Here is a 230,686-nt window from a genome sequence, read left to right on the forward strand (position 1 = left end):
CTTTGAAATTGCCTTCACCAAAGCTTTGAGCACCATGACGCTCAATGATTTCAAAGAACAAAGTCGGACGGTCTTCAACAGGCTGTGTAAATATTTGGAGTAAATAACCCTCCTGATCGCGATCGACTAAAATTCCGAGTTCTGCTAGACGATCAATCGATTCATCAATCTTGCCAACTCGTGTTTCTAAATCTTCGTAGTAGGAGCTTGGTACATGCAGAAACTCAACGCCTGCTTGCTTTAGTTTGGTGACCGTCTCCACAATGTTGTGAGTTGAGTAAGCAATATGCTGCACTCCCGCCCCTTGATGAAATTCCAAATACTCCTGAATCTGCGATTTTCCTTTTCTTAAAGCAGGTTCATTAATTGGGAGTTTAATCTTGCCAGAGCCATCTTGCACCACTTTCGACATCAATGCTGAATACTCAGTCGAAATCGCCGCATCATCAAAGCCAACCAACAGCTGAAAGCCCATTGTGTCAGCAAAAAACTTCACCCAATGTTCCATTGCACCTTGTTCCACATTGCCGACAATATGATCAATAGCTTGAAGCCCTGCATCATGATTTGGTAGCGCTGAATGTCGAGCTTGAAACTGGGGTGCAAAAATGCCTCGATAGTTCTGTCGATCGACAAACTTGAGAAGTACATCTCCGTAAATATGAATCGCTGCATATTGCAGAATTCCTGTTTCATCTTCGACGCGAGTCGGCGGTATTGCAGCGATCGCTCCTCGCGCAGTTACGTGTTGATAAGCGTCTGTCACGTTGGGAACCTGCACGGCAATCACAGCGACATGATCGCCGTGCTTCAACACACTCTGAGCAATCGGATGATCAGAATTCAGCGCTGTACTGAGAACTAATCGAATTGCGCCTTGCTGCATGACATACGAAGCAACTTTGCGACTCCCTGTTTCTAAGCCCCGATACGCTATGTTTGTGAATTGAAAGAACGTTTCATAAAAACTTGCTGCCTGCCTTGCGTTGCCAACATAAAACTCAAGGTGATCAAAACATAAAATAGAAAATAACTCAGCCATTAGGTTCCTCCTTAGTAGAGGAAAGGTAAATAAAATTAGCCCCTCTCAGCCGAGAAGAATGCATCAAGAGCCTTACTCTTACATACAAGCCCTGTAGAGAAGCAGACAAAACGCCTGAAAGCCCCTTCGCTTCACTTGCCTGTGATTGGAAGTGACAGGCGGAACAATGCAAAGAACTTTAACAGTCAGTGAGGTCAAGAACCAGTGACGCCTAAAGTAGCTAGCAAGAATCAAGAAGAAGTTGTGAAAATTTTTGAATCTGATAGATAGCTACCCAACGGGTTTGAAGCGCTGTTTAGGATAGAGTTCCTGAGGCTTCTCAAAATCAGTTACTAGAACCAATCTGAGAAGCCATAATTAGATTATAGATTTAACTTTTCAGAATTGCTAATCACAAGGATAGATTTAAGAGAATGCTGAAGACGTACATCAAATCTTCAAGTTGCTGATTAGAGGAGGTATCACCGAGTGTTAACGTCGCTCAAACAACTTCTCACACGGATTGTAGACTATGCCGGACTCTTTCCCCCTGCACAGCTAAGCTTACCTGAAGCAATAAATATTTACGATCGTGCTCACGCTTCTCCACATTGCTGGATGCTCGATCGCTTCGTCTTGCCTGCTGCTCGCCTTCTAGAGTTCATCAAGCTTTTACCTTCTGAGAATGCCGCTTCATCTCAGCGCTACTCATTAAGCGTGATTGTGTCTAGAAACTGGCGATCAGACTTGGAGCAGATATATCAACTCACTAAAACAGAGCCTTCTATTCGTATTAGTGCCTTAGAATTTGCCCCACTCTCACCTATTGAGATGCAGTCAATCAGGCTAGAAATACCGACTGAAGTAGATACTTTTTTTGAAATTCCGTTTAATGTTGATTTAGAACCCTATCTGGATATTCTGCACCAAATCGGAGCAAGCGCAAAGTTGCGAACAGGTGGTGTCCCGATCGATGCGTTTCCTGATAGTACGCAACTGGGACAACGCATCTTATCCTTAGCAAATGCTAGAATTCCCTTCAAGGTAACAGCTGGATTACATCATGCCATACGAGGTCATTGCTTCACTGATGCTTTGAACAGAACTTCTACAACAATGCACGGCTTTTTGAATGTTGCGATCGCTTCAGCTTTTGCCTATCAACAAGCTATCCCACTGCATGAAGTTGTGGCAATCCTTGAGGAATCGTCGATCGATGCATTCCAACTGAGCGATATCGAAATTGGCTGGCATGAGTTCTCGCTTCCAAGATCAGCGATCGAGTATTCTCGACAGCAATTCTTTCGATCGGTCGGTTCTTGTTCTTTTGAAGAACCAATTCATGACCTTTATAACTTGAAACTTTTATGACCTGCGCGATTGATTTCACTCACGATCCAAATTTGCGGAGTTGGGTTCACTCTGCAAATCAAGCCGACACTGATTTCCCAATTCAGAATCTTCCTTTTGGAATATTTCAAGCCCAACATCGTTCTGAAACACCGCATATTGGCGTTGCGATCGGCGATCAAATTCTCGATCTCATGGCTTGCCAGAAACTTGGGCGACTTGAGGAACTACCAGAAGCTCTGCAAGCTGCCTGCTGTGCTTCGACCTTAAACTCATTGATGGCGATGGGGAAGCCAGCCTCGTTACGCCTGCGCCATCATCTCAGCCAATTACTTCGTGTCGGACAAGCTCCCGATAGCAGAATCCTTGTTTCGATGTCAGACGCACAATTGCTTTTGCCTGCCACGATCGGCGATTACACAGATTTCTACGCTTCTATTTTTCACGCAACCAATGTGGGTAAGCTATTTCGCCCCGACAATCCCCTACTGCCGAACTATAAATATGCCCCGATCGCGTATCACGGACGAGCATCATCCATTGTTCCAACTGGCACTTCAATCAAACGTCCCCACGGTCAGCAGAAACCAGCAAATCGCTCAACTCCGACATTTGCCCCGACTCAAATGTTGGACTACGAGCTTGAAATTGGTTGCTTTGTAGGCAAAGGAAATGACTTAGGAGACACTATCTCGATCGATCAAGCAGAAGACCACTTATTCGGCTTATGCCTTGTAAATGATTGGTCAGCGCGAGACATTCAAGCTTGGGAATACCAGCCCCTTGGTCCTTTTCTGTCTAAAAGCTTTGCAACTACACTCTCTCCCTGGGTTGTGACGATGGAAGCTCTTGCCCCATTTCGAGGCGCTGCATTTACAAGGTCAGTCGATGATCCGCCAATTCTGCCTTATCTCATGTCATCTTCTAATCAAAGTACAGGTGGGATTTCCATAAAACTAGAAGTCATATTGTCTTCTGCAAAAATGCGTCAAGAGAGCATCGCCCCCTTGCGCCTAAGCCAGAGCAACTTCCAACATATGTATTGGACAGTGGCACAAATGTTAACCCATCATGCGAGTAATGGCTGCAATCTTCGCCCTGGAGATTTATTTGCTAGCGGAACAATTTCAGGCAATGAAACAGGGACTCAAGGCTGCTTGTTAGAACTCACGCAACGAGGAACACAGCCGATCACGCTTCCAACGGGAGAAGTGCGATCGTTTCTAGTCGAAGGAGATGAAGTTACGCTTCAGGGCTATTGTGAAGAAAAGGGGTACGTCAAGATTGGGATGGGTCAATGTCAGGGCAGGATTGCGCAAACTTAATAGTCAATTAAATCGTTGTCTTCTGCTTTCTAGGAATATTTCGAGCTAAAAACTGCCGCTTCACAATTTCATAAGCTTGTTTGTAAATCTGGAAGTCTGTCGGTTTTTCGATCTCTGGCACACTTCGAGTCACGGTATGAAATGCTTGGACGATCGCATTCAATCCAGCGATCGCATCTTCTTGAGGAATCACGATGTGAACTGAATCTTTACTAAATTTCGTGGCATACTCAAGAGCACTGCGCCTCGCAAGTTTCTCGATTTTATTTTCGTGAACCAGCCGTGCAACTTCAGTCAAATCCACTCCAATAATCCGAGCAATGCGATTTGCTGTGCGTTCATCAGGATTGCTTTCTTTGCGGCAAATCCAGCCAAGTCCTGCTCTTGAAATGTTCACATCTCTCGCAAGTTGGCTCATGTTAGTCTGCGGATTTTTTTCGAGATAATTTAAAACTAAAATTCCGAATGCTGAACATTCTTCCAAACGAAGCTTTAATGGGTTCATGACTAAACCATATCGCTTTAAGCGCAGGGGATTTACTTCATACAGTAGGTCGAAGATTTTTCATACTCATCTATCGATTGTTAGACATAAACTGAATCATTAATTGCCTCGTAGAAAAACCCCAAGAGGTAGACTGACTTGCAACCTCAGACGGGTGAAATCAGCTGAGCAACATCTTTACTCTTAAGCAAAAGTAGAGCATTTACTTTAGAAGTTAGGACATGCCCTATGGCACTTCATTAGGAAAGTTGTCCAGATCTCCACCATTCGGAAAGATTTTGCAGACAGATTCTTCACCCAGAGTTTTGTCCGCATGACTTCGATATCCACTTATTACTCAGGAGGATACCGTGAACGTTTTTCAACACAGTCGCAAGGTTCTCGCAACCATTGCGCTCGTTTTCGTTGTGCTATTTACCACTGCATGTAGTGCTGCAACTGCTAAAGCACCTCCAACCAATGCTTCTGCACCCATTACCCGCAGTTATAGCCAGCTTGAACGCGGCAATTCAGGAGTAGGACAAGATTTTGGCAACTGGGTTGTGACGACCAGCAAAGGTTTGATCAAAGATGCCTACGTGCGCGACAACAATAAATTAGGGGTTGTGATTTCTCCACAAGTGCGTCCGACCGAAGTCAAAGATCTGACTCGATCGCTGACGCAAGGATTTCATAAAAACTTTCCCAATCAAGATCTCACGGTCTTAGTTTATGCCCCGGACAAGCAGTTGATTCTGACGGCTCAGTATGATCAACAGTCCAACAAGATTCAATATCAGTCTGCAAGTTAGTAACGTATCTACAGTATTTAGTGATTTGACCAGGAGAAATGATCATGTCGAGTAGTGACGCTTATAAGCGCCAAGTCATGCAAGATTTGGCGGGTGGAAATACCGAGAGCATTGACGAAGAAAGCACTTCACAGAACTATCAAAATTTTGATGATTTTGCTCAACGATCGACAAGAGATGAACGTCATCAGATCTTTAGCCGTTCTTTCAATCCAAATCAGGTGCCCTCAAGCCAGATGGAACCCGAACTGCAAAAAGCGATCGCGCAAATCAAACCCAATGAGCGAGATGATGTGGCGCGAGAATTTTTCAGCCATCTTAAGAAACGCGGCATTCACGATCGCGATTTAGAAAAGCAACTTGGACTATCGACCCATCACCCAAGTCGCATGAGTGCAGATGATGTCAGTAAACTGGCTGCCTTTGTGTATCACAATCACCCGGATATTTTTCATGATGTGTTAGCCGATCAACCTGCATTGGTGAAATTCCTGAGTAATCCGGTTGTCGGTGCTGCCTTTGGTGCGATCGCAGCAAAATGGTTGGGTCATCGGTAAATTCAGAACTGAATTCATTCAGTTCGAATTCTTCCCAGTTAGCCTGTAAGGTACTAGCGCTCCGACTACTTTAGCTCATGGATAAGTGGTGGTCGGAATGCGCTGTACTCTATATTTTAAGAGAGCCAATGTCTCAAAGGACGCTTTAAAGACAACAGAGAATGTGGATTTTGAGCAGAAATTGAGACGCAATGCGGTTCAGTGGCGAGACGAGATACAACGCGGATCGGGTAAGGTTGCTTTTTCAGGCTGGCGCGGAAACCAAAAGGCAGTGCGTTTACAGACTTCTATCAGCATCAGCATCACTGGGACTTCGATCAATACCCCGACAACGGTTGCTAGGGCGGCTCCAGAATTTAAGCCAAATAAAACAACAGCGGTGGCGATCGCAACTTCAAAATGATTGCTTGCTCCAATCAGTGCAACGGGAGCTGCATCTTCATAAGGCAATCGAAGTTTCAGAGCAGCAACATATGAAATCAGAAAAATAAAATTGGTTTGCAAAAAGAGTGGGACTGCAATCAGCAAGATGTGTAGGGGATTGCTAACAATTAATTCTCCCTTAAACGCGAACAGCAGAATCAAGGTGATCAGTAGGGCTGAAATTGCGATCGGGTTCAGGTACTTCAAAAACTTTTGCTCAAACCACGCTCGCCCTTTGTGTTTCAAAATCCAGTGGCGCGAGTAAATCCCAGCAATTAATGGCAAACCAACATAAATGGCAACGGAAAGCGCGATCGTTTCCCATGGAACAGCTAAATCATTTGCTGCCAATAACCAACGCCCCAAAGGTGCATACAGAAACAACATCACAAGTGAATTTACCGCAACCATCACTAAGGTATGACCTTGATTGCTATAGGATAAGTAACCCCACATCAGCACCATTGCAGTACATGGCGCAATTCCCAACAGAATCGTTCCAGCAATGTACGAATTCGCTAACGTCACTTCGCTGCCTCTGATCACCTCAGTTCCAGTCAGCAAAGGACGAAACACTCCTCCTAAAAATCCTTGAGCAAAAGCAACCATCGTAAACGGCTTAATGAGCCAGTTCGCGACTAGGGTTAAAATCACAGGAGTCGGAGCGCGAACGGCTTGCTTAGCTTGTGAAAAGTCGATCTTCACCATGATGGGATACATCATGAAAAATAAGCAAACCGCGATCGGAATTGATACTTGATAAAGGCTCAGTGCATCTAGCGTTGTTGCAATCTCCGGAAACAGTCTTCCTAGCACAATGCCGATACCAATGCACAAAAAGACCCAAAGAGTTAGATATTTCTCAAAGAAGCTCAATGCACTGCCAGCTTGTACGGGAACAGTATTCGTCGATCGAGGATTGAGGCTCATCGCATTAGTCTCCGTCTTTTGCTTTCCAAGCGATCGCTTTACTCGGCTTTGGGGTTGGCAATTTGAGAGAAATCAGTGCAGCAGCAACAACAAATGCGGCTGAAGTCCACAAGCAGCCGATCAGCCCAAAGCTTTGATAGATTAGCCCTGATAAAACGGTTCCTGCCAATCGTCCTCCAGAGTTTGCCATATAGTAAAACCCAACGTTCAGAGCGACTTTATCATCATCTGTATACGCGAGAACCAAGTAAGAATGTACGGCTGAATTGAACGCAAAGACAACACCAAAAATCAGTAAGCCACCGACGATCGCAGAGTTTGGATCGACCCCAACAGCAAGCGCGATCGCGATTAAGGCAGGTACGATCGTCAAAGTAACCGTCCAAAATCGAATCGTACTCGTCGAGGGCGGACGACCCGACCCAAATCGCTGAATTAACGCAGGGGCAGAGGATTGAACAATTCCGTAGCCAATGACCCAGAGCGCCATGAAGCTACCGACTTGGTAGAATGACCAGCCGAGTACTCCACGTAGGAACACAGGTAAGCCAACAACAAACCAAACATCCCGAGAACCAAAGAGAAAAAATCTTGCGGCTGACAAGATATTGATTTCGCGACTCTTAGAAAACAGTTGTGTAAATTTCACCTTGGCTTTGATCTTGCCCATACCTTTCGGCAACATCAATCCAGTGAACATCAAGACAAACAATCCACCTGCCATCCACCACAGCGAATTGACAAAGCCGATCGATGCAAGTAGCGCAGCGCCTAGAAAGAATCCGAATCCTTTGAGCGCATTCTTTGATCCAGTGAGAATTGCAACCCATTTGAACAATGAAGACTGTGCATCTTGGGGCACAACCAATCGGATCGCACTCTTAGAACTCATTTTCGTCAGATCTTTTGCAATGCCAGAAAAGGCTTGAGAGACCATCACATATCCAACTGCAAACCATTGCGCCCAGTTACGATCGAGAAATGACAACATCACCAATGCAAAGATCTGCAACCCGATTCCTGCATAGAGCGTCACTTTTAACCCAAGTTGAGAGCCGATCCAACCTCCGAAGAAATTAGTCACAACTCCAAACACTTCATAAAACAGAAAGAGAAATGCAACTTGCAACGGCGAGTAACCAATCTCGTAAAAATAGAGCAGAACTAACAATCTCAATGCGCCATCAGTGATTGTAAATCCCCAATAAGCAAGCGTCACGAGGATGTAGTTTTTTAGGTTGGCATTATGAGCCGTTGTAGATGACATAGGGCAATGATAAAAGGGTTAATTCAAACTCAATGCAACTTTTCGAGCCAGTTCGACCATACGATTCGAGTAGCCCCATTCGTTGTCATACCAAGCCAAAATTTTCACTTGGGTTTCATCGACAACCATTGTGGAGAGGGCATCAATAATCGACGATCGCGGATCATCTTTATAGTCGATCGACACCAACGGACGTTCTTCGTATCCCAAAATGCCGTTTAACGAAGTTTCCGAGGCTGTTTTGAGCAATTGGTTGACTTCTTCAACACTGGTCGATCGCGCGACTTCAAACACGCAATCTGTCAGCGAGGCATTGAGCAAGGGAACTCGCACTGCTAAACCATTCAACTTACCATTGAGTTCCGGATAGATTAGCCCGATCGCGGTTGCTGATCCTGTAGTTGTTGGAATGAGCGATAAGCTTGTGGCTCTCGCACGACGCAAATCTTTATGGGGAGCATCAACGATCGTTTGAGTGTTGGTATTGTCGTGAATCGTTGTAATGATTCCATGCTTGATGCCTAGCCCCTCATGAATCACTTTCACTACAGGCGCAAGGCAATTGGTCGTACAAGATGCGGCAGTTAGGAGGTGATGCTCATCCGACTGATAAAGATGGTCATTGATTCCCATGACAATATTGAGCGCTCCTTGTTTGACGGGAGCCGCGACAATCACCTTTTTCACTCCGCGCTTGAAGTAGGGATCAAGTGTTTCAGGAGTGCGAAACTTACCTGAACATTCCAGCACGATATCAACGCCGTAATCTTCCCAAGGGACTTCACCGGGTTTCGCATATTCGCTGAAGGTCACAGGTTGTCCATCAATGAGAATGCGATCGCTTCCAGCTTCGACATCGGGTGCCCATCGCCCATGCACTGAATCAAATTTGAGTAAATGAGCGGCAGTTTCCGCTCCGCCTTTGACTTCGTTGATGTGAACAAATTCAAATTCCGACCAACCCCAAGCAGCACGGAAATCGAGCCGTCCAATCCGACCAAAACCATTGATTCCAACTCGTACAACCATGTGCCTCACCTTAAAGCTACTGCTTCATTTCAACTTAAATTAGAATAACGTTAGAGTTATTCTAATGCAATACTTCAATTCAGAGCTGTTTTAGATAAATCAAATCTAAAAAACTTGTTTTGACTTTCCAGAGTTGTGACGACTTCGCGACGTATCGATCGCAATCTTGCTCAACGCGATTCCTAAAATACAGCTTGTTTACGAAGGAGTTCACTAATCGTCAAATCAGGCTGAGGAACCCCATCAAATACTGTTCCTACCTTGCCTTGATAGAAGTGCAGGTTCGTCAATCGGTAGCCTTCATCCGGCAGTGGAATGTATCCGACCTGGGTGACAAACCGTTTAGCATTGTCGAGGTAGTATGTTACGAACGCTTGCAGTTCCGGTTTACGCTGTGCAGCAGTAATGTTGACGTAGATAAATAAGGGACGAGAGAACGGGCGATACTGCGCTTTCTCAACCGTTTCGCGTGAGGGTAAAACTGCACCACGACCTTCATAATCAACAGCAAGGGCTTTAAGTTCATTTTGCTGAGCTTCATAGTACGAAAGCCCAAAGTAGCCTAGAGCATTGGGATCTTTTAGGACTCCCGCGACTAACTCATTGTCATTCTCGCTGGCGGTGTAATCTGTCCGGCTCTCATTTGGCTTTCCGGTTGTGACTTCATTGAAATAGTTGAATGTTCCAGACTCTTTGCCTGCACCATATAGTTTGAGTGGTTGGTTTGGGTAGGAGGCGCGAACCTGGTTCCAGTTCGTAATTTTGCCTTGAGCAGCAGGTTCCCAAATCTTCTTCAGTTCGGCAACCGTAATATCTTTTGCCCAAGTATTTTGCGGATTAACCACCAGGGTAAGGGCATCAAACGCAATCGGTAGCTCATAGAAACGCACTCCTGTTTTTCCACAAGCCTCGATTTCTTCTTTAAGAATCGGGCGAGAAGCATTGTTGATATCGATTTCACCAGCACAGAATTTTTTGAAGCCGCTGCTTGTGCCAGAGAACTTAACGTCGATCGCACCCGCTTTGTCCCCTTTTTCTTTGCGATACTCTTTCGCAGCGACCTCCGAAACTGGGTAAACTGTGCTCGATCCATCGATTTTAATCCCAGAGTAAGTCGGCACAACTGGGTTTGGCACATCTGCTCTTACAGGAGTAGAAGACTGGGATGGATTAGAGTCAGTTGCCTGATTCGAGGAGGTACACCCAACTAATCCAACCGTCATGACAAATCCAGTCCCTAGCAAAAACTTGAAGAGAGTTGAGGTCTGCATTTTCATAATGAAGCTCATTGATGCTTCAATAATTAACAGCTCAATCATTTCAAATAAATTTGATTTGCTCAAGTGTGCTACAAAACATTCTGCTTAAGAATTGTAAAAAACTTGATGGATTATTCCGAGTCGCGACAGCTTCGAGCGGGTAAGATTGGGCTGAAACGGCGAAATTCAGCGAGGTACTGTTCGAGGACAACGAACTGTGGCAAATTCAAACTGTAATAAATCCAGCGTCCTTCTTGCCGAGACTTGACCAACTGAGCTTCTTTCAATGTTTTAAGATGAAAAGAAAGCTTTGATTGGGTGACGCTTAAAGCTTCACACAGATCACAAACGCAAAGTTCGCGATCGCGCAGCAAATCTAGCACTTGAACACGCAATGGCTCAGAGAGTGCATGGAAGCCCACAATCACTAAATTTGATGAAACCTCGGTCGCTTTAGCCATCAAGTTTTCTCAGAATGACGATTAAAAGAGTACTTCTCAGTTTAGCCTGTAAATCAACGAAAAAGCGAAAAAGCACGCCTGTAATCAGATCAAATTAATACCGCATCATCCGTGACAGTATGAACATCACTGCCGAGGTTATATTTGCGATCGAACGAGAAGAACAATTCCATCCACTGAAATTGCTGCTTATTACGATTAAAGTGTCACATAGATTTCTTTCTTTCTAAAATCCCAATCTGGGGAATTAGACAAAGTCGGACGGGCCAAATCCGTCTCAAGCTGAGATGGCGGGCTTCGATTAGTTGGTTGAGGAAAGGTTTGAAGACCGCTAGGGAGTAGACAGGATATACGATTTCTTACGTTTAAGGGAAGAAAGTTTTAAATAAACCTCAAAATTAGGCGGACACTAGGTAATTACTTAGAAATCTTGATTAACATGTGATTAAAATGCTTTCGGTTTACTGGTATGACGTATCTGTTGTTTTTTCTCGCCACTGGCTCAATCACTGCTCTCGTTTTCGTAGTGAAGCAACTGCAACAACACAAAAACGAAAATCGGATACTTCGACAACAAGCAGAAGAGACTAATAGGCGCTTACAAGATGCCGATCGAAAGTATGGCGGACTAATTTCTAAAGAAGAATCTATCAGAACTCTAGACAGCCAAATTACAGCTTTGACTGAGCAATCGAGGCGGATTAATGAGCAATCAAAGGCTGAGGAGTACGAACTATCAACTAGAGTTGCCGTCTTAAGAACAAAGCTTCGAGAGCTAGAGGAACAGGACTTTGTTGAAGAATTCGGATTCTATGACTCCAAGTATGACTTTCAGGAAGCTATAGAGTACAAGCAACGTCTAGATGTAATTCGTGCCCAGCAGAAGCAAATGATAAAAGACAAAACGGCGGCTATCTGTAGTACTGAGTGGTCAGTGAGTGGAAGCCTCAAAGAAGGCAAAAAAATGACCGATAATTTCCTTAGATTAGTTTTGCGTGCTTTCAATGGCGAGTCTGAGGCTGCCGTTATGAAAGTAAAGTACAACAATGTTCAAACGATGGAGAAACGGATTAGAAAAGCATTTGATGAATTGAACAAGTTGTCTCAAACTACATATTGTAAAATTACACCACAGTATTTTGACTTGAAGTTACAGGAGCTTTGGCTGACTCACGAATATCAAGAAAAAAAGTATCAAGAACAAGAGGAACAGCGTGCCATTCGTGAGCAAATGCGTGAAGAGGAACGAGCCTTACGAGAGTTAGAAAAAGCGAAGCAGGAAGCGGAACGTGAAGAGAAACGCTATCAAGAAGCCTTGGAAAAAGCTCGTAAAGATGTAGAAAATGCAACTGGGAAAGCGCAAGAAAAACTTCTGGCTCAAATTGAAGAGTTGCAGCAGAGGTTAATAGAAGCTGAAGCCATCAGACAAAGAGCTATGTCTCAAGCGCAAATGACGAAATCTGGATATGTTTACATCATTTCAAACATTGGTTCATTTGGCGATCATGTTTACAAAATTGGTATGACACGCCGACTCGACCCATTAGATCGAGTCAAAGAATTAGGCGATGCTTCTGTTCCATTCCCCTTTGATGTTCATGCAATGATCAACTGTGCAAATGCTCCGGAACTTGAGTCACGACTGCACAAACGTTTCGATGCTAGGAGAATGAATAAAGCAAACGGTAGAAAGGAGTTTTTCCGAGTTTCGATAGAGGAAATTGTTAAAGCTGTTGGAGAAATTGACACAGAGCTTAGAACTTGTAAATCAGAGATTAAGTTCACCAAGGTTGCTGAGGCTACTGAGTATCGTAAAACTTTGGCACAAGAGCGAGAACAACAAAGAGAGACTGTGCCAGCCAGCTAACAATTCGGTTGGAGTGGCAGTTGAGAGTTCTCTCGTCTAGCGTTATGATCAGTCTACTGCTGCTCAACCGCATCGTTATCTGTATTTTCTGGCGACCACAGCCCATCAGTGTAAGACAGATCCATCTGGGCAAAGTTGATGCAGAATCTATGCCTTAACTTGCCAACATCAATCCTTTGCCATGCAGGCGCTGCTCGATTTGCTGCATCTCTTCTCGTGTTGCTCCCGTTACGATGCCATAAATCTCAGTATAAATTTTGCCGTACTTCACTTTCTCTAGTGCTGAGAGGATCAAAAAATCTTTCCGCTCTAGCTCTCGTTTCAACCCCGTCAAGATAGAATCAAGCGTTCCTTCCATGCGATAACTGCTAGCGTATTTCGCGATCGCTTTATCTAACTTCAAGAGTTCATGGCGCTGAAGACACAAAGGAGTAGACCCGTTAATCCGAAAATTAGCATCGATCGCATAGAGTTGTCCGTCTCTATCTTCCAAGATATCTACACCAATCACCCCAAAATATCCTTGTTTGTGAGCATAGTTCCCTACTGCCTCAATGATTTCAAAGAACTGGCTCAAATCATTGTGATAGTCAATCAAACCGCCCAGATAGTCCCCTGTAGAGCTCACCAATTGCTGAGTTACACCAATCAGGGAAATGTTGCCTTGTTGATTGACATAAAATTGAACGCAGTAATTATGCACCTCATGCTGAATGAACTCTGAGACAACAATCGTTTGGAGTAAATTGATCTTGAGATACTTCTTCAGTTCGTGTAAGCAATAGTTCAGATCACTATCATTACGAATGATATAAGTTCCCTCACCTGAAAGACCATGTGAGGTTTTAATCAAATAAGGAAATTGGGCCGGCAGGCTAATTTGATCAAGGCTCGTTTGAGCTAAATGATAGGTTTGATAGTTCGGGCAAGCCACTCCCAACTCGGCAAGGGTTACTTTACTCAGCAAGTAGTAATGGGTGTCTGGGTGAATCGCGTGCTTATCGGGTCGTAATCGGTCAAACGGAAATAAAGTGATTATGCGATCGTACTGATCACTCTCATTGAGATCATCCAAGTACGTCGAACAATCCATCATCTTTAACTGCTGATCCTGAAAATCAAACTGATCGCGCCAGTACTGAACAAGCAGAGATGGAGGCGGAACAATCACAATCCCAGGTAGCGTATCCCCTAGAACTGCTAAATTTTTCCAAGGTTCCTTCTGACAGATTTTATCAAACGAAGTTTTGGTTGCTTCACTACTCCCATCTTGCAAAAAGTATTGCTGCGTGTTTGGATAAGCTGCCCAACTTGCCGTAGCAGGATAGTTCAAAATGAGGGCATCGCGATCGACTTGAATATCCTGAGCAAATAAGTCAGACAGCGAATTGCCTTGAAAAAATGGAAAGGGACTTGGAGAAGACATCACAAAACATTAGACAGGTTTTACAACGATTGAACGAGAGTTTGATCCTTACGGGTAAAAATGGCAGGTTGTACTAAATCCTCGCTCATATAAGCAACTGCCATGTCAGGAGAATTGTGTGCCCAACCGATGCGCCCTTGGCGATCGATTAAAATGCATCCAGCTTCTCCCTCGACTCGACTGATTAGCGTGTTGATCGCCCATTGTGCAGCTGCATCAGGATGTTTGTCTTTTAACGCATCGATCGCTGTTTTGGCGAGTACTACTGGAATAATCGACTCACCATCACCCGTTGTCGAGCAGGCTCCCAGTTGATTGTCTGCATACAAGCCACAGCCAACTAATGCAGTATCCCCAACGCGTCCTTGAGGTTGTCCTGTCGTTCCACCCGTAGAAGTCCCCGCCACTAGATTTCCATCGGCATCGAGTGCAACACAACCGACCGTATTCGGACGATCCAAAACTTCGATCTCTTCTTTCCACTCCTGGTACTGTTCCTCACTCACCAGGGCTTCTTTAGCACAAATCTCAACAGCATGATTGCGGGCAAAACGTTCTCCACTGCGGGCAACTAGCAATCGCGGTTTCTCCTCCATAATTTTGCGAGCTACTACAATGGGATGACGAACTCCTTGCACTGCGGCAACTGCTCCCCAACCTAACGTTGCTCCTTCCATCATCGCCGCATCAACTTCAACCTCGCCTTCACTGTTTAAAGTTGCGCCAAACCCTGCATTAAACGTTTGGTCAGATTCCAAGACCCGGATTGCTGCCTCAACTGCTCCTGCTGCACTTCCCCCTTGAATGAGGACTGCCCAACCCGCTTCAACTGCTGCTCGACATCCCGCTTGATTCGCTGCCACATCATTCTCTGAAATCGTTTTGGCTCCCCCATGCACGATGATCACAGGTTTCACGATCGTCATACTTCCCCCTAGCCCTAATGCCCGCTATGAGAACGACTGAGCTAGCAAGCTCACTCACCCCTTAGTAAAGCGCCTAGTTCAATGAAACTGAACAAATTCAGTTTCATTGAACACCAATTAGCATAATAACGATCTGAAAGCGATATCTCTATCTACAGCAACAAAGCAGATTTACACTCTATACCTTTGGGATTCAACCCTAGACCTGTAAACGCGATAACGAGTTCGGCATTCACCCAGGGCAATTGCTGGTTCAAAATGACGATCGCTAAAGTATGTCGAGGTTTATTCTACGGACTGATTACTAATAATTTTAGCCCAATCAGAAGAATTAGCAGCGGACGGGCTGTCGCTCCGTCTTTCCTCCCGAATATTGAGTAATACTAAGCTTGGTAAACAGAGTTGATGAGCAATGTCATGATGGGTATAGAAAGATCCCGGTAGAGGGGCTTGCAGATGCTGAGTCGAGTTCTCAATCGCCATCATGCTCAAGTGGTCGGTCAGGGCGAGCAAATCCTAGTGCTTGCACATGGGTTTGGCAGCGATCAAACCGCATGGCGGCACCAAGTTGAAGCGTTTACACCGTTTTACCGCATTCTGTTGTTTGATCACATTGGTGCAGGTCAATCCGATATGAATGCGTATAGTCCGCGTCGCTATCGGTCTTTGTACAGTTATGCTGAAGATGTGCTTGAACTGTTAGCAGAACTTCAGTTAACAGATGTCATCTTTGTCGGACATTCTGTGAGTGGCATGGTGGGATTGCTGGCTGCGCTGCTTGATCCGGCTCGGTTTCGGCAGTTATTGTTTATCAGTGCCTCTCCTCGGTATCTTAACGATCCGGCAACGAATTACATTGGCGGATTTGAGCAGTCAGATCTCGATGCCTTGTATGCGTCGATGTCAGCCAACTACTATGCCTGGGCTGGAGGTTTTGCACCCTTAGCCATGAGAAACCCAGAGCGCCCGGAGTTAGCAGGCGAGTTTGCAAAAACCCTCTCTGCGATTCGTCCTGATGTAGCACAAGCTGTTGCGCGAGTGATTTTTCAATCGGATCACCGCGCCGATCTTCCTAAGCTCACAGTCCCAACAACAATTCTTCAGTCAAACAATGATATCGCGGTACCGCCACAAGTTGGGCGATACATGGCAGATAAAATTTCTCAGGCTACGCTAATCAATATTGATGCTGAGGGGCATCTTCCTCATCTGAGTGCACCTGCCGTGGTAACTCGAACACTTGCAGAATGTTTTATCGTTTAAATCGCTTCGATTCTGATCCAGTTGCGTTTTGCGCTAATCAACATCCTGATTGGCTACCCACGTTTGCGCCGTTGATTTTCATGCTGATGTTGGCAGAGTTAGGGTTAGGAGTGCTGATACAAGCGCCTCTAGTGTGGCTGGTCGCTCCGGTTTTGTTTGCACTTTGCGTTGTATGTCCGCGATCGCAGTGGATGAACGGACTCGGTTTTGTCGCTTTGTTAAACCGCGACATTCCCATCCGATCTGCGATCGCATTAGGAATTGTAGGTCTCTTGGGATCTGGAGTGAGAGTCTATCTGTTACGACAAGAGTGGCAGCAGGCATCTCAAGCCATGCTGGCATCGCTCATTCAAGATGAAACTGCCCTCACACCAGAACACGCGATTCAGCAGGCATTAACTGCGCTAAAAAAATTTACGGGTGCAACAGGCGCGATCGCGCTCCGCCAGTTAGATGAAGTCACCGCTGAAGCACTAGCTGCATTACCGCATAATATCCTACCGGATCGACTGACAACGCCAATGTTGTTTGCAGAAGCACTCAGCCAAAATCAATGTCTGCACTACTCAGACTATGCTTCGACCCCGCAAGCCTCACCTGCTCTCCTAGCGCAAGGCGTTCGATCAATCGCTGTCTTACCGTTACAGCAGGTTGAGAACGTACAGGGAGCAATTGTGCTCCTGTGGCATCGGCGGATAAATCCCTCTCGATCGCTGCAACAATTTCTCGACTCTTTGCGGGGCGGACTAGGCAATCTGCTTAGGTTTCAAGATCTAACACTGCGCTTTGATCAACTCCAAGCGCGATTTGAAGCCATGTTAGAAACAATTCCTCAAGGCATTGTCTTTATCGATGAAAGTGGCGAACAGGGATGGATCAATCACACCGCAGCCAAGTATCTGAATCTAGCGCATGGTGCAGTTGAGCCGAGCGCGATCGCGCAAGCAATGGTTGCTCTGCGCCTGAAAGCAGACAATCAAGCTGAAATTGCCGCTCAAGCAGCCGAGCTATTCACACAACCCGGCGCAAAAATTCGAGACTGGCACTGGTTTTTGAGTGATCCGCAGCCGATCGTATTAAGCCTTTCAAGTACACCAACCGATGGGCGAGATGTGCCCGGTCGCCTTTGGGTACTCGACAACATTACCGAGCGCAAGCAGGCAGAACTCGCGATGCAAACCGCGCGCGAACTTGCAGAATCAGCAACCCGTGCGAAAAGCGAATTTTTAGCGAATATGAGCCATGAGATCCGCACCCCGCTCAATGGCATTCTCGGCTACGCGCAGATTTTAGAAAAAGATCGAAGTCTCAACGAATTTCAGAAAAAAGGAGTCGGCATCATTCATCAATGTGGAGAGCATCTGCTGACGCTGATCAACGATTTACTCGATTTATCTAAAATTGAAGCCGAGAAAATGGAGCTTGTCCCTCAGAAGTTTCATTTTCCATCCTTTCTCGAAGCGATCGCGGATATCTGCCAAATTCGCGCCGAACAAAGACAGATCACCTTAGTTTATCAACCACGATCGCCCTTGCCTCAATATGTTTATGCAGATGAAAAACGCTTGCGGCAAATTTTACTTAATATTTTAGGAAATGCGGTCAAATTCACCGAAGTTGGCAGCGTTTTATTTCAAGTAGGGTGCATTGAAAATACAAAAGTTCGCTTTGAGATACAAGATACCGGGATTGGCATTGCGCCAGAGCAGTTAGAAGCGATTTTTTCGCCATTTCAACAGGTGGGAGAATCCGATCGTAAAACGGAAGGCACCGGATTAGGGCTTTCGATTAGCAGTCAACTCCTGAAAATCATGGGTTCGGAGATTCATGTGAACAGTACGCTCGGAAAAGGTAGCACATTCTGGTTTGACTTAGTTCTGCCAGAAGTAGAAGCACGATCGCGGAGTGCCGATCCGAGCGCTGCTTCTCCATGTGCCGTAGTTGGCTATGCAGGCAGACCTCGCAGCGTTCTTGTCGTCGATGATCAAGCGGCGAACCGATCAGTTCTCGTTCATCTGCTAGAACCGCTAGGATTTAACGTCATCGAAGCCGAAAACGGTCAAGTCGCACTTCGTGAAGCCTATCAGAACAAACCCGATGCGATCTTGCTCGATCTGGTGATGCCCGTGATGGACGGATTCGAGGCAGTGCGCCAAATTCGGCAATCTCCAGATTTACGAGATACGATCGTCATTGCGACATCTGCTAGTGTTTTTGGATACGATCAGCAAGCCAGTCATGATTCAGGGTGCAATGGCTTTATTGCCAAGCCAATTCGAGAAACCGAACTGCTCGCACAACTTCAAACCCATCTCGATTTAGAGTGGCACTATGAAGCTGAAATTGAGACTTCTAGAGAGCATACTGTCTCTGAAAATGCTTTAGACCCAATTGTTGCTCCACCTCATGCCGAACTCAATACACTCTTCGATCTTGCCCGCATGGGCGATCTCAAAGGAATTCTTGAGCAAGCTACTCATCTAGAGCAACAAAACCCCGAATGGGAACCGTTCGTCGTTCAGCTTCGACGCTTGGCGCAGGGATTTAAGGAACGGCAAATTTTGGAATTAATCAAACGCTATCAGGGGTAGCTATGGAGCCTAAAACATCTGAGCAAGGAATCATATTAGTGGTGGATGACACGCCCACGAACCTGGAAGTGCTGTTTGATTTGCTGGGAAATTCCGGCTTTCGGGTTTTAGTCGCAGAAGACGGCGAAAGCGCGATCGACAAAGCTAACTATGCCCATCCGGATTTGATTTTGCTGGATGTGCTCATGCCGGGAATCGATGGCTTTGAAACCTGCCGCCGTCTCAAAGCTAACGAAGCAACACGCGAGATTCCGATTATTTTTCTCACAGCTCTCACGGATGTCGTAGACAAGGTGCACGGGTTTGACCTGGGCGCGGTTGATTTCATCACCAAACCTTTGCAGTGTGAGGAAGTGATTGCTCGCGTCAAACTGCAACTGCGGCTACAAAACTTAACGAAACAACTTCAGCACCAAATCGAACAAGAACATTTAATCGGAGAAATTGCTCAAGGCATTCGGCGATCGCTCAAGCTCGATGAGATTTTACAATCCACGGTCGATCAGGTACGGCGATTTTTGCACACCGATCGCGTTGTGATTTTTCGCTTTAATTCAGATTTCAGTGGAAAAATTGTCAATGAATCCGTTGATCCTGCCTGGAAATCGGTACTTGCAGTTGAGTTTTATGATCCGTGCTTTAAAGAGCACTATCTTCAGCGCTATCAGCAAGGTCAAACCAGTGCTAAGTCTGATATCTACAATGCAGGCTTAAGTCCTTGTCATATTGAGCTATTAGAGCAAGCCCAAGTTCGAGCCAACTTAGTCGTCCCAATTCTCCAAAACAATCATATCTGGGGACTGCTGATCGCGCATCATTGCTCAGGAACACATGAATGGCAAATGATCGAAACAACGCTCCTCCAGCAATTAGCAACCCAACTGGGAATTGCAATCCAACAGTCGGAACTCTATGAGCGAACACAAAATGAACTGATCGAGCGTCAGCGAGCAGAGCAAATGGTTCGAGAGCAGGCTGCGTTATTAAACGAAGCATCAGACGCTATCTACGCTCGTGACTTTGCCAATCACATTCTGTTTTGGAATCATGCAGCAGAACAGCTCTATGGCTGGTCACAAGCCGAAATCCAGGAAAAGGATGCAACTGAACTGCTCCACAATCTTCAGCCTCAAGAGTTTGAAACAGCGCTGAAAGTTGTGTTTGATCAAGGCGCATGGCAAGGAGAACTGCAAAAATTCACCAAGTCAGGCAAGGCGATCACGGTGATGAGCCGCATGACGCTGGTGCGAGACAAAGTGGGGATGCCAAAATCGATTCTGACCGTGGATACCGATATCACCGAGAAAAAACAGCTTGAAGCTCAATTCCTCCGCGCCCAACGATTAGAGAGTATTGGAACTCTAGCAAGCGGTGTTGCCCATGATCTCAACAATATTCTGACCCCTATTTTAGCGACCTCTCAACTGTTGTTGTTGAAGTTTCCCCAGGAAGACGATCGCACTCAGCAACTCCTGAAAATTGCTGAATCCAACGCGAAGCGTGGAGCCGAATTAGTCAAGCAAGTGCTATCGTTTGCGCGTGGGACTGAAGGCAGACGCACAGCAGTCCAGATTTCTCATTTACTTGGAGAAATTAAAGAAATTACAAATCGCACCTTCCCGAAATCGATCTCCATTCGCACAGAACTCCCCCCTTCTAGCCTCAATCTGGTCTATGCCGACCCCACTCAACTGCATCAGATTCTGATGAATCTCTGCGTGAATGCTCGCGATGCTATGCCTGACGGCGGAATTTTGACCCTTTCTGCCAGCAATGTTGTCATTGATGAATCCTATGCCCGGACGCAGCTTGATGCGAAAGCAGGAGACTATGTCATGATTGCTATCTCTGATACGGGCACGGGCATTCCGCCTGAAGTCGTCGATCGCATTTTTGATCCATTCTTCACCACGAAAGAAGTCGGTAAAGGCACAGGTTTAGGGCTTTCGACCGTGCTAGGCATCATTAAAAGCCATGCGGGCTTTATTGAGGTCGATAGCCGAATCGGTCAAGGAACCTGCTTCAAGGTCTATTTGCCCACGTCTAAGAACCAGAGTACATCTTCAACAGCGACGCTAGAGTTACTGCCTGGACACGGTGAACTCATTTTAGTGGTCGATGACGAAACATCGATTCAAGATATCACCAAAACAATGCTAGAAGACCAGAATTATCGAGTGCTTACGGCGAGTGATGGCTTTGAAGCAATCTCACTTTACGTCAAGCACAATCAAGAGATTGCGGTCGTTTTGATGGATTTGATGATGCCGGAAATGGATGGACTTACGGCAATCCGCACCTTAAAAAAAATGAATGCTGAGGTCAAAGTCATTGCGACAAGCGGTTTAGTGCTGGACAATACATTAGCTGATGTTTCCAGTGTGGGTGTTGATGTGCTTCTACCCAAACCTTATACGGCTGAAGCATTGTTAAAGGAGCTGCGCAGGATTCTAGATACACCGACTTGTGCAACTCCGAAGAGATAATCTTGCTTGCGAAACTATCCATGCTCTATGATGCAATTTAGACGACTTCATCGCTCTCGAGCATCGCTGTGTGACATGTCGAAATATTACAAAATCTCTTGAGAGATAGAGATCCTCACAACTTCCTCAAATTTTAGAACTAATCTCTATCATGTTCTCCCTCAGGCTTCTATCTCATCGAGATCCTGAAAAAAAATGAGATCGATAGCATTAAATTTTAGGAATCCAGAGTGATGTCTATTTGTCCCTGCTGCTCTAATCTGTTACTCCGTCACATTCGTCAAGGTACGCTGTACTGGCTCTGTCGTTCCTGCTGGGCAGAAATGCCAAACTTTGAAGAGGGTCAATTGACAGGTACATCTCACTCGACTTTAAACAAGCAGTTAAAAATGAATTCAACCGACCATTTTCAAGACCTCGCAGCCTAGCTTGTGACTTGAAAAAGCGGTAAGGAGAACTCTATGTTACATGCAATTGATCTGATGAGTTTGAATGCTGCCAAAATTCAAGCAACTGCAACTGTAGCAGAAGCAGTTCAACTGATGAAAGAGCAAGCTTGTCGATCGCTGATTGTCGATCGACAAAATGAGCAAGACAGTTACGGCATCCTCACAGAAACAGACATTTTGTACAAGGGAGTCGCGCTCAGCAAAAATTTAGAGACAACCTTCGTTGCTGAACTCATGACCAAACCTTGTATTGTCATTGATCCAGCAGCAACGATTGAAGAAGTTGCCCAACTCTTTGCGAAACATCGATTGCTGAGAGCGCCTGTGATCCAAGATCAGCAAGTAGGCATGATTTCTGTGTCTGAGCTTTTGAGACATCATCCTGCAATCTCACAGCCGCATCTAGAAGCAGAATTGCAGCAAGCTCGTCAACAGGCAAATCAGCTGTGTACAGAGCAAGGAGCGCGATCGCCTGCCTGTATCGCTGCTTGGAAGACCGTAGACGCTTTGCAAGCTGAATTGAGCGAACAGCGCATTGATCAACTGCTCAAACACACCTTTGAAGAGTATTGTGAGGAGTTTCCAAAAAGCCCAACATCAGATTTCTACACCAACTTGTGCGGAGGATAGTTCATTGCAATTCTCTAGCTCAACCCCAATCAGGACGCATCATCATGGTAGCCGAACAATTACTCATTCTGATCAAACAAGGCGCTAAGTCTTGGAACGCTTGGAGACAAGCTTATCCTGATTATGTGCCCGATCTTTCTCAAGCTTCACTGCATTCTTTGATCTTGAGAGGTGGAAATCTACAGGGCGTTCACCTCGATCAGGCTCAACTCTGCGAAGCTGACTTAATCAACGCTGATCTTCGTCAGGCAACACTCACAAATGCAAATCTTAGCAATGCTCATCTTTATGGAGCAGACTTTGCCGATAGCGAATTACAAGGCGCGAATCTGCTCAATGCAGACCTCAGTGCGACCAATTTTAACAGTGCGAACCTTGCAGGGGCGAATCTCAGTCACGCAGATCTAAGTGGCGCAGATTTCAGCCAAGCAAACTTAGCAGAAGCAAATTTGAGTCAAGCCGAGTTGCAAGGCACAACGTTTAAGGGTGCATCACTTGCCGGAGGGAACCTCAGCCAAGCGAACATGAAGCATGTAAATTTAGCAGAGACAAACTTACAAGGGGCAAATCTAGGCGAAGCAAATTTGTCAGGGAGCGATTTACGGAGAACGGACTTAACAGGTGCAGATCTAAGCCACACGAATCTAATCGGGGCAAATCTGAGCGGAGCAAATCTCAGTCGAGCTTATCTAATTCATGCAGATTTAAGTCGAGCAAATTTGCAACACGCAAATCTGACCGGGGCAAATTTAGCTCATGTGAAATTGAGTCATGCAAACTTCAGTGATGCAATTTTAACGGATGTAGATTTGACGGGAACTGATCTTGATGCAAACTTTAGCGGAGCAGTGCTTCAAGGTGCAATTGCGATCGATGAAAATCTCGAACGCAAACCTTTAGAATTAAGGCGCAATTATGATGTACAACGATTAAAAGCTGACGATTTCAGTAGTGAAAACTGATGAGATTGCACTGATTCGACCTGAATCAGTGCAATCTCGATAAACTATCCCATCGCGTGGGGTTGTATCTTCCCTATTTTCCAAGCTAGCAATGCTCCTAGCCCAAATACACTCACAACAAACAGAACAAGCCCGCCTAGACCGGGAATCAGGGCAAGAACTGTAACAATCAATAATCCAATCAAAAATTGTTGCACTTGAGTGGGCTGACCACTCTTTACGACGATTTGCCCGACCAAGAGCGAGAGTCCTAATGAGCCAACAAAAGAGGCAAGACTCGCGATTAAAATTACTAACGGAATTAAAGGAATGCCGATGAGCGTAATGGCAAGGAAAATATTCAGCGCAATCACAGCAACAATCGCCCCAATCCCCCATAAAGTACTTTGACTTGGATATTGCCGTATCGTTGCTGCTAAGTTTGGCATAAATGCAGGGGCAGCGCGCAGTAAAATCACGCCAACAATCGCAGCAATTATCGCACTCATGATCCGAAAAGCACTTTGTGCTGCATACCTTACCCAGAAAGAATTACGATCGCGATGCATTCCCATGCTGCCATCGTCACCCAATGTGCCTTTTGCGCCTCCAATCGTTGCCCCTTCTTCTTGCACAACTTTACCGCCGATCGCATAAGCATCTCCATCGACTCGTGCCCCTTTCTTGAGTGTGACATTGCCACCAATTGCGATCGCGGTTTGTGTGACTCGCCCATTCGGTTGCACGATCACAGAACCTCCGATCGCATGAGCATTTTCGACGACTTGCTTTTCTTGAACCGTGACATCTCCACCGAATCGAATCAGATTTGTGTTGTTCACATTGATGTCTGTTTGTGCGAGTGCTTGACCCGCAAAAAGCAACACAATCGTAGAGATAAACACCAGAATCCACTGCTTCCAATTCATCGTAATTTTCTCTCAAGGTACAAGAACAGTAGAAGCCCTAGAATTGGCAGATTTGAATGGCTTCCAAATCTGCCAACATCAGACACACTTGAACTTAACCAAACCAATGCGAAGCAGCTTGTCCAGGCATTTCTTCTTGTGGAATATCATGCTCAATTTCTTTCTGATTCTGAGCTAGAACCTCTTGAATCCCTTCTCGAATCACAAATTCTAGACAAGATTTCTGATCGCTACAGTGCGGTGCATAAGTTGGATGAACGATCGCTTCTTCAGTTTCCTCTGTTACAATAAACACATTAGGAACTCGATTCAAAACCCAAGCTACTAATTGCTGTTGCAGATCGGGATGAGCGAATGCCTGCTGATAAGGATGATGAGGATACGATTCTAAGATCCTTTCGATTTCTTGCAGAATCGGGTATTGCGCGACGTTGAGGATAGTTTTCGACATAGGAAATCCCTCGCCTAGAGTCAGGATGTTTTTGCGAAATGATGCAAACACGCCTGGTGCGATCAGGTTAACAGGATCGCACCTTTAGCTTTTCGCACCTTTCAGAATACGGAACAATGATGAGGAAGTTGTGAGGAACATCATCTGAATCTGATTAGTCTGAATCATCCTCACAATTTCCTCACGATTTTTCTCTATAACCATTCATATAAGGACAGCCTTAGAAACTTTGAACTGTTCTTCTTGTCGAATGCAGGATTTATTGGAGTGAAATTCTATGTCTCATCTCTCTCTCCAACCGTGGCAGGTTTCAGACCAAGACTTTCCACTGCAAGGCAGTCCAACCCAGCAACTTCAATTCATACTCAATTATGCTGTGCTAGCACCCTCTGGGCACAATACTCAACCTTGGAAATTCACGATTCAGCAGGAGACAATCGAGTTATGGGCAGATCTCGATCGTGCTCTGTCTTATGTTGATCCGGAGCATCGAGAACTGATCATTAGTTGTGGTGCAGCATTGTTAAATTTGCGAATAGCATTACATCATTTTGGTTATCAAGGCGACATTCAGATGTTACCCAATTCAGATCAACCCAATCTACTCGCGCAGATTCGTTTAGGAAGTTGGAACCAGGAAACGGCTGAAGAGAAGTCTTTGTTTGAAGCAATTTCCCAACGCCATACGACCCGACGACCCTTTGAGGCCTGGGACATTCCTAAAACCGTTTTGCAATGGTTGCAAGTGATCGCAGTTGAAGAAGGCGCATGGTTGCATCTTGTTCAAGGGCAGAAAGCAAAATCCCATCTTCTGAATTTAGTCAATCTTGCTGATCGCTTACAGATGGCAGATCCAGAAATTCGCAAAGAACTCTCAGCTTGGATGCACTCTGGATCTAATCCACGACATGATGGTCTTCCTGCTTATGCTTTAGGTGTGCCGCCAAGATTTGATTTCTTAACAGTTGTGCTTTCTTGGCTGACTCGCTATTTTAATTTAGGCAATCAGATTGCTAAACAGAATGAGCAACTTTTACAGAGTGCCTCTGCGATCGCAGTCTTAGGAACCCATGGCGACACACCAATCGATTGGCTAAATGTAGGACAAGCCCTTCAGAAAATTCTACTGCGTGCCCAAAGTTTGGGCATTGTTGCCTCATTTTTCAATGCCCCGATTCAGATGCCAGAAGTGCGGTCTCAACTTCAAAGTAGCCTGAACCGTGAGGGATACCCTCAAGTTCTACTACGGCTAGGCTATTGTACCAGCACTCAGCCAACCCCACGTCGCAGTAGTCACGAAGTTCAATTTTGATCTTCACAAGATCCTCAAATTCTTGTTCTACTTTCAGTCTAGAGCTAACAAAAGGCTCTCTCCAATCTAAATCTACAAAGGAGGGAAGATTATGCCGCTTATTCGTTGGCAACCAATGCGAGAATTGGATCTTCTTCATCGGCAAATGGATCGGTTGTTTGAAGGGTTAGCAGACCGCGATTTTCCGATCCCGGCGGTGAATAGTGAAATGAAGTGGATGCCCGCGATCGAACTTCAAGAAACGGATACCGAGATTGTTCTCAAAGCCGCAATTCCTGGAATTGAAGCGAAAGATCTCGATGTGCAAGTTAGTCCAGAAGCAGTCATGCTCAAAGGCGAGCATCAACAAGAAACGAAAACTGAAGAAAAAGGTTACTACCGTTCTGAATTCAACTATGGGCAATTTGCTCGCACCGTGCCTCTTCCATCAACGGTGAAGCATGATCAAGTCAAATCAAACTTCAAAGATGGTGTTCTAACCTTAACGCTTCCGAAAGCAGAAGCAGCAAAACCTAAAGTGATGAAAGTAGATTTGACCCAACAAGCATGAAACCAAAACGTAGTCATTTGAAACAGTTTGACTCGTTTGATTGCAAAACTATAGGAAGCTGTTTTCTCACATTATAATCGCGCTGAAATGATTGTCTCTCTCTATCATTTCAGCGTTTTCTTTTGTAGTGCTTCTGAAGAATTGTGAGCCATGAACTTACACCTACCAATTTGGACATTACCTCCTGAGACAGTTTATGAACATGCCAACACAACCGCAGAAGGGCTTTCCGATCAAGAAGCTGCCGAGCGATTAGTGCACTATGGTTACAACGAATTACCTGAGCCTGCTCAACGATCGCTGTGGTTACGCTTTGCCGACCAACTGACTCACTTCATGGCGTTACTGTTGTGGGCGGCAGGCACTCTCGCTTTTGTTTCAGGCACACCCCAACTCGGTTGGGCAATCTGGGCAGTCATTTGGATTAATGCGATCTTTAGCTTCTGGCAGGAGTTTCAAGCGGAGCAGGCTTTATCTGCGCTCAAGAATGTGCTGCCCATGCAGGTCAAAGCCTATCGTAACGGTCGCTTACAAACCCTTCCCGCTCAAGAATTAGTTCCAGGCGATGTGATCGAACTCGAAGAAGGCGATCGCATTTCTGCGGATGCAAGACTGGTTTCGAGCCAGTCTCTTTCTGTGGATGTTTCAGTCCTGACTGGAGAATCGATGCCTGTTCCGCGATCGAGCGATGCAGTCATGAATGAGAAACTACATCCCTCAGATGCGCCGAATCTCGTCTTTGCAGGATCAACCGTTGCCTCTGGACGTGCTAAAGCTGTCGTCTATGCAACTGCCACACATACAGAATTTGGACAAGTCGCACACTTAACTGCAAATATCCAACGTGATGCCAGTACACTCGAAGTTGAAATTACCCGAGTCGTGCATGTGATTACTGCAATTGCAGTTGGCATGGGAATTTTACTCTTTGCTTTGACAACCTTGCTTGTGGGTATGGATGTGAAAGAGAGTTTCATCTTTGCGATCGGGATTATTGTTGCATTTATCCCAGAAGGATTGTTGCCAACCGTGAGTTTAGCACTCGCGATCGGGGTTCGACGCATGGCAAGACAGAATGCTCTCGTGCGACGACTCTCGGCAGTAGAAACCTTAAGTGCCACGACAACCATTTGCACCGATAAAACAGGCACTCTGACAAAAAATGAAATGACGGTACGCCAACTCTGGATTCCGGGAGTCGCATTAGAAGTCACGGGAACCGGATATGATCCGACGGGTCAAGTTCAAATCACCGATGATACTCAAATTCCACACGTGAATCGACTGCTCACCGCAAGTGCTCTATGTTGCAACGCACGACTTAATCATCAAGCAGGGTCAAGTCTATGGCAAGCAATCGGTGATCCCACAGAAGTTGCTTTACTGGTTGCCGCACTTAAAAATAAATTGTCGATCGATGAACTCCAGCACCTCGCTCCCCGAGTTCGAGAAGTCCCCTTTGATTCACATCGACGTATGATGAGTGTTGTCGTTTCAGGCAACTCATCCGCGCATTCATTATTCATGCCGGATGCACACTCTCAAACTACATTCTCTCAAACTACATTCCTGGTATTTACAAAAGGTGCGCCCCTCGATGTTTTAGCTCATAGTCCATTGATCCTTCAGCAGGGACAGACAAAATCGATGACTGAAGCAGATCGTCTTGAGATTACAAAAGCAAATGATGAGTTCGCAAAACAAGGCTACCGCGTTTTAGGAATTGCCACAAAATCGGTTGATTCGGATCTCATTCAGCAATCTGATGAAGTGTTGGAGCAGAATTTAACGTTTCTCGGATTAGTTGCAATGATAGATCCGCCACGTCCTGAAGTAGCAAAAGCAATTGCACAATGTCACGAGGCAGGCATTCACGTCACGATGATTACCGGGGATTATGGATTGACCGCAGAAGCGATCGCGAAACATATCGGACTCGTCAAGCAGCAGGCACGAGTGGTTACAGGAGAGCAACTCAGTCATTTATCCAATACGCAACTGCGGCAAATTCTGGCACGTCAAAACGGCTTAATCTTTGCAAGAGTCATGCCGGAACAGAAATTGCGCTTAGTAGAGGCGTATAAAGCTCTGGGTCATATTGTGGCAGTCACAGGAGATGGCGTGAATGACGCGCCTGCTTTACGGGCTGCCAATATTGGCATCGCAATGGGAATGAGTGGGACAGATGTAGCACGCGAAGCCGCAGATATTGTACTGATTGATGATAACTTTGCCACGATCGTCAGCGCGATCGAACAAGGTCGCGCGGTTTATCAGAATATTCGCAAGTTCATGACGTATATCTTGGTCTCCAACGTGCCCGAGTTCTTCCCATTTTTGTTTATGGTGTTATTTAAGATTCCGCCCGCGCTAGTGATTCTGCAAATTCTTGCAATTGATCTAGGAACTGATATGGTTCCGGCACTGGCGTTAGGAGCAGAAGCACCAGAACTCGGCACAATGCAGCAACGCCCCCGTCGCAAATCAAAGCGCCTGCTTGATAAAAAATTACTGATGCGGGCATATTGCTTTTTGGGTCCAATTGAAGGAATTCTCGGTATGGCAGGGTTCTTTTTCGTTTGGTTTAGCCAAGGTTATAGCTTCAGTGACTTACAAGCCTTGACTCCGAGTATCTTGTCTCATTCTGCGGATGCAAGAACCATGATCGTCTATAACCAAGCGATGACGATGACTTTAGCTGCGATCGTTGCTGCTCAAGTCGGAAACGTGTTTGCTTGTCGATCCGAACGAGTTTCAATTTTTCGCTTAGGCTTTTTTAGCAATCGCTTGATCTGGTTGGGAATTGCAACTGAATGGATGTTAATTCTGTCAATTATCTATCTCGCTCCGCTGCAATCGATCTTTTCCACGATCGCGTTACAACCGATGCAATGGCTAGCACTACTGGTCTGTCCTCCGATTGTTCTGCTTGCAGATGAATGCCGCAAACAGGTGACTCGCGAATGAGTTCATGTCTAATCTTTTGACACTGTATAAAAAATTAGTTTTTTCAGAAAGATCAAATCAGACCGCTCTAAAATCGTTGGCTCAGGCGTGAGAAACGCTTGCAGTCTTTGGACTCTTCTATCCTAATCTGTGGCAGAAAGACTTACCTTTTGGCGGAAGCGATTTTGCTTGCAAAATGCGAATGTCTCTTTAGACAGATTCACTCAAAAAACGGAGTTTCATTTCGCAGGGAAAAAGACAAACATGCCAGTTAGAAGCTCTGAAACAGCAATGCAAATTCTAACGAGGAACTGGGAAATTGTAATCAGGATGATGAGGTGGATTGCCAGTCTACTGACAGTCGCACATGCTGCTATGTAATAGCACATTTAGCCTAGAGAGTAGTCATCATGAATCAAGCGCCAGATCCCAAAAAACATCGATCGCGTTGGAGCCAGATCAGTACGAATACATTAGTGCGTTTTCTGCTCTTCTTTGCCTCCGGTTGGGCATTAGTTGCGATCTTTCAATATTTTGAGTACGTGATCTTTGTGTTTGCGCTTTCAGGGATTCTAGCGCTCTTGCTCAACTATCCACTGCAATTTTTACAGCGCTTTGTCGGACGCAGACTCGCATTAGGGTTAGTCATTGCACTAAGCCTGATCACGATTATTGCTGCAGTCGTTACGATCGGGCTAACCTTGACCAATCAAGTCCAGCAATTAGCAACGCTACTTCTTCAGGCTTTAAATACTTCAAACAATCCATTTGACCAGCTGCAAAGTACATTGGCAGCGCGCAACATTCCGTTCAACCTTGACGTGATCGAAGCCCAAATTCGCGATGTGTTTGTCGTGAGCTTGAACTGGATCGTTAGTTCTCTGCCCGTTCTCTTCCAGAATTATGTCACGTTTATCATTATCTTAGTTGTTGCATTTTTCATGCTGATCGATGGTGCAAAGCTATGGCGACTCGTACTCAAGTTAGTCCCTGCCCAACACCGCAACCGTGTGTCGATCGCAGTCCAAACAAACTTTTTCGGATTTCTTCGCGGGCAGTTGCTCATCTCATTTTTGCTGAGCATTGCTACGTTTCTCGTTTTTGCACTGTTTCAAATTCCATTTCCGTTTTTGCTTGCGGTCACGATCGGGGTGTTTGACTTAATTCCTGGCATTGGTGCAACGCTCGGCGTGTCTCTTGTCTGTTTAATTATTTTTGTACAAAGTAACTGGCTCATCGCGTTCAAGGTACTACTCATTTGTTTGGTTTTACAACAGTTACAAGATAATCTTCTTTCTCCGCGTGTCATGCAAAGCACCATTCATCTCAGTCCAGTGGTTGTATTTTTTGCGCTCTTGGTTGGAACGAAGATTTCAGGACTACTAGGTCTCTTTTTAGCAGTCCCGATCGCGGGTGTGATTGTTAGTCTATTCAATCTTGAAGAAGCACAAGGAGAGTAGACACGCATTCTTTTATTGTCCGAAAAAGCTCAAAAAATTCTGTACCAGTTGCACCAAAATCGATCAAAAAGTAAATAAAGATAAATTCAATACCATCACAACGCCTATAGATCGATAATTGAAAGAGTGATGGTCAGGAGGAAGCGTTATGAATCGTGATGCGAATCATTTTAGGAATCAGGATAGTCACTCAAACGCATCGATGCCTATCCATCACCCATCTTCAGCCTATCCATCGCTTAGGAATATTACGATCGAAGATTTTCAACTACCCTCAACAGGTTTAACCGAGGAAAAACGTGCTCAAGCACTCGCTCAATTACACGAATATTTATCTATCCAAAAGGCACATTTCCTCGGGTACCAAGTCAATCAGCAGTTAGATTACGAAGATGATCTCAAGCCCTATCTAAACTATCACGTCAATAACGTGGGCGATCCCTTTATCGATGGGAATCTTACGATTCATAGTAAATGGATGGAGCGGGCTGTACTCGATTACTATGCTCGGGTGTGGAATGCTCGCTTACCTCATAATCCCGCCGATGGAGAGTCTTACTGGGGATATGTAGTCAGCATGGGATGCACTGAAGGCAATCTCTATGGGTTATGGAATGCGCGCGATTATTTAGCAGGCAAGCTCCTCCTAGAAGAACACACGGCTGAAGAAGAAGCGAGGGTCGCCAGTTTTGGGGGACATCCTCGATCGCTACTTCGCCGCCTCATTTACAAACAGGCATTGCCGCTAGATGGAAAGCCTCATGCTTATACCCCTATTGTGTTTTACTCCGAAGATACTCACTACTCGATTATCAAAGCAGGCATTGTTCTCGGACTTCATACATTTTATCAAATAGGGCAGCACTACTATCCCAACGAGAACCCTCTAGCACCGGGTCAGCCGTGGTCGAAAGAAGTACCATCCACGCAAGGCAGTACAGGACCAGGCTCGATCGATATTCCCTCGCTAGTAAAGCTCGTCGAGTTTTTTGCAGCCAAGGGGTATCCCATCTTAATCTGTTTCAACTATGGCACCACTTTCAAAGGTGCTTACGACGATGTGGAAGCAGCCGGGAAAGCACTGATGCCGATTTTTCAGCGCTATGGGCTGCATGAACGCAAAGTTGACTACGACCCGAGCGATCCGAATCAATTTGATCTTCGCACTGGATACTGGTTTCATGTAGATGGTGCTTTAGGAGCAGCATATATGCCCTTTGTGGAGATGGCATACAATGCTGAAAAAATTGCTCGACGCGGACCGAATTTTGATTTCCGATTACCATTTGTGCATTCGATCGCAATGAGTGGACATAAGTGGATCGGGGCACCTTGTCCCTGCGGCATCTATATGACGAAAACAAAATATCAGTTGCGTCCACCGGATAATCCAGAGTATATCGGTTCTCCTGATACCACATTTGCCGGGTCACGCAATGGTTTATCGGCGATGATTTTATGGGACTACTTGGCGAAAACTTCCTATGAAGGCGAGATGGAAAAAGCCTTGTATACCGAAAAGATGGCGGAATATGCTGTTCAACAACTCAAGGAGCTAGAGCAGCACTTGGGTGAATCTTTGTGGGTGGAACGGACACCACTCTCGCTGACGATTCGGTTTAAGCAAGCGAATCCCGATATTATTTTCAAGTACTCGCTATCTAGTGAAACGCTATTTGTGAATGGGCAAAAGCGAGCCTACAATCACATTTTCATCATGGCGCATGTCGCGACTCAGCTCATTGACCAACTGATTACAGATCTCAGGCAACCGGATGCTTTTCCATCTCAACCCACTGTAGCAAAGCCGCCAGAAATTGCTCCCACTCGTCATCCAAAGCACCTCGCCCACTTCCCGCATTTGGGACGCGGTTTCCATTAACAGGGCTAATGGGAAACGTTCGCCTTTATGCTTCAGACAGTACTTTGAAAAGAGCGTAAAACAGTGAGAGGAAACCTTTTTGGCAATTAAAACTGGTATCTGGATTTACTGGCTATTTTGTGCGATCGCGACCGCTTTAGTGATTGCTAGACGAGATCGTGCAAATGGGTTGCTGAGTCCGCGTTCAGCTTCTGGGCAGGAGAAAAAAGGGTATCACCTCACCTTGCTTTTGGGGTGGATTGTGACGCTCTTAGCATCGGGAACTTATGTTTTATTCACCGTAAAGCGGGACACAGGTCATTATCATTTCGTAGACCTCGCTGTATTTTCCGTGTTGAACGGTATTCTTGAGCAATTCATGTTTATCTTTTGGTTCTTGGTTGGCTGCTACATTGGACGCCAGAAGTTTCAAAATGCACCGATTTGCATCTTTATGTGTGGCTATGCCAGCAATGTTTTATATTCTGGCTTGATTCATTCTCTATTTTGGATTCAGGTACTACCCAAGCATGATCTTTTCATTGCACCAGTTTTTATTTCGGCGTTGATGTCAGCAATTTGGGTATGGTTGCTATGGCGCTATCGTGCAGTAATTTCCATTATTGCCATGCACATTGTGGTTGATTTTCTCAGTATCGGTCATCTTCATTTTTCTTGGTTTGAATCATTTCAACTCTTGAAGTCAGGACTCATCCAATGAAGACGACGATTTACTGTTGAGTGTGAGTAGAAATATACTGAACGATATCGTTAAGCGTGATGAGTTTCCCATAATCGGTTTCTGGAATCTCCACACCAAATTCCTCGTTCAGTCCAATCATGAAATTGAGAAAATCATAGGAATCAATTCCGAGCGTTTCTCGAACATCATCATCCTTGCCTAAAGTTTCTGGAGAAGACCCAGGAGCAATCTTTTGCAAGAGTCTGAACATTGTTTCTTGAATTTGAGTTTTAGTGATTGCCATTGTTTCACCCTTCATAAAATCATTGATGAATCTGTATTCTTTACCATTTCTCTACTGATTGAAGATGTGTGTTGACTGCTTGCAAGAATCTTGCACCAATCATGCCATCCGTTGCGCGATGATCCCCTGCTAGCGTTGCAACTAGTACCGGACGAACATCGAGCATTCCTTGTTCTGCCCAAGGCTGTTCAGAGATTTTGCCGAAACCGACCAAAGCAACTTGGGGTGGATAGATCACCCCGTAGACTTTTTCGACACCGATATCTCCCAAGCTTGTTAGTGTCATCGTTGCATCAGACAGTTCTGAGCTACGGAGATGTCCTCCTCGCGTACGCTCAATCAAGTCGCGCATGGTCGCCATCAATTCATCGAGGCTTTTCAGATCCGCATGATGGATCGCAGGCGTGACTAGTCCTCCTTGCCGTAGGGAAATCGCAAAGCCGATATGAATTGCTTCTTGGACTTGAAGCTGATCTTCAATCCAATATCCATTCAATTCTGGAACGTCAGTTAATGCTTTAGCGACTGCTTTGATCAGCAGAACGACAGGTAAGATACGCTCTTTTATTGATCGCTTTTGATTCTCTGCTTCAAGCCATTTCAGTGCATGGCTCATATCAATTCGAGTTTCGAGATAGTAGTGAGGAATCTCGCGATTAGAGCGAGACATCGCAGCCGCGATCGCGCGTCGCATTCCTGCCTGAAAATCAGTTGTAGTCGGTTTCGCTGCAGGCGATGGAGGGATAACTTTTTCTTCTGGCTTCGGTGTTGGTTTCAGAGCTTTTGCAGCTTCTTCTACATCAATTTGATGAATCGCACCATCGGCTCCAGTTCCTTTCACCTGAGTTAAGTCCACACTCAGTTCAGTCGCTACCTTGCGAGCTAGCGGCGAAACGCGCAATCGTTCCTCTTTAGCAAGAGTGGGTACTGAACTCGTCGGAGCTTCGATTGTAGGAGGTGGGCTAGGTTGTTCGCGATCGGTGACCGCGATCGCTTCTTTTTCCGCACCGTTTTCTAATTTCAATCTCGCCATTGGCGTTCCCACGGGCACTTTAGTATCCGGTTCCAGCAGTAGTTCCTCAACAGTACAGTTTTCAAAGACCTCAATTTCCATGATGCCTTTATCGGTTTCCACATCTGCAATAATGTCACCGTACTTGAGATGATCGCCAGGTTTGGCTCTCCAGGCGACTAAGGTTCCGGTTCTCATATCCGCCCCTAAACTGGGCATACGAAATTCAGCCATGTCGAGTCACCATCCTCCGGACTGTATTGACGATCGTGGCAGATTGAGGCAAAGCAGCTTGTTCTAAATGATTGGCATAGGGCACGGGAACTTCGGCTGAGCAAATCCGTTCTACAGGGGCATCTAAGTCATAGAATGCTTTTTCCATAATGCGAGCGCTAATCTCCGCAGAGATACTGCCACTGCGCCAACCTTCATCAATAATCACGGCTCGATGCGTTTTCGCGATCGAGGTGAGAAACGTAGCCTCATCCAGTGGACGCAGAACCCGCAAATCAATTACTTCAGCTTCGATGCCTTCTTGAGCCAGAGTTTCTGCGGCTTCGAGTGCTTTGAATAAACTGGCACTGTAGCTAATGAGCGTTACGTCATGCCCAATTCGACGAATACAAGCACGATCGATATCTACTGCTCCCGCATTTGCTGGAAGTTCTCCTTCCATGTTGTAGAGCAACGTATTCTCAAAAATCAGAACCGGATCGGGATCTTCCAGTGCTGTCCAAAGCATTCCACGGGCATCTTCAAGCACTGCTGGAGTCAGAACTTTAATTCCAGGAATGTGAGCATACCATCCTTCTAAACTATGAGAGTGTTGTGCTGCTAGTTGTTTGCCTCCTCCGGTGCCCATGCGAATCACGAGCGGAACATTGAACAAACCGCCGGACATATGCAGATAGGTTGCTGCTGTATTGAGAATTTGATCAGCAGCCAACAAGCTAAAGTTAACCGTCATCACTTCTACGATCGGGCGCATTCCGTTCAGTGCTGCGCCAATTCCGGCTCCGGTAAACCCAGACTCACACAGCGGCGTGTCCATGATCTTGCCGGCACCCAATTCTTTCAACAGTCCTTTTGTTACTCCAAAAGCACCGCCATACTGTCCGACATCTTCGCCCATCAGGAACACGCGATCGTCTTTCAGAATCGCCTCTCGGATTGCGTCTCGCACTGCTTCTCGATAGGTTGTCTGAATCATCAGCGGTGGATTATCTGTATGGGTGTCAATTCCATAGTTCATAGTGTCCCCCTAGGCGTTTGGCTCTGAGTAGACAAAGCGATTTAATTCTTCCACAGGTTCCCAAGTTCCCGCTTCCGCAAATGCGATCGCATCTGTGATCTCTTGACGGATCGATTGTTCTATCCTTTCCACATCAGCATCTGTGATCTGTCCTTGTGCTTTTAACTGTTGCGTGAGTGTTGAGATGGGACAGCGTTGTTTCCATTCTTCGACTTCGGCTTTATCTCGGTAGAGTTCTGGGTCAAACATCGAGTGTGCTCGGAAACGATAGGTGACACATTCTAGAAAGAAAGGCTTTCCATTTTCCCGGACTTCAACTGCCGCTTTTTGAGCAGCTTGCTCTACTGCTAGAACATCCATGCCATCCACAACTGCATGATCGATGCCATAGCTTTCCGCTTTCTGAACCAGATTTGTGACTGAGTGAGAATATTTCAGAGCCGTTCCCATTGCATACTGATTATTCTCACAAACGAACAATAACGGGACTTGCCAGAGAGACGCTAAATTCATAGATTCGTGAAACTCTCCTTCAGCAACAGCACCGTCGCCAAAAAAGCAGCAGGTGAGCCGTTTTCTGCCCAATTTCTTATCAGCTAAAGCCAGCCCAACCGCTAAGGGTAAACCACCACCTACGATCGCGTTACCTCCATAGAAGCGATGCTCTTTATCAAATAAATGCATCGATCCTCCGCGCCCTCGACAACAGCCTTCTTGCTTACCGAACATTTCTGCCATTACTGTATTCATGGGAATTCCGCGTGCTAGGGCTTGACCATGTTCGCGATAGGTTGCCACGATCGCATCATCGGGTTTTAAGACTTGCATAACTCCCACTGCTACCGCTTCTTCGCCGTTGTACAGATGCAAAAACCCGCGAATTTTCATGGCGCTGTAGAGTTCTGCACACTTATCTTCAAAGCGACGAATCCGTAGCATTTGATAAAGAAGATCGTGCAAATGTGCTTGATTGGAATCAACAGAAGTAGGAGATTGTATCGTTGCATGTTTCTTCTTCATCAGTTCGTCTCCAATGTCGATAGATCGCCTTCGGGTAACCCTAATTCACGCGCTTTCAGCAATCGCCGCATAATCTTACCGCTTCGAGTTTTGGGCAATGATTCTTGAAATTCCAATTCTTTTGGAGCTACAGCAGCCCCTAGTTTTTGTCGAGCAAATCCTAAAAGTTCTAGTTTGAGCGCTTCACTAGGTTCTCGCCCTGGTTTGAGGGCAACAAAGGCTTTGACTAACTCACCAATCATCGGATTAGGTTTACCAATCACGCCCGCTTCCGCTACCGCTGGATGCTCCATCAATGCACTTTCGACCTCAAAGGGACTAACCATGTGTCCCGAAGTTTTGATGATGTCGTCTTCGCGTCCCATAAACCAGAAGTAGCCATCGCGATCGCGCATGGCTAAATCGCCTGTGATGTACCAATCTCCAACAAAACATTTGCGGTAGCGTTCTTCATCATGCAAATAGCCGCGAAAGATTGAGGGAAAATCCGGTTTTAGGGCTAAGTCTCCATCAATGCCCGGTTGGTCAATTTGTTCGATCGTGCCATCCTCATGCCGCCGCACGATCGCGGCTTCTACCCCAGGAATAGGACGACCCATCGAACCTGGACGAATCTGCATCGTGGCATAGTTAGCAATCATGATGCCACCTGTTTCGGTTTGCCACCAATTGTCGTGAATCGGTAAGCCTAGCTTCTCCTGACCCCAAACCACTGCTTCGGGATTCAGCGGTTCTCCCACACTATGCACGAGTCGCAGATGGCTCAAATCATATTCGGCTTTCGGGTCAATATCGAGGCGCATCAATCGCCGAATCGCCGTCGGAGCAGTGTACCAGACGGTTACTTTTTGAGTTTCGAGAATGCGATACCAGCGATCGGCATCAAACTCTGCTTCATCAATGATACTCGTCACGCCATGAGTCAGCGGTGCAATGATCCCGTAGGACGTTCCAGTCACCCACCCTGGATCAGCCGTGCACCAAAAAATATCATCAGGATGCAAATCGAGCACATATTTTGCCGTCATGTAATGAGCATAAACGGCTTTGTGAACATGAATCGCCCCCTTGGGCATTCCAGTTGTGCCACTCGTGAAGTGCAGCAATGCCATATCTTCTGGTTGAGTGCTTACGATCTCAAACTCAGAAGTAGCCACTTGCATCAGCTTGGGAAGCGACCAAATTCCGTCTTCTAAATGATCTTCACTATCAGCTAAAAGAATGTGCTGTAATTTCGGCAACCGATCGCGCAATGCCACGACTTTCTGTTGGTAGAGTGCGGTGGTTGTCACTAAGACTTTGGCATCTCCTCGGTTCATGCGTTGATAAATCGGCTCTGGACCAAAAGCAGAGAAAAGTGGACAAATCACACTGCCATTTTTCAATGTACCAAGAGCAGCAATATAGAGAGATGGAATCCGTCCTGTGAGAGCAAAGACGCGATCGCCTTTCCCAACTCCTAGAGTTTTGAGAACATTCGCGAATTGATTGGTTTGTAGAGCGAGATCGCGATAAGTAAAATCTTGAACATTCCAGTCCTTTCTTAGAAAGCGCAGGGCAATGTGATCGGCTCGATCGCTTTTGGTATGACGATCGACCGCAATATCGGCAATATTCAATCCCTCAATGGTTGCTTTGAGTTCAGCGTCGATTTCTGCCCAAGAAAATATACGGCGCGTTTCTTCATAGTTTTGTAAATTAGGTTTGACTCGCCAATTTTTGAATGATTTCTCGATTGGACTCCAGCCCATTGTTTCACCTCACGTACATGATGAGGAACGATAGTGTCAGGTTACTGGGCAATGATGAGGAACTTGTGAGGATGAGATCGTTAAATTCTTTGAGGAGATTAGATTTTATCTTCGGTTCCTTCTTACGATGAAAGGAGAAAGACTGGATCGTTAGGAAAATTGTCATGAACACAAACAACCCGAACGCCAAGCATTCTTGCACCGACCAGATGAAACACATCCGGAGCTATACAGGCAAACTATCCACAGCTATCCCGGATGTGATGAAGAATTTCTATGCGCTCAGTAAAGCTTCCTCCACTGCTGGTGCCCTGGATTCTAAAACCAAAGAATTGATTGCCTTAGCCATTTCCGTAGCAATTCACTGCGATGACTGTATTGCCTTTCATACTCATTCGACGCTTCAAGCAGGAGCGACAAAAGAAGAAATTCTGGAAATGTTAGGAGTTGCAGTCTTTATGGGTGGAGGTCCCTCATTGATGTATGCAACTCATGTGATGGAAGCTGTTGAAGAATTACAAAAAGAGCCTAGTAGTCAACCCCATTAATTTCACGGAGTGGGGAGATGGGGAGCAGCAACTATAATTTCAGCCCTTCACCCTATCCCCCTATATCCCCATCAAATTTGTCGTGGAACACTCCCTAAAAATCTCCGCTGCAGATGGACTCTTCAACATAGCTATTCATGAATTTCGCCCTGGGGCATGACTGTTCTGGTCAGTGAAGCTTCACTCGTATCAGTTGCATTCAAGTTTGCGTCCTGTAGATTTGCTTCACACAAATTCGCATCACACAAATCTGCACCATACAAATTTGCACCTCGCAAATCTGCTTTCCAGAGCCTTGCCCCACACATTTTACTTCCCGTCAATTTGGCACTCTGTAAATTTGCCTCAGCAAGGCAAATTCCATGTAACAGCGCATCACTCAAATCAGCTTCAACTAAGGATGCTCCACTTAAATCCGCATCGGTCAAGTTGGTCGCTTTGAGCGTTGTGTTATTCAAATTAGCACCACTCAGAAATGCGCCAAATAAATTAGCACGATCGAGATTGGCTCCACTCAAATCGACTTCATTCAAATTAGCTCCACTCAAAGAGGTATCAGTTAATTTTGCGCCTTTCAGGTGCGATCGTCCCAAATTGATGCCGCCCAAAGACAAACCACTGAGATCAGCCTGTTCTAGAACAACATCACTGAAATTACGTTCTCCTGCCGCATAGCGATCGAGGAGTTCCTGAACTGTGATCGAACGTGAAATCGTGTAAGAAGATTCACCAAGGGTCATGATATTGTTCCTACAGTTTATAAATGGCTTCACAATGTTCTAAAGAGAGAAGACCGTTCTAGTTTGAGGGTAGAGGATAAGTTTGAGAAAGTTGTGAAGGGACAAAGACAAGCTTCTAAATTCTCTGCTTGAAATCCATTAAGTAAATGGGCGTAATTCAATATCAGCTCAGCAAGTTCTCTCGCTACGTTACTCACCCGCCCCGGAATGAATTCGGGGCTAACAGTGCGAAGTCCGCTCTGGGACTAACAGCCTATGAAAACGCCCTCTTCAGTGGGTTTCAACCCACTTCGCACAGTTAGCCCGAACTTCCAGTTCAGGGCGGGACGCCAACGAGAGCGACAATCTTCCAATTCATTTCACCTCCCTACTTAGCAAATTCTAGGTAACTGCTCCCCACTCAGTCGTGTGATCATGCGTTCTACTCCGAGTTTGTTTTTCAAAATCACAGCGGAAGAATTTGAGTGAATAACATGCCCCACAATCCGAGGATTACAGGGAGAATGTTGCTCTAGCAGCGCGATCGCGCGCTCAGCATCTTGGGGCGCAACAAAAGCGACAAAGCGTCCTTCGTTTGCTACATATAACGGATCTAAGCCTAAAATTTCACATGCGCCTTGCACTTCGTCGCGGATAGGAATTGCAGCTTCATCGAGTTGAATCTGCATGGCTGCTCCTTCAGAAAGCTCAATTAAGGCACTAGCTAATCCTCCTCGGGTTAAATCTCGCAAACAATGCACAGAAATTTCTGCATCGAGTAAAGCGAACACTGGATCGATTAAAGCGGCACAGTCACTCTCGATCGCACTCTCGAATCTCAATCCTTCTCGCATTGCCATAATCGCTATGCCATGCCGACCGATATCGCCATTGATGATGACCACATCCCCTACTTGAATTTGTTGTGGCGCAATCTTGCAGGCATGTTCAATGATTCCAATTCCGGCTGTATTGATGAATAATCCATCCCCGCGACCTCGATCGACAACTTTTGTGTCTCCGGTCACGATTTGAACCTTGGCAGTCTGAGCAGCTTGCTGCATTGAGTCTACGATGTCTTGCAATAGAGGCATGGAGAAGCCTTCTTCTAAGATGAATCCAGCACTCAGATAAAGCGGACGTGCGCCACACATTGCTAGGTCATTGACGGTTCCATTGACTGCTAATGTCCCGATATTGCCACCCGGAAAACAGAGCGGCTGAACGACATAAGAATCTGTTGTAAATGCGATTTGAGCATGATGGACATCTAATACTGCACCATCGTGGCGACAAGACAGTGCAGTATTTTCAAAGGTCGGAATAAATAATTGCTCAATTAATTGATGCGTAAGTTGTCCTCCTCCGCCATGCGCGAGCAGAATTTGAGAAAACTTTTGCATCGGCATAGGACACGATCGAGAATGAGGACTACTCACGATCTTCTACCTTTTCGATTAATTTTTCTGCCATCTCGATCGCAGTGAGAATCAAAATTTGCTCTTGTTGTCCGCGCCCTTCTTCATCGCTAATCGTGGCATAAATATGCGGATTTGCCAGCATTCCAGACAGAATTTGACTGGCAATTTGCTTCAGTTCAGTGTGATTTTTCATAGCATTCTCCTTGCGTAATAGTAAGCTGCACACGCTCCTTCGGAAGAAACCATAGGTGCGCCCAAAGGATGTTCAGGTGTACAGCGTGTTCCAAAGGCAGCACATTCCTGCGGTTTCCGAATTCCTTGCAAAATCAGACCACTGATACAGTCAGATTGTTCTGACTGAGATGTCTGTGCTGAGACTTGAAATCGAAGACTTGCATCAAATTCGGCATATTGATCTCGCAGTCCTAAGCCGCTTTGAGCGATCGTACCAATTCCTCTCCAGTCCCGAGGAACGACAGTAAACACGTCTCGCATCAGTTGTTGTGCAATTTGATTGCCTGATCGCTGAACTGCACGAGCATACTGATTTTCGACCCTTGTTTGTCCTGCCTCTAATTGCTGAACACAAAGATAAACACCCTGCAAAATGTCAGCAGGCTCGAATCCAGTCACGACAATCGGAATGTGATATTTTTGAGCGATCGGCTCATAGTCTTTGTATCCCATCACTGTACAAACATGCCCTGCGGCTAACAGTCCATTAATATTGTGTTCTGGCGAGGAGAGCAGTAATTCGAGCGCGGGAGGCACTAAGACATGAGCGACTAGCAGTGAAAAATTCTGAACGTTTTGTTGTTTGGCTTGATGAACTGCGATCGCGGTCGCTGGAGCCGTCGTTTCAAAGCCAACCGCAAAAAATACAACTTGTCGATCGGGATTCGCTTGAGCAAGGTTGAGTGCATCCAGCGGCGAATAAACGATTCGGACATCCCCTCCTAAGGCTTTCACCGTAAGTAAATCGTATTGACTCCCTGGAACTCGGAGCATGTCACCAAACGAGCAGAAAATGACATCAGGAAGTGCCGCGATCGCACAAGCTTGATCAATTAATTCAGCAGATGTGACACAAACGGGACATCCTGGACCATGAATCAGCGTGATCGATCGAGGTAACAGTTGATCAATGCCAAATTTAACAATGGTGTGAGTTTGTCCACCACAGATTTCCATGATTGTCCACGGTCGCGTCGTGATGCGATCAATGGCTTGAGTGTAGCGTTGAGCAAGCTCAGCAGTTCGATATTCGTCAATATATTTCATGGCAATTCTGCTGGAGTGTCACGCAGTTGATTTAAGTGTTCAAAAAATTGGGTTGCAACCGCAGTATCGAGTTGATTAATCGCAATACCCGCATGAACAATCACATAGTCTCCAATCTGGACATCTGGCACAAAGGCTAAGTTTACTTCCTTCACAATTCCACCAAAGCTAACTCGACCCGTTCGCAACAATGGATCATTACCCTCAATGCTGAGAATTTTTCCTGGAATCGCTAAACACATACTTAACCGCCACGCTTTAATAGTTGGGATGCAGCAATGATTGCTTGTCCAACAGCAATGCCGCCATCGTTGGGTGGAATATGCCGATGCCAGTAAGGTTGGAAGCCTTCTGCTTGGAGACGGGCAATCGTGCGATCGCTGAAGTACCGATTTTGAAAACATCCTCCAGACAAGACAACACGCTTTTGTTTCCATTGTCGCGCAAACTGAAGAATGACTTCGACCATTGTGTTATGAAACTTTGCAGAAACCATTGCACCTGATGTTTTTTGCTCAATTTCTGAAATGATGTCCTCAATCATCGTAGACCAATCGAAAATGCCCTGATGAATGACAGACGAATAAACTTCATCCGTTGAGATATGCTCTAACGCGAATTCCAACGCCATTGCTGCTTGTCCTTCAAACGTTGAAATTTGCACGAGGTTGAGCAGGGCTGAAATTGCATCAAAGAGTCGTCCTGCGCTCGAAGTCCAAGGTGTGTTGAGTTCCTTCTGGAGCATGGCTTGTAGAATGTCGCGCTCCTGGGCATTGAATGCTTGAACAGGGGTTAAATCTGTTCGATCGAATGCGGCTTCTCCCCACAGTTCGTAAAGTACTGCGATCGCAGCTCTGCGGGGTTCTCGAATTGCTTTCTCACCTCCCGGTAGTCTAAAAGGTTTGAAGTGTCCTACCCGTTGAAAATCGGTCAGATTCGCTAAGAAAAATTCTCCACCCCAGATTGTCCCATCGAGTCCATAGCCTGTGCCATCCCAAGCCACCCCCAACACCGTTTCCTCTAATCCGTTCTCAGCCATACAGGCAGCAATGTGAGCATGATGATGTTGAACCGGAAGAATTTGACTCGATTGCAATTTCGAGGCTCGCTGTTGAGCGTACTGAGTTGAAAGATAGTCAGGATGGTCATCACAAGCAATGAGATCGAGATGAACCGCATAAAGTTGCTCAAAGGTGTCGATCGCTTGCTCAAAAGCTTGTAGAGTAGCTTGATTTTCCAAATCTCCGATATGTTGACTGACAAACAGATTGGAATCAATTGTCAGTGCGATCGTATTTTTAAGATGTCCTCCAACCGCTAAACAGGTTGGCATAGGCTTGGAGATCGCAATAGGTAACGGAGCATACCCCCGCGATCGACGCAGAATCATTTCGCGATCGGCAATCACTCGCACAATCGAATCATCAACAGCACGAACAATGGGACGATTGTGAACTAGAAACGCATCTGCAATTCCTGATAAACGCTGAATCGCTTCCCGCTCATCTATACAAATCGGCTCATTCGATAAGTTGCCACTCGTTGCAACAATTGGAAAATTTAACGCGGATAGTAACAAATGATGCAGCGGCGTGTATGGAAGTAAAACACCAAGGTAAGCATTATTCGGTGCAACCGTTTCAAGAACGCTAAGATTTGCTTTACGACGAAGTAGAACGATTGGGGCTTCTGAAGCAGTGAGTAGTTGAGCTTCTAAGTCAGAAAGCTCACAGTCTTTTTGAACTGCTGCTAGCGAAGGATACATGACTGCAAAGGGTTTATCAGGTCGATGTTTTCGCTGTCGTAGAGTCGCGATCGCGTCTGAATTCCGAGCATCTACCATGAAATGAAATCCACCTAACCCTTTGACTGCAATGATTTTTCCGTTCTGAATCGCTTGGATTGCTGCTTGTAGCGCAGCTTCATCGGATGCCAGCCATTTTCCGCTCTGATCCCACCATTCCAACCGAGGACCGCATTCTGGACAAGCAATAGGTTGAGCATGAAATCGACGATCGAGCGGATTTTCGTATTCAGTTCGACAGCGATCGCACATCTGAAACGCATTCATGCTGGTGTTGGGTCGATCGTAGGGCAAAGCGTTGATAATACTAAAGCGCGGACCACAATGAGTGCAGTTAATGAATGGGTAGCGATAGCGAGGATTGTTCGGATCAAAGAGTTCTCGGATACAGTCTGAGCAAGTAGCAAGGTCAGGAAGAACAATCGTCGTTTTTTCTCCACTCACACTCGGATAGATTTCAAAATCAGATTCATCCAGTGGAACGAGCGAAGAGACTTGTAATTGTTGAATCAGGCTATGGACAGGCTTTTCTTGTTCTAGTTTGAGCAGAAAAAGGTCAAGCTGCGATCGCGTTCCTTCTACTTCGATCCAGACTCCCTCTGCTGAGTTTTTAATCCATCCAACCATGCCTAAATTTGTAGCAAGACGATAGACAAATGGGCGAAATCCAACCCCTTGAACTGCACCTCGAATCTGAATTCGCAATCGTTCTAAATCATGTTTATCATCCATTTTTGAGAAAACTATAAGGAATTAGCTCTGTAAAACTTCGTTGATTTCCATATCTAAGCTTTCTAAAACAACGTCTTGTGCGATCGGATCAGTCAAATCATCTGAGGTTTCGATTTCCAATCGTGCGCCTTCCATCAGTGTATGTCGCGAGGCAATCACAAAATGATAGGTGAAATGTTCAGGTGAGAAATGAGACAAAGCACCCAATCGAACTTTAACAGCAAGTATTTTCGTCGCGTTTTGTTCTTGAGCGATCGCTTCAATCGTTTGAATTAAATGGCTCATCAAACTTGCCTCATGCATGGTTGATCTCCAATTCTGATAACACTTGTTGAATCGCAGTTTCTATAGCTTGCTCAACTGCTTCTGACAGTCCGATTCCAATTGCAAAGTTACTTCCTTCTACCCCATAGAGAATGAGTTTGTTTGGAAGTTGATTCAACGATCGAGCAAGTTCAACTGCTTCTGCTACTCCAAACGCATGAGAGGAATAGTGGAAAAATTGCGATGGAATCGATTGAGTATGAACATCAATGCGATGAATCGTAGCAATTTCAGAACCCGAAGACACAGCATCAAATAGATAAACGGTATCGCTGGTTTGCCACAACTCGATTAATGTTGTTCCCTCGCCCGATGCTTCAATCGTTGAAATCGTTTCTGGAAGCTGATTGCGAAGTTTTCTTAGAATCACTAATCCGACCGCATCATCGTGTCGAAATTCATTTCCCACACCAATCAGCATGATGTTTTGCATTGGGTTAGGCTCGATCGACATCTAACTTCAAAAAATGCGTTGAACAGGAAATACAAGGATCGTAGCTGCGGATCAGTTGTTCACACTGCGATCGTAATTGATCATCTGCTAAATCGATTTGTTGCTCTACAAATTGCCACAGATCATGTTCAATCCTGCCTTGATTTTGCGAAGTCGGTGGCGCAATTTTGGCATCTAGAATGTCCCCTTTTGCATCAATCTTGTAGCGATGATAGAGAATACCGCGAGGCGCTTCAGTACAGCCATGCCCAACTCCCGCTTGAATCTTGTAATCGACCACTGCTTGATCGGGCATTTCATAGGTTTCAATTAACCGCAGCGCTTCTTCCACAGCAAATAGTACTTCAATACTGCGAACCACAATACTCTGAAATGGATTGCGACAAATGGGAAGTAGACCGACTTCACGTGCGATCGCTTGTGCGCGTGGTGTGAATTGGTCAAAATTGAGATTAAATCGTGCGATCGGGCCTACCAGATAATCTCCACGCTCTTTAATAATGGAATGTAAGGCGGTTGAGTGAGGTTTATGCTGTTCTTCAATGTATTCATAAAACTGATCGTTTGAAATATCCAATCCTTTATTAGAAATAATCTGTCCTTGATTCATTGGATATTCATTCGGATGATGAAGCGCAACAAATTCATAGTCTTGCTCAAACTCAGGAAAAGGCAATGTTGCTGCCCATCGTGCAGTTTCTTCTGCCGCATCACACGCCCATTGCAAATCATCAATCAGCGATTGTAGTTCCTGCCGAGTCGGTAGCTTATAAAATCCGCCTACTCGAATATTAATCGGATGAATTTCTCGCCCACCAATCAAAGCTAGAATTCGATTGCCAATTTTCTTCAGTCTTAAGCCCCGCTGCACAAGTTCCGGATAATCCTTCGCCATGTGAATGGCACTCTCGTAACCGAGAAAATCCGGCGCGTGTAGCATGAAAATATGCAAACTATGACTCTCGATCCATTCGCCGCAGTAAATCAATCGTCGGAGTGCGCGCAATCCACCTTCGACTTCAATGCCCAAGATATTTTCCATGGCATGAATCGAACTCATCATGTACGCGATCGGACAAATGCCACAAATTCGAGCCGTGATATCAGGAGCTTCGCTGTATTGCCGTCCGCGTAAAAATGCTTCAAAAAATCGAGGAGGTTCAAAGATTTTAAGCTGCACATCTTGCACTTTACGATCGCGGATTTTCACATACATCGCACCCTCGCCTTCTACGCGAGCGAGATAATCGACTTTGATCGTTTTACTGCTCATGACGCTCACTCTCTTTGCGAAAGGCTTCTGCATAGGCATTAAACGTGCGATATGCCCGAACCAGATCTGTTTCGTCTACTCCCAACTGCTTCCACCATTGGCTTAATGCAGACGTGTTCGGGCTTTCCATAGGCCCGTAACAGCCATAGCACCCTCGATTGTATGTTGGACAAAGCGCATTACACCCTGCCTGCGTCACAGGTCCCATACAAGGAGTTCCGTGAGCGACCATCACACAGACATTTCCACGACGCTTACATTCGATGCACACGCTGTAAGTCGGAATGACAGGTTTACGATCGCTCAAGAACGCACTAATCACTTCTAGTAATTGATGCTTGTTAATGGGACAGCCCCGGAGTTCAAAATCAACGAACACATGATCCGCGATCGCAGTCGATTTATTCAGAGTTTCAATGTACTCTGGCTTAGCGTAAACAATCGAAGTAAAGGCTTTGACATCTTTGAAATTTCGGAGCGCTTGAATGCCCCCAGAAGTTGCACAAGCGCCAATTGTCACGAGTCGTTTTGAAGCCCGCCTGACTTGATGAATTCGCTCTGCATCGTGAGGAGTGGTGATCGAACCTTCAACTAACGACAAATCATAAGGACCTTTGACAACTGCACTAGAAGCTTCCATAAAATTGGCAATCTCAATCTCTCCTGCCACAGTTAGCAATTCATCTTCGCAATCGAGCAAGCTCAATTGACACCCATCACAGGACGCAAATTTCCAAACAGCAAGTTTCGGCTTATGTAGCTGTTTCATTACTCTAAAACTCCCGCTGGTCAAACCAGAATTTGATGTGGTCATAGCGAAATACGGGGCCATTTTTGCAAATGAAGGTCGGTCCTAACTGGCAATGCCCACAAAACCCGATCGCACATTTCATATTGCGTTCCATCGTGATGTAAATGCTTTCTGGACTCACGCCTCGTTTGAGCAATTCCATCACAGTAAACTGCATCATAATTTCAGGACCACAAATCATCGCAACAGTATTCAGTCGATCAAAAGGCGCACGTCGAATCAAAGCAGTTACGACTCCTACATTGCCTTGCCAACCCGGTTCAGCCCGATCGACCGTGACAAAAACTTCTAAGTCAAGGCGCGATCGCCACTGCTTCAAATCATGCCGAAATAGAATGTCTTGGGGCGTGCGCGTTCCAATTAAAATCACGACTTTGCCATACTTAGCTCGATTCGCCAACACGTAAGCGATCGCAGGACGTAAGGGAGCTAATCCAATCCCTCCAGCAACAAACACCACATCATTGCCTTCTGCGGCTTGCAAATCCCATCCCTTGCCAAAGGGACCTCGAATGCCCATCGAATCACCCGGACGCAATTTACTCAATGCAGTCGTCACATTACCCACGATCCGAGTCGTGTGTAAGAGTTTGTTTGGCTCATTAGGATTCCCACTAATTGAGATTGCACATTCTCCAGTCCCAAAAGCATAGAGCATGTTGAATTGACCTGGCGCAAAGTAAAACGGTTGATTACCTTGCGCAGGTTCTAGCTCCATCGTGAAGGTGTCATGGGTTTCTTTCCGCGTTTGCCGTACTCGGTAGATGTGAGGCTGCATCGGTTCTAGGATCATTACGCCCTCCGACTCGGCACATTGTAGAGATCGAGCAATTGGAGGCGAGTCGCTTGTAATGTTTCGAGCATAATCGCTGAGAAGCGTTTCATCAGTTCGTAACCGAGTACCGGATCAGACTCACATTTCCCTCGCAGGCATCGACCATCAAGTGCGATCGCGCGAGTTAGCTCCATTGCTCGGGCATCAAATTGCCAACGATAAGGAGGAAAGAGCCAAGACCATCCAATGACATCATGTTCCATTAACGTTTTAATCACGATCGCGGGTTGTCCCGGTGTGCTAATCTCGACTGCTACCTTGCCTTGTCGAATCAGATAAAAGCTATCCGCATTTTCTCCTTGCCGGAAAATCAGTTGATTTGCCTCAAACCGAACATTAGACGCACACTCGACTAAGAGTTCAATATACTCAGGCTTCAACCCCTCAAAAAAAGCATGTTCTTTTAACAACGGTGCCAAGTTCGTCATCATTCGTGTTTGACCTCCTGACTGTCTCGAATGGCTTTTACTTCTTCCGTAATGTCAATCCCAACGGGGCACCAAGTAATACATCGTCCACACCCCACACAACCCGACGTGCCAAATTGATCAATCCACGAAGCTAATTTGTGGGTCATCCATTGGCGGTAGCGAGATTTTGTACTGACGCGCACACTGCCACCATGCAGATAAGAAAAATCCATCGTGAAGCAGGAATCCCAGTTTCGCCAGCGCTCAGCATGATCGCCTGTTAAATCAGTCGTATCTTCGACTGTCGAGCAAAAGCAAGTCGGACAGACCATTGTACAGTTCGCACAGGTGAGACATCGCGAAGCAACGTCATTCCATCGGGGATGTTCTAGATTGTTGTAGAGCAATTCTTTAATGCCCTCAGTTGGCATTGTTCGTCCCATGTGTTGCGCCGTTTCTGCAACAATCTGTTGAGCAATCTCCTGATCATTTGGCGTTGCGATCGTATGAGGCACAGCTTGAAGCATGTCTCGCCCCGCTTCACTACCAATCTCGACAACAAAGTAATGCGTCGGATTGAGTACCTCCGTTAATGCCAAATCAAATCCGCTCGTAGCTTGGGGTCCCGTTTGCATGGACACACAGAAACAGGTTCCCCCTGCCTGTCCACAGTTCACCGCAATCACAAAATTATCGTGGCGATGGGATTGATAGTGCGGATCAACTGCTTCTCCATGCAGAAAGACTTGATCCTGAATCGCGATCGCATGAAGATCACACGATCGCACACCAATAAAAGCGCGCTTTGTTGTGTCTGGCGGGTCTGCACGGATAGTGATCTCTTGCCCTTTACGCTCTGCTTGCCAGAGTCGAACCTGGGGTGCAAACAAGTATTTCTTCCACGAATGTGCGCCCACGGCATAGCCAAACAACGCCTGATCTTCCCGTCGCTTGAGGCGATAGACTCCGCCGGATTGTTCGTCAGTCCATCCAATCGGAAGCTCCTCGACCGAAGACACTGCATCGTAAACAATTGCTTCTTCCCGAATCGTCGGAGCAATGAGCTCATATCCCAATTGCTGAAGCGCAGCAAAGAGACTTTGCAAATTCTGTCGTTGGATAACAACGCGATCGCCAAGATTGATTTCATTCATGATACGTTATCCCCTCACTGCAAGTTGACGAACAGTTACGGCAACGTTCACGCTAGTACATCGCCAGTACAGATCAGCAATATTGTCGAAACGAATACTAGAATCTACTGTTTCCAACTCTCTCCACTGCATAGCAACTTCGCCTTAGTTTACAGAAACGGTAAAAGCATATCGATAGCCTTTATGCTGCGAGAGCATTTCTAAGGTGTAAACTCCAGTGCGGGGAATTTGACCTGTCCAATTAATTTGGCTCTCTTTCGGATTTCCAAACATTTCTCCGTCTGGATCAAGGACAAAAGGCAACACACCGCGCGTATTCGAGACCGTTAGCGTTGATCCTTGAGTAAGCGGGACACGATAAAGGTGGCTTCCTGATCCCACAAATCGATCGGCGATCTCACTTCGACCTCCTTTCGGACTAAACTTGACCAATTCGACTTTTTCATTACAGCTATTTTGGGTCTGTGTTTTTGGAATCCAGCCTTGCATAGGATTCTGAATCAAGAACCATCCATTTTGCTCTGTTGCCACCGTGACAAACACATGATTGTCTAAGTGACCCACGATCCGACTCGTCGGATTATTGGCAGCAAAATAGACGGGAAGCGGCGGGTGAGGTGTATCAATTTCTGCCATTGTGATGGTGCAGCTTAGAACCTCTCTCGTGGCTTCCACAGTCGATTGATCTGTAGGAAAAAGTTGGCTGGCATCGGTTGGATAGAGACGAGGTTGGACAAGATGCCAAATCACATAACCTATTCCACCCAACGAGACCAGACCGAGTAGACTCGCGCCAATCAATCTTGAGGATTTCAGCGATGTCATAGCATACCTCCTCTGAGGAATTGAACGATCTTTCCTCAGAGTTCACAGTAAAAGAAGAGTTTGAGAAACTTGTGAGGATCACCGATTCTGATCAAATCTCACAAGTTCCTCAACTTTGTTGCTTACGATTGCAGTGAGGAGAAATAACAATTTAGAGGAGGCAATGATGTTATTAAATATTGCTTCAGACAGACCCTCTCTCGGCTTGTTAGATATCGATCGATATTCCATCCCTGATCCGTGGGATGAACCAACTGAGCCGCAAGAAAATCCAGCGATCGTTGTACCACAATCGACAGCCTTAATTTCCGAAACCCATCTACCTCGATTGCCCGCCGCTCCTAAAGTCAATGCTGCAACCGTGCTGGTACAAGATGAACTCAAACTCAATCGCCAAGGGAATCTGCCATTGTTTAGTAAAATTCAAGATCTCTTAGCTCAGTTGTATTGGGCAGATTTAATCTGTAACAAATGAGCCTGTAAGAGGTCGAAAGCAATCGACGACATTTTTTCCAAACGTCATCAAAACTCAGCAATCGAATGCTGAAGGAAGTTTTGTTATGAGCAGCATCTCAAAAGTTATGCTGAGCTTTAGTGTTGCAATCGCACTTCTGATCGAGGGATTTTCGATCAGAAATGATGTTCAAGCAGTGCAATACTCATCCTCTTCAAACTTGCAAAATCAAGCCATCTCTATTGCTCAAATTACGGTTGAAGATTGGCTCTGGCAAGCGGTTGAAAAGGCAAATCGAGGCGATTTTAGAGGCGCGATTTCGGACTTAGACCGTGCGATCGAGCTTCATCCCAACAATGCAAGACTTTATGCCAATCGGGCAGGATTGTATTTGATGGTCGATGAGTTCGAGCATGCAGAAGCAGATGCAACTCGAGCGATCGCATTATCTCCATATCAAGCTTTAGCCTTCTTTAATCGAGCAGCGGCTCGTCATTATCTCAAAAAGTACCAACCAGCCATCGAAGACTACACTCAAGCCCTGAATCTCGGAGTTCCTGGAGACACTCTTGCTGTACTTTACTTTAGTCGAGGTGAAGCACGTCGAATGATTCGGGATTTGACAGGTTCAATCGCAGACAATACAACGGCAATTCAGATCGATCCAACTTCTGGCGAGGCTTATGATAATCGAGGCTTAGCTTACCTTGACCAAGGTGATACTGAACATGCGATCGCAGATTTCCAAAAAGCAGCCGAACTCTTTAAAGCACGAGGAGATCAAGCAAATTACCGAGCAGCGTTAGCTCGAGTGCAAAAACTTCAAATGAGTCGGCATGACACCAAATCGCGATCGATTAAAGCGCCTCTTCACAAGATTCTCAAGGTTATGTTCTAGATCTATCGGCTAGAAGTGTGCTCAGGAGAACTCAACATGGAACTGAAAACAGTGCAATTAGACATTCCTGAAGACAGCAATTTAATTTTGGGTCAAACTCATTTCATTAAAACCGTTGAAGATTTGTATGAAATATTGGTCGGGATTTCATCTCAAGTCAAGTTTGGGATTGCTTTCTGTGAAGCATCAGGACCCTGTTTGATTCGGAAAGCCAGCAATGATCCAACCTTAGAAGCAGTCGCTGTGAAAAATGCTCAAGCGATCGCAGCAGGACACAGCTTCGTTATCCTCATGAAGGATGCTTATCCCATTAACTTTCTCAACGCGATCAAACAATGCCCTGAAGTGTGCAGCATCTACTGCGCGACTGCGAATCCTGTTGAAGTCATTGTGGCAGAAAGTGAACAAGGTCGCGGAATTTTAGGTGTCATTGATGGATTCTCACCGAAAGGTGTGGAAACAGATAAAGACATTCAAACTCGACAAGCATTCTTACGCCAAATTGGATACAAGTGCTAATTCTTCAACGATCGCCCATGCTAGTCATCTTCTAACGTTAGAAGTTTCTCATCTAACTCTTTGATGTATGTCTGCACCAGATCTTCAGGCAAAATCTGTTTGCGGAGTGCATTCGCCACGGCCCCTTTTTCTGCCAGCAGCAATCGTCGTCGAATTGCATCTAGCTCACTGTGCTCAGGCTCGCGACGAGTTGATTGACGTTGATTGTACAGGTCGCGGAGCACGTGCTCAGATTGCACGACCCGGACTTGGTAGGATGCCCATAACTCTTCATAAATCGCCTTCGGGAGTACCCCCGATCTCAGCAAACTACTGAGTTCTTCCTGAGCCGCTTTCGACGCAATTAACTGCATCTGCAATTGCTTTGCCTGCTGCAATGTATCTGAAATACGGGCAATTTTGAGCCGTTTGACCATCCAGGGCAAGCTTAATCCTTGCCCAACGAGAGAGAATAAGACCGCACCAAATACCAGAGCAATAATGTCACTTCGATACGTCACGGTCAGCGGAATGCTCAAGGCTAATGCCATCGAGAGTGAGCCTTTAATGTTGCCCAGAAATAAAACATGCTGCCAGACGAGTGGAATCGGTCGATCGAACCAACGCAGTCCTGCAAGGAGTAAGTAGACAGAGAGAATCCGACCTAATTGATATGCCAAAATCACAAACAGAATCGCAGGCGCAATTTTCCACAGCGTTTCGATATTAATTTCAATCCCAATCAGCAAAAAGATAAAAGTATTCACACCAAAGCTGGCATAGTTCCAAAAGCTCAAGAGCGCAATTCGTTCTGACGCAGAAGAACTTCGAGACAGCCCCAAATTGCCAAAAATTAGCCCCGCAACCACAACTGATACTGCACCCGAAACACCCAGAGATTGCCCAATCTGAAACGTTCCTAATGCCAGCGCAACTGTTAATAAAAGGCTACTTAACGGATCTTGCAATCGCACAAAGATGGGAAGGCATAAATACCCTAAAACGGCTCCAACCATTGCCCCGCCGATTGCAACTAAGAGCACTTCTCGTATTCCTTGAACAGCGGTAAGCGAGCCTGTGGCGTAGACAACTAGAAGTAAATTAAACGAGACTAGCGCAGCCGCATCATTGAAGAGTGTTTCTCCCTCCACAATTGTTGTTAATCGAGAAGGAACGCGGATCTCCTTGAATACAGCAATCATGGAGACGGTATCCGTGTTTGCCAAAATCACGCCAACCAGACAGGCAGAAATCCAATCGAGTCCCAGTCCAAACTTTAGTAGAGTTGCAATAACTGCTGAGGAAAAGATCGAACCTGGTCCTGCTAATAGCGCGATCGGTTTAAAAGTGCTGCGGAGACGACGAATATCTGTATTAATTGCCGCTTCAAAAATCAGAATCGGAAGGAAAAGATTTAAAACCAAGACAGGATCTAATCCAATCCGTCGCGACCAAAGCTCCGTAATTGGCAACCCTGCTAAAACTAATCCAGTTACATAAGGGATTCTCAGACTTTGAGTGACTAAAGCAACAATGGTCGCAATCAGCAGCAGAATAATTAAAATGATGACTACTTCGGGGATAGTAGCGGCTGTCTGTGTATCAACAGCTGAATTGCTGTCCAAAGAAGTTTGTTGAGCGATCGACCACTCTATCACTGATGAGCCTCCTATCCATGAAATCGCACTCATCATACCAATTCCAAATTCGCCAGGTTGTCTGCCCATCGAGTTATGCGATGCCTCAATATGACAAAAGGGAAGCTAGATGTGAGGTCTAGCTTCCCTTTTCAGGAAAGATTGAAGCTTAAACTAAAGCGTTCTACTTCGCTGCAGCTTCTCGCGCCGCAGTTGCTTCATCCGGATGAATTCCTAGGCGAGTCAAATTCACTCGTCCTCGGTTATCAATCTCCCGAATTTTCACAACCACTTCATCTCCGATCGTGACTTCATCCTCAACCTTGCCAACTCGATGATCAGCCAGTTGCGAAATGTGAATCATTCCTTCCTTACCCGGCAGGAATTCCACAAAAGCCCCAATCGGAATAATTCGTGTGACTTTTCCAGCGTAAACATCTCCAGCACTCAGCTTGCGAGTCATGCCTTGAATGATCGCTTTCGCCCGTTTCGCCTTCTCGCCTTCGATCGCGCTAATCGTCACAGTTCCATCTTCAGCAATATCGATTTTGGCTCCCGTTTCTTCGGTGATGCCTTTAATCGTCTTGCCTCCTGGTCCAATGATCATGCCGATTTGATCAGAATCAATCTTGATCGTCAGCAAGCGAGGTGCATAAGGAGACAACTCCGGACGCGGTTGGTCGATCGCTTCTAGCATTTTGCCGAGAATGTGCAATCGAGCGGGTTTCGCTTGATGAATGGCTGAAGCAATCACATCCATCGGTAGACCTGAGATCTTCATGTCGAGCTGCAATGCCGTGATTCCGGTATCGGTTCCCGCCACTTTGAAGTCCATATCGCCCAAGAAATCTTCAATTCCCTGGATGTCGGTCAGAATGCGAATTTCTTCACCTTCTTTGATCAAGCCCATCGCTGCACCACTCACAGGCTTAGAAATCGGAACGCCTGCATGCATCAACGCCAATGTTGAACCCGAAACCGAACCCATTGAGGTCGAACCGTTAGAAGACAGCACTTCTGAGACGACCCGAATCACATACGGGAATTGCTCTTTCGGAGGTAAGACGGGAACCAGAGCACGCTCGGCTAATGCCCCGTGACCAATTTCACGCCGACCGGGAGATCGCATCGGTCGGGTTTCGCCGACTGAGAAAGGCGGGAAATTATAGTGATGCAAGTAGCGTTTTTCGCTGTCTGGATGCAAATCATCCATTTCTTGCTCGTCGCCTGGGCTACCTAACGTCGCGATCGACAAAACTTGAGTCAATCCACGATTAAACACGCCGCTGCCATGCACCCGCTGAGGCAACACCCCAACTCGGCAAGAGATCGGACGAATTTCATCTAATTTCCGACCGTCTACGCGCACATTATCTTCGACGACTTGACGACGCATCAGCGTTTTCGTCACATCTTTGAAAGTATTGCTCAGCGCTTTAGAATCTGCGGCTGCGGCAACTTTCACCGGATCGTCTTCGGCTAATTCTGCGATCGCCGTCACCACCGAAGCCTTCACTTCATCTAATGCTGCATCGCGAGTCGGTTTATCTTTCTCGAACCGCCCGAGAATTTCTTTCACAGGAGCGGTCACTCGCTCTCGAATAAAATTCTCTAGAGTTTGGTCAATCACAGGCGCATCTTCTTGCACCAGTTCAATTCCCAATTCTTTAAGCAAATCGCGCTGTGCCTGAATCAGATCGCGCACCGCTTCGTAACCGAAATCGATCGCTTCGATCATGTCGGCTTCTGGCAGTTGATTCGCGCCAGCTTCAACCATGATCACGCCATCGGGAGAACCAGCCACGACGAGATCCAAATCACCCGTTTCCACTTCTTTATAAGTGGGGTTGATCACGAAATCATCGCCGACTAATCCAACTCGCACCGCAGCCATCGGACCATTAAATGGAATTTTCGCGAGGAGTACAGCGATCGACGCACCTGTGACCGCTAAAACATCCGGAGGAACTCGCTCATCCATCGACATTGTGGTAGCGACGACCTGAATATCGTCTCGTAACCAGGAGGGAAATAGGGGGCGCAAGGGGCGATCGATTAAACGACTCGTCAAAACTGCTTTTTCAGCGGGTCGTCCTTCACGTCGGAGGAAGCCACCGGGAATTCGCCCGGCTGCATATAAGCGCTCCTCGTAATCAACCAACAGAGGTAGAAAATCGATTCCTTCTCTGGCATTCGCACGGGTCGCGGTAACGAGGACTGCCGTGTCTCCAGATTCGATTAAAACTGAACCTCCAGCTTGGGGTGCTAACAAGCCTACTTTGAGTCGAATATCCCTACCATCAAAGGATATTGACTTCTCGAACTCTTGCATGAAGTGTATTGTCCTTTCTTCTCTTTTTTAGTGTTCTTGCAATCGTAACACTGATATACTTTTGCTGCTTTTTTTATTTGCAAATACCGGGAGATTTTCGGGAGGTTTCTGCTCGACTCAATAAGAAATGTGGCAGGATTTGCTATTTGATCTATAGTGAAGGTTTTTTTAAGTTAGAGCTTGGAGAAAATGAGCGTTCTTGTTCTTTTACTCCGGATCTAAAGCCAGAAGGGTCAAGCGAAATCAAGGGCAACCTGCCTTGTGCGATCGCGCTAGAATAATCGCGTAAACGCAACAGTTCAACAATGTTAACGGCTTGTTAAACTACTTAATAAAATATCAAGCTTATTGATTTTCTGTATTGAGAAATCGCGATCGCTAAAATTAAATTTTGCAGCGGATTCTAAGTCAAACGTGAGATGTCTTGGAAGATTAAATCACCAATTCAGGATTATTTGCTTTTATCCATATAGATCAGCATGGCAGTTTTACACGGTAGTTGGGTTTCTCAGGGCGGTTTTTTTCTATGGGGTGAGACTTGGCGGCGCTTAGAAGCAAAACAAGATGCTCCAGGCGTTCCGCTCCATCCCTATGCGATGAATCAGTCTGAGTTGCTGACGTTTTTAGAAGCTTTGCCGTTAAAAGTGCCGAGCTTAGAAGAGGATACAAAACGGGGGCGGAAGTCAGCAACGACCCTAAAAAATTGGCAAGTTCGCGGTTTAGCGCTGCCGACTGAAGGAGATGCTCCTCAACTTTCAGCGGCTCCGGTGTCTGAGTGGGTGCTGTATCCGTGGCAGGTCGCAGGACTGTGGCTTGAACCTGCTCAAGCATTTGAATTGCTCAATTCTGTGCCGCTCGGAACGCTCGGCGAGGAATCTTTTGTCGGCGGAGATTTACGATTTTGGTCGCATGTCGCGAGATGGGCTTTAGATTTGCTAGCTCGATCGAAGTTTCTCCCCGGCTTGCATCATTGGGAAGTTCTGCTTGATAGCTCCACCGATCAGATGCGATCGCGGCATTTTATCCGACAGATGCCTTCCGTGTGTCGCCTCTATCAGTCTGGGGAAGAACTCGCGATTGATTTGCCGATCGAACCTCAAGATCTGCTGCGAGATTTTCTGAATCACATGGTCGATGCTCAAGTGCGTCAATCGGTGAGCATCGCCAAACCCTCATCGCTTTTACAAACTTGGATACAAGGATTAGGAACAAAAGCTGCAACGCTCAGTGAAACAGATGCAACAACGCTATCGAATGCACTAGAGATTTGGAAAGCGCCATTACAAAAAGATCAAGAACAGTTTCGCGTTTGTCTCAAGCTGATTCCACCCGTTGAAGCGTATCAGAGTTGGGTGATTGAATACTTGCTCCAAGCGATCGATGATCCGGAGTTCACAGTCAGTGCTCCGATCATTTGGCGAAATCCTGTCGAACGGTTGCAGCATGAAGGACGCATCATCGAACGACCGCAAGAGACTTTACTCATGGGGTTAGGACTCGCTTCTCGGCTGTATCCGCTGATTGAACCAAGCCTGCAAGACGCTCGACCCCAAGCCCTGCAACTCGACCCAAAACAGGCGTACGAATTCATCATGAATACGGTTTGGCGCTTGCAGGATAGTGGGATTGGGGTGATTCTCCCGGAGAGCTTGGCGAATCGCGGCGGACTGGCAAATCGCTTGGGTCTACGCATCAAAGCGTCAACACCAACCAAGCAGAAAAAAGGAAAACTCGGCTTACAAGGCTTGCTGAATTTTCAGTGGGAATTGTCGATCGGGGGTCAGAGCCTAAGCAAAAAAGAATTCGATCGCTTAGTCGCTCAGAATTCACCTTTAGTCGAGATTAACGGCGAGTGGGTCGAACTGCGATCGTCAGATATCAAATCTGCTCAGTCTTTCTTTGCGGCTCGAAAAGATCAAACCACGCTCTCGCTCGAAGATGCTTTGCGAATTAGTACAGGCGATACTCAAACGATCGAGAAACTGCCAGTCGTCAGTTTTGAAGCATCGGGTGCATTGCAAGAGCTAGTCACAACCTTAACCGGAACCGGAACGCTCGAAGAAATCGAAACCCCCAAAGAATTCCGAGGCGAGTTGCGACCTTATCAAGCTCGCGGTGTCGCTTGGTTGCAATTTCTAGAAAAATGGGGACTGGGCGCGTGTTTGGCAGATGATATGGGTCTTGGCAAAACGATTCAGCTCATTGCCTTTATTTTGACGCTCAAACAGAACAAACTATTAGAGCAACCGATCCTCCTAATTTGTCCCACGTCTGTGCTCGGAAACTGGGAACGAGAAGTGAAAAAATTTGCACCGACCTTAAAAGTCATCGTGCATCACGGCGACAAGCGATCGCAGCATCAAGCCTTCGCCAAATCTGCTAAAAGTGCCAATCTAATCATTACGAGCTATACCCTCGTTCAACGCGATCTCAAATCCCTTCAGCTTGTCGAGTGGCAAGGAATTGTTCTCGACGAAGCACAGAACATTAAAAACGCGGAAGCCAAACAATCTCAAGCCGTTCGAGAACTCGAAGCAGAATTTCGCATTGCGCTCACCGGAACCCCTGTTGAGAATCGCTTAACCGAGCTATGGTCAATTCTTGACTTCCTCAATCCCGGCTATTTGGGACAAAAGAACTTCTTCCAAAGACGGTTTGCCATTCCGATCGAACGCTATGGCGATACAACCTCGATGCAAACTTTGCGATCTCTGACTCAACCTTTCATTTTGCGCCGCCTCAAAACCGATAAAACTATCATTCAAGACCTCCCTGAAAAGCAGGAAATGGCTGTCTACTGCGGACTTTCTGCCGAACAAGCTGCCTTATACCAAGCAACCGTTGATCAATCACTCGCGGAAATCGAAGCGGCAGACGGAATTCAACGCAAAGGAATTATTCTTGCACTGCTCACGAAGCTCAAGCAAATTTGCAATCATCCCGCTTTGTTCAACAAAGAAGAACAAGCTGAATCTAATCGATCCGCAAAACTGCAACGTCTCGAAGAAATGCTCGAAGAAGCAGTTTCAGAAGGCGATCGCGCATTAATTTTCACGCAATTCGCCGAATGGGGCAAACTGCTCAAACCGCATCTCGAAAAACAATTGGGACGAGAAACACTCTTCCTATACGGCAGTACGCCCAAAAAACAGCGCGAAGCCATGATCGATCGCTTTCAAAACGATCCGCAAGCACCAAGAATCTTCATTCTGTCGCTCAAAGCAGGCGGCGTTGGCTTGAATTTGACGCGAGCGAATCATGTGTTTCACTACGATCGCTGGTGGAATCCTGCTGTTGAAAATCAGGCGACCGATCGTGTTTTCCGCATTGGTCAGACTCGCAATGTTCAGGTTCACAAATTCGTTTGTACCGGAACCTTAGAAGAACGAATTCACGACATGATCGAGTCCAAGAAAGCCCTAGCCGAGCAAGTTGTCGGCACAGGTGAAAACTGGCTGACTGAGTTAAACACCGATCAACTCAGAGACTTACTCTTACTCGATCGAACTGCGGTAATTGAGGAATAAACCATGACAGATAGTTATTCACCTCCCAATCGAGAATGGTGGACAGAACAGTGGATCGAAGTTCTAGAGCGGATCGGATTCACTCAGCGATTAGCTCGCGCCCGCAACTATGCCCGACAAGGCAATGTGTTAAGCCTTGACTTCGTTGGCCCTAAAGTCAAAGCAATGGTTCAGGGAACTGCCCCCGAACCATATGAAGTCTCATTTTCGCTCGATCGCTTTACCGACGAACAATGGAGCTACATCATCGAATCAATGGCAGAACGTGCGATCTTCTCCGCAAAACTGCTTGCTGGCGAAATGCCTCAAAACATTCAAGATGTCTTTACTGCGAATGGCTTAAGCCTTTTTCCATTCAATAAATTCGATATTCACAGCCGTTGTTCGTGCCCCGATCCTGCAAATCCTTGTAAACATATCGGAGCCGTTTACTATCTACTCGGCGATCGCTTTAGCGAAGATCCATTCGTTCTCTTCCAACTGCGCGGACGCAGCAAAGAAGAAATCATTAGCGCCTTACGAAAAATTCGCAGTTCTGGCAGTGACGAACCTCAGACTGAAATTGCGGCAGTCCGTCCTACAACCCCGCTCGATCGCGATCGACTTTGGAACTACGACGAACAACTGGAATCATCTCTCATCGTCATTACCCCGCCTCCTAGCAGCGAAACTGTGCTGGATGTACTCGGACTTCTCCCCATCGAGCCACCCGCAAATCAAGCCGCAATGGAAACCCTAAAATCGATCTATCAAACCGTCAGCATTGCAGCCGTGCAAACTGCGATGACCGCAGGTTCTCCGTAAATTCTTTTAGAAATCAAAATCAGTTTTAGACTGTGTTCACGAGCGTAGAGAAGCGGTACAGGAAACTCTGTATTGAGCATTTCGGTATAAAAAATTACTCATAAGCTCACGAACCCGCTAGAGAACAGTGCCCAAGAATGGTTAAGTAATCAAATCAATGGACACAAAAATTGTTGGGTGAATCATGCCGGGACAAAGCATCTTAACCGAATCTTTCGCAAACGCAGATGTCAGCCAATTGAACTGGCTCTTTGGAACCAGTCGAGACGGGGCGCTTCCGCCTATCTTGACCGCTCGTAGTAACGCTTCTGCCTCAGCAGGCGGCTTACCCGGAGGAGGAACAGACACCCCTGGAAATGGCGTACTGCGGCTGACCAATAACACACAAAATCAAGGCTCATTCGTCATCTACGACCAACCGATTAACTCAGCCAGCGGACTGTCTGTACAATTTGATCTCTACGCCTATGGCGGAAATGGTGCAGACGGCATTAGCTTTTTTCTCATTGATGGAGCGGCGAACCCAACGAGGGGTGGAGCAGTCGGAGGTAGCTTAGGATACTCCTCTGATTCAACCCAATCTCCAACCGTAGCAGGACTCGAAGGCGGCTATTTGGGGATTGGCTTTGATGAATTTGGTAACTTCTCCAACACTGGCTATGGAGCAGGCGGTACAGGATTCTCTTCACAAACGATCGCAGTTCGCGGCAAAGAATCTCTCAACTATGCGCTCCTCACCAACGCAAAACTGCCGGGAGGAAACAGAATCGATGTCAACACATCTGTTCGCACCACTGCCCGTCGCCGAGTCGGCATCGATCTCAACCCCAACGGCAACCTCTCTGTCTCCTTCGATGTCAATGGCAATGGCACCTTAGAAGTCGATGAAAAACTAATCAGTGACTTCAACATCACCCAAAGTGATCGCAATGGGGCTTTACCTAGCACGTTTAAATTTGGTTTTGCAGCGTCCACAGGCAATCAATTCAATTTCCACGAAGTCAACAATCTGGCAATTAATACATTTGATGGGCCGTACATTCCACTCGTCGATTTTGATGGCGGGACGCGGGTAATCAAGCCAAGTGGCAGCTTTAATATTACGGCGACCTTAGATGTTGCTTCGACTCAAACTGTGACGATTCCCTTACTCATCTCAGGCGATGCCATCCAAGGAATTGACTATCAACTGTCAAATAACTTCATTACGATCGCGGCGGGGCAAACGACCGGGAGCGTCACTCTCACCGGACTGAGCAATTCTCCAACAGTTTTGGATAAGAATCTCCAGATCAATTTGAATCCACCCGTAAATGCAGCGCTCAGCCCACAGAATTTGCCGCTGAATGTGAAACTGACCCGCATGAGCGACAACGACTGTGCCTTGCCCGACTTCAACGGCGATAACAGCGTCGATTTAGCATGGCAAAATTCTAATACTAATCAAACCGCAATCTGGCTCCTGAACGGTACACAAGTCACCGAGGCAGCCTTTACAGCGATCACCGGAGCAAACTGGCGCATTGTCTCAACGCGTGACTTTGACGCAGACGGGAAAACAGATCTTCTCTGGCGCAACACCTCAACCGGAGAAAATGCGATCTGGCTGATGGATGGAACAAGTATCGAGTCAACCAGCTTGATCCCGACCCTAGCGAGTCAAAACTGGCAAGTCGCCGCTTCGCGCGATTTCAACAATGACGGCACAGCAGACATTTTCTGGGTGAATTCGGCAACCGGAGAAACCGAAGTCTGGCTGATGGATGGCTTCAATCGGATAAGCGCGACTTCACTGATAACCGTTGAAGCAGGGTGGCAAGTCGCCGATGTCACAGACTTTAACTATGACGGCAAAGCCGATCTCGTCTGGCGAAATACCCGCACCGGAGAGAATGCCATCTGGCTGATGAATGGTAATGCGATCGCGTCTGCAGGCTTTATTGCGCCAATCCCGAACCAAGATTGGCGGATTGTTGCAGCCCGAGATACCAGTGGCGATGGCAAAGCAGATTTAATCTGGCGCAATGATGTCACCGGGGAGAATGCGATTTGGCTGATGAATGGTCTGACCTCAACCAGCCAGCAATTCATTCTGCAAACCACGACTCCAGGCTGGCGAATTGCAGATGTCTGTGATACCAGTGGCGATGGCAAGGCAGATTTAGTCTGGCGCAATATCCAAACGGGCGAGAACGCAGTCTGGCTCTTGAATGGAACGTCCCTAGCCGATGCAGGCTTTATCGCTCAAATCGCAGATCAAGCCTGGGCAGTGAATGGAGCCAGAGATACCAGCGGCGACGGAAAAGCCGATCTGATCTGGCGCAACAATATCACAGGTGAAACGGCAATCTGGCTGATGGATGGTAAGACTCCGACTAGCCAGCAATTCCTTTTCACCACGGAGCCTCTAGACTGGCGGGCGCAGATTCGTCCGAATGCGATCGCGCTCTAAGAGGTGGGGAGTGGGGAGTAGGGAGTAGAGTCCCCACTTCCCCATTCACTTCCCAAAATCTAAAATCCGAAATCGAACTGTCCCCCCAAAGCCGTAGACTGGAGAGTGCAATTTAATCTGTTTATTTCTGAAAAACCGTGCGAAAAGTTATCATTGCTGGCAACTGGAAAATGTTTAAGACTCAAGCAGAAACCTTGGAGTTTTTGCAGGAGTTTAAGCCTCAGCTAGACGAGACACCAGACGATCGAGAAGTTTTACTGTGTGTGCCGTTTACTGATTTAGCAGTGTTGTCGAAAAACTTGCACGGCGGTCGGATTCAAGTTGGGGCGCAAAACGTTCATTGGGCAGAGTCTGGGGCTTTTACAGGCGAGATTTCGGCTGCGATGTTGCAAGAATTGAGTGTGCGCTATGTCGTGATCGGGCACAGCGAAAGACGACAATTTTTTGGCGAAACCGACGAAACCGTAAACCTACGACTGAAAGCTGCACAGAAAGCCGGATTAAAACCGATTCTCTGTGTAGGTGAAAGTAAGCAGCAACGAGATGCCGGCGAAACCGAAGCCGTCATTTTCAAACAATTAGAACTCGGCTTAGTCGGCGTTGACCAGGAGAATCTGGTGATTGCCTATGAGCCAATTTGGGCGATCGGGACTGGAGATACTTGTGAAGCGATCGAAGCCAATCGCGTGATTGGATTAATCCGCAGTAAGTTGACCAATCCAAATGTCACGATTCAATACGGCGGTTCAGTGAAGCCTGAGAATGTTGATGAAATCATGGCACAGCCTGAGATTGATGGGGCTTTAGTCGGTGGTGCAAGCCTTGATCCGAAAGGGTTTGCACGGATTGTGAATTACGTCTAATTTAGATGTAACAGTCCTAAATCATTTGTAAAGTGGGGAGTGGGGAGTAGGGTGTGATGCCTTTTGTAGTTCCCTACTCCCCACTCTTGATTCGCTATAAACACAGCACAGTCAACCAATTTCCCTACGCTGGCGGCGCGAACGGAATCACCAGATTGATCCAGCCCAGAATTTGTAGACCCGGCGAAGAAATCGTGACGCCATCAAAGCTTGAAGTGTAAGTTCTGTCAGATTCGGCATAGTTACCACTCAGCGAGAATGGGCCAAACCCGATCGCTTGTTTTCCAGAAGCGACCTGCGTTGCAAATTCTCGATCGACTTTGCTCCAATTCGCACTGATCTTCAGATCACGCACTGCAATAAACCCGATCGGCAACAGCGGAAACGAGCCAAAATTTTCTTCTAACTTTCCAGAAGATAAGCTTCCGGGCGCTTGTCCTGGCAACGTCCAGCCTGTGATTTCGAGTAACGATTTCAGCAACCAGGGACGCGAGAAATTGACGCGACAGCATCGGAATGAGATATTCAAGTCTTTCGTTTCGGTATCGATCGCTCGATCTTCTAACGGACGCAGCTTGATTTTCTCTAAAATATCAGGTCGAATCCGACTGACTAACATTGGATTCGGTGAGATATGTTGCATTTGCAGCGCTTGTTTTGCCGTCACTGCTGGCGTTGCAAGCGTCGCCGTATTCAATGGACGAGCAACTACACGATCGAGACGAGGATTGATTCGAGTACGACGGAGGATTTCCGGATCGATTGGTAATATTTTAATCGGCGGAGTTTCAATCGTTCCACCTAGCTTTATGCCACCTTTGGGTAATTTCCAAATCCCGTCTTTGATCCGTTTTGCGCCTCCGACGCGCACAAAGGGCGAATCTGCGATCTTTTTCGTCTGATTTGAGTTGACATTGATCTGCGTCCAAGTTTGCATGGCTGCTTCATCACACCAATTCCCAGGAGTCGCATAGGACGGACGATATGACAGAACAGGCTGAATTACACTTGCCATCTTGGTATGCTCAAACAATTGTCGAGCATTTTGCAACGTAACATTCACCGGATTGGGGGGCACTTGACCACTGGCATCCGGCGGCAATGGAATCGCATTCGCGGCTAAAGCAAACTCGTACATTTCCTCAACGGTTACGCCCGAATCGACATAAGTTGCATCGACCAGCGGAATCGCATCAATCAACGCTGAGAACATCTCAGTCGCTAAAGTCGAACCATTGGGATTTTGAGGAGTCCAGGGATTTTGGTACTGGCTGGCATCGAGTTGTTGACCGGGCCATTCCAAAGTTAAGAGCATTTCTTGCGATCGCGCATTGGGTGCGCCGGGTCGCGGAGGCTGAACTAAAGTTGAAAAAATCGTATCGTAAACGGTTTGAATGAGGGCAATTTGATCGATCGGCATCACAATCTCTCCACAGTCGATGAATCAACAGATCATCAGGCAGCACTTTCAACGATTCCTCTGATCAAAGAGGAGGTTTTCCAAGTACTGCCCGACTCGATGCGTAACCTATTCCTTCGGCGACATCGGGAGTACTGCGTTAATGAATGCCATCAATTGCAGTCCGGGAGCCGATAAAGTCCGTCCATCAAATTCAGACTGGAAGCGGAAATTCGTCGAATTCGATTCATATGATCCACCCACCGAGAATGGACCCCAACCAAAGCTACCGCCACCTTTGGTCGATTTACTAATGTAGTCTTTCTCAGCACTACTCCAAGTCGCGCTAATCTTCAAATCGCGCACGACAATAAAACCCGTCGGCAACAACGGCATAATTCTGCCATCTGCGGTCGCCGGATTACCCGAAGCAATGCTTCCTTTACCCATGACCCCATACTTCCAACCGGGCAGATCGAAGATCATCGGATTCATCCAAGGACGATCGATATTAATCCGCGCATACCGGAAGCTCACCGACAGATCATCAGTTTGACTATCCATATGCCGACGAGTTTCACTATGCGAAGCTCCGCCGCCCACACTCCACAAGCCCAAATTGAACTTCGCTCCACCGCCAAATTTCTTGAAGCTAGAGCTTTCATTTAACTGATAGCGCGAAGAGGTAAAACTCAGAGAAGACCAGCCTTGAGCAGCACTCGACGAGTACCAATTTGCCGGGAAAGCATAGCTTGCAAAGTACTTTTCAGCTTGATCACGAGCACTGCCTTTTTCGAGCAGTACCAGTTTTTCTTGAGCATCTTTGAACACACGACCGACCTGATTTGTGGCAGACTGTGCCATTGTTGCAAGCGCGTCTTCTACGCGTTTCGCCTGAGCCGTTTGGAAATCATTCCAAGCTGTGACCAAGCGACGTTGCAGCGACGGTCCCAACATTGCCCAAGCTCGCTGATCCGCAGGTTTCGTCATGTCATACTTAGAAGACTCTGCGACAAAAGAAGCGACTGCATCAATGTAAGCATTTTGCTTGCGCTTGTAGTTTACATAAAGCATCGAATCAACATCGACTTCGATCGGTTGTCCCAAATCGTTGAAGTCTTGTCCTTTGTCATTGAGCAGATCAAATGCTGCATCGTAAGCTGCTTTGAGTGCTGGATCGACAGGTTGCGGAGTTACACTTGCACCTTCAACCACTTGTTTGTAGACTTCAGAAACTTTCTTGCCTGTGTCTACAAACGTGCCATTGACTAGCGGCACACGATCGACCAATCGAGAAAAGTTTTCAGCAGCGGCAGGAATGCCTTGTGGATTCAGCGGACTAACCGGATTTGCATACTGAGCAACATTGATCGGCTCTCCACCCGGAACCATCGTGATAAAAACTTTATCCGCCTGACTGCCAGCAGGTAGTCCACCTGGAGGGGTTTTAGTATAGGCATTAAACAGCGTGTCATAAATCGACTGCACCATTTTGGTTTCGTCAATCGCCATCTTTGGAACTCCTGTTGTTTAGGGAACGAATCTATCGTCTTCCAGGAGCCAAGCGATCGACAGTGCCCGTCTGGGTACTTCCTACAAGTCTCGATGTGTAAAGGGTTTCGCGTTTGCGCCTGAGTAAGTTGCTGCGATTTGACCATTTCCAACTAGCTGATACTTGTAAGTCACTAGCCCTTCTAACCCAACTGGACCTCGCGGCGGCATCTTCTGGGTACTAATCCCAACCTCTGCACCAAATCCATAGCGGAACCCATCGGCAAATCGAGTCGAACAGTTGTGATATACACCTGCTGCATCGACTCGATCGAGAAAATACTGCGCCGTTTTTGCATCTTCGGTTGCGATCGCTTCGGTATGTTTCGAGCCGTAAGTGTTGATATGAGCGATCGCATCTTCTGTCGAATCCACAATCTTGATTGCCAGAATCAAATCACTGTACTCGGTTGACCAATCTGCTTCGGTTGCTGCTGGAATGTTGAGAATTTCACGAGTGCGTTCATCTCCCCGCAGTTCAACATTCTTCGCTTGAAATGCCGGAGCCGCTTCGAGAAGAAATTCTGACGCAATGGCTTGATCAACTAGTAAAGTCTCGATCGCATTACAAGCTGCCGGATATTGCGTTTTAGAATCGACTGCAATTTGAATGGCTTTGGGAATATCCGCTGCTCGATCGACGTACAAATGGCAAATTCCATCAGCATGACCTAGCACTGGAATTCGCGTATTGTCTTGAACAAATTTCACAAACGAATTCGAGCCGCGAGGAATAATCAAATCCACATACTGATCAAGCTTTAATAGCTCCAGCGTTTCTTCTCGTGTAGTCAAAAGTTGTACCACAGATGGATCGATTCCTGCTTGTGATAGTCCTTCTTGAATTGCTTTGACTAATGCTTCACACGATCGAATTGCTTCTTTCCCACCTTTAAGAATCACACCATTGCCCGACTTAATCGCAAGGCTAGAAATCTGCATCACCGCATCGGGTCGGGCTTCAAAAATCACGCCTAAAACACCCAAGGGGCAAGTAATTCGCTTCAGAATCAAGCCTTCATCTAATTCGCGATGAATCTGAACCGCCCCAATCGGATCAGCGAGCTTTCCGACATCTCGAACGCCCACGATCGCAGCTTTCAGTTTTGCCTCGTCTAACTTCAATCGGGCATACAAAGCTGATGCAATTCCATCTGATTTTGCCGCTTCGCAATCTGCTGCATTCGCTGCGAGAATTTCAGCAGCATGACTTTCTAACGCATCAGCAATTTTGGCGATCGCATCATTGCGCCGTTCGGTCGGTTGCACCGCAAGCTGACGGGCTGCGGCTTGAGTTTGCTGCGCCAAAGTTGTAAGCGAAATTCCAGTCGAGGCAGTCATAGTTCAACAAGACGAATGCAACCCATCAATCATACCGAAGATTCGTCAACGCTGGCTTCAAGCACCGGAATCTCCTCGATCTCTGATAGTTTTTCTAACGTCAATTTCGTTTGATTTGAACCACCGAGAACTTTGAGTAACTTCGGTTTGGGATCATGCAAGAGGTAAATTAATCGATCGCCCACTTGCCAAGTCATCTCGGCAGGACAAACTTGTAAACTATTGTCCCGTTCGAGTAAAACTGGCAGCACCGTTTCAGAGTCAATCAGCGATCGCAGATATGCCTGTTGTGCTTCAAAATTCTCGCCAAACTCCGTCTCTCCTAACTTCACGGCATTATCCGCGAGAAACTGATTCCAAGTTTTCAAATTAAACTGTGCCGTAAATGCTCCCTGAATCTTGATCGAAGCCGTCGCATCCGCCGGAAATACCGACAACACACGCGGCGGTGCAAATTCCTCGATCGCTCTTTGAGCTAAGACCAGATTCACCTCACTATTATTTGTCATTGCTAGAAAAGTTCCCACTGAAGCTAAGCCCGCTTCTTCTAAAACATCTGTATCTAAAGCACTGCGAATAAAAACTGTCAAATTCGCATCGGTAGGATAAGAGTCTGGATCAGTGTCGATCAGCGTGATCGATTCTCCGCGATCGCGAAACAATCTTGCAATCAACAAACTCAAAGGACTACATCCCACAATCACCGCGCCAGTCGTATCTTCTGCGGTAATCTTCAACAGATTCGCAAGCATCTGAGCACTCACGGATTGCAATACGACGGTTAATATAATCGTCAAAAAGACGAGTGCCTTAATCGAATCACCCCCGTTAATACCTCGTTGCGTCAGAAGAATCGCAAAAATTGACGCAACAGAAGCCGCAATAATTCCCCGGGGAGCAATCCAACTGAGAAAGATTTTTTGTCGCCAATTGAGATCACTCTTCCAAGTACAAGCGAAAACACTAATCGGACGAACTACGAACATTAAAGCAAACACTGTGAATAATCCACCCCAACCCAGCGCAAGAATTCCAGCGATCGACAAATCTGCCGACAATAAAATAAACAGTACCGAAACCGCTAAAGTCGTTAGCTGTCCTTTAAACCGTTTCAACAATCGTTCCTCGGGCAGCGCAAACGCTCTCAGCACGATGCCCGCAACCACCGTTGCCATCAATCCTGCTTCACTGCGAATCGTCTGTGCTAGCCCAAACAAGCCCCACAATCCAGCCAGAACCACTAAGGTTTTCAAGTCTTCAGAGAGAAACGTCGCCCGCCGGAGCAAAACGCCCATGAGCCAAGCTCCGATGGCTCCAATTCCACCCCCAATGCCTAAGCGGAGGATCAAATCTCCGGCAATGTTGAACGGATTCGACTGACCATTCAAAACCACATTCAACACAACCACTGCCAAAATTGCGCCGATGGGGTCAATCAGCACGCCTTCCCCTTCTAAAATCGTCGCAACTTGTCGATCGACTTTTACATGCCGCAGCAGCGAGTTAATCACAACGGGGCCTGTGACCACGACTAACGCAGCATATAGAAACGCGATCGACCAAGGAAATTCACTCAACCAATGCGCGGCTAATCCTCCGCCCAATATTGTGATCAGCGTCCCGATCGTCACCAAATTCCGCAAACTGCCTGACACTCGACCCAGTTCTCTCAATTGCAGATTAAATCCGCCTTCAAACAAGATCACTGCCACCAAAAGCGCAATCAGAACTTCTAGCCCAGTCCCCAACTGATCCGGATGCAACCAATTCAGCACGCTCGATCCTAAAATCACCCCAAACAAGAGCAAAAAGACGATCGCCGGAATCTGCACCCATTCCGCAACGACCTGCGCTCCAATTCCTGCCATCACTGTGATGACAATTTGTAAGGTTGTTGCGAGCGTGGCATCCATAAACGCAGAACAAGGGGCAAGAAGACAGAATAACAGGCTTCACTCTTTAATAATGCAGCCAAGACCGTGATTATTCGCAATATTTTGTTACTCAACATTCTGTAATAGCTGAAAGGGAAATCTGCGATCGCTCATGTGGGAACATGAAGACAGTCAACGATTCACGAAGATTTAAGAAAATGGCACAGGATCAAAAACCCACGGTTGTAATTACTGGCGCGTCCTCTGGTGTCGGCTTGTACGCAGCAAAAGCTTTGGTGAAAAGAGGTTGGCATGTGGTGATGGCTTGTCGAAATTTAGAGAAGGCAGAGAGCGCTGCCAAATCTCTCGGCATGCCGCCTGATAGCTATACTCTGATGCATATCGATCTGGGTTCATTAGAAAGCGTTCGCAAGTTTGTCACCCAGTTTCGAGAAAGCGGCAAGTCTCTGGATGCTCTCGTATGTAACGCAGCCGTTTACATGCCGTTACTCAAAGAGCCGATGCGCAGCCCTGAAGGCTACGAACTGAGCGTTGCAACCAATCACTTCGGGCATTTTCTCTTGTGCAATTTGCTTCTCGAAGACCTGAAACATTCGACTCATAATGATCCCCGGTTGATCATCTTAGGAACAGTGACGGCGAACTCGAAAGAATTAGGCGGCAAGATTCCAATTCCGGCTCCAGCAGATTTGGGCGATTTGTCAGGATTAGAAGCTGGATTCAAAGCCCCGATCGCGATGATTGATGGCAAACCCTTTAAGGCAGGAAAAGCTTACAAGGATAGTAAGCTGTGCAACATGATTACTAGCCGAGAGCTACATCGTCGCTATCACGATTCGACTGGCATTGTTTTCAACACACTCTATCCAGGCTGCGTCGCAGATACACCCTTGTTCCGCAATAGTTTACCCGTCTTCCAAAAAGTCTTCCCCTGGTTCCAAAAGAACATTACGGGAGGCTATGTGTCGCAAGAGCTAGCAGGGGAGCGAACTGCTCAAGTGGTCGCTGATCCTGAGTTCAAGCAGTCAGGCGTGCATTGGAGTTGGGGAAATCGGCAGAAAGAAGGACGCGAATCTTTCGTGCAAGAGTTGTCTGAAAAAGTAACTGATGACGCAAAAGCAAAACGCATGTGGGAGTTGAGCGAGAAGCTTGTTGGACTCGCTTAAATGAAGGTGCTGAATGGTGATATCGATTCGCACTTGTCCCCGCGAATCAGTAGATGAGTCCGTTCGCTTCGTTGCTCACCCGCCCCGGAATGAATTCGGGGCTAACTGTGCGAAGTCCGCTCTGGGACTAACAGCCAATGAAAACGGCTTCTTCAGTGGGTTGAAACCCACTTGGCACGGTTAGCCCGAACTTCCAGTTCAGGGCGGGTGAGCAATGAAGCAACTATCTTCAAGCGAATTGCGCCGATCTACTGAGTAATCAGAGTGGGAATTCACTAGCAGCACTACAACTCAGCCCCCTCAACAATTAAGCCAACGATTCATCATCATCCTTCTCCTCAGAAGGCAATCTCCGTCCTCGACGCTTTCTCGCTTCCATTGCTCGTTCTAGCACCGTCAGCAATCCTGGCGACTCTTCTTGCAATGCCAGCAAGAGGCGTTCCCCTTCTTCGAGATCGCCTGGATCTTCACCCGTTTCCATGACCGTTTTCAAGCGCGGCAGTGCTAACTCATCAACCAATTCGACTAAGCTCAGCAAACAGCGGTTGAACTGTCGTTCGGTCAGCAGAGCATCTTCTAACGGAAACTCAATGATCGCGCGGATTTCACCATCGGATGGATCATACTCCCACTGCAACATCTTCGTTTCCCAAGAAATCGCTAACATGGTTTGTAAAATCGCAGTCTTATGCGGATGATTCTGAACGCCTGCTAAAACTCGTGGCGCAAACATTTCAAAGAATTCGCCATCTTCATCGAGTTGAATCACAATTAAAAAATCTTCTAAATTTGAGCCGAATACCCCAGTCAAAATTCGACTGCCCTCTTCATCAATTCGGTATTTCCAGCCTTTAGCATCGAGATAACCTGCTATTTGTTTTAATGTAGCTGCCATAATAAATTTTGTCTGAGGATTGTGCCTTGATCAGTCTATCTGGCAACGATAGCCCCTTGTCAACTGAGTCGATCGACGGCTTGATCCACTTGTTTTAATAATGCCTCTAAGCTAGTGGAATTCTCTAAAACCACCGTGGCACGATCGCACTTTTCTTGAATCGGCATTTGGCTCTGAATTCGCGCCTTGGCTTGCTCTAAACTTAATTTCTCTCGCTGCATTAATCGCTGAATTTGCTGCTGCTCAGAACAAGTAATCACCCAAATCTCCGTGACTAAATCTGTCATTTGCGCTTCAAATAACAGCGGAATCACAAACACAGTTGGCACAGTCGCACGGTCACGTTCTGTTTCAAAAACTTTACGAACATAGGGATGAATTTGCTGCTCTAGCCACGCTCGTTCGATTGGATCGGCAAAAATAATTGCTCCTAAGCGCGATCGATCGAGCGTGCCATCGAGTCGAATCAGCTTTGATCCATAGCGATCGACAATTTGCGACAGAATTGGCGAGCCGACTGCAACTGCCTCGCGTGCGACCAGATCAGCATCCACGATCGGAAAATGGTAAGTCGTTGCAAGATAGTTTGAAACGGTTGTCTTGCCCATGGCGATTCCGCCTGTAATTCCAATCACCCGCATCTGCTTTTCTCCAGAGTCCCGGTTTTAGTGTAATCTTCAGGCTGGAGTTTCGATCTTTTTCTCTTGAAGCACTGGATGAGTTTGATTGCGGTTCTGCTGATCGGTGGGGTTTTGCGATTTTGGAACCTCGACCTCAAACCGTTGTGGATGGATGAAGTCATTACCGCAATTTTCAGCTTTGGACGGAATTATGGTGAAGTTCCTTTAGAGCAGTTTTTTAATCTATCTGTTTTAGATCAGTTGTTTCAACTGAAGCCAACCACTTGCGCGAATATTGCTCAAACCGTTTCGACACAATCAGTACACCCGCCGCTATTTTTTTGCTGGATGCATCAGTGGGTGCAATTTGCTCCCGGCAATTGGATCTGGAAATTGCGATCGCTGAGCGCTGTTGCAGGCGTTGCAGCCATCTTCGGGGTGTATTGGCTCAATCGCTTCGCCTTCTCGACTTCAGCAGGCATTGCCGCCGCCATGACAATGGCAGTTTCGCCTTTTGCGGTCTATCTCTCCCAGGAAGCTCGCCACTATACAGTTCCGATGCTGTTTGTAATCGCGGGATTGATGGGCTTGATTCGGATTCAACAAAATTTAGTCCAGCAGCGACACGATCCGAAGATTTGGATCGGGTGGATTCTCGTAAATGGCATTGGATTCTATGTGCATTATTTTTTAGTGCTCGCGATCGCCGCTCAGTTTTTTGCCTTAATCGTGCTGCAAATGCGCTTAAGACCTGCGACCAAGTTTTGGTGGCGGAGTTGGGGCGCGATTGTTGCCGCCGGATTTGGCATTTTTGCCATTGGGTTGCCGTGGCTGCCTACTTTTATCAGTCATATGACTCGTCCTGAAACAGATTGGTTAGCCACGTCTCAGACTGCTTGGTGGAGTTTTTTAGCACCTTTGTATCAGTTTGCGGCAGGCTGGTTGGTGATGGTAGTCGCATTTCCGGTCGAGTTTCAACCGACTTGGATCATTGTGCTGTCGAGTGTATCGATGCTGCTGTTCGCAGGATGGCTCATTTGGTGGATGATTCGCGGATTGAAGTGTCTCTGGAAAGATCCGGATACACATGGGGAAACGCTGGTCTTGATCAGTTTTGTCGGGGGAGTGCTGCTGGAATTTTTAGCGATCGTCTATGTGCTCGGCAAAGATATTACACAAGTGCCGCGATACAACTTTATTTACTATCCGGCAGTCTGTGCATTAATTGGGGCGAGTTTTTGGAAACAGCGCGCAGGCTCGCAATGGATGCTCTATGGAGTTGGCGCACTCAGTTGTATATTCGTAATCTCGAACTTAGTTTTTCTCAAGCCCTATACTCCCGATCGAGTAGCGCAAAATATCGTGACGGATACAGACTGTCGAGCGATCGTCATGGCTTATAACGATTTTCAGGATATTGCGGTCGGCTTAGGATTTGCTCTGGCGGTTCAATCAACTGAGCAACAATCTCCCAAAAATTGTCAGCCTTCTCAATTTGCGTTTTTATCGAAAACTCAAGGAGACAGCGCAGTTTGGAGCAGATTGGCAAGTTTGTCGGCGGATGTCAAAGAGATTTGGGCGATCGTGCCTGGATTGAGAAAACGGGATTTTCCGACAACATTAGCGCTTCAGAATCGAACTTGCGCGTTAAATTCGGACTGGCAATATCGCATCGGACTACCGTATTCGGGATATGAATGCCGGAATTGAGCGTTTGATTTTCGACTCCGCTCAAAATTTTTTCCGAAATTCTTGTTACGAAATTCCCACTTCTCTGCTATTCTAAATAAGGCTTAGGCGGATGTGGCGGAATTGGTATACGCGCACGCTTGAGGTGCGTGTGGCATTGCCTTGCGAGTTCGAGTCTCGCCATCCGCATGCCTAAAGAAAAAGGGAGACATGATGTCTCCCTTTTTGCTTTTTAAAATTGATCAGTCACTAGAATAGAGGGTGCATGTTAAGAGTCCTTTCTAAATGACTGTCAAAGCTTTTCGTAGTGCCTGCTTAGATTTCGTTGCCGACCCTTTCTATACGTCTGAATCCGAATCTGTTCGCTATATTCGAGATGCCTTGTTGGTTGTAGAAAACGGCAAAATCAAAGACCTGGGAGACTATGCTCAATTAAAAGCCCAATATGCAGACATTGCTATCCAATCGCACCCCAATCATCTCATCCTACCTGGCTTCATTGATATTCATATCCATTTCCCGCAGACGGAAATGATTGCAGCTTACGGAAAACAACTGTTGGAATGGCTAGAGAAATATACTTTCCCCACAGAACGGCGATTCAAGCAGAAAACCCATGCCGACTCCATTGCCCCCGTGTTTGTGAATGAACTGCTCCGCAATGGGACAACTACGGCTTTAGTACTCGCCGCCGTATTTCCAGAATCGGCTGAAGCATTGTTTGAAGAATGCGATCGCCGAAATATGCGGATGATCATCGGCAAAGTCATGATGGATCGCAATGTGCCGGATTTTCTCAAAGATACCGCCCAATCCTCGTACGAAGACAGTAAAAGACTGATTGAGCGCTGGCATCACCACAATCGCGTCCTCTATGCAGTCACACCTCGCTTTGCTCCCACTTCCACCCCTGAGCAACTGACCTATGCGGGCAAACTCTTAGCAGAGTTTCCTGATGTTTATTTGCACACCCATCTTTCTGAGAACTTGGCTGAGATCGCCTGGGTGAAAGAACTGTTTCCAGACTGTCAAAACTATTTGGATGTATATGATCAGTTCGGTTTAGTCCGAGAACGATCGATATTCGCGCACTGTATTCATCTCAGCGATCTAGAACTTGAACGATTAGCAGAGGCAAACTCTGCGATCGCATTTTGTCCGACATCAAATACTTTCTTAGGCAGTGGCTTGTTCGACATTGAACGCTCGATCGTTCAACGGGTGAAACTTGGATTAGCAACTGATGTTGGCGGCGGCACCAGCTTTTCGATGCTGAAAACGGCGTGCGAGGCGTACAAAATTGCTCAACTCAACCATCAAACACTTTCGCCGTTCCAAGCCCTATTCTTAGCAACCTTGGGAGGTGCAAAAGCGCTCAGTTTAGATGACAAAATCGGCAACTTTGCCCTTGGTAAAGAAGCCGACTTCATCGTGATGGATCCGCGATCGACCCCGATCATGAGCCTTCGCAATCCCGAAACCATGCCGACTACTTTAGAAGAACTCGCAGATTTACTGTTCAGTTTAATCATCATGGGCGACGATCGCACCATTCATTCAACTTATCTACTCGGCGAGCTTGCTCACCGACGAGACTGAATAAAGCGCGATCGCGCTCCAGATCAGCGTAAAAGTTAGACCATGAATCGCAGTAAACGGCTCATGATAAAACAACACGCCTAATGCAAGCTGAAGGCTCGGAGCTAGGTATTGAAAAAATCCCATCGTCGAAAGCCTCAGCCGTTTGGCTGCATTGTTGAACCACAGTAACGGCAATGCAGTCACAACTCCACATCCGATTAATAAGAGTGTCACCTGCCCATCCATCCCGAAAAACCCTGTCCCCGTCACCGCTCTATATCCAACCCACCCTAAAGCGATCGGCATCGCCAGCAAGGTTTCGACCGTCAGCCCAACAATCGGCGATACAGTGATCAGTTTGCGAAACAAGCCATAGGTGGCAAATGACAATGCTAGAAAGATAGCAATCCAAGGGACTTGTCCAAAATGCCAAACAAAATTTCCAACCGCGATCGCTGCCATCAACACAGCGAGTTTCTGCCCTCGATTTAGTCTTTCTTTCAAAATCACAGATCCTAACAGCACGCTGACTAAAGGATTGATGTAGTACCCTAAGCTGGTTTCCACAATCCGACCTGTATTGACCCCATAAATATAGACACCCCAGTTACAGGCAATGATGGCAGTCGTGGCGAACAATGCCCCCACAAGTTTTGGCGATCGCCAAAGTTCCCAAAAATTCGCGTGTTGTTTCTGTATCCGAAGCAGTCCGAGCAACAGTAAAGCTGACCAGATAATCCGATGACAGACTAATTCCACCGCAGGCACTTGCGCCAAAAACTTCCAATACACCGGAAACAGTCCCCACGCAGAGTACGCTAAAACTGCATAAAGAATTCCAGTCTTTGACGATTCAGCAGGCTGATGCAAAATCACAACCTATAACAGCAGGGCTATTATAGCGATCAGATTTCAGCCCCAACCAAACACAACTTCACCAACAGGAAGGATGACAGCGACCCCGCAACTCTGCCCTACGGTAGACGAACAATTTATCACGCTTACTATATTCTAGGTAAGCACCCGTACCCGCACCAATTTTTAGGCATGATTTAGTTCAAAAAAGTCCTAAACTTAGTCCTACCAATTCATTAACCAACCTGACAGCCCAAACTATCTGAGTTGTCGGCTCGTTTATGTTATAGCGTTCACCTATGCCGCCTCTGCTGTCTTATGTCCCAGATTCTCAGCTTAGTAAATGGAGAGCGATATCTATTTATGCGAGTACAGTCATCACGTTGATTGGGAGTCTCGTTCTAGCTGGGTGGTTTTTCAATCTTTCCTGGTTGCGAAACATTCTGCTAGTTGGAACCACGAGCATGCGGACGGGTGCTGCTGCCAGTTTCGTTGCAGCTGGATTATTTTTACTTCTCACAATCTCCCCTGTCGAGCGGCGATCGAAAGCCTTAGATCATTTCAAATTCATTGCCGCAGTCGTGCCTCTACTGATTGGTGCAATCGCGCTGCTTCAATCTACCTTTGATGAAAGTTTAGCTCTAGGACAGTTTTTTGCTCCATCTGAGGAAGAGGAGCGAATTGGCATCAATGCTGCAGTGAATTTTGTTTTAACTGGACTCGCGTTATTGGCGCTAAAGTTTCGACGATCGCGAGCAAGATGGTTTCAAGGGTTAGCTTGCGCAATTGGCACGATTGCACTCCAAGCCTTAATCGGATATGTCTACGGAGTACGACTGTTATATCAAATTGATCTGTCTGCCCCCTCGATGGCGTTTCCGACTGCGATCGCATTTATTGGAGTCGCGATCGCGCTGCTTTGTATTGCGCCAGATCAAGGACTGATGAAATCGATTAGCAGTCCTCTAGTCGGAGGAATCGTTGCACGAAGAATTTTGCTGGTCATTCTGATTTTCCCATTATTGTTAGGTTGGCTCGTATTACAAGGCTGGAAGCTTGGCTGGTATGATGTAGCGTTTGCGATTTCTGGCTTAGTGTTGATTCTGATTCTGATTTCGTCGGTATTTATCTGGAAAACCGCGAAGATTCTCAATCGTGAAGACCGACAACGGCGGGATGCAGAAGGACAGTTAAAAACAGCATTAGAAACTTTACAAGATCGAGAAGACCGCATTAGTCGCCTCGCAGATGCCAATATTATTGGCATTTTATTTGGAGATGTGGAAGGTGGAATTCATCGCGCCAACGATGAACTGCTACGGATTATTGGCTACACTCAGCAAGAGCTTGAAGCAGGACAAATCAACTGGATCGACATTACCCCCCCAGAATTTTTGCCCTTGGATGAAATGCATGTAGCGGAGGCACAGGCGCGAGGAGCTTGTACACCTTATGAGAAGGAATACATCCGGCGAGATGGGCAGCGAGTTCCTGTATTGATTGGCTATGTGTTGGTCGGAGAGAAACGCCGCGATTCGATCGCATTTATTGTGGACTTAAGAGAGCGCAGACGCTTAGAAGATTCACTGCGCCAACGAACAGAAGAGTTAGAACGAGTCAATCGGCTCAAAGATGAATTCTTAGCCGTACTTTCTCACGAATTGAGAACTCCGTTGAATCCCATTCTGGGCTGGGCGCAGATGCTCAAAACACAGCGATTGGATACCACAAAAGCAGCACAAGCTCTAGAGACGATCGAGCGCAATGCTAAGCTCCAACTCACATTGATTGACGAGCTACTCGATGTCTCTCGAATTCTGCAAGGTAAGCTCAATCTGCGCGCTGCACCTGTCGATTTAGCGGCAGTCGTGGAAGGAGCAATCAGCACAGTTTATCTAGCAGCAGAGTCGAAAGCCATTTCGATAGAATTTTTGCACGATCCTCAGCCAGTAATGGTGCGTGGCGATAGCGATCGACTGCAACAAGTCGTATGGAACGTGTTATCCAATGCAGTGAAATTCACGCCTGCTTCTGGAAACGTGACAATTCATCTTTCTACATCTCCAACCGAGGCGAAACTGACCATCAGCGATACTGGGCGGGGCATTTCTGCCAGTTTTCTGCCCTATGTATTTGATAATTTCCGACAAGAAGACGGCAGTTCGACTCGCAGTTTTGGGGGCTTAGGCTTGGGACTTGCGATCGCGAAACATTTGATCGAACTGCATGGTGGAGTGATTCAGGCAAATAGTTTAGGGGAGGGCAAAGGTGCAACTTTTACGATTAAGTTACCGCTGCTTTCTGAACAGCTTCTATAAATTTCTGCCAGGTTTCATTCGGGTGCCAGATCTTTAGCAAATCCGCTTTTGCCTGCTCTTCACTCAGGTGTTCGTGCAATTTTCGGTATAGATACACAAAAGCTGAGACTCGCATATTTTTTGCACAATGCACAAAGACGGATTCATGTTGAGAGTGCTGCATGATGTTCGAGAATTGCTCAAAATCTGCGATCGTCGGCTGCTCCCAAATCACCGGAATGTGAAAATACTGCATTCCCAGAGCTTCAACAATTTCGCGTTCCTGCGCGATCGCACCTTCTGAAGTGGGAACAGCGAGATTGATCACAACGGTATAGCCTGCCTCTTGGATGGTTTGAAATTGTGCGATCGTGGGTTGTCCAGCCGTTGCAAGACCCTCGCGAATCTGTACAAAATTTTGAATGGCTTCCATATTAAAAATGATCCTTTTTCTGACGCAGTGCCGCGAAGGTTTCAACGTCTCCAGTTCGCCCCATTGCTGTTTGAAGTTCAGGCGTATCCCATCTCAAAAATGGATTAATTCGTTTCTCCAAGCCCAAATCTGCCGGAATCGTCGCTTGATTTTGAGCCGATCGCACTTCCGCAAATCGCGCTTGCAACTCCGAATTTTCTCGATCGACTGTCATCGCAAATTCCAAATTACTCAACGTATACTCATGCGCGCACCAAACCCGCGTCCGATCCGGCAATGCTCGAATTTGCTTCAACGACGCTAGCATCTGAGCAGGCGTGCCCTCTTTCAGGCGTCCACACCCCGCCGAAAAGAGCACATCCCCACAAAATAGCTCTCCCCCTTCATCGGCAACTGGCGCAAAATAATAGGCAATATGCCCATGCGTATGTCCAGGGAGAAACAGCACCTCAGCCTCACGATCGCCAAACTTCACCCGATCCCCTGCATCTAATTCCACCTGCTGTCCTGGAATTCGACCGCGATCGTGCCGACCCGCATAAACGACCGCATTTGGAAATCGCGCTAACACCTCTAAATTGCCATCCACATGATCCCAGTGATGATGCGTATTGAAAATGGCAACCACTTCTGCGCCTAATTCTTCAACCTTTTGCAAAACCTGTTTTGCCTCACCCGGATCGACGATCGCCGCGATTTGCTGAATCGCATCGTAAAGTAGAAAAATATAGTTAGTAGAAAGTGCCGAAATCCGATAAATTTGCATATAGCTAAAGAAAATGACAGTGTTTGTTCCGAGCCTGAAATCGTCAATACTAACGAGAGCCTCTCAAGATTTTACAAAGTCTTGATGGAATTCTCATCCGACCTTTGTGTGTCCCCCGCAAAAACGCGTAACAGTAGAAAAGGATAAAAGTCATCGTACTTTTGTCTTATTTTGACTTGTGTTTGACGTGCCCCAGTTAGACAGCAAAGCGACGATTCTATGGTAAGAGCAACTCAAAATCGATCTAATCTTCCAATTCAGCGCATCCTCGATCGCATTCTTCAACTTCAAACGATCAACCGATACGAGCATCTCCACCTCGCATCTGCCCTCCTTGCCAATCAACGTCTCACACCCGAAGAACGGCGACAGATTAATCAAATTTTTGATTACATCCAAACGGGTCAAATCAAACTTGTAGACGAAGGATTCTCGCCCACATGAACGTAATTCAAGCCAGTGCTTGGTTTCCGCCGGATTCGTTTGGCGGGGTTGAAGTCTATCTCGATGGTCTTGTTCAAGATCTCAGAGCACTCGGTTTGAATTCTTCAGTTGCAGCAGCAAGATCCATTTCAGATCCCACGATCGAGCAATATCACGAAACTGAGGTCTATCGCTACCCGGCTCAAGACCTCAAAGCCTTCCAAACCTGGCTGAGTCAGCACAAAGGTGAAATTTACCACCAACACACGCTAACCGCAGGCTGTGGCATTCCCCATTTACGCAGTGCGAAACAGTTGGGAATGAAAACAGTCGTCACGATTCACATGCCCGATTTAGCCTGCTTACGTGGAACGATGATGCAAGGTGGCAATTCTGCTTGCAATGGCAAAATTGATCCGGCGAAATGTAGTGCCTGTTTAGGAGTTTCCAAGCGAGTTCCGACTTGGGCAGCCCAGGGATTGAGTTATTTACCGAGTGCGATCGCAACTCAAGCGCGCGATCGCTTACGCCAATCTTCGGATATACGGTTGCGCCAATTAGGAACGACGATCGCGACTCCAGCGCAAGTGCGAGTGCAGCGTCAGCAGTTTGATCAAGTCGTGAAATTGAGCGATCGCATTGTCGTCGTTTGCCAATGGCTCTACGATGCCTTTGTCCTCAATGGCGTTCCTGCATCTCAATTGGTGCTGAGTCGCCACGGAGTTTCAGTCGATGCGATCCCTCAAAAATCATGGGTGACACGTCCCATTCGGATTGGATTTCTCGGTCGCTGGCAAGAAACGAAGGGCGTGCAAATTCTCGTCGAAGCCCTGCAATCGATCCCGAATGTTCCCGTCGAGTTGATCATTCATGCAACTCACGCCGATCAGCATGGTGCAGCAAATCGTGAAAAAGTGATGGCGATCGCTCAACACGATGCCCGGATTCAAATCAGACCACCACTCGCTCGAACCGAAATTAGTTCAGCGATCGCGAATTTTGATTTGCTGGCTGTCCCTTCGCAATGGTTAGAAACCGGACCTTTGGTCGTACTGGAATCGTTTGCCGCTGGTACGCCTGTGATCGGATCAGATTTAGGAGGCATTCAAGAGTTAGTCAAACATGGAGTCGATGGTTGGCTTGTGCCTGCCACAGATTCTCAAGCTTGGGCAAGCGCGATCGCGGATTTTGCCGAACATCCAGAGAAGATTCCTCAGTTCAAACAAAACATTTCACCCGTAAAAACACGGCAAGCAGTCGCCCAAGAGATGATGCAGCTTTATCAAAGCTTGATGCGGGAACACTAGCTTTCGTTGGGCTGCCTCCGTCTTAACGATGAAAGTTTCTATTCTTACGCCTAATTTTGCAAAAGGGGGGGTCGATCGTGCGTATCTGCTCGCCCAAGTTCTCAAAAAGCTCAATCATCAGGTTGAAATTCTCGGATTTCTGTTTGGTGAAAAAATCTATCCCGAACCGCCGACTGATTTACCGATCGTCTGTTTACCGGGTGGTCAATATCCGCAATTTTTTAAGACTGCGGCGCAACTGATAAATCGCATTGATGGCGATCTGATCTATGCCGTCAAACCGAAGCCGACGAGCTTTGGCGTTGGCTTACTGAAAAAAATGCGATCGCAGATTCCAGTCATGCTCGATATCGATGATTGGGAACTGAGCTGGATTGGTGAAAAGCAGTATCGACCTGGACTCAAACAATTCGGACGAGACTTACTGAAAAAAGATGGCGCACTGCGATCGCCAGATCATTTCCTCTACTTGCAATGGATGGAGCAGATGATTCAGCAGGCTGATAGCATTACAGTCGATACAACCTTTCTACAAAAACGCTTTGGTGGAACTTACCTCCCAAACGGCAAAGATACTGACATGTTTGATCCAAGCCGTTTCGATGCTGAAGCCAGTCGGCAGAAATATGGCTTATCAGAGTACCGAGTCTTGATGTTTCCTGGAGCATCGCGTCCGCATAAAGGATTAGAAGATGTCCTCGTTGCGTTAGAAAAATTGAACCAACCAGATTTGCGCTTAGTCATTGTTGGAGGAAGTCCTTATGATGACTACGATCGACATCTGCTCGACACCTGGGGCAACTGGGTGATTAAAATTCCACCCGCTCCGTTCTGGCAAATGCCTGAGATTGTTGCGGCAGCTCATGTCGTCGTCGTTCCGCAGCGTGACACAGTGACCGCGCAAGCTCAATTTCCGATCAAGCTGACTGAGGGAATGTCCATGGCAAAACCCATTTTGGCAACCCGGGTAGGAGATATCCCAGAAATTTTAGCGGGAACTGGCTTTCTTGTTGATCCCCAATCGCCTGATCAAATTGCTGAAAAGTTAAATGAGATTTTCCAAGATTGGGACGCGGCACAGGTTCGAGGCAATCAAGCCAGAGAGCGGTGTTTAGCCCATTACAGTGTCGAAGCAATGGCTCCGATTGTAGAAAATTTACTGTCACAGATTGTTTAATCACTTCGTTTTACCCCAACATCGGGGATTACTCGCCGTCCACAATCCAAACAATGAACATTATTCACGCAGTTAGTGGTTTCCCTCCCGATGCTTATGGCGGAACCGAAGTCTATGTTGCTAAGCTCACCGATTGCTTACACAGCCGAGGTGTTGACTCGATCGTGGCTGCTCCCCGCGAAGGCAATGAATCACACTTCTACCATCACAATACAACTGAAGTCTATCGCTATCCTGTTCCCACCAATCCGCCCCTCGACCAATGGCAAGAACTTGTCCCCCACGACCACTTTGAAGCCTTTGCAACCTGGCTCAAACAGCAATCCGCCCCGATTTTTCATCAACATTCCTACCGTTTCGACTGTGGCTCGCATCATCTACGTTTAGCCAAGCAACTCGGCATGAAAACAGTGATGACGCTCCACATTCCAGAGCCAATTTGCTTACGTCAGACCATGATGCGAAACGGAACCGAACCTTGCGACGGCAGAATTGATGAAGCTCAATGCGGAGTCTGCTTAGGCATGTCTGACAAAGTTCCTGCGACGATCGCGAAAACCCTCGGACATCTGCCCCCGCATCTCGCTCAGCAGATGAAAAAATCTCTGCATCAATTTCCCTCTCCACGCGTTCGTCAACTTGGGACAACGTTTGCAACCCCAACTTTAGTCGCTCAAAATCGCCGCAGAGTTTTGGAAATGGCAGACCTGTGCGATCGCATCGTTGCAGTTTGTCACTGGATGTACGATGTGCTTCTGAGAAATGGCATTCCGGCTGAGAAGATTGTGCTTTGTCCTCAAGGTTCGCCGATTCCGCACCAACACTTTGCCCCTAAATCTCTGAGTCAGCCCTTAAAGCTTGGATTCCTGGGACGCTGGCATGAAACAAAAGGCATTCACATTTTAGTAGAAGCTATGCAAAAGCTACCGCGAGACATTCCAGTGACCCTGACGTTACATGGCTCACTTCACGGCAAGTTTCACTCGGGTAGCAAAATCTTAGATCGCGTCAAAGAAATTGCCGAACAAGACGATCGCATTCAGATTAAACCCCTCTTACAGCGGGAAGAAGTCATCCCTGCGATCGCAAACTTCGATTTACTGGCAGTGCCATCGCAATGGTTTGAAACCGGACCTTTAGTCGTTCGAGAAGCTCATGCCGTCGGCACACCCGTCATTGGATCGGATCTGGGTGGAATCGCTGAACTCATCAAACATGGCGTTGATGGCTGGCTTGTGAAAGCAAATGATGTCAATGCTTGGAGAGATGCGATCTCTGAGCTAGCAACTCACCCCGAAATCGTTGCAAAACTTTGCCAGGGAATCGCACCTGTTCGCACCTTTGAAGAGGTTGCCGACGAAATGCAAACGATGTATCAAAGCCTCGTTTCTCAAGAAGCCCTCGTTTAGCTGTTGTCTGTCTTGATCTGGCGGGATAACTAAAAGCAGTTCTTCATCCGTGCTTGATGATCGACGCTTTCAATTTGTTGTTTGCCCAATCCGATCCATGTTGCCCAACCAATTGCTGCTTAAGTTTGCCCTGCGTCATCCCCTTCCATTAATTGGAACAATCGTCTTGGGATTTTCGGGAGCCTTATTCAATGGTGTGAGCACCATGCTGATGATCCCAGTGGTCTTGGGATTGTTGGGTCAAGAGATTAATCTCAAAGGCGCACCTCCCCTGTTACAACAAGCCTTTGCAAGCTTTGAGCATTTGGTCGGAGATGCAAGATTTCTCACCATGATGGCATGTGTCCTGGTCGCAATCTTGCTCAAAAATGTGACAAGTTATGCCAGTACTTTGACTTCTGGGCATTTATCAAGGGCATTGGTAAGCGACATTCGCAAAGAAGGATTAAGACTGCTGTTAGATGTTGATCTAGAATTCTATGTCAAAACGAAAGTCGGCGACTTGATTAATCGCTTAGGCGGCGAAGTGGGCGCAACCGCAACCGCAATTCGGACAGCAGTACAAATGCTGTCCACTGTAATTACTATCTTTGTTTTTCTGATCATTCTGCTGTCGATCTCTTGGCAACTGACGATCATTTCGACCGTTTTGCTCGCGATCGCGTCACTGTCTAACAGCTTCTTCGTCAAACGTGCTGAGAAGTTTGGACAGCAGTTATCTGACCAATCACGCGACTATTCAGTTGCAGTCCTCGAAATGCTGTCTGGAATTCGCCTCGTCAAATCAACCGCCAGCGAAAGCCGAGAGTATCAAAAGCTAGAACAACTCATCCACGCCCGCGAAGATGCTGATTTTCGATCTCAAGCGAACGCTTCCCTGATTCCACCTGTTAATGAAATGATTGGAATCTTGGTGATTGTCGCGATTTTGCTATTAGGTCGTCTCTTCTTTCGCGGTCAGATTGAAGCGCTTTCTGCAATCCTGCTGACTTATCTCTTGATTTTGTTCCGAATGTTGCCATTTGTCGGGCAGTTAAACAACGCGCGAGGCGCTTTTGCGAATCTAGCCCCGAGTGTATCGGTCGTGAATGAATTTCTCCGACGTGATAACAAGCCCTTCATGTCGAAAGGTCATATTCCTTACACCGCAATGACAGAAGGGATTCGCTTCGAGAATTTATCGTTTACCTACCCAGGACACGATCGACAAGTTTTAAATCAGGTCAATCTCTGGCTCCCAAAAGGCACGACCCTCGCATTAGTCGGATCATCCGGTGCAGGTAAGTCAACGTTAGCAGATCTACTGCCAAGGTTTTATGACCCGACCGCAGGCAGAATTTTACTCGACGATCGCGATCTCAAAGACTTTGAACTTTGCACGCTTCGGCAATCAATGGGCATCGTCAGCCAAGATACGTTCTTATTCAACGATTCAGTTCGCAATAACCTTGCTTATGCCCGTCGAGATGCAAGCGATGAGCAAATTATTGCAGCAGCGAAGCGAGCGAATGCTTACGAATTTATCGTGAAACTGCCCCAGGGCTTTGATACGTTGATCGGCGATCGCGGAGTGATGCTATCTGGCGGGCAACGACAAAGACTCGCGATCGCCCGAGCCTTACTGCGCGATCCCGAAATCCTCATTCTCGATGAAGCGACTTCTGCCTTGGATACCGTTTCTGAGCGATTAGTTCAGGGCGCGATCGATGAATTGAGGCGCGATCGGACGACGTTAGTCATTGCTCATCGCTTGTCTACTATCCAGACCGCAGATCAGATTGCCGTACTAGACAAAGGGCATGTGGTCGAAATCGGCACTCATGCAGACCTATTGAAGCAAGGCGGACTCTATGCTCAGCTTCATTCGATGCAATTTTCAGAAGAACCTCAGACCGTTTAGGACATAAGACGATGGGAAAAACAATTGTAGGAATGGCAAGTAGCTATGTCGGGTTGAAGCCTAGCCCGACAGATTGGTTGTGGCAGCAGTCTCCTTATCCATTCGGACATTGGGGCAACATTCAACTTGATGCTTCTGCCGAAACGCCAGATTTTTTACTGTTATATCAGTTCGATTTTCCCCGGCGTAAAGTCGATACCTCATGGCGCGCTCGGTTCCGCAAGCCTCAGCCTTTACCCGATGTTACCCCTCAATTCAAAGGCGTTGCAAAAGAACGCATGATTTATCTCTTGCGTGAACCGCCGTTAGAAGAAATTGTTCACATCACAAAAGAGAACTACGAAAAGGCAAGCCAGTATTGTGCTTATGTTTCAGGCCCAGACGATTTTGCACCGATACCCGATTACATGCCCGCAATTTGGTATTTAGGCAATACTTTTCGCGAACTCAATGAGATGCCACCCCCTGAAAAAATTCGGACTTGTAGCTGGATTACTTCAGGCATCAGTCGAACTGAGAATCACCGCAAACGGCTCGCATTTCTCAAAATGCTGCAAGAGAACAAGGTTGATTTTGATCTCTATGGTCGCGATTTACCCGAGTGGGCAACCACAACCGGGAGAATTGGCGGAAAGTGGTATGGCATGGCTCCGTATTACTACAATTTGTCGATCGAGAATTATGCCGAGAATGATTGGTATGTCACTGAGAAGCTATGGGATGCTTTGCTATCTTGGTGTTTACCGATTTACTATGGCGGCTTAGCAGCGGATAAATTACTGCCTCCAGGTAGTTTTCTGCGTCTACCCAGCATGGACGAGAAAGGCATGAAATACATTCAAGAAGTAACGGCAACGCCGGATGCCTGGTTTGAAGCAAGAGACGCGATCGCAGAAGCACGGCAAGTCATCTTGCACAAGTTGAATCTGATGAATTGGCTATCTGAGTATGTGGAGCGGGTGTCTTAGTCATGAACGGAATTTGTACGCTGGCAAACGATCGCGTTTTTGATCAATTAGTCGCCTTGCTCAATAGTATTGAAGTAAATGTGGGTCGAGATATTCCGGTTTGTATCTATCCCTTTGATGATCAATTAGATCGCATTCGCACAGAGATTCAGAATCGTCCCAATGTCATGCTGTATGACGATCAGAAATCGATTCGGCAGTGGGATGAATTTATGCGGCAGATTGATCCCACCAAGCTCAATCAGAAAGAGCGTCTGTATGGAGCACATCGGCGATTTTGTGCGTTTGATGCTCCATTCGATCGCTTTATTTATATGGATGCAGATACCTTGGCAATGAGTTCAATGGCTCACATCTTTGCCTTGTTAGAGAATCACGATTGGGTGGTGTATGACTTCCAATTTCTTGATCCGAGCAAGATTTACAACACTGAGTCACCAAAGCTGCATGAAGTCTTTTCAACCGATCGAATTAACAAAGAGATCTTCTGTTCAGGCTTCTATGCCAGTAAGCGAGGACTTTTTAACTTAGAACAGCGTGAAGATTTTATCCAGGCATTGCAATCAGGCGATCGAGAAATTCTCTACGGTGGAGCAGGTGAGCAACCTGTGATCAATTACATGGTGATGAAATCGGGCATTAAAACCTGCAATCTAGCTCACCTTTTACCTTATGGAGAATCGACGGGCTGTTCTGTCACTTCCAACCATTTCGAGGAGAGAGAGCACATTCTATATGACCGAGGTAGACAACTGACCTATTTGCACTATATCGGAGTGAAGCCGCAACGGATGGAGCAAGTTGCGAAGGGTGAAGCTGTTACTTTCCCGTATCGAGATCTGTTTCTCTACTATCGCTTTTTGCATGAGCCAGAAAAGCGTCCGGTTTTGACTCAAGTTCAAAGTCCAACATTCGTTCAGAAAGTTCTACAAAAGCTGAGGATCGCATGAAACGAGGAATTTATATTGTCGCCAACGACAAGGTGATCGAGAATGCGATCGCGCTTCTCAACAGTATTCGATTGTTTGATAAAGAAGTACCTGTGTACTTGATTCCGTTTAATGACGAGTATCATCAAGTCATCGAAACGCTGCATCGATTACATCAAGTCGAGCTATTCCCCGATTTAGCATTGCTAGAACGAATCACCAACCGAGTGGGTGAGATCTTCGATCGAGATTTTCTCAAACTGCCCAACAAAATGAGAAAGCTCGCGACTTGGTTCGGGGTCTTAGATGAGTTTCTCTATATTGACACTGATATTGTTGTGTTCGACAAGATTGCAGATACGCTCAATCATTTGTCTGAGTGCGATTTCTTCTGCTGTGACTATCACTATTCGAGCGAAGGGTTGAGAAATATTTTCTCTGAAATCGTCAAAGACACAATTTTTACCCCGGAAGCACTGCAAGATGTCTTTAATAGCGGATTTTGGGGATCGCGCCGGGGAGTGATCAGCGAAGAACAACTTTACGACGTTCTGAAAGATTGCGCGCAACATCGGGAGTATTTTGACTTTTCCCAAGGCGTGACGGATCAGCCGATTCTGAACTATCTGATACTGAAGTGTTTTGATCGACGAATGAATTTGGTTAAACCACCAGAGAATGCTCCTGGAAGTTGGGCAGGATCAAAGCATTTTGAAAATCGGCAGTACGTTTTGTACGATCGCGCTCAAAAGCTGAAGTATTTGCATTGGGCAGGAATTTCGATTCGACCCGGCGCGCCTTACTGGGACGTGTGGGAACATTACCGCTATTTACATGAACCGGAGACGGCTCTCTGGCGCAAATTCTCGCGTTTCATTCCCTTTGCAAATCGCTAGGCATGGATGCGAGATCGGCAAAATACCTCTCCTGACAATTTGTGAGTCAATATCTCAACTCAAACTGGCATGACTTATGGACGGAATCTACATCCTGGCAAATGACTACGTTTACGATCAGCTCGTTGCACTGCTCAATAGCATTGAAACGAATATCAGTCCAACGATGCCAGTTTGTATTCTGCCGTATGACGATCACTTAGACAAAGTGCGATCGCTGATTGCAGCCCGTCCGCAAGTTTCTCTGTTTGAAAATCACGACTCGATTCAACGTTGGGAACAGTTCGCAACTGAAGCTTGGCAGTCTCACGATCGGGCACAGAAAACCTGGCGCGAACGCGAACTACCGACCGTCTATCGCCTTGCCATGCACCGCAAACTCTGCTGTTTTGATGGTGAATTTGATCAATTTATTTATTTTGATGCGGATACCCTTGCTCTTGGTTCGGTCGCTCCTATTTTTCAAAAGCTGGATGACTATGATTGGGTCACGAACGACTATCAGTATTCTTCTGATTTGAAATACATCTTTGACGGCTCCCAAGCAGACCTACTGAACGTATTTACACCTGAGACACTCAAGAATATTTTCTGTGCGGGTTGGTTCGCCTCTAAGAAAGGCGTATTTACCGATGAAATCCTGCGATCGCTGCTAGACTCTCTCAAATCTGGAGAAGCAGATTTGATGGCGCTTTGGGGACCGGATCAATCTTTGATGAACTACATGGTGCTCCGTAGTCAAATTTCCTACTACAACTTTGCGTCCACGGGGACTGCACCCGGTTCTCACTGGTCAAGCTCATTTGAACAACAAGATCACGTCCTCTATGACAAAGGACAGAGACTAATGTACTTGCACTATATGAGCGTTGCCACCGCTCACTTCAATCGCCTCTGCCAGGGCGAAGAAGCGCAAATTCCTTACCGTGACCTCTTCTTGTATTATCGCTACCTCAACGCGCCTGAAAGCCGCCCACAGCACTTCAAATCTCCAGATCCATTCACTCAGGCTCGATCGCATATCACCCGCTTCTATCAGCAGAAAATGGGGAATCTAAACTACCGATTCCGTAAACTCAAGCAGCAGTTGAACAAAACACAACTTTAAAGCGTCAATTCCAACTGATCCCCACGATCGAGTAAGATCAACCCTTTACAGTGTGAGGCAACGGTTGGAGATATGACCCTAAGTTTAGTGACCGGAGCAGCAGGATTTATTGGTTCGCATCTTGTCGAAGCCTTGCTCGAACGAGGCGATCGCGTCATTGGTGTCGATCAGTTCAATGACTACTACGATCCGGAACTGAAGTGGAAAAATCTCGCCATCAGCTTGCAGCATCCGAATTTTAAGCTGATTGAAGCAGATATTCAGTCCCTAGATTGGCATCACCTCTTGAAAGATGTGGAAGTGATTTACCATCAAGCAGCACAAGCCGGAGTGCGAGCAAGCTGGGGATCAGGATTTCGCACTTACACTGAGCAAAATATTAATGCGACTCAGATTCTACTTGAAGCAGCTAAAACTGCAAAGCGCCTTCAGCGATTTATCTATGCTTCGAGTTCATCCATCTATGGCAATGCAGAAGCACTGCCAACTTCTGAGACAATTTGCCCCCAGCCTGTTTCACCTTACGGCATCACAAAACTAGCAGCCGAGCAGCTTTGTGGACTTTATTATCGAAACTTTGGAGTTCCCACTTGCTCGCTTCGTTACTTCACTGTGTATGGAGCAAGACAACGTCCGGACATGGGATTTCACAAGTTTCTCAAAGCAGCACTTCAAGATCAAGCGATCGTCATTTATGGAGATGGACAGCAGACCCGAGATTTCACAAACGTGAATGATGCGATCGCGGCAAATTTAGCGGCGGCAGAAACCCCAGAAGCAGTTGGAGAAATCTTTAACATTGGAGGAGGCAGTCGCGTCGTTTTAACGGATGTCATTGCAACAATGGAGACGATTTTAGGTCGATCAATTCGGAAAGAGTTTATCGAAAATGCGATCGGAGATGCCAGACATACTTCTGCAGATGTGACAAAAGCAAAAAAAATCTTGAATTATCAACCGCAAGTTTCTTTACAAGAAGGGCTGACTCAGGAATGGGAATGGATTCGATCGCTCTATCAATAAATGCTTTCACTGTAAGGGTTTTAGTAGCTATTTAGCTATTCCTAGCACTCAAATTAATGAGATTCCCTAGAACTCCCCAGTAGCTTCTTTCAACATTTTCGAGCTAAGTTGATCTAAAAGTGGCAGAGGGAACTACAATCTACTTACATCACTTTATTTCAGGAAAATATCGTGTCATCCATTCTAACTAAAGACCTGAAATCCAATTTGGAAGAAACTCGCTCTCGTTTACTAAGCGAACGCCAGGCTCTCATTCAGGCAGCACAATCCGAAGCAGAAGCAGAACTCGACAAAACGTTGCAATACATTGAGCAACTGTTGGGTGCAAGTGGTGATAGCGCACCTAGCGCACCAGCAGCTAGTACAGCAAGTCCTAAAGTGACGAAAGCTCCCGCAAAATCCAAGGCAAAAGCAGCAACTCCCGTTGCGGCTGAGCCGAAGAAAGCAAAAGGACGAAAATCCTCCAAATCCTTCGATGCCTCAGTTCTAAAATCTGAGTTCAAATCCTTGAAGGCAATGCAAGCGATCGTGGAAGTGTTGAGTTCTGCGAAAGAACCATTATCAATCGATGACTTAATCGATCAAATCTACGATCCGTTCGATCCCGCAGAAATGTCAAAAGCCCGGATGAGTGTTGCAATTACAACCAAACATGCCGAGCGTCGTGGACTATTAAAGAAAGTTCAAGACAATCCTTCTCGCTTCCAAGCAGTCTAAATCAAAGGGCTGACTTACGCTTTTTCTCCGGCAAGTTTCTTGCTGGAGTGCGTTGTCCTTTGTAAAACTTCTGCTCTAAGCGATTCAGTACAAGCCAAATGGAACCAGCAATCAGTGGCACGATCGCAGCCAGTATCGCGATCGTGATCGACGAGGGAGAAAGTGCGATTGAGAGCAGTGGCAGCAGTGCCCAAGCTAAGCCTCCGATGATTGTGGTTCCAATTTTTATGGTCTGAATTCGGGCAAGCGCAGTGCGACAGCTTGAACAATGAATCGTATGAGAATAATAGCGATCGAGCAGTTGATCGATCGATTGCAACGGCGGTAAAGGTTCGCCAGGAAACGGATCAGCTTCAAACGCATTCACCCACTGACGCAAAGTAGATACAAACGTATCAGCACGAGTCGGTAAGTAAAAAGCTTTTGCAAAGTTATCACTTCCGCCTTTCTCAGCGAGGTATCGCTCTTGGTAGTGCAAAAAGATTTGGTCATCTTCTAGCACAGTGTTGTTACCTAAATGCGAGTACCAGCGGGGTGTCAATCGAATAAAAGTACTCGGAAGTTTAGAGGCAAACTTGAACGGGAAGCGAGCAAAGACCCGACATTCTCCTTTTCGGGTCGGGGTAGCATAAACGACGGTGAGCGTTCGACCAAATTGCTTTGAGGTGAGATCATGCCACATCAGAGCAGGTGCGATAAAAGTCGTCTGCTGTGAGCCTAATGTGCCTTTGCGCGGCCCTTCTTGCCAAAATCCCTTAAAGCCTTGTTTACTCGATTCTAAAACTTCGAGTTCAACCGGAGCCGCATTCGATCGATTGCCAACCGATTTGTGATGCGTAAACGGCAGATGGCTCGAATCGAGAACATTTTCGAGCAAGGTCAAAGCATCGTAAGGCAAATCTCGAAATGTGTTCAGACAGACCCATCCGTCCGGCGTTTCTTCCATCGGTTCGATGATGGGAATTTTGACCTGTTCGGACGGGTTTTGACCAGGATAGACAAAAAGTAAGCCTTGACGCTCAGCCGTGGCGTAGGAGGCGACGCAGGCACGTTTAGACTGATGCGCAAGCGACCCTTCGGGTTGTTGGGGAATGCGATCGCAGGTGCCATCGCCCTGAAATGCCCATCCATGATAGGGACATTCGAGCAGGCCATCTTCTGCGATTCTGCCTTCTGAAAGTGGGGCAAGACGGTGAGGACATTGATCTTCAAAGGCTTGCCAGCTTTCAGCATTTGCATCCCACCAAATCACTAGATCTTGCCCTAGCAGTGTGAATTTAGCGGGCTTGGTTTTGTCCAAGTCTTGAATGTAATAAACGGGATACCATGCTTCTTTCCAGTCGAATCGAGTGGGGTCAGTTCCACCTGCTGGAATTTCTGCGATCGAAGTACGTGCATCAGTCAGCATGAGACAGCCTTTTGGAGATCTTCTTTACATATCTTAATTATATCTCTCTCAATTTCGCTGTGAAAAAATCCACCATTGCCGGGAGTTGCACAACTCTGGGGGCAGGAACAATCGGACTGTTCTGCTTATACAATAAGATTTTTGCAGTGAAAGAGATAGCTATGACGAGTTCTAAGATTGGTGTAGCAGTTGTCGGAACGGGCTTTGGGCAGAAAGTCCATATTCCCGGATTACAGGCACATCCACGCACTGAAGTCGTGGCAGTCTATCATCGTGACTTGCAAAAAGCACAGGCGATCGCTCAAGCTCACAATATTCCTCAGGCAAGTTCGTCGATCGCTGAGATTTTATCGCTGCCAACAGTCGATGCAGTCAGTGTTTCCACTCCACCTTTCCTGCATTATGAGATGGCAAAGTCCGTTTTAGACGCTGGAAAACATTTACTGCTTGAAAAGCCGACTGCTTTGAATGTCAAAGAAGCAAACGATTTATATCAGCGATCGCTCGATCGTCGAGTGGTGACGAGCATGAATTTCGAGTTTCGCTTTGTTCCGGCTTGGCAACATTTTGCAGATTTGCTTGCCTCAAATTATGTCGGACAAAAGCGTTTAATTAAGATTGATTGGCTCGTCTCAAGCCGCGCTGATGCTTCTCGTCCTTGGAATTGGTATGCTCGTAAAGAGCAAGGGGGTGGGGCATTAGGGGCATTAGCGTCTCATACCTTTGATTACATTGCTTGGCTCTTTGGCGATGTCGATCGCTTAACGGCAAGGTTAAGTACTGCAATTCCAAACCGTCCTGATCCAAGTACAGGCGACCTAAAGCCTGTAGATTCGGATGATACGTGCAACATCACATTAGAGCTAACAGACGGTACGCCTTGTCAGATTTGTATTAGTTCAGTCACAACTCAAGGACGCGGGCATTGGATTGAAGTGTATGGCGATCGCGGAACGCTAGTACTCGGTAGCGATAATCAGAAAGATTATGTGCATGGATTTAAGCTGTGGGGCGCACCGCTTGGACAAGAATTAGTGGAATTGGAGATTCCTAAGCAGTTTGCATTTGAACAAGTATTCACAGATGGGCGGATTGCACCGTTTATTCGTGTCGTCGATCAGTGGGTGTTAGGCATCGATCGACAAGAATCTCTCCCACCCTCTTTGAAAGAAGGGGTTTACTCGCAATTGTTGATGGATTTAGCACATGAATCGAATGAGACTGGAACTTGGGTAACGGTTCCAAAGTGAGCATAACCTTTGGAACCGTCGCTGCGCGTTCTACCAAATCGAGTAAATCGGCTGAGCTTCGAGTTGCTCACAGGGCGGTGAGTTTACAAACCAAATGGGTAGCTTCCCGCCATGTAGAACTTCTTCAGGTTGCTCGATCGCTTCTGAATAAGTCAAGTCCTTGATTTGAGTTAATCGGCTCGGAGTTTGTACTCGATTTTCTTTGAGCAATCGACTGTAGGTACGGTGTGGAATAAAGTGAACAGGATTGTAGCCCGCAAACCGTAGAATCAGCACACAAGCCCAAGAATACCGACCTTCCGTAATCGCATCGACGACTTGCTTAAACTGTTCAGGACTCATGACTTTATTGCGCGACTGAGCTACGCTTCCCCGCTGAAACGTCATAGTAATATCTCTCCTCAGAAATTCTTAAAAAATCAGGCACTACAAACTAATTCCGCCTTTTTGTAATTGGCGAATCGGATCAAGCAGCATTTCCGCGATCGTGCGCCTACGCACGATAATTTCTGCCGACGCAGTCTGACCTGCTTTGAGCGGGGTTGATTGAATCATGTGTCGATCGAGCTGAATTTCGACCCGATACACAGCCCCCAATCGCTCATCTTGCTTAATATCAGGCGACAGTTTCACAACCTTACCCCCAACAATTCCATAGTCTTGATAAGGATAAGCATCAAACTTCACTTGTACTTTGTCTCCCGGTTTGACAAACCCTGCTTCTCGCGTCGGTAAAGCTGCGACTAAAACTAAAGGCGCAGTCTGAGGTGCAATCTCGCTGACCGTTTGCCCTGCTTGCACCACTTCACCAGGCTTACTAACATTCAAGGCGGAAACAATTCCGTCAACGGGAGCTTGCAATTTAAGTTGCTTCATCTCAGCATTCGCTTGCTGGATCAGCTTCTCAGTTTGCTGTTTCTTCGCCATTAACTGCGTTCGCTGCACAAACAAATTTTGAATCGTTTGCTGAGCTTGAATTTGGGCTGTTTGCCCTTCTGCATATTTCTGAGTCAGCTGCGCCCGTAAGCGTCGAGACTCTGCCACAACTTGCTGTAAATCCGATCGCATTTTCTGCGACTCCGCCAAAGCCTGCTGAATGTCTCCGGTTTGCTGAGTAATGCTGCGTTGGCGATCGCCGAAATGTTGCTCTGCTTGATAGAGGTGCTCCCGCGCCAGTGCCCCTTGATCAACAAGGAATTTCAGCCGTTCGAGTCGTTCTTTTTGACTGTCAGCATCGGCTTGAAGTTGGGCCAGTAAAGCCTGACTGGTTGTTGCTCGTTCTTCAGTTTGCAAAATCGTGGTGTCTTGCCCTTGCAATTTTGCTTGAGCTTGAGCGATCGTGGCTTCTTGAGCACGAATCTCAGCCGTCGCAATGGTCGATCGCGTTTGTGCTTCTAATCGAGTTTTATCAATTAAGGCATCAATTTGCAGCAGCTCTTTTTCATAGTTGCGCTCTTCTTGCTGTAAGGCTCCCACTCGATTGAGTGCAATCTCATGATCGAGTTCAGCGATCGTTTGTCCAGCTTTCACCGTCTGACCTTCTTGCACATACACTTGAGCAATTTTGCCAGAAACGACAGGGTGAACTTTGTAAGCTTCCCCTTGAGGCACTAAACGCCCTTGCGCGCGTCCAATTTCTTCCATCTGGCTCGTTGTTGCCCAACCGACACATGCCGCACAAAAGATAACACCACCCGCGACTAAGCGACTGGGAAAAGTTGCAGGAGGACGATCGAGAACATTTTGCAGCGCAGTAGACCATCTCTCCGGCGGAGTGGGGTCGGAAGAGTCCGCCGAACTTGCGGGAGGGTCGGGAAATGCAGAAGGCATGACTGGAGTGGATGCGAGCGTACCCCCATAGAGGTAGGCAAACTCTGACAGTTCATCGGTCTCCAAGTTAGAAGACAGAGTAGGCGGCGGTGAATCTTCAAGAGAGAGTGAATCAATCCGTATCGACATAATAATGACCTAACACTAGAAATTGCATGAAACATTTCCAGTCGTCAGATGAAGTGCAGTGCAATGAGGGCTTTAATTGTTTTCGGCTGCGGAAGATCCAAATCTAGATCTACAAGCAAGCCATTCAGTAAAAAGGTTGTTTCTACCGGGATGATTTGAAGCGATTTTAACCATCAATGCGATGTCTGAAGACTGAACTAAGTGGCGTGGTAGTGCAATCCCTGTGTAGCTAGAGATATCGTCAGTATTGCTAGAAGACTTGATGAGCATTTTGTTATATCTAATACCTATCATAATCGTTCTACGCGGTATGACAACCCCTAGCACGGGTGATCTTACTACCTGTAATATTTGCGACAGCAGTTATAAATCCAGTTGTTGTTGAGCAAGCTGAGTGTAGAGTCCTCCTTGTTTGATTAACTGTTCATGAGTTCCTTGCTCTGCGATGATGCCTTTATCGAGCACTAAGATACAATCTGCGTTGCGAACAGTAGAGAGTCGGTGAGCAATGATGAACGTTGTGCGATCGCGGCTAATTTGCTGCAAGTTTTTCTGAAATCGTCGCTCGGATTCCGTATCGAGTGAGCTTGTGGCTTCATCCAAAATCAAAATTCGAGGTAGATTGAGCAGGGCACGCGCGATCGCGATTCGTTGCCGTTGTCCACCCGATAGCATGGTGCCTCGCTCTCCCACTTTTGTCTGATAACCCAGAGGTAAGCTCTGAATGAAAGCATGGGCTTCTGCGAGTTTTGCAGCTTTTAACACATCTTCTAGGCGATATTGAGGGCGATAGAGCGTAATGTTATCCAGGATCGTTCCCGAAAAGAGAAAGCACTCTTGTGGAACAATTCCAAGCTGCGATCGCAGAGATTGCGGCGAAACATGATGCAGATCGGTGTTGTCGATGAGAATTCTGCCAGAGGTAGGTTGATATAACCCTTGAAGCAAGTTCGCCAAGGTTGTTTTTCCAGACCCGCTGCGACCGACTAAAGCGATCGTATCCCCTGCACGAGCCGTAAATGAAATGTTTTGCAGAATATTGCGACTATCATCCGCATGATAGCGAAAAGTAACATTCTCAAATGTCACTTCCCCCCGAATACGTGGAAGCACGAGCAGAGGTTGATCCGGACTTTCTTCGGGCTGGGCACTGAAGATATCGTCTAATCGCTCGATCGCAACTAAAACCTCTTGGAACTCATCCCAAAGACCGACTAACGACAAAATGGGAGTAATCACACTACCAATCATCATGTTGAATGCAACCAATTGCCCAATGGTCAATTGATCTGCAATCACGAGCCTTGCCCCATACCAAAGTAGTAACGTACTACCAAATAAATTGATTAATGTACTTGCACCCTGCAAGGCATTCGCCAGCTTCTGCCCCCGAAACTGAGCATTAAACATACTCGTCAGTTCATCCTCCCACTGCCAGCGCAATTCTCGTTCTGACGCAGTTGCTTTCACCGTTGAGATGCCTGTGAGCATTTCCACAAGCGACGAGTTTTGCTTGGCAGATTCATGAAAGATCTGTCGGGACATTTGCCGGAGAAAGGGACTCGCAATCACGGTCATAATGATGATCGGTGGAATCAGCCCAAGGACTAATAGGGTCAACTGCCAGTTATAATGCAGCATCAATCCGACATACACGATCGCCATGACTGCATCCAGCCATGCTGTGATTGCCTGCCGGGTGAGAAAGAGCTGAATTTTATGATTTTCTTGCACGCGCGTCACAATATCACCGACATGCCGAGTCGCAAAGAATTGCAGCGGTAAATTCAACGCATGAGCAATAAAGCCACTAATCAAGGTGAGATCAACTTGATTCGAGAAAAAATCCAGTAAATACTGGCGGGTGCAAGTTAACCCAATTTTCCAACTGCCAAACAGCAACAATCCAAAGATGAAAATTTGCAGTGTGGGTAGGCTTTTGTGAACAACGACTTGATCCAGAATGATCTGAGTAAAGAGAGGTGTGACGACACCAAAGATTTGCAGCAAGACCGACGCGAGCAGAATCGACCAGACAATTGATCGATAAGGCGTAAAAGCTCCCAAAAATCTTCCCAATGAAGGTTTTGATTTTGGTAACGCTTTCAACAGTTGAGTCGGGCTTAAGAGCAGAGCGTAGCCTGTCCAACTGGCTTGAAATTCTTCATAACTTATCGATCGCCGACCGAGTGCTGGATCAGCGACTAGAACTCGATTCCGCTTCATGCGGTAAACGACAATATAATGTTCACCCTGCCAGTGAGCAATCCAAGGCAATGACTGTTCGGTCATGCGATTAAAGCTTGATCGCACAGGTCGCGCCTGAAATCCTAAACTTTCTGCCGCGAGTGCGAGTCCCTTGAGCGAAGCTCCAGATCGTCCCACGCCTGCTAAGTTGCGCAACATATTGATGCTCAATCGTTTGCCCCAGTACTGAGCAATCATCGCTAAACAAGCAGCCCCACAGTCCGAACTGCTTTGCTGAGGAATAAACGGAGCGCGACCAATTCTAATGCGCGATCGCCGAGGTTTCGCAAACTCGATCACAGCAGGCTTTGTAGGAGCCGGAATCGGTCGAACAGGCTGAGCTTCCACGGGTTGCGATCGCGCCAAAGGCTGAACAATTGGTTTGACCTCGGGTGATGCTTCACTCTGAAAAACAGTATCCCAATGGTTTGCACCCATTTGATAGACCTGAAGTTCAGTTGCAGCCACCCAATCTGACGGAATAGATTGAGGATAGCCCCACCCTTGCCCAATCGTTGGAGGCTGAGTGCCTTGAATTTGCCCCTGCCGTAACCAAAATCGACCAGATTGATCCGCAAGACTTGATCCAGCAGCAATGCGGATCTCACACAAATGCGGGAGGAGCTTTTTCAGAACATGGCTAGAATGCGATCGCAGATCCGTCTCACTCTTCAAAAACAACAAGCGTTGTCGATCGTGAGCCATCTTCTTAAGGTCAGACTCTAGCTCAGGCGGAATACTGTCGATCTCAGCAACAAATCCAGCACTTGCCGCGATCGCTTGATAAGACAGAACCGGATCACAGAATTGTTCATCTGATCCCCAACTGTCTCCCACGTCTAACACTGCCGCAGGTACACCTGACCGAATCAAGCGGACTCGTCCTTGGCAAAGAATCATGACATGAGAGACGTTCAGCACATCACCGAGTTGAAAGGCTCGAAAATTAAACGATCGCGAGAAAGCAGGATCGACCGAAAATCGGGTCATAAGAATCTCGGACAGTAGCTCATAAGCACTATCCAAGTTGACTGGAGGCGCGTCGCGTCCAATCTCTGAATTTTTCTTCATAAGGGGGGCTAGGAGAATCGGATGGATTGTTGAGAGCGATCCAGCGTTCTAGCAAAAGAGACGATAAATTTTAGCTACTGTGAAGTTCGAGCTTTCCTATTCCTTTCTGCAGTCTGGTTTTCGAGAATCCATACAAACGTAAATAAACTTTATATAGAAGGCAGGGAGCAGCCAGTGAAGTACAAAAGTCTCGCTTTCCACACCAAAAAAGCTAGAGAATTTCTTCCCTAGCCAAATATCTTTGAGTAACAAATCAGGCACTTGGAGATTACAAAACGCCAATGTTGGACAATCCTAAGATCGCACCTGCGCCTAGCACATGACCAAAGCAGGTCGCACCAATTACCGCAGGGAGTCCAAAGCCACCAAACATATTGGATGAAGGCATTTCAGGGGGCGCACTCGGATTCTTCATCGTGTATTTCGCAAACGCGATCGCCAAAATATTGCAAATAATCATCACAGCCCCAACGCTCGGACTCCAATCCACAGCTCTCGGCGCAACTGCTAGCAAGGTAGAGATTAACAATTGAGTTTCTCCTTTCGTGATCCAAAACTTGTATCTAGAGGTTTTCTACCAAAAAGCCTCACGAAACAAGTCAAATCGCAGCAATAGTTCATGATTCTATGCAGTTTGCAACAAAATCTAACGGTATACTGAGTATAAAAAATTACTAAGCATTGGATTTCCTTGTACTTCTTTGCACGGGCCATTTAGCCCATCGAAATTTAGTAATTAATTACACATATCATCTCGAAAAAGTGGGTTTTTCCCTGGCAAGGCTGACGAATTCAATCTGGCTGAGCATGTATTTTAATTCACATACAAATGAGCAAATTTGGAAATTGAATTTTTATGCAAATTTGTCAAAGCCTTTCAGTGCAAGTTTTTTCCGATATATGTCTAAATAAGAAAATCCAAGATAGGTAGTATTACAAACTACAATTGAGTCAAAATGTTCGCAATTCTGACTTGTTATTTGGGAAAGTAGAGAGTAATCTAATGATGATCTTAAATACTGAGGTCATTAAACGTTGATTCCCTGAAATTGTCATTCTCTCAATGCAATTTAACGCGAAGCTCAGGAGGTTCATCTCAAAATTTATACTTGAATTAGCGAATAATGCTCATCGCAACTTCGACAAATTCAACATCAGTATTTGCTGAGTAACATATTTGAAATTCATCTATAGGTGCGGCGGGCTGTCTAGTTCTTAGATAGTTCCGAATTTTTCGTATTTAGGACTGAACTTCAAATATGAGGAAATGCTTCTACAAGTATCAAGTTTCTATTAAGATGTCGCGACTGTTCTCAGTACTGATATCTTCCTATAAGACTGATAGCGTCTGGGTTTTCCGCCGATTGATTGATATTTTACGGATGATCTTTTTCTTCTGACTCTGTCTCAAGGAATACTTCATCTCCTGAAAACTTTGCTTAATGTTTATGGTTAGTTATGGTTAGTCACAGACCGTTTCAACGCCTACAACCGCTCTCGTTGTTGGCACAATTGATCAGCCGTCGCGTCGATGGTTGCTTGCAAATTGTCAGTGGTTCCGTCTCTTGGTTACTCTACCTAGATGAGGGAACGCTCGCCTTTGCAACCAATTCGATCCAGCCCTTTGAGCGGCTCGATCGCGTTCTCGATCAACTCAGCGATCGCGTCCCCTCGCTGACTCGATTCGATCGCGCTCAGCTCCGGCAATTTGAAACGGTGGCTGGAACTTATCCTGCAACCAGCGCAGACTATCAAGCGATCGAATGGCTAATTGGACAAGGATTAATCGATCGATCTCAAGCCACAGAACTGATTGAACTGCTTGCAATCGACGTGATCAAACCTTTTCTGAGTGTGACAGAAGGCATTTATGAAGTCATTGCGAAACCCAATTTCTTGCATTACCCGAATCTCTGTCAGCTCGATTTGCGCCCAATCGTCGAACGCTGTCATTCTGACTTGAAATCCCAAGCACCTACGATTCCAAAAGCGGCTAGCCCAGATGTATCGATCCCGCTCCCTAGCCCAGTCTCAAGTGCTCCTAGCACTAGACCCCTCACCTTCACGACTCCTCAACCGACTCAGACTCCAGGTATAACCCTTCCGACGGGTTCAGTACCGACTCACTCAGCGACAGCAACCGCTCAAGCTCAATACAAAATTGCCTGCATTGATGACAGCCCAACGGTATTGCAAGCGATTAGTACCTTCTTAAATGAGTCCAGCGTCTCGGTGATTATGATTAACGACCCAGTCAAAGCATTAATGCAAGTCGTTCGGAGTAAACCGGACATCATCTTGCTTGATGTCGGAATGCCCAATCTTGATGGCTATGAACTTTGTTCCTTGCTACGCCGCCACCCCAGCTTTAAGCTCACTCCGATCATCATGGTCACGGGTCACACCGGATTCATCGATCGCGCTAAAGCTAAAATCGCGGGTGCATCTGGCTATCTCACCAAACCTTTTACCCAAGCCGAATTAATCAAAACCGTTTTTCGATACCTTGAGTAACCGAAATGCTACTTTACCTGCTGTGAAACGTTATGAGCCTAACATTAATGCGAACTGTTCTAGTTGTTGAAGATACCCCCTCGGAGATGGAACTGTTGAGCCACTACTTACGAGAAAGTGGCTATAGTGTGGTCGGAGCAGTCACCGCAAAAGACGCACTCAATAAGGCGATCGAGCTGAAGCCCAATGTGATCGTCACCGATGTCGTGATGCCGGGCATGAGTGGATTCGAGCTATGTCGGAGTTTGAAGAAAAATCCAGAAACGCAGAAAGTCCCAATTATTATCTGCACTTCAAAAGGGCAAGACATCGATCGCTTATGGGGAATGCGTCAGGGTGCAGATGTCTACATCACAAAACCGTTTACTCGTGAAGAGTTGATCCGGGCTGTCCAATCTGTCGGAGGATAAAACGCGTGGATGACTCAGTGTTGACATTAGCAACGACACAAACCAATACGATCGCTCCGAAAAATTTGGGCGAAAGCTATCTCAAATTTGAAGTGGGGCAAGGAACCCAGGTCGGCTTACCCATGCGGCATGTTCAAGAAGTCCTCGTGCTTCAGCCGCGCTATTTGACGCCGATCCCTAACTTGATGCCCGGAATTTTGGGACTGATGCACCGTCGCAGTCGCGCGTTGTGGGTATTCGATCTCGCAATGCTCCTTGATATCGGCAGACTCGATTACAGTCCCCAACAATATGATCTCGTGATTCTTCGGACTGGCTCGACTGCCGTAGCAGCAGCAGTCAACCGAGTCGATGGAATTGCTTGGGCAAAGCCTGACGACTTACAGCCCGTCCCCAGTCACGTGACCAAAGGCTTGATCCCCTACTCCAAAGCTTGCATCTTACAGTCTCAAGATGTGATTTTTCTCTTAGACGGAGAAGCAATTCTGCAAGCTCCACTTTTGCAAAGTCATTAACATACTCTCTTCATCAGGCGATCGCATCATGTTCTCATCTACCGCTACTACCCGTTTGAAACTTCTAAATCTATGGTTGACCAATTAAATGCCGCCCAACGGGATCAGCTTGCTCAGTCCAACACTCTAAAGCCAAGCTCGATCGATATGCCTCCAACCCCTGTGAAACGCAGATCGCTCTCCATCCCAGGACTTGCCCGATTTAGACGATTGAGCCTGAAAAACAAAGCGACCTTGATCGCGATCACCATCGGAACTCTCCCCGTTCTCGTCATTGGCACGATCGCGTATTCGTTTGCGAATCAATCAATTACGCGCCAGATTGTGGATACGGAAGAAACCCTGGCAACTACGCTCAGCCAACGGATTGCTAGCTATATGTCGGAACGAACTGCCGACTTACAGATTCTAGCAAGCTTGCCGATGTTAACGACGCCAGGGCTCCAAGACGGAACTTCTACCGAGGAGAAACGCATCTTGTTTGAGCGAGCTATTGAGAATGGAAACTACGAAAGTATCACGCTGTTCGATAACGATGGCAATGCGCTAATTCAGACCGATCGCGAACCGATCCCACGGCAAGACGACCAAGATTACTTCCGAGCCGCACTTCAGTCGAGTCGGGTTTCGATTAGTCGTCCGATGCGCCTGAGTCCGAATACTGCCTATACGATTTACATTACTGCTCCAGTTCAAGAAAGCGGCAGTGGAAAGCGCATTGGAATTTTGCGGGCAGTTGTGCCGATTAAAAGTTTGGCATCAGAACTGCAAAACTACAACAAAGTCGGCGCAACCTTCAGTGTTCTTGATGCGAGCAATCAAATCTTCTTGTCTTCTCAAGATGCCAAGATCGGACAAGCTGCTTCATCAATTTATTCCTCTTTTTCGCAACTGCAATCTCGTCGAGAGATCAACTCCAGTGTTGTTACCCAGAAACTCAACAATGAATCTAAACCTGTCTTAGCCAGCTTCATACCCTGGACAGGACGAGATCGACTCCCTGATCTAGGGTGGGATGTGGTGTTGAGTATCCCCACCGAAATCGCTTTTGCGCCACAGCGACAGTTACTGCTCACCTTTTTATTGGGAACTGCTGTGGCGGTTTTCCTGACTGGATTGCTCGCCGCTTGGTTAGCAAGTCGAGCAACTCGTCCAATTGTGGCAGCAACTAATGCAGTTCTAGAACTGGGGAATGGAAGATTAAACACTCGTCTCGCGGTTAAAGGAGTTGATGAAATCAGCATCTTAGGTCGCAACATCAACTTGATGGCGGGACAGTTACAAAGTTTGGTTAGCCAACAGACAGAGAATGCTGAACGATCACAGTTATTGACCCAGATCACCGTCAAAATTCGTCGCTCTCTATCTGTGGATGATATTCTTGCCACCAGTGTAGAAGAGATCCGAGCCGCCTTTAAAACCGACCGAGTCGTGGTTTATCGATTTGCCCCGGACTACCTGAGCGGAACTATCACCGCAGAATCAGTTGGCTCAAATTGGATCAAAGCATTGGGCAAAGTCGTCAGCGATCCGATGGAAGCGTCTTTAGTCGATCGCTATCGAGAAGGGCGCGTTTGGTCGATGGAAGATCTGAAGCAAGCAAAGCTGAGTCATTGTCACTGTGAGATTTTAGAACGATTGGAAGTCCAAGCGAATATGGTTGCTCCGATCGTGCAAAACCAAGAGTTGATTGGATTATTATGTGCGCATCAGTGTTCGGCTCCGCGATCGTGGAAACCCGAAGAAATTGACTTTTTCGGGCAGTTAGCCGTTCAGATTGGCTACGCACTCGATCAAGCAAGCTTGCTAGAACAGACAGAAGACGCGAGAAAATCAGCAGAGCAACTGTCTGAAGAACGGCAACAGCAGAAAGAAGCCTTGCAGATGCAGTTGATCAATCTGCTAGCAGATGTAGAAGGAGCTGTTGAAGGAGATTTGACGGTTCGAGCCGATGTTACGGCTGGAGAAATTGGCACGGTCGCCGACTTCTTTAATTCGATCGTGGAAAGTTTGCGGCAGATTGTTACCCAGGTAAAAGATGCTGCGAGTCAAGTGAATGCCTCGCTGAGTTCGGATGAACAAGCGGTACGGCAGCTTTCAGATGAAGCCACCCGCCAAGCCGATGAAACCAGCCGCACGCTCGATTCGGTTCAGAATATGCTGAGATCGATTCAAACCGTCTCGAACAGTGCCCAACAAGCTGCATCGGTTGCCCGTGAAGCCTCTTCGACCGCAGAAGCAGGCGGGATCGCGATGGAGCTAACGGTACAGAACATTCTGGGTCTGCGAGATACGATCGGAGAAACGGCGAAGAAAGTTAAACGCCTGGGTGAATCGACGCAGCAGATTTCTAAAGTCGTTTCGTTGATTAACCAGATTGCGATGCAGACGAACTTACTCGCGATTAATGCTGGAATCGAAGCAGCACGGGCAGATGAAGGATCGCAAGGTTTCGCTGTCGTTGCAGAAGAAGTGGGAGATTTGGCAACGCGATCGGCGACAGCAACGCGCGAAATTGAGCAAATTGTCGCAACGATTCAGCGCGAAACGACTGAAGTGGTCGAAGCGATGGAGCAAGGCACAACTCAGGTCGTGGAAGGAACTCGATTAGTCGATAACGCGAAACAGAGTTTGGAGCAGATTCTAGAGGTATCGCGCCGCATCGATGATTTGGTGCAGTCCATTTCAGAGGCGACGGTGACGCAGGTGCAAACCTCAGATGCAGTCTCGCACTTGATGCAAGAGATCGTAGCCGCAGCAGGACGCACATCGGCATCTTCAATGGAAGTCTCTCGATCGTTGAGACAAACCGTAGAAGTCGCGCAGGAGCTACAAGAATCAGTGGGCACATTTAAGGTGGGCTAATGGCACAAGATAAAGAACTGGAAATTCGCCGTCAGTTTCTCGATGAAGCGCAAGAGTACTTAGATGTTCTTGATGCGACGATTTTAGATTTAGCAAATCATCCGATCGATGTGGCAAAAGCGAATGCCGCCTTGCGGGCAGCGCATTCGATTAAAGGCGGAGCAGGCATGATGGGATTTCAAGTTCTCAGTGAGCTTGCCCATCGGCTCGAAGATTCTTGGAAAGTCCTGAAAATTGACAAGTCGATTGTGGTTAGTCCGCGATTGGAGAATTTACTGCTTGCCTCAGTGGGCTGTCTGCGACAAGTTGTAGAGTTCGATCGCGAATCGATGCAGCGTCACCAAGATTCTTTTGTCGATGCGAATTGGCTCTCGGTCGAAGCGTATCCGGTCTTTGACGCATTACATGCTGAACTCGGCGATCCCCAGGAAGAAAATGCAGCATCGATTCTCTCACCCGAAGAAGGGCAAGACATCGTTCCACTGTTGTTTGAGACAGAAGTAGAAGGATGTTTAGAGCGATTAGAAACGGTGCTCAACACTCCAGATCAGCCTTGCTTGCGAGAAGAGGTAGCAATTCTGGCGCAAGAGTTGGGTGGGTTAGGCGAAATGCTGCAACTTTCGCAATTTGTGCAACTGTGCCAATCGATTGCTTACGCGATCGAACAAGATTCACAGAATACTAGCGCCATTGCTGAATCAGCTTTAACAGCGTGGCGCACCGCGCAAAAGCTTGCGATCGCCGGACAGTATGATCAAATTCCTACTGCGATCGCGGAATCGACTCTACCTCCAGAATTGGCTGATTTTGCAGACGTGCCTTCTGTCCTCGAACCCAATGTCGGCGAAACCGATTGGTTTACCGAAGCATTAGCAGCAGAAGCGTTAGCCGTCGATGATTTTCAGCCGATTCCGATGCCAACTCGCATTCCAGTCGGCGAACCAAAAGGCACAGATTTCAAAATTCTAGATCCCGAACCTGATATCAGTACGGCAACTGAAGCTCAAGATACGACTGTGCGCGTTCCCGTTCGTCAACTCAATCAGTTAAATGATTCGTTTGGTGAATTAACTATCGATCGCAACGGGTTAGATCTCTATCTAAAACGCTTACGAGGTCTAGCTCGGACTTTACACGACCGGGTACAAGTCCTTGATCAAGTCAATGCTAAGTTAAGAACTGCTTACGATCGCGTCACCTTAGATGGCAGTCGATCGCTCCAGGACAATCGTCGATCGGGCTTTGACGCACTAGAACTCGATCGCTATGGCGACTTGCACTTGTTGTCTCAGCAAGTGATGGAAACGATCGTGCAACTGCAAGAAGTCAGCGAAGACATTGATCTAAGTTTGGATGATGCGGATCAATCGGCGCGGAACTTAACCAAAACTGCGAAGCAACTGCAAAGTGGCTTAACTCAGTTGCGGATGCGCCCCATTTCCGATGTGATCAATCGCTTCCCTCGCGCGATCCGAGAATGGTCATTGCAATATGGGAAAGAGGTGCAGCTTTCGGTGGTTGGAGGTAGCACCCTCATCGATCGCAATCTTCTCGAAGCATTGAATGATCCGTTAATGCATCTGATTCGGAATGCCTTTGATCATGGGATTGAAGAACCAACATTGCGCGCACTCAGAGGAAAACCACCGCAAGGCACGATCGAGATTCAAGCGGCTAATCAAGGCAACCGCACCATCATTACCGTCAGAGACGATGGCGAAGGAATTCCGATCGACAAAATTCGCGATCGCGCTGAACAAATGGGACTCGATCCCGTCTTACTCGATGCGGCTCGCGATGAAGAACTGTTATCACTAATTTTTGAGCCTGGATTTAGTACGAGTACTCAAGTCACTGCCCTTTCGGGTCGTGGCGTTGGCATGGATGTGGTGCGAAACAATCTCAAGCAAATTCGCGGCGAAATTAGCGTGAATACTCAAGCCGGACAAGGAACAACGTTTACGTTATCGATCCCGTTTGCTCTTTCGACGATCAAAGTATTACTGATTGAATGTCATGGCATGTTGCTTGCTTTGCCAACCGATGTTGTTTCAGAACTCTTTTTACTCCAGCCTAATCAAATTATTGAAACAGCGGGAAGTGAGGTTCTCAACTGGCAAGACAAAGTGGTGCAATTGGTGCGATTGCAGAAATGGATGCGATTTAACTGTCCACAGATTCCACATGGATTTGAAACGCCACCCACGATCGCGATGACGAGTGTTGTGATCATTGATCAAGCACCGCAATGGTTCGGGATTCAAATCGATCGTTGTTGGGGTGAACAAGAAGCAACGATGCGAAAAGTAGAAGGAAACTTAGCTCTGCCCACTGGTTTTAGTGGCTGTACGATTTTGGGTGATGGGCGAGTTGTGCCATTGGTGAATGTGACGGAGCTATTGCGCTGGATTACAAGCTGTGAGCGCTCAGATATTCAACCGGATCAAGCCTTTAGCAAGCAACTGCGCGCAAGTTTAGCGGCATCCCAACCGAGTATGGCGCGATCGACAACGCCAACAATTTTGGTCGTTGATGATTCGATCAATGTGCGTCGGTTCTTAGCCTTGACTTTAGAACGATCGGGCTATCGAGTTGAACAAGCCAAAGATGGTCAAGATGCGATCGAGCGTTTAGAAGCAGGACTGTCTGTGCAAGCGGTGATTTGCGACATTGAAATGCCCCGATTAGACGGATATGGCTTTTTGGCAAAACTGCGATCGGACGAGCAGTTGGCACAGATCCCTGTGATGATGTTGACTTCCCGGAGTGGAGAGAAGCATCGAAAAGTCGCGGAGAATTTGGGAGCAGCAGCCTATTTTTCCAAGCCTTATAACGAACAAGTACTCTTGCGAACTTTAGACGGCATGGTGAAATCGACTGCCTTGGTTTAGAGCGATGCAGCGAAGTTTTGTTTTCTGCGAATTGATTTGAGGTCTAGTAGTTCAACTCAACAACCTGATAGGGGAATGGGGCAATGAGGAGAGAAGCTCTTGCTCCCTATCTCCCCACTCCCCCAAATTCATGCGCTTGACAACTAGCCCACGCCCCTAACCTACACGCATCATTATTCCGCTCCTTCGATCGGCGCAAATCCTTGCCGCTGAACGTTTTCCGTCACCACTCGCGGCTCTAGGAACTGAAGCAGATAATCGACTCCACCCGCTTTCGAGCCAACCCCTGAAAGCTTAAAGCCTCCAAACGGTTGCCGAGCCACGATCGCGCCTGTAATGCCGCGATTGATATACAGATTTCCGACCTCAAAATTAGCCTGTGCCTGCTCAATATGCGATGGCGTGCGCGAATACAATCCCCCAGTCAACGCATAAGGCGTACCATTCGCCAAATCCAAAGCTTCTTGGAATGAACTCGCACGCATCACAGCTAAGACTGGTCCAAAAATCTCTTCTTGAACTATTTTTGCATCCGCAGAAACATCTGTGATGATTGTTGGTCCTACAAAGTAACCTCCTTCTGGAACAGGCATTTTTAATACAAGCGTTCCTGCCCTTTCACCCCATTCAATGAATTTTTGAATGCGATTCTGAGCTTCCTTATCAATCACAGGACCAACTTTCGTACCCGGTAATTCAGCTTCTCCAATGTTCAGAGATCGAGTCGCCTCGACCAATCTTGACAAGAATGTCTCATACACAGGTTCAAGCACGATCGCTTTAGAACACGCCGAGCATTTCTGCCCACTATATCCAAACGCAGACTGCACAACCCCCTGAACCGCTTGATCTAAATCTGCGCTCTCATCAATGATTACTGCATTCTTACCGCCCATTTCAGCGACCACTCGTTTGAGGTGCTTTTGTCCAGGCTGTAACACGGCTGCATCCTTGTAAATCTGACACCCGACCGCTTGCGATCCAGTAAACACAATCATATGCACATCAGGATGTTTGACAAGATGCGCGCCCACGGTATGTCCTTTGCCTGGAATAAATTGGAACACTCCCGCTGGAATGCCTGCTTCTACTAAAATCTCTGCAATCTTGGCAGCAATCACAGAAGAAGTCTCGGCAGGTTTCAACAATGCACAGTTGCCCGTGACTAAAGCAGCAACAGTCATACCAACCGGAATCGCTAGTGGAAAGTTCCAAGGAGAAATCACCAGAACAATGCCGCGAGCATGATAGCGATAGTGGTTTGTTTCACCGGGGAAATCGTAGTCCACGCCCCGATCGAGTCGTTCCATCTCATCGGCATAGTAGTTACAGAAATCGATCGCTTCTGAAACCTCGCCGTCTCCCTCCTTCACAGGCTTACCAACTTCGTAAGTCATCCAAGCAATCAACTCCTCGCGACGCTGCTCGAAAAGATTGGCAGCTTTGCGCAGAATATGAGCACGTTCTTGAGCAGAAGTCCGTTTCCAGGCTGGAAAAGCTGCTTTCGCAGATGCGATCGCGTCTTCTGCTTGGTCAACGCTGATCAGCCCAATTGTGCCAACCGTCTCACTAAAACGCGATGGATTCTCAGATTTCAGCTTCTCAGCCGTTTCTACAAACTCGCCATTGATCAAAGGCAGGTAAGTTTGTCCAAACTGCTGACGAACTGATTTCAAAGCAGATTGAATGCGATCGCGTTTTGCTCGATCGGCATAGTCTGTATCGGCTGCATTCTCAAACTTATCTAGCGCTTTGAGTTGAGAAGGTTCACTCACTTGAGGAGCCGCAATCAAATCCTCGATCGGTCTTTCTTCTAAGTTCTGCCGCAAAAATGAACTATTTGCCGTATTTTCGAGCAACCGCCGAATCAGATACGACATTCCCGGAATCAGTTCACCGTAAGGACAGTAAACTCGAACTCGATAGCCTTGTTCTACAATCGCTTTCGCGAGTTTATCGCCCATGCCGTAAAGGGTTTGAAATTCGATCCGAGATTTCGGAATTTCTAGAGCAGTCGCGATCGCTAACGCATGAGCTTGCGATCGCACATTATGGCTACCAATTGCCGCATTCAAAACCTCATGATTTTCGAGCAGCAATTCTGTCAAGCGTTCATAGTTCGCATCGGTCTCAGCTTTATCGTTAAAAACGGGCTGTTGCCAATCTTTCTGAACCGCTTTGATGGTTTCTTGATCCCAGTAAGCCCCTTTGACTAAGCGCACTGTGATCGGTGTGCCTCGCTCTTTCGCCCAATCAATCAACCCTTGTAAGTCGGCTTGACTGTCGCGCAAGTAGCCTTGAATCGTCATGCCCACATCAGAGCGCGATCGAAACTCTTCTTCTAAAAGCAACGCCTTCAAAGTCTCTAGCGTCAAATCTTTGTAAGCATACTGCTCCATATCAAAGTGAACGGCTGCTCCTAGCTCCTTCGCCCGACGCAGCAAAGTTCTAGCACGATCGGCAACCCGCACCTGACTTCCTGCCTCATCCAACGGGTCAAACTGCGAGTAGAATGCGGTCAACTTCACAGACACTTGCACCTTCGGCAATGGTTGCCCATCCGCGAAGTCAATTTGCTCAACTTTCGACCAAGATTTTGAGGCTTCGGTCAATTGCTCAAGCAACTCTAAGTAGCGATCGAGATAAGATTGTGCCTCCGCCTCCGTAATCACTGCCTCACCCAACAGATCGACCGTAAACGCCATTTTTTCTTTGCGCAATCGCTCGATCGTTTTCAGCACTTGTTTCAGGTTCTCGCCTGAAATATATTTATGCGCCAATGTCTCAACCGCAGTAGAAAGCGTCGTTGCGGCAAGCTGTCCCGGCATCGAATCAGCATTGGCAAAATTCAGCAGACTCTTCAACGCTGCAGGTAATTCGACCGTCTGATCGCTCATATATTCCTGCAAATGCCGCGCGATTTCTGGCTTACTGCGGAGCGCAGGCAAACAATCAATTAAGCGAAACAACTGCACTCGCAATCCTGGGTTACTCATTGCCCAGCCGAGCAACTTATCATCCCACTGCATCTGATCGCGGACTTGAGCAAACCAAGATCTCGATTCGCGAGTTGCTCGCAGCAATTGTCTCGCGATCGCTTGCGTTTGAGATTCATAATGCTCTCGCGAACCTGTGCCCAAGGCATCTCCAAAAGCTTGACTCACCATAACCTAACTGACTCCAATCGAAAAATCTGGGAAATGTGCAGGGAAAGTATCCAGTCTCCTACTGTTCTATTCTCGAATCTGTCAGGAGCGTCACACTCGGGATGGATGAAAAAGGTTTACAGTTCCCAATCAAAGTTTGACTTCGTTTACAGTTCGTAATTCGCTCTCATTGGAGATTCTGGCTGTAATTGTTTAGTTGTCAACTGCTCATACATAGTGGAGAGTGGAGAGTAGCAACCATGATTTTAGATCTTCACTCTATCGCCCTATCCGATTGAATGGAGTGAACTACTAACTTCTATCTTCAAAGCAGACAAGGTTAAAATCAGTGGACTGAAACTCAATGAAGAAAATGTTTTAACTGGTTGTTAGTCCCAGAGCGGACTTCGCACGGTTAGTCCCGAACTCATTCCGGGGCGGGTGAGCAACGAAGCGAGAGAACTTGCCGAATTGATGTTGAATTACACCCATCTACATGCCACGGCAGAACTTCCCCAGAAGCGAGAGAACTTGCCGAATTGATGTTGAATCACCCTCTACTTACCACGGCAGAACTTCCCCGTTAGAATGCCAAAACGTCCCTGTATTGTCTAATGAAAGCTGTTCGATTCGCTGCAATAGTCCTTTAACAGAGGTCTCTGGAGTAATCCCGTTTACGGTAAAGTTTGTCATTCGGGTTTGCACCAAACCAGGATGCAAAATTGCGACAGCAATGCCTTGAGGCTTGAGATCGTGAGCCAGTGATTTTCCTGCCATGGACAAGGCAACTTTTGACATCCGATAACCATAAGAACCGCCAGACGTATTGTCTGCGATCGAACCCATTCGGCTTGTCATCAGCGCAATTTTAGAGCCTGACTTGAGCAAAGGCAGCAGTGCATGAGTCAATCTTAGCGGCGCGATCGCATTCACTTCAAACTGCTCTCGGATACTCTCAACATCTAGATGACTGAGGTCAATCCGTTTAGCAATTGCCGCATTGTTGATCAGAACATCGATCGTCATCTCACCTAAGCGCGATCGTAACTCTGCGATCGCAGATTCTGAGGTGAGTTCAATCCCTTCTTCAACTCGAATCCCTAGCTGCCGCAATTCTTCAGAAGCAGTTCGACAAACTGCAATCACCTCATGACCTTGCGCCTGTAATTGACGGCAATATTCATATCCAATGCCTCGATTTGCGCCTGTCACCAAATAAGTAGCCATACACTTAGAGGAACACGTCTAAAACTTATTCATAGCCTACCTGAAATCGGTGTTTTCCAGCTTGTTCTATAGCCGCCCTAGATTCAGTTGTGAAGTAAGAAGTTGTTCCCTTAGTAACTCCCCAATCCCCACTCTTTTGAGCCTTTACACTCAAACCGGATTGCTATAAATCTCTCTCAGTTGGTCGATTCGCTAACTTTAAGCATCGTGTAAACCTAAATCGTTAGCTTAAGATTCAATTCATGCAAGAGTTTGATTACTCACTGGACTTTAAAGCGATCGACTTTCGCCAGCATCCCGAACTGTATCGTATGGGTCGAGGTGAGCAAGGCGTATTGCTCGTTGAACCCTACAAAAGCGAGATATTGCCGCACTGGAGATTCAAAACGCCAGAGATTGCTCGTCAATCTGCAAATGCAATTTATCAACTCTTTCTCAACTACAAAGCTCAACAAGATTTTGTGGGCATGGACATGGCGCGTAAATTTCTACAGATGGGGTATACGCGCGCTCGACGCTATGCAAATCACAAATCAGGAAGAAAGTATGACAAAGACGCTCAAGTCGTTCTGCCTCGCGTCGAAGATCCAGTGAAAGCCGAATCCGCTCAAATTTTCTACGAAAAATGGCAGCTTGCTAAAACTGATTTACTCTATATTGAACTGCGCGATCGACATCGAAAACAGTCTGCTGAAGCGCAAGTTTTAGACTGAAAAAGCCGACTTCCGGCAGACCCCACTCCGCATTCTGGTTCTGGCTAAAAAACTGCCTTAACTCAGGTTCTCGATCGCGATAGCATTTGAATACACCGATTCGTTCGTACTTTACATTTCAGATCTCCATTGTGCATCTAAACTGAATAAAAATAAATTTATTACGTAAGCGGATTATTTAGTCCGCCGCAAACAATCAAACAGACAGTACAATGGGCAGACTAAATAGAGTGGAATCACCCCACACCTGAGCCATCCTGAATTTCAGACGAGTTCGGGACGGCTCTATATTTAAAAAACACTCCAGTCAATTTACTAAAAGGAATCTCTGATGCAATCTTTCCTCTCGATCGATGATCTTGAAGCCGCCTCTCAAGAAACACTTGTCCTTATGGATACGCGGCGAGAAATACAGCAAAGATTAGAGCAATACTGTAATCGCTTAGAAGATCTTAAACGCGGCTTCGATGAAAAAGGCATTTTAGAAGGCGATACTCAAGCACGCAACACTTATGAACAATTAGTCATAGCCATTCGACATTACCGCAGCCAGATCCAAAACGATCTCCCTGAACTCTCTCGCCGCTTGATCGAAGCCCGACAATCCCTCGAAGAAAACGGCGAAAACACAACCGATATCGACTTCATCAAGCAAGTGATCGAAGAACGGCGGGAAGAACAAGCACAGCGCGAATACGAAGCGCAAATGAGCCGACACCAAGCCGAAAAACTCACCCAAGAACGACACGAAACTGCCGAACAACTTCTCGATCGCATTAGAGAACAGACCAGCTATTATGATGCCTCTTACTTAGCTATGGACGTTTATCACTATCGAGAGGATTTGAAAGGAGTCGATCGCTTAGATGAAGTCGTAGAGTTTCTGTTTAATCGCGTTCAAGAGTTAAGCGACAAACCAATTACCCTGCAAGGCACTGCCATCCAGAAGTTAAAAATCATGGATGCACATGCCCGCAAACTCTGGGCACAAGCGCAATCCGAACCCAAAGCAATCCTCGAAAAAAAGCCGAAACCTGAAACGGACATCGAAGAAAAAGAACAAAAAGAATCTTATACGCACTTACGCGGCAAAGTCGTTGTCTTTGGGGGACACACGACAACACGCACTTATGTAAAAGAAAAGTTACCGAAAGTTTATTTTGTCTGGTCAACGGTTGAGGATGGCTTACTGATTGTCGATCAAGCCGTGCAGCAGATTCAAACCGCCGATGCAGTTCTCTTACTCACCGATGACACCAGCCATGCGGTCACCCGCAAAGCCATGACCGAACTGCGACGCTTGAAAAAACAACCGATCGAACTGCATCACGAAGGCGTGAACACGATCGTCGAAAAAATCGCCTGGAAACTAATGTTCAAATCTTGTTAAGCCAATTTCTGCATCTGTCCTAACGGATCGGACACAAGAATCGCTATTTTGGTATTGGTATTGCACAATGGCGATAATCGATCGCACTTTAGGACAGGCATGGCTGATCCATTGATTGAATTAAAAGGTGTCAGCAAACGATTCGGGGACAATGCCGTTCTCGATCAGGTCGATTTAACCGTTTATCGTGGAGAAGCCCTTGCAATCATCGGACCCTCCGGCACTGGAAAATCTACAGTTCTACGAATTATGGCAGGACTGCTTGCCCCTGATTCGGGAGAGGTCTATATCGGCGGTAAACGGCGGAAAGGACTGATCGAAGATGCGGCTGATCCACTACACATCAGTATGGTGTTTCAACAAGCAGCGCTATTTGACTCGCTGAATGTTGAGGAAAATGTTGGATTTTTGCTGTATCAACATTCCCGGCTGCCTCGCCAAAGAATTCGCCAACTCGTTGAAGAACGCTTAGAAATGGTTGGATTATCCGGCATCAGTCAACGATTTCCCGCTGAGCTTTCGGGTGGGATGAGAAAACGAGTCAGTTTTGCGCGGGCAATCATGGCAAATCCTGATAATCCTAACGATACACCAGACGTACTGCTGTATGATGAGCCGACCGCTGGACTCGATCCGATCGCATCAACAGTGATTGAAGATTTAGTACGATCGCTACAATGTCCGAAGCGGGGATGTCAAAGTTATGTGATGGTGACGCACCAAGAGAGTACAATTCGGCGCACCGCCGATCGAGTTTTATTTCTCCATCGCGGGCAGGTGCAATGGGAAGGCAAAGTCCATGAAATCGACACAACCGATGAGCCATTGATTCGGCAGTTCTTTAGTGGCAGTGTAGAAGGACCAATTCAGGTATTAGGGTAGAGGGGTTATGCGATCGCGAACGGTTCGAGAAGGATCAGTAGGCTTAATGATTTTGGCAGGCGTGGGACTGTTTGGCGGTCTAGTGCTCTGGCTGAAGGGACTGAATCCTGCTAATCGAAGTTTTACCGTAGTAGCAGAATTCGAGACAATCAACGGCGTTCAGGTCGGGAGTCCAGTCCGTTACCGAGGAGTCAATGTCGGGAGAATCTCTAACATTGCAGCTGGCGCAAATGGAGTCGAAGTGAAGCTAGAAATTGCACCAGCGGATTTAGTGATTCCCAGAGACTCAACGTTGAGTGTGAATCAAACCGGGCTACTCGGGGAGACTGTTTTAGACATTTCGCCACTCAAAGATCTCGTAGCGACTGCTGAACCAGGTAAACCCTTGGATCGAGATTGCAATCGAGATTTAATTCTGTGTGAAAACTCTCGCATTCAAGGAGTGATGGGAATTAGCACTGACGAACTCATTCGAGCGACGATCAAATTTGCAGATGTGTATAGCAATCCGCAATTTACAGGCAACATCAATGCTCTGACCAAAAATAGTAGTGTTGCAGCAGCGGAAATTGCTCAACTGAGCCGCGAAGTGACGGGCTTAGTTAAGTCTGCACGTCAAGAAGTTGGCACATTTTCAGCAACTGCCAGATCCATTAGTAATACAGCCGATCGAGCAACTTTAACCATTACTCAAATTAATGATCTGATTGCCGCGAATCGATCGACCCTCGTTTCCACCTTAGACAATCTCAGTGCAACGAGTAGTGAGCTTCGCACGAGCGTCGTTCGGCTCAGCCCGATTTTGAACCGAGTTGAAAGCAGTCAGCTCATCAACAACTTAGAAACACTGTCTGCGAATGCCGTGCAAACCTCTGCAAACTTGCGGGATATCTCCGTGACCTTAAACAACCCTGCAAATATCACAATGCTTCAACAAACATTAGATTCAGCACGGGCAACCTTTGAAAACACTCAGAAAATCACCTCTGACTTAGATGAACTGACCGGTGATCCGCAGTTAAGAGACAATCTGAAGCGCCTGATCAATGGTTTAAGTGGTCTAGTTTCTTCAACGCAGCAATTGCAACAGCAGGCTGACATCGCTCAAATTTTGGCAGCGCCTAAACCCATCGCATACCCAACTCCGACTCCTTCTCCCTAAGAATCTCCTGTCTCGATCGGATGGTTTAGCACGTACTCCCGCCACAGCGTAGAAAGTTCCTCGGCTTGGGGTCGAGCTGAGGAGGAAAGCTGATACATTCGGCGTGGACGACCTCGCTTTTCTGGCTTTTTCCAATAACTACTGACGAGTCCTTCTTTCTCTAGAAACCGCAGCGAACTTTGCAAAATTGTGTCAGAGAGTCGATAGCCCGGATAGTTCTGTTTTAAAGACTGAACAAACTCAGTCCCATAAGAGTCGCTTTCAACCAAGATCGACAACAGGTAACAAACCGTCAATTGCTGATTGAGGAAAATCACCTGCGGCGTTTGGAAGAATCGGTAAATGTCTTGCAGGGTGAAGGGGCGTTGAGCATCCATCGTTTGAATGTCCATGATTTGGAGAGCTACCGTCGAATAGAGTTACACTGGGCTAGGCATTATCATTGCCAATTGCGGAAAATTTCGGAGAAAGCAAGACAATCCCAATTTGTCTGAGTGATAGCCTTGGAGTTTGGAGTTCAATTGCCAATCTGGTCGATGGTCAAAGCAGATAGATTGTGATCTCATCCTCATTCCTGACACATTTCGATCGCTGACTGCAATCGAACCTACAGCCTCAGACTTTTTCCGGCTAGAAGAATATTAAGTGCAGTAAGGTTGGTCAGATGATCAAAAACGCTCTGGAAAGCGTCTCTAATTTTGTAGTATGTGATACAAAATAGCTGCACTTATCCTAGCAGACGAACGGGAGTATTCCTCTGCTCAATGATCAGAATGATCTTTTACTCAACCCAGACATTTCTTAGAACAATTTCCATGAAGCATCAGCTTTAACATTTCTACTAAAAGGTTGTTATCAATCCCCCAATCGGGTGAGAGCGTTTAGATTTTAGCAGAATATTTTTGCAATCAGCCTAATCATTCTCATCGATTTAATACAGGATTCATGAGGCGGACTCGGAAATTGTGCAACCGTAAGTTTTGACCTGTCACGCAGCTATCGCCGTTAAGAGAAGAACAACCCGAGAAATTATCTTGATCATCGAACCCTTTCTTCAGTCTTTAGAGAGATGAAGCGATCCCTGATATGCTATACGCAGCGATTCACGGAGAAGGAAATGTCAATCGTTGTCGATTTAGAAATGTCAGACACAGAGTACTTAGAGTTACTGACTCAAGGACGCAATCCGGTGTGTGAGCAAATTTATACTCAGCAACTAAGCAGCTATGGCTTTAGTTTGACCGAAGCCAAACAGCTTGCACCTTTGTTTGAAAAAGCAGATTGTTCGATCGCTGAAAAAATTGCCGTCAATTGCGCCCTCAAACAAGTGTGGAACCACCTGATCAAACTGGCGTAAAACCCGCCACCCTCGCTGAATTTAGCCTTGCCATAATAGAGAAGTAGCAAGCATGAATCAGCATGGTAGCGAGTCCCGTTTTAGCCCGCGAATCGAAGCTTTGGATGCCTGATCGAGTTCTCTTTACACCCGCTGCATTAGATGAACCGTGGGGACAACAGATTTTAGAGCGAGTTCAAAGCTTAGATTTACCGATTGAAGAACTTCCCAAAAACCGTTTGACTGGCTTGCGTGGAGAAGATGATCGTGAGACTTACAGCATTGCGAAACGAACGTTAGCGATCGTCACCGCTCCTCAAAGTCAACTCAAGCTCAGTCCGATCCCGCCTTCTGCCGATTGGCAGTTTCATCTTGCAGAAGGCTGCCCTGCGCATTGCCAGTATTGTTATCTCGCTGGCAGTTTATCAGGGCCACCTGTGATTCGAGTGTATGCAAATCTACCTCAGATTTTGGATAACTTAGCTCGATACGAGCATCCTAATCGTGAGACGAGCTATGAAGTGAGTTGCTACACTGATCCGCTGGGGATTGAGCATCTCACGGGCAGCTTAGCCGAGTGTATTCGTTACTTCGGTACACGCCAAGATGGCTATCTGAGATGGGTTTCTAAGTTCAGTCATGTGGAAGGCTTATTAGATCTGCCTCACAATGGACATACGCGCTGTCGAGTCAGCGTGAATGCTGCACCCGTGAGTCAGCGCTTAGAAGGCGGCACAGCTTCTGTCGAGGAGCGCTTGCAAGCCCTGAGACGATTAGGTTTAGAAGGCGGTTATCCTTTAGGCATTGTGATCGCGCCGATTATGCCGATCGATGATTGGCAAGCGCATTACACACAGTTACTCGATCGCATGTCTGAGCTGATTGACTTCGATTGTGATCTGACCTTTGAACTGATTTCTCATCGCTTTACACCTGGCTCGAAGCAAGTCCTCCTAAGTTGGTATCCGAATACGAAGTTAGATCTCGATGAGTCTGCGCGAGTTGTGAAGCGGAATAAATTCGGCGGCATGAAATATGTATACGATGCGAAGACGATGCGCGAATTGCGACAGTTCTTTGAGCGAGAATTAGCACGGCGATTTCCACATGGGAAAATTCTGTACTGGACATAAGCTCAATACGCTAAGCTGATAGCGTAGATCGTGGGTTTTGCTCATGGCTCTTTTACGCTTTGTCTTTATCCTTGCGGTAGCAGGCATTCTGGTTATCTTCACGCTGTCAAATTCAACAGTGCCGATGTCGATCGTATTTCTAGGAGTGCGATCTCCCACGATGCCACTGTCGTTGTGGATTTTAGGTGCGATCGCGCTTGGGATTGCAACGACAATCATCATCAACTTCCTGTTTGGATTAACACGATTTGCAGCGCGTCGATCAGAACGTAAAACGGTTCGGCAATCGACAAAACCCGCAGGCGTTTACACCTACGGTCAACAATCCCCTCCCTCGAAAAGCGAGGATGCGGACGATTGGTTTAGTGATGGGAGTGATGATTGGGGAGAGACACCGCGCAATCGTCCTCGGCAAGAGTTCGAGAAGCGTCAAGAACCGACTACAGAAACACGATCTGGGTCGTCGTACTCCTACACCTATCGCGAACCTACTACACCGCCGGACGTTGTGGATGCAGACTATAAGGTGATCAAACCACCGACTCGAAATTTGGATGAGGAAGAGTTCTAAATGTTAAACGGGGTGAGTGTTTTTCTCATTGGCATGATGGGGGTGGGAAAAACGACGATCGGGCAATTATTAGCACAGCGCTTGAACTACGAATTTCTCGATACGGATATGTTTATCGAGCAAGCCACTGGGCAAAGTGTTTCGACCATTTTTGCTGAATCTGGAGAAAGCATTTTTCGGCAACTCGAAACGGCGACGCTATCTCAGGTTTCTTCACGGTTGAGAAAGGTTGTTGCAACCGGAGGCGGAATTGTTGTCACTCCAGATAATTGGAGCTATTTGAAGCATGGCGTAATTGTTTGGTTAGATTTACCCGTTGAGCAGATCCAAAAGCGTCTGAGTGATGACACGACTCGCCCTTTACTTCAGCAGCAAGACTTAGGAGCACGTTTAAACCAGCTTTTATCTGAACGTCGATCGCGCTATGCTCAAGCCGACATTCATATCTTGATCCAGCCCGATGAAACGCCTGATCAAATTACAGAACGAGTTTTGAGAGCGATCGCGCAAGAATGCGATCGGAAACGTCAAATGGATGAAGCGATTCAACAGTTGAACAAGGAGATGCCCTTCCAAACCAATGCAGATTGAACGCAAAAATTATCCTCATCTCGACAGACCCCTAGGTGCGTATGTGCATACCGTACGCCACGGTGACTTACTGTTTATTTCGGGCTTAACCGCGTTCAATACGCCTGCACAAGACGAAGATCTAATCGCTCAGGCTGAAGTGATTCTCGAACAGATGCAAGGTATTCTTGAAGCAGAAAAGACGAGCTTTCAAGGATTACTCAAAGTCACGATATTCGTTACCGAGCTAGGACAACTGAGTCAGCTTAGAACTGTTTTATTTCGCTACTTTGAACAGCACTTGCCTGCAAGTTCCCTTGTACAAGTCGAGAGCCTTTTTGTGCCAGGGTTGAAAATCGAGGTTGAAGCGATCGCAGCACTCACCGCTGCGTAAAGCAATTCCACCTGTAAATTTTGGGTTGATCATTGATTGCGCTTTCCCGCCCGTGATTGAAAATCACGGTCTAACCGTGCGAAGTCTCTAAAGAGACTACCAGAATATAGCGATTCAGTCCGTTCAGGGACTTTGCACAGTTAGCACGGGGTTTAAAACCCTGTGCGGGAGAGTGAGATCGACAAATCAACCCGAAATTTACAGGTGGAAGCAATTTCCGAGATTCTCCGAAAATTTATCAACCTAACCCCGTAACCCGCTGCAATGTCGGCGTGAAATCTGGATACGAAATCGCTGCCGCCTCTGCCCGATGAATCGTCGTCGTCCCCGCAGCATTCAACGCCGCGATCGCTAAACTCATCGCAATCCGATGATCCGTATAGCTATCCACTTCAGCCCCTTTCAGAGGCGTTCCACCTGTAATTTCCATTCCATCCGGGAGTTCTCGAACCGAAGCTCCCATCTGATTTAGCTGCGTCGCCATCACAGTAATGCGATCGCTCTCTTTCACACGCAACTCTTCCGCATCTTTAACAATCGTGGTTCCCTCGGCAAATGCCGCTGCCACTGCCAGAATTGGAATCTCATCAATCAATCTTGGAATCACATCGCCTGAGATTTCACAAGCTTTCAATGCACTATGCCGCACTCGCAAATCTGCTACAGGTTCGCCTGCAACTTCCCGCTGATTTTCCAAGGTAATATCAGCTCCCATGCGCTCGAGAATTTCTAACACACCCGTTCGGGTTGGATTCACCCCAACATTCTCGATCGTCAAATCTGACCCAGGTACGATCGCCCCTGCAACCAGCCAAAATGCCGCTGAACTAATATCTCCCGGCACAACAACAGTTTGCCCCGTCAATTGGGATTGTCCGGTTACGGTTACACTATTCGTTTCAGGATCAACGGTTAAATCTGCTCCAAATGCGCGCAACATCCGTTCACTATGATCGCGCGACAAGGCTGGCTCGGTGACGGTTGTTTTTCCTTGCGTCATTAATCCAGCAAGTAAAACGCAGGATTTCACTTGAGCCGACGCGATCGGCGAATGGTAATGAATCGGCTTCAAGACCTGCCCTTGAATGGCTAAAGGCGCGAGCGAATTTTGCTTGCGTCCCCAAATCTGTGCGCCCATTTGCTGAAGGGGTTTCACGACACGAGACATCGGACGCGATCGCAATGATCCATCTCCGGTTACGGTAAAAAATCGATCCGGATGCGATGCCAAAATTCCGAGCATTAATCGTAAGGTTGTGCCAGAATTTCCCGCATCTAAAACATCCACAGGCTCGACTAAATTTCCCAGTCCAATTCCCTTGACTCGCACCTCTTCCGTGTTCAACTCCGAGATTTCGGCTCCCATCGCCCGAAAACAACTGGCTGTACTTCTCGGATCTTCTCCTAAAAGCAATCCGTGAATAACGGTTTCGCCTTGAGCCAAAGCGCCCAACATTAACGCCCGATGCGAAATCGATTTATCTCCTGGAACCCGAATTCGACCTTGCAACGCCAGTCCCGCACTCGGGCGCTGAATCACAAGATCGTGGTGAGCATCGGTGACATGAAGCGCGATCGCTTCACTGTACGGGTTCGCAGAAGTCATAACACAATAAAATTACAGACAGCATTCGCTATCATCCGTTAATGCAGCTTTAGCGTCAATCATCCTCAACCTTTAACAACTGCTCATCGATCGCTTTCAATCTGCCTTTCACAACTTCCTCAGACAAAATTCGCTTACGCAACGCATCATTCAAGGCATTTTTTTCCGCTAATAACAACCGTCGCTTCACTGCATCAAACCGAGATGCCTGAAAGGTAAGGACAGTAGATTTCTCCGAGCGACGATTGTAAAAATCTCGCAGCGATCGCTCGGCCGCTGCCACTTTAATTTGATAGCTCGATCGCAATTCCTCATATACTGACTTCGGCAAAACCCCACTTTTGAGCAAGGTGTCGAGTTCATCCTGCGCTGCTTTTGCCGTCATTAACTGCGATTGCAATCCTTCGACCCACTCTTGCACCTCGGAACGATGAGCCAACTTCAATCGTTGAACAATAAACGGCAATCCCACCCCTTGCACAACCAGCGATAACAACACCGACCCAAACACGATCGCAATCAGCGATTCTCGCCCCGGAATACTCGATGGCAAACTTAACACCAAAGCCATCGACAACGAGCCTTTAATATTGCCCAAAAACAGCACGTGTTGCCACTTGATCGGAATGGGTCGATCAAACACTCCTACCAATGCGAGTAGGGGATACACTGCCAACATCCGCCCAATCTGATATGCCAACACAGCCAGCAAGACCGCAGGCAAAATTCGCCCCAACGTATCTAATCGCAGTTCTAATCCGATCAGCAGAAAAATAAACGTATTGACTCCGAAGCCTGCATACTCCCAAAAGCTCAGAACCGTGATTCGACTCGATGCCGAAACCTTCCGCGATCGCTCCAAGTTTCCCAACATCAAACCCGCAATCACGACTGCTACCACACCCGAAACATGCAGAAATTGACCTAATTGAAATGCACTCAGCGCGATCGCCACAGTCAACAAAATACTGCTGAGTGGATCATCTTCGGATTGCAAATACAATTCCACTCCCAAATACCCCAGAACCAAGCCAACCGCGAGTCCGCCAACAATCACGACCACCAACTCGCGAATCCCATCAGTCAGCGCAATGCTACCAGTCGAATTAAATTTCAAAACCAAACTGAACAGCACCAGCGCAATGCCGTCATTAAATAGGCTTTCTCCTTCGACGATCGTGATCAGTTTGGAGGGAACTTCCACCTCTTTAAACACGGCAATCACCGACACTGTGTCCGTAATCGCCAAAATCACTCCAACCAACAGCGCTGGAATCCACTCCAATGCCAAGCCAAATTTTAGTCCGATCGCTGTGATTCCAACCGCGATCAACACGCCTGGACCTGCGAGCAGCAAAATCGGCTTCAGCGTACTTCTTAACCGACTAATATCAGTATTAATCGCTGCCTCAAACAGCAAAATGGGCAGAAACAAATTAATAATCAGCGCTGAATCTAATCCAACTTTTCGAGGCAGAAATTCCGCGATCGCGACTCCTGCTAGCACCAATCCCGTCACATAAGGCACTCTTAACCGTCGCGACAGCAATGCCACAATCGTCGCCACCAACAGCAAAATAATCAGTACCGTCACTAACTGCGCGAACTGACCCTGATCACCCACCGCGATCGCTAATATTTTTCCTGTCATAAGTTCTGAGCTTCTACCCCAACGCCACTAAAAACCATACCTTTCGTTGGGGAACTAAGCTTACTTTTTGAACCAGGCGATCGTCTAAATCTCCGCGATCGCCGATGGTTCACCCTAATCTTCCAACACAGACGGAATTCCCAACACTGGACAGGGGAACTGCACCCCCAATTGCCTCACCAGCGGATGGTCGCCTGTATCACATCCCAAAATCAACAGCGAAGCCTTCTCAGCCTCGACAACTTCCTTCAACTCTTTTGCAACACGCCCAAACCGCAAATGCGTCTTCAGGGAACCGCGCCATTCTTCCGCCATACAGCGCGCATTCCATAAGATGCGATCGGCTTGCTCAAACAGTTCCGCCATCCCAAACTGCGGACTTGCCATCGTTTCTAATTCCGCGATCGCAGTTCGGCTGGTCTGCCACTCATTTCCCGCTTCTTTTTTCGAGCGTTTCGAGGTGCTATTAAAAACCGGAATCCGGTTCATCACGCCATCATCAATCACATACACGACTTGAACCGTCACCTGTTTACCCGTTGCCAAGCGTGTTTGGTGAGCAATCCATAATGTCAGATCCAGCGCCGTCTGACTACTCGGCGAATGAGAATAACCAACGACCAGATTGATTTCTGGCTCCTCGGCATGGCTTGCACCTGCCATCAGCAGCATCTTCTGAACCAAATCAGTCCGTCCAAGCGTGCCTTGGAGCCGTACGAGCATCGAATGAATATTCACGAGTTTGAAACCTCTCCTAACTACACAGGGCTGAGAGGTGGGTGAGGGATTTTTGACGATCGCAGATAGACGATCGAAATTCAGGACACCATAATCGCAGAGAACTGCGTTCTGGAGAATCCTCCCAATGCTGACGGAGTTAGCTGACGGGCTAAGACTGGAAGGTGTCTTTCTCAAACGGGTGTTTGAGATTCGCCCCAAAAATTGGTTCCTCCGTTTTGAATTCAAGCACCCTAAAAAGGGCTTAGATTCAAATTAAGCGACCCACAGATTGACTTCCCTAAAGTGTTGACAAAAGCACCCACAACAAAAAACCAGGTACTCTGGTTTGATCTTGCTGTTGGCTAATTTAATACGGACATGCGAGAAAGAACTGCTACTTATAAGACAAAACGAGGGACGTAAGCGAGTCGGCCTCGGTAGCAGAATCATTGCCATTATAACAACTGGTACTGGAGCGTACCATTTTCCTCACATATTGTATTGTTCTTGACAGCAAATTTCTTCCATTTCCACCTTTAGTATTTTCTAAATGCAGCCGCTTTGTCTTCTCTCACGAGATACAGATTGGTTGCAAATGTCACTCAGTTGTTCGAGAAATTAGAACAGGGAAAATCTTCGGGTGGCGTTAAGGATTGGATTTTCGGTACCGTTAACATTTTTTGATAGAGTCTTGCGGCACGGCTAGAACGCTTAAATTTATCCAGAAGTTCTAAGTAAGCGAAGGGGAGAACGATGACCCAAAATAGACACGCGATCGCAATCACTAAGCCTGATATCCGTTGCTCTTTCTTGGTTAAATCATCTTGATCATGACGGAAAAATTCGAGCCAGCTAATGAAGAGAACTGGCATCACGGCTACGTAAAATAATCCCGAAACCACTAACAAAACTTGCATAAACAACTCTTTCCTCAAACATTGACGTTGCTAGGAATTGAAATCGTAGCGACCCCGTGTTAGTCCCGTAGCTTTCCTCCTCTAGAGATACTATGCAGTTCTGAATATCTGCGTTAGCAAAATCACTGAATGTTGTTCTATAGATTTATGAAAGACATTGTTACACGGCATCGTATCACGTTGTAAATGTTACCCAGCATCACCTGTTACCTACCAGTGATTAAAATCATTGACGCTGAAACAATAAACCCACTCCCAACAGCGCAATCAGGACACCCATGACAGATCGTATGCTAACGCGATCGCCCAAAATCCGAGTTAAGGGTATGACAAATAAGGGACTGGTACTACTCAAGGCTTGTGCGATTCCGGTTGCAGCGAATTTCAGAGACGTTTGCTGAAGTAAAATTCCTAAATAAGTACTCACGAATCCCGTTGTTGCAATCACGACAAACAATCGACGATTTTGTACGGGTTTAACCAGTTCAACCGATTGGCGTTGCAGCAAGATCCAGATGAGCAGTGCGATCGTACCGCCTAAAAGCCGAATTAATGTACTCCAGAGTGAGTCAATTTCAGAACTGACCAGTGCGGCTCTTGACATAACGGCACCTGTTGCTTGCCCAAGAGCGGCGAGCAGTCCGAATAAACTGCCCCGAAGCGGACGGAAATTTTCGTGAACATCAGAAGCCCGTTCTAAGATCACCCAAACGACTCCGACAATCGTCAACCCAATCCCAAGCCAAGCCGTGGTTGAAATCTGCTCTTTGAGAAAGAGCAAGGCAAACACAGCAGACATAGGAGGTGCAAGAGTTTCAAATAAAAGGGTTCTTCTTGCGCCGATGCAATTGAGCGCGTTGAAATAAGCAGTATCACCGAAGCCAATGCCGATCGTGCCGCTGAGAAAGAGCAGGAGAAAATGAGCCGGATCGATCGAGGGAATATTCCACTGAGTGAGGAGTAAGGTCAGGACGAGCAAAACGATCGCAATCCAGCCCTTGGTGAAATTCAAAGCCAGCGGCTTGATTTGCCGTCCAACGCCCGTATAGACGATCGAGGCAGTTGCCCAGATCAGGGCAGCCATTAGCGCAGCGATTTCACCTCGAAATTGAAGAAAGAAAGTCAAAGTAAATCAACCAATTCAAGTGTTTGAGCCGGATCGACGAGTGTATTCGCGCAGAGAATTCCCGAAGCCGCAACAGCAGGCACACCAATTCCGGGCATGGTGCTATCTCCAACTCGGTAGAGATTCTCAATTGGCGTATAACAACTCGGAAATAATCCTTGTCCAGCAGGAATTCCGGCTCCGTATGTGCCTTGATATCGTCGCAAATATCGCGCATGAGTCAGCGGAGTTCCAATCAGTTCCAAGACGATGCGGGATTTCAAATCTGGAATGACTTTCTCAACGGCACGAAATAGCGACTGCGATCGCTGATGTTTTTTCTGCTCATACTCGGCATTTCGCGCCCAACCTTCAAAAGGTTCTAACGTGTAAGCATGAACAACGTGATGCCCATCTGGAGCCAGCGTCGCATCCCAAACCGAGGGAATCGAAATCATGCAGGTATTTCCAGGAATGGTGATGTCTCGATCGTCATGCACGACCACATGATGACCTGTTAAACCTTCTAAACCCTCTGCGCGAATGCCAAGATGCAAGTGCATAAAACTCTCGATCGCTGGCGTTTTGAGTGCGTCTTGAGTGTTCGGCAAGGGATCTAAAAGTTGCGAATATGTATCCCAAATTGTGGCGTTAGAGATGACGATCGCTGATTTTAATTCTTCGCCATTTCGCAACCGCACGCCTCGAACTTTGCCGGATTCAACGAGAATTTTCTCGACATGCGTACCCAATCGCAGCGATCCGCCCCATTTTTTCAGCCCTCGCACCAGGGCATCGACGATCGCGCCACTTCCCCCGATCGGATAATCAATCACAGAATTTGTCCGCTCTCCAAACATAAAGGCAACTTCAGGCGCGATCGTGCCGTGAGCCTTTAATCCAGACAATAGGAAACATTCCAAATCGATGAGTCTTCGCACCCAAGGATCACGAACCGTTTGATCCATCAAATCGCCAACAGAAGCTTGAATCATCCCCAAATTCGGGAGCAATTTCAGCAACGAAGGAAGATAACGACTCAACAAAAGCGGGGCTAATTTCCAATCGCTGCGTAGAGCGAGCGTCGGAATTCCGCGTAAGCCTTCGTAGAGTTTGAGAAACCGTTTTTCAAGTTTGACAAGCTCGATCGCACCTTGAGGAGAAATGTTCGCGATCGCCGATCGATACTTTTCTAAATTTCCATACACCGGAAGAGTCGCGTCTGGAAAATGATAATGACCAAACGGATCATAAGGAATCGCTGCGACGGGTTCTTCTAACACCGCTAAAACTTGGCGCAGCGGATTGACTGAATGGGCATCGCTCAACCCGCAGTAAAACGATGCCCCAGAATCAAAATGAAATCCTTGCCGCGAAAAGCTGTGAATTGCGCCGCCTGGAATAGTATGGCTTTCACAGACCACCACCGACTTTCCATATCGAGCCAATAATGCCCCTGCGACCAGTCCACCAATTCCACTCCCGATCACAACAATTTCTGTATCGTGCATATGAATGTTCCAAGTAGTGTTTCCACTACTTAACGAGTGTCAGCCCTTGTGAATAAAATGAACTCAAGTATTCTCGTGATTTTAAGACAATGTCATTTTTTGATTCCGAGATCGTTCAAGAAGAAGCTAAGAATCTTTTTCAGGATTATCAATCTCTAATCCAACTAGGCAGCAGCTATGGCAAGTTCGATCGTGAAGGCAAAATCATGTACATCGAACAGATGGAAGCCATTATGGATCGCTATAAAGTATTTATGAAACGCTTTGAGCTATCCGAAGATTTCTCTGCTCAGATGACAGTTGAGCAATTGAAAACTCAGTTGGGTCAGTTTGGCATGACTCCACAGCAAATGTTCGATCAAATGCAGCAAACCTTGAATCGGATGAAATCCCAAATTGACAAATAAAGCGGGTCGGGCAAACTGCCCAACCCCAAGAATTTGTTACGGTTTTTCAAAGTCCGACATGGGGCGGAACTTCTCAACAGGCACATCCTGCAACGCTTGAGACATAAAATCTCGCCAAATTGGAGCGACAAACGTTCCTCCCGTTGCACCCTGTCCTAGCTGCGAGTAGTTATCGTTTCCGACCCAAACTGCTGTTGCAAGCTGAGGCACATATCCCACAAACCAAATATCGCGCTCTGAAGAAGTTGTTCCCGTCTTTCCGGCAGCAGGACGACCAATTTGGGCTGCAGTTGCTGTTCCGCGCGTGATTACACCTTGTAGAGTGTCATTCAGAGCAGCAGATGCCCAGGAATCAAGGACTAGTCTTGGTTTCGGCGTGTTGTCTAAAATCACATTGCCACTGCTATCTGCAACTTGGGCGATCAAGGTTGTATCTGAATACCAGCCATTGTTTGCGAAGGTTGCATACGCACTCGCCATTTCTAGCGGTGTCAGGTCAACGGCTCCTAATGGCAAAGAGATCACAGGATCGATGGGGCTTTTGATACCAATACTTCGGCAGATTTCAACGACTTTATTTAAGCCGATTTCTTGACCCAGCTTGACCGCAGGGACATTTCGCGACTGCTCTAGCGCGCGGCGTAGCGTCATCGCTCCACCAAAACTACGATCGTAGTTTTGCGGATAATACATTTCATATCCATCTGGATATCCTACTGGCGCATCTAGGATCGTTGCATCGGGAGAATATCTGCCAGAGGCAAAAGCCGCGTAGTACACAAACGGTTTAAAGGCTGATCCAGGTTGGCGAAGGGCTTGAGTTGCACGGTTATATTCGCTCTTCTTCGCATCGACTCCACCCACCATCGCTTTGATAAACTGCGTCCGGGGATCGACTGAAACGATCGCCATCTGGTCGGCATACACCCCTTGGTTATTCAAGGTACTAATCCATCGACGGGCAGTATCTTCAGCAGCCCGCTGCATCTTAGAGTCGATCGTGGTTTGAATGCGCATCCCACCTTTGAGCACTGCATCGCGCCCGAATCTACGTGTGAGTTCTTTCGTGACCTCATTCGTAACATAGGGCATCTGACTGGTCTGGAACGAGGTGATTTTGCCAAGTTTAATCGGCTGTTTGCGAGCGGCAGTTTCCTCTTCAGCCGTAATCCAGCCCAGTTCTCGCATCCGATTGAGCACATCGCCTTGACGGGCTTTTGCCGCTTTCAGATCGACAAAGGGGCTGAGATCTTCCGGCGATTGAATCAAGCCTGCCATCATCGCAGATTCAGCCAGATTCAGCTTCGATACATCTTTGCCAAAATAACTTCTTGCAGCGGTTTGAGCGCCGTAGTTGTTATGTCCCCAATAAATCTGGTTTAGATACATTTCCAAGATTTGGTCTTTCTTGAAAATCTGCTCAACTCGCAAAGATAGAACGGCTTCTGCCACTTTGCGGCTGATCGCACGCTTCGGGGACAGAAATAGGTTTTTCACAAGCTGCATGGTCAGCGTCGAGCCGCCTTCAACCGTGCGTCCTGTCGTGAAATTCGCCATCGTGGCTCGGGCGATCGCGCCGCCATTCACCCCACGGTGTGAATAGAAATAACTATCTTCAATGGCAATCACAGCCCGTTTGAGATGAGGAGAAATTCCATTGAGGGGAACCACTTCTCGATTTGCCTCACCGTGAATACTGGCAAGCATTTTGCCCTTGATATCGTAAATATGAGTGGTTTCGCTCGGTTTGTAGCCTCGCAGCGATCGCACGTCAGGCAAGTTGCGAAAACTGATCGCAAGTCCGACCAGTCCACCTGCAATCACCGAACTTGACAGCATCGTAATCGCAAGTAGCGTTCCTCCTGTCACTTTGCCGATAGATTGAACAAATTCTCGGGTGGTTTCAGGTTGGCGCTGCTTTTGTCTTAAGGTGTTAGACGACACGGCAAACTCTCTTTCGTAAAAGTGGGGTTCGATGCTTGGATGAGTCAAGCGTTTCCGGGTAAGGATTCCGTAACTCTAGTAGGATAATTGAGACTTGCTGAAATGGATCAAAGTTTCAAGAAAGCTCAGCCAAATGAAAACTATAGTAATGGGTCGAACAAGTGATTGAAAATGGCACAGAGTCAGTATTGTAGATTACGGAACAGATGCAGTCGTTGATTTTCTCAAAAGTATAAAGTATGTCTAACTCGCTTGACTGGCTGTTTCGGGGAACGACAGAGATTTTCCCAGACCAGCCGGATTCTCATCTTCCGACTGAAAATTTACGGGTTCGCTTGGAGAAAAGTGAGCGTCCGTTGCGGATTAAGTTCGGAATTGACCCCACTGGAACGGATATCCATTTGGGGCATAGTACTATCTACCGCAAGTTGCGTCAGTTTCAGGATGCCGGACATACTGCGGTGTTGTTAATCGGGGACTTTACGGCAAGAATTGGCGATCCGACAGGGAAATCCGAGGTGCGGAAGCAGTTGACCGAAGAAGATGTCGCCGCGAATGCAAAGACGTATTTGCAGCAGTTGCGCCCGATTCTGGATTTTGATACGCCGGGGCGTTTAGAGATTCGTTATAACTCTGAATGGCTGTCTAAGTTGGATTTGGCTAAGATTCTAGAACTGTTAGCGACGATGACGGTCGGGCAAATGCTGGCAAAAGAAGGCTTTGCCGAGCGGTATAAGCAAGGAACCGCGATTTATTTGCATGAATTTTTGTATCCGTTGATGCAAGGCTACGATTCGGTTGCACTAGAAGCCGATGTCGAATTAGGAGGAACCGATCAGAAGTTTAATTTGGCGGTTGGACGTGATTTACAGCGGCATTTTGGACAGACTCCGCAATTTGGATTATTAATGCCGATTTTGCCAGGATTAGATGGCGTTCAGAAAATGTCGAAATCGTTGGGCAATTATGTAGGACTGTCAGAAGATCCGCTCAGCATGTACTCGAAATTGGAAAAAGTCCCGGATTCGACGATCGCTCAATACTTCGAGCTGCTGACCAACTTGCCCCTCGACCAACTGCCTGAGAATCCAAGAGAGCGTCAAAAACTTCTTGCCCTCGATATCGTTACCCAGTATCACGGGAAAGACAAGGCTTTAGAAGCTCAAACTGCTGCTTTAAGTTTGATTCAAGGTGGTGGAAGCCAAAGCGATGCTGTCCCAGAGTTCTCGCTGTCTGGGCTGCAATTTCCATCGAAATTGTTTTATCTCGTGAGTGCCGCCGGACTGTGTAAGAGCAGTTCCGAAGCGCGGAGACAAATTCAAGGCGGAGCCGTCAAGTTAGACGGTGAGAAAATGAGCAGTCCGGACCTGCTGTTTGAAACGCCAGACGCTTTGACCGGAAAAGTGCTTCAGCTTGGAAAGAATAAATTTGTGCGGTTTGTACCATGAACGATCGAATTATCGTGCCGTTAGATGTCCCGTCTGAGGAACAAGCGATCGCGCTCGTCGATCGCCTTCCTCAAGTTACGTTTTGGAAAGTGGGGCTAGAATTGTTCGTCAGTTCGGGTTCCAACATTCTCAAAGTCTTGCAAGAGCGGGAGAAGCGGATTTTTCTCGACCTGAAGTTTCACGATATTCCCAATACGGTAGCAGGAGCTTGCGCGGCGGCGGCTCGGTATGGCGTGGATTTGATTACGGTTCACGCGACAGCAGGAAAGGCAGCCTTGCAAGCCGCACAAAGTGCGATCGAGGCAAATAAAGCGCCGGGGTCAGATCCGAAGTTGATTGCGATCACTGTTTTGACGAGTTTATCGGCGCGATCGCTGGCATTTGAGTTAAAAATTCCGCTGGAATTGCCAGAGTATGCGCTGGAAATGGCGATGTTGGCGAAGGAGAGCGGATTAGGGGGAGCCGTATGTTCGCCTCATGAGGTGACACAGTTGCGCGAGGTGTGTGGCAAGGATTTTGTCTTGGTTTGTCCGGGGGTGCGTCCTGCATGGGCGGCTGTTGGCGATCAGCAACGGGTCATGACCCCGGGGCAGGCAATGAAGGCGGGAGCGACGTATTTAGTCATTGGCAGACCGATTACGGCAGCAGATGATCCGGGGGCAGCGTTTGAGCGAATTTGTGAGGAGATCGAAGCGGCTTCTGTCTCTTAATCGTTTGATTCACTTGGATGTCTCAAGATGAAATCTTTACCTTATTGGGCGCTCATGAGTGTTTGGGCGATCGCGGTTTCTCAATTTCCTGTCCAAGCTGCAACTCGTGTCGCTTGCCCCACTGAGATCGAACCGCTCGTCAGGGCAATGCTGCCTGAATTGCCAGGATATGCCAATCGCATTACAGTGCGAGAACGCTTAACTCGAAGTCAGAAAAGCTCCGTCATTCTAGCAGGACGACCCGAATTTGAACCGCTGCCGCTCAATTCCGATCGCCCCCCCGATCCAACCCTCAAACAAGTCTTTATCACGACATTAGGACGAGAATATGTGGGAAACAAGCCAGTCGAACTGCAAGAATTTCACTGGCTCTTTCTCACTCGCAGCCAGCGAGGATGGCAACTTCCGCTCATGTTTACCCGCATTGGCACGACGACACCAGGGCAACCGATCACTCCGCCCCGCGAGAGTCGAGAAAGCTCGATCGGGAAAGCGATCCAACTCTGGTTACAAGATTGCGATCGCCGCGGGATTCGCAAGAGAAATTAGGATTCTTGAATCGATCGATTAACAGCGTTACAAGAAAGTGATAGTGTGAGTCGCCATATTTTTCTGTTAATCAACAAATAAGCAAGATGAACAAATAAGCAAGATGATTGATTACATTTCTTTATCTTTATGTCATCTCGTTCAACAGTCATCGGGTGAATGTGGTTGAACAGGATCTTAGGCAGAATAGTACAAGTTTTCTTTGGAAAGAAATACGGAAGTTTTCGCTCTAATTCCCATGTCGATGGGTAATATGCGGAACGTGAGTCGATCTAACATTCCAAATCCCGGTATTAGGCAGAAAAAGTCGGTCTAATCCTCTAATTTGGGATGTTATGCCGACTTTCATCAGCCTAACTCGCCCTGACGGGATGTTATGCCGACCATTTTCGGTCTAACGTCCGCATCTGGATGATTAGGCGGAAAGAGTCAGTCTAAACAATTGTTCAACCGCGCTATCATTCATTGATCTGTTAGCAGTTGGGAACACTCAAAGCACGGTCGAACAACTTCGCTGGAACCGACCCATTCAAACTGCTTTATGGTGACCGCCCAGCCCGTTAAAGCGAACGGAGCGACAGAATCGCTCAGGGCGGTTCAGCTCAGATCGTTATATCGACTCTTATCTGAATCCTTACTGAAACGATAACACTACATATGTTGCCATCACCAAGCTTGTATTTACCTACACCTGATGGAACCGGAAATAAAGTCGAAATAAAACATAACGGATCGGTAGTGATTGTAGGTGCCAACGGGTCGGGGAAAAGTAGACTTGGAGCATGGATAGAACGGAATGCTAACGATAATGTTATCGTTCACCGTGTATCTGCTCAAAGAGCACTAAATCTTCCTGAATATGCTGTGATCAAATCTCTTGAGCAATCTTTAAATGATTTGCTTTGGGGAAATGAAGATTCCAAGTATGCAAATAATCAATTCAAATGGAATCATCGCTGGCAAGGTAAACCTGAAACATTTCTTCAGAACGATTACGGAAAAGTTCTATCCAATTTATTTGCAAGAAGTGCAGATCGTGATAGAAGGCACTCTGAAGAAACACGTTTAAAGCAAGTGTATATTCCTGTTGAAGATTCTCCAATTGATATTTTAGTTAAGTTATGGGAAGAGATACTTCCTCATAGAAAAATTTCTTTAATAGATGGGAAAGTGAGTGTCAAAGACATAACTTACGGAACTGAATATCATGGAAAAGAAATGAGTGATGGTGAAAGAGTTGCCTTATATCTCATGGGACAGTGCCTCTGTGCTCCTCCAGGTTCTATATTAATAATTGATGAACCTGAAATTCATCTACATACGTCTATAATGCAATCCCTATGGAATAAACTTGAAGAGGCAAAACCAGATTGCCTTTATGTATACATTACTCACGATCTTAACTTCGCTTCTACTCGCGTTAGCACGACGAGCATATGGGTCAAAGAATTTGATGGCGCTCGTAAATGGGTATGGGAAGAAGTTCCAGAGGTTGATGAGTTTCCTGAAAGTTTATTGCTTGAGTTACTAGGTAATCGCAGAACAATTATTTTTGTCGAAGGAGAGAAAGGGGGCAAGGATCATGCAATATATCAATCAGTCTATAGAAATTATAATGTCGTCCCTAGAAATGGATGTCAGAGTGTAATTGAATCAGTCCGAGCACTTCGGCTTAACTCCTCTTTTCATCACGTAAATGTATATGGGCTTATCGACAGAGATTATCGAACAGACGATGAAATAAATACACTGTCAAATGACCATGTATTTTGTATTGATGTTGCAGAAATTGAAAATATTTTATTAAATGAGAAAGTATTACGCCTTATAGCTACAAACCAGCGTCTTGACCCAGACAATACTGTTAATTCTGCAACCAACATGGCAAGAATGCTTCTTGGTAAAGAAATAGAGCGTCAGGCTTCTCTGCGTACATATAGAGCAATTGAGAATAACTTACGCAAGATTGATACTAAATCGGTAGGACTTGCAGCGATAAAATCCTCTGTTGCAAATGCCACATCTGCATTAAATATTGATGTAATTTATGCAGATAATTTTGATCTGTATAGGAGGTTAGCCAATTCTGGCACTTTAGACGAAATACTGAGGTATTACAACAACAAGGGGCTTGTGCAAAATGTTTGCTCGATTTTTGAACTTGGTCGTAATGGCTATGAAAAGCTTGTTCTTCGTATGTTGAACTCCGATGATCGGGAGCAAGTGATAAGTGGACTTCAGCAGTATTTACCATCGATATAACGTTTCGCTTGGAGCGGATTGCCGCAAGGTTCTAGTGCATGACATAGGCTGTTTGCAACCGCTCAAGCGAAACGTTAGCTGGCTCTATCCCGTCTGTGGGACATGCACAAAACTTTCCTGTTCTTCGAAAGCTCAAGCTAAATCAATCTCGTTAACAAGTCGTAAAACGCTGTTATACAAAGGTTCTGCAACCCAAAATCCAGCTTCATTAATCAACGCATCCAACAGCGGTCTCACCTCAGTGATCAAGCCTTTACTTTTCGCTTCGACTAAGATTCCCAAGATGCCTGTGTAGCGAAGATTCAGCCTGTTTGCAACTAACCGACCTCGGCGGCGTTCATCAATTAAAACTTGATCGGCTTGAATCTCAACTGCTAGAGCGATCGCCTCGGCTTCTCCAATATCAAGTTCGTTGCTCAGTGCTTCAACAAGGGTGCGATCGCTAACAGCACGAGTTTGGAGCCAGCCAAAGGTTTGTACTTCAGTCGCACCTGCAACAGGAAAATTGGGGTCAATTAATTCTCGATAAACGGCTTCGGGAATAAAAACCGTTCCATACAGTTGATTAATGAAGATGAAGGTGATTGATTGCAGCAAGATTGTTGATGGGTGATGTATCACTGACGATAATCACAATCTGCCCATCTCCCGCAGGTTCTGAATATCCTGCTCACAATCTTCTACTCCGTAATGTACTGGGATATGACGGCTAGCGAGTAGGTGTTGAAAGGATACACGGTGCATTCCCGCAAAACGACTGGCTTGAGCAAGAGTAAGCTTTTCCCGCTGAAAGAGCATAATAGCGATTTCCTGACGCATTTCAGTCTCAGTCATGCGAGTTGCGGCTAAAATTTCGTCAGGGACAATAATGCTCATGGCTATACTCCTTGCTGCTACTCCTACTATTTTATGCTTCTAAGGCAGCAACTGTCTGTGTTCCGCCCGATCCAGCTAACACTGCGTTGGTTTCATCCTAAAACGCTCTACATTGGACTTCTGCTCAATAGCATAGGCGTTCCCGGAAAAGATGAATATCACCTGTGATGCTTCGCCCTTATTCTGGGGATGGCTCGCAGGTGAGCGTCAATCCAAGCGCTACGATCGCAGCTTGGGGATTAAGCGACAGTTGCGAGTATCCCGTGAGATTTAGGCATTTCACCGAAAAGGCAATCCTGGGTACTTTAAGCTTTGAAGCTTTGCGATTTCTCTTGTGCAAGCTTTTCATTGCCCCCATGAAAGTCATTTATAAAAGCGAAAATAAACTAGCGCTGCAATTCTGTCCCTGGTTTAAGTGGACATTTGTGAGTGTGTTTAACATCTGTGCGATCGTGGTTCTGTTTGCACTTCTCGCATTAACCTGGGAAACGTTTGAGTGCAATCGCAACCTAGCACTTCCAACTCAGGGACACTGTACGATCACTCAGCACAATTGGATTAGTAAACGTCAACGGAGTTGGCAACTGGAAGAGATCAAAGATGTGACTCTAAAAACGGTCGGTTCTGAAAGAAGGGGTTCACTGCGTTATCAGATTCAACTGGTCACGACAACAGGAATCATTGAACAAGCAGAAGTTTATCCCAAACGCTCACAGCAAGAGGAGATCCAGCAGTTTCTGAAGGCTCAGCGATCGCGCATAAAATTCCAAAGAGATCAGCGATCGTACGCGTTTTTTTGTTTCACGCTTTGTTTGGCAGGGGCAGCAGTCTTTGGGATTTGGGCAGAACGAGTGACGCTGGAGATCAGCCGATACACTCAGCGATTAACGTTGAAACGACGGAATTGGATTAGAACCCGGACGACTGAGTATCCGCTAGACCAAATTGCAGAGGTGACGGTGCAGAAAAAACGGGGTGGAAAATTTGGTCCGATGGGACGGATTGCGATCGCACTGAAGGATGGCAAAACGATCGTAGTCCATCCTTATGATCGGTTTGATACCGAAGGGAACGGTCACGAAAGAAGTGCGGCAATGATTTGCCGTTTTCTGGCTCTCTAGACGATTTCAGACAGTAGCAGCCCAAATTTTGCACGATTGAGTCTAAATTTCGGCAAGCCTGAAGTTCGGGTTCGTAAGGGTAGAAATTCAGACAAATCGACCACAAGACATTTATCGTTGAGGCGATTTCAAAAAGCGATCGGTGTTGCCCCAGTGCGAGAAGAGTCGGGCACAAGCTTGAAAAAGCGTCGCACGGGCGGCTCATCGCTCTGCCGTAAAGCCTTGTGGCAGTGGATGTTTACGCAAATCGAAGTTCGCCGCAAAACTCAAAACCCCCGAATTCTCGAAATTCGCCAGATCTACCAGACCGCACTCGATCGCTATAGTCTCAGCAGCGACGAACGACCGCGCGGCATCAAGATTAAATTGGCTCGCGCCTACACCCGGCGCAAAGTTGCAATTCTTCTGTTTGAAGCCCTTGTGAAAGCCGTCGCCCAAAGCTGATATATTGAGTTTAAACATTTTCCAAGACTTAGCGATAAAGGTGAGCCATGGCACAGCGGACTCGGTTGGGAGACATTCTAAAACCTTTAAATTCTGAATACGGTAAAGTTGTACCTGGATGGGGAACCACCCCTTTGATGGGAGTCTTTATGGCACTCTTCTTGGTATTTCTGCTGATCATTCTGCAAATCTATAACCAAGAATTGCTTCTCGATGGCTTTAACGTTGATTGGGGCAACTAAACCCAAAAACGCAATTAGCAAAATCATTCCCGGAGTTTTCCGGGTTTTTTTTTAGGAGCGGGATTGAGGGGAACCCCTACAATAGATCGAATCCCCACTCCCTACTCCACCTTTACTTGACTGACATCAGGAGATCGATATGAACTTCTTCGGCATCGGCTTACCCGAAATGGTACTGATCCTCGTCGTGGCACTCTTAGTCTTTGGTCCCAAAAAACTGCCAGAAATTGGACGCAGTATGGGTAAAGCGATCCGGAGTTTCCAGGACGCTTCTAAAGAATTTGAGAATGAATTCAAACGCGAAGCAGAAAATCTGACTGCCTCGGCTCCACAGACCATGGAAGCAACTTTAGAAGAAAAACCAAAAATCGCCCCGGCAGAAGACCCTCAAACGGTTGAGGAGACTGTCGCTGTCACCCCGATCGAGAAAGAGTCCTAATGTCTTCTGAAGCAACGTCCCCGCAGCTGATCGTTGGACTAGGAAACCCTGGCAGCAAATACGAAAATACTCGTCATAATGTCGGGTTCCTGGCGATCGATCGCTTAGCAAAACTCTGGCAGATTGGACTGTCCGAACATAAAAAATTCCAAGGCTGGTTTGGAGAAGGAATGAGTCCGGTCGGCAAGATTCGCTTGCTGAAACCGACGACTTATATGAATAATTCCGGTCAAGCGATTCGAGCGGTCGTCGATTGGTACAAAATTCCACCCGAAGCGGTGATGGTCATTTACGATGACATGGATTTGCCAGTCGGTCGGCTACGATTGCGGTTATCCGGGTCAGCTGGTGGGCAAAATGGAATGAAATCCGCGATCGCTCATCTGGGAACTCAGAAATTTCCTCGCCTAAGAATTGGTATCGGTAGCGCCAAATCGAACGAGAAAGATGCGGTATCTCATGTCTTAGGAACCTTTGCCCCGAATGAGAAAGGTGCGATCGACGAGGTTTTAAACCTCACAGTCAGCGCCGTCGAACTCAGTCTCAAGCAAGGGGTTGAAAAAGCCATGAGCCTTTACAACAATCAATCTGTAGAGTCGAAGTCTGCATCATGAGCAAACGTCTCCCTGAAACCACTGCCCATGTCCGCATTTTGCGCCAGTCCTGGCAACAGGGCAGTATCGAAGGCGAGGTCAGAGCAAACGAATATGAGTGGCAGTTTCACTGGCATTTTCGACGCGGATTGCTGAACATTCAGCCTTCGCTCGGACGAGCCTTGATTAAGGAACCGCTAGGGAGATTTTTGGAAGCGAAAGATTATCAGCTTGAACCGGGTGGGGATTATTCGTTTACGATTCGGGCGGAGTTGTGAACTCCCCCACTCCCTACTCCCCTACTCCTCCACTCACCAACCGCCCCAAATACCGCTCAATCAACAAAATTGCCACAATGTCATCAATCGGTCGCGGCGGCGTTCTCATCCCTTCAGGAATCAGCCGCGTTAGCCCTTTCGGTGGATACATTTGCCAATAGCGATCGCGCGCCTCTAGCGAACTATTGCGCTCATCGACGGTGATAATTCGCATCGGCTCACTAAGATCAGTCTCTAACTTCTGTCGCCAGGTTTTAGAAGAAGTCTGATCACCCATGACCAACAGCGAAATCGGAAACTGACTCCTCAGAGATGCGATCGTCGAAATCGTCTCTTCAGACGAGATCACTTGATGATAATAAATTCGGCGATCGACTCCCATCACTGCGACTCCGCATTTTTGTCGCCCTGGATCAAATCCCAGAATAACGGGCTGTTCCGCCATACTCACCTCTTGCCGTTGTTCTGTCTACAGATTGCTAATTCGATGCCCGCAGCACAACCTGCCCATCCTGCACCGCTACTAATTCTATTTTGAGCGGTCCCGCTGTGTAAGTCACATCCGATGCAACTGCCCGCAATTCAATCGAATTCGGATAGCGGCGAAGCTGATCGATAAAAGATCCCAGACTCAACAGTTTCTCAACCTCTAGTCTGTCATTCATCACCCCTGCGACACGGGCACGGGCATTAGAAGCTGCAATTAGGTCTTGTAAGGTTTTCTGAAAATCCTGGGGGGACAGTTTAGACGGTTCCAGCGTTTGAGTCGCGATCGTATCTCCTGCTAAAAAGACAACCTGATTCGGCACCGCACTCATATTCACGACAACGCCTCGGTCGTCACCGAGAACATAATTTGCCCCGGCTTGCACCCGCACCAGATAATCTTTACCATCTTGAATTTGCTGAATGAGGTTTTGCACTTCCGCAATCGGGATTTGCACAATTTGCTGATTGTTCTGCCCCAGGCGAAGCGACTCGATCGCGGTCTGATTTGCCAATTGCAGTAATTGATCGACCGCTGCTTTGGCTCCACCTTGTTCGACGACGCGCACAACGCCTGAAGACAGCACTTGTGTCCGAAAAATTGCCAGATCACCTCGGCGAATCTGTTCCACATCTTGCTGAATCTGCTGAACGGCTGCCACGAGAAAAGCTCTCTGCTGTTCCAGGGTTTTCAATTCTGCTTCGCGTTGAGCAATGACTTGATCGCGCTCATTAATTTCGCGATCGCGCTTTTCAATCAGGGCAGTTCGTTCCGCAATTTGCGCATCTCGTTCCGCAATTTGGGCTTTCACCTGATCCCGTTGTTCAATTAACGCCTGCTGCTCAGATTCCAGCTGATTGATTTCGTTGCGGAGCGAAAGTGCTTGCTGAGAAACTGTTTCTAGCTGATTGCGGGTGAGATCTCGCTGCGCTTCTGTCCTGCGAAGTTGGGCATCGGTTTCTCGTTGTCGAGCGACTGAAACTTGAAGATTGGCATTGAGGCGCTTGAGATATTCCTCAATTTGGGCACGTTCCGATCGCGCTTGCTCTAGATCTTTCTCAACCTCAGCTTTTCGCTGATCTGTGGTTTTGAGATCAGCCGTGACTTTATCGAGGTCACGATTTGTCGCCCGCAAATCGGCTTGAATTCGCCCGAAGTTCAACACCATCTCTCGAAAGGTGCGACTGGCAAGCAGTAAAACGCCTAACGTAGAGGCAGAAATCAGCGTGCCCGTCAAAATCGTCACGACAACTGCTGTTTGTTTGGGACGGAGATTGAACAAGCTGAGGCGGGCTTTTCCCACGCGCGTTCCTAAGCGATCGCCGACTGTCGCGATCACCCCTCCTAACACCAACACCACCAAAATTAGAATTAGCCCGACATCGGACATGACGCTCCCACAAACCCCTAGACATACTGCACTCTAAGGGCACTTTCAGACTTTGCCTTTCATTATGACTGCTCGCTCTATGATTCGCGTGAGTCACTCAGGACTGAATTCTAATCGAATTAGGTAAATTGTTGACTAAGCGTTACCGGATTATGAACGGTTATTTTTTTCTTGTGAATTGAGATCATTTTGTCCTGACGCAAATCGCCCAGTAAGCGGGTGACTGTGACGCGAGTCGAGCCGATTGCTTCAGCGATCGCTTGGTGAGACAGTTTGAGATCAATCATGATCCCCTCTTGTGAGGGCACACCAAAGTCACGACACAGAATCAGGAGGAAACTAACAAGACGCGATCCCATATCTCGGTGCGCCAGCGTTTCGATCATCATTTCAGTTTGTAAGATTCTCGACGACAAGCCTTTCAGCATCAGCATCGAGAGTTCGGGATTGTCTTTGAGCGCTTTTTCAACTTGTTCGATCGGAACAGACAGCAATTCGACAGGGGTGAAGGCAACTGCGTGATAAAAGCGATCGGCACGTTGTCCTGTGATCAGAGAAAGCACCCCGAACACACTATTTTCTCGAAGCAGCGCGACGGTAATTTCTTCTCCTGCCTCGTACACCCGTGAGAGTTTAACCGCACCCTTGACGAGAAAGTAGACCCGCTCCGCCGGATCGCCCGGAAAGAAGATGGTCTTACCGCGTTCAAACGTCTCTACAACAGGAGGATATGCTCCCCCTCCAATCTGACGAAACATCGCTGCAAGCGGTTTATCCTTGGTCACTACCATTTCTTTCCTTGTCGTATCGAGTGAAGCTGGGAAGTCTAACAGTCTATGTAAGCAATCGATGACTTTAGACCACTAAAACTGAGTCTATGATCTGTTTTAGTGTCGTAAACTACAATTTCGCTTTGATCTTCAGAAAACTCAGTAAATTCTCTAAGAAGAAGGCGCAATTTCGAGTCGATCTACTGGAATCTTCTGGGCAGACCCAATAATTTCCACAGATCATACCGTGAAAGCACGAATATTCTAGGGCGAGGCATTAAGGAATCATGAAGGATTCCGAACCAGAATCAGAGAGGATTCGCTGGCAGAAAAACCGAACTGAGAAATGACGCAATTCGATTCTCGATCCGCCAAGCTTGGGACGATCGCGTCAGCGAAGAGCAGTTCGAGAGGGATCCCTTTCTGCTATCCTCATAAATGCTTTACACGGTAGAAGACCATGCTAGACCTGACTGGAAAGAACGCACTTGTAACGGGAATCGCGAACAACCGCTCGATCGCATGGGGCATCGCTCAGCAGCTACACAAAGCAGGCGCAAATATTGGCATCACCTATCTACCGGATGCAACCGGCAAAGCGGAAAAGAAAGTTGCCGACTTGACCGAGCCGCTCAATCCCAGTTTGTTCTTGCCTTTGAACGTGCAAGATGACGCACAGATTGAGAGCGCATTCAATACCGTGAAAGACAAATGGGGCAAGTTGGATATTCTGATCCACTGTCTCGCATTTGCTAGCAAAGATGATTTATCCGGCGATTTCTCCAAAACGTCGCGCGCGGGTTATTCGCTGGCGTTGGATATCAGTTCTTACTCGCTGGTGCAACTAGCTGGAGCCGCAAAACCTCTAATGAGCGAAGGCGGTAGTATCGTGACGCTGACTTACCTCGGTGGTGTGAAAGTCATCCCGAACTATAACGTCATGGGAATTGCCAAGGCAGCATTGGAAATGAACGTGCGCTACCTCGCAAATGAGTTAGGGCAGAACAATATTCGAGTCAATGCGATTTCAGCAGGTCCGATTCGGACATTGGCTTCCTCGGCAGTCGGTGGCATTCTCGATATGATTCACCACGTTGAAGAAGTTGCGCCGTTACGTCGAACTGTGACGCAGATCGAAGTCGGGAATACCGCAGCATTTCTCTGTAGTGACTTATCAAGCGGGATCACGGGTCAGGTGATCTACGTCGATGCAGGCTACGAAATTATGGGGATGACGGGATCGAAGCCCAGTGCTGGATAGCAATTAGACGATAGGAGATGTGCCGTGCCCAATTTTGAAACTTTGCAAAATCGAGACTACACCTTGATTTTGGATAAAAGTGGCAGTATGTCTACCAATGATCAAATTGGGGGCGGCAGTCGTTGGGAAGCAGCCCAAGAATCAACGCTGGCACTGGCGCGCAAATGCGAACAGTTTGATCCCGACGGTATTACGGTTTATACGTTTTCTAGCCGATTCAGACGGTACGAGAATGTGACGACGAGCAAAGTCGCACAGATTTTTATGGAAAACGATCCGGTTGGCTCGACCAATCTGGCAGCAGTGTTGCGGGATGCCACCGAAGATTATTTTCGCCGCAAAGCCACAGGGCAGAGCAAAACTGGAGAAACCATTTTAGTCATTACCGATGGTGAGCCGGACGATCGTCGAGCCGTGATTGAAGCGATCGTGCAAGCGACACAGAAAATGGAACGCGATGAAGAATTAGCCATTTCTTTTATTCAAGTTGGATCAGACGCCAGTGCGACAAAATTCTTGAAGGTTCTCGACGATCAGCTTCAAAGTGTGGGAGCAAAGTTTGATATCTGCGACACGGTGACGATGGATGATATGGCAGATATGAGTTTGGCAGAAGTGTTGTTGAATGCGATCGTAGATTAGCACGCTAAAACAGCGATTAAGTTTGGGCAGAATGAGCAGCGATCGAGCCTAAAATCGCAAGCCCAGTCAATCGACTCGATGCACCCAATTGGTCAGTCGCAGCAGCAATACCTACCTGAAGGAATAGCCAGGAAACCACAACGAAAAGCTCCGAACCTCATCGGGATACCGACCCGCGTCGCAAAACCGATGACGGTTCTCGATAAGTATAATTGCTCTTTGTTTTAAGCTGACCAATGTTGCAGACTTGATCCAGTTTTTAATGAAATCGTCACCTTAATGACACTTCAATTTCATATCTGAAAAGTAGCCTAAAATGTCCCCATTTTTTCACAATAAATTGTGGATTGAACTGTCAGAATGAAATCCATAGACCAGTTGATGGATACGGGGTTTGGCTCACTGGAACATTCTCTAAATGCGCAAGTCAGAAATCATAACAGCAGCACTTAAAAAAGTACGGTTATCCCTCTCTAGAGACTCTATCCAACTGTAAATCAAACCGTCATTATAGAAGAATCAATTCACCAAGTTTTAAATGAAGTTTTAGGGTAATGCCCATGTCTTGCAATTTACTTTGGAAAGCTAAATATTTGCTGAAATTCCTGAGTAATTTCCCTGTAAGGCTCTTTACTTTATTTAGAATTCGTCTTATCATTAAGTAAAGTCGAAACGACTTCGATTTAGAGTCCTGAACCTCACCGCTACACTTTCGGCTGTTCGTGCTTGTACCCCTTATTTTGTAAGCGTGCTAAAGATTTATCCCCCTTCCCAGGGTGGAGTTAAACAGCATTTCATTCCTGTATCGGCTTGGAATCGATTCGAGTTTGTTGTCTAAAGTTTTCATTTCACGGAGTTGACTGCACATGGCTACTGCCAATACCAAATCTAAATCCACTCCTAGCCCCACCTATACGGCTGATATGGTGCGGACGTATCTGCATGAGATTGGTCGTGTGCCGATGTTGACACACGAGCAAGAGATTCTCTACGGGAAGCAGGTTCAGCAGATGATGACCTTGCAAGAGAAGAAAGAAAAGCTTGAGAAGAAGCTGGGTCACGCGCCGACGCAGCAGGAGTTTTCTGAGCATGTTCATCTCAGTGATTCTGAGTTGAATGGTATTTTTCAACGGGGTCGTCGCGCTAAGCAGAAGATGATCGAAGCGAATCTGCGCCTGGTTGTGTCGATCGCGAAGAAGTATCAGAAGCGTAATTTAGAGTTCTTGGATTTGATTCAAGAAGGCTCACTTGGCTTAGAGCGTGGCGTAGAGAAGTTTGATCCGACTCGTGGGTATAAGTTCTCGACGTATGCGTACTGGTGGATTCGTCAGGCGATTACAAGAGCGATCGCTCAGCAAGCCCGGACGATTCGATTACCGATTCACATTACGGAGAAGCTGAACAAGATTAAGCGAGTTCAGCGCGAGCTAGCTCAGAAATTAGGGCGCAGTGCCACGGCGGCTGAGATCGCGGCTGAATTAGAGCTTGAGCCGGAACAGATTCGGGAGTTCTTATTGATGTCTCGTCAGCCTGTCTCGCTAGACTTACGAGTTGGAGATAATCAAGATACTGAATTGCAAGAGCTACTTGAGGACGATGGCCCTTCGCCGGATGCTTATTTGACTCAAGACTTGCTCCGTCAGGATCTTGAAACGTTAATGACGGATTTGACTCCGCAGCAGAAGGAAGTGCTGAACTTGCGCTATGGGTTGCAAGATGGGCACGAGTTATCGCTGGCAAAAGTCGGCGATCGCTTAAACTTGAGCCGGGAACGGGTTCGTCAGCTAGAGCGGCAAGCTTTGGATCATTTACGTCGTCGCAAGGCGAATGTGCGCGAGTACATTGCTAGCTAAGTTTAGGGTTTTATAACTCACAGAGGGGACATCAGTTTGATGCCCCCTTTTTTTGGTTGGAAGATGCGGCAATTTTCTAGGATGAAGTAAAGCATTGCGTCTAAAATTTAGGCAACAAAAGGATAGGTTCTCTTATGGCATTGGCTCCTATTTTGGCAAAGTCCTATATTGAACAGCGAGAGACAGGATATTGGGTCGCAAGCACTCGCATTTCTCTCGATTCGATTGTTTATGCATTTTTAGATGGAGAGTCACCTGAAAGTATTGCTCAGAATTTTCCGTTGCTTTCGTTGGAACAGGTCTATGGTGCGATCGCATTCTATCTCGCCAACCGAAAGTTAATTGATGCTTATCTGGAAGCAGGTGAAGCAGAGTTTCAGCAATTACAACAGGATTGTAAAGAGAAGAATCCGTTACTGTATGAGAAATTGAAAGCGGCTCAAGCTCAGAAGCACAATGCCGTATGACAGAGATTCGATTTCAGGCTGATGCTGATTTGAGACAAGCCATTGTAACTGGAACAATTCGCAGAGAGCCAAGACTGGATTTTCGTTCAGCTAATGACGCAGGGTTAGAAGGAATAAAAGACCCAGAAGTTCTGGCACTTGCAGCAAGAGATAACAGAGTGTTAGTAACGCACGATCGTAAGACAATGCCAATTGAATTTGGCCAATTTATTACAGTGCAGACAAGCCCCGGGGTTTTGATTCTTTCTCAGAATCTTCCAATTGGTGAATCGATCGATGCCATTATCTTAATTTGGGAAGCCTCTACAGCTGAAGAATGGACTAATCAAATTATGACCTTTCCATTTTGAAATACAAAATCAATGGTTTGAATCAATAGCTTGAAGTCACAAGTATTACGAATACTTTAGGAGAGGTGAATGTCTAAAGTTCCAGAACGCTCTGTTGGTCAATACGAAATCCAGTTGAAAGATGTAGATGATCATTTGCTTCCGGCAACCATTGAGTTAGGCTGTCGAGACTGGACTGAAGATTCTGGTCGTTGCACTGAATGTCGTATCAGTTTGCGGTGGGCGGGTGGTGTAATTGAGAACACAGACTGGCATTTCTTCGAGTCTTTCAAGAAAGTTCGAGAGCAGCTTAGTTTGCACAGTCTCCTACCAGTATGCTACGGAGCGAGCCGCAGGGTCATATTAACAGGCATGGGAATAGATATGGCTTTGGGGCGCAAAGTTTATCGAGTAGGTGAAGATGGTCAGCTAATTCGCCCAACAGCAGATATTTTCAAAACAGGTGATGATGTAGAGCCTGTGAGCGTTAAAGATCAAGAGATATTTCAAGATGAATGGTGGAAGCTGTTTCGCAAATAGCGCAGCAGTCGAACAATTTTGATGTAGTGAATTTTTATAAATTAAGTGCGAATGTGCTTGTAAAGCTAGAATTCAGGCATGGAATTAGGTTAGTACCCTGGGAAGTTCGGATTGGGCACCGCGCGGTCTGTCATTTGGTGCGCGGTGTCTGAAGAAGAATCATGACAGAGATTCTTCGTTACGTCGTTATGACTCAACAGGGAGTTCTGAGATTCGACTCCACTCGTTCCAAGAGCCGTCGTAGTTTCGGACTCTGGGATAGCCGAGAAGGTACTTTAAGACAAACCAGACGAAGGCAGAACGACCACCGATCGCACAGTAAGGGAAGATTTCTCGATCGCGAATAATGCCCTTTTCACCATAGAGCTTCTGAAGTTCCTCAAACGATTTGAATGTACCATCTGGATTCAACGCTGCAAGGTGTTCGATGTGAATTGCACCGGGGATATGTCCACCTCGTTCGTTCCCAGTTGGCGGCTGATTCAGAAAGATTTTGCCTTGGAATTCTTCGAGTGTCCGAACATCCAATAAAGCTGTATTGGGATGGTCGATCGCAGTTTGAACTTCTTCTTTTAAGACTCTCAAATCGGGATTCAGTGCAACTGCTTTTTCTGGAACTGGAGAAACGGTCGAGAGTTCTGCGGCAAGCGGGCGATTTTCTGCTTTCCATGTTTGATATCCCCCATTGAGAACGCGGATATTGTCATGTCCGAAGAGTTTGAAAAGCCAGAAGATCCAGGCTCCAGTGCCGGGATAGCTCCCATAAGCAACAACCATTGTTTCTGGAGTAATACCAGAGCGAGAGAGGAGAGATTGGAATGCGATCGCATCTAAATTTTGTCCCAGATTCGGCAGCAGTAAATCATCGAAAATACTCCAAAACACTGCACCCGGAAGATGAGCATCTTTGTAGAGATCAGGACTCATATCAACTTCTAAAATTCGGAGATTTGGCTCAGTTAAATGGTCTTGAAGCCATTGCGTATCGACGAGAACTTCAGGATGAGCGTACATTGTTATACCTCCTGCGCAAGATTTGGGGAAAGAACACGCCCGACCCGATGGACAAGCGTTGAAGACACGGAAAGCAGAGAGAAGCCGATTAAAGGATGAAAAACTGCGATCGGCAAAGATGTTTTGAGATGAATGGTGAGAAATTGCAGTCCGAGCAAGATCGGCAAGCTAATCGTCAGAATTCGGACTCGTTGAGGAAAGGCGCAGAGAAACACATAGCCCAAGAGGATCAGAGAAAGAGCACTGTATCCTCGAACTAGTAAAACGTGAATGTTCCACCAGTCGGTTTTGTAGAAGTAGGCAAGACCAACTGTGAGAACTTGGGCAATCAGACAGAGATTAAAGAGAATCGAAAGCGCATAAAATCCGATCTGGAGCCGATTACTGGATGTTTCGGCGTGAATGTGAGTCATCATTTCAGTGTTGCTCAGCAGTGTTATTGCTAAATTAAACGGAGAACTCATTCACGCCTAGACCTCGATCGAGTACTCTTATGGCAAATTTGCAACCTTTATTTGAAGCGATTTCCACTGCTAAAAACGAGCGAGAACTGCGATCGCAGGTGATTCCGAATTTAGGGAAATATTTCACGGCAACTCGATCGGGTCTCTTTTTCTTTGATCAGTTGCCGATGGTTGATCCCAAGCTGCAAAAGGTATTTGAAACGGCGCTTTCGGCTGATTACAATCCGGTTGTGCGGTATTTAGTCGATCGACATTCTCCGGTGCATGATCAAGTGATTTCACCAAAAGCTTGGAAATTAATTTGTCCGCGCCCGGATCATTGGCATGTCTTAGCAGGTCCACTGGTAAATCGAGGCAAGCTAATTGGAGGTGTAGGATTTACGCGCACGCAAGACATGAAAGCCTTTAACACACAGAATTTGATCGATTTGAGCGCGATTTGTTTGCATCTTTCGACTTGGGTTGCCACGGTGCGATCGACGAGCTTACAGAGCGATCGCTTAACCGATCGAGAACTCGAAATTGCAACACTCGTCGCTCAAGGATTGACCAATGCAGAGATTGGCGCAAAGCTTTGGATTACTGAAAATTCAGTAAAGCAAGCACTTAAGCGAATGTTTCGCAAGTTAGAAGTTTCATCACGAGCAGAAATGGTAGCAATGCTCAAGGCTGTTGAAGTTGCGTCTTGAAATGCACGTGATAAACTGGGCAGAGAAGAACTGTGGGGTGAGATATGACTTCAGCAGTAATAGAAATTTTGAAGTCGATCGAGGCACTGTCTCACGCAGAGCAGCAAGAATTGATTCGAGCATTGTGCGATCGTGAGATGGATCAACCTTTGGAAGTCTCATTAGGAGCTGATCCAAGTTTTGATACATTTGACGCAGAGAGTAAGCGTGAAGCTTTGCGTCAGAAACTCTTGTCTGGATTGGAACAAGTACAACAGGGACGAGTTGTAGACGGAGAAGTCGTGTTTGAACGATTCCAGGCAAGGCTTCGTCAGATGAGCGAGTCGCAGGAATGAGTTATCGATTTTCTGAAGATGCGATCGCTGATCTAGAAGAGATCTTCGAGTATCTAGGAAACTATAGCGTTGAAGCTGCTGCGAAGTTGTTTGATCGAATTCGCCAACGAGCAAAGTTAACCGCACGTTTTCCAGAATCAGGCAGATCTTATGACGACCTAATTCCTGGTTTAAAGGGATTTGTCGTGGACAACTACATTGTGTTTTATGTTCGTTTCGGCGACGGCATTGAGATTTTGCGGGTCATTAGTGGTTATCGGGATCTGAAGTCAATCTTTGAACCGGATTAGCGCGATCGTCAGTGTTGCATCCTAAACCTGTTGAAGTAAATTCTTGATGATGTCTAAGTATTCAGGGGCAACGGTTGGAGCATTCGCAGTTGTTTCGATAATCAGATCGCCAACAGTTTCGATCGCACGTTCATTTAGAGAATCAATCAGCAATTCTGGCATAGTCAAATTCATTTCGGCAATTTGCTTCAAGATTGCGTTGGGGTTGGGCTGAGTAACGATCGCGCTTAAAGCCTCCAACTCAGATTGGGGTAGCTGATTAATGAAATCGACCCATTCAGAAGTCGGTTGAGAATCAGCATCCGGTTCGAGTTCGCGCCGCATAGTCGAAAGTTCGAGATCGAGTAGTTCTTTTTGCTGACGACGATCGAGGATTTGATGCTCAAGCTGACCGAGTTCGGATTGCAGTGATGAGATTTGAGATTGAAGATTCTCGATCGCGCCTTGTAAAGACTTAGAACTGCCCTCAACTTGCTGGCGCTTGGGTTCAGCCGATTCGAGAAATTGAGTGAGGTCTGAACGATATTTTTCCAGTTCTTTGACTTTGGGCTGAAGCGTTGCCACTTGTATCTCTAACTGTTGTCGTTGTGCAAATAAAGCATTGACTTCTTTGGTTAATTCCGCTTTTTGGCTCTGTTGTTCAGCCAATTGAGCTTGGAATTGATTGACCTGAGCTTGCGTTGTTTTCAATCCCAATTCAGCCCGTTGTTTTGCAGATAACGTTGCGGACAATGATTTATTTAATTCGGCTTCTTTTTGCTCTAATTCTTGCAGTTTCGTTTGCAGCACATAGATTTGATTCGCAGGAGAAGCTTGGGGAGAAGTAATATTCCAGCTTAATTCTTCTTTCTGCTGCCAGAGATTCGAGCTTTGAATCTGTAGATTACGGAGTTGAGTTTGCAGCGCATTCAGACTGTTAGAAATCTGATCGCGCTCTTGGGTCATCATCACCAACGCTTCGTAAGCTTCAGAGCGTTTGCGTTGTAGTGCCCGAATGTGCCCAGTTAATTCTTGCGATCGCTGGTTGAGCGCCTGCCGATGTTGTCCTTCTGCCACGGCTGCACCCACTAAGCTAGCAAACAGGGTGAGTGCCCCAGTGATCAAGGATCTTGAAAAGTCTCGCGTGATCAATAAACTAAGACAGAAACTCACACTGAGCGCAACAAAACTGAGTAACAAGCGGCTTTTGAACATTACAGGCGATGAGAAGGGGTCTGACTGACCATTTTATCCAAGACTCGTAAAATCAGAACCGCGATCGCAACGGTTGCAACTAAAAACAGCCAATATCCAGACGCGATCGCCCTAGATTGATCCAATGCCCAACCGCCTAAGGGCGGTCCAATAAAGTATCCCAATGCCCAGCACTGCGAATTAATGCCTAAATAAACCCCACGCAACGATTCGGGTGCTAAATCCACAACAAACGCTGACGCTGACGGCAAATACGTGACCAACGCAACCGCCAATACGCCAAATACGGCAACTGCCCACGCAAAATGGAAAGCACCTGTGACCCACACGAGAGTAAATGCGATCGCCCAACATCCCGCAGACATTATCAGCACTCTGGTACGCCGGAACGAATTCAAAAATCGAGTCATCGGCAACTGAATCAGCACTGATAACGCGAGATATGCAGTGTACAAAATGCTAATCGTGGAGGGTTCAAATCCTTTATCACCATTGATTTTGACGAAATTCGTGAGATACAACGGTAACGTACTATCAATTTGCACGATGTAAGTTGTAAACATCGTATTGACGATCGCGAAAGTCAATAATCGGCGATCGCTCAAGGCAACTTTCCACCCGCTCCATTGAGAATGAGAATAAATCAATCGCTGCGTTTCTTGAATCATGAAATAAATCACAATTAAGAAAATGAGAAACGAAATTCCATCTACTACAAATAGTGCCCGATAGGCTCCTGTCGTACTGATTAACAATCCGCCTAACACTACTCCAATTCCCAGTCCTAACGTATCGGCGAGCCGAGTAATCGAATAGGCTTCATTGCGTTGTTCGGGTGTGGTCAGGTCTGCAACCGTCGCTTCTGTCGCAGGCCAGTAAAGTCCAGTTCCCAACCCCATCAACAGATTGCCAAGCACAAAGACTGGAAAATCATACGCTGTCGCAAAGGTGAAAGACGCGATCGCTGAAATCATCGCCGACATCAACAACGTCCGTCTGCGTCCCCAAAACTTAGAATCTGCAAACGTGCCCCCCAATACCCGTCCAACAACGCCTGAGATAGAGGCGCTGCCGATTCCGACTCCAACGGCTGTAGCAGAGAGTCCCACCTGATTGACAAAGAAAATCGGAGCGTAGAAGAGGGTGAATCCAGTTCCAACTTGAGAGAGTAAGCGACCAAAGGCAAGTAACCAAACCTGATGCTGAAGACGAGGGAGAAAAGGCATAAATTGAAATTCCATTCACGATCGCCGAAACGTAATCGCGATGAATTGTAATGCAGGCGCGAATCCAGCACGCCAGTATGACCAGGTATGGCTGCCCGATCGCACGCGATATTGATGGGCAATGTTTAATTGTCGCAACCGAATGTGGAACAGGGCAACCCCTTGATTGCGAAAATCTTGATCCCCACAGTCTAAATAGAGCTTAAGCACTTTAAAGCGCTCAGGGTCAGCGGCTTCGGCAATCCGGAACGGATCGTAGGATCTGTAGTGATCCGTCAAGCGATCGATACCCGTTAATCCCTGTCCATGCGCTGAAGCTCGATTCGATGCCCACTCTACATCAGTCATACTGACGATCATTTCATCCGTGTAAATCGAGGGGCTGAATGAAACGCAGGTTGAAAATATCTCTGGATATTTCAACGCATAGACGAGCGCACCGTATCCGCCCATCGACAGTCCTAGAATGCCTCGGAACCATTTCTCAGACTTGATCCGGTATTTCGATTCGATCGCAGGCATAAACTCTTGAAAGAAAAAATCTTCATAGCACAAAGAGCGATCGTAGTTATTGATGTAACGGCTGTTTCCTCCGTCGGGCATCACTAGAATCATTGGAGGAATGGTTCTATTGGCAATCAGTTCATCTGCGGTTAAATGGGTTTCCCCATAGCTAATCCAAGACGTATCATCAGATCGACTACCGTGCAGTAAGTAAACGACTGGATAAGACCGAACGGAAGTTTCGTAGTCGTTAGGAAGATAGATCGTATAGTGAATCGGTTTGCCTAAAATTTGACTCTGGATTGTGAGTCCTTCTTGAACGATGCCTCGTGCCATTCAATCCCCCGTAATTAAGATTTTTGGAGAACGATCGTATTGACTAACCGAAGAAATACGTCCAAATCCTCGATTTCATCTGCTCGAAAAACAACGTTCACAAAAGCAAGCGGGTTAAATCGTCCAGACGACTGTCCATATGTCTTGCGCCGAATTGCAAGATCCCCGTTTCCAGTGGTTAATTCAAGCTCCTGTGCTTCAATCCGTCCTGGCTCCCGATTCCGAAAAACAACATTGATAAATCCCGAACCCACTTCTAAATCAATGTCCTTCGCGGTTGAAAACCGAGCAACACCCACCTGAGCAAACTCACTTTGTGCCCGTTGTAGCCGAATTGCTGTCCAAACTCGTTCCGCAGCTTGAGCAAAAAGGTAGGCATCATTGACTAATATATCTGGAGCCGCTCCGCTAATAGAGAAACGCTGTTTCATTGTGGGCTGATCCGACAAGAAGGGTTGATTGTTCCAGGAATATTCAAATGAAGTCCTGTGATAGAGTCCATTTCTATAGATGCGCGTCATACGCTTACGCAGTCCCGTTGTTTCTGAAAAGCGCAAGACCTCGCCCTTGATCCCTTTACGAGTTTGCCAGTAATGAGCAATTCCTAGTGCACCGACAAAAGAGCATTCAGATCTAGGAGGGCGAAACATGGTGATATACATCCACGCAAACAGTACTGTTGCCAACCCTCCTCCGAGCCAAGCCCAAATTGACCCTATACCAAAAGAGTTGAGTAGTATCCCAACTAAGAATCCAAACGCGATAACAACTAGGCTGAGGATAGCAAAGAGGAAGAGATAGAAAATACTGCTCAGCAATAATATCCAAGAAGAGAACATAGTCAGTACAAACTCCAGTAAAGTTTGCAAAATTGGCGTTCTCCTCGATCGATTGAGTTCCTCTGTAATGCCTACCCCTGATGCGCTAATCACTGCTCCAATCTCTGGAGGTGGCGATGCAAAGAAAAACGTATCAGGATGGAGCAGCACGCCGTTATGATCCCTTATCTGTGCTGGCGGAGTCCAAACTGTCTGATAAGGAGTTTTCATCAACATCGTCTCGTGGATCACTTCAGTTTCTCAAGTAATTTGATTACTTTTTGGTAATTTCCCGTATTCCCTTGCCGTTGAAATAAATCTGCGGCTTTTTGCAGATCTGAGATCGCGCCTTGTTTGTCGCCCAATCTAGCGCGTGTACTGCCTCGATCGAGGTACATACCAGCATCATCGAGCAAGATCTTAGAGGCTTGGTCATAGTCCTGGATTGCGCCTTGTTTATCCCCTAACTCATAGCGGACAGAGCCTCGATTGTTGTAGGCGCGAGCAAAATTCGGCTGAAGTCTAATTGCTTGGTCATAGTCTTGGATTGCGCCTTGTTTATCTCCTAACTCAGAGCGAACAAATCCTCGATTGTTGTAGGCAAGGGCATAATCTGGCTTGACGCGAATCGCTTGACTATAGTCCTGGATAGCACTCTGTTTGTCTCCCGATTCGTAGCGGGCAAGTCCTCGATTGTAGTAAGCCTTGGCATAATCTGGCTTGAGTTTAATCGCTTGGTCATAGTCTTGGATTTCGCCCTGTTTATCCCCTACCATAGAGCGGGCAAGTCCTCGATTGTAGTAAGCTTCAGGAAAATTCGGTTTGAGCTTAATTGCTTCCGTCCAATCCTCGATCGCGCCTTGATAAGCTCGCCTCCTAGCTTTTTCTTGTCCCCTATCAAAAAGCTCCTGGGCGCTCATTGCTGAAAAAGATGAATCTGTCGTCGTTGAAGGCTTTGATACCTGTGCTTGCACTGTAGGGGAAGACAGAGGAGTAGGCGATATTGTCGGTGAATTCGATGTTTGGGTTTGCCCCTGAGTACACGCACCCAAGCTGATCGCGATCGCTAAACTTATGTTGCCTAAAACTTGACCGCTGAGATGCGATCGAAGGTTCTGATTCAGTTGTCTCATTATCTGCAACCCTATCTAAAGATTTCTTGAGCGGTTTCACTAACATAGCTCTGGGCAAAGCTTTGGGAACTTAGAAGGATCTAATCTGACGCGTCAGTCTCGCGGCGTTTTCAAGCTCCTGAAGCTTCACAAGGTAGGAGCAGGCATTCTTATTACCCTGTTGGCATCCACTCCAGAGAATCGAGCGACTTTGTTCCAGCTTGGCGCACTCTGTCGGGTCGTTGAAGTAACCGCAGCCATGAACCGCACCTGATCCAGCGATCGCAGCAGTATCATACCGATCAGCTTGCCTCGCTGGAACCTGCTGCTTTCTAACTCGGCGCTTTCTCAGAGGACGCTTCCGTCTAGACTTGAGTTCATTCACTTGAGTCGTGAACTGCTCTGAGGTTGGTGTTTGAGTTGATTCTGCACTCATTACAGGCAAACAAGTCAATAGTGCTAATGTAAGCAGCGCAAACGGAGCTAAAGCAGCCTTGATTCCAAATTTCATGATTGAACCTCTCGTCTTTACAAGATTGAACAAAAAACTACCGTTCTGAAGCTAGAGAGCTTATGCCTTTGTTTTGAGAACCGCTCATACTCTACAGGACGAGAAATGAATGACAAAATATTGTGCGAGATCTAGTTGAAGCGCAGTCCTGTACGATCGCCTAACTTGCCAGCATTTCATCTCTCCAATCGCTGATAAACATATGCCCCGGTGCGTGAGTGATGGCAAATTCAGGTTTAGCTCTTGCAATGGCAGTCTGAGTCGTAACTCCACAAGCCCAAAATACCGGAACTTCACCCTCTCGGATGGTCACTGCATCTCCATAGTCAGGACAAGATAAATCGGTGATTCCAAGTTGCTCTGGATTGCCAATGTGAATCGGTGAGCCATGAGCCTTGGCAAAGCGACTCGTGACTTCTACTGCTCGAATCGCATCCTGTGGAGTGAGCGGACGCATGGACACAACGAGAGGACTGGAGAACGTACGATTTGCTAAACAATCGATCGAGGTTTTGTACATCGGCACATTCTTACTTTCCTCAATGTGCCGAACGGATAGTCCTGCATTCAGCATTGCAGTCTCGAATGAGAAGGAACACCCAATCAAAAACGCAACCAGGTCATCTCTCCAAAACTCGCAAATGTCTGTGGTTTCCTCAATTAACTGACCGTGGCGAAAGATGCAATAACGCGGTAAATCAGTTCTAATATCTGCACCAAGCGCAATCAGTTTCGGCTCTGGATCACCCACGTCAGTCACATCTAGAATCGGACAAGGTTTGGGATTTCTCAAGCAAAATAGAAGAAATTCAAACGCCAAATCGTAAGGCAATACGACTAGATTCGCTTGTACATAACCAGGCGCAAGTCCAGGTGTCGGGCGATCCAGTTGACCCACCCGGCAAAGGTGGCGAAATTCAGTTGGAATCGTAGGATTGAGCATCAAAAAACTCCTTAGCTAGATACTTAGGGGCGAGACCATTCAAAAGCGCTAAATATTCGGACATTCACTGGGAATCCATCGATGTTCTGAGAAATCTGGTGTCGGGCAATTCATCTCTGCGGGTGGCATTCCAAACAGATATAAACCGATTAACCATGGCAACACAGATGAAGCGAGCAGCAAGCAGATCACACCGTACACACTGGAGCAAAACACAGAGACATCTATTCCACGTCGCAGAACATAAATTTTTGGCTTCTTGGGAGAATAGAATACTGTGAGAGACTCTCTGAGTGAAGACTTCTTCATCGCTGCTGCTTCAGCATCGGCATAGCTACTAAATTGATCAGAGCAATCGCCTTTAGCCAGATATGGAATACCACTGACAGCATAGCGGTAGAAAATAGTGTAGCAATAATAGTCTGAAGACCCATCATTAAGGCAACTTATGCGAAAATCTGTTGCTTCTGCCTGAGTTTCAATCCATTTTCTGCTTTGAACACCTCGACAGAGCATCTGCAATGAACACCAGATCAAGAGAATACCAGCGCTCCCAAAAATACAGAACATTATGAGGCGACCAATGATAGCGAAGATAATCATATATGTCCAAATCCGCCACCACCGGGCGTTTCAATCACAAATACATCGCCGGGATTGACTAAAACTTCTGCTTTGCTAGAGAGTGGTTCGATCGTGCCATCTTGTCGTACCACTGAATTGCATCCCGTTTTGCCAGGTTGCCCCCCCATCAGTCCAAACGGGGGAACAATTCGATGCCCGGATAGAATTGCCGCCGTCATAGGTTCTCGAAACTGAATGCGCCGAACCACCCCATTGCCGCCGCGATGTTGCCCCCTGCCGCCGCTGTTCGATCGAATCGAAAATTCCTCAACTAGTACAGGAAATCGCCACTCTAGAACTTCTGGATCAGTCAGGCGGGAATTAGTCATGTGGGTTTGCACCGCATCCGTGCCATCGAACGTTGCCCCCGCGCCAGAACCGCCACAGATAGTTTCATAGTACTGATGCTGCTGATTGCCAAAGGTGAAATTGTTCATCGTGCCTTGAGAAGCCGCCAGAATACCCAACGCACCATAGAGAGCATTCGCGATCGCTTGTGAGGTCTCGACATTGCCAGCAACCACAGCAGCAGGCGGACGTGGATTGAGGAAACACCCTTCAGGAACAATCATTTCGAGTGGCTTGAGGCAGCCTGCATTCAGCGGGATATCATCCTCGACTAAGCTACGGAAGACATAGAGAACCACCGCCTTGCAAATCGCCAATGGAGCATTCAGATTGCTCGATCGCTGTGGAGATGTCCCGGTGAAATCAATCCGAGCAGAGCGGGTCGCAGAATTGATCGTTAAATCAACACAAATCCGACTGTCATCATCCATTCGATACTCAAAGCGACCTGGCTTGAGACCCTTAATCACTCGCCGAACCGATTCTTCTGCATTGTCTTGAATGTACTGCATATAGTTCTGTACAGTTTCAAGCCCATAGGCGTGAACAATGCGACGAAGTTCTTGTACTCCTCGCTCATTCGCTGCAATTTGAGCTTGTAAATCGGCTAAGTTCTGAACCGAATTACGAACTGGATAGGGATGATTCGTGAACACTTCTAGTAGTTCTGCTTCTAGAAAGCGTCCCTGATCTACGATTTGTAAATTATCGAGGAGAATGCCTTCTTGTTCGATCGATTGACTATGCGGGGGCATCGAACCGGGTGTGATACCGCCAATATCCGCATGATGTCCGCGTGAAGCGACATAAAACATTGGCGTAGAGCAATCTGCTACAAATACCGGAGTGATGACTGTGATATCAGGTAAATGAGTCCCGCCATTGTAGGGATTATTGGAAGCATAAGCATCTCCAGGCTTTAGAGTTGTGCCTCTTGCCTGAATTAAACTACTCACACTTTCACTCATCGATCCTAAATGCACGGGAATATGCGGTGCATTGGCGACCAGTTGCCCAGAGTGATCAAAGATGGCACAAGAGAAGTCGAGCCGCTCTTTGATGTTGACGGAATAGCTTGTATTTTGCAGGGTGATGCCCATTTCTTCTGCGATCGCACGAACCAGATTGTTAAAAATCTCCAGCATCACGGGATCAGGCATCGCAGCAGGCAATGAGAGGGCAGCACCTTGAGTCTCTTCTACCTTGCTCAAAATCAGATAGTTCTGCTGCGTCAGTTCCGCACACCATCCGGGTTCAACGACGTTTGTTCCCGTGGGTTCGAGAATCAGGGCGGCTCCTGTAAGGCGATCGCCCGGTCTGAGATCTTGACGACGATAGACCGGAGTTTGATGCCGAGCCTCTTTGGTGTAGATCGGAACGGTTGCAATTGCGATGAGTGGCGTGATTCTCTGATCGGAGAGCAACGGTTCTGCGATTGGGTTTGCGTGGGCGATGGCTTCGACAGAAACTGCCTCTACAATCAAGCTTTTTTCGGGCATTGAAAAGCCATAGCGCTGCTCGTAAATTGCCTCAAATTGCGATCGCATTGCTTCGACTTGATCGAAATCAACGCTCAATGCAGAATCCGTCCCTTGATAGCGCAGCCTTGCTTTGAAGACCGTTTGAATCTGATCGGCACTCACGCCCTGAGCAATAATTTCTGCTCGACTATCTAAGTCGAGTGCGGCTAAAGCTTGTTCTAGTTCAGGCATCTTCGTTTCGTCCAGATTCGCTTCGATCGCTCGATCTTTCAACGTTCGCACATCAGCTAACCCAATCCCGTAAGCGGATAAAACGCCTGCAAACGGATGAATGAAAATCTTGGTCATGCCCAATGCTTCTGCAATCAAGCAGGCATGTTGTCCACCTGCTCCCCCAAAGCAACAGAGCGTGTACTGGGTCACGTCATAGCCGCGTTGAACGGAGATTTTTTTAATCGCATTTGCCATTTTGTCGATCGCAATTGCCAGAAAGCCAGCCGCGACCTGTTCATCGGTGCGATTGTCCCCGGTAGCCGTCCGAATTTCTGCACTGAGCGCTGCAAATTTTTGTTCAACGATCGTGCGATCGAGCGGCAGATTTCCTTCCACTCCAAACACCTGCGGAAAGAACTCAGGCTGAACTTTTCCTAGACGAACATTGCAATCGGTCACGGTTAGCGGTCCACCCTTGCGATAGCACGCAGGACCCGGATTAGCACCCGCCGATTCAGGTCCAACTCGATAGCGCGACCCATCAAACCGCAGGATTGATCCCCCTCCGGCTGCAACCGTGTGAATCGACATCATCGGCGCACACAGTCTAACTCCTGCCACTTCAGTTTCTAAGGTTCGCTCGTACTCGCCATTGTAGTGAGACACATCGGTGGAAGTGCCGCCCATATCAAAACCAATAATTTTGTCAAACCCTGCTGTGGTACTGGTTTTCACAGCCCCGACAATGCCCCCCGCAGGGCCTGAGAGAATACTATCTTTCCCTTGAAATCGCGCTGCTTCAGTCAGTCCACCATCTGATTTCATAAACTCTAGCTTGGTTGTCGAGCGAGGCAATGCCGTGCCCACTTGCTCGACATAGCGCCGTAGAATCGGAGAAAGGTAGGCATCGACGACAGTTGTATCGCCTCGACGAATCAGCTTCATCAATGGACTGACTTCATGAGAAATAGAAACCTGCTGGAAGCCTACTTTACGGGCGAGACCTGCAATCTGTTGTTCGTGTTTTGGGTAGCGGTAACTATGCAGTAGTGCGATCGCAACTGCCCGAATTCCATCTTGGTAAGCCTGTTGAAGAAGAGTGGTCAATCGCAGTTCTTCCTCAGAGGTGATGGAGACCAGTTCTTCTCCTTGTGCCGTGTAGCGTTCTTGAACCTCAATCACTCGTTCATAGACTCGCTCAGGTAAAACGATCTGACGCGCAAAAATATTCGGTCGATTTTGATAGCCGATCGCGAGCGCATCCCGAAAGCCTTGAGTCGTCAGCAGTAAAGTTCGCTCTCCTTTGCGCTCTAGTAGGGCGTTCGTCGCAACTGTCGTGCCCATTTTTACGACTTCAACTGTTCCCGGCGGAATCGCGCGATCGCTCGATAGTCCCAGGATGTCTCGAATGCCTTGAATCACGGCATCTTGATACTGTTCGGGCTGCTCTGAAAGTAGCTTATAAATAATGATCCAGGAGCGATCGGCAAGGGGAGTGACCTGGAAGCGACCCGCAATCATTGAGAGGCGATCGACGATTCCTTGATCATCGGTCACTGCAACTAAATCGGTAAACGTCCCCCCTCGGTCTGCAAATACTTTTAGCATAATTGCCTCGACTAACCCATTGAGTTTAGGTGTTGCTTGTATTTTAGGATTGCCATATCCTACAGGATGAAAATTGAATGACAAAATATCTTTTAGGATATAGTTGACAATGCAGTTTCAAGAACTCAGCGAGATCGAGCTTCGACAGATTTGCTACTTCATGGAAGTTGTGCAGAACCACAACAACTTCACCGAAGCGGCAAAGCGCATCGGCATTAAGCAACCACCACTGAGCAAGCGGATTCAGGCGCTAGAAGCATTTCTCAGCCGCAATCAACCGAATCCAGTGAAGTTATTCGATCGCAGCAAGCGTCCCATCGAGTTAACCGAAGCAGGTCAAGTCTTTCGTTCTGAAGTGCAGCAAGCATTGAGGCATCTAGAGCAAGCAATGTCTACTGCCCGACAAGCGAGCCAAGGAAAGATTGGACGATTAAGCATTGGAATGAATAATGCCATTGCTAATACAACCTTGCCTGAGATTATTCAAGCCTTTGCCCAACAGTTTCCCAACGTAGAGCTAGAACTGCATGAAATCACAATCCAGCAAGAAGTTCAGATGCTGAAGCATCATCAATTGGATGTCATCTTTCAGCGTTTTTCGAGTTTTGACGAGACCGATCCAGAATTGAGTGTTCAGCCGATTCTGGAGGAATATTTTGTCGCCGCACTACCCGTTAATCATGTGCTGGCAAAACAACCGACTGTTTCATTGACGGCGATCGCAAATGAATCGATCCTCTTACCTTCCCTGGATGTGCTGCCTTTTTATGAAAAAATCATCACGCTTTGCCGCGAGGCAGGATTTGAACCGAAAATTAATCCGACCGTAAGTGTAACAGGTGTCGTCACTCTGCTCAGCCTCATCGCATCAGGGGTTGGCGTGTCTATCCTGCCCAATCATGTACAAACGCTCCAGCGAGAAGGTGTCGTATATCGAGCGATCCAGAATGCAACGCTGAACCGACAGATCGCGATCGTGTGGCGACAAGAGGATTCATCGATTGTTTTACGTCAATTTCTCAAAGTCGTACAGGAGGTCATGAATTTGTCGCTGCAAGATTCTTGGTAATCCAGGCAAGTCATCCAAAATCGAGCGGTGGAGTCGTGCTGCATAACGCTCGATCGTCTTCCCTAACAGTACAGTGTAGTCCAGACAGGAAGATTTCCATGAACGCTCGTACCCTTTTGAACTTGGCTTTGTCTATCGCGATCGCCACTCCAATCGCACTGCCTGCATCGGCTGAAGTCGTTATCTCTAGCACAACTTCAGTCACGAGATCCCAACAAGGCGCATTGATTCCTCAAACTGCCGGGGTAATTATTAAGCTGCCAGGAGCAGTCAATGTGGATGTTGGACAAAAGCAGGACTTTCCGCTTACCGTTCCGCTCGCGCAGCCGTTGATGGATTTGCAAGGGAATGAAGTCGTGCCAGCCAATACGCCCGTTTCGGTGAAGCTGAAGCCCGAAAATGGTGGAGCGCGAATTGTCGCAGAGTCGATTGTTGTACGGGGTCAGATTGTTCCGATTCAAGCGACAACTGCGATCATTCCAGGAACCACGATCGAACAAGTCAGCGGCGCAGAACGGGCACGCGAAAATAGCGGCATGATGGGCAATTTATTTGGCTCAGTTTTGGGTGCGACCGCTCGCAGTAGCCGCAAAGCAGAAATGTTTGATCAAGGAGGCATGATTGGCGGTGCGATCGGCATTCTCAGTGGGATGAGTTCTCCAAAGAACATTCGAGTCGTGCAATTGCCCGCAGATAGCGTGTATGTTTTATCACTGCAAGCACCGATTTCATTACCAATGATCGCGATCGCGCCACAACCTGCACCCCAAGCAGAACAGCCAGAATTTAACTTTCGTAATAGTTCAGAATATCATCAAGGAATTGAGAGTGTGATCGCTGGATTCAAGCAAGGAAAGCTGTCTCAGGCAGAAGCGCGTCGCGTTATTGCGGCAGCCGATCACTATGCAACCCATCAATTAACCCCAAAACTTTATCCACTTGCAGGCTTACGTCGCCAAGTCGGGCAACTGTTCGATTATACTTACGCAATTGATCAAAAATGATCAGGTGCTGTGTCGCGATCTACTCTTTGAAATACTTATCCTATGCCTCGCGCTGTTAATCGTTCAACGGTTTTAGAAACTGGACAAGCTAAACTTTGGATCTTGCTGATTGGGATCAATCGATATCGAGATTCAAGACTGCCCTCTTTACAATATTCCGCGATCGACTGTCAGGGTCTCGCCGAAGCCTTAATTGATGCTACGCAGGCATTTCCTCAGCGATCAATGCAGATCCGACACGACTTTGGAGTACCAGCGACGCTCCAGCAAGTTCGAGACAGTTTAGCGGCGATCGTGGAATCTGCTCAAAGCCGGGATACGGTGCTGATTTACTTTTCTGGGCATGGGATTTTAGAGGACGAACAGCCTGTCCTATGCTTAGCTGATACTCAGAAAGATGACTTGCTCAATACAGGGTTGAGTATTGCTGAGCTTTTAGAACAGCTAGGTCAGTGTCAAGCTCAGCAGCAGATTGTCTGGTTAGATGCGTGTCACAGTGGAGGCATGACGCTCAGAGGCGCAACACTTCCTAATCCAACGGCTCAGATGATGGGATTGCTCGGACAGCGCGCGGTGCAAAGTCAGGGATTTTATGCGTTGCTCTCTTGTGATCAGTCTCAGCAGTCTTGGGAGTTTCCAGAGTTGGGGCATGGCGTATTTACCTACTTTCTGATGCAAGGATTACGAGGCGCGGCAGCAGATGCCAGTGGCGCGATCGATGCAGATGGATTGTATAAATATGTTTATCATCAGACGCTTCAGTACATCGATAAAAGCAATCAACAACTGCGATTGATCAATCAGCAGAAGCGAGGACGCGGTGAAACGCACTTACAGCCTGAATATCCCTTGCAAACTCCGAAGCGAATCGTTGAGGGGTTTGGGCAGTTTACGTTAGGCGTGAAATCGACCTCGATCGCGCTTTTGCCTTCTCGACAAGCCATCATCATTGATGTGTTGCGCGATCATCGCCTGACTTTGCAATTTAGTAAGTTGCTCAGTAGTGTGGGTGGGTTTGAACTGGTGTATCAATCGAGCGATTGGGAAACGGTGCGATCGCAAATTCAATTCAAGCTCGAAACCCCCGAAGCAACAAGCGTTTTAGTCTACATCCGTGGCAGAATTGCCATCGTGCAAGATGAGCCTTGTGTGATTTTGGGAGAAGGAGAGCGGATTACGCGATCGTGGTTGCGAACGGCTTTACGTCAGAGTGAAATTGCTCAGCAGATTGTGATCCTCGATTGTCCTGGGGCAGATACTTTACCAGAGTGGGTTGAAGAATTACGACGAGAGCAAGGGCAATGTTTGATCGCAGCAGCAGCGCCTCGGAATGAACCGGAACTATTTACGCGATCGCTGATTGAGACGTTAAATCGCGCCGAAAATCAGAGCGGCTTTCCTGTTGCAGCTTGGATTACTCAGCTTCAATTAGCGCTTGCAGGCAAGATGTCGCTGCATGTCTGGTTATCGGGCACTCAGGGCGTAATTGATATCTTTCCAGAACAGCAGACGGTCAAACCTTCAGAGATTGGAGTGTGTCCGTATCGAGGGCTGCAAGCGTTTAGCGAAGACGATGCAGAGTTCTTCTATGGTCGGGAAGCTCTGACTCAGCAGCTTTTACAAGCCGTTCAGCAGGATGCTTGCCTCGCAGTCGTCGGGGCTTCGGGCAGTGGAAAATCTTCGGTTGTGCAAGCCGGATTAATTGCACAGTTGCGACAAGGAAAGCGAATTCCGGGAAGCGAACAATGGTGGATTGGGCGGATGCGTCCGGGCGATCAACCGTTTGAGTCATTGGTGAAATGTTTGGCACAACCCGGAGAACAAGACCAGATTGAAGGCTTGATGTATCAGGGGACAGAAGGCTTTGTGCAATGGTTGCGAACTCGCACTGAGCCGATGGTGTTACTGGTGATCGATCAGTTTGAGGAGATATTTACGCTGGCTTCAGACTACGATCGCCGAGATTTTCTCAACATCATTTTAGAAGCGCTGGAATACACTTCCGATCGCTTTAAACTGGTGCTCACACTCAGAGCCGATTTTGTCGCAGCCGCATTGGAAATTCCTCAGCTCGCAGGGATTTTACAGCGATCGAGCATTCTGGTTCCGCCTTGTTTGAGTGATGAAGACTATCGGCAAGTGATTGTTCGTCCGGCTGAACAGGTTGGATTAAAAGTCGAAGCAAGTTTAGTCGAAGTCTTGCTACAAGAGCTAGATCGTACCCCCGGAGATTTGCCGCTGTTAGAATTCGTTTTAGAACAACTGTGGCAGAAGCGCAAAACAGGGGAATTAACCCTCAAAACTTATCAGTCTGAGATTGGGGGCTTGCAAGGCGCATTAGAAAACAAAGCACAAGCAACTTATGATCAGTTGCGTCCCGATGAACAAGACTGTGCGCGCTGGATTTTTCTATCGTTAACTCAGTTAGGCGAAGGGACAGAAGATACGCGCCGTCGAGTTTTGAAAGCGGATCTCGACGTTGCCAAATATCCGCCGAATCTCATCGATCGCACATTGCACGCACTCAGTGATGCCAAGTTGATTGTCATTAACACCGAAGAGCTGCCGACAAGTCGAGGAGAGTTAACGACAACTGAAATTCCACCTGTAGTGACGATCGAGGTGGCTCATGAAATTCTGATTCGTCATTGGTCTACGTTGCGCTGGTGGCTGACTGAGAACCGCAAACGGCTGCAAGTCCAACGCCCGATCGAGCAATCCGCGATCGATTGGCATAAAAACAATCGCCCGTCTGATCTCCTGCTGCGAGGTATGCGCTTAGCAGAAGCAGAAGAACTCTATGTGAAATACACCGATGAACTGACGCGAGAAACCCAGGAGTTTATTGCCGCCAGTCTTGACGCACGGCAAGGCGAACAGCTTGCACTCAAGCGCCGTTTGCGTCGCGCTCAGCAGGCAATTTTAGCGATCGCATCTCTAGCCATTGCAGCAATCGGTTTCGGAAGCCTCGCTGCTTGGAATCAGCGGAATGCTCAAATTCGTGAAATTCAGGCACTCTCAGCCTCTTCAGAAGCATTGTTAAACTCAAATCAGCAGCTCGAATCACTAGCAGATGGAATCAAAGCAGGACACCAATTACAACGACTCGATCGACCTTGGAATTTTCTACCTTTCGATGTGAAAACGACTGCGATCGCAACGCTGCAACAAGCGATTTCTCAAACTCAAGAATCCAATCGTCTCGAAGGTCATGCTCAACAAGTCAATGATGTTCAGATGAGTGCAGATGGACAACTGATCGCAACCGTGAGCAATGATAATGTAGTAAAACTTTGGTCACGGGAAGGGACAGCGATTCAAACGCTAACGGATCATCGCGATCGCGTTTTAGCTGTGACATTCAGTTCTGACAATCAACAGATTGCAACGGCAAGTGCAGATAGAACCATCAAAATTTGGAATCGGGATGGAAAATTAATCCACACCTTGAATGGACATCGAGACTGGGTGACTGATGTGCAATTTAGCGAGAATGGTCGATCGCTGATTTCTAGTAGCCGAGATGGAACCATTAAGCTCTGGAACTTGGATCAAAAGAAAGAAGTTCAGACCTTTAGAGGGCATCGAGGATGGGTGAATCAAATTGCATTCGGACAAAGCGATCGCCAAATTCTCTCTGGCGGTGAGGACGGAACGATCAAGATTTGGGAAGTTGGAAAATCTGGAGCGATTAGGAGTTTTAATGCTCATCGAGAGCGAGTGACGAGCGTGAGCATCGCTCCAAATCGGCAATCGATTCTCAGCAGTGGTGACAATCTAGCAAAGCTTTGGACATTGAGCGGCAAAGAGATTGCTACTTTTGAGGGACATCGCGATCAGGTGAATACAGCCATTTACAGTCCTGACGGGCGGACGATCGCGACTGGCTCCATCGATCAGACCATTCGACTCTGGAATTTAGAAGGCGCACTGCTCGAAACCATTCAAGGACACGGTGCAGCCGTAATGAATCTCAGTTTTAGTCCGGCTGGAACTCAGCTTTTAAGTGCCAGTGCAGACAAAACTGCGCGAGTTTGGCAAGTCAGTACGCTCGCAAAATTGAATACTGGATTTTCTGCCTTAGCCGTGAATGGATCGATGATTGCGATCGCGACTCCAGACCAAACGATTCAAGTCCAACAAGACGGCAATCTTCGCATTCTCAAAGGTCATACGGCTCCCATTACTCAACTTCGGTTCAGTGGCGATACCTTAATCTCAGCGAGTGCAGATAAAACCATTCGGATTTGGAATGCCAAAACGGGCGAACCGATCAAAACGATTGCCGCACATGGCGATCGCGTCACTGCCTTGAGCGTTGATCACACTCGTAAGACCTTTGCTTCAGGCAGTGCCGATAAAACTATCAAGATTTGGTCAATAGATGGCAATGCGATCGCAACGTTGCAAGGTCACACCGATGAAGTAACCGCCCTCAGTTTTCTTGCAGATGGACGCTTAGCTTCTGGCAGTATCGATAAAAGCATTCGATTGTGGAATGTGGATCAGAAAACCTCAACGGTGCTTGGAGAACATCGATTAGCCATTTCTGATCTCGCTGTAAATGGCGATACTCTAGCTTCAGCCAGTTGGGATAATACGATTCAGCTTTGGTCAATCCAAGAAGCACGCTCAAAATATACGCTGATTGGACACAACAACGGAGTGACCTCTTTAAGCTTTCACAATTCAGTACTCGCATCAGGCAGTAGTGATAGCACAATTAAGCTCTGGAATGCGGAAACTGGGGAATTGATCAAGACCTTAAATGGCACTCAGGATAGGGTTGCGAGCGTGGCATTTCAGGGCAATACTCTGCTGAGCACAAGCGATCGAGCCGGATTGACGACTTGGGATTTCGATTTAGAGCGCTTGATGAAGCAGAGTTGCGATCGCGTGCAGTTTTTTGCGCGATCGCACTCTGATTTAGCGAAGCTGTGTAATTGATAGAGCAGTCCTAAGTAGATGGACGTGATTAAGTATCAGTCCAGCGCGTCCTCTCACTTCGTTGCTCACCCGCCCCGGAATGAATTCGGGGCTAACTCTGCGAAGTCCACTGAACTGGACTAACAGCCAATCGCAACGTCTTCTTCAGTGGGTTTCAACCTACTTCGCACAGCTAGCCCGAACTTCCAGTTCAGGGCGAGACGCAAACGCAGCGACTATCTTGCGACTATCTGCTTAAATTGGTAAGGAGTAGGATGCTTGTTGCCTTGCTAGCTCCCCACTCCCTACCTCTTACAAAATCTGCGCCGAATCATACAACTGACGCAAAATCGTACTAATCTTCTGCCCATACTGCGGATCAGCCGACCATCTCCCGGTCAATTGTTCAATCAAGGGCGCAATTCCGCGCGTCACAAACCGAAATCGCGGAGTGACGACATCCTGCACCAAAGGTTCTGTACTCGCATACGCTTTCAATAGCTGAATATGCGCTCTTACCCCAATTTGAGCATTTGGGAAACTTGCCCCTTCAGGGCCTCCACCCACATCACCTAATCCAGCGAAATTATTCTGAGATGGCTTCACATCCCCGCCAAATCGTAAATAATTGGTCTCTAGTAACATCTGACTAAAGGCAATATCATAGTTCACCCCTTCGATCGCGCCTTCTTGACGATACAAATCCGCGATCGTCGGAAACTGTGCGACCGCAGCTTCATTATTTCTTCTCAGGAACGTGATGAGTTGCGAACTCAAAGTATTGCCATTGCCCATAATGCGATCGAGCGACCCCGCACAGACCCGCAAAATCGATCGCAACGTCACCGTTCTTGTCTTCGCATCCCACCCGATCACAACATTAAACTTTGCCAAATCCGTCGCTCGAATAAAGACGACTTGACGATAGTTAATCCGAGAAATCCCCGGTTCTTTGGACAAATCAAGCCCTAAGCGATCGATAAGATCCAGTGGCACAAAAGAATTTCCATTTACCAAAATTCCTTTCTCACCATAAGTCTGACCATTCAGATTAATCGCAATTTCTGGATACTGATTCGGATCAGGCGGTAAAGCAGTTCCTCGCACCCAAGCCACTAATCCATCCGAAATGCCCAGCGACACATCTCGACGCTGATTTTGAATAATAAAGCGATCGTCTGGATTCGTCAGAAACCCGATCGTCATTAGCAACGATCCACAATTGATTTGACGACAAAAGGGCAGACTCCCTAATCCCGTATCGGTGTCGGGTCGTGCGCCTCGACTAGGAAGTTGCGGCACACGACGAATTAAAGCTTGTAAAAGCAATTCGGCATTGCGTCGTCGCTGATCATTATTCGCAATGAAGTAGACCGTCGAGCCGCGCACACTGGGATTACTGAAGGCATCGGCTCGAATTTCTAGGGCAACATCATCTCTCCGGGCGCGCGCATTAATCCAGTCAATCGCTTGTGCAGCACTCAGCGCATCCGGGACAGATAAAACTTCGACTCCGCGCGATCGCAATTCTGTGACGATCAAATCGCGCGTCAGAATCATTTCTCTGGCTTCAGTTGTCCCAGCAACGACTGCACCCGGATCTGTGACTCCATTGATGCGATTGCCATGCCCTGCGGAAATAAAGATACGTCCCATCAGCTTTACGAATAACGAATTTATAGGTTGAATCGTCAGTCGCCCATTTTATCTCTTTTTCAGGGAATGACCCATTTCCAAGGAGATTGCGATCGCGGTTTATCCAACTGATTGCAGGTGCGATCGCACTCGTCACCGATCAAAGCTCACTCAAATGCTTACTCATTCGTCCTTTGCACTTCTCCTGCGGGTTGCTTCGGCTTTCCGCCTGAATTTCGCACATTCACAACCTTCCCTAATAAATCAAACCAAAACGGCGCACCCATCGCGATCGCAATTCCGCTCACAATCCAGCCCGACAACATCCGTAAAACCCCGAGCGGGCGATTGACCATAATCTGCGCGACCTGCAACGGAACTGGCGCATTCGATGATTGATCCGTATTCAAACAGCCCTTATACAAATTGTCCCATTGCGCCTTGAGCTGATTCGCTTCAGTATTTGCGACATCTTGAGGGGGTGCAGACGAGATTGCACTGGATGGACAGCCCAACTGTCGCCCGAGATTACTCGAATTCCAGCTAATCGGAAACGAAATCTCTCGTAACACTGCATCCGTCTCATTCTTCAACTCCTCAAGCTGAGCCGAAAACCTCGGTGATCGCTGAGCATCCAAATTCAACTGCGAAGCTCGCTCAGTGACTAATCGACGCAAACTATCATCACTCGACAACCGATTGAAAATATGAAACGTATCCGAGTTCGTCGCCGCCGCTAACGTTAACCCAATGAGAATCGCCACCCCTTTTGCATTGCGTTTATACACGCCTGAAGCCCGCGACATCGAGCGATCGAACCAGACTGAAATCTCATCGCGAAACTGATTGACCTGATTTTCCGCTTGATCCACGCGAGCCTGCGACCGTTTTGCCAAAATCGCAATGCTCTCTTTTACAGAATCCGGCAGACGGCTCAACCCATTGCGAATCGTTTTATAGGTTTGATAGTCCTCATACAGTTGCCGTTCTTCGGGCGTGAGATTGGCGAGTGCATTCGCTAGGAAAATTTGCTGCAAATCATAGTCTAGATCCTCGAATTTTGTCGGGTGATCCAGAGCATTCGCATCCAGTCCCAATCGATAGTCGTTGATTTGCGTCTGAATCGTTGAATTGACTTGAGCATCAATCGGACGAGCTTGATTCGCAATCCGATCGTACGCTCTCGCCACTTCTTGATGGGTACTACTGCCTTGATGCACCAAGTCTGCAACTTCTGCAATGCTCGGTTTCAACCCACCAGAACTGAATGCTCGCTCATAATTCTGACCAAACACACTCGCCTTGTACGACTGTAATCGCCGGACAAACAGCGCCGTTTCTGGAGACGATTGATCGAAGTTTGCACAGGCTGCAATATACGCATCTAAGCTTTCTCCTAAGCGCTCGACACTCGTTTCTAAGGTCGCTGTACGCACCCGATACGCATTGAGAATTTGATCGTACTCTTCGACAAGCACCCGAAAATTTTGATCAGCACTGAGACTTGAGCGCTCTGATTTTTCCGCGATCGTGCGAATGGCCCCCCGCTCCCACCCATCTTGGAATTGATCATCATCCGGCAATCCCACCTCACCGAATTCATTGACCCAATAATGTCCTACAATCCGGTGAACGAATTTCTCAAACCGCACCTCGGACAGTTTATCCACCATAGAAGTAATGCCCAACTGCTCAATCAGCGAAGTCGCAAATGTCTCTGGTGCAATGTAAGACGGTCCCGAAGATTGATTATGACCAAACGCGCCAGGTCGATTGCCTGGAAACAGGATTCGGGTAAGTTTCCGAAATGCTTGAGGCACCGCTCCTTTCGCTGCTTGATTGACGTTTTTGAGCAAGGGATCATCATAGAGTCGTCCGACCAAATCCTTGACTCGCTGTTCTTCGGGCGTATTAATCCCGCCTCCTAAGAGTACTTCGATCGAATCTTTCAAATGTTTTGCCCGCCATTGCAGCACTGTTGCCAGTAATTCTTGTAGTTCTGAAGCTAGCAGACTTAGAATTAAGTAAGTAAAGATTAATCCAATAGCAACATCTAAAACAAAAGGTAAATTCATCGATCCAGTTCTCCCTGACGCTGAGTGAAGCGCCTAACATCATACACAGAGCAGTGAAAGTGTAGCGATTTCTTCCTTTTATCTCGTAAAAATTAAGAAAAACATAACTCTGGTATTGCGAATTGGTTACGATTTCTGAATCTTGACCTGATACGCTTAAGGGAGAAGGCGCAGGATCGGGACATGAAACGTCGATCGCTACTACAAGCAGGTATTTTTCTCGGAGTCTGGGGAGCCAGTTCATGCACTCGGACAGCACAAGTTCTCGCTGCGCCGACTGCTCGAAAACTCGCGCTTTTAGTGGGAATTAATCAATATCGCAATGCGGCACTGAATGGCTGTTTGACCGATATTGAATTACAAAAAGAATTGCTGATTCATCGCTTCGGATTTCAGCCCAATGACATTCTGACTTTAACGGATCAGCAAGCAACGCGATCGCGCATTGAAACGGCTTTTATAGAACACCTCATTCGACAAGCCCAACCGAATGATGTGATTGTTTTTCACTTTAGCGGCTTCGGAAGTTTACAAAAACTCGGCACAACGGCAGATGACATTCAGCCAATTTTGATCACAGCCGATGAACCGCAAGATAACGTAATCGCGAACGGAATTTCTCAAGATACTCTGCTGCTGCTTTTGCGATCGCTGCCGACTCAGCAAGTCACCACGATCATTGATGCGGGTTATCTCTATCCGGGCTATCCTTTGCGGGGAAATTTGAAACTGCGATCGCGATCCAGCGATCCGGCAACTCAATTGATTGACGAAGAAATCGAGTTTCAAGAACGGTTACTTACAAATACGAAACTCGATCGCACTCGAACAAAAGTGCAATGGCGATCAGGACAAATGCCAGGAGTGGTTCTATCTGCTGCCGATGCTCAACAATTTGCGACAGAATCCCCTTGGAATGGATTTAGTGCAGGGCTGTTTACTTACGCACTGACGCAGCAACTCTGGCGATCAATGCCCGAAACCACGCTGAGAGTCGATCTCAGAGGAGCCTCCGAACTGATTGCAAGGCAGTCTGATGCCAAGCAACAACCCATTTTAATCGGGCAGAAAAGCCGCGAGCGACCGCTCAAACCTTACCAAGTGCCCATAACTCAACCGTCCGCTGATGGAGTCATTACCGCGATCGAAGACAATGGCAAAATCGCATACTTATGGCTCGGAGGTTTACCTCCCCAAGTGCTAGAAGCTTACAGTCTGGGCGGATTATTCAGGACAGATCACTCAATGCTTCAAGTGTATGAACGCAATGGATTAGTAGCGAAAGCCAAAGCGATAGAATTGCCTGTGCAAGTCGGTCAACCGATTCGAGAAGCGATCCGAACTTTGCCGAAAGATCTGAGCTTAGCGATCGCGATCGATGCGACCTTAAATCGAGTCGAGCGAGTCGATGCCGTGAGTGCTTTTTCGGGACTGCCAAGAGTTGCAGCAGCGATCGCCGGAGAGCAAGCAGCCGACTATTTATTTAGCAAAGTTGAAGAACCGACACAAGTTGCTTCACTGACAACAGAAGCGATGAAAGGAACGATTTCACCCGCTGGATATGGATTATTTTCACAAGGGCGAGAAGCGATTCCAAGTACAGCAGGCGAGTCTGGAGAAGCTGTAAAGTTAGCAGTCAAAAGGCTTACGCCACAGTTGCAAACGCGCTTAGGTGCAAAGTTACTCAGCTTGACAGCGAATTCAGATTCATCTCAGATCTCCGTGCGCGCGGCTCTCGTCAATGCTGACGCAAAGATTGCCGTCCAGCAGACGAGCCGTATTGCCGAGCCTGCGAGTGATGTCGTGCCTTCTAATGGAAAAGTTCTCTCACTTCCAATTGGGACTTCGATTCAGATCCGGCTTGAGAATCATGATGCTGAATTGATTCACTTTCTCGTTCTAGGATTAGACAATAATGGAACGGGTGTAGTACTCAGCCCAAGAGAAAATGAGCAAGTAAAATCCACGATCGCTCCCGGCGAAACCTTCACCCTGCCTCAAGCGCAATCCGATTGGATTGTACGTTTGCCCGCAGGTCTATCTGAAGCTTATGTGATTTGTAGCCGTACTCCATTTCAGCAAACTGAAGCTTTAGTAGGAACTCGAGAAAAGTTTATCCGCTCTCTTCCCAATTTCCTTGATGTTGCTCAAGCAGTGCTACAAGATGTGCATCAAGCAAGTAGTACAATCCCTGCAATTACGCCTCCTGAACTCTTCGCTCTGAATGTCAATGCATGGGCAACGTTTCGCTTCTTCTATCAGGTGGTTTAGAGAATAAGTGGTTTAGAGAATAAAATGGGCGTGCGATCGTAAATAGGCAATTTTGCGAATCAACATTGATGCAGTTCTGGAATACGATCGCAGTAAATTGAATCTAAACTTCGATTTCTGAGTTTCCTTCTACTTCATTCATCGTTATGCAAATGCAACGCGTATTGTTATCTTTAACGGCTGCTCTTGGAATTGGGTTCAGCCTCAATTCCTGGTTTCAAGCTCCCACAGCAGCACAATCTTCTAAAGTTGCACAAAATTCAGAGTCCCCCTTAGAAACACTCCCAAACGTCGATAACATTCGCTTTCGCGCGCTAACTTATCAGCGATCGCAAACTCAAAGTAATTCAGCAATAGAAGCAGCGATTCGCCGAGAGCTTTCTGGAGATGTAGCTAACGTTCGCTATCTTTATAACTCGATCGATTTAGATGGCGATGGTCGCGATGAGAAAATTGTATATTTAGTTTCTCAATCAACCTGTGGCACAGGCGGCTGTACAATGCTGATTCTCAAACCAGCAGGAAACGGTTACAGTTTGCTTTCGCGACATACGATCGTCAATTCTCCGATCGTCGTCAGCAACACCAGAACAAAAGGCTGGCGCGATATTATTCTGTTCGTTGCAGGTGGAGGTATACAACCGAGCTATCGCAGCTTAAAATTTAACGGTTCTACTTATCCGAGCAATCCTTCAAGCGCTCCAAAATTAGCTCCTAGCACGATCGTAACGGGAACTGCTCTCATCTCGAATCAGATTCGCCCAAGCGTTGGCATTCCGCTCACGGCTCAGACAGGAACACCTCAACTGACACCTCAGCAGCAAGCTTCGCTGAAGTCTTTGAAAATTGCGATCGCAGTTCCAAGCTCTGTTCCTGCTGGCTATACGGTGAGCAAAGTGGATGTGAAACCTTGTGAAGGTAGATGCCGATTTGGGCCAGACTATGGCATCGTTTACCGCCATGCACAGCAGGATAAATGTTTTGCGATCGAGGCAACGGGTGGCGGAGTGGGTGGTGTACCTGGAGGGTATGAATTCCCAGTAGAAACGCAGCTTTTCGGGCGAGTCTCTCTGCTGTTTGGTGAGCAAACTGGAGACTTTAAAACCCCATCCGCTCAGCAGCTTTCTACACCTCAGCCCAATTTACTCAATGATTGGGCAACTGCACCAGGTTCGACTTCTCCGTTTTATCGAATTCTTGGTGCGGATTTTGTTCGTCGAACCTACTACGGTGGCAAAACAAATCAATGCCGAAATACGATTACTCCAAATGAGGCAGCAGAAATTTTGCGATCGCTGTCCTGGTTAAAGTAACGTTTTGACTCACTGAACCAATTTCGCCAAGCTGCGCTTCTGAGTGTCCAATAATTCATCGACTAAAACGAGATTCATTGTTCTCGGAAGCGCCTGCTAGAGTATTCAAACAGCTTTTTGTCCATTGATCCGATCTGCCCAAAGCTGATTCTGCTCTACACTGAGCACAATCCGCCGATAAAACTCGTTCTCAAGTTCCAAAGTCAAATATCGTCCCAACCGTGTCACATACCAAAACTCTTTACCCCGATCGGTATAGTAAGTTCCCGCCTTAATCACCCCTGGCAAAAAGGTTCCTGGCATCCTAACATCCGTCCAGCTATGTCGCGGCTCCTCAGTTGATACCTGAGTAATATGACTCAACGGAATGTACAAATCCGCATTAAAGTAAAACGCCCAAATACGTTCCCAACCATCAAGATCGACTTTGAACTGATCATCTGAAATAGATAATTGCATAGCTTTTACTGCGAGGATGTTCTAAAGATATCAAAAGACTTTTCGCTCACATTGCCATCCCACCCCGGAACGGAATTTCGCAGCTAGTAAAACGAAGCCCCCTAACCGGGACGAAACAGAAGCTTGAGAAATCCAGTCCTTTTAAGGACTTCGCACCGTTAGCCCCGGAATTCCGTTTCCGGGGCGGGTGAATGCGTCTCAACGACGACTTTCTAAATCATCCTCTTAAACTGGTTCATAAAAGACCGATCGATAAAGTCCTTCACCCACCACACCCACGGAGCGCGCCAACCGAATCCCCCATAGGATGCCACTGCAACCTTATCCCCCGTTCCAATCAAACTCAGATAGCGTTTCTGAGGACGATAAGGCTTCAACACCCGATTTTCCAACTTAGCCCGGAGATTGTGAAACAAAGGCTTGCCCTGCCTCACTGCAAATACTCCTGCCTTCGGTCGATCGTAGTGCATCATTGTGGCAATATCACCCGCTGCAAACACCTCAGGATGAGACACCGACTGTAAAAACTCATTCACCAAAACGAATCCTTGCGCGTCTACTGCCAACCCAGACTGCTTGACCCAAGGCGCAGCCGAGGCATGAGTCACCCAAACCGTTGCATCACAATCCGTCGCACGTTCCACAGCTTGCCCAACGTGAAGTTGAATCCCTCTCTGCGTCAAAATCTTTTGAAATTGCTGCCGCACCCAAGCGTTATGACTTGGCAACAACTCGCGATCGCGTTGAAACAAATGAATCTCTAACTCAGGCATCTTCGCCTGCATATTCAACGCCAACTCGACCCCGCCTGTTCCACCGCCTACGATCGCCACACTCTTACCGTCAAACTGATTCCACCATTTGAGAAACTGAGCAATCGGCTTTGCCCCAATTCCCGCCGCTCCTGCTGGCATCATCGGCGTACTGCCAATATCGAGCGACACGAGATCAAACTCAACCTCTCCTGCCTCACATAAGACTCGATGCCGAGCCAAATCCAACCCAATGGCGCGATCGATTCTCAATTCAGCCTTAGCGAATTCACACAGCGAGCGCAGATCGATATGACACTCCTCATACGAGTAGAAGCCTGCTACATGTCCCGGCAACAGCCCTGAATAAGGCGTATTTTCTGCCTCACTAATCAACGTAATTTCGACATCAGACAGCGGATGCAATCCGAATTGCCGAAGTGCGATCGCGTGACTATGTCCTCCTCCCACCAAAACCAATTTTTGCATTCCGGTAATTTCTTCAGGTTAGCGATCGACAACCGCGAGAACGCCCACGTATAACTACTAATTTTTACGAAAAATCCGTTAAAACCGATAGCTCAAACGGCAGATAAAACCGTGCGCTCCGTAAACTCATGGCTATTCTGTATAAATGTAAACGACTGGGGTATCCGTATGAGCAAACGACACTGGATGATGAGCGCTGCAACCGGAACAGCACTCTTACTCACAAGTTGCGCGACCAACCGTACCAATACTCAATCTACACCGCCCACCCCCCAAGCCTTCCCGCAACCTGTCGTACCCGCCAAATCGCTCACCCTGCCTCCGGTCAAAATCGCAGGCATGATTCCAACGACCAATAGCAAACTCCCATTAATGCCCGTTGCTGTCGGAAGCAATCGCGATCCCTTCGCAGCGCCTCAAATGCCAACCGACCTGAGAGCCACGATCAAACCAGCCCCCACAAAAACGATCGCAGCAAAATCCTCAACCATCAGCACTTCACCTGCCGTTGCTTTACCTCAGCCTCAACCCATTCGGCTCACTTCTACCCCGATGCCTCCGCTCTCAGTCGGCACACTGCCGACCGTCCAACCTGCTCTGCCTGTGATCCCACCCCCTCCTATCTCTCGCCCAAATTTGGCAGACGCGATCGTCTTAAGCGGCGTGATTCAAACTGGCTCAAACATAAGCGCGATCGTTCAAGATACCGACGGAACCTCGCGCTATGTGCAAGTTGGAGAACGCCTCGCAGGTGGAGAAGTGACGGTAAAACGAATCAACCTAAATCCGGCAGGAACTCCCTCGATCGTCTTCCTGGAAAATGGCAAAGAATGGGTCAAATCCGTCGGCAGTTCAGAAAGCTCGATCGCACTTTAGAACTTGCAGAATTGCTACATTGGAGAAATCTGTGATTGCAATTAAAATCGTAGATTCACGATGCAACGATTACTGCGGAAATCGCCATGAAGCTTTCTAAAAAGACACTCGAACAGCGACTTGACCATGTTTACGATGTAATTATTGTAGGCGGCGGAGCGGGTGGACTCTCTGCTGCAATTTATTTACAACGCTATCGGCTGTCGTGTCTGGTGATCGAAAAAGGTCGCGGTCGATCGTTCTGGATGCAAGAACTGCAAAATTATCTCGGTCTGCCCCCTGGCACTCCTGGTCGCACCATGCTCCAGCAGGGGCAAAATCATTTTCTCTCGCTAAATGGCGATTATCTCATGGGCTTTGTCGAAGAGGTGCAAGATGAAGGAGAAACCTTCGCCGTCAAAGTCAAAGTCGGCAAACAAGATAGCATTCACCCAGTTTTTCGCTCTAAATATGTGATTGCTGCGAGTGGGATCATCGACCACTTGCCCAAGCTCGACGATATGCAGAACGTATTCGACTACGCTGGACATAATCTGCATGTCTGCATGATCTGCGACGGTTGGGAAATGGCGGACAAAAAATGTGGCTTGTTTGTCGGCAGCGAAGGCGCGATTAACACCGCATTTGTGTTGAATTGGTTTACGCCTTACATCACCGTTTTTACCCAGGGCTTATTTGAAGTCAGCGACGAGATGCGAGAAAAATTAAAATCTCACGGATATCCACTCATCGAAACGCCGTTAAAGCGATTCGTTGGACATGATCATGAGATGACAGGCGTAGAACTCGCGGACGGACGGACGATCGAATTACAGACGGGCTTAGTGGCAATGGGTTCGCATTATTACAATGCCTACTTAAAAGGGATTGAACTCGACTGGAAAGGCGGAAACCTCCTAACTGACGACATGTGTAGGACATCGCATCCGAGAATTTTTGCACTGGGAGATTTAAAAGAGGGATTAAATCAGGTATCAATTGCGGTTGCAGATGGTACATTGGCGGCAACTGCAATTTGGCGAGACATTCGTCGATCGTCTCCTCCGCGATTATGGGAGGAAAACCTTAACGTCATAACCCAAGAGGGAGTACCTATCTCGTGATGCAACTTGACGCTTCTCAAGCTCAGCAAATCTTTGCTGAAAATGCCCGTCTCCAAGAAGAACTGCAAATGCGCGATCAGCTCGTGCAGCAGCTCTCGCAGGAATTATTCCGCCTGGTTAAAGGCAATGCGAGTGCGCCCATCCCCGCTTCAGATGAGCCGTCCGATCGACAAGTCGCTGAAGTCCGGGCGCTACGCGAACAGCTTCAGACCGTAGAGGAACAAGTCACGTTCTACCAAGAGCAAATTACGCAACGCGATGAAGAAATGCGCCAGTTACGGCAAACGGCTCAGGAATTAACTGAGCGATCGAAGATGCTCGAACAAGTCGTGCAAGAATTGCCTAAAGTGTATCGGCAGAAATTTGCCGAGCGGATGCAGCCTGTGCGAGAAAAGGTGGCAATGATTCAGCGCGAAAATCGTCAACTTCACGCGGAACTCCAAAGCGTCAATTATCGCTTAGCCGTGCAAAATCGCAGAAACGGGCATCTTGATTTGCCGAGTTTTCCACGAGGTGAGGGTGAAATTTCACTGCCCACCTTTGGGAATGCTTAAATCAAGAATCTCTAACGCATAAATTGAACGACAAAGCCCCCACAAGCTAAATCTTGCGAGGGCTTTTTGCTGACAGTGGTTTACTGGAGTTAGGTTTCGACTTCGATCAACTCGCGAAGAGATGAGATCTAGAGCGACTAAGAGCGCTGAACGAGGTCAAAACGCGATGAATAAAGCAATTCTGATAAATTAAGCGATTTGCAGCACTTCTTGAACTCGACCAAAAGCATCCTCGATCGCTTCATAATTCTCGAAAATCGAAAACGCCTGATCCAGTTGCGTAATCTCAAAGACCAACCGAGTCGAGGGACGCAATCCACATAAAACAAGCTGAGTACCAGTATGGGTCGCAACTTTTAATCCTGAGACTAATGAAACTAGCCCCGAACTATCAATAAATTCAACACGCGACAGATCAATAATCCAGGCTTTATATTGCCGAGGTGCAAGGGTTGCCCACTGTTGGTGTAATGCTGCACCACCCACTGCATCTAATCGACCCTGGGGCTGTAATACAACCTCTTCGTGCCGCTCAATTAACGCCATTTCCATATCTCCACATACTTTCGTTCACTCTCACATCCATGCTTCATCCGGAAGACTTGACTAGAGCAAGGATCGTTCCTTTGCTAAGTAGTTGTACGCATTATTTAGTGCTTCAACTATAAGGAGTCTGTTTCCGGATGCACTAAACAACTATCGTAGTTTTATCGAATCTTTATTTTTCTCCGTATCTCAGCGCAATTTTAATAAAGTTTTCCTGATCGTTACAGAAAAATACGGATGACAGTTGTGAAGAGATGCTAATGAATCTGTCCTAGATCGCGAACTTGAAGAAACTGTCGATCGATTGATTGACACTTGAGGCGAAACCACGTCAAGATCGAAAGAAGATGAAGGTTTGTAAAGGTTATTGCAATGTCACTTGACTTCATTTCGCCGGAAGCGATCGAGCAGATTGCTCAGCAGTATGGTTATTGGGCGATTTTTTTCGGAATTTTGTTAGAGAATTTAGGGCTGCCCATTCCCGGTGAAACGGTGACGCTTGCGGGTGGTTTTTTGGCAGGAAGCGATCAGCTGAATTATTTCTGGGTGATTGGTGATGCAGCGCTCGGCGCAACGATCGGCGGCAATATTGGCTACTGGATTGGGCGCTACGGCGGCTGGGCACTGCTGGTCAACTTGGGCAAGGTGTTCCGCATTCAAGAGACTCAAATCGAAGAACTAAAGCGCCAGTTTGGGGAGAATGCTGGCAAGGCAGTTTTCTTGGGTCGCTTTGTGGCACTGTTGCGGATTTTTGCCAGTCCGCTCGCCGGGATTGCAGAGATGCCCTATTGGAAATTTACGCTGTACAACACTGCTGGAGCGTTCACTTGGGCAACGGTCATGGTGTCGTTGTCGTATTTTGCGGGTCAGGTTGTCCCTCTAGAGAAGCTGTTTACGCTGGCTTCACAGTTTGGGGTAGTGGCACTTTTGCTCGTAGCGGCTTGGCTCGTGGTTCCGTTTTGGTTGGAATCGCGGAAATCGAAACAGTTGGTGTCTGAAACGCTAGAAGCCAATGCACTGCCAACGGTGTCAGACGACTCTTCTCAAAGCCAGTAATCTTGTTCAATTTGCATAAATTTGCGGGAGCCAAATTTGGCTCCTTTTTTGTGGCTTGATTTGAGCGATCGCCTAATGTAGAATAAGAACTCCTCGGGCGATTGGCACAGGGGTAGCGCATTCCCTTCACACGGGAGAGGTCACTGGTTCAAATCCAGTATCGCCCATATTTTAGAAACGAGTTTCGGAGAGAAATTTCACTATGAAGCCGGAAGTCGCGATCGCAATTCTCTATCAGCATCAGACTTTCCTGCTTCAACTCCGAGATAACATTCCAAATATTGCTTATCCAGGACATTGGGGACTGTTTGGGGGACATTTAGACCCAGGCGAAACGCCTGAAGTGGCAGTCGTTCGAGAATTGCAAGAAGAAATTTGCTATGCGGCGACGGAGCTGGTGAAATTTGGAGTGTACGACGACGATCGAGCGACTCGCCACGTCTTTGCAGCTCCACTGACTATAGATGTTTCTGAACTCAAGCTGATGGAAGGCTGGGATTTAGGGCTGTTCACAATCGCAGAGATTCAGCAAGGAGAGCGGTTTAGCGATCGAGCCAATCAAATTCGACCGTTGGGCGCAATTCACCAGCGAATTTTGCTAGACTTCATCAATGCAAAAGGGTGAGATGATTTCACATCATGGATTTGGTGCGACTACAAAAGGCGCTTTCGGTCGAAGCTGATCGCGGATTTAATGATCTGGAGGGCAATCAGTTCCGCTTCAGCGAATTTTTGCATCTCACATTGACCGAAGGAACTCCCGCACTCCCGGCATCTGAGCAAGCACGCTGTCAAACGATCGCGAATCAATTCGCGAAGTATTCAGATTTAGAATTTTCACAACGCCAGCATTTAGTTGCTGAAACTCGACGCTTTCTCTACCAAGTCAAAAAATCTGAAGAAAAACCGACGGAGAAAGCCTCTACTAAACCCACTTCAAAAGCTACGCCAAAAGTAACTCCGAAACCGATCGAGGTTCCTGCACAAGACATTCCCCTCACACAAGCCATTACTTACCTACCAGGGATTGGTCCAAAAAGCGCCGAAAAGCTTGCCAAACTTGGGCTTTACTTTGTGCGCGATCTGCTTTACTACTATCCGCGTGATTATATTGACTATGCTCGCCAAGCGAAAATTCGCGAACTCAAAGTTGGCGAAACGGTGACAATCGTCGCCATGATTAAAAGCTGCAATTGTTTCACCAGTCCGCGAAATAGTAAGCTGACAATTCTCGACTTAAGCATTCAAGACTCCAGCGGTTCGATGAAAATCAGCCGTTTCTATATGGGGAGCCGTTTTGCGAGTCGCGGTTGGCAAGAACAACAGAAAAGACTGTATCCGAAAGGAGCCTCGATCGCGGCTTCGGGGTTAGTCAAACAGACCAAATATGGCATTTCACTCGAAGATCCGGACATTGAAGTGTTGGATCAAGAAGGCGAAACCCTTGATTCTTCAAACATTGGTCGGATTGTTCCGGTCTATCCCTTAACTGAAGGAGTTGGGGCAGATTTAGTCCGTCGGGCAGTGACCGCAGCGTTACCTGCGATTAAGAATTTGCATGAACCGATGCCGAAAGGGTTGCTTGCAGAATATGGATTAATTGGTATTCAAGACGCGATCGCGAATATTCACTTTCCGACTGATTCGGAGACATTAGAATCGGCTCGACGACGCTTAGTATTTGATGAGTTCTTTTACTTACAGCTTGGCTTACTCAAACGGCGCAGAGAACAGCAGCAAACTCAAGCCAGCGCAGTACTCGCACCAACTGGAGAATTAATCGATCGCTTCCATCAGTTACTTCCCTTTAGCTTAACGAATGCTCAAAGCCGAGTTGTCAATGACATTCTCAATGATCTTCAGAAACAGACTCCGATGAATCGGCTCGTGCAAGGCGATGTCGGTTCAGGAAAAACCGTTGTTGCTGTCATTTCGATCCTAGCAGCGATTCAATCGGGCTATCAGGCAGCGTTTATGGCTCCAACTGAAGTTTTAGCAGAGCAGCACTATCGAAAATTAGTGAGTTGGTTTAATCAACTTCATTTGCCAGTGGACTTGCTCACAGGTTCGACCAAAGCAGCCAAGCGGCGAGAGATTCACAGTGGATTGCAAACCGGGGAACTTCCTTTGCTGGTTGGAACTCATGCTTTGATTCAAGATACAGTCAGCTTCGATCGCTTAGGCTTAGTCGTGATTGATGAACAACATCGCTTTGGCGTTGAACAACGCGCCCGACTTCAGCAGAAAGGCGAACATCCTCATGTGCTTACGATGACTGCAACGCCCATTCCGCGAACCCTTGCTTTAACGCTGCATGGAGACTTAGATGTTAGTCAAATTGATGAATTGCCACCTGGACGAAAAGCCATTCAAACGACTGCATTGACAGGTCGCGATCGCCAACAAGCTTACGATCTGATGAAGCGGGAAATTGCCCAGGGACGGCAGGTTTATATCGTCTTGCCTTTGGTGGAAGAATCAGAAAAATTGGATCTCAAATCCGCGATCGACGAACATCAACATCTGAGTGAGAATGTTTTTCCAGATTTCAAAGTAGGGTTACTGCATGGTCGCATGACTTCTGCTGAGAAAGACGATGCCATTACTCAGTTTCGAGATAACAAAACCCAGATCCTCGTCTCTACAACAGTTGTAGAAGTCGGTGTCGATGTCCCGAATGCGACTGTGATGATGATTGAACATGCGGAACGATTTGGATTATCACAATTGCACCAGCTTCGGGGTCGAGTCGGACGGGGCGGATCGCAGTCGTTCTGTCTATTGATGAGCAATTCTAAGAGTGAAACCTCAGTTCAGCGCTTGAAAGTGCTCGAACAATCTCAGGATGGTTTCTTTATTTCTGAGATGGATATGCGATTTAGAGGGCCAGGAGCAGTGTTAGGGACGCGGCAATCCGGCTTGCCAGATTTTGCCTTAGCAAGCTTGGTCGAGGATCAAGAAGTCCTTGTGCTAGCAAGAGAGGCAGCAGAGCGAACGATCGAGAAAGATCCCACGATCGAGAAATGGAATGCGATGAAAGCGGAATTAGAATATCGCTATCAAAGGCTGATGGGTGGAGCAATTCTCACTTAAGGCGGGACGCAATCGATCTCGGTTAGTGTATAACATATTAGTTTCGACAGAATTACAATCATTGAGGCGACACGAATGCCACGCACGAATGCTCGAAAAACTGAAGCAACCGACCCAGAATTGCTAAAAGAGCTAGGTTTAGAAGAGATCGAAGAGACTGAAGCAGACTCTGAGCCACCTGAAGAGGATGCAGAGGCTCAAGAAGTCGAAGAGCCTCAAGAGGTCGAGGCGGTTCAAGATATCGACGAGATTTTGAACTCCTTGAAGACCTTGCTGAGCACAGTTGAGAAGTTGCAAAAAGTTCGGCAAGATGTTGGCGATATTAAGTCGCTACTGGTCAGAATGCTCGATGGCGAACTGATGGCTGGAGAAGAACTTGAGCACCTTAAAACAGGTGTAGCAGGACTATTGCGCTTAGTCCGTGCTCATAGCGATCATCAAGCAGCGTTGGCGAAAGCGCAGGCAGCGAGAGATTTATTAGACGAAGTGCTGAAGTAGGACTATGGCGATTCGGGTTGAGCTGTGAATGCCAATAAGGGTGGGGAGTGGAGAGTAGAAAGACTAAGAGAACAGCTCCCCGCTCCTCACCTTAAGCCTCGAATTTATACCTACAAACAGAGCATTAATTCCGATCCAGTTTGAGTCTTCGTAACTTCAATGCGAGCTTGGAAAGCTTCCCGGAAGTGAGGCATGTGGGTAATCGTTAAAATACAGGCAAACTCAGGCGCGATCGCATTAATCGCAGCAATTAAGCGATCGCATCCTTCTTGATCCTGAGTTCCAAAACCTTCATCGACAATCAGCATTTGCAAGGCTGTTCCCGATCGTTGAGCCAGCAACCGCGCCAGAGCGAGCCGAATCGCAAAATTGACTCGAAACGCTTCTCCTCCTGAATATGTCTCATACGGTCGCGTTCCATACGCATCTGCAATCAAAATATCCAAAGTCTCCATTGCTTTGGCAGATGTGGATTTGGATTTCCGATTGCGTTGGGTGACGAATTGGACGTGTAATTGATTCGCGCTGAGACGGGACAGAATTTGATTCGTCGTTGCTTCGAGTTGCGGCAAGATGTTCTCAATCATCAAAGCTTGAATTCCATTCTTGCCGAACGCTTGCGTGAGTTCTTGATAGATTCGAGCCTGCTGACGAGCCGTTTTAAGCTGAGCATTAATCTGTTGGAATTGCTGACTGAGTGCTTCTTGCTGTTTCTGCTGTTGCTGAAGTCTGCCCAACTTCGATAAATGCTCATCAAGCTGAGTTCGATGATGTTGAATTTGTTGCTCTAAGGCTTGAATATGCGGTGCGAGATCAGGCGTGCGCTCTAAGGCTTGGATTAACTCTTGACAGTGATACGTGATCGTTTGCAAATCAGTGAATCGGGCTTGCGCTGTGTCTGCAAGTTCTTGTAACCGCTGCTGAACATGGGGATAGGTTTGCTTAGCTTGTTGAAGCTCTTGATAGCGGAGTTGCCAGGGTTGCGCTTGACGAATTGCAGCCCGAATTGCATTGTGCTGTTCCAGGTTGTATCCAATTTCTGCAATTTGTCGATCGTAGTACTTCAATCCACGATCGAGTTCCTGACTCAATTGCTCAAGTTGCTGCTCGATCTGCTCAATTTGCGCTTCTAATTCGGGTTGCCGCTTCAATAAAGTTGCTTGTCGGCGTTTCGCTTGTTTGATTTCTGCTTGACGGATTTCTGCCCAACGCCAGCGATCGACACTTCCACGCGCTAGCGCATGATTGCGATCGTCATAATCGATCTGTTGCAAATGTCGATCGAGCAGTTGCAATTCCTCATGGAGCGGCAACTCAAATTGTCCAGTCTTGAGTTGTTCTTCTAACTTGGCAGATTCAGCCGTAATTTGAGCCAGTTTTTCTTGAACTGCGGCAGTATTTTGTAATTGTTCTTGTAACTGTCCTCGCCGCTCTAACGTACCGCCATATTGCGCTAATTGCTTTTCAATGTCGGTGTACTCTTGGCGCAATACTTGAATTTCACGCTCTGAAGTCGTGAGTTGTTCACGGATCACCCAAATTTCAGAGAGAATTTCTTCACGCTGTTGCTGTTGTTTTTCGAGAACAAGATGCCAATGATGTTCATCTAAAGGTCGATCGCATAAGGGGCAAGGCGGAAAAGATTGTTGTTTCAGTTGAACGAGTGTATTGCCTTCAGAGTGCTCTGCTTCGGATGCGATCGCAGTTGCTTTTTCTTGTTCCAACATCCGAATCTTCTGGTCAATCTCTGCCAACTGTGCTTCATAGTTTCGTTGATGAGCTTGCAGTTGATCAACGAAACCACGTCGCTCTAAGCCTTTTTCAAGTACTTGGTCTTGGTAGGCGCGGAGTTTTTCGAGTTCTTCAATTTTGACCGCAACCTCGACGGCTGCTTTTTTTAAGCTCGGTTGTCGTTGCTGTTGAGTTTGAAGTTGTCGAGCAGAGGTGCGGAGTTCTTCTAGACGAGCAGAAAGACGAGTCGAAGCACGATCGAGTTCTTTTTGCAATTGTTGCCGCCGTTGCAAAAGCGGCGAAGCTTGTAACTGAAGCTGATCGAGTTGCTGAAGTTCTTGACGTGCGGCAATCAGGTTTTGAACTGCGGCTTCAACGTCAGCTTCTTTCGTGAGCGCTTTTTCAACTTCTTGAAGCTGTTCTTGTAAAGTAATTTCCTGAGCTTGAACTTTTTGCAGTTGATTCTGAAACTGTTGAATCTTTTCAGATTGTTGTTGTTCGTGCTGTTGGCGTTGGGACTGTGCGACCTGATGCGCCTGGAATTTTGCTGAGAATGCTTCTTCTTGAGCTTGCAATGCTTGCCAATGGCGATATCCGGCAATGATCGTCGCTTCTTGTTGCAGTAATTTTTCTAAGGTTTGACGCTGCTGATCGGTTTGCGATCGCTCTTTCTGCAATCGCTGACAGTCTTGATTCAAATTGCGCTGCTGTTGTTGCTGCCAGCTTAATTGCTGCTGCCAAGTTTGTCGCTGATGCTGAACGGCTTGCAGTTGTTGAAGTTGTTCATTACTGGCAGCTTGTTGGGCTTGCATTTGGGTGAGAAGTGCTTCAAGTTCGGCACGTTCTTGCTCGATCGCGTCTCGTTGCTGAAGCTGTTCTCGAACGGCTTCTAAATTTCGCTCTAGTAGATCAACTTGTCCTTTAAACTGACGCGATCTATCTTTTGCCTGTTCTGCGAGCGTGTCGTATTGGTGAAGTTTCAAAAGATCGGCAAGAATTTGCTTACGTTCCGCAGGACGTTTCAGCATAAATTCATCGGCTCGACCTTGACGTAGGTAAGCCGAATTCACAAACGTATCGTAATCAATTTTGAGATGATTCAGGATCAATTGCTGTGTCGATCGAATACCTTTGGCGGTCAGCGATCGAAACCCACCGTCCTGCATAATTTGAAATTCCAGCGAGATGCCTTGCCCACGTTGGCGAGTTCTGAGCACGCGATAGATCTGCTGATGCATTCCGAAGATAAATTCAACTTGCGCTTCTTTTGCGCCCATATGAATCACATCATCTTCTGAAGCTGCTCGGCTTTCACCCCAAATCACCCAGGAAATTGCTTCTAGTAGCGAAGATTTTCCTGCCCCATTTGCCCCACAAACGCACGCAGTATGAAGCCCCCGGAAGTCAAGAGTGGCTTCCTGGTAGCTCAAAAAATTCCGAAGAGTCAGGCGTTGCGGAATCATAGCGAAACGAGCGGACGGGACAGTACTGATGCACGAAAGTACAATCGCACTTGTACTATTGAGTGTAATCGCAACTGGAACGAATTTGCTAAAAATCGTGGAAGAATTAAGAGCGATTGTCACTTTCTCACATCATGTCTACCCAAAAAATCATTCTCGATACTGATCCAGGCGGCGATGATATCTTTGCTCTATTTTGGCTACAGAGTCTTGTAAAACGCGGGTTTGCTGAACTGATCGCAGTGACGACTGCCGCAGGAAATGTAAGCTCTCGCCAAACATTTTCGAGTGCCAGCCAAATTTTAAGCCTAGGCGGATTGCCGGATGTTGAAGTAGGACGCGGAGTTGAAACTTCAGACGCATCCGAAGATGCAGCGCACATTCATGGCAATGATGGCATGGGAAATTTATCGACACTCTTACCCAGTCCAATCCATTCGTATGAGTCAGCAAGATATTCGGACGAGATTTTGATCGATCGCTTAAACGCCATGCCTGGAGAAATTACCATCATTGCGATCGCACCACTCACTAATCTCGCTGCCGCCGAAATCAAACAGCCTGGAATTTTGCAGAAAGCAAAAGAAATCATTGTCATGGGCGGTGCGTTCCGTTGCCCTGGCAACATTACTTCACATGCAGAATTTAATTTCTGGTTTAACCCTGAAGCAGTTGAGCAAGTTCTCAACAGTCGGAATGATGTCGTCATTACATCGCTCGACATCACACGCCATTTGATTTTTACAAAAGAAATGGCTCTCCAGATCTATCAGACCAATCCAGAAAGCCAGCTTGCTCAGTTCCTGATGAAACTCTGTGAGTTTATGATTGGAACAGCTTTACAGTATCGAGAGACTCAAGGCATCCCAGGCTTCTTAGTTCACGATGCGGCAACTTTAGGGTATTTGTTCTATCCAGAAACGATGCTGTGGCAGCGATCGCGCATTCAAATCGAAACGCAAGGCAAATGGACACGCGGGCAGACTTTGATCGACGATCGACTCACAACAAAGCCATCTGCCAATGCTTGGATTGCAACTCAAGTCAATGCAACTCAGTTTTTTACAAGTTTCATCGAAGACCTGAAAGTGCTAGTTCGCTGATTGGCGAGCTTTGATTGCTTTACGAATTCTGGAAATTCCGAACAAACCGAAGCCAAATAAGGGATTGAATGCGAAGGGAACAGGTACGATCGCAGAATTTGTGAGTTCCACCTGCTCAAGTCGAAAGCTTCCTCTTGCAGAAGATGTGTTGTCGCCAATGCCAATAGAACCCGCTGAAGTATAGGGGAACCCTTCTAAAGTATAGTCTCGCAATCGACCTGTCAGAATCGGAGCAGCATAGCTCCCTCCAGCATAGAGGTAATAAGTATTGCCTAAAACGGATAAATCGTACTGAACTGCTGCTGCCTGTGTATTAAAGGAAACTCCTTCAGCTTGAGTGAATCGAGTGCCTGTTGGAGCATTCACCGGATCAGCTTTCACAGCACCATCTTCTTGTGCCCAAATTCGATTTGTCCAAAAACCAAGTTCAATACCCCGAGCATCAGTCGAACTCAAGACAGCAACACTTAAACCTGCACGATCTGCAATCGTGTCTGTGCCTGTGTTGTTCTGAGCGTTGGGATTATCATGATTTTCACTGTTCAATTGAATACGAAACATCAAGTTATAGCCCGTGTTCCGATCCATTGTTACAGTGCGACCATAACCAGCTACAAGACTGTCGTTTGAAGTCGTATTTAAGGTGGTTCCTGATGAATTCACTGTGACAGTCGGACCAGTCAAAAAATTCCGAGTCCATCCTTGGCTGTTGGGTGATGTTCCTAAAGAGCCATTATAAAGGACTAAAGCATGAGCTTTTGCAGTACCAAGTAAGAGAAAAGCGCTAGTTAGAGCAGTTGTAAGAAGAATTTTCATTGATATTACTTAGCCGGGATCAACTTAGGGAATTGAGACAACCAGAGTATTACCAAGTTACTCGCATTTCTATCAGTCGGCACAGTTTTAAGATGCGAGCGCGCAACCTGTTTTCTAAATCTTTTAGCGTCGAAAAATTTAGAAGTTCGATTGTAAACTCACTTAGTTATTTTCATCAAAAATGTGGAAAGTAGTCTTTTGAATCAATGATTAGGGTCAATCATTCGATCGATTTGAATCGAATAGCAGAAGCGATCCCCTCGTGAAATCGACTCTCCATGCACGATCGCACCTGCCTCGGTAAAAGCCGTATGCCGATAGACAATCAAAGGATGTCCCAACGAGACTTCTAACTGCTCACCCGTTTCATAATCCGCTTGCGTACATTCAATCACAGCGTCAATTTTTTTAATGCAGATGCCGTACTGTTCTAAAGTTGTAAAAGTTAATTTTTGACGTAATTCTTTTCCATAAGCTTTTGCTAGCTCTGGCACAATATAAGTAATATCAACACAGCTCGGAACATTATTAAATAAAAGGACTTTCTTTTGCAGATAAGCGATCGCGCAATTCAAGATTTTCTGAACATGAACAGGTGCAGTCACTCGCTCAAAGCTCAAAGTCTGCACAGTAATTTCAATATCCTGTCGTGCTAGATCCGCTTCGAGTAACAGCGGACTAGACAGCGAGTAAACCACTTTCTGTTGAGTGGAAACGAATGCACCTTTTCCCCGTTGTACATTGACTAATCCTTGCTGTGTGAGATTCGCGATCGCACGTCGAGCCGTAATTCGGCTCACCTCAAATTCAGCCATCAACTGATGTTCACTCGGAAGTTGATCGCCAGGTCGGTAGATACCTGCTCGAATACGATCGCGCAACTTCTCAGAAATAGCTAAATGTAGAGGGAAGGTCATTTTTTAGTTTGGTAGCCTCAAGTACAGATCCACAATTGCTCTAAAATTAGGCTTGTTATAACAAGTTGAAAGATGAGCTATGAACCCGACTATTTCTGAGTCTAACCTGTTAGGAGACAGAACAGTTCTCACAACTGCCGCTCTGAAAGAATTGAATACTCGATCGACCTTGAAAGGATTAATCCGTTTTACTGCTCACCTGCTAATTCTGGGAGTGAGCGGATACCTATGGGGAACTAACTTTGGTCACAATTGGGCAATTGCTGTGCCAGCTTTGGTGATCTATGGTTATAGCTTGGCTGCAATGTTTGCTCCGTTGCATGAATGTTCACATCGAACTGCTTTTGAAAACAATACATTGAACGATTTCGTGTGCTGGTTTGCTGGAGTGCTGTCGTTTTATAACGGCGCATTCTATCGGCGCTATCACAAATGGCATCATCGCTATGTGCAAAATCTCGAAAAAGACCCAGAACTCAGCGATCCAATGCCCAAGAACTTAGGAGAGTATCTGTGGACGATTAGTGGATTGCCTTGGTGGTGGAGCAAAGTCACCACGCATATTCGAGTCGCTTTAGGACAAGTTGAAGACTATCCCTATATTTCAGAAGAAGCGCGGGCAGAGGTAATTCGCTCTACTCGGCTTCAGCTTGCAGTCTATGGGGTCGCGATTTTAGTATCGATCGCAGTTCAGAAACCCTGGTTTGTGATGTATTGGCTTTTCCCGCTCTTTGTCGCGCAGCCGATTCTGAGAGGCTATCTCTTCGCAGAACATACCGGATGCAGCCATGATGATAATCCATTGACGAATACTCGATCGGTCATGACCTTATTCCCGATGCAATTCATCATGTGGAATATGCCGTTTCATGCGGAACATCACATGTATCCCTCAATCCCATTCCACCAACTGCCAGCAGCACACGAGCAAATTAAGCAGCATCTTGCTCACGTTGATTCAGGCTATATCAAAGTTAACCTCGATATTGCAACAAAGCTTGTATGAGTGAGTGTTTTACGCTGAAAAATTTTGAGCTTTACTGTGGAAAAACGCTCAGTGAAGCTCAGATCGTCTATCAAACTTATGGAACGCTGAATGACGATCGCTCAAATGCCATCCTCTATCCAACCTCTTACGGCGCACAGCATTCGGACATTGAATGGCTGATTCGTCCAGATAGCATCTTAGATCCCACAAAGTACTTTGTGATCATCCCCAATATGTTTGGCAATGGTCTTTCGACTTCGCCAAGTAACAGTGATTGGGGAGTTTTTAGCCATTTCGATAATGTTCGTGCCCAGAAGCAACTTCTAGAAGAAGTGTTTCAAATCGATCAACTAGCTTTAATTTACGGTTGGTCAATGGGCGCACAGCAAGCTTATCACTGGGGCGCGCTGTATCCTGAGAAGGTGCTACGCATTGCTGCATTATGTGGAACGGCTCGAACCACCGATCACAATCGCATCTTTCTGCAAAGTTTGCGGAGTGCATTAACGGCTGATCCGGCTTGGAATGGAACGAGATTTGAAGCCGTTCCCGATCGAGGATTTCAAGCCTTTGCTCGGATCTATGCAAGTTGGGCAGCTTCTCAAGCCTTTTATCGAGAAGAACTATATTATCCGCTAGGCTATACGTCGCTTGATGACTATCTTGTACGGTTTTGGGAAGCGAGCTATCGCAAGCGTGATCCGCATAACCTTTTAGCTATGATTCAGACTTGGTTAGACTGCGATGTAAGTGACAATCCGATCTATCAAGGAGATTATCAAAAGGCGCTTGGCGCGATTCAGGCGAAAACACTGGTCATGCCTGCAACTACAGATTTGTATTTCACGCCAGAAGATTGTGCAGCAGAAGCAGAATTGCTCCCCAATGCAGAGTATCATCCGATTCGATCAATCTGGGGGCATCGCGCAGGCAATCCTTATCAAAGTCCAGACGACGAAGCCTTTATTCGATCGCACATTTCCACTCTATTAAGCCACTAACCTATGCTTTCTCAAATCGCTCGTGATCAAGGAATTCGCTACTTTTTGATTTCGTTTACTGATCTCTTTGGCGTTCAGCGATCGAAGTTGGTTCCGGCTGAAAGTATCGATCAAATGGCATCCGACGGCGCAGGATTTGCAGGGTTTGCGGCTTGGTTAGACATGACTCCGGCTGATCCTGATATCTTGGCAATTCCTGACCCAGAGCAATTGATTCAGCTTCCCTGGCAACCTGATGTTGCTTGGATGCCTGCAGATTTGCATACGATTACTGGAGAGCCTTTAGAACAAGCTCCACGAGTCGTTTTGAAACGAGTTCTGAAACAAGCTGAGGATCTGGGCTATCGAGTCAAGACTGGCGTGGAATGTGAGTATTTTTTGCTGAGTGCAGATGGAGAAGACATTTCCGATAAGCTCGATCGACAAAGTAAGCCTTGCTATGATCAACAGTCTTTGATGCGGCGATATGAGGTGATCCGAGAGATCTGTGACGTGATGCTATCGCTCGGTTGGGGAGCTTACCAGAACGATCACGAAGATGGTAACGGTCAGTTCGAGATGAATTGGAAGTATGCGGATGCTCTCGTCACAGCAGATCGACATGCGTTCTTTAAGTACATGGTGAAAGCGATCGCTGAAAAACACGGACTACGAGCCACCTTCATGCCTAAACCATTTGCACATTTAACGGGAAATGGTTGCCATACTCATCTTTCAATTTGGGATAGTAGCGACAAAGAGAATCTCTTCTATGACCCACAAGGAGAGCTAGGACTTTCATCACTGGGGTATCAATTCATTGCAGGAGTGTTGAATTCAGCAGAAGCACTGTGTGCGATTACGAATCCAACCGTAAATTCTTACAAGCGAATCAATGCACCCGTGACGCTATCAGGCGCAACCTGGTCGCCCAATACTGTAAGTTATAGCGGGAACAATCGAACTCATACGATTCGGATTCCTGATGCAGGACGGTTTGAATGTCGCTTGCCAGATGGAGCTGCAAACCCTTATTTGTTACCTGCTGCCTTAATTGCAGCAGGACTGGATGGAATTAATCAGAAGCTTGAACCAGGGGTTCGACGCGATAACAATAGCTATACTGATCCGCTACCTGCTGGCGAGGCTAAGACTCTGCCTGCAAACTTGTTAGATGCGTTGCGGTGTTTGGAGAAGAGTGAGGTAATTGGTAAATCTTTGGGTAAGTCTTTTACTTCTGCATATCTCAAACTTAAATATCAAGAATGGCAACAAGCAAATGCTGCCATTACGCCTTGGGAACTGGACAACACATTGGGCTGCTAGTATAAGCTAAGTGTCAAAAAGAGTCCCCAGGATCGATCGATTGCATCAGGAAACTTATCGATCGACTGATCCCATCACCAAATCAATACTCGCTAAAATCACAAAAATGTCCGCCACCTTCCGCCCTTGAATCAATTTCGGCAGCACTTGCAGATTGTTGAAATCTCCAGGGCGGATCTTCCAACGCCACGGAAACACATTGTCATCGCCAATGATAAAAATTCCTAGCTCTCCTCGACCTGACTCAACCCGAACATAATGCTCACCCTTCGGAATCTTGAAAGTTGGAGCAATTTTTCTCGCAATAAACTGATAGTCAAACCCATTCCATTCAGATTTCGGGCCTGCCTGAATTCGCTGAGCTTCTAAATTCTCATAAGCTCCACCTGGCAAGGCTTTTAATGCCTGCTGAATTATCTTGATCGATTCTCGCATTTCCCGTATCCGTACCGCATATCGAGCATAGCAATCGCCCGCCGTATCCCACTGAATCTCCCAATCTAGCTCGTCATAGCACTCATAATGATCCACCTTTCGCAAATCCCATTTCACGCCAGATGCCCGTAGCATGGGTCCTGTCACACCCCAATTGATGGCATCTTCACTCGTGAGGACTCCGATCCCTTCTAACCGTCGTCGAAAGATAGGATTATCACTCATCAGTCGCTCATACTCATCTAAGGTCGGCAACATGTAAGTGCAGAAATCAGCACATTTATCGACCCAACCATACGGCAGATCAGCAGCCACTCCACCCACTCGAAAGTAATTGTGATTCACCATGCGATAGCCTGAAACCGCTTCAAATAAATCAAGAATCATTTCGCGATCGCGCATCGTTGGAAAGAATAAAGCCTGCGTTCCCACATCTCCCACAAACGGGCCAAGCCATAGCAAATGATTCACAATTCGCGTCAGTTCGAGCATGATCATCCGAATATAGCTCGCTCGTCTCGGAACTTCGATTTGAGCTAATTTCTCAACTGCATTCACGGTCACTGCTTCATTGAACATTCCACCATAGTAGTCCCAGCGACTCGTATAGGGAATGAACATTGTATTCGTGCGGTTTTCTGCAATCTTTTCCATGCCACGATGCAGATAGCCAATCACAGGTTCACAGTCTAGAACATCTTCGCCATCCAATGTGACAATAATTCGGAAGCAGCCATGCATCGCTGGATGGTGAGGACCCATATTGATCACCATCGGCTCTGTTTTCGTTTCAATCCATCCCATGAGTTGAATTCCTGAAGTGCGCTTGCCTCCACTATCCACAACTCATTCGCACAGATCTTGTAGATTCTTCCGTTTTTTGTAGATTGTTACGCCTGGTTTTGGATCATTCTTGGGGTCACACCGAGCAAGCGCTTACAGTGACGATGTAAATGGCTCTGATCCACGAATCCAACCATTTTGGCAACTTCAGCGATCGACCATTTTCGAGTCATCAACAATTCTCTCGCACGCTCAACCCTTGCTCGAATTACAAACTGATGCGGAGTCACGCCAGTCGATTGTTTGAACAATTGAGAAAAGTAATGCGGACTCATTTGAGCGATCGCAGCAAGTTCATTTAAGCTCAGATCCTGCTCTAAATGAGCCTGAATATACTCAATCACATGCCGCAATCGATAGTGAGAAAGCCCGTTTTCGTAGGTTTGCAGTAAAGGGCGACGATTTGAATAATGCTGGATCGTATGCACAATCAAAGCATTTGAGATCGCTTCACCATAGAGCCGACTTGCACTTCCTTCCTGCTCTAGTACAGATTTCAAAGCAACAGCCGCTTGATAAACGAACGGATCAGCCGTAGCAAATTGGGGAAGTAGCTCAATCCGATCAGAATTTCCTACTTCATGCACAGCATGAGCAATCACTGAAGACTCAACGCTAAAAAAGATCACACCACCATAATCAAACCAGCGACTTTGGCAACTCGTATGAGCTGGAACAATTACCATATTGCCGTCTGCTACTTGTTCGCATCGGAATTGACCATTCAGCGATCGCTCTGCAACTTGAGATTTACCTGTATTCGTAAAAATCGCAATCCCATTTTGCGTAGAAATGACTTCAGGCGTTTCTCCAGGAGGCATGAAATCGTATGCAAAGTAAATCCCTTGCCATCCCGCCTGCAAACTTGTCAACTGAGGCGATCGCCGAAACACCCGTTCATATGCAGCCACTTTCTCTTCAGCAATGTTGATCTTTAACATGCGTTTGATTTTAATTCCTGCAATTTAATTGTGACTCATGCTTGCACACAGTTAATCATTTCTTAAGCTGAAAGCGCGATCGAATTCGCTTGAATAATGGTATTCAGTGTTACAGGGATTAACATGCAGCATCAGAAGATTTTAAGAATCACAACGCAGGGGAAGTCTTTGCTAAAAATTACTTCGCAGGTGAATGCGATCGTAGCTGACTCTGGAATTAAAACTGGCTTGTGCAACTTGTTTTTACGACATACTTCTGCAAGTTTGATCATTCAGGAAAACGCTGATCCAGATGTGTTGCAAGATCTAGAGAATTTCTTTGCCAAGCTTGTTCCGGAGTGGGAAAACTATATTCATAGTACAGAAGGTCCAGACGATATGCCCGCTCATATTCGGACAGTCTTAACCCATTCTTCAGAACAGATTCCAATTTCTCAGGGTCGGCTCGTGCTCGGAACTTGGCAAGGAATTTATCTATGGGAGCATCGGCAGCATCGGCACACTAGAGAGCTAGTTGTGCATGTGATGGGTGAATAGTGGAGAACAAACCATGAGGCGATGGGCGGTTTCAGTTTTGATCATGGGAAGTCTGGCGCTAGGAGGCTGTAGTGTCGAGAAAGCACGGGCACTTCAGGGAGCAGCACTTCAGTTTCGCAATGAGTCCTTGAGCGCGATCGAAGCCATTGACACCATGCGAAAACGAGAATTGGAAGCGCCGACTCGATCGAGTGCTGAAATCCGTCAGGCTTTTGTAAATCGAATTTTGAACTCTAAGGTTGAAGTGAGTGGGGAGATTATTGATTTAGCGATCGACCCATTCCAACCGCCGAAAGTTGCAGAATGGGATACATTCATTGCAGACTTGCGAAACCAGTATGAAGGCTTTTCAGAGATTTTCACCAAACTCGATAGTAGAAGTACGGTGAGCCGAGATGAAGTGAAAAAATCAGCAGAGTATGCAAAGACTTTAACCGTACAGATGGCAGTATTAGCAAAAGCAATTAGTGACAATCCACCTGTGCTAGTACAGCATCGAACCACCGCGATCGTCAAACTACAAGCGATCAAAAAAGAGTATCAATCGATTCAAGCCAGAATTAAAGCAGGCGAAACAGCCTTAATTGCACGAAAAGCCGAGCTAGAAAATCAAGCAGGCGAGGTTCTAGGCGAGTGGCAACAGATTAAACAAGAAGAACAGCGAATTCTAGAACTCACCGTTGCTCAATGTATGCGGGCAGCAGCAATGGGCAAAGAAGTGATTGAAGCTGCAAATCACTATGACGATTTGGATCTCAATCAGATGAATGCTTTGATTCCCAGAATTTTGACGACTGCATCTACCTTTACAGGACGAGACTATACAACACTCAGAACGAAAGCAACGCGAATTGTCTCGGACATTCAAACTGACCCGTTGTGGCGTGGAGTAGCGCAGAAATTACTCGATCGAGCCAATGCCGCCGCTGGAAGTCGAATTCCCGATCGCGGTGCAGAAGTTGGGATTCGGAATTTGGAGAAATAGAGATGTCCGAGAAAAATGAGCTTTTCTTTCAGCAAGCATCTGAGCTGTTGAGTAAAATCGAGATTCGTTATCGACAAGCAGATTTTGATGAGCAGGTGCAGTTAAAGAAGGAACGCGATCGCGCAATGGCTTTATTTTCTAAAGCTCGATTAGCAATTCTGAAAGAGGGGATAATTTGTACAGATGCTGATGTGGAGCAGATGCAGCAGTTAAAGCAGCAGATTGATAGTTCAACCGATATCCTACAAGTCGTGGCAACCGTTGCAAAATTCACTTCATTTGTGCGCTTGAGGTTTCTGCTTTGAGATAAAGAAGTTCAAGTTTGCTAATCAACAAACTCAAAGATTCGATTTCATTGCAAGCCTATCAACTCCTATCGACAACTGCACAACGCTCAAGCAACTGGAGCAGCGAGCACCGCCCCCTGACGAATCGGAATCTCAAGGAAAAACTCTGTTCCTTTGCCCACTTCAGACACACAGTACAATTTGCCTTGATGTCGTTCAGTCACAATCTGATAGCTAATCGACATCCCCATTCCCGTTCCTTTACCGATCGATTTTGTCGTAAAAAACGGATCAAAGATACGGGGCTGAACTTCTGGAGGAATTCCGGGGCCATTGTCTGCGATCGCGATCTGAACTCTCCCGTGCTCCAGCTTTTTCGTCTTAATCCGAATCGTACAAGGCTGAGAGTGAGACAGACCGCGCTGGTCTTCCATCGCATCTAGTGCATTTGCCAAAATGTTCATAAAAACCTGATTCAGTTGGCTCGCATAGCAATCAACGAATGGCAAATCTCCATAGTCTTTCACCACTTCTACAGCAGCTTGATCCGGTGTTGCTTTTAAGCGATGTTGCAAAATCAGTAAAGTACTATCAATTCCGTCATGCAGATTGACGGGTTTGACTTCTGCTTCATCTAACCGTGAGAAATTACGCAGAGAAAGCACAATTTCTTTAATGCGATCGGTTCCGATCCGCATAGAAGCTAGGGTCTTCTCTAAATCCTGCGCGAGAAACTCAAAATCAATTTCTGCTAAATACTCTTGAATCGACTTAGACCCATCGGGAAACTGCTCTTGATAAAGCTGAATCAAGTGCAAGAGAGCTTGAGTATACTCATCCACATAAGTAATATTGCCGTGAATAAAATTGACAGGGTTATTAATCTCATGCGCCACCCCTGCGACTAAATTACCCAGTGCAGACATCTTCTCGCTCTGAATCATCCGCAGTTGCGACTGCTGAAGCTTTGTCATTGCATCCGACAACTCTTTGGTACGTGCTTCTACTCGCTTTTCGAGAAGTTCATTGGATTTCTTAAGATGTCTTTGCTCCATCGCCTGCACCTGCACCAGAATGGCTAACAGAGCCACTGCCATTCCCGCCACAATTAGAGCAATCATGTCGAGAAATTGCACCTGCGACTCGATATCCTCTTTGGGAATGACCAATGCCAATGCCCACTCTACCTCCTGAAGGGGGAGATAAGCCAGATAGTACATCTGATTGGCGACCTTTACCAACTCAACGCTCTCCTTGCTTTTGCTCATCTGAGGGAGCGCTTTCAACAACTCACTCTCATGAAAGTGCACATGAGCGTGATTATCAGTATGGCTCGTATGCGTAACAATCTGCCCTTGAGAGTCGATCGCAAAAGCATAGCTGTGATTGCCATATTTCACGCTGCTTACCACTCGATTAACGCGATCTAAGCGGACTAGAGTGTGAATCTCTCCGATCGGCGTACTATTCGTATCAAATCCCTGGCGAATGGGAGCGGCAATCGCCAAGGTAGGGGTATTGTTTGCTCGGCTGATAATCGGATCACTGACATTTGTAATCCCTTGCATCACTTTCTGAAAATATGCGCGATCGGATACATTAGCAGGCTTACCTCCCACAACATTGCGCCATCCGTCCGGTTTACCCACTGCGATCGCGTAGACATCACTTAATCGTAATGTTTCCGCCTTTAAGTAAGGTTCAGTCGTTTCCCAATTCATCGATTTCACTTGCTCCGTATTTGCCAGAGTTTCAATGTGAATTTTCTGATTGGAGAGCCAGTGATCGAGGCTATCTCGCCCCTGCGATAGTTCGAGAAAAACATTTTTCTTCAAACTTTCGAGCATCGAATTGCGCACTAATTGATAGCTGTAGTACGCTCCACTACTCACAAGGAGTATCACGCTAGCAATCAATAAGCGAACCAGTAAATTGCGTTGATGAGCAGCTAGATTTGGGGGATTAAAACGCATGAGGAATAAGACAAGGAAGAGTGCGAATTCAGACAGGAAGAGATTTTATGAGATGGGGCGATCGCCAGGTAACAAAGGAACAGTGGGAAGGTTTTCAAATGTCATTTTGAACCAGTCTTGCTGGAGCTTTTTCAGTTCTCCCTGCTGCTGTTGCTGTTGTAAAAATTGGTTCAAAAAATCTAGTAATTCTCGATCGCCTTTCTTCACTGCCCAAGCTGCATATGATTTGCGCCCAACTCGCTCTCCCATCTCAAAAATGGCAGGTTTTTCATCGACGAGTAGAGACAACGACACAATATTGTGCAGCACTGCATCTAATTTTTGATTAACCAAATCCTGATATGCTTCTGTAAATCCTCGATACTCTTTAACTTGTCCGATCTTGCCGCCTTGTTTTTCTAACTCGGCTGATAAGTCGGGTACAGCCGCCGCCGAGATTCCTCCTTGTTGTACTCCCAGGGTTTTCCCAGAGAGGGAGCGAAGACTTTGAATCGAGGAGTCTCCTTTACGTTTGATATAGGCGATCGTGGATTCTGCGATCGGGATTGTAAAGTCGAGAAATCTGGCGCGTTCGTCAGTGATCCCAACGGCGGTGAGTGCGACATCGTATTTGCCATAATTCACACCAGGCAGAATACCCTGCCAGGGCACAATACTTTGTTGAATTTTAAAAGGCACAAGTTGCTGAAGCCGTGCAAACAGTGCGTGGTTAAAGCCCGCTGGTTTACCGTTGAGTAAAAACTCGAAAGGAGCATAATTGTCCTCAGTCGCAACTTGGAGATAGCCTCGACGCTGGATCTGATGGGTGAGCGCTTGACTAATTTTGAGCGTGGGCTGACCTTGTAGCGGGTTTTGAGAAGTCTGAAGACAGCCCTGCACGCCTGTGGTCATGAGAAAACTGGTTCCAGTCTGAAGAATAAACCGTCTACGAACTGTCATAACAGATCCCAGGGAATTTACTCTTTATAGATTGCCCGGAACTGATTTGCAATTTGACAAACTCAGGCTTGATCGGCAATAGGGGCTTTGTTCTGGGTTTTGAAGGGGGCGGGGGTAAGCGCATTCAGTTTGGGGAGTAGGGAGATGGGGAGTGGGGGATGAACTAGTAGCAGATCGTCTTCTCAGATTTTATTGGGGTACAACGGCTCGATCTCGTTTCTGAACGTGATGTACTGGATTCATACGTCGCTCCAGATAGCTAAAGAGTTGAGATGACAGTAAGGTCAAGGCAAGATAGATCAAAGACACGATCGCATAAAGCTCAAAGGGTCGATAGTTCTCGGCAACAATCAACTGTCCTTGGCGAAAAAGCTCCTCAAATCCAATAATCGCGACCAAAGTTGTGTCCTTGAGCAACGAGATAAACGTATTTCCCAAGGGCGGTAACATCCGACGCAAGGCTTGCGGAAAGATCACATACCGTAGAGTTTGAGTAGTATCCAGCCCTAAAGACGCTGCTGCTTCGGTTTGTCCTACCTCGATCGAGACAATTCCCGCGCGTACAATTTCAGCAATGTAAGCGGCACTATTCAAACTCAAGGCAACGACAGCAGCAATAAAGCGATCGAAGCTAAACTCTATCCCCAGTTCTTGAATCAAAGCAGGAATGCCGAAATAAATCATAAAAATCTGAACCAGCAACGGTGTACCTCGAAAGAAATCAACATAAGCTCTGGCTAACCACCGAACTGGCTTTGTTTTTGAAAGACGAGCAATCCCAATCAATGAACCAGCAACTAAACCAATGGCAATCGAAATCACAGCCAGTTGCAGCGTAATCAACGTTCCTGCTAAAAGAAGCGGAAGTGCGCTCGTAATGGTTGTAAACCAGTTCGACTGGGTCTGATTCGTCGCATTTGGAACTGCTTCGGGTAAAGCGGGTGGCTCTGTGTTAAACCATTTGCGATAAATCGTTCGGTACGTTCCATTGCTGAGAATTGTGCCTAACCCTTGATTGATTCGCTCTAAGTTCGGAGAGTTTTTCGGGGTTGGAATGCCCAAATACTCCTCTGTCAAAAGCTGAGCACTGACCTGAATATTCTGTAAGTTCCCCGTTTTGAGCGCGTATTGCAGAATCGGCGCATCATGAACCACAGCCGCAACATTGCCATTTTTCAGTTCTTGCAGAGCTATCACGGAGGCATCAAACGTCCGAATCTGAGCATTCGGAATCTTCTGTGCAGTTTGCGCTCCTGTCGTTCCGATTTGCACTGCGATCGTTTTGCCGTTCAGTTCTTCTAGCGAACCAATAGGCTGACTTTTTGGAGACGCGATCGCGAGTCCTGCCTTAAAGTAAGGGCGCGAGAATGAAACGACCTCTGACCTTGCAGGTGTAATCGTCATTGCCCCAACGGCTGCATCAACTGTTCCCGCCTGTAAAGATGGAATGATTCCATCAAAGGAAATGTTCTGAAATCGCACCCCAAACCCGGCGACTTTACCAATCTCTCGAATCAAATCAATATCAAATCCTTGAAGCTCTCCCGCTCCGTTACGAAACTCAAATGGGGCATACACAGGCTCGACCGCAATATTGAGGACGGGCTGACTGAGCGATCGCAGCGGATTCAAGACAACGAACAATGTACAAATCAGAGCTAAAGCAATTGCACGCCATTTCATAGGAAGTACGTTTAGTTTTTTCCTATATATTAATGAATGATTCTCAATCGCGATAATTCTGTCTGGAGGGACATGTCAGCCTTCTCAATCGCGTTTTATTTTACTCCCATGAAGCACGCAATTCAGTTTGACAACCTAGAGAAGAGTTTCGGATCGCTGCCTGTACTGCAAGGTATCAGTGGCTATGTGGATGCGGGTGAAGTTCTATCGATTATTGGTTCGTCGGGATGCGGTAAAAGTACTCTGCTGCGATGTTTGAATCGATTGGAAACGGTCGATCGCGGAAAGATTGTGATCAGTGATTTAGAAATTTCTAAGCCACAGCTTTCATCACGGGAGTTGAAAGAGGTGCGATCGCGAATCGGGATGGTCTTCCAGCAGTTCAATCTCTTTCCACATTTGAGTGTGCTAGAAAATCTCACCTTAGCTCCTCAACAAGTTCTCAAGATTTCTCGAAGCGAAAGTAAAGAACGAGCAAAGTACTATCTTCAAGAAGTTGGCTTAGCCGACAAAGCAGAGATGTATCCAGAGCAGCTTTCAGGCGGACAACGGCAGCGAGTTGCGATCGCCAGAAGTCTCTGTATGGAGCCTCAAATTATGCTCTTTGATGAGCCAACGAGCGCCCTTGATCCTGAGCTAGTCGGTGAAGTCCTAGCAGTGATGCGTCGATTAGCTGAAGAAGGCATGACAATGGTGGTTGTGACTCATGAAATCCAGTTTGCGCGAGATGTCGCGAATCGAGTAATGTTCCTTGATCAAGGCCGAGTTGTTGAAGAAGGACTAGCACGGGAAGTTTTGACGAATCCAAACAGCGATCGACTACATACTTTTCTCAGCCGTATGCGGCAAGCTCAAATGATTTAGCTTTTACTAGTCAACCGCTTCTCTTCTCCCTACCAAATTTATTCCGAGACGTTAAGAACACCTTAAGAGAACGGGATTTCGGAATTTCTTTGGTTAAGGTGAAGGCTATATAGATACCTCCTAACTGCGTCTTTTGCCCCGTTGCGTCCTTCTGGAAAGCGGGGTTTTGTTTTATCGCTGAATTGGGACAGCCGAGAACCAGGCTCGGAACATTAGTGCCCCGACTAATCCCATCAACACGAAGCAGACCAACATCATGCTTCGCTTCAGCCGAACAAAACGGCTATGAGCTTGATTCTTAGTTAGTTCAATTTGTGCCTCTTTCTCCTGCAAAGCTTGCTTGAGTGCGGCGATCTGAGACTGAGCGATCGCTAAATCCCGTTCTTTTGTTTCTACAGTGCGATGAGCGATCGCCAAGGATTGACGCAACTCATCACCTTTTTGCTCTGCAACTGAGAGAGATTGATTCAGCGATCGTTGTTCAGCTTGTAATTGTTCGACTTGCTGGCGAGCAAGAACGAGAACTTGACTCAGTTGTTGTACTTCTTGTTCTTTCTCAGCCAAGGCTCCCTGCTGACAATCATCGACAAACCGCTGCATGGTCTGTTCGCACTCGTCTAGACAATCACTTTCGTATTGATCGATTCTTTTTTGCAGTTCTTCCAACTTTCGGTGAGCTTTCAACGAAAAATCCGCTTCACACTGGGCGAGCACACTTTCTAGCTGATTAATCGTCTGTCTCAATCTTTCTTGTCGTTCCGCATCTTCTGCAGCGCGATCTAATGCGGGTTGATAGATTTCAGTCAATCTTCGCCGCGTCACAATCCGATTACAATCCGCTCCTTCTTGATGGCACTTAAAAGTGATGTGCCCATAGCTCGGCTCATCTGGATAGATAAAAACCCGATGACCACCCTCACTGCGATCTTCCCGCCATCCTTCTTTTTCTGCAATCCGCATCAATGCGCCAGAAGTGAGAACAGGAGGGTAGCTATCAATCGCGGCTCTAATCTCATCCAAGGTCGCCATAACAGTTCTCCTTTCATCTTGAGGATTGAGGAAGCGCCTATGTCGGCAATTGCCCTTGAGGATAACAAATTCTGACGAGTGCTGTCGCGAACGTTAAGGGAAAATGAAGGTCAGGAAGATAGAGAGAAAGATAGAACTTCCAAAATTCATCTCCCCATCTCCCTAATTGCCCAACTTATTGCCCCAACTCTCTTGATCGCTCTGTCGCCACCTTCACTGCCTGAATAAACGCCGATCGCACCCCATTTCTCTCTAACTCTCCAATTCCCGCGATCGTCGTTCCCCCCGGACTCGTCACTCGATCTTTCAAGACTCCCGGATGAATTCCCTCTTCGTCTAAAAGCTGCGCGGTTCCTTTGACGGTTTGAATTGCCAATTCCATCGCGATCGCTCTGGGCAATCCTGCTGCCACACCACCATCTGCTAACGCTTCAATCACGATCGCAATATATCCCGGCCCCGATCCCGACAATCCTGTGACTGCATCCAGCATCGACTCTGGCACTTCTACGACTTTGCCAACGGTGCCTAAAATCTCAGTGGCTTGCTCTAGATGATGTTTCTCAGCATGTTGACCGCCCGCGATTGCAGTCATGCCCGCTCCAACTGCGGCTGGCGTATTCGGCATCGCTCGAATCACAGGCTGCCCTGGAAACGCTGCCTCCAACTGCTTCAAGGTTGTTCCTGCCAAAATCGAAATCACTAACGCCGATCGCGTTTGTCCTGCTAACTCCTGAGCAACTTTGGGAAAAATCTGAGGCTTAACTGCCAGCAGTACGATCTCCGACTCTGCCGCTTGCCGATTCTCATTCGTGACGTGAACGTTGTACTGTTGCGCTAAAAGTTCCTGTCTCGCTTGAGAAGGCTCACTCACAACGATCGCGTCTGCCTCAAACACCTTCTGAGCAACAAGGCGGGACAAGAGCGCTTCGCCCATCATCCCGCCGCCAATCATGCCAAATTTTCTAACCAATCTACTGCCCTCGCACGAAATGGATAAGAGGGCTACAGATCTACCATATCTTTCGCCCTTGATCCAGTGCTGCAATTAACCTTGAACAGCTCTTGGTTCAGCCCCCCAAGCCGGAGTCGGAGTCGAGGTACGCGGGCGAGCCGGAGCAGGCTGAGGCACTTCATTCAAGACACCTGCTTGCGTACTGACTTGCACACAGCTTGGCGTAAACAAGAAGATGCTTTCGCCAATGCGCTCTTGATGACCGTCGATCGCGTAAGTTCCACCTGCCACGAAGTCAACTGCGCGTTGAGCTTGATCCGGATCCATAATGGTCAAATTCAGCACCACAGACTTGCGCTCACGCAAAGCCTGAATCACTTGCGGCATTTCTTCAAACGTGCGGGGTTCAACCACCACAACTTCCGAAATTCCATTTGCAGCACCGGGCATTCCAATCACATTGTTCATAGCAGTTCCTACACCAGTTGTTTCATTACCAATTCCCACAGCTCGACTGCGAAAACGATCCCGTCGCGATTGGGGTTCTTCAGCTGCTGCTGTAGGAGCAGGCGCGGGAGCCGCCTCTTCTTGATAGAGAGACTGATACTCTTGCCCGTCCATCTCGTCATATTCGTATTCGTACTCAACCGGTTCGTTGAGTCCGACAAAATCACGTAATTTGCTGAAAATACTCACTGTTCACGCTCCATCCGAATAAGTTCGAGTTTTCTGAAAAGTTACGGTCAAATCATTGAGAGTAGCAGAGTCACCACTGAATTCAATTTGATTACTGGATTGTCATTTCCAAGCTGCTTTGCCGGAAAGCAAATTCAATTTTGTTGTTTGACAGCTTAGATAAGTTCTTATACTGCTGCACAAATAACGAGATTGATGAATTAGTATACATCCAGCCATCAGAGTTGCATACTTTCCTTGGAGTTTTTTGCCCTCCGGGTGCAATTGTATCGATACTTTTGAAAGTTGGATCAATTTTCCGAAATTTTCTTTGAATTTTGTTGCAATTCGGAGCCGTAAACCCTTCCAGCCACTCCAAACTGTTGAGATTTCCGCATTGATCGCCTAGCACCAAGAATTTTCCTGATCGAAAAAGCGATCGCTTTTCATTAGAATTCCGGCGTATATATCCAGTCTGATGTAACCTAGCCAATTAAAATACAAGCCAAATTTATCGCTTCACTTTGCGAGAATTCACCAGAAGGCTTAGTAGTATTTGTTACTAGCCGGAATCATATATTTGCAGTTTCAATTCGTTAGGCATGATTTCACTGCTCGCGGACTATATACGCTCTCATAGATATTGAAAATTGGCACAACATTTTAGCGTCTTGCCCCGAATAAGAGCCGTCCTGGGCGAATCATTGTTGCACCTGCTTGTAGGGCTAAACCATAGTCATCTGACATGCCCATTGAAAGCTGATCCAGTTGAAGATGGCTCTGAATCTGAATCTTTTCTGCCAACTCTTTTGCCTGCTGAAAAACTTTCAATGTTTCAGATGGCTCTAGATCAAGGGGCGGAATAACCATTAAGCCCCGAATCTGCAAATTCGGTAAAGCAGCAAGCTGGGGCAACGCTTGCCAAAGTTCCTCCACTGAGAATCCTGCTTTATTGGGATCGCTTAACAGCTTCACTTGCAAACAAATCTGCGGATGACGATTTTGTTCTTGCGCCAAACGATCGAGCCTTTGTGCCAATTTCAAGCTATCCACTGATTGAATCCAGTCAAACAACTCGATCGCGCTTTTCGCCTTATTACTCTGTAAGTGCCCAATCAAATGCCAAGTCACATCAGTGAGATCAGCCAGTGCTGCGCGTTTTACTTCCGCTTCCTGCACGCGATTCTCGCCAAAATCTCGAATTCCGGCAGCATAGGCTGCTCGCATTGCCTCAATCGAAACCGTTTTCGTCACGGCAATGACTCGAACCTGGGGTGGAATTGAGGCGCGAAATTGGGCAATACGATCGATCAAATCGGTCATTGGAAGGTGCGTTTATGGATTATCTGAAGTTGATCGTACTCCTTGTTCATCCCGGTTCGTCGTAAGATTCTCATGCGAGCTTCAACGAGCATCTTCGCATCGGTGCGTCCGATCGGCTCAAATTCCAATCCGTCAGAACTGTTAAACACCAAGAAGAATAATCTTTGCGCGTAAAGCGTACTGAATAATTCTCGATTCTCTTCCACCAAACACACCCGGAAGAGCAACCCAAATGTTGGGTGATTTAGATAATTCTCTGTATCCATTTACAGTCCATAAGAAACAAGTGGATAATTTGCTATAGGATTCACAGATTGTAATCATCAATTGCAACAATTTATCTCGTTTGTGATGAATTGAGTAAATTATCGACCGCAAAACCAGGTGGAAAAGCGTCGTAGTGAATAGACCCAAATCTGTTAGATGTCTGAAATTATCTTGATTGCCGCGATCGCGCAAACCAATGGGGTCATTGGCGATCGTGGTCAACTCCCGTGGTCAATTCCTGAAGATCTCAAACGGTTCCGACAACTCACGCTGCATCATACCGTTATTATGGGTCGAAAAACTTGGGAATTTGATCTCCGAAAACGTCCCCTCCCTGACCGTCGAAATATTATCATCTCTTCGCAGAGTTTACAGGCAGATGGAGTGGAATTTGTGCGATCGCTGTCGCAAGCCTTGGAATGTACAGATGCGAAACGATTTATCATCGGTGGTGCATCGATTTATCGGCAGGCTTTAGATGTGGTCGATCGTATGGAGTTAACGATCGTCGAAGGCAATTATTCCGGTGATGTGTTCTTTTGCGAATGGCGCGATCGTCTTTCAGATTTTGAATTGCTGAACCTCGATCAGCAAGATGGATATCGCTTTGAAACCTATCAGCGCCTCGTACCCACTTGAAAATATTTGTGTAATACCGAATCAATTTATTAGCGCGACAGATCCTTTGCCTCCTAACTCCCCAATAAAAAAGCCCGATGACTAATGCCATCGGGCTTGCAACCAAAGAACTTTAAACCTTATCGAATGTATTCCTTCAGAACGCTATTCCGATTCGGGTGACGTAGTTTTCTCAACGCCTTCGCCTCGATTTGACGAATCCGTTCGCGAGTCACATTGAAGATTTGCCCGATCTCTTCGAGGGTCTTCATCCGACCGTCGTCTAAACCGTAACGCAGGCGCAACACGTCTTTCTCACGGGGGCTGAGTGTTGCCAAAACGCCTTCGAGATCTTCACGGAGCAAATTCTTAGAAACTTGATCTTCCGGAGTTTCGCCATCCGATTCGATAAAGTCACCCAAGCGAGAATCTTCTTCTTTCCCGATCGGCGTTTCCAACGAAATCGGCAACTGAGCAGACTTAGCAATGAAACGCAGCTTCTCAATGGTCATTTCCATCCGAGTTGCGATTTCTTCTTCAGTCGGCTTGCGTCCCATTTCTTGAGACAACAATTTCGTTGTCTTCTTAATTCTAGAAATGGTTTCGTACAAGTGAACCGGAAGGCGAATCGTTCTCGACTGATCCGCGATCGCTCGCGTAATCGCCTGACGAATCCACCAAGTCGCATACGTCGAGAATTTGTACCCTTTTTCGTGGTCAAACTTCTCAGCCGCCCGAATCAGACCCAAGCTGCCTTCTTGAATCAAATCTTGGAACGACAAGCCGCGATTCATATACTTCTTCGCGATCGATACAACCAGTCGCAGGTTCGACTGCACCATCTTATCTTTGGCGCGACGACCCAAATGCAGGCGATGTCGGAACTGTTGCAGCGGCATTTTGACTTCTTGTGCCCAATCTGCGTCGGTTGGTTCGCGATCTAACTTATCTGCAAGTCGGAACCGAATCCGCTCGAGTTCGAGCAAATCAGCAATCTTCCGTGCCAATTCGATCTCTTCGTCGGCGCGCAACAGGCGAATCCGACCAATTTCTTGCAAATACAACCGGATCGAATCTTCGGTGTAATGCTTTTTCTTAGCTTGAGTCCGGCGACGAGTGGCACGTCCCTTACCGGGTTTCCCCTCTTCATCGTCATCCGCTTGATCGGAATCGTCGAGATCCTCAAGGTCGTCTAGATCTACGTCTACGTCTAGCACTTCTGAAGGGTCGAATGCTTCTTCAACAAGTAAGTCTTTGGCTTGGGTCATGCCGCGTTCCTCATGCTCCTTAAGTAATGAAGTAAAATGTCCCAGCACTGAAATTCCAGAGGCTGATCTGGTCGATGCAGTCTAACTGACCAGAGGCGACGATCTTCGCGAGAAACCTCTCACGATTCAATCTGGCTGGTATGCAGTAGAGCGATCGCGTCAATGATCATTCAAAATCTCTTGCCACTTTTATTTTCCGAGGAAATACGGTTGGCATCTCGCGATTTTTTGAGATCATTATTTCTAAATGTTTGGAATGTCTCCCCGATTGTAGCCTTTCTCACAAAAGTTGCACCCTCTTTCTGATTTCTTTATTTGCAATTTTGGTTAAATGTGCTGTGCTTGGCGTTCACGTTGCCATTTCGATAGAGCGCATTACCGTTGATGTAGCGGCTCTTTTGTTGGGTTTGCACAGGCATTCTCCAGATTGCAGAAGATTGGGGTCTCTTGCAGGGGGCATCGAATCTAATTTAAATCTAGCGCAAAATCTTGATGTAATCTCCGCTTAATTTCTTGATGCGTCCTCCAAAAGATGTAAATCTATCTATCTCTGTTGATAACGGTAGCCGATCTTTTGAAGACTGAAACATACCAAAGATTAGCTTAATTAATCAGGGTACTCACCAGAATTGGGGATTGAATTCGACGAAAAGCGTGAAATTACCGAGATCTGATGCCACTTAATTATAGATAACGAGGATTTATTGTTCGTCAGCTTTCTCTGATGAACAGGGACAGAGAATCAGATATTTTTATACCTTTCTAAAGATAAATTAGAGAAATCTGTCAATGGGCAGATCTCAAACAGGATGACAGTAGTGTCGGGCAGAGGCGGAGTGAATTAAGGAGAACAGAACCTCAGTACTGAGGGGTTTGACCAAGAACCCATCTACGTCTGGTCGTTGTTCTTGATGGAGCCAGCTTGGAGAATCGGTTTCGGTGACGATGACAAGGGTTGTGCGATCGGCATTAGAGAGCAGTCTGAGTTGATGAATGACGGTTTCGGAGCGGAGATGCTCTTGCAAAATGATCAAGCAAGGGGGATTCTGAGTAACCTTCGCAAGCGCTTGATCGGCGTTCTCTACAATTTCAACGTCGAGTACTACTTGTTGAAGTAACGATTCCAATCCGTCTAATTCTTCAAGTTGAGGAGCTAACAGTAGGATATAAGTGGACGGAAAAACCATGACAGAGTTACAAAGCTAGAGTTTTAATATAGCGGCTGCCGAATTGGGTTCTTTTTAGATGAAATTCGCTGAAAATCTTTCAAGGATTGGGTTTGAATCCTCATTTATTGTTTTTTATGCTTCGGTTTTTCTTAGCTTTTAAGCTTTTAGAAATCTTTCCTGTAAACTTTATAGAACGAATCTTCAATTTCCTTAGAAACACTCAGACTGGTCATTCACTAAAAAAGATGAATTCTGAAGGTTATCTGCGCTACAAATGGCTTACACCAATACTTTCAAGAATCGTTGAGCAAAAATCTAGTCGATCTTAGATGCAATCGACGATCCATTTTTTTAGATTTCATCACAACTTTATTCATCAATGAATGGAAGATTACTTTCATTTAGATTTAAGCTTTTATTCATGATTTCAAGCACTTATTTTGAATTGTTTTCTTAATAGTTTTGATAGAATTCTCTTCCTGATGCTGTTGCGAATTTTGGATAGCCTGCTTCGATCAAGGCGCGATCGCGAATTCGGCAAGAGTCACAGATTCCACAAGGTTCGGTTTCGCCTTGATAGCATGACCAAGTTTTCTCGATCGGCACGCCTAATTTCACCGCCCGTTTCACAATGTCGGTCTTGGAATCGGTAATCAAGGGTGCAATTAATTTCGGCGCATTCCCTTCTAATCCTGCTTTAGACGAGAGTTGAGCGAGCGTCTGAAACGCGGCAAGATATTCAGGACGGCAATCTGGATAACCTGAATAATCGATAGCATTAATGCCTAAATAGATTGCTGCTGCGTTTTGAGCTTCTGCCAAAGACAGCGCGATCGCAATAAACACCGTGTTTCGTCCGGGGACATAAGTAATCGGAATCTCATCGGGCTGAACACCTGCGATCGGAACTTCAATGGCTGAATCTGTTAAGGCTGATCCTCCCCACTGAGCAAGGTTGACATCCACAATGAAGTGCTGCAGGAGGTGCAAATGTTGAGCAATGTCCTGAGCAGATTGGAGTTCGCGATCGTGGCGCTGACCATAGCGAAATGAAAGCGCGATCACATCATATCCATCTGCGATCGCTTGGGCAGCGACGGTTGCTGAATCTAGACCACCGGACAATAAAACAACGGCTTTCGGCATCGCGACTGATTGAACAACGACTTACGTCCTTTTTACCATTTCGTCTCTCTGTTGCCTGCCTGCTCACATGTTTGCTTAATCTTGCTCACCGTTTTTATGAACAGCTCGATTCATCGAGCGGGATAGATGCGGATTGAGCTGCCAGTGCGGAAGGAGTCGTGAACTCAAAACTAGGACGCAACTGATAGGCATGAAGTTGCTCCTGTAGCGATTGAGCGACGGAAGAGACAAATAAGTCTGGACAGCGAAAGGAAATGTAATCTAACGCGATCGCGATCTGTAAACTTGCTACATCTGGTCGCTGTTGGGCTGAAAAGCTCGGTAAATCTTGAACCGATAAAGTTTGTAAGACTCGCGTCAGTCCTCGTTCCGTCTGTTCAATCAAAGGATGGGGAGGCAGATCCGCTGGAGCATAGCGTTTTAGACTGGTATGACGAAAAGCAGTTTCCAGCAGCATTTTACCCAAGGCTAATCGCTGCAATTCTTGTAAAGAGGACGATTGTGCGATCGAAGATTGAATCAGATAGCGAACAATAATACTACTTTCATATAAAGCTTCAGTTTGACTGATCTGCAAAACTGGAACTGTAGAGAATGGATTCACCCTGGTTAGCATTTCGGGAGTTTCCCACGGGTTGACCCAGATTAATTCCAAATCAGAAATTGCATATTCTAGAGCGCAAACTAATACCCATCGGGCAAAGGGAGAAGTCGTATTCAGATAAAGTTTCATCGCTTAAATGGACTCTGGAGAACGAATCGAGGAAGGTTGAGGAATACACAGGATACAAACCGTCGAGATGACCAGCGCGATCGCACTAATTGCGTACAGAGGAAGATAAGAACTCACCTGCCGCAGTAGAATTGCCATCCCCATCCCTGCGATCGCCTGCGTCAAAGCAAACGAGAACGTCATCGCTCCCCAAGCCCGATGATGTTCCTGTGTACCCACTAACTGCAAACAATACGTCGAAACCAGTGTCACAATCCCTGGCGTAAACATCCCAACTAAAAACGCAGAACCATGCAACATCCAAAGCTTTTGTGTCAACAGAGGTATCATAACCCCCAGTGCTTTCAGCCCAAAACCTAGCACCAAGCACCGACGCACTCCCAACCGATCTCCCATCACTCCGGTCAAGAGCGGGCCGACAGCCGCACCAATGCCGAATAATGCCCAGGACAGTCCTCCTGATGCCAGTGAGAACCCTAAATCTCGAACTAGAAAATCAACCCAGAACAAGGTATGCGGCAAAAAACCGACCGCATTCAGCGCATAGGCAATCAAGAGACACCCGATTCCCCGGTTCAGAGAGTGCGATTTCATCACAGGCGGAGTCACCGTGGAGGGATTTGGAGCAACATCCAGCTCAGCCCAGGTTTTCCAGGTCATCAGTGTTAGCCCAGCGCAAGCTAGCCCCATCGCCACCCAAGCAACCTTGATATGAATCTGTACCAATACTGGAATCAGCAGTCCAGACAAGGCAGCACCTAACCCAATCCCCGAAAAGATGACTCCAGCAACGCGACTCCGCCTGTCCTGGCGAACGTGGGGAAGAACCATAGGAGCAGCCAAAATCATCAAGATCGCTCCACCCACGCCTGAAAGAAATCGCCAACTATAAAACCATCCAAACCCCATTTGCGGAAAAGCACAGGCAAAGTAGCTGCTAGAACAACACAGCATCGCTATCCGCATCAAAGTTGCACGGTTTACTTGCGAGCCAAAACGCCGAATCAGGAAAGGACCCAATAGATAACCTAATAATGCTGCAACGCCAAATTGGGCTGCTTCTTCTTGAGAAAACCAGTTAGCTTGAATCAGCACAGGCATCAGTGTGATGTAAGCAAATCGCCCAATACCGTTACCTGTAAAGGTTGCCGCTAAACCAGCGAACCAAAAGTTCGATCGATAAAAACTCTTCACTTGATGACTGGAGGTATAGAGTGCAATCAAATTAACGCTGATACAGCGACTGAACCTGACTTGGTGATTGTGAGTTGATCACGCAGTGCTTGGACAACGCGATCGGCATCTAAGAGCGCTGTCGAATTGACAAACGGACGCGGCAAGATGAACGTGTAAAATTTAGGTCCTTCGATCGGCGTGCCTAAAACCCAAAAGTTCGGATATACAACATTCGCTGGACTAATCAGATTCAGATCGCTGGAGACATCTAAACCACCCGGATGAAACTGCCCATTCATAAAAGGGCGAGAGATTCCATCTGCAATCAACTGGCGAAGCAGGGGGTTCTCACTGGCTTGAGGAGGAGGCATCGCAATTCGAGAACGAATTAACGCGTGGGCTTCAACCTGCTCAAACATGCCTTGAATCACGAATCGCCGCCGAGTTTGATCAAACTGACAGCGTGGATGAGGTCCTAAATCAAGTTTGAGAATTCCGGCGGATTGCAGGGCAAGCATTTCTTCAAGTCTTGCTTTGGGTGGACCAACTGCTAGGCGATTCATAACAGGAAGAAAGGTCTGGACAAACCAACGGTGACTGTCTTCAGTCAGTCCCCCAAAATCAACGACGTAGCGCAAATTATCTCGCAGATCTCGCAGCACATCGCAAGCTGCTTTAAACGGGTTCGAGAGATTGCCTTCGTTCGCGGAACTTAAATCCTCGTGCAAGTAGCTGTCTAACCAGGTTTTGTAGTGCTCATATGTCGATAAGCTTTGAGAGGGAATTGGATTGACTAAGCGCTGCCAGTCAAAGTGCTGATGCAATGGAATCTCAGCAGCGATCAGCGATCGCCGTTGTCTCTGTGTGGCAGCAAGATAGGAATTCGAGAACTGATGAGCAGCAGTAAAACCTTTGTGTTTTTGCACATAAGTTCTGCTGTATACGAATTCCATATCTGCTAAGAGCAATGGGAGAACTTGCGTTTGAAAATCAAGTTGTCCATGTTTTGCTTTGAGTTGAGCGATCGCTGATCGGGTGAGAAAGCGAGCTTGATACTGCTCACGCACTTCTTTCTCATTCCGGGCGCGCGCCGTAATCGGCAGCCCGGATCTGGCAAAGCCAATCATTTTTGGTTCCTGACCCGAAGCTTGATAGCAGACTTGACCATTTTGCTCGCGATTAAATTTACCGCCTCGTCCGATCGTCAGCATCGAGATCACATCACACGCTGAGAGTCCTAGACCTTCGATCGCGACCGTTTCATCAGGCTGAATTCCTTGAACCGCTGGATCTAGAGGATAGACCGGAAACAATCGCTGTTCGGATTGCTCTGGAGTTAATGGCTCCTGCTCATGACCTGTGGTGAGAAAAGTGTATCGAACAAAATGAGTGTCACCCGACTCATCTTTTAATTTCCAGATTGTCCCTTCTGAAGCTGCGATCGGCGATGCTGCGACGACATACTTTGAAACTGTGACAATCTTAACGGTGGTGGGTGCTAAGCTGCACAAGTAGTCAAAGCTCCAGGCTAAATACTCTCCCAGTCGCTTTCTTGGATAGTAGGCATTTGGATCAGGGGGAGAACTAGAGCGATCTCGATCGCAAAGCCATTCATAGAAGGAAGGACCTGCAAGCTGAAATCCTGAGCCTTGAACAGTTGGATCAGAAAAGACAGTGATTTGACTGGCAATTGTATTCACCAACAAATGTTCGGGCTGATGGACTGAGTGGCAGCCCGCACCAAAGGGATCACGATCGAAAACCTTAACAACAATCGGAGCTAAAAACTGATCGGCTCTGGCGAATGCAACAATTCGTTCTAAAACACTTAAGCCTCTAGCGCCTGCACCAATAATCGCAATCAGATCTCCCGTGGTATCTGCCTGATTCAGTGAGTTTATCTTCATTCGATCGTCTTACGGTTGTTAGACATCCTATGGCTCAATCGGGAACTGCTCTCATCTTTAGCTCGAACTCAATAATGCCCACGCCAGGGATGCTTTAACCAGGCAATCTATGTATTTAGTATAAAGAAGTACTTCTAATACAAGGTGTCCGTATGATGGTTAAGTAGAGGATTTGCCTGATAAATTATGGTGATTACAATTCTGGAACCCAGAGTATAATTCGTTGAATTCAGTACTCATTTGGTATATTCAAATGCTTCAAACTCCTCCTACCATTGCAGAACTAAAGCAAGGTGACTTAGCGGTGGTTGTTGCCGATCAGCAAGGAAATGTGGTTGATGTCAATTCACACTTTGAACGCATTTTTGGGTGGACATCAACAGAAATTATTGGACAACCGCTCACCGTAATTCTCCCGCCATTTTTTCAAGATGCTCACAACTTAGGATTTGCACGCTTTTCAGCAACGGGACACTCAAAAGTCCTGAATCACCCCTTAAACCTAAAGGCTGTCACGAAAGACAATCAAGAAATTGAGTCTGAGCATTTTATCGTTGCAGAAAAGCAGGGCGAACAATGGTTATTTGCAGCAACTTTGCGTCCACTATAACGATCATCGAGCCTGAGTGTAGAAGTAGATGTTGGGGGAGAAAATCCTTGCTGCAATGCACTTAAGCATCCTTAACACGGAATTAAAGTAGATGGCTAACGAAGATTATCAGTTGAGACACCTTCGTTCTACCCTCAGTAAGATGGAAATCGCTCTTAGTGCTGTTAAGGAGTGCATTGTCTGGACAGATGGTAAGGGGCGAATTAAGTGGTGCAATGAAGCATTAGAGGTGCTTTTGGGTCAACCGAGGTTGATGCTGTTGAGTGCTTCACTTGCGCATAAGCTTCCACTCTGGCTAGAAGGCGAAGCTGTGGAAATGAGCCAGCATCCTGTCACGATCGCTTTAGAAACCCATCAAAGTGGAACACAGTGTTATGAATTTCAAGCGTCTGAGCAAACGCATATTCTAGAGATTTCCTGGGCATTTGTTGAAATCGATCAGCAGGGTATCTTGGAGCATGAAGAGGGGTCAGTATTAGTTTTGCGAGATGTAACTCAGCAATATCTAGCAGAGCGTCAACTCCAAGGCAGCAAAAAACACCTAGAAGAACAGGTCGCTCAGCGAACTCAAGAATTACGTGAAACCAATACTCGTTTGCAAAGAGAGTCAGAACAATTACAACGATTGCTGAGAGAATTACAGGACACGCAGGCTCAACTGATTCAAGCTGAAAAAATGTCTTCTTTAGGGCAGCTCGTAGCAGGCGTTGCTCATGAAATTAACAACCCGGTTTCTTTTATCTATGGCAATCTCTCGCACTTACAAGGATACATCGCTGATATTCTCCACATCTTGCATCTCTATCAACAGCATTATCCAAATCCTGTCATAGAAATTCAGGAGGCTTCAGATGACGCAGACCTTGACTTTATTCAAATAGATTTGCTGAAGATTCTAGACTCGATGCAGATTGGAACAGATCGGATTCAAGAAATCGTTTTGTCGCTCCGTAATTTTTCTCGACTTGATGAAGCTGAGTTCAAAAGAGTCGATCTGCATGAGGGAATTGAAAGTACGCTCTTAATTTTGCAGCATCGCTTGAAACAACAGCCCAACCGTCCAGAAATTCAAATCGTGCGCCACTACGGGCAACTCCCTCAGGTTGAATGTTTGGCAGGGCAACTCAATCAAGTCTTTATGAATCTTCTCAGTAATGCGATCGATGCTTTAGAAGAAGTCAGCCAACCTCAAATTACAATTCAAACCTGCGTGATCGGAGATTCAGTGGAAATTACGATCGCAGATAATGGTTCTGGCATCTCTGAAACAGTTCGAGCAAAAATCTTCAATCCGTTTTTCACAACCAAACCGATTGGCAAAGGTACAGGCATGGGACTGTCAATTAGCTATCAGTTGATTGTAGAAAAACATCACGGGAAGCTAGAGTATTTCTCCCGTGAAGGAGAAGGTGCTGAGTTTTTGATCCGAGTTCCAATTCACCAGCGGATTCACTCTCAAATCTAATTTTTCAAAGCTATGGTTATCGTTGGGCAAGTTGGGGAGCACGTCCTGTTAAGCCGGACATAATGCGAAAGACCAGAGATCGTATCGGCGGGATATTCTGCAAAAACCATAAGCTAAACCGACGGAGTTGAACAATCGGAAAAATCTGATTCGAGAATGTCCGATTGAGGATGTCGGTAATGCTCAAGATGATGAGATTTTCCCACTGTCGCCAGCGCTCATATCGCCGCAACACTTTCAAACTGGCAATGTCTTCACCGCGTTTTTGTGCAGTTTGTAGAACTTGAGCCAGCGCTGCCGCGTCTCGAATTCCCATGTTGATGCCTTGTCCTCCTAAGGGATGACAACTATGAGCGGCATCGCCAATTAATGCGAGTTGCGGCAGGACATAGCGCCGACTGTGCATGAGTTGAATCGGGAATAGATAACGGTTTCCTTCGATTTGGGGTGTGCCAAATTTTGAGCCGTAGCGCTGTTGGAACGTTTCGATAAATTGACGATCGTCTAATGCCACTAATTTCTCAGCTTCGGCTCTGTTGGTTGTCCAAACAATTCGATAGCGATCATCGGTCAGAGGCAAAATTCCAGAAGGGCCTGTACTCCAAAACCATTCATAGGCTGTGTTGTCGTGAGGTGATTCGAGTTTGAGCGTGGCAACAACGCAAGCTTGCCCGTACTGCCAGCCAAATGTTTTGATTCCGGCTTGTTGACGGAGGGGCGATCGTGATCCATCCGCTGCAATAACTAAATGCGCTCGGATCTGCTGGATCTCTCCATTTAGCATCACATCAAGGGTTGCTCCGTTCGCTTGAAATTCAGTTTTCACGACTTTAGCAGGGCAGAACAACTCGACATTCGAGCAAGATTTGAGCAATTGATGCAGTGCGGAAATTAATACGCGATGCTCAGCGACATAGCCGAGCGTTTCTGTCCCAATGTCATTGGGTGCAAACTTCACAGCATTGGGAGAATTTGCATCGGTTAACTGAACCCGCTTGTAGGTTTCGACCTGAGAGCGAATTTCTTGCCAAATGCCCATACCTTCAAAAATTCGACTGGAGAGGAGCGAAATTGAGTAGGCTTGAGCGCGGGATACAGCTTGCGATGTGAGTTCGGCTTCGATCAGTGCAATTCGGAATCCGGAATCTTTCAAGGCACAAGCGAAGGTTGTCCCGACAACTCCGCCTCCGACGATCGCAATATCAAATTCAGGCAATTGCATATCTGAGCGCACGATACGAAACTTTACATCCTATTGTCGCGTAGAGTTCCAAGACGAGCAAGTGCGATCGGCAATTTCTTCTGCCTCACATTTTAGGGAAAATTCCGTAATTGCGCTGAGATACGATTTGAGTAATTTTGAGAATCACCCAGTCAGGCGAACGTTGTGGGCGAAGTGCAGGAGAGGGTAAAACTTTATTCTATTCATCGAATAGAGCACAGATACCCCGAAGGGCGATGGATGGGGGCATCCATCGCCCTTCGGGGCTTTTTTTTAGAAGTTGAGAGTTCACAGGGCTGCCAACATCAGGTCTTCAGCAATGTCGAAGTTGGCGGTGGCGTTCTGAACGTCATCTAAGCTATCGAGTGCGTCCATGAGTTTGAGGAGCGATCTCGCATGATCAGGGTCGGTAATTTCGATCGTATTTTGAGGAATCCAACGCAGTTCGACCTGGGCTACGGTATACCCTTGTTCTTTCAAAGCTTGGCTGAGCGCTTCTAAATTTCCGACTTCGGTAAACACTTCTGCAGCTTGACCGTCCTCTGTTTCAATCAATTCATAGGCATCTGCACCGCCTTCAAGACAGGCTTCGAGAAGTGCGTCTTCGTCAATTTCTACTGCTTCGAGCTTACGACCTCGTTTCTGAGGAGCAAAGGACAGTTCGACAATTCCCTTTTGCTCAAACATCCAGTTCACGCAGCCAGTTTCACCTAAGTTTCCGCCGTTTTTGCTAAATGCCTCTCTCAAATCAGCCGCAGTTCGATTGCGGTTATCGGTTAGCGCTTCGATTAAGACAGCAACTCCGCCTGCCCCGTAACCTTCATACTGAATTGCTTCGAGTGGCGCATCTGTCCCGAGTTTGCCAGCACCTTTAGCGATCGCTCTTTCGATATTGTCGTTTGGGATTCCGGCGGCTTTGGCTTTCTCGATCGCCGTTCTCAACTGAAAATTGCCTGTGGGGTCAGGCACACCATTTCGAGCCGCTACAATAATTTCGCGCGAAACCTTGGTAAAGACATTGGCTCTTTTCGCGTCTACTCTCGCTTTTTGCCGCTTAATATTTGCCCACTTACTATGTCCTGCCATAACCTGAAAATCGAAACGGTGCGATTCTTAGGATATCGGATGAGCAGAAATTTCGGCTAGGATTTGCCGCCTGTGAAGGTGACACCTTGAATGAAATAGCGATTGAAAAAGGCATAGATTGCGAGAGCGGGCAGAGTGAAGACCATTGAGGCTGCCATGATGTAATTCCAGTAAGTAATGTATTGACCTTTGAATGCATTTAGACCGATTGGTAAAGTAAACATTTCGGGGTTAGACATGACGACTAGTGGAAGCAAGAATTCATTCCACGACCCCATAAAAATAAAAATAGTTTGTGCCGCAAGTGCAGGTTTTGCAAGCGGTAAAACAATTTGAAAGAATGTCTCAAATCGATTCAGTCCGTCCAGTTCAGCAGCTTCTTCTAACTCTTTTGGAAAGTTAATAAAAAACTGTCGCATCATGAAAATGAATGTGGCATTAACGGCGGTTGGAATAATTAAACCCTGGTAGGAATTCAGCCAGCCTAATGATTTGAGAATGAGAAATTTTGGTAAGAGTGTAATTTGAGCCGGGACAACTAATACAGCCAGAATTAGAAAGAAAAATAAGCGATTTCCTGGAAATCGAATTCGAGCCAGAGCATAGCCTGCCATTGAATTAAATAAAAGATTGAAAGCTGTGACGATCGCAGCTACGATCGCGCTATTTAATAGCCATCTCCCGAACAAAGGTTCGCGCGAAAAAATCTGCTGATAATTCTCGAATGTAAAATTTTTTGGAATAAAGTTTGAGCCGCTCCCGGAAATTTCAGCAAGGGGCTTGAATGAAGCAGAGAGTGCCCAGAGAAAGGGGATAAAAGTGACGATCGCATAAAGAATGAGTCCCGCATACATTACCCAAATTAGCCATTTTGTTTTCATGAATCTAATCTCTCTTCTTTAAATAAAGCGCGCTGAATCAAAGTTGCAGTCATGATCACCAAAGCAAGAATTAGAGTTAATGCCAGCGCATATCCCATGTCTAAACTTTTGAAGGCGTACTGATAAATCAAAAGAACAATGGTTAAAGTTGCATTGTCAGGGCCACCCGATCCGTTTGAGAAAATATAAGACTGATCAAATAGTTGAAATGTCCCAATAATTCCCATCGTGATCACAAAGAATGTGACAGGTTTTAGAAAGGGCAATGTGATACACCAAAACTTTTCCCAGGCTGTTGCTCCATCAATTGAAGCGGCTTCATATAAGCTCTCCGGGATGTCTTGAAGTGCGGCTAAATAAATCACCATAAATAGCGGAGCAGTTGCCCAAATATTCATCAACATGATGCCTTTGAGTGCAACTTGTGGATCGCCTAACCAGTTGTAAGTCGGCAGCCCGATCGCGCTTAGAAATCCATTTAGTAATCCGTTCGAGTTGTAAATCCACATGAAAATCAGTGTGAGAACGGCTGATGATGTGACGGTGGGCAGAAAAAAAGCAACTCGAAACCAGCTTTTACCTCGGATCTTTGCATTCAATAACAGTGCTAAAACGAGTGCGAGAATTGTTTGGATCGGTACAACGATCGAGACGTATTGAATCGTATTGAGTAAAGCAATCCGAACTCTTTCATCATCTTGAATTCGGATGAAATTCTTCAATCCTGTAAAGTTGTAATTGACTTCGCCGAGCAATTGAACTTTGTAGAAAGCAAGAACGATCGCGTAAATGACAGGCAGCATCAAAAAGACACCCAAGATAATAATCGTTGGGGTCATAAATGCGTAACCCGATATCGCTTCTCTAAGTTTCTTAGTTTGATAAATAGATTTCACGGTTGGCAGTTTCCTGGGCGCGCTTCATTGCATTAGTTAAAGTTTGTTGTCCTAATAGGGCACTAACAAACTGATTATCAAAATTGGTCATAATCGTTGGCAGAGTTTCGCCTGCTTGCCAGATTGTTCCATATTTTGCGCCTGCGACAAGTGGTGCGTAAATTGGATTACGATCGTATTTTAATTCTGCTAAAACTGAGCGACGAGAAGGCAGTGCAACGCCTTGATTCGCCCAGGCTTTCATTCCTGATTCATTGGTTAAGTATTGAATCAGCTTCCAAGCTGCATCTTTATGCTTAGATTGGCGATTCATTACATATCCGACTGTGAAAATCATTGTTCCATTGCGGTTATTAATTGTAGGAATCTCTGCGGTTTGAAATTTCAGATTTGGGAATGTTTCTTTTAAGTAAGGGACTGCCCAAGCGCCCTCGATCGCCATTGCGACTCGACCTTGCCCAAAGGCTTCGCTGTTTGAGTTTGCGCCGACATCAGAGGGTTGAGCCGCAGAGCGATCGCGGCGATACTGATCGATTACAAGCTGCAAGCCTTGAATGCCATTTGAACTTGCAAATGCAGCGTTATTATCCTGATCAACTAGACTGCCGCCAAAGGCTTTGATCATAAAAGCTTGACGCGGCAATTCTGGAGCGATTCCGATTCCGTACTGATCGATTTTGCCATCTTTGTTTTTATCGATCGTTAATTTCTTCGCATAATCTGTCAACTCGCTCCAAGTTTTTGGAGGTTTCGAGAATCCAGCATTTTTTAGCTCAGTTGAATTATAAAAAAGAGCGAGTGTTGAAAAGTCTTTTGGGATTCCGTAAACGGTATTACCTTGCTTAAATGCGTTTAATAGATTGGGTTCAAAATCGTCCAGTTTAAAATCTGGTTTGATATATGAATTGAGCGGTTCTAATACGCCATATTTAATTAATGTCGGTGCTTCAAATGCTTCGAGATAAAAGACATCTGGCGCAACTTCACCAATTAAACGAGTTCGGATTACATCCATATATTGGCTATTAATCACTTCTCGTTTGACTCGAATCGTTGGATTCTTCGCCTCAAATTCTCGAATAACTTTGTCGAGTAATTTCCCTTCATTCGGATTACTTTGCCATCCGCTTAATGTAATTTCAATTTTGCGATCCGACTGCGATCGACAGCCTAACGTGAAGAAAACTAAACTGATCGCGATCGAACAAGAAAGCAATTTCCTCATACACTTGTAATCTGAAGTCATTCTTTCATCCTAATCATGCCGTCTCGGTTTGCAAGCCTGCTGAAATCAATCTTCTTCATGGGAATGGTCTGTCTCAGTCTGTGCCTCAGCAGTTGTCAATCGACTCAGGCATCGGGCGTGATTCACCTGACTTTGTGGCAAGGGGTGAATCCGCCTCCGAATCGGGATGTGCTGCAAAAACTCGTCGATCGCTTTAATCAGCAAAATCCCAAGATCCAAGTCGAATCGCTCTACGTCGGACAAGGCGACCAACAAATGCCCAAAATTCTGGCGGCAGTGGTGGGCAATGCGGCTCCTGATATGTTGTGGTTTGCGCCGATGATTACTGGGCAATTGGTCGAACTCAATGCACTACGATCGCTCGACGATTTCCATCCGCCTGTCCAAGCTGAACTTGATCCAGCCTTATCTGATACAACCAAGTTTGACGGCAAAACTTGGTCAGTTCCTTTTAGTACAAATAATGTCGGGATTTACTATCGTCCTAGCCTGTTCAAAGCCGCAGGGGTGAAAGACTTGCCGAAAACTTGGTCAGAATTTCGAGCGGTCGCTAAACAACTGACCCGCGATACAACGGGCGATGGCAAGCCCGATCAGGTTGGAATGCTTTTACCTTTGGGCAAAGGGGAATGGACAGTTTTTACTTGGTTGCCGTTTATGTTTAGTGGGGGCGGCGAGTTTGCGGCTTCGGGTGTGAATATTGTCAATCCGGGTGCGATCGCGGCGCTGAATTTCTGGCAGGATCTGATGAAAGATGGTTCTGCTATTCTTTCGCAACCGGAACGCGGGTATGAGTTGGATGGCTTTCTCGCGGGTAAAGTCGCGATGCAACTTTCAGGACCCTGGACACTTGGACAATTGCAAGCGACAAAAGTTGATTTCGGAGTCTTACCGATTCCTGTGGGAACTCAGCCTGCAACGGTGATTGGCGGTGAGAATTTATTTCTGTTCAAATCCACGCCAGAACGGGAACAAGCGGCATTGAAGTTTGCCGAATTTGTGATGAGTGAGCCATTTCAGACGGAATGGGCGATCGGCACTGGCTATCTTCCGACGAATTTGAAGTCTCGTGAGAGTCAGGCTTATCAAGAGTTTCGAGCGAAGCAGCCTGCGGTCGATGTGTTTTTGAATCAAGCAAAGTTTGGTCAGTCTCGTCCAATTTTCCCTGGATATAATCGGATTTCTGACAATTTGGGACGCGCGATCGAAGCGACATTACTCGATCGTGCTACTCCCGAAGCTGCTCTCAAATCCTCACAACAACGACTCGATTTGATCTTTAACAAATGAGTTTAGGATGCAACTGCAAAATCTGTATACTGGCGCATCTTCGGTTCATGAAAGGCTAAGACAATATCTGCTGGATCGACTCCAGCCCGCACGAGATCGGTCGCGACTCCCTCTTCTGTCCAATCTTCTTCGATCCAAATTTTTTCATCTCGCAGTCGAATGTAAACCGTTGATCCAAGAACCCGTGTTCCGTTCTGCCAACCTAAATTCATCCAGATGTAGTGAGCTTTCTGTTCATCCACAATTAAGAATGTTTCGATTTCTGGATTCGGACGGCGATTGCAGAGTTCTACATAGCCTGACAAGATCTGTTCAATCAGCTTGGGATATTCAGTTAGTTTATCCATTGTCTGATTTCCTCTATTTGTTAATGATTTTCGATCGCATATTTCACGACCCAACGCCGAAAGAGTTCGACTTTGATGCACCACGTTTGATTGACTTCGTGAACGACATCGTGACGGCGCAGGGCTTCGATCGCGGTATCAAATTGCGCGGGGTCGAAGTGTTGTAAGAGAACATCGCGGGATAGACCTTGGTGAGCGATCGCTTTGAGGATGTCTTGCTGTCCGAGAGGAGATTGGGCGGCTTGTTGCCAGACTCCGGTGAAGTAGTAGCGTCCGTTGTCGTAGAGGTTGGAGCTTTCGGTGATGGCGGTGAGGTCGTCGATCGAGAATTGGTGGGATCTGTCGCGTCCTTGCTCGAAGACTTGGGCGTTGTAACGGCGGACGAGTTGGAAGCCGAGGAGTTGGACGAGGTAGGGCTGTCCGGCGGTGAGGTCGAAGATTTCGTCGTAGAGGTCGGGGGCATAGTCGAGCGGGAAGTCGTCGGAGGGGTTGGCGAGGAGTTGGCGGGTGGAAGCTCGATCGAGGAAGCTCAAACGAATCGGGATGACGCTGGCAAAGAAGGGGCTGAAGTAGTCTTCGGTCATTTCTTCGAGGGTGTGGAGTCCGGCGAAGGCGAAGGCGATTTTGGGACTCATTTGGACGAGTCCGCGCAGGTAGCTGAGAAAGTCGGGGCTGAGTTTTTCGGCTGTGATCAGGTCTTCGAGTTTTTCAAATTCGTCGAGGGCGATGATCAGTCCTTTGGACTCGGGGGATTGGATGAGGGATTGCAGGTAGCGGCGGAAGGTGGGATAGGGGAGATTGATTAGATCGGTGTCAGACGGGGCGGGGTGGTTGGTAGCTTGGGCGATTTCGTCGCAGATGGAGAGGAGGACTTCGCCTGCGCCTTGGGTGACTTCGCCGAGGTTGAGGAGGTTGACGTAGATCAGTTGGGTGTTGGAGCCGAGACGATCGTTGACGTTGCGAAGCAGTGAGGTTTTGCCCATGCGGCGATGACCGTAGAGGACGACGGATTGAAGCTGGTCGCTCATGAACCAAAGTTCTTCGAGTTGTTTGAGAATGTCATCGCGTCCGACGAAGAGACTGCCTTCTACAGGGTCGCCTGTAACGTAGGGGTTTTGGACGGGTTTGAGGATTTCGATTCTGCCGATTTCGCTAACGGATTTGAGGAGAGAATCGCGCCAGGTTCGGGCGATCGATAAAATCAGTTTTCGCTCTGCTTTGGGGAGTTGGTCGGGGGCTTCGAGGATGGAGTTGAGATCGCCTAAAGCGCGGTTTGAGGCGAAAGCTCTGGCGGTTCGAGAGGCAGCATTGCAGACGACGCGGATATCTTCGGAGGCGCGGCGGATGGCGGCGATCGCGTTCCAGCTTTCGGGGCGGAGGAGTGGGGGGTGGGGAGTGGGGGGAAGGTTTAAGGTTGCGATTTGCTGGAGGTCTGAGATTTGAGCGCGATTGAGAATCGTGGCGAGCAGGAGCATTTCTTTGCCGTGGGGAAAATCTTCGACGACTTGGAAGGCTTCGATCGCGGTTCTGATATTGAAGCAGTAAAGGGACCAAAAGCCTGCAGCTGTGGCACGAGCGGGAGAATCAAGTCGTAACTGAGGATTGACATTCCAAATTAATTTGCGTTTGATGAATCTTGGCAGGATAAAGAGATTATTAATAAATTCAGCTTTGAGCGCACCTCTGAGAGAAGCAGAAGCGTACTTGACAGTTCTTTGCTCCCAGACTGTATCAGAAAGAGAAGCTACATGAGGGATTAGACTGTCTGGCGCAGTTCTTGCAAGAACAGAATTTACAGCTTGGACTACAGGGATAAATTGCTGTGTGTACTTCAGCAGATCATTTGCGATCTTCAATCCAACTTGCCAATCTTGCTGTAGCCAGAGAGATAGCTGCTTCGCTGTTGAGGGTAGTGAAACAGGAGTGATGTGAGGCAATAACCTTTGTCCCTGCCGAAACTGTGGAGTACCAGAGCATATCCCCCATAACCAGTTTCCAGGATGCAATGTTACTACACCAAAAGTCAAAATACTAGCCGCGCAAATCGCTATAATACCTACCAGATCAATATCTATAACATCTGCTGCACAAACAGCTACAATGCTCGCCATACAAACAGCTACAAGGCCCGCCGTACAAACAGCTACAACACCTGCTATAGTGAAAGTTGAGACACTTGCTGCGGTAACGGCTGTACTAAAGGATGTGCCAATAGCTGCGCCAATAGCTGTGCCAATAACTACGCTAGTAGCTACATCAATATTCACAACAAAAGCTACACCGTAAGCTACGATAGAAGCCACACCGCCAACCGCGGTAAATACGCCCAAAGCTACGCTAAGAGTAGTGCTGATAGCTACTCTACTACATATCACTTGAGCTATAGCACCTGCTTCCTCCTCATACTCATGCTCATCCTCATAAATCGTACCTACAAACCCCATATATATACATATGAGTGATGTACCGAACCAGTCCATAGATATACCCATCACTCCTAGGACATAGCAGGTAGTGATCGGCATAACAATCTGCAAAATTAGCCCTTGTAAACGGAGTCGAGCGGTTAGGTCGCGTTGAATCCACCGCAGTTTCTTGCCCCAACTTTGAGTGTTGCTAAAGCCTGTCTCACCTCTCGCAAAAGCCTCCACATACCAGCGAATCGCTTGCGGAAAGTAGAATACCCAGTACAGCAAGCGCACATAATCCAACGGATTCCACAGCGAGAGCGGACGACGCAGCTTTGGGGCGAGATCAAGCTTAGGAACAGGCTGGCTCATAGCATGAGATTCGTAGGAAGATGGTTAGGATGACGACTGGCAGAACGTATCGATCGCTTCGTTTCGATGGTCTTCAGCCCCCTAAATTCCCCATATATGGGGGACTTTGACTGCTCAAAAATGAATCGATTCCTTAGTGCTCTCGAAGAAAGAACCTCCCAAAGAAAGCCAATCCAGTCGAGACATGCCATGCTTTTCAAAGTCCCCCAGAATGGGGGATTTAGGGGGCGAAAGCTCTCAGCAGTAACAGATAAATCAACGGGTGTGTACACGGTAGCTCTGCATAAAGAAACTCGAACAACGATCGCAAGTCTAACCCCATCCTATCCAGACTCCAGAGGCACCCCAATCCGAGGCTTACAATCTGCAAAGGTCAGCGAATCAGGATCTAGAAAATCTGCCAAAGCCATTTCCAGAACGAGTTCAATGCTATACCCAATCTGTTGAGCATAAGTTATGTAAGCGTCCCGAATATGGTCTGGCAACACAGCAAGCAACATCAATGCAGCATCATGGCTGAGATGTTTTCTGCTGGATTCTGCAAGTTTCTGCATCAATCTATCTCCTTCCGTCTTGCCTAAACCCCAATTTCTAGCGAAACCCCGATCATTCTCCCCACACCGCTCCATCGTTACCGAAAACGTTCTCCTTTTCGTGACCACGATCGCAAGATTCTCCGTGAATCCCGCAATCTTCTCAACGACGATCGCGCA

The 230,686-nt window shown here is 46.9% G+C and carries 204 protein-coding genes, 2 tRNA genes and 1 riboswitch (2 of these 207 cut by a window edge); of the genes, 101 read left to right on the top strand and 105 right to left on the bottom strand.

The genetic code is table 11. The features are described 5' to 3' along the window. Positions 1–1,042 carry the 5' portion of a 4-hydroxyphenylpyruvate dioxygenase gene (hppD, locus tag OU814_RS02505; protein WP_268180199.1) on the bottom strand. 50 nt of this gene lie to the left of the window's left edge, so only the first 1,042 of its 1,092 coding nucleotides appear in the window; the start codon lies at positions 1,040–1,042; its stop codon lies off the left edge, out of view. Positions 1,043–1,510: 468 nt separating this feature from the next. Between hppD and OU814_RS02510 the strand changes: the two genes are divergently transcribed. Together OU814_RS02510 and fahA are read left to right on the top strand one after the other, a co-directional pair. Then, positions 1,511–2,392 carry a hypothetical protein gene (locus OU814_RS02510; RefSeq protein ID WP_268180201.1) on the top strand — a complete coding sequence of 294 codons (882 nt, stop codon included), beginning with the start codon at positions 1,511–1,513 and terminating at the stop codon, positions 2,390–2,392. Then, positions 2,389–3,696 (top strand): fumarylacetoacetase, encoded by a 1,308-nt coding sequence (gene fahA / locus OU814_RS02515; protein ID WP_268180203.1) that lies wholly within the window; start codon positions 2,389–2,391, stop codon positions 3,694–3,696. Before OU814_RS02510 ends, fahA begins: the two co-directional genes overlap by 4 nt. Before the next feature lie 7 nt (positions 3,697–3,703). Here the strand turns inward: fahA and OU814_RS02520 are convergent, their stop codons facing one another. Next, positions 3,704–4,201 carry a helix-turn-helix domain-containing protein gene (locus OU814_RS02520; protein WP_017290681.1) on the bottom strand — a complete coding sequence of 166 codons (498 nt, stop codon included), beginning with the start codon at positions 4,199–4,201 and terminating at the stop codon, positions 3,704–3,706. A gap of 350 nt (positions 4,202–4,551) precedes the next feature. On the opposite strand from OU814_RS02520, the gene OU814_RS02525 reads away from it, so the two are divergent. Continuing rightward, positions 4,552–4,992 carry a hypothetical protein gene (locus OU814_RS02525; protein ID WP_268180205.1) on the top strand — a complete coding sequence of 147 codons (441 nt, stop codon included), beginning with the start codon at positions 4,552–4,554 and terminating at the stop codon, positions 4,990–4,992. Positions 4,993–5,036: 44 nt separating this feature from the next. Beyond that, a complete protein-coding gene (locus OU814_RS02530; protein ID WP_190651782.1) occupies positions 5,037–5,549 on the top strand; it encodes a hypothetical protein in 513 nt (170 codons plus the stop codon). 198 nt (positions 5,550–5,747) lie between these two features. Here the strand turns inward: OU814_RS02530 and arsB are convergent, their stop codons facing one another. The 5 genes from arsB to OU814_RS02555 form a co-directional block, all read right to left on the bottom strand. Continuing rightward, positions 5,748–6,902, bottom strand: a complete 1,155-nt coding sequence (arsB, locus tag OU814_RS02535) for an ACR3 family arsenite efflux transporter (protein ID WP_268180208.1) — start codon at positions 6,900–6,902, stop codon at positions 5,748–5,750. Positions 6,903–6,906: 4 nt separating this feature from the next. After that, on the bottom strand, positions 6,907–8,169 hold the full coding sequence (gene arsJ / locus OU814_RS02540) for an organoarsenical effux MFS transporter ArsJ (protein ID WP_190651779.1): 1,263 nt from the start codon (positions 8,167–8,169) through the stop codon (positions 6,907–6,909). An 18-nt stretch (positions 8,170–8,187) separates the two neighbouring features. Further along, complete coding sequence (locus OU814_RS02545) at positions 8,188–9,198, bottom strand: ArsJ-associated glyceraldehyde-3-phosphate dehydrogenase (RefSeq protein ID WP_017290677.1); 1,011 nt, start codon at positions 9,196–9,198, stop codon at positions 8,188–8,190. A gap of 182 nt (positions 9,199–9,380) precedes the next feature. After that, positions 9,381–10,517 carry a PstS family phosphate ABC transporter substrate-binding protein gene (locus OU814_RS02550; protein WP_268180211.1) on the bottom strand — a complete coding sequence of 379 codons (1,137 nt, stop codon included), beginning with the start codon at positions 10,515–10,517 and terminating at the stop codon, positions 9,381–9,383. 71 nt (positions 10,518–10,588) lie between these two features. Further along, complete coding sequence (locus tag OU814_RS02555) at positions 10,589–10,918, bottom strand: ArsR/SmtB family transcription factor (protein WP_017290675.1); 330 nt, start codon at positions 10,916–10,918, stop codon at positions 10,589–10,591. 469 nt (positions 10,919–11,387) lie between these two features. Between OU814_RS02555 and OU814_RS02560 the strand changes: the two genes are divergently transcribed. Beyond that, on the top strand, positions 11,388–12,785 hold the full coding sequence (locus OU814_RS02560; RefSeq protein ID WP_268180214.1) for a DUF4041 domain-containing protein: 1,398 nt from the start codon (positions 11,388–11,390) through the stop codon (positions 12,783–12,785). A gap of 154 nt (positions 12,786–12,939) precedes the next feature. On the opposite strand, the gene OU814_RS02565 is transcribed toward OU814_RS02560, so the two are convergent. Continuing rightward, a complete protein-coding gene (locus tag OU814_RS02565; RefSeq protein ID WP_268180216.1) occupies positions 12,940–14,211 on the bottom strand; it encodes an ATP-grasp domain-containing protein in 1,272 nt (423 codons plus the stop codon). Between the two features lie 20 nt (positions 14,212–14,231). Next, the gene (locus OU814_RS02570; protein ID WP_268180218.1) at positions 14,232–15,137 is read right to left on the bottom strand and encodes an isoaspartyl peptidase/L-asparaginase family protein; all 906 of its coding nucleotides are present in this window, start codon (positions 15,135–15,137) and stop codon (positions 14,232–14,234) included. A gap of 456 nt (positions 15,138–15,593) precedes the next feature. Between OU814_RS02570 and OU814_RS02575 the strand changes: the two genes are divergently transcribed. From OU814_RS02575 to OU814_RS02600, 6 genes are all read left to right on the top strand, one after another. Continuing rightward, positions 15,594–16,400 carry an alpha/beta fold hydrolase gene (locus tag OU814_RS02575; protein ID WP_017290672.1) on the top strand — a complete coding sequence of 269 codons (807 nt, stop codon included), beginning with the start codon at positions 15,594–15,596 and terminating at the stop codon, positions 16,398–16,400. Beyond that, entirely contained in the window at positions 16,385–18,991 is a 2,607-nt protein-coding gene (locus OU814_RS02580; protein WP_268180220.1) for an ATP-binding protein, read from the top strand. The genes OU814_RS02575 and OU814_RS02580 overlap by 16 nt, the downstream gene beginning before the upstream one ends. A gap of 2 nt (positions 18,992–18,993) precedes the next feature. Next, positions 18,994–21,477, top strand: a complete 2,484-nt coding sequence (locus OU814_RS02585; RefSeq protein WP_017290670.1) for a response regulator — start codon at positions 18,994–18,996, stop codon at positions 21,475–21,477. A gap of 233 nt (positions 21,478–21,710) precedes the next feature. Beyond that, positions 21,711–21,905: a hypothetical protein gene (locus OU814_RS02590; RefSeq protein ID WP_071596189.1), complete on the top strand. Its 195-nt coding sequence runs from the start codon at positions 21,711–21,713 to the stop codon at positions 21,903–21,905. A 33-nt stretch (positions 21,906–21,938) separates the two neighbouring features. Continuing rightward, positions 21,939–22,556 carry a CBS domain-containing protein gene (locus tag OU814_RS02595; RefSeq protein WP_268180225.1) on the top strand — a complete coding sequence of 206 codons (618 nt, stop codon included), beginning with the start codon at positions 21,939–21,941 and terminating at the stop codon, positions 22,554–22,556. 44 nt (positions 22,557–22,600) lie between these two features. Further along, entirely contained in the window at positions 22,601–23,518 is a 918-nt protein-coding gene (locus tag OU814_RS02600) for a pentapeptide repeat-containing protein (protein WP_268180227.1), read from the top strand. A gap of 44 nt (positions 23,519–23,562) precedes the next feature. Here the strand turns inward: OU814_RS02600 and OU814_RS02605 are convergent, their stop codons facing one another. Together OU814_RS02605 and OU814_RS02610 are read right to left on the bottom strand one after the other, a co-directional pair. Next, a complete protein-coding gene (locus OU814_RS02605) occupies positions 23,563–24,426 on the bottom strand; it encodes a hypothetical protein (RefSeq protein WP_268180229.1) in 864 nt (287 codons plus the stop codon). Between the two features lie 94 nt (positions 24,427–24,520). Further along, positions 24,521–24,877 carry a hypothetical protein gene (locus OU814_RS02610; protein WP_017290666.1) on the bottom strand — a complete coding sequence of 119 codons (357 nt, stop codon included), beginning with the start codon at positions 24,875–24,877 and terminating at the stop codon, positions 24,521–24,523. Between the two features lie 277 nt (positions 24,878–25,154). Here OU814_RS02610 and OU814_RS02615 point away from each other — a divergent pair, with 277 nt between their 5' ends. The 6 genes from OU814_RS02615 (at position 25,155) to OU814_RS02640 (ending at position 33,727) form a co-directional block, all read left to right on the top strand. Beyond that, complete coding sequence (locus OU814_RS02615; RefSeq protein WP_268180232.1) at positions 25,155–26,189, top strand: Acg family FMN-binding oxidoreductase; 1,035 nt, start codon at positions 25,155–25,157, stop codon at positions 26,187–26,189. A gap of 91 nt (positions 26,190–26,280) precedes the next feature. Next, the gene (locus tag OU814_RS02620; protein WP_268180234.1) at positions 26,281–26,739 is read left to right on the top strand and encodes an Hsp20/alpha crystallin family protein; all 459 of its coding nucleotides are present in this window, start codon (positions 26,281–26,283) and stop codon (positions 26,737–26,739) included. Between the two features lie 150 nt (positions 26,740–26,889). Beyond that, positions 26,890–29,706 (top strand): cation-translocating P-type ATPase, encoded by a 2,817-nt coding sequence (locus tag OU814_RS02625; protein ID WP_268180236.1) that lies wholly within the window; start codon positions 26,890–26,892, stop codon positions 29,704–29,706. A 389-nt stretch (positions 29,707–30,095) separates the two neighbouring features. Next, positions 30,096–31,145, top strand: a complete 1,050-nt coding sequence (locus OU814_RS02630) for an AI-2E family transporter (RefSeq protein WP_268180238.1) — start codon at positions 30,096–30,098, stop codon at positions 31,143–31,145. 148 nt (positions 31,146–31,293) lie between these two features. Further along, complete coding sequence (locus OU814_RS02635; RefSeq protein WP_268180240.1) at positions 31,294–33,027, top strand: pyridoxal-dependent decarboxylase; 1,734 nt, start codon at positions 31,294–31,296, stop codon at positions 33,025–33,027. A gap of 79 nt (positions 33,028–33,106) precedes the next feature. After that, on the top strand, positions 33,107–33,727 hold the full coding sequence (locus OU814_RS02640) for a hypothetical protein (RefSeq protein WP_190651751.1): 621 nt from the start codon (positions 33,107–33,109) through the stop codon (positions 33,725–33,727). 10 nt (positions 33,728–33,737) lie between these two features. Here the strand turns inward: OU814_RS02640 and OU814_RS02645 are convergent, their stop codons facing one another. From OU814_RS02645 to acsA, 5 genes are read right to left on the bottom strand one after another with little or no spacing between them, the layout of a single operon-like run. Next, complete coding sequence (locus OU814_RS02645) at positions 33,738–33,992, bottom strand: acyl carrier protein (protein ID WP_268180243.1); 255 nt, start codon at positions 33,990–33,992, stop codon at positions 33,738–33,740. A gap of 40 nt (positions 33,993–34,032) precedes the next feature. Next, positions 34,033–35,238 carry a dihydrolipoamide acetyltransferase family protein gene (locus OU814_RS02650; protein ID WP_268180245.1) on the bottom strand — a complete coding sequence of 402 codons (1,206 nt, stop codon included), beginning with the start codon at positions 35,236–35,238 and terminating at the stop codon, positions 34,033–34,035. Then, entirely contained in the window at positions 35,231–36,256 is a 1,026-nt protein-coding gene (locus OU814_RS02655) for an alpha-ketoacid dehydrogenase subunit beta (RefSeq protein ID WP_268180247.1), read from the bottom strand. Before OU814_RS02655 ends, OU814_RS02650 begins: the two co-directional genes overlap by 8 nt. A 9-nt stretch (positions 36,257–36,265) precedes the next feature. Then, the gene (gene pdhA, locus OU814_RS02660) at positions 36,266–37,276 is read right to left on the bottom strand and encodes a pyruvate dehydrogenase (acetyl-transferring) E1 component subunit alpha (RefSeq protein ID WP_268180249.1); all 1,011 of its coding nucleotides are present in this window, start codon (positions 37,274–37,276) and stop codon (positions 36,266–36,268) included. Beyond that, on the bottom strand, positions 37,276–39,027 hold the full coding sequence (gene acsA / locus OU814_RS02665; RefSeq protein WP_268180251.1) for an acetate--CoA ligase: 1,752 nt from the start codon (positions 39,025–39,027) through the stop codon (positions 37,276–37,278). Before acsA ends, pdhA begins: the two co-directional genes overlap by 1 nt. A 164-nt stretch (positions 39,028–39,191) precedes the next feature. Here acsA and OU814_RS02670 point away from each other — a divergent pair, with 164 nt between their 5' ends. Continuing rightward, positions 39,192–39,575, top strand: a complete 384-nt coding sequence (locus OU814_RS02670; RefSeq protein WP_268180253.1) for a carboxymuconolactone decarboxylase family protein — start codon at positions 39,192–39,194, stop codon at positions 39,573–39,575. A 131-nt stretch (positions 39,576–39,706) separates the two neighbouring features. Here OU814_RS02670 and OU814_RS02675 read toward each other — a convergent pair whose 3' ends face one another. The 14 genes from OU814_RS02675 to OU814_RS02740 all read right to left on the bottom strand — a co-directional run bounded on the left by OU814_RS02675 (position 39,707) and on the right by OU814_RS02740 (position 51,618). Then, positions 39,707–40,315, bottom strand: a complete 609-nt coding sequence (locus OU814_RS02675; RefSeq protein WP_268180255.1) for a pentapeptide repeat-containing protein — start codon at positions 40,313–40,315, stop codon at positions 39,707–39,709. Between the two features lie 371 nt (positions 40,316–40,686). After that, complete coding sequence (hypE, locus tag OU814_RS02680; protein ID WP_268180257.1) at positions 40,687–41,697, bottom strand: hydrogenase expression/formation protein HypE; 1,011 nt, start codon at positions 41,695–41,697, stop codon at positions 40,687–40,689. Positions 41,698–41,725: 28 nt separating this feature from the next. After that, positions 41,726–41,908: a hypothetical protein gene (locus OU814_RS02685; protein WP_268180259.1), complete on the bottom strand. Its 183-nt coding sequence runs from the start codon at positions 41,906–41,908 to the stop codon at positions 41,726–41,728. Then, positions 41,905–42,996, bottom strand: a complete 1,092-nt coding sequence (gene hypD, locus OU814_RS02690) for a hydrogenase formation protein HypD (protein WP_268180261.1) — start codon at positions 42,994–42,996, stop codon at positions 41,905–41,907. Before hypD ends, OU814_RS02685 begins: the two co-directional genes overlap by 4 nt. Next, positions 42,993–43,238 (bottom strand): HypC/HybG/HupF family hydrogenase formation chaperone, encoded by a 246-nt coding sequence (locus tag OU814_RS02695; protein ID WP_190651743.1) that lies wholly within the window; start codon positions 43,236–43,238, stop codon positions 42,993–42,995. Before OU814_RS02695 ends, hypD begins: the two co-directional genes overlap by 4 nt. A 2-nt stretch (positions 43,239–43,240) precedes the next feature. Further along, positions 43,241–45,532, bottom strand: a complete 2,292-nt coding sequence (hypF, locus tag OU814_RS02700) for a carbamoyltransferase HypF (RefSeq protein WP_268180264.1) — start codon at positions 45,530–45,532, stop codon at positions 43,241–43,243. 21 nt (positions 45,533–45,553) lie between these two features. Then, a complete protein-coding gene (locus OU814_RS02705; protein WP_268180266.1) occupies positions 45,554–45,835 on the bottom strand; it encodes a hydrogenase maturation nickel metallochaperone HypA/HybF in 282 nt (93 codons plus the stop codon). Continuing rightward, positions 45,828–46,310 carry a hydrogenase maturation protease gene (locus OU814_RS02710; protein ID WP_268180268.1) on the bottom strand — a complete coding sequence of 161 codons (483 nt, stop codon included), beginning with the start codon at positions 46,308–46,310 and terminating at the stop codon, positions 45,828–45,830. Before OU814_RS02710 ends, OU814_RS02705 begins: the two co-directional genes overlap by 8 nt. Next, the gene (locus OU814_RS02715) at positions 46,294–47,583 is read right to left on the bottom strand and encodes a Ni/Fe hydrogenase subunit alpha (RefSeq protein WP_268180270.1); all 1,290 of its coding nucleotides are present in this window, start codon (positions 47,581–47,583) and stop codon (positions 46,294–46,296) included. The genes OU814_RS02710 and OU814_RS02715 overlap by 17 nt, the downstream gene beginning before the upstream one ends. After that, a complete protein-coding gene (locus tag OU814_RS02720) occupies positions 47,573–48,352 on the bottom strand; it encodes an oxidoreductase (protein WP_268180272.1) in 780 nt (259 codons plus the stop codon). The genes OU814_RS02715 and OU814_RS02720 overlap by 11 nt, the downstream gene beginning before the upstream one ends. Before the next feature lie 4 nt (positions 48,353–48,356). After that, positions 48,357–49,187: an FAD/NAD(P)-binding protein gene (locus OU814_RS02725; RefSeq protein WP_268180274.1), complete on the bottom strand. Its 831-nt coding sequence runs from the start codon at positions 49,185–49,187 to the stop codon at positions 48,357–48,359. Next, positions 49,187–49,657, bottom strand: a complete 471-nt coding sequence (locus OU814_RS02730) for a cyclic nucleotide-binding domain-containing protein (protein ID WP_268180276.1) — start codon at positions 49,655–49,657, stop codon at positions 49,187–49,189. Before OU814_RS02730 ends, OU814_RS02725 begins: the two co-directional genes overlap by 1 nt. After that, positions 49,657–50,793 carry a 4Fe-4S dicluster domain-containing protein gene (locus tag OU814_RS02735; protein WP_268180278.1) on the bottom strand — a complete coding sequence of 379 codons (1,137 nt, stop codon included), beginning with the start codon at positions 50,791–50,793 and terminating at the stop codon, positions 49,657–49,659. Before OU814_RS02735 ends, OU814_RS02730 begins: the two co-directional genes overlap by 1 nt. Before the next feature lie 144 nt (positions 50,794–50,937). Further along, positions 50,938–51,618 carry a hypothetical protein gene (locus OU814_RS02740; RefSeq protein WP_268180280.1) on the bottom strand — a complete coding sequence of 227 codons (681 nt, stop codon included), beginning with the start codon at positions 51,616–51,618 and terminating at the stop codon, positions 50,938–50,940. Positions 51,619–51,784: 166 nt separating this feature from the next. On the opposite strand from OU814_RS02740, the gene OU814_RS02745 reads away from it, so the two are divergent. The 3 genes from OU814_RS02745 (at position 51,785) to OU814_RS02755 (ending at position 53,489) form a co-directional block, all read left to right on the top strand. Continuing rightward, positions 51,785–52,093: a hypothetical protein gene (locus tag OU814_RS02745; protein WP_268180282.1), complete on the top strand. Its 309-nt coding sequence runs from the start codon at positions 51,785–51,787 to the stop codon at positions 52,091–52,093. Positions 52,094–52,178: 85 nt separating this feature from the next. Then, positions 52,179–52,970, top strand: a complete 792-nt coding sequence (locus tag OU814_RS02750) for a tetratricopeptide repeat protein (protein WP_268180284.1) — start codon at positions 52,179–52,181, stop codon at positions 52,968–52,970. 36 nt (positions 52,971–53,006) lie between these two features. Then, on the top strand, positions 53,007–53,489 hold the full coding sequence (locus tag OU814_RS02755) for an adenosine-specific kinase (protein ID WP_268180286.1): 483 nt from the start codon (positions 53,007–53,009) through the stop codon (positions 53,487–53,489). 20 nt (positions 53,490–53,509) lie between these two features. Here OU814_RS02755 and OU814_RS02760 read toward each other — a convergent pair whose 3' ends face one another. Then, positions 53,510–55,195 (bottom strand): cation:proton antiporter, encoded by a 1,686-nt coding sequence (locus OU814_RS02760; protein WP_017290635.1) that lies wholly within the window; start codon positions 55,193–55,195, stop codon positions 53,510–53,512. A 94-nt stretch (positions 55,196–55,289) separates the two neighbouring features. Continuing rightward, positions 55,290–57,437, bottom strand: coding sequence for a polyribonucleotide nucleotidyltransferase (locus OU814_RS02765; RefSeq protein ID WP_017290634.1), 2,148 nt, complete (start codon positions 57,435–57,437; stop codon positions 55,290–55,292). 479 nt (positions 57,438–57,916) lie between these two features. Between OU814_RS02765 and OU814_RS02770 the strand changes: the two genes are divergently transcribed. The 4 genes from OU814_RS02770 to tpiA all read left to right on the top strand — a co-directional run bounded on the left by OU814_RS02770 (position 57,917) and on the right by tpiA (position 65,083). Beyond that, on the top strand, positions 57,917–60,964 hold the full coding sequence (locus tag OU814_RS02770; protein WP_268180290.1) for a DEAD/DEAH box helicase: 3,048 nt from the start codon (positions 57,917–57,919) through the stop codon (positions 60,962–60,964). 3 nt (positions 60,965–60,967) lie between these two features. Then, positions 60,968–61,768 (top strand): SWIM zinc finger family protein, encoded by an 801-nt coding sequence (locus OU814_RS02775; RefSeq protein WP_268180292.1) that lies wholly within the window; start codon positions 60,968–60,970, stop codon positions 61,766–61,768. 184 nt (positions 61,769–61,952) lie between these two features. After that, a complete protein-coding gene (locus OU814_RS02780; protein WP_268180294.1) occupies positions 61,953–64,220 on the top strand; it encodes an FG-GAP-like repeat-containing protein in 2,268 nt (755 codons plus the stop codon). Between the two features lie 137 nt (positions 64,221–64,357). Then, positions 64,358–65,083, top strand: a complete 726-nt coding sequence (gene tpiA / locus OU814_RS02785; protein ID WP_190648832.1) for a triose-phosphate isomerase — start codon at positions 64,358–64,360, stop codon at positions 65,081–65,083. Positions 65,084–65,207: 124 nt separating this feature from the next. Here tpiA and OU814_RS02790 read toward each other — a convergent pair whose 3' ends face one another. From OU814_RS02790 to OU814_RS02805, 4 genes are all read right to left on the bottom strand, one after another. Further along, the gene (locus OU814_RS02790) at positions 65,208–66,503 is read right to left on the bottom strand and encodes a hypothetical protein (protein WP_268180297.1); all 1,296 of its coding nucleotides are present in this window, start codon (positions 66,501–66,503) and stop codon (positions 65,208–65,210) included. A gap of 108 nt (positions 66,504–66,611) precedes the next feature. Next, positions 66,612–67,994 (bottom strand): hypothetical protein, encoded by a 1,383-nt coding sequence (locus tag OU814_RS02795; protein WP_017290628.1) that lies wholly within the window; start codon positions 67,992–67,994, stop codon positions 66,612–66,614. A gap of 81 nt (positions 67,995–68,075) precedes the next feature. Next, on the bottom strand, positions 68,076–69,374 hold the full coding sequence (locus OU814_RS02800; RefSeq protein WP_268180300.1) for a glutamate-5-semialdehyde dehydrogenase: 1,299 nt from the start codon (positions 69,372–69,374) through the stop codon (positions 68,076–68,078). Positions 69,375–69,403: 29 nt separating this feature from the next. Continuing rightward, complete coding sequence (locus OU814_RS02805; RefSeq protein ID WP_268180301.1) at positions 69,404–71,287, bottom strand: cation:proton antiporter; 1,884 nt, start codon at positions 71,285–71,287, stop codon at positions 69,404–69,406. A gap of 179 nt (positions 71,288–71,466) precedes the next feature. Between OU814_RS02805 and OU814_RS02810 the strand changes: the two genes are divergently transcribed. Further along, positions 71,467–72,435, top strand: a complete 969-nt coding sequence (locus OU814_RS02810; protein ID WP_190648847.1) for a protochlorophyllide reductase — start codon at positions 71,467–71,469, stop codon at positions 72,433–72,435. Between the two features lie 307 nt (positions 72,436–72,742). Here the strand turns inward: OU814_RS02810 and OU814_RS02815 are convergent, their stop codons facing one another. Together OU814_RS02815 and coaE are read right to left on the bottom strand one after the other, a co-directional pair. Then, the gene (locus OU814_RS02815) at positions 72,743–73,330 is read right to left on the bottom strand and encodes a hypothetical protein (RefSeq protein ID WP_017290624.1); all 588 of its coding nucleotides are present in this window, start codon (positions 73,328–73,330) and stop codon (positions 72,743–72,745) included. Positions 73,331–73,389: 59 nt separating this feature from the next. Next, complete coding sequence (coaE, locus tag OU814_RS02820; RefSeq protein ID WP_017290623.1) at positions 73,390–73,971, bottom strand: dephospho-CoA kinase; 582 nt, start codon at positions 73,969–73,971, stop codon at positions 73,390–73,392. A gap of 75 nt (positions 73,972–74,046) precedes the next feature. On the opposite strand from coaE, the gene OU814_RS02825 reads away from it, so the two are divergent. From OU814_RS02825 to guaD, 3 genes are all read left to right on the top strand, one after another. After that, positions 74,047–75,660, top strand: coding sequence for a glycosyltransferase family 39 protein (locus tag OU814_RS02825; RefSeq protein ID WP_268180305.1), 1,614 nt, complete (start codon positions 74,047–74,049; stop codon positions 75,658–75,660). A gap of 87 nt (positions 75,661–75,747) precedes the next feature. Further along, positions 75,748–75,828, top strand: a tRNA-Leu gene (locus tag OU814_RS02830). A gap of 96 nt (positions 75,829–75,924) precedes the next feature. Continuing rightward, positions 75,925–77,238 carry a guanine deaminase gene (guaD, locus tag OU814_RS02835; protein WP_268180307.1) on the top strand — a complete coding sequence of 438 codons (1,314 nt, stop codon included), beginning with the start codon at positions 75,925–75,927 and terminating at the stop codon, positions 77,236–77,238. Here the strand turns inward: guaD and rarD are convergent. Next, entirely contained in the window at positions 77,206–78,096 is an 891-nt protein-coding gene (gene rarD / locus OU814_RS02840) for an EamA family transporter RarD (RefSeq protein ID WP_268180309.1), read from the bottom strand. The two genes, guaD and rarD, sit on opposite strands and share 33 nt — an antisense overlap. Before the next feature lie 443 nt (positions 78,097–78,539). On the opposite strand from rarD, the gene OU814_RS02845 reads away from it, so the two are divergent. Then, positions 78,540–80,393: a sensor histidine kinase gene (locus OU814_RS02845; RefSeq protein ID WP_268180311.1), complete on the top strand. Its 1,854-nt coding sequence runs from the start codon at positions 78,540–78,542 to the stop codon at positions 80,391–80,393. Here OU814_RS02845 and OU814_RS02850 read toward each other — a convergent pair. Further along, positions 80,359–80,805, bottom strand: a complete 447-nt coding sequence (locus tag OU814_RS02850) for a protein tyrosine phosphatase family protein (RefSeq protein WP_268180313.1) — start codon at positions 80,803–80,805, stop codon at positions 80,359–80,361. The genes OU814_RS02845 and OU814_RS02850 overlap by 35 nt on opposite strands. 1 nt (position 80,806) lies before the next feature. After that, positions 80,807–81,571: a hydroxyacylglutathione hydrolase gene (gloB, locus tag OU814_RS02855; RefSeq protein ID WP_268180315.1), complete on the bottom strand. Its 765-nt coding sequence runs from the start codon at positions 81,569–81,571 to the stop codon at positions 80,807–80,809. 219 nt (positions 81,572–81,790) lie between these two features. On the opposite strand from gloB, the gene OU814_RS02860 reads away from it, so the two are divergent. The 11 genes from OU814_RS02860 to OU814_RS02910 all read left to right on the top strand — a co-directional run bounded on the left by OU814_RS02860 (position 81,791) and on the right by OU814_RS02910 (position 93,428). Then, a complete protein-coding gene (locus tag OU814_RS02860) occupies positions 81,791–82,015 on the top strand; it encodes a hypothetical protein (RefSeq protein ID WP_017290616.1) in 225 nt (74 codons plus the stop codon). Further along, positions 82,012–83,301, top strand: coding sequence for a glycosyltransferase (locus OU814_RS02865; RefSeq protein WP_268180317.1), 1,290 nt, complete (start codon positions 82,012–82,014; stop codon positions 83,299–83,301). The genes OU814_RS02860 and OU814_RS02865 overlap by 4 nt, the downstream gene beginning before the upstream one ends. A 28-nt stretch (positions 83,302–83,329) precedes the next feature. Next, positions 83,330–84,478 carry a glycosyltransferase family 4 protein gene (locus tag OU814_RS02870; protein ID WP_268180318.1) on the top strand — a complete coding sequence of 383 codons (1,149 nt, stop codon included), beginning with the start codon at positions 83,330–83,332 and terminating at the stop codon, positions 84,476–84,478. 53 nt (positions 84,479–84,531) lie between these two features. Continuing rightward, positions 84,532–85,887 (top strand): glycosyltransferase, encoded by a 1,356-nt coding sequence (locus tag OU814_RS02875; protein ID WP_190648877.1) that lies wholly within the window; start codon positions 84,532–84,534, stop codon positions 85,885–85,887. A gap of 97 nt (positions 85,888–85,984) precedes the next feature. After that, positions 85,985–87,787 (top strand): ABC transporter ATP-binding protein, encoded by a 1,803-nt coding sequence (locus OU814_RS02880; RefSeq protein WP_017290612.1) that lies wholly within the window; start codon positions 85,985–85,987, stop codon positions 87,785–87,787. 11 nt (positions 87,788–87,798) lie between these two features. Next, on the top strand, positions 87,799–88,755 hold the full coding sequence (locus OU814_RS02885) for a glycosyltransferase family 10 domain-containing protein (protein ID WP_268180321.1): 957 nt from the start codon (positions 87,799–87,801) through the stop codon (positions 88,753–88,755). Between the two features lie 2 nt (positions 88,756–88,757). Then, positions 88,758–89,705: an Npun_R2821/Npun_R2822 family protein gene (locus OU814_RS02890; RefSeq protein WP_190648995.1), complete on the top strand. Its 948-nt coding sequence runs from the start codon at positions 88,758–88,760 to the stop codon at positions 89,703–89,705. After that, entirely contained in the window at positions 89,702–90,580 is an 879-nt protein-coding gene (locus OU814_RS02895; protein ID WP_268180324.1) for an Npun_R2821/Npun_R2822 family protein, read from the top strand. The genes OU814_RS02890 and OU814_RS02895 overlap by 4 nt, the downstream gene beginning before the upstream one ends. 76 nt (positions 90,581–90,656) lie before the next feature. Then, positions 90,657–91,688, top strand: a complete 1,032-nt coding sequence (locus tag OU814_RS02900) for an Npun_R2821/Npun_R2822 family protein (RefSeq protein ID WP_268180326.1) — start codon at positions 90,657–90,659, stop codon at positions 91,686–91,688. A 72-nt stretch (positions 91,689–91,760) separates the two neighbouring features. After that, the gene (locus OU814_RS02905) at positions 91,761–92,711 is read left to right on the top strand and encodes an NAD-dependent epimerase/dehydratase family protein (RefSeq protein ID WP_268180328.1); all 951 of its coding nucleotides are present in this window, start codon (positions 91,761–91,763) and stop codon (positions 92,709–92,711) included. A gap of 171 nt (positions 92,712–92,882) precedes the next feature. Continuing rightward, the gene (locus tag OU814_RS02910) at positions 92,883–93,428 is read left to right on the top strand and encodes a hypothetical protein (protein ID WP_268180330.1); all 546 of its coding nucleotides are present in this window, start codon (positions 92,883–92,885) and stop codon (positions 93,426–93,428) included. A 1-nt stretch (position 93,429) separates the two neighbouring features. Here OU814_RS02910 and OU814_RS02915 read toward each other — a convergent pair whose 3' ends face one another. After that, entirely contained in the window at positions 93,430–94,836 is a 1,407-nt protein-coding gene (locus tag OU814_RS02915; RefSeq protein WP_268180332.1) for an aromatic ring-hydroxylating dioxygenase subunit alpha, read from the bottom strand. A gap of 161 nt (positions 94,837–94,997) precedes the next feature. Here OU814_RS02915 and OU814_RS02920 point away from each other — a divergent pair, with 161 nt between their 5' ends. Beyond that, entirely contained in the window at positions 94,998–96,086 is a 1,089-nt protein-coding gene (locus tag OU814_RS02920) for a Gfo/Idh/MocA family protein (RefSeq protein WP_268180334.1), read from the top strand. A gap of 30 nt (positions 96,087–96,116) precedes the next feature. Here OU814_RS02920 and OU814_RS02925 read toward each other — a convergent pair whose 3' ends face one another. The 4 genes from OU814_RS02925 to psaK all read right to left on the bottom strand — a co-directional run bounded on the left by OU814_RS02925 (position 96,117) and on the right by psaK (position 101,892). Then, the gene (locus OU814_RS02925) at positions 96,117–96,473 is read right to left on the bottom strand and encodes a HetP family heterocyst commitment protein (RefSeq protein ID WP_268180336.1); all 357 of its coding nucleotides are present in this window, start codon (positions 96,471–96,473) and stop codon (positions 96,117–96,119) included. Positions 96,474–96,512: 39 nt separating this feature from the next. Beyond that, positions 96,513–98,045 (bottom strand): HlyD family efflux transporter periplasmic adaptor subunit, encoded by a 1,533-nt coding sequence (locus tag OU814_RS02930; RefSeq protein WP_190648900.1) that lies wholly within the window; start codon positions 98,043–98,045, stop codon positions 96,513–96,515. A gap of 363 nt (positions 98,046–98,408) precedes the next feature. After that, complete coding sequence (locus OU814_RS02935; protein WP_268180340.1) at positions 98,409–101,363, bottom strand: peptidase domain-containing ABC transporter; 2,955 nt, start codon at positions 101,361–101,363, stop codon at positions 98,409–98,411. Between the two features lie 268 nt (positions 101,364–101,631). Further along, on the bottom strand, positions 101,632–101,892 hold the full coding sequence (psaK, locus tag OU814_RS02940; RefSeq protein ID WP_026148946.1) for a photosystem I reaction center subunit PsaK: 261 nt from the start codon (positions 101,890–101,892) through the stop codon (positions 101,632–101,634). A gap of 929 nt (positions 101,893–102,821) precedes the next feature. On the opposite strand from psaK, the gene OU814_RS02945 reads away from it, so the two are divergent. From OU814_RS02945 to OU814_RS02965, 5 genes are all read left to right on the top strand, one after another. Further along, positions 102,822–103,877, top strand: coding sequence for a response regulator (locus tag OU814_RS02945; RefSeq protein WP_268180343.1), 1,056 nt, complete (start codon positions 102,822–102,824; stop codon positions 103,875–103,877). Between the two features lie 32 nt (positions 103,878–103,909). Next, on the top strand, positions 103,910–104,287 hold the full coding sequence (locus OU814_RS02950) for a response regulator transcription factor (RefSeq protein WP_268180345.1): 378 nt from the start codon (positions 103,910–103,912) through the stop codon (positions 104,285–104,287). 5 nt (positions 104,288–104,292) lie between these two features. Continuing rightward, a complete protein-coding gene (locus OU814_RS02955) occupies positions 104,293–104,802 on the top strand; it encodes a chemotaxis protein CheW (RefSeq protein ID WP_268180347.1) in 510 nt (169 codons plus the stop codon). A gap of 72 nt (positions 104,803–104,874) precedes the next feature. Then, complete coding sequence (locus tag OU814_RS02960) at positions 104,875–107,667, top strand: methyl-accepting chemotaxis protein (protein WP_268180349.1); 2,793 nt, start codon at positions 104,875–104,877, stop codon at positions 107,665–107,667. After that, positions 107,667–110,558, top strand: a complete 2,892-nt coding sequence (locus tag OU814_RS02965) for a hybrid sensor histidine kinase/response regulator (protein ID WP_268180351.1) — start codon at positions 107,667–107,669, stop codon at positions 110,556–110,558. The genes OU814_RS02960 and OU814_RS02965 overlap by 1 nt, the downstream gene beginning before the upstream one ends. A 173-nt stretch (positions 110,559–110,731) precedes the next feature. Here the strand turns inward: OU814_RS02965 and pruA are convergent, their stop codons facing one another. Next, the gene (pruA, locus tag OU814_RS02970; RefSeq protein WP_268180353.1) at positions 110,732–113,725 is read right to left on the bottom strand and encodes an L-glutamate gamma-semialdehyde dehydrogenase; all 2,994 of its coding nucleotides are present in this window, start codon (positions 113,723–113,725) and stop codon (positions 110,732–110,734) included. A 540-nt stretch (positions 113,726–114,265) separates the two neighbouring features. Then, the gene (locus tag OU814_RS02975) at positions 114,266–114,931 is read right to left on the bottom strand and encodes an SDR family oxidoreductase (RefSeq protein ID WP_268180355.1); all 666 of its coding nucleotides are present in this window, start codon (positions 114,929–114,931) and stop codon (positions 114,266–114,268) included. Positions 114,932–115,173: 242 nt separating this feature from the next. On the opposite strand from OU814_RS02975, the gene OU814_RS02980 reads away from it, so the two are divergent. The 4 genes from OU814_RS02980 (at position 115,174) to OU814_RS02995 (ending at position 119,078) form a co-directional block, all read left to right on the top strand. Then, entirely contained in the window at positions 115,174–115,644 is a 471-nt protein-coding gene (locus OU814_RS02980; protein WP_268180357.1) for a DUF4385 domain-containing protein, read from the top strand. Between the two features lie 331 nt (positions 115,645–115,975). Beyond that, positions 115,976–117,034 carry a hypothetical protein gene (locus OU814_RS02985; RefSeq protein ID WP_017290591.1) on the top strand — a complete coding sequence of 353 codons (1,059 nt, stop codon included), beginning with the start codon at positions 115,976–115,978 and terminating at the stop codon, positions 117,032–117,034. 48 nt (positions 117,035–117,082) lie between these two features. After that, on the top strand, positions 117,083–117,916 hold the full coding sequence (locus tag OU814_RS02990; protein WP_317135489.1) for an ABC transporter ATP-binding protein: 834 nt from the start codon (positions 117,083–117,085) through the stop codon (positions 117,914–117,916). Between the two features lie 7 nt (positions 117,917–117,923). Further along, positions 117,924–119,078: an MlaD family protein gene (locus OU814_RS02995; RefSeq protein ID WP_017290589.1), complete on the top strand. Its 1,155-nt coding sequence runs from the start codon at positions 117,924–117,926 to the stop codon at positions 119,076–119,078. On the opposite strand, the gene OU814_RS03000 is transcribed toward OU814_RS02995, so the two are convergent. Continuing rightward, positions 119,075–119,470 (bottom strand): PadR family transcriptional regulator, encoded by a 396-nt coding sequence (locus OU814_RS03000; protein ID WP_197693232.1) that lies wholly within the window; start codon positions 119,468–119,470, stop codon positions 119,075–119,077. The genes OU814_RS02995 and OU814_RS03000 overlap by 4 nt on opposite strands. 725 nt (positions 119,471–120,195) lie before the next feature. Here OU814_RS03000 and OU814_RS03005 point away from each other — a divergent pair. From OU814_RS03005 to OU814_RS03025, 5 genes are all read left to right on the top strand, one after another. Further along, positions 120,196–120,435, top strand: coding sequence for a hypothetical protein (locus tag OU814_RS03005; RefSeq protein WP_190648933.1), 240 nt, complete (start codon positions 120,196–120,198; stop codon positions 120,433–120,435). Positions 120,436–120,497: 62 nt separating this feature from the next. Next, complete coding sequence (locus OU814_RS03010; protein WP_017290586.1) at positions 120,498–121,547, top strand: spore photoproduct lyase family protein; 1,050 nt, start codon at positions 120,498–120,500, stop codon at positions 121,545–121,547. A gap of 43 nt (positions 121,548–121,590) precedes the next feature. Beyond that, complete coding sequence (locus OU814_RS03015) at positions 121,591–122,118, top strand: LapA family protein (RefSeq protein ID WP_017290585.1); 528 nt, start codon at positions 121,591–121,593, stop codon at positions 122,116–122,118. Further along, positions 122,119–122,709 carry a shikimate kinase gene (locus OU814_RS03020; protein ID WP_268180361.1) on the top strand — a complete coding sequence of 197 codons (591 nt, stop codon included), beginning with the start codon at positions 122,119–122,121 and terminating at the stop codon, positions 122,707–122,709. It begins immediately after the preceding gene. After that, positions 122,699–123,082 (top strand): RidA family protein, encoded by a 384-nt coding sequence (locus OU814_RS03025; protein ID WP_017290583.1) that lies wholly within the window; start codon positions 122,699–122,701, stop codon positions 123,080–123,082. Before OU814_RS03020 ends, OU814_RS03025 begins: the two co-directional genes overlap by 11 nt. Positions 123,083–123,320: 238 nt before the next feature. Here the strand turns inward: OU814_RS03025 and aroA are convergent, their stop codons facing one another. From aroA to OU814_RS03055, 6 genes are all read right to left on the bottom strand, one after another. Then, on the bottom strand, positions 123,321–124,688 hold the full coding sequence (aroA, locus tag OU814_RS03030; RefSeq protein WP_017290582.1) for a 3-phosphoshikimate 1-carboxyvinyltransferase: 1,368 nt from the start codon (positions 124,686–124,688) through the stop codon (positions 123,321–123,323). Positions 124,689–124,743: 55 nt separating this feature from the next. Beyond that, positions 124,744–126,339: a cation:proton antiporter gene (locus OU814_RS03035; RefSeq protein ID WP_190648946.1), complete on the bottom strand. Its 1,596-nt coding sequence runs from the start codon at positions 126,337–126,339 to the stop codon at positions 124,744–124,746. A gap of 114 nt (positions 126,340–126,453) precedes the next feature. After that, positions 126,454–127,077 (bottom strand): universal stress protein, encoded by a 624-nt coding sequence (locus OU814_RS03040; protein ID WP_268180364.1) that lies wholly within the window; start codon positions 127,075–127,077, stop codon positions 126,454–126,456. Positions 127,078–127,193: 116 nt separating this feature from the next. Next, positions 127,194–127,318, bottom strand: a riboswitch (cyclic di-AMP (ydaO/yuaA leader). A 343-nt stretch (positions 127,319–127,661) separates the two neighbouring features. After that, a complete protein-coding gene (locus OU814_RS03045) occupies positions 127,662–127,976 on the bottom strand; it encodes a hypothetical protein (protein ID WP_268180366.1) in 315 nt (104 codons plus the stop codon). 226 nt (positions 127,977–128,202) lie between these two features. Continuing rightward, on the bottom strand, positions 128,203–129,102 hold the full coding sequence (locus OU814_RS03050; protein ID WP_268180368.1) for a DMT family transporter: 900 nt from the start codon (positions 129,100–129,102) through the stop codon (positions 128,203–128,205). After that, positions 129,099–130,592: a phytoene desaturase family protein gene (locus tag OU814_RS03055; protein WP_268180370.1), complete on the bottom strand. Its 1,494-nt coding sequence runs from the start codon at positions 130,590–130,592 to the stop codon at positions 129,099–129,101. Before OU814_RS03055 ends, OU814_RS03050 begins: the two co-directional genes overlap by 4 nt. 89 nt (positions 130,593–130,681) lie before the next feature. Between OU814_RS03055 and OU814_RS03060 the strand changes: the two genes are divergently transcribed. After that, positions 130,682–130,999 carry a DUF1825 family protein gene (locus OU814_RS03060; protein ID WP_017290575.1) on the top strand — a complete coding sequence of 106 codons (318 nt, stop codon included), beginning with the start codon at positions 130,682–130,684 and terminating at the stop codon, positions 130,997–130,999. A gap of 36 nt (positions 131,000–131,035) precedes the next feature. On the opposite strand, the gene OU814_RS03065 is transcribed toward OU814_RS03060, so the two are convergent. Beyond that, positions 131,036–132,943, bottom strand: a complete 1,908-nt coding sequence (locus tag OU814_RS03065) for a transglycosylase domain-containing protein (protein WP_017290574.1) — start codon at positions 132,941–132,943, stop codon at positions 131,036–131,038. A 239-nt stretch (positions 132,944–133,182) separates the two neighbouring features. On the opposite strand from OU814_RS03065, the gene tyrS reads away from it, so the two are divergent. The 4 genes from tyrS (at position 133,183) to OU814_RS03085 (ending at position 137,912) form a co-directional block, all read left to right on the top strand. Continuing rightward, positions 133,183–134,391, top strand: a complete 1,209-nt coding sequence (gene tyrS, locus OU814_RS03070; RefSeq protein ID WP_268180373.1) for a tyrosine--tRNA ligase — start codon at positions 133,183–133,185, stop codon at positions 134,389–134,391. Further along, positions 134,388–135,101: an orotidine-5'-phosphate decarboxylase gene (gene pyrF / locus OU814_RS03075; protein WP_268180375.1), complete on the top strand. Its 714-nt coding sequence runs from the start codon at positions 134,388–134,390 to the stop codon at positions 135,099–135,101. Before tyrS ends, pyrF begins: the two co-directional genes overlap by 4 nt. A 27-nt stretch (positions 135,102–135,128) precedes the next feature. Further along, the gene (locus OU814_RS03080; protein ID WP_268180377.1) at positions 135,129–135,650 is read left to right on the top strand and encodes a hypothetical protein; all 522 of its coding nucleotides are present in this window, start codon (positions 135,129–135,131) and stop codon (positions 135,648–135,650) included. Positions 135,651–136,307: 657 nt separating this feature from the next. Beyond that, positions 136,308–137,912, top strand: coding sequence for a DUF4435 domain-containing protein (locus tag OU814_RS03085; RefSeq protein ID WP_268180378.1), 1,605 nt, complete (start codon positions 136,308–136,310; stop codon positions 137,910–137,912). A 132-nt stretch (positions 137,913–138,044) separates the two neighbouring features. Here OU814_RS03085 and OU814_RS03090 read toward each other — a convergent pair whose 3' ends face one another. Then, positions 138,045–138,509: a DUF3368 domain-containing protein gene (locus OU814_RS03090; RefSeq protein ID WP_268180380.1), complete on the bottom strand. Its 465-nt coding sequence runs from the start codon at positions 138,507–138,509 to the stop codon at positions 138,045–138,047. Between the two features lie 33 nt (positions 138,510–138,542). Next, positions 138,543–138,788 carry a UPF0175 family protein gene (locus OU814_RS03095; protein WP_268180382.1) on the bottom strand — a complete coding sequence of 82 codons (246 nt, stop codon included), beginning with the start codon at positions 138,786–138,788 and terminating at the stop codon, positions 138,543–138,545. A 167-nt stretch (positions 138,789–138,955) separates the two neighbouring features. Here OU814_RS03095 and OU814_RS03100 point away from each other — a divergent pair, with 167 nt between their 5' ends. From OU814_RS03100 to OU814_RS03125, 6 genes are all read left to right on the top strand, one after another. Further along, on the top strand, positions 138,956–139,909 hold the full coding sequence (locus tag OU814_RS03100) for a hypothetical protein (RefSeq protein WP_268180384.1): 954 nt from the start codon (positions 138,956–138,958) through the stop codon (positions 139,907–139,909). A gap of 117 nt (positions 139,910–140,026) precedes the next feature. Further along, positions 140,027–140,353 carry a transposase gene (locus OU814_RS03105; protein WP_268180386.1) on the top strand — a complete coding sequence of 109 codons (327 nt, stop codon included), beginning with the start codon at positions 140,027–140,029 and terminating at the stop codon, positions 140,351–140,353. A gap of 47 nt (positions 140,354–140,400) precedes the next feature. Further along, positions 140,401–140,595: a photosystem II reaction center phosphoprotein PsbH gene (psbH, locus tag OU814_RS03110; RefSeq protein ID WP_017290543.1), complete on the top strand. Its 195-nt coding sequence runs from the start codon at positions 140,401–140,403 to the stop codon at positions 140,593–140,595. A 139-nt stretch (positions 140,596–140,734) separates the two neighbouring features. Next, on the top strand, positions 140,735–141,034 hold the full coding sequence (locus tag OU814_RS03115; protein ID WP_017290542.1) for a TatA/E family twin arginine-targeting protein translocase: 300 nt from the start codon (positions 140,735–140,737) through the stop codon (positions 141,032–141,034). Further along, on the top strand, positions 141,034–141,648 hold the full coding sequence (gene pth, locus OU814_RS03120; protein WP_268180388.1) for an aminoacyl-tRNA hydrolase: 615 nt from the start codon (positions 141,034–141,036) through the stop codon (positions 141,646–141,648). Before OU814_RS03115 ends, pth begins: the two co-directional genes overlap by 1 nt. Continuing rightward, positions 141,645–141,905 carry a DUF3146 family protein gene (locus OU814_RS03125; protein WP_017290540.1) on the top strand — a complete coding sequence of 87 codons (261 nt, stop codon included), beginning with the start codon at positions 141,645–141,647 and terminating at the stop codon, positions 141,903–141,905. The genes pth and OU814_RS03125 overlap by 4 nt, the downstream gene beginning before the upstream one ends. Positions 141,906–141,918: 13 nt before the next feature. On the opposite strand, the gene OU814_RS03130 is transcribed toward OU814_RS03125, so the two are convergent. The 3 genes from OU814_RS03130 to ntcA form a co-directional block, all read right to left on the bottom strand. Then, positions 141,919–142,350: a resolvase gene (locus OU814_RS03130; RefSeq protein ID WP_268180390.1), complete on the bottom strand. Its 432-nt coding sequence runs from the start codon at positions 142,348–142,350 to the stop codon at positions 141,919–141,921. A gap of 34 nt (positions 142,351–142,384) precedes the next feature. After that, complete coding sequence (locus OU814_RS03135) at positions 142,385–143,782, bottom strand: DUF3084 domain-containing protein (protein ID WP_017290538.1); 1,398 nt, start codon at positions 143,780–143,782, stop codon at positions 142,385–142,387. A gap of 119 nt (positions 143,783–143,901) precedes the next feature. Beyond that, complete coding sequence (gene ntcA / locus OU814_RS03140; RefSeq protein ID WP_017290537.1) at positions 143,902–144,573, bottom strand: global nitrogen regulator NtcA; 672 nt, start codon at positions 144,571–144,573, stop codon at positions 143,902–143,904. A 439-nt stretch (positions 144,574–145,012) separates the two neighbouring features. On the opposite strand from ntcA, the gene fabI reads away from it, so the two are divergent. Both fabI and OU814_RS03150 read left to right on the top strand, forming a co-directional pair. Next, positions 145,013–145,813: an enoyl-ACP reductase FabI gene (gene fabI / locus OU814_RS03145; protein ID WP_017290536.1), complete on the top strand. Its 801-nt coding sequence runs from the start codon at positions 145,013–145,015 to the stop codon at positions 145,811–145,813. A 24-nt stretch (positions 145,814–145,837) separates the two neighbouring features. Further along, the gene (locus OU814_RS03150; RefSeq protein WP_268180393.1) at positions 145,838–146,455 is read left to right on the top strand and encodes a vWA domain-containing protein; all 618 of its coding nucleotides are present in this window, start codon (positions 145,838–145,840) and stop codon (positions 146,453–146,455) included. Positions 146,456–146,471: 16 nt separating this feature from the next. Here the strand turns inward: OU814_RS03150 and OU814_RS03155 are convergent, their stop codons facing one another. Next, the gene (locus OU814_RS03155; protein ID WP_263970838.1) at positions 146,472–146,594 is read right to left on the bottom strand and encodes a hypothetical protein; all 123 of its coding nucleotides are present in this window, start codon (positions 146,592–146,594) and stop codon (positions 146,472–146,474) included. 727 nt (positions 146,595–147,321) lie between these two features. On the opposite strand from OU814_RS03155, the gene OU814_RS03160 reads away from it, so the two are divergent. The 4 genes from OU814_RS03160 (at position 147,322) to OU814_RS03175 (ending at position 149,644) form a co-directional block, all read left to right on the top strand. Then, complete coding sequence (locus OU814_RS03160) at positions 147,322–148,308, top strand: RNA polymerase sigma factor, RpoD/SigA family (RefSeq protein ID WP_268180395.1); 987 nt, start codon at positions 147,322–147,324, stop codon at positions 148,306–148,308. Between the two features lie 134 nt (positions 148,309–148,442). Continuing rightward, positions 148,443–148,775 (top strand): DUF433 domain-containing protein, encoded by a 333-nt coding sequence (locus tag OU814_RS03165; protein WP_268180398.1) that lies wholly within the window; start codon positions 148,443–148,445, stop codon positions 148,773–148,775. After that, positions 148,772–149,125 (top strand): DUF5615 family PIN-like protein, encoded by a 354-nt coding sequence (locus OU814_RS03170; RefSeq protein ID WP_268180400.1) that lies wholly within the window; start codon positions 148,772–148,774, stop codon positions 149,123–149,125. The genes OU814_RS03165 and OU814_RS03170 overlap by 4 nt, the downstream gene beginning before the upstream one ends. Positions 149,126–149,194: 69 nt before the next feature. Next, positions 149,195–149,644 carry a hypothetical protein gene (locus tag OU814_RS03175; protein ID WP_268180402.1) on the top strand — a complete coding sequence of 150 codons (450 nt, stop codon included), beginning with the start codon at positions 149,195–149,197 and terminating at the stop codon, positions 149,642–149,644. Between the two features lie 186 nt (positions 149,645–149,830). Here OU814_RS03175 and OU814_RS03180 read toward each other — a convergent pair whose 3' ends face one another. Both OU814_RS03180 and OU814_RS03185 read right to left on the bottom strand, forming a co-directional pair. Beyond that, positions 149,831–150,658, bottom strand: a complete 828-nt coding sequence (locus tag OU814_RS03180; RefSeq protein WP_268180404.1) for a sulfurtransferase — start codon at positions 150,656–150,658, stop codon at positions 149,831–149,833. Between the two features lie 2 nt (positions 150,659–150,660). Beyond that, a complete protein-coding gene (locus OU814_RS03185) occupies positions 150,661–151,122 on the bottom strand; it encodes a DUF6220 domain-containing protein (RefSeq protein ID WP_268180406.1) in 462 nt (153 codons plus the stop codon). A 29-nt stretch (positions 151,123–151,151) separates the two neighbouring features. On the opposite strand from OU814_RS03185, the gene OU814_RS03190 reads away from it, so the two are divergent. Genes OU814_RS03190 through OU814_RS03200 form a run of 3 tightly spaced genes read left to right on the top strand, consistent with a single transcriptional unit; the run spans position 151,152 to position 152,436 of the window. Next, the gene (locus OU814_RS03190) at positions 151,152–151,811 is read left to right on the top strand and encodes a helix-turn-helix domain-containing protein (protein ID WP_268180408.1); all 660 of its coding nucleotides are present in this window, start codon (positions 151,152–151,154) and stop codon (positions 151,809–151,811) included. 44 nt (positions 151,812–151,855) lie between these two features. Continuing rightward, complete coding sequence (locus tag OU814_RS03195; RefSeq protein ID WP_017290527.1) at positions 151,856–152,146, top strand: hypothetical protein; 291 nt, start codon at positions 151,856–151,858, stop codon at positions 152,144–152,146. Then, entirely contained in the window at positions 152,143–152,436 is a 294-nt protein-coding gene (locus OU814_RS03200; protein ID WP_017290526.1) for a type II toxin-antitoxin system RelE/ParE family toxin, read from the top strand. The genes OU814_RS03195 and OU814_RS03200 overlap by 4 nt, the downstream gene beginning before the upstream one ends. Before the next feature lie 21 nt (positions 152,437–152,457). Here the strand turns inward: OU814_RS03200 and OU814_RS03205 are convergent, their stop codons facing one another. From OU814_RS03205 to OU814_RS03245, 9 genes are all read right to left on the bottom strand, one after another. After that, the gene (locus OU814_RS03205; protein ID WP_017290525.1) at positions 152,458–153,630 is read right to left on the bottom strand and encodes a tellurite resistance TerB C-terminal domain-containing protein; all 1,173 of its coding nucleotides are present in this window, start codon (positions 153,628–153,630) and stop codon (positions 152,458–152,460) included. Continuing rightward, complete coding sequence (locus OU814_RS03210; RefSeq protein WP_225885673.1) at positions 153,630–154,856, bottom strand: MFS transporter; 1,227 nt, start codon at positions 154,854–154,856, stop codon at positions 153,630–153,632. Before OU814_RS03210 ends, OU814_RS03205 begins: the two co-directional genes overlap by 1 nt. A 15-nt stretch (positions 154,857–154,871) precedes the next feature. Continuing rightward, positions 154,872–155,696 (bottom strand): alpha/beta hydrolase, encoded by an 825-nt coding sequence (locus OU814_RS03215; RefSeq protein WP_017290523.1) that lies wholly within the window; start codon positions 155,694–155,696, stop codon positions 154,872–154,874. Positions 155,697–155,710: 14 nt separating this feature from the next. Continuing rightward, positions 155,711–156,751, bottom strand: coding sequence for a hypothetical protein (locus tag OU814_RS03220; RefSeq protein WP_268180415.1), 1,041 nt, complete (start codon positions 156,749–156,751; stop codon positions 155,711–155,713). 11 nt (positions 156,752–156,762) lie between these two features. Further along, positions 156,763–157,647 (bottom strand): tetratricopeptide repeat protein, encoded by an 885-nt coding sequence (locus OU814_RS03225; RefSeq protein WP_268180417.1) that lies wholly within the window; start codon positions 157,645–157,647, stop codon positions 156,763–156,765. A 70-nt stretch (positions 157,648–157,717) separates the two neighbouring features. After that, positions 157,718–158,137, bottom strand: coding sequence for a hypothetical protein (locus OU814_RS03230; RefSeq protein ID WP_268180419.1), 420 nt, complete (start codon positions 158,135–158,137; stop codon positions 157,718–157,720). A 160-nt stretch (positions 158,138–158,297) separates the two neighbouring features. Then, positions 158,298–159,080, bottom strand: a complete 783-nt coding sequence (locus tag OU814_RS03235) for a putative hydro-lyase (RefSeq protein ID WP_017290519.1) — start codon at positions 159,078–159,080, stop codon at positions 158,298–158,300. Positions 159,081–159,128: 48 nt separating this feature from the next. Beyond that, positions 159,129–159,596, bottom strand: coding sequence for a DUF3592 domain-containing protein (locus OU814_RS03240; protein ID WP_442786139.1), 468 nt, complete (start codon positions 159,594–159,596; stop codon positions 159,129–159,131). 83 nt (positions 159,597–159,679) lie between these two features. Further along, a complete protein-coding gene (locus tag OU814_RS03245; RefSeq protein WP_326498274.1) occupies positions 159,680–163,438 on the bottom strand; it encodes a hydantoinase B/oxoprolinase family protein in 3,759 nt (1,252 codons plus the stop codon). A gap of 25 nt (positions 163,439–163,463) precedes the next feature. On the opposite strand from OU814_RS03245, the gene OU814_RS03250 reads away from it, so the two are divergent. From OU814_RS03250 to OU814_RS03260, 3 genes are all read left to right on the top strand, one after another. Beyond that, positions 163,464–164,423, top strand: coding sequence for a LysR substrate-binding domain-containing protein (locus OU814_RS03250; RefSeq protein ID WP_268180421.1), 960 nt, complete (start codon positions 163,464–163,466; stop codon positions 164,421–164,423). A gap of 98 nt (positions 164,424–164,521) precedes the next feature. Beyond that, complete coding sequence (locus OU814_RS03255; protein WP_268180423.1) at positions 164,522–165,427, top strand: hypothetical protein; 906 nt, start codon at positions 164,522–164,524, stop codon at positions 165,425–165,427. Between the two features lie 42 nt (positions 165,428–165,469). Continuing rightward, complete coding sequence (locus tag OU814_RS03260) at positions 165,470–170,374, top strand: nSTAND1 domain-containing NTPase (protein ID WP_268180425.1); 4,905 nt, start codon at positions 165,470–165,472, stop codon at positions 170,372–170,374. A gap of 291 nt (positions 170,375–170,665) precedes the next feature. Here the strand turns inward: OU814_RS03260 and tftA are convergent, their stop codons facing one another. Both tftA and OU814_RS03270 read right to left on the bottom strand, forming a co-directional pair. After that, positions 170,666–172,009, bottom strand: coding sequence for a hormogonium tapered terminus morphoprotein TftA (gene tftA, locus OU814_RS03265; RefSeq protein ID WP_017290513.1), 1,344 nt, complete (start codon positions 172,007–172,009; stop codon positions 170,666–170,668). Between the two features lie 158 nt (positions 172,010–172,167). After that, on the bottom strand, positions 172,168–174,063 hold the full coding sequence (locus OU814_RS03270; protein WP_017290512.1) for a hypothetical protein: 1,896 nt from the start codon (positions 174,061–174,063) through the stop codon (positions 172,168–172,170). 183 nt (positions 174,064–174,246) lie between these two features. Here OU814_RS03270 and OU814_RS03275 point away from each other — a divergent pair, with 183 nt between their 5' ends. Further along, on the top strand, positions 174,247–176,334 hold the full coding sequence (locus OU814_RS03275) for a caspase family protein (RefSeq protein WP_268180429.1): 2,088 nt from the start codon (positions 174,247–174,249) through the stop codon (positions 176,332–176,334). 146 nt (positions 176,335–176,480) lie between these two features. Next, complete coding sequence (locus tag OU814_RS03280; RefSeq protein ID WP_268180431.1) at positions 176,481–177,647, top strand: hypothetical protein; 1,167 nt, start codon at positions 176,481–176,483, stop codon at positions 177,645–177,647. Positions 177,648–177,752: 105 nt separating this feature from the next. Here OU814_RS03280 and OU814_RS03285 read toward each other — a convergent pair whose 3' ends face one another. Together OU814_RS03285 and OU814_RS03290 are read right to left on the bottom strand one after the other, a co-directional pair. Next, positions 177,753–178,106 (bottom strand): hypothetical protein, encoded by a 354-nt coding sequence (locus tag OU814_RS03285; RefSeq protein WP_268180433.1) that lies wholly within the window; start codon positions 178,104–178,106, stop codon positions 177,753–177,755. 212 nt (positions 178,107–178,318) lie between these two features. Further along, positions 178,319–179,347 (bottom strand): FAD-dependent oxidoreductase, encoded by a 1,029-nt coding sequence (locus OU814_RS03290; protein WP_268180435.1) that lies wholly within the window; start codon positions 179,345–179,347, stop codon positions 178,319–178,321. 168 nt (positions 179,348–179,515) lie between these two features. Here OU814_RS03290 and OU814_RS03295 point away from each other — a divergent pair, with 168 nt between their 5' ends. The 3 genes from OU814_RS03295 (at position 179,516) to OU814_RS03305 (ending at position 181,880) form a co-directional block, all read left to right on the top strand. Then, entirely contained in the window at positions 179,516–180,223 is a 708-nt protein-coding gene (locus tag OU814_RS03295) for a hypothetical protein (RefSeq protein ID WP_268180437.1), read from the top strand. Positions 180,224–180,309: 86 nt separating this feature from the next. Next, on the top strand, positions 180,310–181,326 hold the full coding sequence (locus tag OU814_RS03300; protein WP_017290506.1) for an NAD(P)/FAD-dependent oxidoreductase: 1,017 nt from the start codon (positions 180,310–180,312) through the stop codon (positions 181,324–181,326). Beyond that, the gene (locus OU814_RS03305; RefSeq protein WP_017290505.1) at positions 181,326–181,880 is read left to right on the top strand and encodes an Npun_F5560 family protein; all 555 of its coding nucleotides are present in this window, start codon (positions 181,326–181,328) and stop codon (positions 181,878–181,880) included. The genes OU814_RS03300 and OU814_RS03305 overlap by 1 nt, the downstream gene beginning before the upstream one ends. 189 nt (positions 181,881–182,069) lie before the next feature. On the opposite strand, the gene OU814_RS03310 is transcribed toward OU814_RS03305, so the two are convergent. Beyond that, a complete protein-coding gene (locus OU814_RS03310; RefSeq protein ID WP_017290504.1) occupies positions 182,070–182,432 on the bottom strand; it encodes an STAS domain-containing protein in 363 nt (120 codons plus the stop codon). 366 nt (positions 182,433–182,798) lie between these two features. On the opposite strand from OU814_RS03310, the gene OU814_RS03315 reads away from it, so the two are divergent. From OU814_RS03315 to OU814_RS03335, 5 genes are all read left to right on the top strand, one after another. After that, the gene (locus OU814_RS03315) at positions 182,799–183,482 is read left to right on the top strand and encodes a DedA family protein (protein ID WP_017290503.1); all 684 of its coding nucleotides are present in this window, start codon (positions 182,799–182,801) and stop codon (positions 183,480–183,482) included. Positions 183,483–183,577: 95 nt separating this feature from the next. Beyond that, a tRNA-Val gene (locus tag OU814_RS03320) sits at positions 183,578–183,649 on the top strand. Positions 183,650–183,684: 35 nt separating this feature from the next. Further along, on the top strand, positions 183,685–184,107 hold the full coding sequence (locus OU814_RS03325) for an NUDIX hydrolase (protein WP_268180440.1): 423 nt from the start codon (positions 183,685–183,687) through the stop codon (positions 184,105–184,107). A gap of 14 nt (positions 184,108–184,121) precedes the next feature. Next, entirely contained in the window at positions 184,122–186,575 is a 2,454-nt protein-coding gene (gene recG, locus OU814_RS03330; RefSeq protein WP_268180442.1) for an ATP-dependent DNA helicase RecG, read from the top strand. Between the two features lie 75 nt (positions 186,576–186,650). Continuing rightward, on the top strand, positions 186,651–187,073 hold the full coding sequence (locus OU814_RS03335) for a hypothetical protein (RefSeq protein WP_268180444.1): 423 nt from the start codon (positions 186,651–186,653) through the stop codon (positions 187,071–187,073). 110 nt (positions 187,074–187,183) lie between these two features. On the opposite strand, the gene sbcC is transcribed toward OU814_RS03335, so the two are convergent. Then, the gene (gene sbcC, locus OU814_RS03340; RefSeq protein WP_268180446.1) at positions 187,184–190,267 is read right to left on the bottom strand and encodes an exonuclease subunit SbcC; all 3,084 of its coding nucleotides are present in this window, start codon (positions 190,265–190,267) and stop codon (positions 187,184–187,186) included. Positions 190,268–190,401: 134 nt separating this feature from the next. On the opposite strand from sbcC, the gene OU814_RS03345 reads away from it, so the two are divergent. Next, on the top strand, positions 190,402–191,370 hold the full coding sequence (locus OU814_RS03345) for a nucleoside hydrolase (RefSeq protein ID WP_268180448.1): 969 nt from the start codon (positions 190,402–190,404) through the stop codon (positions 191,368–191,370). Here OU814_RS03345 and OU814_RS03350 read toward each other — a convergent pair. After that, on the bottom strand, positions 191,359–192,186 hold the full coding sequence (locus OU814_RS03350) for a choice-of-anchor Y domain-containing protein (RefSeq protein ID WP_268180450.1): 828 nt from the start codon (positions 192,184–192,186) through the stop codon (positions 191,359–191,361). The genes OU814_RS03345 and OU814_RS03350 overlap by 12 nt on opposite strands. Before the next feature lie 203 nt (positions 192,187–192,389). Further along, a complete protein-coding gene (locus OU814_RS03355) occupies positions 192,390–193,103 on the bottom strand; it encodes a GntR family transcriptional regulator (protein WP_268180452.1) in 714 nt (237 codons plus the stop codon). 79 nt (positions 193,104–193,182) lie between these two features. Between OU814_RS03355 and OU814_RS03360 the strand changes: the two genes are divergently transcribed. From OU814_RS03360 to glnT, 3 genes are read left to right on the top strand one after another with little or no spacing between them, the layout of a single operon-like run. Further along, positions 193,183–194,109 (top strand): fatty acid desaturase family protein, encoded by a 927-nt coding sequence (locus OU814_RS03360; protein WP_268180454.1) that lies wholly within the window; start codon positions 193,183–193,185, stop codon positions 194,107–194,109. Then, entirely contained in the window at positions 194,106–195,092 is a 987-nt protein-coding gene (locus OU814_RS03365; RefSeq protein ID WP_268180456.1) for an alpha/beta fold hydrolase, read from the top strand. Before OU814_RS03360 ends, OU814_RS03365 begins: the two co-directional genes overlap by 4 nt. Before the next feature lie 3 nt (positions 195,093–195,095). Continuing rightward, the gene (glnT, locus tag OU814_RS03370) at positions 195,096–196,397 is read left to right on the top strand and encodes a type III glutamate--ammonia ligase (protein ID WP_268180458.1); all 1,302 of its coding nucleotides are present in this window, start codon (positions 195,096–195,098) and stop codon (positions 196,395–196,397) included. 54 nt (positions 196,398–196,451) lie between these two features. Here the strand turns inward: glnT and OU814_RS03375 are convergent, their stop codons facing one another. Both OU814_RS03375 and OU814_RS03380 read right to left on the bottom strand, forming a co-directional pair. Then, on the bottom strand, positions 196,452–197,636 hold the full coding sequence (locus tag OU814_RS03375) for an NAD(P)H-quinone oxidoreductase subunit H (RefSeq protein WP_268180460.1): 1,185 nt from the start codon (positions 197,634–197,636) through the stop codon (positions 196,452–196,454). 86 nt (positions 197,637–197,722) lie between these two features. After that, the gene (locus OU814_RS03380; protein ID WP_268180462.1) at positions 197,723–198,616 is read right to left on the bottom strand and encodes a helix-turn-helix domain-containing protein; all 894 of its coding nucleotides are present in this window, start codon (positions 198,614–198,616) and stop codon (positions 197,723–197,725) included. A 96-nt stretch (positions 198,617–198,712) separates the two neighbouring features. Between OU814_RS03380 and OU814_RS03385 the strand changes: the two genes are divergently transcribed. From OU814_RS03385 to OU814_RS03395, 3 genes are read left to right on the top strand one after another with little or no spacing between them, the layout of a single operon-like run. Then, entirely contained in the window at positions 198,713–199,153 is a 441-nt protein-coding gene (locus tag OU814_RS03385) for a secondary thiamine-phosphate synthase enzyme YjbQ (RefSeq protein WP_242049462.1), read from the top strand. Between the two features lie 13 nt (positions 199,154–199,166). Next, complete coding sequence (locus OU814_RS03390; RefSeq protein WP_190653502.1) at positions 199,167–200,138, top strand: hypothetical protein; 972 nt, start codon at positions 199,167–199,169, stop codon at positions 200,136–200,138. A 2-nt stretch (positions 200,139–200,140) separates the two neighbouring features. Beyond that, positions 200,141–200,443, top strand: coding sequence for a hypothetical protein (locus OU814_RS03395; RefSeq protein WP_268180467.1), 303 nt, complete (start codon positions 200,141–200,143; stop codon positions 200,441–200,443). An 89-nt stretch (positions 200,444–200,532) separates the two neighbouring features. On the opposite strand, the gene OU814_RS03400 is transcribed toward OU814_RS03395, so the two are convergent. The 3 genes from OU814_RS03400 to OU814_RS03410 form a co-directional block, all read right to left on the bottom strand. After that, entirely contained in the window at positions 200,533–202,398 is a 1,866-nt protein-coding gene (locus OU814_RS03400; RefSeq protein ID WP_268180469.1) for a sensor histidine kinase, read from the bottom strand. A gap of 45 nt (positions 202,399–202,443) precedes the next feature. Continuing rightward, positions 202,444–203,337, bottom strand: coding sequence for a transporter substrate-binding domain-containing protein (locus OU814_RS03405; protein ID WP_190653501.1), 894 nt, complete (start codon positions 203,335–203,337; stop codon positions 202,444–202,446). A 189-nt stretch (positions 203,338–203,526) separates the two neighbouring features. Then, positions 203,527–205,020, bottom strand: a complete 1,494-nt coding sequence (locus OU814_RS03410; RefSeq protein WP_268180472.1) for an ABC transporter permease subunit — start codon at positions 205,018–205,020, stop codon at positions 203,527–203,529. A 108-nt stretch (positions 205,021–205,128) separates the two neighbouring features. Here OU814_RS03410 and OU814_RS03415 point away from each other — a divergent pair, with 108 nt between their 5' ends. After that, positions 205,129–205,884, top strand: a complete 756-nt coding sequence (locus OU814_RS03415) for an amino acid ABC transporter ATP-binding protein (protein ID WP_036046625.1) — start codon at positions 205,129–205,131, stop codon at positions 205,882–205,884. 171 nt (positions 205,885–206,055) lie between these two features. Here the strand turns inward: OU814_RS03415 and OU814_RS03420 are convergent, their stop codons facing one another. The 5 genes from OU814_RS03420 to pipX all read right to left on the bottom strand — a co-directional run bounded on the left by OU814_RS03420 (position 206,056) and on the right by pipX (position 210,132). Beyond that, on the bottom strand, positions 206,056–206,913 hold the full coding sequence (locus tag OU814_RS03420) for a type II toxin-antitoxin system HicA family toxin (protein ID WP_268180475.1): 858 nt from the start codon (positions 206,911–206,913) through the stop codon (positions 206,056–206,058). Positions 206,914–207,088: 175 nt separating this feature from the next. Beyond that, a complete protein-coding gene (gene proC, locus OU814_RS03425; protein WP_026148928.1) occupies positions 207,089–207,886 on the bottom strand; it encodes a pyrroline-5-carboxylate reductase in 798 nt (265 codons plus the stop codon). 75 nt (positions 207,887–207,961) lie between these two features. Beyond that, a complete protein-coding gene (locus OU814_RS03430; protein ID WP_017290481.1) occupies positions 207,962–208,564 on the bottom strand; it encodes a cell division protein SepF in 603 nt (200 codons plus the stop codon). Between the two features lie 642 nt (positions 208,565–209,206). Continuing rightward, the gene (locus OU814_RS03435; RefSeq protein ID WP_268180480.1) at positions 209,207–209,866 is read right to left on the bottom strand and encodes a YggS family pyridoxal phosphate-dependent enzyme; all 660 of its coding nucleotides are present in this window, start codon (positions 209,864–209,866) and stop codon (positions 209,207–209,209) included. Further along, entirely contained in the window at positions 209,863–210,132 is a 270-nt protein-coding gene (gene pipX, locus OU814_RS03440) for a transcriptional coactivator PipX (protein WP_017290478.1), read from the bottom strand. Before pipX ends, OU814_RS03435 begins: the two co-directional genes overlap by 4 nt. Positions 210,133–210,289: 157 nt before the next feature. Here pipX and OU814_RS03445 point away from each other — a divergent pair, with 157 nt between their 5' ends. Beyond that, positions 210,290–210,772, top strand: a complete 483-nt coding sequence (locus tag OU814_RS03445) for a dihydrofolate reductase (protein WP_268180483.1) — start codon at positions 210,290–210,292, stop codon at positions 210,770–210,772. 119 nt (positions 210,773–210,891) lie between these two features. Here OU814_RS03445 and rpoD read toward each other — a convergent pair whose 3' ends face one another. The 6 genes from rpoD to OU814_RS03475 form a co-directional block, all read right to left on the bottom strand. After that, positions 210,892–212,019 (bottom strand): RNA polymerase sigma factor RpoD, encoded by a 1,128-nt coding sequence (gene rpoD, locus OU814_RS03450; protein ID WP_017290476.1) that lies wholly within the window; start codon positions 212,017–212,019, stop codon positions 210,892–210,894. Between the two features lie 800 nt (positions 212,020–212,819). Then, entirely contained in the window at positions 212,820–213,206 is a 387-nt protein-coding gene (locus tag OU814_RS03455; protein ID WP_017290475.1) for a response regulator, read from the bottom strand. A 435-nt stretch (positions 213,207–213,641) separates the two neighbouring features. After that, the gene (gene queC, locus OU814_RS03460; protein ID WP_268180485.1) at positions 213,642–214,334 is read right to left on the bottom strand and encodes a 7-cyano-7-deazaguanine synthase QueC; all 693 of its coding nucleotides are present in this window, start codon (positions 214,332–214,334) and stop codon (positions 213,642–213,644) included. Between the two features lie 94 nt (positions 214,335–214,428). Then, the gene (locus OU814_RS03465; protein WP_268180487.1) at positions 214,429–215,067 is read right to left on the bottom strand and encodes a glutathione S-transferase N-terminal domain-containing protein; all 639 of its coding nucleotides are present in this window, start codon (positions 215,065–215,067) and stop codon (positions 214,429–214,431) included. 3 nt (positions 215,068–215,070) lie between these two features. Next, positions 215,071–216,261 carry a YbfB/YjiJ family MFS transporter gene (locus OU814_RS03470; protein ID WP_268180489.1) on the bottom strand — a complete coding sequence of 397 codons (1,191 nt, stop codon included), beginning with the start codon at positions 216,259–216,261 and terminating at the stop codon, positions 215,071–215,073. 26 nt (positions 216,262–216,287) lie between these two features. Then, positions 216,288–218,150: an FAD/NAD(P)-binding protein gene (locus tag OU814_RS03475; RefSeq protein ID WP_268180491.1), complete on the bottom strand. Its 1,863-nt coding sequence runs from the start codon at positions 218,148–218,150 to the stop codon at positions 216,288–216,290. Positions 218,151–218,403: 253 nt separating this feature from the next. Between OU814_RS03475 and OU814_RS03480 the strand changes: the two genes are divergently transcribed. Both OU814_RS03480 and OU814_RS03485 read left to right on the top strand, forming a co-directional pair. Beyond that, positions 218,404–218,760 (top strand): PAS domain S-box protein, encoded by a 357-nt coding sequence (locus tag OU814_RS03480; protein WP_017290470.1) that lies wholly within the window; start codon positions 218,404–218,406, stop codon positions 218,758–218,760. 91 nt (positions 218,761–218,851) lie between these two features. Next, complete coding sequence (locus OU814_RS03485; protein ID WP_268180495.1) at positions 218,852–220,225, top strand: PAS domain-containing sensor histidine kinase; 1,374 nt, start codon at positions 218,852–218,854, stop codon at positions 220,223–220,225. A gap of 16 nt (positions 220,226–220,241) precedes the next feature. On the opposite strand, the gene OU814_RS03490 is transcribed toward OU814_RS03485, so the two are convergent. The 5 genes from OU814_RS03490 to OU814_RS03510 form a co-directional block, all read right to left on the bottom strand. Then, on the bottom strand, positions 220,242–221,447 hold the full coding sequence (locus OU814_RS03490; protein ID WP_268180497.1) for an FAD-dependent hydroxylase: 1,206 nt from the start codon (positions 221,445–221,447) through the stop codon (positions 220,242–220,244). 288 nt (positions 221,448–221,735) lie between these two features. Further along, on the bottom strand, positions 221,736–222,533 hold the full coding sequence (locus OU814_RS03495; RefSeq protein WP_268180498.1) for a YebC/PmpR family DNA-binding transcriptional regulator: 798 nt from the start codon (positions 222,531–222,533) through the stop codon (positions 221,736–221,738). A gap of 56 nt (positions 222,534–222,589) precedes the next feature. Then, positions 222,590–223,414: a carbohydrate ABC transporter permease gene (locus tag OU814_RS03500; RefSeq protein WP_268180500.1), complete on the bottom strand. Its 825-nt coding sequence runs from the start codon at positions 223,412–223,414 to the stop codon at positions 222,590–222,592. Continuing rightward, a complete protein-coding gene (locus OU814_RS03505; RefSeq protein WP_199329729.1) occupies positions 223,411–224,253 on the bottom strand; it encodes a carbohydrate ABC transporter permease in 843 nt (280 codons plus the stop codon). Before OU814_RS03505 ends, OU814_RS03500 begins: the two co-directional genes overlap by 4 nt. A 34-nt stretch (positions 224,254–224,287) precedes the next feature. Continuing rightward, the gene (locus OU814_RS03510; protein WP_268180504.1) at positions 224,288–225,535 is read right to left on the bottom strand and encodes an ABC transporter substrate-binding protein; all 1,248 of its coding nucleotides are present in this window, start codon (positions 225,533–225,535) and stop codon (positions 224,288–224,290) included. Between the two features lie 36 nt (positions 225,536–225,571). Between OU814_RS03510 and OU814_RS03515 the strand changes: the two genes are divergently transcribed. Beyond that, positions 225,572–226,846, top strand: a complete 1,275-nt coding sequence (locus tag OU814_RS03515) for an ABC transporter substrate-binding protein (protein WP_268180506.1) — start codon at positions 225,572–225,574, stop codon at positions 226,844–226,846. A gap of 2 nt (positions 226,847–226,848) precedes the next feature. Here OU814_RS03515 and OU814_RS03520 read toward each other — a convergent pair whose 3' ends face one another. From OU814_RS03520 to OU814_RS03530, 3 genes are all read right to left on the bottom strand, one after another. Beyond that, positions 226,849–227,193, bottom strand: a complete 345-nt coding sequence (locus OU814_RS03520) for a XisI protein (protein WP_268180508.1) — start codon at positions 227,191–227,193, stop codon at positions 226,849–226,851. Between the two features lie 20 nt (positions 227,194–227,213). Then, positions 227,214–229,973 carry an AAA family ATPase gene (locus tag OU814_RS03525; protein WP_268180509.1) on the bottom strand — a complete coding sequence of 920 codons (2,760 nt, stop codon included), beginning with the start codon at positions 229,971–229,973 and terminating at the stop codon, positions 227,214–227,216. 323 nt (positions 229,974–230,296) lie between these two features. Continuing rightward, positions 230,297–230,686 carry the 3' portion of a hypothetical protein gene (locus tag OU814_RS03530; RefSeq protein WP_268180511.1) on the bottom strand. 63 nt of this gene lie beyond the right edge of the window, so only the last 390 of its 453 coding nucleotides appear in the window; its start codon lies beyond the right edge, outside the window; the stop codon is at positions 230,297–230,299.

This window comes from Leptolyngbya sp. GGD, from assembly GCF_026735145.1.
In the GTDB taxonomy this organism is placed as follows: Bacteria; Cyanobacteriota; Cyanobacteriia; order Leptolyngbyales; family Leptolyngbyaceae; genus Leptolyngbya; species Leptolyngbya boryana.

Bases quoted from the DNA above. Each gene is read 5' to 3' on its own strand.
- fahA (WP_268180203.1), top strand. From the start codon at position 2,389: ATGACCTGCGCGATTGATTTCACTCACGATCCAAATTTGCGGAGTTGG.
- OU814_RS02520 (WP_017290681.1), bottom strand. From the start codon at position 4,201: ATGAACCCATTAAAGCTTCGTTTGGAAGAATGTTCAGCATTCGGAATT.
- OU814_RS02530 (WP_190651782.1), top strand. From the start codon at position 5,037: ATGTCGAGTAGTGACGCTTATAAGCGCCAAGTCATGCAAGATTTGGCG.
- arsB (WP_268180208.1), bottom strand. From the start codon at position 6,902: ATGAGCCTCAATCCTCGATCGACGAATACTGTTCCCGTACAAGCTGGC.
- arsJ (WP_190651779.1), bottom strand. From the start codon at position 8,169: ATGTCATCTACAACGGCTCATAATGCCAACCTAAAAAACTACATCCTC.
- OU814_RS02545 (WP_017290677.1), bottom strand. From the start codon at position 9,198: ATGGTTGTACGAGTTGGAATCAATGGTTTTGGTCGGATTGGACGGCTC.
- OU814_RS02550 (WP_268180211.1), bottom strand. From the start codon at position 10,517: ATGATTGAGCTGTTAATTATTGAAGCATCAATGAGCTTCATTATGAAA.
- OU814_RS02555 (WP_017290675.1), bottom strand. From the start codon at position 10,918: ATGGCTAAAGCGACCGAGGTTTCATCAAATTTAGTGATTGTGGGCTTC.
- OU814_RS02560 (WP_268180214.1), top strand. From the start codon at position 11,388: ATGACGTATCTGTTGTTTTTTCTCGCCACTGGCTCAATCACTGCTCTC.
- OU814_RS02565 (WP_268180216.1), bottom strand. From the start codon at position 14,211: ATGTCTTCTCCAAGTCCCTTTCCATTTTTTCAAGGCAATTCGCTGTCT.
- OU814_RS02570 (WP_268180218.1), bottom strand. From the start codon at position 15,137: ATGACGATCGTGAAACCTGTGATCATCGTGCATGGGGGAGCCAAAACG.
- OU814_RS02575 (WP_017290672.1), top strand. From the start codon at position 15,594: ATGCTGAGTCGAGTTCTCAATCGCCATCATGCTCAAGTGGTCGGTCAG.
- OU814_RS02580 (WP_268180220.1), top strand. From the start codon at position 16,385: ATGTTTTATCGTTTAAATCGCTTCGATTCTGATCCAGTTGCGTTTTGC.
- OU814_RS02585 (WP_017290670.1), top strand. From the start codon at position 18,994: ATGGAGCCTAAAACATCTGAGCAAGGAATCATATTAGTGGTGGATGAC.
- OU814_RS02590 (WP_071596189.1), top strand. From the start codon at position 21,711: ATGTCTATTTGTCCCTGCTGCTCTAATCTGTTACTCCGTCACATTCGT.
- OU814_RS02595 (WP_268180225.1), top strand. From the start codon at position 21,939: ATGTTACATGCAATTGATCTGATGAGTTTGAATGCTGCCAAAATTCAA.
- OU814_RS02600 (WP_268180227.1), top strand. From the start codon at position 22,601: ATGGTAGCCGAACAATTACTCATTCTGATCAAACAAGGCGCTAAGTCT.
- OU814_RS02605 (WP_268180229.1), bottom strand. From the start codon at position 24,426: ATGAATTGGAAGCAGTGGATTCTGGTGTTTATCTCTACGATTGTGTTG.
- OU814_RS02610 (WP_017290666.1), bottom strand. From the start codon at position 24,877: ATGTCGAAAACTATCCTCAACGTCGCGCAATACCCGATTCTGCAAGAA.
- OU814_RS02615 (WP_268180232.1), top strand. From the start codon at position 25,155: ATGTCTCATCTCTCTCTCCAACCGTGGCAGGTTTCAGACCAAGACTTT.
- OU814_RS02620 (WP_268180234.1), top strand. From the start codon at position 26,281: ATGCCGCTTATTCGTTGGCAACCAATGCGAGAATTGGATCTTCTTCAT.
- OU814_RS02625 (WP_268180236.1), top strand. From the start codon at position 26,890: ATGAACTTACACCTACCAATTTGGACATTACCTCCTGAGACAGTTTAT.
- OU814_RS02630 (WP_268180238.1), top strand. From the start codon at position 30,096: ATGAATCAAGCGCCAGATCCCAAAAAACATCGATCGCGTTGGAGCCAG.
- OU814_RS02635 (WP_268180240.1), top strand. From the start codon at position 31,294: ATGAATCGTGATGCGAATCATTTTAGGAATCAGGATAGTCACTCAAAC.
- OU814_RS02645 (WP_268180243.1), bottom strand. From the start codon at position 33,992: ATGGCAATCACTAAAACTCAAATTCAAGAAACAATGTTCAGACTCTTG.
- OU814_RS02650 (WP_268180245.1), bottom strand. From the start codon at position 35,238: ATGGCTGAATTTCGTATGCCCAGTTTAGGGGCGGATATGAGAACCGGA.
- OU814_RS02655 (WP_268180247.1), bottom strand. From the start codon at position 36,256: ATGAACTATGGAATTGACACCCATACAGATAATCCACCGCTGATGATT.
- pdhA (WP_268180249.1), bottom strand. From the start codon at position 37,276: ATGAAGAAGAAACATGCAACGATACAATCTCCTACTTCTGTTGATTCC.
- acsA (WP_268180251.1), bottom strand. From the start codon at position 39,027: ATGGGCTGGAGTCCAATCGAGAAATCATTCAAAAATTGGCGAGTCAAA.
- OU814_RS02670 (WP_268180253.1), top strand. From the start codon at position 39,192: ATGAACACAAACAACCCGAACGCCAAGCATTCTTGCACCGACCAGATG.
- OU814_RS02675 (WP_268180255.1), bottom strand. From the start codon at position 40,315: ATGACCCTTGGTGAATCTTCTTACACGATTTCACGTTCGATCACAGTT.
- hypE (WP_268180257.1), bottom strand. From the start codon at position 41,697: ATGCAAAAGTTTTCTCAAATTCTGCTCGCGCATGGCGGAGGAGGACAA.
- OU814_RS02685 (WP_268180259.1), bottom strand. From the start codon at position 41,908: ATGAAAAATCACACTGAACTGAAGCAAATTGCCAGTCAAATTCTGTCT.
- hypD (WP_268180261.1), bottom strand. From the start codon at position 42,996: ATGAAATATATTGACGAATATCGAACTGCTGAGCTTGCTCAACGCTAC.
- OU814_RS02695 (WP_190651743.1), bottom strand. From the start codon at position 43,238: ATGTGTTTAGCGATTCCAGGAAAAATTCTCAGCATTGAGGGTAATGAT.
- hypF (WP_268180264.1), bottom strand. From the start codon at position 45,532: ATGGATGATAAACATGATTTAGAACGATTGCGAATTCAGATTCGAGGT.
- OU814_RS02705 (WP_268180266.1), bottom strand. From the start codon at position 45,835: ATGCATGAGGCAAGTTTGATGAGCCATTTAATTCAAACGATTGAAGCG.
- OU814_RS02710 (WP_268180268.1), bottom strand. From the start codon at position 46,310: ATGTCGATCGAGCCTAACCCAATGCAAAACATCATGCTGATTGGTGTG.
- OU814_RS02715 (WP_268180270.1), bottom strand. From the start codon at position 47,583: ATGAGCAGTAAAACGATCAAAGTCGATTATCTCGCTCGCGTAGAAGGC.
- OU814_RS02720 (WP_268180272.1), bottom strand. From the start codon at position 48,352: ATGAAACAGCTACATAAGCCGAAACTTGCTGTTTGGAAATTTGCGTCC.
- OU814_RS02725 (WP_268180274.1), bottom strand. From the start codon at position 49,187: ATGATCCTAGAACCGATGCAGCCTCACATCTACCGAGTACGGCAAACG.
- OU814_RS02730 (WP_268180276.1), bottom strand. From the start codon at position 49,657: ATGACGAACTTGGCACCGTTGTTAAAAGAACATGCTTTTTTTGAGGGG.
- OU814_RS02735 (WP_268180278.1), bottom strand. From the start codon at position 50,793: ATGAATGAAATCAATCTTGGCGATCGCGTTGTTATCCAACGACAGAAT.
- OU814_RS02740 (WP_268180280.1), bottom strand. From the start codon at position 51,618: ATGACATCGCTGAAATCCTCAAGATTGATTGGCGCGAGTCTACTCGGT.
- OU814_RS02745 (WP_268180282.1), top strand. From the start codon at position 51,785: ATGTTATTAAATATTGCTTCAGACAGACCCTCTCTCGGCTTGTTAGAT.
- OU814_RS02750 (WP_268180284.1), top strand. From the start codon at position 52,179: ATGAGCAGCATCTCAAAAGTTATGCTGAGCTTTAGTGTTGCAATCGCA.
- OU814_RS02755 (WP_268180286.1), top strand. From the start codon at position 53,007: ATGGAACTGAAAACAGTGCAATTAGACATTCCTGAAGACAGCAATTTA.
- OU814_RS02760 (WP_017290635.1), bottom strand. From the start codon at position 55,195: ATGGGCAGACAACCTGGCGAATTTGGAATTGGTATGATGAGTGCGATT.
- OU814_RS02765 (WP_017290634.1), bottom strand. From the start codon at position 57,437: ATGCAAGAGTTCGAGAAGTCAATATCCTTTGATGGTAGGGATATTCGA.
- OU814_RS02770 (WP_268180290.1), top strand. From the start codon at position 57,917: ATGGCAGTTTTACACGGTAGTTGGGTTTCTCAGGGCGGTTTTTTTCTA.
- OU814_RS02775 (WP_268180292.1), top strand. From the start codon at position 60,968: ATGACAGATAGTTATTCACCTCCCAATCGAGAATGGTGGACAGAACAG.
- OU814_RS02780 (WP_268180294.1), top strand. From the start codon at position 61,953: ATGCCGGGACAAAGCATCTTAACCGAATCTTTCGCAAACGCAGATGTC.
- OU814_RS02790 (WP_268180297.1), bottom strand. From the start codon at position 66,503: ATGCCGATCGATCAAATTGCCCTCATTCAAACCGTTTACGATACGATT.
- OU814_RS02795 (WP_017290628.1), bottom strand. From the start codon at position 67,994: ATGGCGATTGACGAAACCAAAATGGTGCAGTCGATTTATGACACGCTG.
- OU814_RS02800 (WP_268180300.1), bottom strand. From the start codon at position 69,374: ATGACTGCCTCGACTGGAATTTCGCTTACAACTTTGGCGCAGCAAACT.
- OU814_RS02805 (WP_268180301.1), bottom strand. From the start codon at position 71,287: ATGGATGCCACGCTCGCAACAACCTTACAAATTGTCATCACAGTGATG.
- OU814_RS02810 (WP_190648847.1), top strand. From the start codon at position 71,467: ATGGCACAGGATCAAAAACCCACGGTTGTAATTACTGGCGCGTCCTCT.
- OU814_RS02815 (WP_017290624.1), bottom strand. From the start codon at position 73,330: ATGGCAGCTACATTAAAACAAATAGCAGGTTATCTCGATGCTAAAGGC.
- coaE (WP_017290623.1), bottom strand. From the start codon at position 73,971: ATGCGGGTGATTGGAATTACAGGCGGAATCGCCATGGGCAAGACAACC.
- OU814_RS02825 (WP_268180305.1), top strand. From the start codon at position 74,047: ATGAGTTTGATTGCGGTTCTGCTGATCGGTGGGGTTTTGCGATTTTGG.
- guaD (WP_268180307.1), top strand. From the start codon at position 75,925: ATGACTGTCAAAGCTTTTCGTAGTGCCTGCTTAGATTTCGTTGCCGAC.
- OU814_RS02845 (WP_268180311.1), top strand. From the start codon at position 78,540: ATGCGGACGGGTGCTGCTGCCAGTTTCGTTGCAGCTGGATTATTTTTA.
- OU814_RS02850 (WP_268180313.1), bottom strand. From the start codon at position 80,805: ATGGAAGCCATTCAAAATTTTGTACAGATTCGCGAGGGTCTTGCAACG.
- gloB (WP_268180315.1), bottom strand. From the start codon at position 81,571: ATGCAAATTTATCGGATTTCGGCACTTTCTACTAACTATATTTTTCTA.
- OU814_RS02860 (WP_017290616.1), top strand. From the start codon at position 81,791: ATGGTAAGAGCAACTCAAAATCGATCTAATCTTCCAATTCAGCGCATC.
- OU814_RS02865 (WP_268180317.1), top strand. From the start codon at position 82,012: ATGAACGTAATTCAAGCCAGTGCTTGGTTTCCGCCGGATTCGTTTGGC.
- OU814_RS02870 (WP_268180318.1), top strand. From the start codon at position 83,330: ATGAAAGTTTCTATTCTTACGCCTAATTTTGCAAAAGGGGGGGTCGAT.
- OU814_RS02875 (WP_190648877.1), top strand. From the start codon at position 84,532: ATGAACATTATTCACGCAGTTAGTGGTTTCCCTCCCGATGCTTATGGC.
- OU814_RS02880 (WP_017290612.1), top strand. From the start codon at position 85,985: ATGTTGCCCAACCAATTGCTGCTTAAGTTTGCCCTGCGTCATCCCCTT.
- OU814_RS02885 (WP_268180321.1), top strand. From the start codon at position 87,799: ATGGGAAAAACAATTGTAGGAATGGCAAGTAGCTATGTCGGGTTGAAG.
- OU814_RS02890 (WP_190648995.1), top strand. From the start codon at position 88,758: ATGAACGGAATTTGTACGCTGGCAAACGATCGCGTTTTTGATCAATTA.
- OU814_RS02895 (WP_268180324.1), top strand. From the start codon at position 89,702: ATGAAACGAGGAATTTATATTGTCGCCAACGACAAGGTGATCGAGAAT.
- OU814_RS02900 (WP_268180326.1), top strand. From the start codon at position 90,657: ATGGACGGAATCTACATCCTGGCAAATGACTACGTTTACGATCAGCTC.
- OU814_RS02905 (WP_268180328.1), top strand. From the start codon at position 91,761: ATGACCCTAAGTTTAGTGACCGGAGCAGCAGGATTTATTGGTTCGCAT.
- OU814_RS02915 (WP_268180332.1), bottom strand. From the start codon at position 94,836: ATGCTGACTGATGCACGTACTTCGATCGCAGAAATTCCAGCAGGTGGA.
- OU814_RS02920 (WP_268180334.1), top strand. From the start codon at position 94,998: ATGACGAGTTCTAAGATTGGTGTAGCAGTTGTCGGAACGGGCTTTGGG.
- OU814_RS02925 (WP_268180336.1), bottom strand. From the start codon at position 96,473: ATGACGTTTCAGCGGGGAAGCGTAGCTCAGTCGCGCAATAAAGTCATG.
- OU814_RS02930 (WP_190648900.1), bottom strand. From the start codon at position 98,045: ATGTCGATACGGATTGATTCACTCTCTCTTGAAGATTCACCGCCGCCT.
- OU814_RS02935 (WP_268180340.1), bottom strand. From the start codon at position 101,363: ATGAAGAAAAATTCAGAGATTGGACGCGACGCGCCTCCAGTCAACTTG.
- OU814_RS02945 (WP_268180343.1), top strand. From the start codon at position 102,822: ATGGTTAGTCACAGACCGTTTCAACGCCTACAACCGCTCTCGTTGTTG.
- OU814_RS02950 (WP_268180345.1), top strand. From the start codon at position 103,910: ATGAGCCTAACATTAATGCGAACTGTTCTAGTTGTTGAAGATACCCCC.
- OU814_RS02960 (WP_268180349.1), top strand. From the start codon at position 104,875: ATGGTTGACCAATTAAATGCCGCCCAACGGGATCAGCTTGCTCAGTCC.
- OU814_RS02965 (WP_268180351.1), top strand. From the start codon at position 107,667: ATGGCACAAGATAAAGAACTGGAAATTCGCCGTCAGTTTCTCGATGAA.
- pruA (WP_268180353.1), bottom strand. From the start codon at position 113,725: ATGGTGAGTCAAGCTTTTGGAGATGCCTTGGGCACAGGTTCGCGAGAG.
- OU814_RS02975 (WP_268180355.1), bottom strand. From the start codon at position 114,931: ATGGCTACTTATTTGGTGACAGGCGCAAATCGAGGCATTGGATATGAA.
- OU814_RS02980 (WP_268180357.1), top strand. From the start codon at position 115,174: ATGCAAGAGTTTGATTACTCACTGGACTTTAAAGCGATCGACTTTCGC.
- OU814_RS02985 (WP_017290591.1), top strand. From the start codon at position 115,976: ATGCAATCTTTCCTCTCGATCGATGATCTTGAAGCCGCCTCTCAAGAA.
- OU814_RS02995 (WP_017290589.1), top strand. From the start codon at position 117,924: ATGCGATCGCGAACGGTTCGAGAAGGATCAGTAGGCTTAATGATTTTG.
- OU814_RS03000 (WP_197693232.1), bottom strand. From the start codon at position 119,470: ATGGACATTCAAACGATGGATGCTCAACGCCCCTTCACCCTGCAAGAC.
- OU814_RS03005 (WP_190648933.1), top strand. From the start codon at position 120,196: ATGTCAATCGTTGTCGATTTAGAAATGTCAGACACAGAGTACTTAGAG.
- OU814_RS03010 (WP_017290586.1), top strand. From the start codon at position 120,498: ATGGTAGCGAGTCCCGTTTTAGCCCGCGAATCGAAGCTTTGGATGCCT.
- OU814_RS03015 (WP_017290585.1), top strand. From the start codon at position 121,591: ATGGCTCTTTTACGCTTTGTCTTTATCCTTGCGGTAGCAGGCATTCTG.
- OU814_RS03020 (WP_268180361.1), top strand. From the start codon at position 122,119: ATGTTAAACGGGGTGAGTGTTTTTCTCATTGGCATGATGGGGGTGGGA.
- OU814_RS03025 (WP_017290583.1), top strand. From the start codon at position 122,699: ATGCAGATTGAACGCAAAAATTATCCTCATCTCGACAGACCCCTAGGT.
- aroA (WP_017290582.1), bottom strand. From the start codon at position 124,688: ATGACTTCTGCGAACCCGTACAGTGAAGCGATCGCGCTTCATGTCACC.
- OU814_RS03035 (WP_190648946.1), bottom strand. From the start codon at position 126,339: ATGACAGGAAAAATATTAGCGATCGCGGTGGGTGATCAGGGTCAGTTC.
- OU814_RS03045 (WP_268180366.1), bottom strand. From the start codon at position 127,976: ATGCAAGTTTTGTTAGTGGTTTCGGGATTATTTTACGTAGCCGTGATG.
- OU814_RS03055 (WP_268180370.1), bottom strand. From the start codon at position 130,592: ATGCACGATACAGAAATTGTTGTGATCGGGAGTGGAATTGGTGGACTG.
- OU814_RS03060 (WP_017290575.1), top strand. From the start codon at position 130,682: ATGTCATTTTTTGATTCCGAGATCGTTCAAGAAGAAGCTAAGAATCTT.
- tyrS (WP_268180373.1), top strand. From the start codon at position 133,183: ATGTCTAACTCGCTTGACTGGCTGTTTCGGGGAACGACAGAGATTTTC.
- pyrF (WP_268180375.1), top strand. From the start codon at position 134,388: ATGAACGATCGAATTATCGTGCCGTTAGATGTCCCGTCTGAGGAACAA.
- OU814_RS03080 (WP_268180377.1), top strand. From the start codon at position 135,129: ATGAAATCTTTACCTTATTGGGCGCTCATGAGTGTTTGGGCGATCGCG.
- OU814_RS03085 (WP_268180378.1), top strand. From the start codon at position 136,308: ATGTTGCCATCACCAAGCTTGTATTTACCTACACCTGATGGAACCGGA.
- OU814_RS03095 (WP_268180382.1), bottom strand. From the start codon at position 138,788: ATGAGCATTATTGTCCCTGACGAAATTTTAGCCGCAACTCGCATGACT.
- OU814_RS03100 (WP_268180384.1), top strand. From the start codon at position 138,956: ATGCTTCGCCCTTATTCTGGGGATGGCTCGCAGGTGAGCGTCAATCCA.
- psbH (WP_017290543.1), top strand. From the start codon at position 140,401: ATGGCACAGCGGACTCGGTTGGGAGACATTCTAAAACCTTTAAATTCT.
- OU814_RS03115 (WP_017290542.1), top strand. From the start codon at position 140,735: ATGAACTTCTTCGGCATCGGCTTACCCGAAATGGTACTGATCCTCGTC.
- pth (WP_268180388.1), top strand. From the start codon at position 141,034: ATGTCTTCTGAAGCAACGTCCCCGCAGCTGATCGTTGGACTAGGAAAC.
- OU814_RS03125 (WP_017290540.1), top strand. From the start codon at position 141,645: ATGAGCAAACGTCTCCCTGAAACCACTGCCCATGTCCGCATTTTGCGC.
- OU814_RS03130 (WP_268180390.1), bottom strand. From the start codon at position 142,350: ATGGCGGAACAGCCCGTTATTCTGGGATTTGATCCAGGGCGACAAAAA.
- OU814_RS03135 (WP_017290538.1), bottom strand. From the start codon at position 143,782: ATGTCCGATGTCGGGCTAATTCTAATTTTGGTGGTGTTGGTGTTAGGA.
- ntcA (WP_017290537.1), bottom strand. From the start codon at position 144,573: ATGGTAGTGACCAAGGATAAACCGCTTGCAGCGATGTTTCGTCAGATT.
- fabI (WP_017290536.1), top strand. From the start codon at position 145,013: ATGCTAGACCTGACTGGAAAGAACGCACTTGTAACGGGAATCGCGAAC.
- OU814_RS03160 (WP_268180395.1), top strand. From the start codon at position 147,322: ATGGCTACTGCCAATACCAAATCTAAATCCACTCCTAGCCCCACCTAT.
- OU814_RS03165 (WP_268180398.1), top strand. From the start codon at position 148,443: ATGGCATTGGCTCCTATTTTGGCAAAGTCCTATATTGAACAGCGAGAG.
- OU814_RS03170 (WP_268180400.1), top strand. From the start codon at position 148,772: ATGACAGAGATTCGATTTCAGGCTGATGCTGATTTGAGACAAGCCATT.
- OU814_RS03175 (WP_268180402.1), top strand. From the start codon at position 149,195: ATGTCTAAAGTTCCAGAACGCTCTGTTGGTCAATACGAAATCCAGTTG.
- OU814_RS03180 (WP_268180404.1), bottom strand. From the start codon at position 150,658: ATGTACGCTCATCCTGAAGTTCTCGTCGATACGCAATGGCTTCAAGAC.
- OU814_RS03185 (WP_268180406.1), bottom strand. From the start codon at position 151,122: ATGAGTTCTCCGTTTAATTTAGCAATAACACTGCTGAGCAACACTGAA.
- OU814_RS03190 (WP_268180408.1), top strand. From the start codon at position 151,152: ATGGCAAATTTGCAACCTTTATTTGAAGCGATTTCCACTGCTAAAAAC.
- OU814_RS03195 (WP_017290527.1), top strand. From the start codon at position 151,856: ATGACTTCAGCAGTAATAGAAATTTTGAAGTCGATCGAGGCACTGTCT.
- OU814_RS03200 (WP_017290526.1), top strand. From the start codon at position 152,143: ATGAGTTATCGATTTTCTGAAGATGCGATCGCTGATCTAGAAGAGATC.
- OU814_RS03205 (WP_017290525.1), bottom strand. From the start codon at position 153,630: ATGTTCAAAAGCCGCTTGTTACTCAGTTTTGTTGCGCTCAGTGTGAGT.
- OU814_RS03210 (WP_225885673.1), bottom strand. From the start codon at position 154,856: ATGCCTTTTCTCCCTCGTCTTCAGCATCAGGTTTGGTTACTTGCCTTT.
- OU814_RS03215 (WP_017290523.1), bottom strand. From the start codon at position 155,696: ATGGCACGAGGCATCGTTCAAGAAGGACTCACAATCCAGAGTCAAATT.
- OU814_RS03220 (WP_268180415.1), bottom strand. From the start codon at position 156,751: ATGTTGATGAAAACTCCTTATCAGACAGTTTGGACTCCGCCAGCACAG.
- OU814_RS03225 (WP_268180417.1), bottom strand. From the start codon at position 157,647: ATGAGACAACTGAATCAGAACCTTCGATCGCATCTCAGCGGTCAAGTT.
- OU814_RS03230 (WP_268180419.1), bottom strand. From the start codon at position 158,137: ATGAAATTTGGAATCAAGGCTGCTTTAGCTCCGTTTGCGCTGCTTACA.
- OU814_RS03235 (WP_017290519.1), bottom strand. From the start codon at position 159,080: ATGCTCAATCCTACGATTCCAACTGAATTTCGCCACCTTTGCCGGGTG.
- OU814_RS03240 (WP_442786139.1), bottom strand. From the start codon at position 159,596: ATGCTCTGTCGAGGTGTTCAAAGCAGAAAATGGATTGAAACTCAGGCA.
- OU814_RS03250 (WP_268180421.1), top strand. From the start codon at position 163,464: ATGCAGTTTCAAGAACTCAGCGAGATCGAGCTTCGACAGATTTGCTAC.
- OU814_RS03255 (WP_268180423.1), top strand. From the start codon at position 164,522: ATGAACGCTCGTACCCTTTTGAACTTGGCTTTGTCTATCGCGATCGCC.
- OU814_RS03260 (WP_268180425.1), top strand. From the start codon at position 165,470: ATGCCTCGCGCTGTTAATCGTTCAACGGTTTTAGAAACTGGACAAGCT.
- tftA (WP_017290513.1), bottom strand. From the start codon at position 172,009: ATGGGACGTATCTTTATTTCCGCAGGGCATGGCAATCGCATCAATGGA.
- OU814_RS03270 (WP_017290512.1), bottom strand. From the start codon at position 174,063: ATGAATTTACCTTTTGTTTTAGATGTTGCTATTGGATTAATCTTTACT.
- OU814_RS03275 (WP_268180429.1), top strand. From the start codon at position 174,247: ATGAAACGTCGATCGCTACTACAAGCAGGTATTTTTCTCGGAGTCTGG.
- OU814_RS03280 (WP_268180431.1), top strand. From the start codon at position 176,481: ATGCAAATGCAACGCGTATTGTTATCTTTAACGGCTGCTCTTGGAATT.
- OU814_RS03285 (WP_268180433.1), bottom strand. From the start codon at position 178,106: ATGCAATTATCTATTTCAGATGATCAGTTCAAAGTCGATCTTGATGGT.
- OU814_RS03290 (WP_268180435.1), bottom strand. From the start codon at position 179,347: ATGCAAAAATTGGTTTTGGTGGGAGGAGGACATAGTCACGCGATCGCA.
- OU814_RS03295 (WP_268180437.1), top strand. From the start codon at position 179,516: ATGAGCAAACGACACTGGATGATGAGCGCTGCAACCGGAACAGCACTC.
- OU814_RS03300 (WP_017290506.1), top strand. From the start codon at position 180,310: ATGAAGCTTTCTAAAAAGACACTCGAACAGCGACTTGACCATGTTTAC.
- OU814_RS03305 (WP_017290505.1), top strand. From the start codon at position 181,326: ATGCAACTTGACGCTTCTCAAGCTCAGCAAATCTTTGCTGAAAATGCC.
- OU814_RS03310 (WP_017290504.1), bottom strand. From the start codon at position 182,432: ATGGAAATGGCGTTAATTGAGCGGCACGAAGAGGTTGTATTACAGCCC.
- OU814_RS03315 (WP_017290503.1), top strand. From the start codon at position 182,799: ATGTCACTTGACTTCATTTCGCCGGAAGCGATCGAGCAGATTGCTCAG.
- OU814_RS03325 (WP_268180440.1), top strand. From the start codon at position 183,685: ATGAAGCCGGAAGTCGCGATCGCAATTCTCTATCAGCATCAGACTTTC.
- recG (WP_268180442.1), top strand. From the start codon at position 184,122: ATGGATTTGGTGCGACTACAAAAGGCGCTTTCGGTCGAAGCTGATCGC.
- OU814_RS03335 (WP_268180444.1), top strand. From the start codon at position 186,651: ATGCCACGCACGAATGCTCGAAAAACTGAAGCAACCGACCCAGAATTG.
- sbcC (WP_268180446.1), bottom strand. From the start codon at position 190,267: ATGATTCCGCAACGCCTGACTCTTCGGAATTTTTTGAGCTACCAGGAA.
- OU814_RS03345 (WP_268180448.1), top strand. From the start codon at position 190,402: ATGTCTACCCAAAAAATCATTCTCGATACTGATCCAGGCGGCGATGAT.
- OU814_RS03350 (WP_268180450.1), bottom strand. From the start codon at position 192,186: ATGAAAATTCTTCTTACAACTGCTCTAACTAGCGCTTTTCTCTTACTT.
- OU814_RS03355 (WP_268180452.1), bottom strand. From the start codon at position 193,103: ATGACCTTCCCTCTACATTTAGCTATTTCTGAGAAGTTGCGCGATCGT.
- OU814_RS03360 (WP_268180454.1), top strand. From the start codon at position 193,183: ATGAACCCGACTATTTCTGAGTCTAACCTGTTAGGAGACAGAACAGTT.
- OU814_RS03365 (WP_268180456.1), top strand. From the start codon at position 194,106: ATGAGTGAGTGTTTTACGCTGAAAAATTTTGAGCTTTACTGTGGAAAA.
- glnT (WP_268180458.1), top strand. From the start codon at position 195,096: ATGCTTTCTCAAATCGCTCGTGATCAAGGAATTCGCTACTTTTTGATT.
- OU814_RS03375 (WP_268180460.1), bottom strand. From the start codon at position 197,636: ATGGGATGGATTGAAACGAAAACAGAGCCGATGGTGATCAATATGGGT.
- OU814_RS03380 (WP_268180462.1), bottom strand. From the start codon at position 198,616: ATGTTAAAGATCAACATTGCTGAAGAGAAAGTGGCTGCATATGAACGG.
- OU814_RS03385 (WP_242049462.1), top strand. From the start codon at position 198,713: ATGGTATTCAGTGTTACAGGGATTAACATGCAGCATCAGAAGATTTTA.
- OU814_RS03390 (WP_190653502.1), top strand. From the start codon at position 199,167: ATGAGGCGATGGGCGGTTTCAGTTTTGATCATGGGAAGTCTGGCGCTA.
- OU814_RS03395 (WP_268180467.1), top strand. From the start codon at position 200,141: ATGTCCGAGAAAAATGAGCTTTTCTTTCAGCAAGCATCTGAGCTGTTG.
- OU814_RS03400 (WP_268180469.1), bottom strand. From the start codon at position 202,398: ATGCGTTTTAATCCCCCAAATCTAGCTGCTCATCAACGCAATTTACTG.
- OU814_RS03405 (WP_190653501.1), bottom strand. From the start codon at position 203,337: ATGACAGTTCGTAGACGGTTTATTCTTCAGACTGGAACCAGTTTTCTC.
- OU814_RS03410 (WP_268180472.1), bottom strand. From the start codon at position 205,020: ATGAAATGGCGTGCAATTGCTTTAGCTCTGATTTGTACATTGTTCGTT.
- OU814_RS03415 (WP_036046625.1), top strand. From the start codon at position 205,129: ATGAAGCACGCAATTCAGTTTGACAACCTAGAGAAGAGTTTCGGATCG.
- OU814_RS03420 (WP_268180475.1), bottom strand. From the start codon at position 206,913: ATGGCGACCTTGGATGAGATTAGAGCCGCGATTGATAGCTACCCTCCT.
- OU814_RS03435 (WP_268180480.1), bottom strand. From the start codon at position 209,866: ATGACCGATTTGATCGATCGTATTGCCCAATTTCGCGCCTCAATTCCA.
- pipX (WP_017290478.1), bottom strand. From the start codon at position 210,132: ATGGATACAGAGAATTATCTAAATCACCCAACATTTGGGTTGCTCTTC.
- OU814_RS03445 (WP_268180483.1), top strand. From the start codon at position 210,290: ATGTCTGAAATTATCTTGATTGCCGCGATCGCGCAAACCAATGGGGTC.
- rpoD (WP_017290476.1), bottom strand. From the start codon at position 212,019: ATGACCCAAGCCAAAGACTTACTTGTTGAAGAAGCATTCGACCCTTCA.
- OU814_RS03455 (WP_017290475.1), bottom strand. From the start codon at position 213,206: ATGGTTTTTCCGTCCACTTATATCCTACTGTTAGCTCCTCAACTTGAA.
- queC (WP_268180485.1), bottom strand. From the start codon at position 214,334: ATGCCGAAAGCCGTTGTTTTATTGTCCGGTGGTCTAGATTCAGCAACC.
- OU814_RS03465 (WP_268180487.1), bottom strand. From the start codon at position 215,067: ATGAAACTTTATCTGAATACGACTTCTCCCTTTGCCCGATGGGTATTA.
- OU814_RS03475 (WP_268180491.1), bottom strand. From the start codon at position 218,150: ATGAAGATAAACTCACTGAATCAGGCAGATACCACGGGAGATCTGATT.
- OU814_RS03480 (WP_017290470.1), top strand. From the start codon at position 218,404: ATGCTTCAAACTCCTCCTACCATTGCAGAACTAAAGCAAGGTGACTTA.
- OU814_RS03485 (WP_268180495.1), top strand. From the start codon at position 218,852: ATGGCTAACGAAGATTATCAGTTGAGACACCTTCGTTCTACCCTCAGT.
- OU814_RS03490 (WP_268180497.1), bottom strand. From the start codon at position 221,447: ATGCAATTGCCTGAATTTGATATTGCGATCGTCGGAGGCGGAGTTGTC.
- OU814_RS03495 (WP_268180498.1), bottom strand. From the start codon at position 222,533: ATGGCAGGACATAGTAAGTGGGCAAATATTAAGCGGCAAAAAGCGAGA.
- OU814_RS03500 (WP_268180500.1), bottom strand. From the start codon at position 223,414: ATGAAAACAAAATGGCTAATTTGGGTAATGTATGCGGGACTCATTCTT.
- OU814_RS03505 (WP_199329729.1), bottom strand. From the start codon at position 224,253: ATGACCCCAACGATTATTATCTTGGGTGTCTTTTTGATGCTGCCTGTC.
- OU814_RS03510 (WP_268180504.1), bottom strand. From the start codon at position 225,535: ATGAGGAAATTGCTTTCTTGTTCGATCGCGATCAGTTTAGTTTTCTTC.
- OU814_RS03515 (WP_268180506.1), top strand. From the start codon at position 225,572: ATGCCGTCTCGGTTTGCAAGCCTGCTGAAATCAATCTTCTTCATGGGA.
- OU814_RS03520 (WP_268180508.1), bottom strand. From the start codon at position 227,193: ATGGATAAACTAACTGAATATCCCAAGCTGATTGAACAGATCTTGTCA.
- OU814_RS03525 (WP_268180509.1), bottom strand. From the start codon at position 229,973: ATGAGCCAGCCTGTTCCTAAGCTTGATCTCGCCCCAAAGCTGCGTCGT.